This window comes from Amycolatopsis sulphurea, assembly GCF_002564045.1.
GTDB lineage: Bacteria > Actinomycetota > Actinomycetes > Mycobacteriales > Pseudonocardiaceae > Amycolatopsis > Amycolatopsis sulphurea.
The window spans coordinates 571705-802390 of record NZ_PDJK01000001.1 but is presented as its reverse complement, the minus strand read 5'-3'; the positions used below and the strand labels follow the sequence as shown (position 1 = coordinate 802390).

The following is a 230686-nucleotide window of genomic DNA, read 5'->3' as shown; positions in this document are numbered from 1 at the left end:
GGATCGTGGTGACCTCGTGACCGTGAACGTGTGAGCTGATCGTGAAACCCGCGTTGTCAGTGACCGACAGCAACGGCCCATTCCTGTGGTTGTACACGACGATGTCGTTGCGGGCGCCGATGAGGGTGTTGGGCAGGGTGAGGTATCGGGCCGCTTTCACCGCCATCGTGAGCACGGGCGCCGTGTCCTGGGCGGTGCCACAGATGAGCAGGAGCACTGGGCCGCTGGGGTTGGCGGCGTACATCTGCTGGAACTGCGGCAGCTGTACCAGCAAGCCGATGAGGGTGTCGCCGCTGATGCTGAGACGTTTCTCGTTGCCACCCCGCTCGATCGTGATCCGCACGGCACGCGAGTGCCCGTGCGCGATGATCACGTTGGGGCCGACGTGATCAGCACTGGGCGTGCCTGGCACTGGGATGGTGGTGACCGGCTGCCACGGTACTTCCACGAGCCGGCGGTTCGGGTCGTGGACGAGCAGCCTCTTCCACTCGGAGCGGGGGATGTGACGGGACGAGGTCTCGCCGGGAAAGGTTCGCACGACCTCGGTCATCCGGTCGAGGTGGGCCACCATGCGCCGCACGAGCTCGTCGTGGTCGCCGGTGAGGTCGAGACCGCCGATGCGCGTATGCCCGGTGCTGGTGCTCGGCAGGCCCACACGGGCGACCTCGTACGGAGAAAAGTTGACCACCTTTCCGTACCTGTCCTTGCCTTGCAGCGGGACCTCGGCGCCGGGTTCGGCGTCGGGGATGTACTGGGCCTGCGGCAGATGTGTCTCGAAGAAGGTGATGTTGTTGATGTTGCCCTCTGAGTAGACGCCGAGCCGCCGGTGCCGTGGCCGGTGCCAGCCCCACGGTGCCGGTCCGGGCGTGTGGAGGCTCCAGCCCAGGTTGTCGCCGACGCCAAGACTTCCGTCGGCCCGCTGGAAGACCGCGCCGTTGTTGGTCAGCACGGACACGGTCATCCCCTCCCTTGACAGGCAGCGTCCGGTGTTTTGCGCGTCGTGGTCACCGCCGGACAGCAGCACAACGGTGGGAAGGGGCTTGGCTTGACTCAGCGCCCGCAACCGTTCGATGTGGGAGAGCAAAGCGGCGAACTCACGTGGCTGCAGGTTCGCCTGAGTGCCGTCGCGCAGCGGCACCACGAACCCGTCGCGGCCACCCTCGGCGTGCACGTGGAAGTCCCCGTCCAGCCGCAGTCGTGGCCGGGGCCGGTGGGTGCGCTCCGGGACCTCGCGCGCGGTCTCGCCGGGCAGTGTCGTGATCGCGATGTGGTGGCGGCCGGCGAGCCGGAAACGGTGCTCGCGCGTGAACGCGACACCGGGCTTGGTGCCGGGCATGACCTGGCAGACGATGTCGCGCAGCATCACGGTGATCGGCTGCCCGTTCGGGTCCGTGGCGCGGACGGTCCGCGCCGGGGAGGAAAACATCGAGCCGGCAGAGCTGACTGGCTCGGCGACGTCGGAGCTCCGTTGACGCCCGGACCAGCGCGGGAAATGCCACCCATAGAGGGAGCCGGTGCTGGGGTGCAGCAGACCGTCCACGGAACCGGCTGGCGCCGCGGACGGCGCCACAGCCTGCCCCGTCGGGGCGACCACGAGCACACGGGCGTCGACAAGCAGCAACGGCGGCAGGGGTCGTACACGCGAACCCACGGGGGCCTGGGTCTCTATCCACAACACGACTCCGCCGTGGTTGCGCAGCGCGACCCCGTGTGGTTCACCGCCGGGAACTTTGGTCAGCACGAATGCCATCGCGCCGGAGCCCAGGCCGCGTATCTGCCGGACGACCCCGAAGATCGAGCCGCGAGCCGGGCGCCACACTCCCCCGACGGCCCTGGCGAGCCCGAGCTCAGGCCTGCGTACCAGGACGGCGTCGTCGTCGCGAGTTACGCGCGTGCTGCCCCAGAAGTGCCGACGCACCGCGTCGAGCCGCACCACACAGTCCCGCGCGGTCCCATCATGCGGCGGCAGCACGACGCGCAGTTCCTCTTCCAGCGCCTCGGCCGCAACCACCACATCCTGACGGGCGGCAAGTGCTCGAGGCCGCACCGCATCATCGCCGGCGCCGATCGCGCCCAACCAGCAGCCCGCGACGGCATCAGGCAGATCATCGACCGCGTGCATGACCATTCGCTCACGCCGCCACTGTGGGCCGGGCCAGAGCACCGGAGAAACGACCGAACGCCATGAGCGGCTGTGCTGGCCTGCCAGGGCGGCAAAGCTCGTTGACCAGGCGGCCCGCCGAGCACAGCGCACCGATACCGGCGGTGCTGCCGATCACCAGGTGCCGCCACGCGCCGTCCTGACACTGCTTTGGGAAGTACATCGCCGTCCTCAGCCATCACCATCTGGAGTAGGCGCATACAAACTGATCCACCATGCCGACCAGGCAGGCCTGACGAGATGTTGAGGACCACCATCCGAATCCGAGCGCGATGTTGACAGCCCCGCTGCCTAGGACCGTCCACCATCTCCGCTGATCAGGCAAATCGCCCGAGTTCGGCGGACTCTGCGGGGACCCAGCGGAATCTGCAGATGGGTCTGCAAACGATCGTTTCCGGACTCATGTTCCTCGTGGACGGGCGAGTGATGCTGCTGCCGCGCAGTCTCGCCGGCCCGCACTGATCCGCGGGCCACCGCGTTTCAGGCCTGCTTCATCGCGCCCGAGCCGCTGGGCGGCTTCCCGAAGCCGATCACACGGTTGGAGACGCCCGGACTTGTACCCGGTAACCGCTTGGCGCGGCAACCCGGCATCGCGAGCATCATGACTCGGTAGGACAGGGCGGGTCTTGTCGTAGCAGGTGGCGATGGCGCGGCATGGCACGGCAGCCCCGCCTGGACCGGGCGGCTGCCCGCCCGGAATCCGCCGCCCAATCCAACGCCTGCCGCTGGGTCCCCAGCACACCACGACCTGACCCGCGGCAAGCCTATCCCTTACGCACCAAGGGATTGCCGGGACCCGCGCACCGGAGTCAGGGCTGGGTCAGGACGATGCGCCTACTACTGTCGGCCGGTTGCGACCAGGCGCGCTCGACATCGGGCAGCGGATCGGGTCGGCCTCCACGGGGAAGGTGCCACGACGCTAGTCCCCTCCGCCGGACGCTGCCCGGGCACGTGCCGCTGCCTGCCCCTAGCGGCACTCAATCCTGCCGTTGGGGGCAGGCCTGGGCCGGACTAGTGGCATGACTCCAACCGTGCGGGGTAGGAAATGAGTTACACGAACCGTGCGGGGTAGGAAAATGAGTTGCACGGACCAAGCCGCCGATCCGGCTGGGTGAAAATTGTATGATTTCCGTTCTGTTGTCAATCTTTGAATTCGTCGAAAAGCTCCGTCCTGGCGGGCACGGCAAGAGCGGCGCAGCCACCTCCTCGCGGAGATACGGGAGCCACTGATGACTGTTGCGGAAGAAAAACGCCATTACCGGAGGGGCGATGCGCCGGGGCAGGTGCCGTTGCTGGGCAACGCGCTGCAGATTTTCCGGGACCCGCTCACCTGTCGGCCCACCCTGCGCAGGGTCCCGGCAAAGTTGATCGAGGACCCGTGATCAGCAGAGCGAGCTGTGGCTGCCGCGTCATCATCGACGGCGCCTGCCATCTTCCTCGATTGCGTCCGGCAGCAGGCGATGCGGAGGTGTTCGAGGCGCGACCACCTCGTGGTGTGCGCCAGACCTGTCTCGGGTCCGTGAAGGGGCCCTTCACGGACCTTCACGGACCCCCGCCGTCTGCGCAGGGCCTCTCACACCGACCGCCGACGGTGGCGGCGATGCATACTTTCGCCGCCGGTATGCGTTCGTGGATGCGGGGAAATCTCGATTGGTCGGCAAACAGCGACCGCTATCAGGTGACCGACGGAGTGCGGTTGTCCACTGATTCCTCCTTACTGGCCTCGGCCACCGCCCCTGCAGACGACCGACTCACCGGATAGAGGAGTTTGATGCGCCCCACCCCCGGCACCGGTAGCGAGCCCGTGCACGTCGTCCTGCTCGGCGCGGGTTACGCCAGTATCTGGGCGTACCGGGCCGTGACCCGGAGACTGGGCCGGAAAGCGCGGGTGAGCATCGTCGCGCCCGAGCTGGTCCATGCTTTTCACGGCTGGACCGGTGAGGTGCTCAGCGGGGAACTTCCTCCGGAAGCCCAGCTGAGCCCCATTTCCGAGGCCCTGCCCAGGGCGAAGCACGTGCACGGGTGGGCGCGCGGCGTGGACCGGGAAGCCCGGACCGTCGCGGTGGACCTCGTGTCCGGTGGCTCGGCGGAACTGCGGTACGACTACCTGGTCGTGGGCATCGGAGCGGTGGAAGAACTGGATTCCGTCCCCGGGTTGCGTGAACACGCTTTCGCGTTGCGTGCGGCCGGGCGGGCGGGCCGGCTGGCCGCGCATCTGGACGAGTGCGTCGACGCCGCCGGAACCGCGGACTCCGAGCAGCGCGCGGAATTGCTCGGTGTCGTCGTCGCCGGCGCCGGGCTCGCCGGGATCGAGGCTTCGGTGGCCGTGGCGCAACGGCTGGCCCGGCGCACTCGCGATGCCCAGGTGACACTCGTCGGCTCCGGTGCCGACCTCGGCGGGGAGCTGTCCCCGAAACTGCGTGCCCGGGTCCGGGAGGAGCTGGCCGCCAACGGTGTCCGGGTCGTCCGCCCGGCCAGGGTCGTTTCCGTCGCGGAGAACGGGGCCAAACTGGACGACGGATCGTGGCTCCCGGCCGCGACCACGATCGCCGCGGTCGGGCACCGGGCGCACCCGCTGCCCGGCCTCGACGACCTGGAACACGACGCCCGCGGCGGCCTGCGCACCGACGAGTATCTGCGGCTGGGGGACCGGATCTGGGCCGGTGGCGACGCGGCCAGCATTCCCTTGCCCTCCGGCGAAACCTGCCCGATCGACGCGGCCTGGGCGATCGGGCAGGGCAGCTGGATCGGCCGGAACGTGGTGCGCGCGGCAACCGGCCGTGAGCAGAAGAAGTTCACCTGGAAAAGCGTGGGCGTCACCGCGGGCTTCGGCGCCGGGCACGCGGTACTCGACGCCTGGGGAATCCCCTTCCGCGGCCGGCCGGCGTGGCTTTCCCGCGCCGCGTTCTTCTCTTTTTACCTGCCCTCCCGCCGCCAGCTCGGGCGAGTCCTGCGGATGGTGGTGCGGCAGCGCCGGAATCGGCGTTGAGGCCGACGTCCGGGTTCGCGGCCCGGCCGGGATCGGCAAGGGCCACTGCCGGGCGAGTTCCGGTACGTCTTCCCGGCTCGCACCGAGGCTGAAACCAGCCGGACGCGCCGGTGAACCGCTCGGGTGCGGTTGTGGAGAGTGAGGTGGTAGCCGTCGGGGTCGGCGAAGGTGAAGGTGCGGCCGAAGGTGATACCGGCTTGCCCTTATGGGCACATTTGCGGCACCAACTTCCCGGCCCGGTCGCTAACCGCAATGTGCACGCCAGTCCAGGAAGCGACGTACTCGTCGGCGTAGTGGCGGCCGACGTAGAGAGGGTCCCGGTAGTTGTCGCGAAAGGACCGTTCCGGGTCGCCCATCGCTTTCAGGATGGCCGGCCGGTCACCGGTCGAGCGCGCGATCACCATCACATGCCCGTCCAGGCACCGAAAGATCGCCGCAGGATAGGGGCCGGACGATCCGGCCGCGCGGCGTCCTCGCGAAGCCGTTGACGCGGGTAGCCCTCGTACATTTTTCCCTTGATGCCAGCGAAATATTCGAGGACGCCGGAGGCGGTGACCCGGCCGCGGCTCGGTCGCTGTGCAGGTGCGGACAGCAGCGCGGCCAACGCGGCCCCGACTGCGTTCACCGCGGTGACCGAGGCGATCAGATCAGCGGGAAGAGGCAGCGGAGCCTTGTGCGGCCGGCCGATCGCGATATCCACTCCGCTGACGGCACTGGCGATCCGCAGATCGTCGCCGAACGCCACGGCGCGGCGACTTCGCCGGCTACCCCTACCCCGTCGACCACCAGGCCTTCGGCCGAACCGGGTGCACCATCCTCTTCGTGCACGAACCGCTCCCGGCGAAGTGACCTCAGACGGAGATCAGGATCACGACGTCGTCGGCCGGTAAACCGGCACCGTCACCGACCGCGGCCGGAAAGCGGGCATGGCCCGGGGCTCGACGCCGATTTCGGTCATGTAGCGGCGGTAGATGTCGTGGCGGCGGCGGGCTTCGCCGATACGGCCGGCGGTGAGCAGCACCTTGATCAGGTTGAGGTGCGCCTGCTCGTCGTAGGGGTCGTCCGCGAACAGGCGCAGGGTGTGGCGGACGACCTCGTCGACGTCGCCGCAGGCCTGGCAGTGCTGGATCAGGGCGCGCAGGACCGCCTGGTGCAGGGCGCGCAGTTCTTCGACGGTGTGCTGTGCCCAATCGGCATAGGGGTCGTCTTCGAGGAAGTCGCCCGTGTAGAGGCCGGCGGCGCGGTACATGCGGTCCACGGCGTCGGGGCGGCCGCGGCGGTATGCCTCGACGGCGCGGGCGGCGATCTTGCGGAACTCCGCGACGTCGATGCTCACCAGGTTCGCGTCCAGCCAGACCGACGTGCCGTCGGTGAGCAACGGCTGCGGGCCGTCCTTGACCGGCTGCAGGACCTGGCGCACGGTGCTGAGCAGCACCGAAAGCCGGTTGCTGGATTTGCCGGGATCGACATCGGGCCACAGCATTTCCATCAGCTGGTCCCGGGAGACGGGCCGGCAGCGCGACACCAGGATCTTCACCAGGTCACGCGCTTTCCGCGACTGCCATGCCGTCCGGGGCACGGCCAGCCCGTTCCGGGTCACGCGGAAGACGCCCAACGCGTGGATCTCGACGGTGCGCGGTGCTTCGGTGGGCGCGTGCCGCCAGTGCGGGCCGGGTTCGACGGACGGATCGAGGCTGCGTGCGCGCATCATGGCCGTCGCCTCGTCGAGGGCGAGGCCGGGCATGGCGACGATCGCCGCGCTCGGGCCGGCGGGGGTGTCGTCCGTTCCCTGCCAGGGCTCGACGGCTTCGTGCAGCACGCACGAGCCGGCCGCGCCGCCGTGCTCGGACGATCGGGTGAAACGCGGCCGCCACGGCTGGACCTGCCGCGGAAGGGCCTGGCATGAAAAGACCTGGCGCGAAAGGACACTGCCGAGCGACCCGGTCAGCGTCCGGGTCGCGTGGGACCACGCCGGAAGGCTGTGCACGCGGGGAAGGCTGTGTGCGCGGGAAAAGCCGTGCGAGCGGGGCGAAGCGTGCCGCGTGAACGGGCTCGGCTCCCGGTAGACGTCCACGGCTGAGGTCGGGTGCTGCGGCACGGCGGGGTGCGGCCTCCGGAGTTGCGGCAAGGTACCTCCGTCGTCGTGGAACCGAATCCGTGCGGGCAGCTCGCCGTTGCCGGACGTGACCGCACACGTCCGCCGACCCAGCTCGGCACTGAGCCCAGTCTGCCCGATTGTCGCGCGGTGCGGCTGCTCGCCGTCTGCCCGCGCCCGCGATACCCGGTTCGGCCACGGATTCTCGGGCCGACGCTCGGGTAACGCTCTTCGTACCGTACCGGAGTGCCCGCCGGCCATCGGGTCAGCACCCTGCCCGGCGCGCGGATTCGCGCGGCTGCCATGACCGCGGGCCGGACGCATGCCGTAAGCGCATGGTTTCGCGAGCATCGGCCGGAACCGGGCGGGGAATATCCGCATGGGGGGCCGCCCGGAAAGCATGGGCAACCGCCATCACGGTGAAAACCCGGCGCCGATCCACCGCTTCGCGCGGCGAACCGGTGGAGCCGCGAGTACGCCGAAAACTCATGCGCGTCCTCCCCCGAGTGAGTGCCGGATCCGTCAACCTCCAGTCGTGGAAAACGGTCATCTGTTACGACGGCCGCCGAAGTTGCTCCGGTCGGGGGACGTGCTCCGGATGGAGCAGTGCGGCCCCGGCGACTACGCCGCCGAATGCCTTTAAGACAACACTAAGCCTGTCAGAACGCCCATTCCATAACCTTCGCCCCGTCCACGAGGTGCAGCCCGAAGAGATGGGACCGGATGACGGTGAACGACGAGGCGAGCTATGAGGTCTATTGCCTTGCCGACCGGCTGTTCTACGACCAGCCGTCCCGTCATGCCGGCGAGAACACCGACTTCGCGGTCACCGCACGGACGACTCCGCGGGACTGGGCGCACGAGCCGAGCGACACCTGGATGTACTACGCGCCCGACGGTGCGGTGGTGCCGACCCAGGGCTGGAAGATCCACGTCTCCTCCCGGCTGGCGGACGCCGAACGGGTGCTTGACACCGTGTGGGACTTCTGCCTGGAGAAACGTATCCCCTTCAAGTTCCTGCGCAGCAGGAATGTCGCGGTTATGTTCAACGCCAAATCAGCGTTCCGTGGCTCGAGCGGGAAACTGGTGACCATCTACCCGTTTTCCGACGCCCAGTTCGAGGCTGTGCTCGCTGAGCTGGACGGCCTGCTCCAAGGCGTCGCCGGCCCTTATATTCTCAGTGATCTTCGTTACGGTGACGGCCCACTGTATGTGCGGTATGGCGGTTTCACCGAGCGTTTCTGCGTCTCCGACAATGGTGAGCGTGTACTCGCCATCGAGGATGCCGAAGGCGTGCTGGTGCCCGACGTTCGCGGCCCGACCTTCGCACTCCCGCCGTGGATTTCCCTGCCGTCCTTCCTGGAGCCGCATTTCGCCGCCCGCGCGGCGGTGACGACGACGGATCTGCCTTACACGATCGAAAGCGCGATGCAGTTCTCCAATGGCGGCGGGGTCTACCTCGGCCGGGAGAATCGCAGTGGCGACCGGGTCGTGCTCAAGGAAGGCAGGCCGTACGCGGGCCTCGACGCCACCGGCCGCGACGCGGTGACCCGGATCGGGCACGAGCGCGAAATGCTGACTCGCCTCGCCGGGCTCGACGTGGTGCCCGCGGTGCTCGACTCCTTCGAATTGGGCGGCCATCACTTCCTCGTCGAGGAGTTCGTCGACGGCAGCCCGCTGCAGCGCCTGCTGGTGCACCGTTACCCGCTGACCCACCCCGATCCGGGGCCGGCCGAGCTGGCCGAATACGTCGAGTGGGCGCTGGGCATCCTGGCCAAGGTCTCCGCCGCGGTCGACGCGCTGCACGGCCGGGGCGTCGTGTTCGGCGATCTGCACCCGGAGAACATCCTGGTCACGGCCGAGGGCCGGATTGTGCTGATCGATTTCGAGGTCTCCACCCTGGTCTCCGACGAGGCCCGCTCGTCGCTGGCACATCCGGCATTCTCCGCGCCCGCCGACCGGGCCGGCATCGAAGTGGACCGGTACGCGCTCGCCTGCATGTGCCTGGGCATGTTCGCTCCGCAGGCCACGATCACCACGCGGTTCGACTCCGGTAAGGCCCGCCAGATCGCGGAGTACGCGGCCGAGGTCTTCCCGCTGCCGCCGGGCGCGCTGGACGACGCTGTGCGCACCATCGAGGGCTCGGCACCGGCGCCGTCCCGGATGCCCGGCCTTCCGCTGCCCGGAGTGTCCACTTGGGACGAAGTGCGGACTGCGCTGCGGACCTCGATCCTCGCCTCCGCCACGCCCGACCGCGACGATCGCCTGTTCCCCGGCGACATCGCGCAGTTCTCCCCCGGCGGCGGGATCAGTCTCGCCCACGGCGCGTCGGGTGTGCTGTACGCCCTCGCCGCCACAGGTGCCGGACGCTTCCCCGAACACGAGGACTGGCTGCGCAAGCATGCCTTGACGCCTGCCGAGGGCACCACCACCGGCTTCTACAATGGACTTCACGGCGTCGCGTACGTGCTAGCCGAGCTGGGTCATCGCCACGACGCGCTGAGAATCGTCGAGCGCTGTCTCGCGATGCCGGTGGACGCCACCGAACTCGGCCTGCACGGCGGGCTGGCCGGCATCGGGCTCAACCTCCTGCACTTCCGGGACGATCTCGGCATCGAGCCCGCGCTGTCGATCGTGGACCAGGTCTCCGACCGGCTCGGCGGGGTGACCGATGTGCCCGAGATCAGCGGGGGCGACCATCCCCGGGCCGGGCTCATGTTCGGTTCGGCCGGACCGGCGCTGCTGTTCCTGCACGCCTATGAACAGACCGGCGATCAAGCGCTGCTCGATCGCGCGGAAATCGCGCTGCGCCAGGACCTTCGACGGTGCGTCCGCGCCGATGACGGCACCGCGCAGGTCGACCAGGGCTGGCGGACGCTGCCCTACCTGGACGAGGGCTCGGCCGGGATCGCCTTGGTGCTGCAGCGGTATCTGCACCACCGGCCGGACGACCAGCTCGCCGAAATGCTGACCAGGCTGCGCGCGGTGACGCGGAGTGCCTACTACGTGCAGCCCGGCCTCTACACCGGCCGGGCCGGGATGCTCCTGGCCGCCGAACCGTCCGCAGTGGACACCTTGGTGCGCGGGCTGAGCTGGCACGCGGTGCCCTGCGCCGACGGGCTCGCCTTCCCCGGCGACCAGTTGTTGCGCCTGTCCATGGACTTCGCCACAGGAACGGCGGGCGTGCTGTTCGCGCTCGGTTCGGTGCGGCACGGCGAACCCGTGCGGCTCCCGTTCCTGGCCGACCCCCAGAACCCGGATGCCACTGGGCATTCGTCAAGTAACGAGCACCTGAAGGAGGTGTAAGAAAATGGCACTTCTCGACATGCAGGGCCTGGAGGCTCCCGGCGGCAAGGGCGGCGGCGGCGGTTCCACGCTGACCGTTCTCGGCTGCGCGTCCCACACGCCGAGCAACCTGAGCCTGCTGCTCTGCCACTGACATTGCGCAGTGGCACAAGGGTCCTGGGCGAGGCTTGGTCCCCCGCCCAGGACCCACACTTCGTGAAAGGATCGGCCGTGCCCGTCCGCGACCTCGCCGAACGTCTTCCCCTGGTCGACGATCTGCACGGCCACCGCGTGCCCGATCCCTACCGGTGGCTCGAAGACGGCGCCAGCACGCAGACGCGGAGCTGGCTCGACGGCGAGGACGGCCGCTGGCGCACGCACGCCGCCACCCTGCCCGCACGCCGGCGGCTGCACCAGGACGTGCGGCGGCTGAGCGCGACCGGTGTGGTGACCGCGCCGCGGTGGCGCGGCGATCGGCAATTCTTCCTCCGGCAGGAACCGGGTCAGGAACACCCTGTGCTTTATGTGTCCGAATCGGACGGTGCCCCGCGCGTACTCCTCGATCCGATGGCGCTGGACAGCGACGGCCTGGTCGTGCTCGACGCGTGGCATCCCAGCCACGACGGCGCCCGCCTGGCGTTCCAGATTTCCCGCGGGGGAACCGAAAACTCGGTACTGCACGTGCTCGACGTCGAATCGGGCGAGCCACTCGACGGCCCGGTCCGCGGTTGCCGGTCCACGCCGGTCGCGTGGCTGCCCGGCGCCAGGGACTTCTGTTACGTGCGGGAGCAGCGGGTGTGGCTGCACCGGGTCGGCACCCCGGTCGGTCAGGACGTCGCCGTGACCGGCCGGACCGGATCGTTCGGCCTGGAAATCGACGAGGGCGGCCGGTGGCTGATCCTCTCCGAAGGCACCGGCCTGTGGCTCGTCGACCTCGGCACCGGCGCGCTGCGGACCGTCCACGAAGGACCGGACGGGCGTGCGGCCGCCATGATGCACAAGGATCTCCTGTACATCGTCACCGACCAGGACGCGCCGCGAGGCCGCGTGTGCGTGGCCGACCCCTCCGCGCCCTCGCAGTGGCGTGAGCTGATCCCCGAGGACCCGGCTGCGGTGATCAGCGGCCTGGCCGTGCTTGACGGGATGCTCGTGGTGAGCCGGATCCGCCACGCGATCGGCGAGGTGAGCCTGCACGACCTCGGCACCGGCGACCGGGTCGCCGAGGTGCCGGTGCCTGGTGCCGGATCGCTGGGATCGGTGTCGACCCGCGGGCGTGAGGCCTGGTTCAGCTACACCGACAGCGTGACCCCGGGCGCGGTCCACCGCTACGATGCCGAGACACACCAGACGACGCTGTGGGCGGGACCGCCCGGCATCGCCGTGCCCGAGGTCACCAGCCGGCAAGTGACCGCGACTTCTCCGGACGGCACCCCGATCCGGGTCGTGGTCCTCGCGAAGCCCGGCAGCGGTCCGCGGCCCACGATCCTCTACGGCTACGGCGGTTTCGGCATTCCGCTGACGCCTTCGTACTCCAGCTACATCCTCGCGTGGGTGGAGGCGGGCGGTGTCTTCGCATCTGCCCAGGTGCGAGGTGGTGGAGAAGAAGGCGAGCAATGGCACCGGGACGGCATGCTCGACCGGAAGCAGAACGTCTTCGACGATTTCGTCGCCGTGGCCGAGCACCTCATCGCCGAGGGCTGGACCACGCCGGCGCAGCTGGGTATCTGCGGTGAATCGAACGGCGGGTTGCTGGTCGCGGGCGCGCTGACCCAGCGTCCGGAACTGTTCGCCGCCGCGGTGTGCTCGGCGCCGCTGCTCGACATGGTGCGCTACGAGCAGTTCGGCCTCGGACCGCAGTGGCGCGAGGAGTACGGCACCGCCGAGGATCCCGAGCACCTGGCGTGGTTGCTGGGCTATTCGCCGTACCACCGGGTTCGGGAGGGCGTCGCCTACCCTGCGGTGCTGTTCACGACGTTCGGCGGGGACACCCGGGTGGACCCGATGCATGCCCGCAAGATGTGCGCGGCACTCCAGTGGGCGACCACGAGCGGGCGGCCGGTGCTGCTGCGCCACGAGCCCGACGTCGGCCATGGCGCAAGCTCGGCTACCCGGGCGATACAGCTGGCCGGCGACATGCTCGCGTTCCTCGCCGCGCACACCGGACTGGACATCCCATGATCACCTTCGGTGACGTGGCACGGCGCGCGGGCGGCTGGCTGCCGTTGATCGGGCTCGCCGGGCTCGTCGGCAGCCTCAGCACGCTCGCGTTGCCCACCGTGCTGGGCAATGCGGTCGACGCACTGATCACCGGGCACAGCAGCACATTCTGGGTGGTCGCCGCCGGGCTCCTGATCGCCGCCAACGTCATCTTCGACGTGATCGACGCCTACGCGGGCACCGCCTGCGTCGCCGGGACCACGGCGTGGCTGCGCGATCGCGTCGTGCGGCACGTGCTCGCGATCGGCCCGGCCCGTTCCGCCCGGTTCGAGACCGGCGACCTGGTCACGCGGGTGTCGGGCAGCGCCACCGAGGCCGCGCAGGCCGGTCCGGCGCTCGTCACGACGGTCTCGGCCGCGTTGCCGCCGATCGGCAGCCTCGTGCTGCTGGCGTGGATCGACCTGTGGCTCGCACTCGCCTTGCTGGCCGGGCTGGCGCTGGTGGTAGTCGTGCTGCGGACGTTCGCCTTGCGCAGCGCCGAGGTGATGCTGGCCTACCTGCGGACGCAGGGCACGATCGCGGCGCGGCTCGCCGAGTCCCTCGGCGGGGCGCGGACCATCGCCGCCGCCGGCACGGTCGGTGCAGAGGAACGCCGCGTGCTGGCGGAGCTGCCCGAGCTGCACGAGCACGGCATCGGCACCTGGAAGGTCATGGCACGCTCCAGCGCGCAGGCCACTCTGGTCGGCCCGCTCGTGCTGGTCGCCGTGCTCGCGGCGGGCGGCCTCGAATTGCTGCGGGGCCGGATCACTCCGGGCGAGCTGTTCGCCGCCAGCCAGTACGCGGTGATCGGCGGCGGGCTCGGCGCGTTGACCGGGGTCTTCAGCAGGCTCGCCCGAGCCAAGGCAGGAGTGCACCGGGTCGGCGAGGTGCTCGGCACCGAACCGCTCCCCTACGGCGCCGAACCGTTGCCGGACGGACCCGGCACCCTCGAATTCCGTGGTGTGACCGTGCGCGCGGATGATGCAGTGCTGCTGGAGAACGTGACTCTGCGCGTCCCGGGAGGGGCCGCGGTGGCCGTGGTCGGAGCGTCCGGGGCGGGCAAGTCGGTGCTCGCGGAGGTCGCCGCGCGACTGCGTACACCGGATGAGGGAGAGGTCCTGCTCGACGGCGTTGCGCTGGCCGCGCTGGATCATCACGCGCTGCGGGCCGCGGTCGGATGCGCGTTCGAGCGGCCCGTGCTCGTCGGTGCGTCGATCGGGGACGCCGTGGCTGCCGGGCGCGAAGTCGACGTGCGAGCGTCGGCGCGCGCGACGCACGCGAACGAGTTCGTCAACCGGCTGCCCGACGGCTATGCGACGCCGCTGACCGAGGCGCCGATGTCCGGCGGCGAGTACCAGCGGCTCGGTCTGGCCCGTGCGTGGCCCGCACGCCGCCTGCTGGTTCTCGACGACGCAACGTCCAGTGTGGACATGGTGACCGAAATGCAGATCGCCCGCACGCTCACCGAGGACCACGGCGGGCGCACCCGGCTGATCGTCACGCACCGCGCGGCGACCGCGGCCCGCGCCGACCTCGTGGTCTGGCTGGACAAGGGCAAGGTGGCCGCGACCGGGACGCACGAGCAGCTGTGGGCGCGGCCCGGCTACCGGGAGGTGTTCGGGTGAAACGCGAAATAGCCTTCGGTATCAAGACGATGCCGCGCGGGCCGGCGGTGGCGTTGCTGCTGTGGTCGGTGCCCGAGGCGCTGCCCGCCGCACTCTCCGGCGTCGCGGTCGCGAACGCCGTCGACTCCGGTTTCCTGGCGAATCGCCCCGGCGTGGGTCTCGCGTGGCTCGGCCTGCTGCTCGTCGCCGCCGGATTGGGTGCCCTCGGCTCGCGGCAGGTGTATCGGCTGCTCGGCGCGCTGGTCGAGCCGTTTCGCGACACCCTCGTGCGCAAGGTCGTCGGCGGCGCGCTGCGGCACGCCGTGCACGGGCGCGCCGACGACGGGGCCATCGCGCGCCTGACCCACCAGGTCGAGATCGTCCGGGACACCTACGCCGGGCTGATCGTGGTGCTGCGCGGGTTCGTCGTCACGGTCGTGGGCGTCGTGGTCGGCATGCTGTCGGTCGACCCGGTGATCGTGGCCTTGCTGCTGCCGCCGTTCCTGCTGGGCCTCGGCCTTTTCCTGGGCACGCTCGGGATGGCGGCCGAACGGTTCCGCCGGTCGGTGCACGCCGACGAGCGGCTCGCCGTGACCGCCGGGGCCGTGCTGGCCGGCACCCGCGACATCGCCGCGACCGGTGCCGAAGAGCACGCGGCGGACATGGTCGCCGGGCCGATCCGGGCGCAGGCCGACGCGGAGCGCGCGATCGCCGGTGTCACGGCGGCCCGCAGTCTCTGCCTGGCGGTCGGCGGCTGGGTGCCGCTGGTCGTCCTGCTCGTCGCCGGACCGTGGCTGGTCAGCCGCGGGCTCACCGCCGGGGCCGTGCTGGGCGGGCTCACGTACGTCCTCATTGGACTCCAGCCGGTGCTGCGCAACCTCATGGCCGCGATCGGCGGCAGCGGGCTGCGGTACACCGTCACCCTCCGCCGCATCCTCGACGCCGCCGAGCCGCCGGCCGAACCAGAGCGCCGTGCCGAAGTCGGCCGAGGTGGCGGACTGACTGTCCGCGACCTCACTTTCGCCTACGGAGCGCACGCCGAGCCCGTGCTGCGCGGGCTCGATCTCGTCGTCGAGCCGGGCGACCACCTCGCCATCGTCGGACCCAGCGGCATCGGCAAGTCCACTCTGGCGGGGCTGCTCTGCGGGCTGCTGCGTCCCCATGCGGGCGCGGTCCTGCTCGGTGACGTCCCGGTGTCCGAGCTGTCCCCCGAACGGCTCGCTCAGGCTCGAACGCTGATCCCGCAAGAGGCATACGTCTTCGCGGGCACCGTGTGGGACAACCTGACCTACTTCGCCCCGGACGCCGCTCCCGAACAGGTTGCGCAAGCGGTCACCGCGATCGGCGCGGACGAACTCGTGGCGCGGCTCGGCGACGAGGTCGTGCCGTCTGCGTTGTCGGCCGGTGAGCGTCAGCTGATCGCGCTGGTGCGGGCCTACCTCTCACCGGCCGCGGTGGTCGTGCTCGACGAGTCGACCTGCCATCTCGACCCGGCTGCCGAACGCCGGGCGGAGGAGGCGTTCGCGCAGCGCGACTGTACGCTGATCGTGATCGCGCACCGGATCAGCTCGGCGTTGCGCGCCCGCCGCGTGCTGGTGCTCGACGGCACCGGCGCGGCCGTCGGCGATCACCGGACGCTCGTCGGGACCTCTCCGCTCTACCGGGACCTGCTCGGTCACTGGAACCCCGATCGCCGCCTGGAGGAAGTGCCATGACCGCAGGGGAAAACGCCGCTCAGCCGGCCCCCCGGGACGAAACGAAATGTTGCCACGGGCAGCCGGGCGAGACCCCGGCGACCGTGCATCCGCTGGCGCCGCTCACCGCCGAAGAGATCGCGGCCACCTCCGCGATCCTCAAGGGCGCCAAGGGACTCGGCTCCATGACGCGGTTCATCAGCGTCGAGCTGCACGAACCGGCCAAACGGTCCGTGCTCGACGGTGTACCGGCCGGCCGCGAGGCGTTCGTCGTCCTGCGCGACCGGGACAGCCGCACCACCATCGAGGCCGTCGTCTCGATCAGCCGCGGCGAACTCGTGTCGTGGCGCGAGGTGCCCCACGCGCAGCCGGGCTTCTCCCGCGACGAATTCGACGAGTGCGACACGGTCCTGCGCGCCGACCCCGGTTTCCAGGACGCGTTGCGGCGCCGCGGGATCACCGACCTGGACTCCGTCGCGATCGACCTGTGGGCGGCCGGCCACACCGGCCCGGCCGAGGACCCGGCCCGGCGCCTGATGCGCCCGCAGATCTACGTGCGGCAGGGCAAGTTCGACAACCGGTACGCGCACCCGGTCGAAGGGCTGACCGCCCTGGTCGACATCGATCGGATGGAGGTCGCCGAACTCGTCGATCACGGGGTCGTGCCCATCCCGCCCCGGCACGGCAACTACATCCCGGAGCTGGTCACCGGCGAGATCGGCGGCTACCCGGACAACGTCCCGGCCTTCGGCTCGACCCGGTCCGATCTGCGGCCGCTGGAGATCACGCAGCCGGACGGCCCGAGCTTCACCATCGACGGCAACGAGCTGCGCTGGCAGCGCTGGCGCCTGAACGTCGGCTACACCATGCGTGAAGGCCTTGTGCTGCACCAGATCAGCTACGACGACGGCGGACGCGAGCGGCCGATCGTGTACCGGGCCTCGATGTCGGAGCTGTACGTGCCCTATGGCGACCCGAATCCGTCGCAGCGGGTGAAGAACGCCTTCGACATCGGCGAAGGCGGCATCGGGCCGTGGCTCAACTCGCTCGCGCTGGGCTGCGACTGCCTCGGCGAAATCCGCTACCTGGACGTCGTGATGTGCGATGACGACGGCGATCCGGTGACGCTGCCGAACGCCATCTGCATCCACGAGGAGGACGACAACCTCGTCTGGAAGCACACGGACGGCAACCTCGGGCACGCGGAGACCCGCCGCCAGCGACGGCTCGTGGTCTCCTGCTGGGCCACCGCGAACAACTACGACTACGGGTTCTTCTGGTACTTCTACCTCGACGGCACCATCGAGTTCGAGGTGAAGCTGACCGGCATCGTGTCCACCGGCGCGTACGAGGGCGAAGATCCGGTGTGCGGCACGGTGGTGGCTCCGGGCCTGTACGCGCCGAACCATCAGCACTTCTTCAACATGCGGCTGGACATGTCCGTCGACGGCGAACACAACAGCGTGTACGAAGTGGACACTGTCGCCATGCCCGGCGCCGAGCAGCACAATGCCTTTGCCGCACAGTCGAAACTGCTCGCCCGGGAAAGCGAGGCGCAGCGGCTGGTCGATCCGCTCGCCGGTCGCAATTGGACAGTCGTGAACCCGTCGGTGCGCCACCACACCGGCCGCCCGGTCGGCTACCAGCTGATGCCGGGCACGAACGTCCTGCCCCTGGCGCAGACCGGATCGCAGACGAGCCGGCGCGCGGGCTTCGCCTACCGGCATCTGTGGGTCACCGCCTACGATCCGGCGCAGCGCTATGCCTCCGGCGAATACCCCAACCAGCGTCCCGGCGACGACGGCCTCGCCGAATACGCCAAGGCCGACCGGCCACTCGTTGACACCGATGTCGTCGTCTGGTACACGTTCGGCACGAACCACGTCCCCCGACCCGAGGACTGGCCGGTGATGCCGGTGTCCAAGGTGGGCTTCCACCTCAAGCCGGTCGCCTTCTTCGCCGCGAACCCCGCGCTCGACCTCCCCCGCCCCGGACACCACGGCTGAAAGCTGTGAAGGACCCCTTCACGGACTCTGAGTCCGTGAAGGGCCCCTTCACAGTCCTGTCCCGAAGGTGCGCCGACTACGGCCGCAGCACCACCGGAAACGCCCTCGGCGCGTGGACGTGCACGCTGCGCCGGAACGTCAGCTCCTCGTCCGGAGCAGCCGCCCGCAGGTTCGGGAAGCGGTCGAACAGCGCCGGCACGGCGACCTCCGCCTCGAGCCGGACGAGTGCCGCGCCGAGGCACCGGTGGATGCCGTGGCCGAACGCGAGGTGTCCGGTGGTGTCGCGATCCGGGTCCAAAGTGGACGCATCGGGGAACCGGCGGGGGTCGCGGTCGGCGGCTCCGGTCGAGAGGGTGACCGAGGCGCCGCGCGGGATCCGCACCCCGCCGATCTCCAGGTCCTCGGTGGCGAACCGCAGCGAGGCGTTGAGGGCGGGTGAGATCCAGCGCAGCAGCTCCTCGATCAGGTTCGCCGCCGTGTCCGGCTTCAGCCGCTCGAGCGCCGCGGAGTCGGCCAGCAAGGTCCGCACGGAGTTGGTGATGAACACCGCCGACGTCTCGTGGCCGGCCATCAGCAACAGCATCGCCATCGCGACGATCTCGATGTCGGACAGGTGTTCACCGCCCTCGGAGGCCTCGATGAGCCCGGACAGCAGAGCGTCGTCCGGATCCTTGCGGCGCAGCGCGACGAGCCCGCTCAGATAGTCCGCCAGCTGGGCCGAAGCGCGGATCAGTTCGGGTTCAGGGCACTCGTCGATCAGTACCGTCGACCAGTGGGCAAAGTCCTCGCGGTCCAGTTCCGGTACGCCGATCAGCTCGGAGATCACCTCCATCGGCAGCGGAATCGCATAGCGCGCCACGAGGTCCACGGGTTCGCCGGTGGGCAGCTCGGCGAGCAGGGATGCGGCGATCGACTCCACGCGAGGACGCAGCTCGGCGATCCGCCGGACGGTGAACGCACGGGTGACCAGCCGGCGCAGCCGCGTGTGATCGGGCGGGTCGAGGGAGGTGAGCATGTGCGACATGGGCGCGGGCAACCCCGGCGGCGCCAGTGCGCGTTCCTCGTCGGACAGCGCGGCGCGGTAGTCCTTCGCCAGACGCGGGTCGGCGAGCCCGGCACGCACGTCGGCGTAGCGGGTGACGAGCCAGGTCGGCCCCGCCTCGAACGTGACCTCGCGCACCGGAGTGTGCTCGCGGGCGTACTCCAGCGCGCGGTGCGGGTCCCGCCAGTACAGCTCCATGAAATCCGTGTCGTTCATGAGGTCACTTCTTCACCGCGGTCGCGCTCATGCCCGGCCCCTGGTGGTGCGCCCACCGTGCGTCGTCGCCCTTGGGCTCGTCGCCGAGCACCGTGACCCGGCGGCCGACCCGGCGCGCCGAATAGTCGTTGACGGCGTAGTGCTGGGTGGCGCGGTTGTCCCAGACCGCGACCGCGCCCTCGTTCCACCTGAAGCGGCACACCCGCTGCGGGCTTTCGGACACGGTGAACAGGTGCGCCAGCAACGCCTCGCTTTCCCCGGCCGTCAGCTGCGGAATGCGCTGGGTGAACATGCGATTGACGTAAAGCGAACGCCTGCCGGTTTCCGGGTGCACGCGCACAACGGGATGCTCGGCCTCACTGCGGAACGATCCGTATGCGAACCCATGAAGCGCGGTGAGGCCGTCGACCAGTTCCCGGATCGGCTCGGACAGCGCCTCGTACGCCAGATACTGGTTGCTCCACATCGTGTCGCCCCCGACCTCCGGCGACTGCACGATCTGCAGGACCGAGGCGATCGGCGGCGACTGCGCGTAGGTGACATCGGTGTGCCACACGTCGGCCTTGGCCCCCGCGTCGGAGTCGAGGACCACTATCTCCTCGTGCTCGGGCAGCTTCGGCAGGAACTGGTGGACCTCCAGCTGCCCGAAACGGCTGCCGAACGCCTTGTGGTCGGCGGGGGTGAGCCCGGCCTCGTCGCGGAAGAACAGCACCAGATGTTCGAGCAGCAAGTGGTGGATCCGACCGAACAAGGCGTCGTCGACGTCGGCGAGGGCAATGCCGCGAACCTCGGCCCCCAATGCCCCGGTGAGGGGACGAACCTCCAGAGAACTCATTTTTTCACCCATTCTTGAGAGCCATTCCGCACACCGCGGAACGGATGCTGCGACTACGGCCTGAACCTTGCCGACGACGGCTTTCCGTGCCATCTTTCAGAGCACTGCCGACACCACCTCCGGGGCATTCCCGAAAGGACCACCTTGACCAGCGAGACCAGTGAGACCACCGGAACCGCGGCGCTCGCCGCGCTCGTCGACCTCGCCACGCCGTTCGCGGTGCGGACCGCGGTCGCGCTGAAGCTGCCCGAACTGATCCGCGACGGGCACACCACGACCGGCGCGCTGGCGCGGGCATCCGGCACCGATCCGGATGCGCTGGCCCGCCTGCTGCGCCACCTCGTCGCGGTCGGCTTGTTCGCCGAGCCCGCGCCGGGCGAGCACGCGCTCACCAGCGTTTCCCGGGCGCTGCTGGACGAATCCAACGCGCTGCTGCGGTCGTGGCTCGACGCCGAAGGCCCCGGCCGGAAGATGGACTTGGCCTACAGCGGGATGCTGCACGCGGTCCGCACCGGCCGGTCGGCCTACGGTGCCGTGCACGGCAAGGACTTCTGGTCGGATTACCGCGAAGACGAGGACCTGCGGACGTTCTTCGGTGCGACGATGGCCGGGTTCGCCTGGCAGACCGGACCGGAGGTCGCCGCCCGCCACGACTGGAGTGCCGTGGCGAGCGTGATCGACGTCGGCGGCGGCACCGGGGCGTTGCTGGAGGCGGTGCTGAAGGCGCACCCGCACCTCAGCGGCACGGTGCTGGATCTGCCCGAGGTCCGGCCGGAGGCCGAGGAGTTCCTCGCCACGCTCGGCGGCCGGGCCAAGTTCGTCGGCGGCAGCTTCTTCGACCCGCTGCCCACCGGCCACGACGTGCTGATCGTCTCGCGCGTGCTGACCGACTGGCCCGATGCGGACGCCACCCGGATCCTGACCCGGTGCGCGGAGGCGGCCGGCGATGGACGCGTGCTCGTGGTGGAGGTGCTCGCCGGTGCCGAGCACGCCAAGAACAACTCGTCGTTCGATCTGCAGTCGCTGACCCTGCTCGGCGGTCGCGAGCGCCGTCCGGAGGACTTCGACGGACTCGCCGCGGCCGCCGGTCTCGTCCGGCGAGGACGGATCGACGGAGCGAACGGCCTGGTGGTCCTGGAGTACGCCCGCGCGTGACCGGCCCGTCCTGTTTCCCCGGCACTTTCCGGGGAAACAGGACGGCGAAGCGGTGATTCCCGCCCGGAGTGACCACAGTGGACTCATCGAGCCGGTTCCCGGGCCTCGGCGGGGCGCACCCACGAGGGCAGCCGGGTGGCGCGCGGGTCGGGCACCAGCCCGATCTGGTGCAGCCGGTCCAGCGGGGTCAGCTTGCGCACCCCCAGCCCCGACATCGTGTGCATGACCTCGTGCCGGATCCGGTCGTTGGCCCCCGTGCCCGACAGCGCGCGCCGGCCGGCCCACGACTGGGTCGTGATCATCCGCGCGGCATTGTGGCTGGTCCGGCCGATGTGCGCGAGATCGGCCCGGCGTGCCTCGTCGTAGCGGCGCAACGCGTGGTCGAGCACACCGGCGGCCAGCGTTCCACCTTGACGCACCATCGTGGCCAGCCCGTGCGCGTCGGCGATCGCGCTGTTCATGCCTTGCGCGGCCATCGGGTGCACGGAGTGGCCGCTCTCGCCCACCAGCGCGATTCCCGGCGCCACCAACGTGTTCGCCATCGACCGGGACACCGGCAGCACCTGCCGGCGCGCGAGCCCCGCCCGAAACGCCGCGGCCAGCGGTGCCAGGCCGGCGCATCCGTCGAGCACCCGGTCCGCCCACGCGCCCAGGCCGTCCTGGCCGACCCCGCGCAACTCGTCCGGCGCGACCTGGACGTAGAGCCGGACCCGACGGCCCGGCAACGGATAGTGCAGCCTCAACCCGTCGTCGGCGACGTAGGCCGAGAAGTCCGGCTCGATCTCGTCGACGTCGTGCAGCTCGAACGCCGCCAGGCGATGTGGGTAGTCGTGGCGCTCGGCGCTCAGCCCGGCCGCCGTGCGCAGGCGGGAGGAGACGCCGTCCGCGGCCACGAGGAGCGCCGCGGGGATGTCGCCGTCGTCGCACCGCACGCCGGTCACCCGGCCACCGGACCGCAGCGGTTCCCGGACGCGCACGCCCCGGCGCACCTCGACACCGGGAGGGAGCGCGTCGGTCAGCGCATCGAGAATCGCCTGATAGTCGTGGGCAAGCAGCCACGGCTGCGCGGCCGGGAGCCGACTGTAGTCGAGCACCATACGCGGCGAGCCGTCCGAGTCACGGGCGACCAGGCGCGACAGTCGCATCGCACCGGCTGCTTCGAGTCGCTCGGTCACGCCCCATTCGTCCAGGATCGCCAGCGAGCCCGGCTGCAGCACCTCGCCCTTGGCCACCGGCGCAGGCACGGATTGCTTCTCCAGCACCAGAACCCGCTGGCCCAACCGGCCCAGCGCGCAGGCGGCGGCGAGGCCCGCGACCCCGGCACCGCAGACGACGACGTCCGGCCGGCTCATCGGGCCACCGCCCGATAGCGTCCCAGCGCACGCAACGCCATCCCGTTCGTGAAGCCTGGATTGGCGTAACGGCTGACCCACCGGACGTACTCGTGCACCGGCGCGGGAGTCCACCCGCCCTCGGCGACGCGGGTGTCGAGCAGCCAGCACACGCCGGACGCCACCTCGGCAGGCTTCTCCCCCGCCGCCAGCAGCGCCGACACCGCCCAGCCCGTCTCCTCGGCGGTGCCTGCGGCGCCGTGACCGTCGCCCCACGATCCGTCGTCGTTGCGCGCCCTGATCAGCCACGACCGTGCCCGGCGCGCCACCGGGTCCCCTGCTTTGCCGCAGCGGGCGAGGATCTCCAGCACCGCCGCGGTGCCCATCGTGTGTTCGCGATACCAGACCGACTCGTAGCTGCCATCGGGCCGCTGCGCCCGGCCCAGCCACCGCAATGCCCGGCGAATTCGCTGGTCGCCGACGGGCACTCCCGCGTCGAGCAGAGCGCCGACGGCTTGTGCCGTCGTCATCGGGCACGGACCGCTGTTGGCGACCTTGGTGTTGCGTACGCAGAGTCCCCACGAACCGCGGCTGTCCTGGCGATTGCCGAGCCAAGCCGCACCGACGCGCACGGCCTTGTCCTGTCCACTGCCCGGCAGCTTCGCCAGCACGGAGACGATCTCGCCGGTCTCCAGCACCGCTGGCCAGCCGTGTGCCCCCGACCAGCCCCAGAACCCCGGTGGGCAAGCGAAAGCGAGGAACGGCCGACGCTGTTGCAGGCGCACGAACAGGTCCCTGGACAGCTCCAGCCGGGGGTCATCGCGATAGCCCGCCTCGATCAGGCCGCGCACCGAGTACATCGTCCAGGCGCCGTCCAGCGGGGTCGTCGCCCACGAGCCGTCCGGATGCATGGTGCGCCGGAACCACTGCACGGCCGCGTCGACCATGTCCTGCCCCAGCCCGGCTCGTGCGAGGCCGATGCAGACGAGCCCGGTCACCCAGGCGTCCTCCGACCAGGAGCCGGCGGCGCCCTCGTGCTCGAAGGCCTGCCGGATGACCCGCAGCGCGTTCGGCTCCGCCCGGCGGGCCAGTATCCGCTGCACCCGGGTCAGCGGCCGGTGCCGGGTCTGCGCGAGCCCGAGTGCCGAGGCCATCGGCAGCCGCACGTCGAAAAGCCGCCGGTACAAGCCCGGTACCAGCGCCAGTTCCAGCGGAAACCGGCGCATCTGCTGCGGGGAGAGCCAGCCGGCGAAGCCGTAGAACTGGCGGCACCACATCACGACCTCCGGATGCGGGATCGCCTCCAGGCCGCCATAGTCCGCCATCCACTTCTGCCCGGCGGCGACCTCCGAGGCGTTGCCCTCCGGGTCGATCAGGTGCAACGCCGCCGCCGACACCGCGGTCGTGCCCGGTTCGCTCGGCAGCCCGGGCACCAGCGCCCAGCCGCCGTCCTCGTTGCGCGTGCGGCGCAACCGGTCCACGCCCGCCGCGATCAGGTCCGCGGCGCCGCCGGGGTCCGCGAAGTGCAGCGCGGTGATCGCACCCGCCGTGGCGAGCGTCGAGCGCAGGCTGCTCGCCCCGTAGTCGAACACCCCGTCCGGACGCTGGGCCTCGAACAGTGCCCGCGCCCCTGCGGAGATGGCGGCGTCCAGCTCCTCCACCGTGCCGGTGTGGACCGAGGTCATGGCCTCTCCCCCTTGTTCGGTGTGTCATCCGGGAATTCGTGCCGTGACCGCATCCGGCCCTGCAGGACGAGTGAGAAGACCAGCGCCGGCACCAGCACCAGCAGGGCCACGCCGAGACCGGCCGCGCCGGCCACCACGGCAGAAGTGAGCACCAGCCGTTCCGCGACCAGCAGCTCGTGCGAGCGGAGAGCCCGTCTGGCGGTCAAGGATGCGGGCCGCGCCACCGACAGCGCGCAGCCGCCGATCACCACGGCAACGGCTGCCAGCGTGAGCTGTGCATCGGGCTGCGCGGCGACCAGCGCACCGGCACCGACCGCAGCCGTTCCTGCCACCCACAGCACGGCAGCGAGCCGGACCGCCGCCGTGACGCCGTGACGCACCGGGACCGACCGGTACCCGCCTGCCCGGTCGCCGTCGACGTCCCGCACCGTGCCGATCAGGTTGGACGCGGTGTCGTGCAACAGAAAACCCATGGCCACGGGGAGCAGCTCCAGCGGCGGCCAGGCCACGGCGGTCATCGCGCCGATCGCCAGCGCCAGCGCCGACAACACCCCCCGGCTGAGGTTTCCGCTCAGCCCCAGGCGTTTGAACACCGCGCTGTAGGCGACGATGCCGCTCATCGCCACCGCGAAGATCGGCAGGATGCGCCAGTTCAGCACGACCGCGATGGCCAAGGACGCCACCGCGCAGCCGATTCCCGCGGCCAGCGCCACGGAAGGCGGCATCCGGCCGGACGGAATCGGCCGCTGTGGCTTCGCGATCGCGTCCAGGTGCCGGTCGAGGTGGTCGCCGAGGTAGTGCCCGGAGAGCCAGCCCAGCACCGGGGTCAGCACCGCGACCGCGATCTCGACCGGCCGTCTGCCCCCGGCGACCAGCACACCGGCGAGCCCGAGCAGGGCCGGGTAGCACGTCGTGTACGGCCGCCAGGTCTCCCAGTGCGCCGCCACCCTCCGGCGGGTGACCCCGGGCGCGCGCGCCTCAGTGGTCACGGTCGACGGTGATCTCGGCGATCCGTGAAAGCCGTTCTGCGGCAACGGTTCCCGGCAACTCCGGCAGGCGGGCCACCGCGATGCGGGAGCGCTCGCGCGCGAGGCTGCGAGCGGTGCTCAGCGCACCGCTGCCGACCACCGCGCGCCGCAGCGACTCCAGCGTCTCGACCGGGTCGAGCGTGCCGGAAAGCGCGATCTCGACGGCTTCCCGGTGTTCCCTGCGGCCGTCGCGGTGCGCGATCAGCACCGGCCAGGTCGGCCGGAGATTGGCCGCGTCGCTGACATCGGGCTTGCCGGACTCGCCGGAGTCCAGGTACGGCAGGAGATCGTCGTACATCTGAAAGGCCACGCCGATGTGGTGGCCGTAGTCGCCGAGCAGGTCGGCCTGCTCGGCGGAGCCGCCGCCGAGCAGCGCTCCCGCCCGGCAAGCGGCGCGGAACAGCGCCGCCGTCTTCAACGCGGCGACGTCGAGATAGTCCTCCAGCCGGCTGCCCGGCCCGGCGGCGGACGGCGGCGTCATCAACGACTCCAGCACCTGTCCCCGGCACAGATCGCCGCCCGCGCGGGCGAACTCGTCGACGACCGCCACCACGACCTCGGCCGGTGCGGGACATTCGGCGACCGCCGCGAACAGGTCGAACAGCAGTGCGTCGCCGGTCACGATCGCGTCTGCCACGCCGTAGCGCGCCTGCACCGAGGGACGGCCGCGGCGCAGCTCGTCGCCGTCGATGATGTCGTCGTGCACCAGCGACGCCACGTGCAGGTGCTCGACCGCCACCGCCGCGGGAAGCGCCGTCTCGGCGACTCCGCCGACCGCCTCCGCCGACGTGACCAGCATCAACGGGCGCAACAGCTTGCCCGGCATGGCCATGGCGTAGTGGGTCAGCTCGCCGAACCGGTCTCCGGACGGGGAACGCCGGCGGACCAAGGCGCCGCGGATCACCTCCGAGCGGTCGCCGGCCTGCAGCGCCTCGCTCATCATGCCGGTCACTGCCCGACCTCCTGGACCAGCGGTCTTCCGGCGAACACGCGGGCCGCAGCGAGCACCGCGTCGTTGGCCTCCGGCAGACCGGTGCTCACGCGGACGCCACCGGCGACCTCCCGCACGATCACCCCGCTCGCGGCGAGATGGGCGATGAACTCCTGATTGCGCGGCCCCAGGCGCACCCACACGTAGTTCCCGCCGCTGGGCGGGACATCGAAGCCGAGAGCGACCAGCCCCGCGTGGACCCGGTCCCGTTCTTCAGCCACCTCAAGGCATTGCGCACGCATACGCTCGCCGGCGTCGAGCGCCGCCAGCGCTGCCGCTTGGGCGACGGTGGGCACACGGTAGAACGGCGTCGTCCGACGCAGCGGCCCCACCACCTCTTCCGCTCCGGTGACATAGCCGACGCGCAGGCCGATCAAGCCGTGCGACTTGGAGAAGGTCCGTACCACCGCCAGACGCGGATCGGACAACGTTGTCACGTCGCCGATCGCAGCCGGGTCGGCGAACTCCCGATACGCCTCGTCGACCAGCAGGAGCACATGCGGCGGCAGGGCGTCGAGCAAGGATTCCAGCCACGACACGCCGAGCACTTCCCCGGTGGGATTGTTCGGGTTGCACACCAGCACGACGCGGGTCCGCTCGGTGACCGCCGCGGCAAGAGCAGCGAGATCCTGCCGGTCGTCGGCGTCGCCGGGCACCGCGACCGGCTCGGCCCCCGCATTCCGGATCAGCAGCGGGTAGAGGTCGAACGACGGCCACGCGTGCACCACGGTCGACCCGGGTGCACAGTGCGCGGACAGGAACTGCTGGAGCAATGCCGCGGAACCGGCCCCGGCGACGACCCGGCCGGCCACCGTGCCGAGTTCGGTGGCCAGCCGCCGTTCCAGGCGCGCGGCCAGCGCGTCACCGGTCACGTTGACCGCGGCGAGCGAGCCTTCCAGGGCCTCCCGGACCCCCGGCAGCATAGGCCAATGATTCTCGTTCAACGACAATTGATGAGTAATTCGACTCACTCTGCGAACCTTCCCGACAGCGGGGCACCGAGCCTACGAGCACCGCTAAGAGCACGTCAACACTCCTGGCCACGGAACTTAAATTCTGAAAAAATGAAATCACGCGCGCTGACAACGGTTACTAAATTGCGCGGGGCACATAAGCAAGCTCACGAAAAAGACTGTGCCCCAAGAGGCACATTCTGGGCGTCGAAAGGTCAAGACCATGCCAAGCCACCCGCTCCGCGGCTAACCTCTGCCGCCACACCCCGGAAGGCTGCGAAGGGGCCCTTCACGGACTCTGAGTCCAGGATGTCGGCAAAGTCGGCGTGAGGGGCCCTGCGCCGACCACGGAGGTTCGTGAAGGTCCGCGGAGGCCCGTGAAGGTCCGTGAAGGGCCCCTTCACCGACCCGAGACAGGTCCGGCGCACACCACCAGGTGGTCGCGTATCTCGAACACCACTGCTTCGCCCGCTGCCGGGCGAAATCGACGAAGACGGCAAGCGCCATCGATGACGACGCGGCCGCCACGGCACTCTGCTGATCACGAGTCCTCGACCAACTTTGCCGGGACCCTGGACTCTCGGGCTGTGAAGGGTCCCTTCACGGACTCTGAGTCCGTGAAGGGGCCCTTCACAGCGCCACCTGACCGGTCAGCTGACGAGTGCGGACAGATGCGCGGCGTGGGCCTGCGCCGTCGCCTCGCGCACGGAGGGCACGCAGCCGGCGAGCGGACCTTCGGGAGACCAGGCGAGGACCAGCGTCGAGATCGTCGCCGGGCAGCGCAACGGACGGTAGGCAGTGCCGCGGACGGGCGCGGTCGGCAGAGTGGTCACGGTGAGGATCCCGGCGCCGTGGCCCAGGCTCAGCGCCGCCCATTCGCTGTCCGCGTAACAGAATCGCGGATCGGCGCCGGCATCGGAGAAAGCGGCGAGCACGGTCCTCGTCATCGGTTGCACGGTCTGGTCGAGCAGGACGCATCGGTGCCCGGACAGCATCGAAGGCGTCAGTGTGTCGGTAACGCCGAGTGCGTGTCCCGGCGGGATACCGACGACCAGCGGCTCGGTGGCCACCGGTGCTGAAGTGAAGGTGCCGGGAATGACGGCGTCGCCCGAACCGTTCTGCCGCAGCACCACCAGATCCAGCTCGTCGCGCAGCAGTGCCTCGATCAGCTCGGTACCCGGTTCGGCGACCCGCACGGACAGGTCGGCACCGGGCTTGCGGACATGGACCTCCCGCACCAGCCGGGGCAGCACCGGGGTGGCGACCGCGCCGATCCGGATCAGGTCCGATGCCGCTTCGGCGCTCGCCTGCGCTGCGGCGAGCATCCGGTCGAACTGCGGCACCGCGACCGCGGCGTGTTCCAGCAGCCGCTCACCGGTTTCGGTGAACAGGTTCCCGGCCGTGCCGTCGGTCAGCAGCACGGAGCCGACCGCTCTTTCCAGGCGGTGAATCCGCTGCCGCAGCGTCGCCGGGGTGATGCCGAGCACGGCCGCCGCCGCGGGCACGCTCCCGGCATCGGCGACCGCGACGAGGATCCGCAGCTGCCGCAGCTCGATGTCCACTGTGGACCCGGTGCTCGTCAGCTCGTCCGGGCGGCCAGCCGCGGCCGGCTTTCCCCGGCCACGCGCCGGCCGCCACGCGGCCGGCAGGCCTCGCCGATCACCTCGGCCAGCCGCCCGACGCCGGGGGCGATGCGGCTGTCCTCGCGGTAGAGCAGGAAGTGACTGGTCCGGACCAGCAGCTCCGGGAGGGGCCGGTGCACGACGCCCGGCGCGAGCGGACGCGTCGACTGGATGAGCGTGATGTCGCCTTGGTAGCGAACGATTTCGTCACGCGGGCCGGAGACCGGCACATGGTGGGCGATCACCGGCGAGAAGCCGAACGAACCGCACACCCTGGCGAGGAACTCGCGGCAGCGATCGGGCCCGGTCGAGGAGATCCAGCGCTCGTGTTCCAGCTCGGCGAAACGCACCGAGGGCAGCGCGGCGAGCGGATGCCACTGCGGCAGCATCACCGCCAGCGGATCCTCGGCGAGGTCGATCCGGCCGGTGTTGGCCGGCAGCGGCACCGGGCACTGCTCGGACAGCACCGCGAGGTCGAGTTCCCCGCGGCCGAACCAGCAGAGCATCTCGGCGGTGGAGCCCGCGGTCCGGATCTCGGCCCGGTCGCCGAAGCCGGTGACCTCCAGCGCGTCCAGCAAATGGCCGGACAGCGTGGTTTCCGACCAGCCGACGCGCAGGGCGCCGTCCCGCTGGGCGCGCAGGTGCGAGAGATCCGCGCCGATGCGCGCCGTGCGCGCGAGGATGCCGTCCGCGTAGTCGAGGATCAGCCGCCCGAACGGCGTGACACGGACACCGGTGCGGTCCCGGTCGAACAGCGACCGGCCGAGCGACTCCTCGATCCTGCGCAGCTCACGGCTGAGCGCGGGCTGCGGCAGCACCAGTTCGGCGGCCGCGCGGTTGAGGCTGCCGGCCCTGGCGATCACCTGGAGGTGGCGCAGATGCTTCAGTTCCAGCTCCATGATCATGCACGGTAAGGCAATTCCGGGTGTACCTGCACCGGACGAAAGTGGGACAAGCACCCGACCAAAGTAGGAAAGACTCGCCGTCCCCGGTGCGCACCGGTTCCCGTGCCACGGCATAACCCACTGGCATTACCGGCCTCCGCGGCCCCTGGGCACAGTGATGCCACCACTGCACCACCGTCGGCGGAAATCACCGAAGCGAGACCCCAGAAAGGGGCGCTTTCATGTTCGACGCGACTCCGCTGTCGTCCGGCTGTGCCCGGCTGTATCCCGGCGTGCCGCACGTCTGCATCGGCGTGAGCCCGTTCAACGGGTATTTCACCGCCGAGCGGCTGATCCGGCTCGCCGAGTGGACCGTGGAGCATTTCGCCGACTTCCACTTCTTCGTCCCCGACGACGTCACGGCCTACACCCTCGAAGCGCTGGGTTATCCGCCCGCACGGGCGAAACAGAAGGCCCATCGTCAGTCCTGCCACGTGCACAACAAGATCGCCGCCGCGCTGACCGCCGCCGGCGTGCCCGACCCGGCGACCCGGATCCTCGGCATGGCACGGTTGCGGGAGCTGCCCGCCTACCGCCGCGTCGCCCGGGAAGCGGAGCGGCTGTTCGACACCGACGTCGCTTTCCGGTCCGCCTGTTACGGCGCGTCCACCTGGGTTCTGCAGAACAAAGTCGGAAATCCGCCCGGCGACGACGCACTGCGGCTCGCGGTCCGGTACTTCCTCGCCGAACTGCCGTTGTTCGCCGCCTCCGGGGCGATCACCGGGAACTCCCGCTCGATGTTCGCCTACCACCAGCGGGTACCGTTTCTGGAGAATTTCTTCGATCGGGAATTCGCGCTCCGGCCCGATCCTGGCCAGGGCTTTCTCGTCGTGCGGGAAAGCGCGCTGGAAGTGGCCGGGTCATGACCGATCGTCACGACGATTATTCCCTGACCCGGGTCCCCGAAGCCGCCCGCCGGTCCTGGCCCTCGGTCGCGATCCAGCGGTTCGGCCAGGTCTCCTCCTTCCAGCAGTTCATCGTCGGCGCCCTGCTCGGCTACGGCATGCCGTTCGGGCAGGCCGTCCTGGCCATCACGATCGGTTCAGTGCTGCTGGAGGCGATCACCGTGCTGCTCGGCATCGCCGGGGTGCGCGAAGGCCTGTCGACCTCGGTGCTCGCGCGGTGGGCGGGCTTCGGCCGCAAGGGCTCCGCCCTCGTCGGCCTGCTGGTGGCGGTGAGTCTCGCGGGCTGGTTCGGCGTGCAGAACGGCGTTTTCGCGCACGGCATGCACGCCCTGGGCGGCGGTGTGCCGGAGTGGGTGTGGGCGGTGCTGGGCGGCGTCGTGATCACCGCGATCACCGTCTACGGCTTCCGGCTCATGGCCTGGACGGCCTACCTGACCGTGCCCGCTTTCCTTGTGCTGGCCGGGTATTCCGTGATCGACACGCTGAGCAGCCACGCACTCGGCGACCTGGTGTCCACCCCGCCGCCCGGCCCGCCGCTCTCCCTCGGCGCGGCGACCACGCTGGTGTCCGGGGCGTTCATCCTCGGCGCGCTGATGACCCCGGACATGACCCGGTTCAACCGCACGACCGGCGACGTGGTCAAGCAGACGCTGATCAGCGTGACGCTCGGCGAGTATCTGATCGGGCTGATCGGCGTCCTGCTCGCGCACGCCACGGCGACTTCCGACATCGTCGGCATCATCACCTCCTCCTCGGGGGTGCTGGGCACACTGGTGCTGGCCACCGCGATCCTCAAGATCAACGACTGGAACCTGTACTCGTCGTCGCTGGGCCTGGTCAACGCCGTCGACGTGCTGTTCGGCCGGAAGGTCAGCCGGGTGCGGGTCGTGCTGCTGCTCGGCGCGCTCGGCACCGCCGCGTCCGCGCTCGGCATAGCCGATGACTTCGAGGGTTTCCTCACCACCGTCGGTGTGCTCACGCCGCCGGTCGCCGGGGTGCTCATCGCGGAGTACTTCGTCCTCCGCACCTGCCGTCCGGCCTTCGACGCACTGCGTGCCGGCCGTGCCGTGCCCGGACGGCAACCGGACTGGGCCTCGGCGGCGCTGGTCAGCTGGGGACTGGGCTCGGCGTGCGGGCATTTCCTCGATTTCGGGATTCCCACGATCAATTCGGTGGTCGTGGCGTTCGCCAGCTACCTCGCGGCGAGCCTGCTCCTGCGGGCCCGCCGCCGGACTCCGGAAGGAACGGACATGGTGCCACTGATCGGCCGCGAAGAACTCAAACGCGCGATGGACGAGGGCACGGTCGTCGTGGTCGACACGATGCCGGTCGACTACTACGCACGCGAACACCTGCCCGGCGCCCGCAACATCCCGGGCTTCCCGTACGAACGGGCGGCGGAATTCACCGACGAGCACGCGCCGGCCGTGGTCCCGGACAAGGCCGCCACGATCGTCGTCTACTGCGCCAACACCCCGTGCCGCAACAGCGAGTTCGTCGGCGCCCGGCTGATCGAACTCGGTTACACCGACGTCCGGAAGTACCGCGAGGGGATCGAGGACTGGGTGGCCGCCGGGCACGCCACCGAGTCCGGCCACCAGCACCCGGCGCCACCCGCGCCGGTTCCGGTCAACCACACCGAGTAAAGGAGAGAGAATGGGAACCAGGATTCGCTCGGCGGCGGCCGCGGTCGCGATGGCGGCGGGACTGCTCGGCGGCGTCGCGGTCACCCCGGCGCTCGCCACCCAGGCGCCGTCCTCGGTCGCGCCGCAGGAAGGCGGCGTCATCGACGTGACCTCGGCGAACTACGACCAGGTCATGGAGATGTCCAAGACCAAGCACGTGGTGCTCGACTTCTTGGCCTCCTGGTGCGGGCCCTGCCAGAAGATGGCTCCGTACCTGGAGAAGTACCACGCCGCCGACCAGGACAAGTGGATCTGGGCGAAGGTCGACATGAGCGGGCAGGGGCAGAACAAGGACATCGCGGACAAGTACAACGTCGAGTACATCCCCACGCTGGTGAACATCGACAAGGGGCAGGAGAAGGGCAGCCGCGTCGTCGGCTTCGACGACGGCGGTGCCGAGGACCTGCGTACCTGGCTGAACAACCTCTGACGCGACCGATCGCCGCCGGGGCCACGTGCCCCGGCGGCTTTCCCTTCTCGAAGGATCTGCCATGAAACACCAGCCGAAATCCGCCGTCCTGGTGGCTCTGCTCGCCACCGCGGCCGGAATCCTGCCGACGGTGCCCGCCTCCGCCGCCACCCCTGGTCCCCCTCCGTCCGCCGCGCAGCAGCCGGACGAGGCGGTGTACATCGTGCGGCTCAAGCCGATGGCCGCGGACAAGGCCAAGGTCACCGACGTCGCGAACGCGATGATCGCCAAGTACGGCGGCACGCTGCGCCGCGTCTACTACTCCGTGTCCCAGGCGTTTTCCGTCTCACTGAAGCAAGAACAGCGCACGAAGTACCTCACCGACGCGGCGGTCAGCTCCATCGGGGCCAACCAGGTCTACACCACGGCCGGGACCCAGGCGGACCCGCCGTCGTGGGGACAAGACCGGATCGACCAGGCCGATCTCCCGCTCGATCACAGCTACACCTACCCGAACACGGCCTCGAACGTGCAGGTCTACGTCCTCGACACCGGAGTACGCACCAGCCACGAAGACTTCGGCGGACGCGCACACGCGGCCTTCGATGCCGTCGACCCCGGCGCGACCCCCGGCGGCGAGGACTGCAACGGCCACGGCACCCGCGTCGCCTCGGCCATCGCGGGCAAGCAGTACGGCGTCGCGAAGGAAGCGTCGATCGAATCGGTGCGGACACTGGGCTGTGACGGCAAAGGCACCACCGAGCACATTCTCACCGCGCTGGACTGGGTGAACCTCCACGCCCAGCGCCCGGCCCTGCTGAACCTCAGCTTCGCCGGTCCGGGCGGCTCGGTCGTCGACATCCAGCTGTACAAGATGACCCAGTCGGGCCTGGCGTACACGACAGCCGCAGGCAACGGCGACGGCAATACCGGCGTCAACGCCTGCGACACCACCCCGGCGAGGCAGACCACCGGCATCACCGTCGGCGCCACGGACGATTCGGACCATCGGCTACCGTCGTCGAACTTCGGCAGCTGCGTGGACCTCTACGCCCCCGGCAAGGACATCCACACAGCCGACAGCAGCGACGACACGGCGTCCACCACGGTCTCCGGCACGTCCATCGCATCCGCCGAAGCCGCCGGCGTCGCCGCGATGTACCTGTCCACCCACCCCGACGCCACCCCCGAGGCCCTGACCACCGCCCTGACCTCGGCCGCGACGAAGGACAAGATCGCGGACGCGGGCGAGGGATCGCACAACCTCCTGCTGCACACCGCGTAATCGGTGGGGTGCGGCGGCTGGGGCGTCTGGCCGCCGCACCTGCTGCGGTAGGCCGGGGTACGGGTCCTTGGCGCGGTTGGTGACGCCGGCGTTTGCAGTGGAGTTGCTGCTGCGCCGCCGCGGTTCGAGGGCTTCTGCCTGACTCGCTGGACACCTGGTGAGCCGCCGGGGCCGGAGCGGCCATTACCGGTCTGCTCACCTGCGGTCCTGGGCACAACCTTCTACCCACAGCACGGTGAACTACCACGGTCGCTACCAACCTGTCCCGGCCACGACACCCAACACGCGGCCAGCGGTCCGAGGCACAACCTCCGGCCCGCCCGCCGCCAGGCGGCTGCGGCTCCCCCCAACCACCACCTGCAGCAACACACCTGCAGCCCAGGCCACGACCTGCAGCCAGATCCTCAGCCCCCGGCGAACCGCCCGGTGGCTGCGGCGACCTCACACACCACCTGCGGACAGCACCTCCGCCGCCCTCACCCTCACCTGCTACCCGACCCCCACACCACCTGCCGACAACACCCCGCTGCCCCCGGGCGAACCATCGGACCACTCCCGACCGCACCCGCCCCGCCCCGGCCGCCACGACTGTGGAGACTCGACCATGGACGTCACAACTCCGCCCGGCCGTACCACCGGGCTCCCGCCACGGGTCCTGCCGGCGCTTCTCGCACTGGCCACCGCGGTGTTCCTCGGCTGCCTGACCGAGGTCGTCCCGGCTGGGATCCTGCTTCCCGCCGCGGCCGATCTCGGCGTTTCGCCCGCGGCGGCCGGTCAGCTCGTGACCGTGTACGCGATCACGACCGCCGTGACCGCGCTCCCCCTGACCACGATGTCGGCGCGGATGCCACGGCGGAAGCTGTTGCTCGTGCTGGTCGCCGGGTTCGTGGTGACCAATCTGGTCGTCGCGCTGTCGCCGTGGTTCGCGCTCGTGCTCGTGGCTCGGGTCGTTTCCGGTGCCCTGACCGGAATCCTGTGGTCGCTCGTCGCGAACTACGCGATGCGGCTCGTCCCGGCGGAACGGTCCGGCCGCGCGCTCGCCATCGCGATGGCCGGTACGCCCGTGGGTTTCGCGCTCGGCGTACCCATCGGATCCGCGCTCGGGGAACTCGTCGGCTGGCGCTGGGTGTTCGCCGGAATGGCGTTCACCGCGCTGCCACTTCTGTGGTGGATAACCACGGTCGTCCCACCCCTGCCCGGCGAGGAACCCGGCACGCGGACGCCGCTACGCACCGTGCTGCGTACCCCCGGGCTCCGCCCGCTGCTCCTCCTCGTAGTCACATTCTCCTTGGCACACAACATTTTCTACACCTATTTAGGCCCGTTCTACGCCGACCACGGCCACGCCGCGCTACTGAGCACCGGCCTCCTCCTGTTCGGCGCCGCCACCGTCGCCGGTCTGTGGCTGGTCGGGCTCACCCTCGACCGGCACCCCCGCGCCGTCCTCCTGTGCTGCGCCGCGGTCGCCGCCTGCTGCCTGCTCGTCCTGACCGTCGGCGGCCGGGCAACCGTCCCGCTCCTCGCCGCAAGCACCTTGTGGGGGCTGGCTTTCGGCGGCGCGCCGACGTCTTTCCAGGCCATCACAGCACGGCTGGCCGGCCGCCGCGCCGACACCGCGCAATCCCTGACCATCGCAAGCTGGAACGCCGCTGTCGCCGGCGGAGCCCTGTCCGGCGGAATCCTGCTCGACACGGCTCCCGGCGCGCTGCCTTGGATGGCCATCGCGTTGATGACCGTGCCGATCGTGCTCGCCGGGCGGGTCCTGCCGGGGCGGGAACGGCCGCTACCGTCGTCGGAGGTGTGATGGCGTCCGGGTACGCAGGCTGCCGCCTCCGACGAATCCTCTCGTCGTGGCCGTCGAGCATCTCAGCCCGCTTGCGACCCCGCAAACGCCGAACCCCGTATGCTGACCGGAGACCGCTGAGCAAACTGAAGGAAAACCTGCCACCCGGGGCGTAAAAGCCGAGGTCAGGAAGTGTTCTCCCCGCGCGTGTGGGGGTGGTCCCCAGGCCTACAGCGCTGCGCAGTGGCCGCAAGAGTTCTCCCCGCGCGTGCGGGGGTGGTCCGTTCCCCAGGCCCTCCGCCGGGTTCGACCGCGAGTTCTCCCCGCGCGTGCGGGGGTGGTCCCCCTGAAAAACCAGGGTTGAACCCTGACCATTTGTTCTCCCCGCGCGTGCGGGGGTGGTCCCATACCAGTCACAACGAGCGAGTATCAAAGACCGTTCTCCCCGGCGCATGCGGGGATGGTCCGCACGATGCTCGCCCGCCGCCTCGGCGGGCTTGACCGCCACGAACCGCGCCGTGAACGTCCCGCCGCGCTGCCCGTCCAGCCGGGAGTCCGTGAAGGGGCCCTTCACGGACTCTGAGGCTGTGAAGGGCCCCTTCACAGCCTTTCGCCGGGGTGTCGCGAGAGATCGGGCATGGCTATTCCCGTTCGCCCCGCACATGCGGGGGTGGCCCCGCGGCGATGGCTGCCAACCCGATCGGGCTGATGTTCTCCCCGCGCAAGCGGGGATGGTCCCGTGAATCCGCCGCCGAACACCGCCAGCCGCTGATTCTCCCAGCCCCAACCCTCACCACCTCACCGAGCAGGCGCCACACTGATCAACCCACACCCATACGCCTTCGCCCGCCCCACACCATTCACCAGCGCTGCCGTGAACGCGCCCACATCAGTGACCACCAATCGCCCATCAAACCGCACCGCCTCCACCGTGATCTTCGTCTTCGCGTTCTTCCGCCCGGTGATCGTCGGCACCACCGTCACCGCCACGTCCGGCCGGCCACCGGCCGCGCCCGGAATCACGAAACCATGCCGTTCGCCTTTCCGGACCAGCCAATCGAGCTGGTCATCCGGCTGCCGGTACGGGATGTGCTTGCGTGTCTGCCCGTCACACCGGGTCGGGTTCGCGACCATCCGGAACGTCAGGCACCGGCCGGCGGTCACGGCGTCCAGGACCGGTTGCAGGGAACGGGTCTCGGCCGGCTTGACGAGGTGACCACCGGCGAGGGTGTTCCAGTCGGGCTCGGTGTGGCTCTGCACGTACTGCACGAAACCGCCGCGAAAGCTGTCGAGCCGCCAGAGGACGCCGTGTGCCTGCCGGACTCCCTCGCCTTGCGGGAGTTCGGGATAGGCGGACATGAGGGTGCGGTGCATGTCGTGCACGTTCGCGTAGTCGCGGCGGAAGGTGCGCGATTGGGTGTTGACGGTGAGTCTGCTCAGGAACATCGGGATTCCTCGGCCGGGATCATCGTGGCGGTCAGCGGCACCTCGTCGACGGCCACGGTGCGCTGGCCGTAACGGCGGGCGCCGTCGGAGAAGGAGAGCGGAACGTCGTGCCGCGGTTCGGCGCGAGGATCGTCGGCCGGGCAATCGATCACGGTGCGCAGCTCGACCCGCTGCTGGTCCCCGGCCGCGGACGCGGCGCGTTGGGAATGTTCGAGCCATGGGTACTCTCGCACCATTTCGTCGAGGCTCGTCGAGGCGAGCGTCTTGAACAGCGGCTGAGCGGGCACGAACGCGCGCCGCCCGAAAAACAGCGGCCATCGTGGAGCAGCGACGGCGCTGGCCAGACCGGCGAGCACGTCCCGGGGGCCTTCCATCAGGACGAGAAACAGGGCGTCGGCAAGGTAGTAGCGTTCGCTGACGACGGTGCGGTGGCCGGTGCCCGCCGTGGTCGGGACGTTCTGGGTCGTCTGGAAATCGCGTTCGAGCAGTCCTTCACGGTCGACGCGGACGCCAAGCCGCAGCGCCGCCAGAGCGGCGATCCGTTTCGAGTCGTCGCGCGCGACACCGGAAGCGGCGGCCAGGAGTCCCACGATCCCGGACTTGGTGGGTTCCATCGCAGTGTCGCGCACGACGCCGCGCGAGCGCAGTCCCCAGGACTGCATCGGGGCGTCGATACAGAGCGCGAGCGTGTGGCTCACGCGTCGGCCATCGCCGGGGCGAGCAGGCGTGTGGTGAAGGCGTCGAGCGTGTCGGCGGTGTCGACGCCGTCGGTCTCCGGGACGTCTCCGGTCGCCGAGGCCGCCACCGCGGTGTGGATACCGTCGCTGCCGTAGAAACGGCGGAGTCCGCCGAAATGCTTGAGGAGACAAGCAGTGGACGCGGCCATCAGGTCGTCCGCGACCACCGGGGAGAGGAACGCGTTGGCGAGGTTCCAGGCGCCTCGTTCCCGTACGACGCCAAGGAAACTGCCCGGCATCGTGCGGGCCGCGGTCGTGTTCTGCATGCCGCCGGGAACGGCGTGCACGAACGCGCCGAGCCAGGCTTTCACAGCTCGCGCGGCAAGGTCCGCGTCGCCGCCGAGGTTGGTGTGCAGCTGTTCAAGGTCCAGATTCGCGTAGCGGTAGTAGCAGGCGGCGTTGAAATCGACGGTGCCCAGCATGTCGGCGCCCGATTCGCCGTTCGGCTTGAGGTCGTCGACCGCGGTGTAGAAGTCGAATTCGGTGGCCACGGCGTGGGTCGACAGCGCATGCGCGACCTGGGAGGCGGCGTCGACGTTGAAGTCCTTGTTGTCGGCGATCATGCGGCCGAACAACGCGATGTCCGCAGCCCGGGTCGCATCCAGCAGACGCGCGGCCTGGGCGCGCGCAGCGGCGTCCGGCTTGATCTTGGCCGGCTTCTTGGTGCCGTTCTTCGCCGCGGCCACCGCGAGCAGCGCGTCCCAGCGTTCGCCGCAATAGCCGGCCAGGTACTCGATGGCGTCGCCGCCGACGAACAGGAGGTATTCGGTGAGACCGGTGACCTGGTCGACGCCGAACCCGAGCGACTCCAGCCCGGCGATGACGACCTTACGCGCGTCGGCGGCGTCCTTGCCCTGGCCGCGCAGCACGTCGGCCGCGCTGTCGCACAGGCGTTTCGTGCGGGTCGCGGTCTCGCGTTTCTCCAGGCCGTGCTCGGCGAACAGCAGGCGCGCGGCGCGTTTGAGACTCTGGCTGGAGATCCGGGCGCGCGAGACACCGCCGAATGTCGCGGTCTTGGGCTGGCCGACGTCGTCGCGGTTGAGGTTGCTGACGGGGAAGGACTGCAGCAGATGCAGCTCGATGATCACGGTGTCTCCTCGGAAGGTCGTTCAGTCGTCACAGTGGCGGATGGCCGTTCGGCCGAAACGGCCCGGCCGCCGGTGTGGAAGTCGCGTGCCCACCGCAGCCGGACACGGTGCGCGCTCTCGCCTCGGTAGCCGTCGCCGAGCAGGATCACGAGGTCGTCGAGCAGGCCGGCGTAGTTGACCGCGATGCCGTCCGAGGCCAGCAACCGGATCACCTGCCGCAGATGGTGCGGAAGGCCGCCGCGGTCGCGCAGCAGCAGCTGCTCGAAGCGCCGCGTCGCCGAGTCCTTGCGCTTCTCCCGCAGCGCAAACATCGAGGCGCCAAGGGAACGGCGACCGCCGACGCCGTTCGGGTGGGTCGCGAACAGCCCGGCGACCAGCAGCCAGGCGTCCAGTTCCCCTTCGGGCGGATCGTGGCGGAACACGATGTCCTGTGCGCCGATCCCCGGCTGTCCGGTCAGGCCGCGACGCAGGCCCGCCAGCGTCCGCCGGCATGCGGCGCGAAGTGCCGTGTTCCGCGAATCGAGCCCGGCCTGGAGCCCGTAGAGGCTTTTCACGAACGCCGCGCGGCGTTCGTCGAGGGGTACGGTCACTCGGCATCATCCTTCGTGAGGTACTTGACGATCTGCCCCTCGAACCGCGCCGAGAAGGAACGCAGTCTCTTGTGCAGAGCCGCCTGGTGCTTGCCGAGTGCGCTGAGGCTCCGGCCGGACACGGCGACTGCGGCCGCCCAGTCGTCCGCCACCCGGCGGGCTGTCGATCCGACGGTCCGCTGCCACTCGTCCATGACGCGCCGCTCGCTGCGCCCGGCCGCTCGCGCGGCGTTGAGGTCGCGCAGGAACCGGCCGAACGGGCGCGGCAACACCGGCCAGTACGGGAGATCGATCGACTCGCCCGGCATCGCGTGGAATTCCTTGTGGTACTCCCGCTGCATCGTGCGCAGCGCAGCACCGGCCTCGTCGGCCAGCTCGATCGCGCATCCGACGAGTTTGGCCACCGGATTCTCGTCGTCAGTATCGTTCTGGGCGCGGATCAACGCGACCGGAGCCGGGACCGCCTCCTCGAAATAGGCTTCGACGACGCTGGCGTTCTTGTCGAGCTGCTGCCCGAACATCCGCAGTGTGTAGACGGTCTCGTCCGGGATGCGGCCACGGTCGGTGTGCGTCGCCAGCTCTTTCAGCGCTACCGGGCGCTGCCTGGTCCGTTCCTCGTTCCACGGATCCACCAGCAGCAGTTCGACGCTGTGCCGCCACGCGCCCCGGACCGGGCGGAGCCGGACCGGCAGCATCGGGGCGCCCGGTTTCGGCCGCCCGGCCGGGGTCAGCGGCGTCCGGTAGGCCGCCATCTTCTCCAGGCCGGGCAGCTCGCCGACGAGTTCCGTGCCCGGGCTCAGTACCGCCTCCGCCACCACGGTTTTTCCCGCGCGCACCGTCGGAAAGAGCCGGACGCGGCGCGACGGCCACGTCAGCACGTCCGTCCACCCGCCGCTGCGGCGCTTGTCCGGTTCCGCGCCCGGCACGGGCCGCTCCCACGCCGCGCGATCTCCGGGATCCTCGGGATCGTGCAGCGACGCGTTGAGCAACAGCGTCTCCTTCAGCGTGCGACCCTCCACGAGCACGACCGCGAACCCGTTGCACGGAGCGCGTTTCGAGGATTTGACCTTCGTGGCCGGGGTTTTCATGCCACCCGGGTCGTAGGCGTGCGCGGTGACCAGCCAGCGTGCCGCGGTGCTCGGCGCCAGCTCCACACGATCACCGGCGACCGTGTGGTCGAACAGCGTCACGTTGTTGCCGACCGCCCGATCCGGAATCAGCTTCGCGACCGTCGACCGCTTGGCCTCGGGCAGCTCGGGGCACTGCAGGAACGGCCGCTCAGCATCGAAGAGGTCGAACGAAGCGCCCGACGTGTTCACGTACCTGCCGACAGCATCCGCGTCGAACGACTCCGCCTTCCACAAGTCGCCCCAGTCCGCGTCGTACTCCGGCCCGTACGCACGGTGCAGGAACGCCAGCACCAGCCGGTACAGCGCGGCGGTCATCGGCGGCGTCTCCCCCGCGATCCGGCGGATCTTGTGCGCCTCGGCGAACAGCTCGGCCAGACCGACCTCGTCTTCGCCACCGCCGAGGCGCACCACCGGAATCCAGCGTTGCGTGATCAGATCGAACGGCGCCGTCACGGCTCCTCGCTCCCGTAAACGCCGAACTTCTCGTGATACCGCAGTTCGTGACGCCCGACGCGGCAACGGCCGTCGACGAAGACCAGCGCGCGATGGCGGTCGAGCCAGGGATCCTGCGCGAACTCCGCCGGCACCTCCGACGCCAGCAGCGCCCGCACCACCGCCACGGGCACCGCGGCCGGCGCGATCAGCACGGTCGAGGAGTCCAGCACGTCCTCGCTGTCCGGGCAGATCAGCGTCCGCTCGCCGCCCGGGCCGCTGCGGTAGAGCACCACGCGGACCGACAGCTCCTCGGTACTGTTCTCGTCGTTCACCGGCGCCTGCCCTTGCGCGTGCGGGCCTGCCCCGGCCGTTCGGTCAGTTCTTCCAGCTTCGACACCCGGTGCGGAAACGGAAGACACGCGTGCTCGGCTGCCTTCTGGTCGTTGTCACGGGCGGCTTCCAGCCGTTGCGCGGCGCTGGACCAGCCGCTCTCCCACCCCGCCGGGCACGGGACACGATCCTCGTACACCTTGTCCACCAACTCGGCCATCTTCGGCCACGAATCGATCGACTCCAGATCCTTCACCGCCGCCCAAGTGCGCATCAGCACGCTCCGCGCGTACACGCTGTGCAGATAGCGCGGAAACTCAGGCCCGGCAGACGTGTCGGTCACGCCCGTGATCGCCAGAACCAGGTCTCCTCGCGGCACATTCCGGAGGTGCCGGTGTACGCGGCCCAAGCGCTGAAACAGCGCGTCGATCGGCGCCAAGTCGGTCAGCAACCCGTCGAAGTCGAGATCGAGGCTCTGCTCCAGCACCTGCGTGCCCACCACGATCGCCCGCCGCGGGCGAGTCACCCCCGCGCCGAAGCTCTCACGCAGCGCATTGTCGACCTTCAACCGTTCCGCTCGCGGAAGCGACCCATTGATCGCCAGCAGCAACGGCCGCTCCGCCTCGGGCAGTTCCGCGATCCGCCGCTCCAGCTTCTCGAAGGTATCGATCGCCCGGTAGACCATGTTATGCACGACGGCGACACAGCGGTCCTTCGCGGCTTCGCCCAGCAGCCAGTCCACGACCTCATCGTCCGCGACCTGCTTGAGGTGCACGAGGCGTTCGCGGTTCAACTTCGTCAACCCGGCCCCGTATTCGCGCGGGGCGCCGTGCGCTCCGGCAACCGTCACCCGCGGATACCCCTCGGTCGACGGAGTCACCGGGATCGCCTCCGATCGGCAACCCCGCGCACCCGCCTGCCACGCAGAAACGAGAGCGTGCCGACGTCCGGCCGGCAGCGTCGCCGAGAGCAGCACCACCGGAACGCCCAGTGCGCCGAGCCACACCAGAACCCGCTGCAGCAGCGTCGACATGTACGTGTCGTACGCGTGGACCTCGTCGATCACCACGACTTTCCCGGCCAGGCCCGCCAGCCGGACGAACACGTGGCCACCGCGGAACGCGGCCTTCAACAGCTGGTCGATCGTTCCGCTGCCCAGGACCGCGAGCAGGCTCCGCTTCCTCGTGAACCATGCCCTCGCCGTCGCCGCGGAATCGCCCTCGTCGATGCCGATCTCCGACAGCTTCGCCAGCTCTTCGAGGACCTCACGCGCACCCGCGTGCACCAGGCTCACGCCGGTCTCGTCTCCCAGATGCTCCAGCATCTCGCAGACGACGGTGCGGGTCTGCATGCTCGACGCCTGCGTCGGCAACCCGATGTAGATCCCCGCCAGGTCCAGACGTTGCACCAGCTTCGCCCCCGCCTGCAGCACCGCCTTCGTCTTGCCCTCGCCCGTCGGAGCCTCGACCACTATCAACGCCGGCTCCCGCAACGCGCCGACGACCTCCTCGACGACCTTCTGCACCGGGCGCGGATCCTCCCCGAACAACACCCTGAATCCCGGATCCGGCGGCGGCACCCACGGAGTCAGCCCCAGTCGCGCGACCGCCTTTTCGGCTCGGGCGTGCGCTTCCGTCGCATAGGCTTCGAGGTCGAATTCCGCAGGTGGCGCCTGGAAGTTCGCCTTGTCCGACGCCACCCAATCGCTCACCGTCGTCACCGCCGCCAGCCCCACCGCAGCCGGACGGGACAGGCGGACCTCGCCCCACGGCAACGTCCGTGGGTCGGGCAGCCCGCACAGGGCGGCCAGCCGCATCACCAGCTCCGTCCTCGCCGCCGCCCACGGCTGTTCCCCATGGCTGTTGCGCTCCGACCTGATCTGCTGCACATCCTGGCCCGACGGAAAACACCCATGATGCCCACCGAGCACCGCCGCGAGATCGATCGCGGTTTCCTCCGTCGCACCCCACTCCGACAGCAGATTCCGAAGATGAAATGCGGTGAGAATGCCGTGCGGCGCATCAACCCGTCCGGTCAAGCCCACCGGTTTCGCCACGAACGCGACCGCGCCGCTACCCCACGGACCGATCCGCGCCTTCGCCAGCGAAAGATTCAACGACTGAAACGCCGGCGAGTACTTCCCCAGATCATGCAATCCGCAGAAAAAGGCCACCCAGGACTGCGTATTCTCCAGTGGCCCGAAGGACTCCTCCAGCGCCGTGCGCAGCCTTCCGCGCAGCAGCTTCGGCCCCAGCCGCAGTGCGACCGCGAAGGTGTCGATCGCATGGCACACCAACGGATGACAGCTGTCGGGGAACGCCGACTTTCCCCACGGCTCGACCACTCGCGGGTCGTGGTCGTGCTCTGCTTTCATGCGGCCTCGCCGACTTCTCGATCATGAAAGGGACAAGGCTGGGAACCCTACCTGGCGCGCCAATGGCGATTCACGGGACCTGCCAGTGGCAGAACTGGTGGGTGTTGAATTACCCTGAGTGGCTGTTTCCAGCACTCGGCAGCAGTCTTGAACTCAGGGAGTGCTGCTCCGGCCTTCGCGGCAAAGCGGTACACGGCCCACCCGGCCGTCGGCAAGCACGTCTTCATATATGCAGCAAAGCGAAGCGACGGCGGAACATCAACAATCTCCTCCCCCGCACTCGCGGGGACGCTGTTACCACAAACCTACTGGAGCGGGTCACCTCAGTCTTCACTGAGAAAAGGCACATGCCTTGCGGCAAGCACAGCAGGCAAGGCCGACGGCTCCACTGAGACCGTCACGTCTGATTGCCCTTGATGTACCACCCACCTAGTGGAGCTTAACCCCACAAAAACCTACTGCAGCTTGCTTTCCAAAAGCCACTGGGGTGACCCTCTCTGAGACACGCTAGGCTTCCACCATCGCCTCCCTTCGCGGACCAGCTGGCCGCGGGAGGGAGGTGAGCACATGAAACGTGGGAAGAAACATCACGCCTGGTTCCACGTCACAGTGCGAGTGAGCGGCCCGATCACCTCGACAGTGATCGGGCCGCTGGCCATCATGCTGGTAATCGTATTGACGATTCGCCAGCTGGTATGACCAAGCGGGAAGTCGCACATGGCTGGGTGATCAGCTTCGTCGCGGCTTCCCGCTTCTACCCGCGACCGTCGACGGTCGCGGACCAGGAGTAATCCTAGCTCAGGCCACCTCCACTCCCCGCGCGAGCACTCCCCGCGCGAGCGGGGGTCGACGACACTCACCCGACCCGGATCAGCCTCCCCAAACCACCACCTCCCCCACCGGGTCTGTCAGAGCAATGCCTTGAAACCTGTCGATCGGCTGGTAAGGGGCGTACCTTCCCAGTGATCGAGTGAAGGTTCTCAGGCAGGCCGACGTTGGTGCGTCGGTCGAGAAGGTACGGCCCATGCTCGCGTGGTGCCCGACCCGGCAGCAGGCGATGACCGTCCGGGTTCGTCCGGTTCGTTGATCGACGAGTTGGTGCGCGAGGGTGCCCAGCGGATGCTGGCCGAGGCAGTGCAGGCCGAGGTGGATGCCTGCACCGCCCGGTTCCGGGAGGAGCTCGACGAGCAAGGTCACCGGCTGGTGGTGCGCAACGGCTACCACCAGCCGAGGGAGGTGACAACCACCGCCGGCCCGGTCCAGGTGACGATGCCGCGGGTCAACGACAAGCGCGTCGACCCCGACACCGGCGAGCGGCAGCGGTTCGCCTCGGCGATCCTGCCGCCGTGGGCGCGCAAGACCCGAAGATCGCCGAGGTGCTACCCCTGCTCCACCTGCACGGCCTGTGTTGCGCGGCCGGATTCCGCCGGCACCGCGCCAGCCCCGGGAGGACATGGAGGACATGGAGGACGCGGTGTCCGCGCGGCTTGCGGTGATTGAGCTCCGGCTCTCCGAGATCACCGAACAACTCACCGAGCTGAGAGCCGACCTCGGCGCGGCGCTGGGCAACCGGGACAAGCAGTAGGGGGCAGATGTTCAGCGGCGCGCCGCGCTTCTGCGGCTGGACCACTGGCGGGTGTTCGAATTCCTTCATGCCTCCAGGAAACGGCACGGGCGCGCCTTTTCGCAGGTGACTGAGGTTAACAGCCGCACCATTAACCGCAATTAACTTCGCAGGTCAGCCCGGTTATCGCGAGGATTCGCCCGATGGCTGAGACCCGCCTTCAAGCCGTCCGGAGACAGCTCGGCTACAAGGCGGACGAGGTCATCCGGATGCTGTTTCGCCGAGCTGACGAACTCGGCGTGTCCGTCATGTCGGCAACAAGCCTCAAGGTCAAGTTGTCGCGCTGGGAGAACGGGCACGAAGCTGTCAGTCAGGTGTTCAGCCTCGCCGATCGGCTGATAGCCACTCTCTTCCCTGATCTCACGGGCAGCCGTGGCCGCCAGCTCCTCGCCCTCCTCAACCAGCCCCCGAGCAGTTCGTAGCCCCACTGGTCAGTGGCGAACCGGTAGCGCCAGAGCATCAACACCCGGTCCCAGTCGTCCACAATCAGGCCGATCGCGATTCAAGCCAGGTGCACCACGTGGTACTCCCACCGTTCGCCGTTCGGCGCTTGCACGTCAGCCAGGCCGAGCCGGACCCACTTGTTGTCGTAAACAGTCCGCTCACCAAAGGTCTTCCATGCTCCATACTCGTCAGTCACGCACAGCACCCCTACGGGGCTGTCAACGTCCGTGGCACGTCCATCCGACCGACGTCAAACACTCCTGGCCTAGTGTCGACGCGCGACTATATGGCCAGGTCAGCGGGGTGTGGACGCTCACAGGGGTGATCTCCGGTGTTCTGCGGACAGGTTGTTGCCGATTGGCTACTATCGGTGCGAGGCATGGATGCCCACGGTGGGACAAAGGGGAGGCTGCAAGTGGCAGGGCAGGAACAGGCGTTGAACGCCGCCAAGTTCGTGGTGGCCGGCGAGGGAGCCGGCGGCGTCTCCAGCGGTTCGACCGGCGGAGCGTTCACGCTCGACCGGGACGCCATGACCACCGAACTCGACAACCTCAAAAAGCTGCAGCGGCGAATCGCAGATCAGCTTAATGGGGCAGTGGCGATGTGGTCGATTCAGTCTCCAGGGAACGATCCGGCGTCGCTGCGCAACACAGACGCCAGTAACAAGTCTGGCCTTGCCTACCGTGACACTCTTACTCGTCAGCGCGATTTTGTGGGCGTATTCATCGCAAAAATCGAGACGGCGCTGGGGATACACGAAGCGAATGATGAGCAGGCCGCACAGACTGTCGACACCAAGAGCGACGGGGGTCGCTTCTGATGGCTCTTGCGTCGAGGTTTGGTGGCATCGTGACCGGTCTGGTCTTGATGTCCGTGCTTGCGGCGTGCTCGGGAACTACGGCGGGTACGGCGACACCTGGACCTAGCTCCGCACCCGTCGCATCGAGCAGCGGCCTCCCAGTCCCTACGATTGCCAATCCGTTGCCCGCGTCGCTGGTCCGAGGTGATCCCTGCAAGGCGCTCACCGATGCGCAGATCGGCGGCCTATTCACGAACACGCCGACACGTAGCCCAGCAGCGAAAGACACCGGGGTAGCGAAATCGTGTTCCTGGGGTGACGACGATCGCGGTTCTCTCGTCGGTATCCAGTTTGTGTACGCGTGGAAGCGTGGCCTTACCGACGTATACGCAACTCAGGGCCGGGGCGGGTTTTTCAAAGTGCTAGCCCCAGCCCAAGGCTATCCGGTGGTGGCATACGGTCCTCGCGACGAACGCTCACGGGGGATGTGCAGTGTCGCGGTGGGGATTGCCAATGACGCCGCTTTTGAGGCTGACGCAACGTTTGCTAGGTCCGCAGTAGGTACGGGTGATCCGTGTGAGGACGCGCGGAAGGTTGCGGATCTGGCTCTCACGACGTTGAAGGGGGGCGCGTGATGTCCGGCCCGGCTTACGCGGTGAGAGTGTGGATGCAGTTGCAGCAGAAGGAAGGCAAACTGCTCCTCCCCGGGGAACTGGTGCAGCGGGCGAAGAACGGCCCAGGTCCGGGCAGTCTCGGAGAAGCCCAGCATGTGAGCATGTCCTAGGCGTCCGAACAGCAGGGGATCGAATCGGACACGCGGGCGATCGTAGCCCGGCTGGAAGCTGCATGGTCCGGGCAGAGCGGTGACGCGGCTCGCGGCGGGTTGCAGCCGCTGGCGGAGGCGGCGACTTCGGCGTCAACAGCGCTGGGTACGGGCCAGAACACCTTGACGGATCAGTCGCATGCGTTCCAGTCCACTCGGGACTCTCTGCAGGAGGTGTCCGACTCTCCGCCGGAGCGCAATGCCGTTGATGTGCTGACGGTGTGGGATACCGACACTGAGGACCAGATCAACAAGAACAACGCGGCCATTCAGCAGAACAAGCAGATCTACGAGGGCTTCACCTCGACCAGTGATGGGCACGCGCAGACGATGCCCATCGAGTACGGGCAGATGCCCGACGCGCAGGGTGACTTCTCGATCGGGAATCCTTCTGCCGCACCGAATCAGCAGACCGCGAATGCCGGGCACTCCACATTTTCGCCGCACTCGTCCAACCCGGGCCACGGGCAGGACGGCTCGTTCGGCTCGCCGCTCGGGCAGTATCACCCGGGAAACGTCGGCAGCGGGTCGGCAGGGAACGCACAGTTGCCTGCCGCGCAAGGGAATGGTGGCGACGGAACACGGACCTCCAGCTTCGTCCCACCCTCGGAGTCCGGTCCGGGTGGCCGGTGGGGTGGTGACCCAACAAGGTTCAGCCCGATCAGTCCAGGCGGCGGCGGGTCGTCTTCCCACAGTCCGGGGGCCGGTTCTGGATTCAGTGGCGGTTTCGCCCCCGGCGTGTCCGGTCCAGGAGGGTCGGGAACCGGCGGGGGGACGTCGGCACCCGGAGCAGGTTCACGCGCGGGTGGTCTCGGCGGGCCGGGACGGTCGACCGGTTCGGGTGGCAGGGTCGGCGGTGGTGTCGAAGTGCCGGTAACACGAGGCGGGAGCGGGACAGGCGCGGCCGGCGCCCGGGGCGCGAACGGTATGCCGATGGGCGCCGCCGGTGGGAAGGGCAATAAGGAAGAGGACAAGGAGAAGAAGGCCGCCTCCTACTTACTGGAACCGGACCCGAACGCGCTGTTCGGCTACGACGGCAAGGCCGTGCCGCCAGTGATCGGCACATAGCCGGTGATGGTTATCGACGCACCAGTGACGGTGCCGCGGGTCGCTCTTGCCTGGGCGTGGGACTCCGAACGGATCGGTCCGGCGCACCCTGTGGTGGGGGTGATGGAATGGTGGCTCGAAGAGGACGTGGCCGCCTCGTTCGACGAACTGATGCGGCAGGCACTCGCCGAGCCCGGCTTCTACGACCTGCGTCGGCGGCGGCTGACCGGGGACTTCCGGGATGTGCTGTGGGGCATCTCCACCGCTGATGCGGAGTGCTACCGCATTTCCAGCCGACGCGACGAACGTAGGTCGGCTTCGCTGGCTGTCCTTACTGGACGCTCCGCGCTACTGATCACAGTGGACGATGACCAAGCGACGTTGGTGCGGATTCCGGCCGACCGGTTGTGCCGCGCGGTGGTGGACACCCTCCCCGAGCTTCGCCCAGGCCGGTATCGGCGAGATCCGGGTGCCCCGGTCGGCATACGGGACAGGGCCTACCTCCGAGTCCTACGACCTGGACATGACCAGCGACTACACAGCGCCGGACAGCGCGGCGCAGCTCCGCGCGTTGATGGCTGCGCCACGTAGCGCGGTGCGGCATCGGTTGCCGTGGTCGCCACCAGCGGCGACAATCCGCGTAACAGCAGCGAGTAGCCACCGACCTTCGCCGGCCCGAACCGCGCGCCCCGTTTCTTCTTGCCGTACACACGCCGCAGCAGTGAATCAATGTCCACATAGGTCATCTGCTCCGCGCCTGCGAGCACCGGCGTCGTCATGGCGAGCGTGGCCAGCATCGCACGCAGGACCGCGGTCAACTGCAGGACGTGCCCGTGGGTGAACGACCGCAGAAACGATCCCAGCGTCGAGGGCGCGTACACCCCGCTGAACAGCCGTTTCATCCCGCCGTGGCGGATCACATCCAGATCATCGATACAGTCCGCGCCCGCCACCATCCCGGCCACGATCGCGGCGATCTTCCCGGCCGGATTCGCTCCGGTCGACGGGATCGGCGCGTTCGTGATCTCCACCTTCTCCGCGACCAGTTGCGACATCCCTGCCCGCTCGGCCAGCGCCATCACCGGCACCAACCCCGCGCACGACACGAGATTCTCCTCATCGAACCGGACGGACACCCGCGACCACCTATGCCACAATCTCACTGAAAATGCCTTCCGCCACATGCGACTTGAGAACCTCAGAGACTCTCACTATCGCAGGCCAGAAGGCACTTCACCTATTACACGCCGCCCCAGACGACAATCCATCGGCGGATCCAGGCTTAGAGCACCGCAGATCACCCCTGCGAGGCTGCCATTCTAGTTGCCGTGGTCCGGCAATACGTTCACCTGAGATCCACTCTTTCGATTAAGAAACGCGTTAACAATTTTTTTGCCCACAGACTCCTGATGATAGAAGTATTTCTTGATCTCGGTCGCCTGATCGTCGGCCAGCCAACGCGCGGAGTAGCGTGTTCCATACCAGTCGATCTCCAAGGACGAAAGTTCGGCCGCCGTGTCATAGTCTGTGGGATCGGCCCGGTCGCTGTAGAACCATGTGTGCTGGTTGGCGTCGGACGAACGAAGAAACTCGAGCAAGACGTGCGGGCGAGGCTCGTGAGCGGTCGACTCGGCGACGGTCACGAAGAGGTAGCCACGCATGTCAGTACCTTGGCGCATTGATGCCACACGACCATTGAAATCCCAGGCCTCCATCATCAGCTCCATTCACGGTCACCAAAACCTTCTATGACGGACATGGTAGTTGTGCTTCCATGGACCTTTAGGTTTGGTCCGGCGCTCGAAGTTGGACTGCCATGTACGGTGCTTCGCCTTATAGCTCGGTGGCCGGTACTGCCGTAGCTTGTCGTTCGATAAGCGATAGCGACCGCCTGGGCCTACACGGCTCGCTCCCTTCCCCACCCAGACCCGGCCCGCTACTCGTGACGTCAGGCGTGACGCACGGATGCCGCCACCCATCTTCACCGTCTTACCTGCCGCTCGGACGATCCGCGCAGCCTTGTATGCGGTAGTCGCAGCGCCCCATGTGACTGCGCCCGCGGCAAAGAGGGCGACCTTTCCCCAGTTTCCCTGGATGGCGTTGCCGGCTGCAGCCACGCCGCTTGCGATGGCGCCGATCGGCCCGGGGACGATAGAAGCCCACTCAGCGATCGGCGTGACGACCCGCGCGACTGATTTGATTCCGTTCCAGAGGGAGCCCCAGAACCCGTGTCCGTCGAGGTCGACAGCGTTGATGGGGTCGCCGGCGACGTAGTCGTAGTCGTTGGCGGAGCCGCCCTCGTCGGGGTCGACGGAGAGGAACCGGCCCAGCAGAGGACTGTAGGGGCGGGCGCCCATCTGCACGAGCGAGAGTGCGCCGGTGTGTTCGTAGGGTCGCTGGTGCTGGCCGAGCCAGCCGTAGTCCATGGAGCCCGGTGAGTTGTCGGGCACGTTCTGCGTATCCACCGTGCCCGACGGAGCGAGGGGCTGGCCGTAGGGGTCGTAGGAGCGCAATGCTCCGGCCTGGTGTCCAGCGGTGTCGGTGGTGAGAACGAGGTCGCCACGGATGGAGGGGTGGTCGTAGGTGGGGGTGAAGGTGCCGTCGGTGCCGAGGCGGCTGGTGTAGAGGGCCCCGCCGGGTAGGGAGACGGAGAGGGAGGTGAGGCGGTTGTCGGTGTTGAGGGTCAGGTCGGGGCTGTCGCCGTCGCTGGTGAAGCTGTAGCGAGTGACGGTGTTGTTGTCGCAGTCGCGGGGATCCCGGCGGATGATGCGGTCCGTGGCGTCGCGCGTGTAGGCGATGTCCGCGTTGAGTGCGGGCGTGAGGCCGGTGGTGCGGGCGCCGGTGTTGCGGTCGGAGCCGTCCCAGGTCAGGGTTGTGGTGCCCCCGTCGGAGCCGGTCCAGTTGGTGGTGTTGCCGTTGGTGTCGTAGGTGAATCCGGTCAGTGTGGTGGCGCCTTCGGTGGCCAGGAGCCGGTCGGCGGCGTCGTAGCAGTAGCGGGTTTCCGCGGTACCAGACGCGGTGTGGTCGAGCAGCCGCATCCGGTTGGTGTTCAGTCCCGCGTTGGCTTGGGTCCCGGCGGGACAGGTCGCGGACGCGGTGGCGGTGTAGTCGTAGGTGTAGTGATGCCCGGTGACGTAGGCCTCGGTCAAGCGGCCCGCGCCGTCATACACATAGTTCGGCGCATTCGGGCGGGCATCGGTGCCGGCGAGGGTTTCGTCGATGATCGTGCCGGCGCTGGTGCGACCGACCTGGGACACGACGTGCTGGTTGTCGCTGGTTTTCCAGTCCAGCGACAGCAGGCGGGCGGCGTTGTCCTTGCCCACGGCGCTGAGGCTGCTGCCGTTGGCGTAGGTGACCGAGGCGAGCTCACCGGCGTTGTCATAGGCGACACTGGCCAGGACCGTGCTGTCCAGTTTCTGGGTCTGGACGCGTCCGGCATCGTCGTAGGTGAAGCTCAGCGTCCTCGGCAGGTCGGCACTGTTGGGCGGGGTGATGGTGCTCGAGGTGACCCGCCCGACCTGGTCATAACTGGTGGTGGTGCGTACACCGTTGACGTCGGTGTAGGCGACCACCCGGCCGAGCAGGTCAGCGGTGGTGGTGATGGTGCCCTTGTCATCGGAGACCGACGACGTGAGCGGGTCGCCGCCGACGGCATAGGTGTGCGTCACGGTTCGCGCTGGCGAGGTCGCCGACGCGGGGACGCGTTCTTCGATGGGCCGGTCGCGGTTGTCGTAGGTGGTGCAGGTCCAGTCGCCGCCGGTGGCTTCGGCGATCACCCGGCCGGACGCGTCGTAGACCTGTTCATCAACGCGCGCAGGCCCGGCCGCGGGGGTGGTCGAGGTGACCAGTTTCGGCAGGCCGCCCTGGGCCACGACCGAGCCTGGGACGCAGGGGTTGGCTCGGGTTTCGGTGTCCCCGTAGTAGGCGTAGGTGGTTGTGGCACCGGTCGCCATGGTTTTGCTCGTCTTACGCAAGTACCTGGTACCCGGGGTCTCGTAGGCGACCGAACCGTTGATCTTCAACCCTGACGGGTTGCCCTGTCCGGAGGTCGCCAAGCCATAGACGGGGTCTATCCCGTTTTCGTCGAACCGGGTGGTGCCGACTTTGTCCGGCACACCATCCGATTCGACCGCGGTCGTGGACGTCGTCAGCCCATAGCGTGGCCGCAGTGCGCTGCCGGGGATGAGTTCCTCGGGTTTGCCGGGGGCGATCCAGTCGAGGTCAAGTTTGGCGTAGCCGCCGTTGTCGTAGTAGTCGATGCGGATGCGCTTCGCCTGCCCCGCGGCATCGGCGTGGACGGTGGCTTCGCGCCAGGCCGGGTTGCTGACCTGCCAGTAATCCATCACCAGCTGGTCATCGACCCACATCCGGATACCGTCGTCCACATTGGCCCGCAGCTTGTAGTCCCCCGCGGCCGGGAAGACGAGATCACCGGTCAGCCGCAGGGAGAACGCGTCCGCGCTCATCCCGGGCACGACGTCGTTGCTGTACTCCCACGGGCTCTTGACGGTGCTATCCGCCGGGCCGATCCCGGTGCGCTGCACCTTCGGCACCCCCGACAGCGTCGGGTTGTCATAGAACGCCGCGGCCAGGCCGTTGATGCTCTCGTCATACCCGGTGTGCCCGTGCGACATCCCGCACGTACCATTCGGCACCTGCCCGGCAAAACAGGATGCCGGGGCAAGACCGTAGGAATCGGTGGGCCGGTCGGCGTAGTCGTAGACCGTGGTTGTCTTCCGCCCGGCCGCGTCCGTGGTCGACAGCGGCAGGTCCTTGGGCGCCCACTCCTGCATCGAGGTTTTGCCCGCCGCGTCCGTGGTGGACAGTGTCCGGTCCGCGTCGTCGTAAGTGACCTTGCTCGCGAACCCCGTCGCCGAACTCAACCCCGCCGTGTCGGTGTAGCTGGTGTGGGTGCCCGGGTCGTACCGGTAGGTCGTCTTCGGCCGCGGCTGTCCCGGACCGGGCGCTGCCTCGGTGACGTTCGTGACCTGCGTTTTCCCGTTCTGGCCGGCATACCCGATCGTCGTGTAGTAATCGATCAGGTTCCGCGACGCCGGATCCGCTGCGACCCAGTCGGTGGCCAGCGGGCTGCGCACCCCCGTGACCCGGCCGCCCTCGTCGTAGAGGTAGTCGTTGTTTTCCGCACCCGGGTCCTCGATCCGCGCCAGCCGGCCCTGCACATACCACAACGCCGTCTGTGACCCGTCCCAATACGTGACCCGGCACAGCATCTGCGACGGCGGCACCGCATCCGCACCCGGCGGGACACTCGTACTGCCATAACAATCATCGCCCGCACGCTGGTAATGCAACGTGTGCACCCGCCCGGACACCGGATCCTTGATCTGGCTCAACCGCGACGGCGTACCGGTGTAGATGTTCTGCAGCGCAGCAGGTTTCCGCGAATCCACCGCCGAGGCCTGGGTGTCGAGCTTCCCATCGGTGCGGAAGGTGAACACGTCCCCGCCGTCGTGCAATGTGACCCGCCCGCCGGTGTCGAGGGCCAGGACACCGTCCTCGTTGTCCGGTGCGGTATAACCGCCGGTGCTCTTCTTCGTCCACGTGTGCTTCGCGCCGGTCGCATCGGTCAGCACGATGTTCTGATCAGTCACCTTGGACTCGGTGTAGCTGGTGCCATCACCGTCCAGATCAGCCGAGAGCGTCCAGCCCTGCGGCAACGCGGGGAGATCGTTGGTGAACAGCCAATCCGCGGGGACGATCTGCGGCGCCACCGTCGTGTTGTCGCTCGTCCGCACGAACAGGCGCATCCGCGCCGCGCCCGTGGCCTCGGCGTTCTCGACCTTGATCGGCACCCGCTGCCCTGCGGTCAATGTCACATTCGTCGACTCGGTCCAGTTCACATCACTCGGCGTCCCGACGTCATACACCTTCGCGCCGTTGACCCACACCACCGCGCCGTCGTCATGCACCCCGGCGAACTGGTACGTCCCGGCAACTGGTGCTTGGAAGAACCCTTCCCACCGCGTGACGAACCAATCCGCGGGCAACGCCGGCGGGAACGGTGAATCCGTCCCCCAATCGACATTCACCTGCGGCTCGGTGCGCACCAGCACCGGCTGCTGCGGATCACTGATCAACCCGTTGTGCGACAGGTCGACAAAGTAGGACGCCTTCAGCCCCTTGGGTTCCCGCTGCTGGGAATTGAACGTGAAGTTCAGCCCGGCGTTACCGCCGACCGTGGTGAACGACGGTGTCTGCTGCCCCAGGGATGCGTTGCCGTTGGCCAGGTTCACCGTCACCGGACCCGCGTCATCCGTCGGCGACGGGCCATGGTCACCGATCCGCTGATCCACCTTCAGATGCCCCACCCAGGCCGGGGTGATCGTGGTGCTGCCGCTGAACGTCATCGCCTGCCACGTGTAGGCGACCCCGTCCTGCAACACCCCCGCCGGAACAGCCCACGTCGGTGTCGGCAGGCACCCGGACTCGATCACCACCCCCGACTTCGCATCCGACCCGGTCGCGACCCGGAAGCAGTACTTCACCGCCTCCCCATCGGGATCGGTCACCGGCTGTACCGACAACGTCGGCGTCAACGTCGTGACCACCGACTTGTCCACAGGCGCCACCAACGTCGTCGCCGGAGCCGGGCTGCCCGTGTCCACCGTCAGCGTCGCGTTCAGGTTCTTGTACGTCCAGACACCCGGATTCTCCGCACCGATCATCATGAACGAGATGTTGACGTCGTGGGCGTTGACCCGGTCCCGCAGGAAAGTCGTCAACCCGGGGCTCGCGAACGAGCCGACGTCACCGATCAGCCCGCCGGCCAGGAACGGCCCGACACCGTTGAAGTCGTTGTTCGAGGCGTGATAGAGGTTCGCATTCCAGGTCTTGACCGACCCCACCACACTCGTGTTGCGGGTCAGCTCCATCGTGGCGCCCACGACCGTCTTGCCCCACAGCGGCGAATAGTCGAAATGCGCGACCGACCGGTTGTAGGTGTCGCCGTTGCCCTGGCTGTTCCCGATCCGCAAGCCACAGTTCGAGCAGTCGGTGCCATCGGAGCGGTAGGCGAACGAATACTGCACGCCGTAGGTGAACGTCGGGTCGATCGAGACCGGGTACACACGCTTGGGGTCCGTCAGCCACCCCGGATCCACCGCGACCGTCAGCCACCAGTCGGTACCGGCCTGCTCGAGCCGGTAGGTGCCGCCGGTCATCGCCGGCGCGGTGTCCCCATGCCCGGCCGAGTCCCAGGTCTCCACCGGCGGCAGGACCAGTTTCGCTTTGCCTGCCTCGTCGGCCAGTGTTACCGACCCGTTGGCTTCCAGTTTGGGTGTCAGGCCACCGGTGTTCAGCTTGAACCGCCAGCTCGACCGGCCATCCGCGGGCGGGCGCTTGAGCTTGACCGTCTCCTTCACCGCACCCGGGGTGACCTCGTACTCCAGGTCCGTCCCGGCCGCGACCTCGGAATACGTCACCGAGTCGCCCTTCACCGCCGCCTGCGCCGGGGCCGCCTGATCCAGCGCGAGGCTCGCGGTGTGCCCGGCCGTTTCGACCTGCAGCACCGCCGGATCGTTCGCCTTCTCCGCCAGCGACGGACTCAGCGGATGCTGCGCCGTCTCCGGCCGCTTCGTCGCCGGGTCCGGCTTCAACGTCGTGTCGACCGGCAGCCACGCACCCTTGGCGTCCTGGACGTTCAGCGGCTGACTCGACTGGCGCACCGAACGAGTCCCATCCGGATTTTCGTACTCCGTGACGAACATCGACCGCGCCACCGGCTTCGACCGCTGCGGATTGAAATGCGTCCCCGCCCCACCGTCCAAACGCGACACACCCGAGAAATCCGCCGTTGACGGCTTCTCCGGCTGCGGAACCCGCGGCGGAACCGACGGCAACAACGGAACATCGTGCGGATCAACCCGCGCCGGCGGCTCCGGCGGCTTCGCCGGCGCGGCCACCGCCTCCGTGCTGCCCGCCAGCAACACCGCAATCACCAGGGCCAGAACCGCTCTGACCACACTGCCCGAAGCAGCATGCGACAACCGGCGCACGACGGTGTCCCTCCCCCGAACGCGAGACCGGCTCGCACCAACCCGAAAGCACGGCACTGACAGCACCGCACGACTCCGGCCACCCGCGGGCCGGGACACCCGGAAATCTTCCGATCCTCCGGTCTGCGAAGACATCATCGTGTCGTCCCATTCGATCGTTACCCCCGAAAATGAGACCTATGTCATACTTGTCCAGACCACGTCCGGAGAAGTACAAGCAGCAGGTCGCTGCATCAATGTGCCCTGCACAGCGACCGCATCAGCCACACCGCCGACCGGGTGACACCGCCCTCCGCGGTACACGGAGAGGCGTTCACCGCGACCATCTCCCCGCGAGCGTTGCTCCAGCGTCCAGGGCACCGCCTTGACCGCCGGCCGCGACAACGTGGCCACTCACCCGGCGACAATGGCGTTCCGGACTGCACTGGACTGGCCGTGGGAGCATGCGTCCGTGACCGGCACGTGATAGCGCCAAATCACCGACGGCCGCGAGAACCTCGACCCGCCAGTTGCTCGCCTGCACCATCCGCACAGCCGGTTCCGTCGTGGGCGTTGCCGAAGTCCTTTCCCCGCAACAATATTCTCAATCCCGCTGCAGTACTGTGGCCGCAATTCACGTCGAACGCCACCGAGCCCTGGGCTACCCGGAGTCGCGAGAACGGCTTCCCCGCTCCGCAGTCTTCGTTGCACTGTCGCTATTTCCCGTCTCAGCACCGTCTCCTGTGGATATTCGCGGCCGCGGCTTTGCACCGCCGACCACAAGCTCGGCACGAAGCTTCTCTCTTCTGCTCGCCAGGGCCATCCGTCCACCGCTATCGGACCTCGAGGTCAGCATTCCGCTGCCGTTGCCAAACGCTCGGCATTCTCCGACCGGAGGCCCGGGGCCTGTCGCTCCGACTTCCTGTTCGAGACCAGATCCAACGCGCACTCCCCATCTGCGGGTTGGCTGGGACCCGTCAGCCGACACCACCCCATCACCGGCGAGCTTGTCCCCGTGCCGACACCATGATGATCAGTCGATCCCCGGCCACGGCGTATCAGCAGAAGGAATGCGCGCCCGCCGGGGCACCCTTGCGCTCCGGCAGGTTCCGAACCGGTCTCGGTAACGCTGGCAGGCCCGCCTCGATAGCGGGGCGTACGGATACCGGAGCGGAGGTTTGCGGTGGGGCGGATTCGGAGAGCGGTGAGCTATGCCCCGGAAGAGCAATTCGCCGGCACCGAGGACCGCGCCGTGCTCGGTATCCCCGCTGGTGTGGAGTTCAGGACCAAACCGCAGCTGGCGCAGGACATGCTCGCCGACATGATTGCCGACGCGACGATTCCGCCGTGGATCGCCGGCGATGAGGTCTACGGCCGGTCCGGAAAGCTCCGTTCTTTCCTTGAGGACAACGGGACCGGGTACGTGATGCGTGTCGGGTGTGCCCTCGTCGCCGAGGTTTCACCCGGCCGGCGGATACGCGCCGATGCCGCCGTGGCCGCGCATCTGGCCAAGCGGAAGCATCTGCGGAGGTGGCAGATCTGCTCGGTGACCGGCGCGAAAGGCGAACGTGCCTAGGCCTAGGCGGGGCTGTCCACCACCAGCCCTCAGCATTTTCTGCTGATCTGCAAGCATCTGCGCACCGGCGAGCTGGCCTACCACTACTGCTACGTGCCGTCCGGACGACTGGTCACGCTGATGTCCCTGGTCCGGGTCGCGTGCCTGCGCTGGCCAGTCGAGGAAGGTTTCGAGTTCGGTAACGACCACTTCGGCCTCGACCACTCCCAGGCCCGCCTCTACACCGCGTTGCTACGCCACATCGTACTGGCCCTGGCCGCCTTCGCGGTCTGCGCGATCACCGCCGCCCAAGCCAAAACCCGTACCCCAGCCCCGATCCTGCCTGCCACACCCGACCAGCAACCACCCGAGGATCGCGGCCTGATCACGTTCACCGTCGCCGAGATCAAACGGCTATTCATCCTGGTGACCCGCCGACTGCTGCCCGAAACCCACCACCTGCACTGGGTTTGGTGGCGACGACGTCGCCAAACCCGCGCCCGCTGGTTCCACCACCGCACCCGACTACGTCGTGACCAACAAATATAACCCACACGGCAAGTGCTGCTGCCGTACTAGCGCGGGCGGGTGAGCTGCCCTGCCCGATCAGGAATGCACACAGCGTTGCTTGTCCTCATCCCACGTGCCTCCGCTGTCCAGGCAGTCGGCGAACTCCACTTGCCCGTCGACCCATGACTTGTGTTCGGCGCACACCTTGTACTTGGCCTCGTCGCCGTCCCGGCATTGGTATCCGTACTGGGGCGGCTTTCGGGTAGGCGTCTTTCGTGCCGTGGTTTTCTTCGGCGCGGCCGTGGCAGTGGCAGACACCCTCGACGTCTTCGCAGGGACGCTGCTGGATTTCGTCTGCGTGGTGGGCGTCGTCGTGGGTACGGTCGGTTCGGAGGTCGGCGCGACGCTGGTCGCGGCAGGCGAGCCGGGTGGCGCCGACGGCTTCGGCGCAACCGGAGTGCCACCGCACCCGGCCATCATCAATCCGGCGGCAAGGATCATTCCGCACAACCGCACCTTTACCATGCTGCGACCTCGACCACCTCGACTGCAGGGTTGAACTATCAGTCGCGTACCACACGAAGAACGCAACAGCCCGCCGCACTACCGTTGCCTGATCGCAACAGGCGCAACGAAACGGTGATTCCCCGAGCTGCATTCGCAGCAACCCGACGCTACCCCGGAAACACCTCGCTCGCCATCCGCTCCAACGCCACCTCCAGCAGTTCCAGCAGCAACTCGACCTCACCCGCCGCAATGGTCAGCGGCGGCGAAACGACCACCGCATTGTTGAGCGGCGCAATCCCCGCCGGGTAAACGATCAACCCCTGGTCGAAGCACTCCTCCACGAACCGCGCCGAAACATTGTCCCCGGCAGCCGGGGCAGCGCGGGTTTCCGGATCCTGCACGAACTCGAATCCCCACAGCAGGCCCCGGCCGCGCACATCGGCTAGGAAAGGGAATCTCGCGGACAGCTTCCGCAGGCCGGTTTCGAGCTGGTCGCCGCGGTGCCGGACGTTGGCCAGGATCTCGTGGTCCGCAAGGTAGTCCAGCACGGCGAGACAGGTGGCCGCGCCGAGGGGATTTCCGGAGAAGGTGTGACCGAAAGGCGCGATTCCGCTGCCGTGCCGGATGGTCTCGACGAGACGGTCACACAGCAGCACCGCGCCGACGGGGGCATAGCCGGCGCTGAGGCCTTTGCCGGTCACCAGCAGATCGGGGACGACCTTCTCGTCACCGCTCGCGAACCATTCGCCGGTGCGCCCGACGCCGGTGATCACCTCGTCCATGATCAGCAAAACGTCGAGACGATCGCACATCGCCCGCAGGCGCCGGAGATATCCCGCCGGGGGCACGAGGGCACCACCGGCGGCGCCGACGATCGGTTCGACGATGACGGCGGCAACCGTCGCGGGGTCGGCGGCGACGACTGCCGCTTCGAACTTCGCGACGGACCGCGCGGCATAGTCTTCCTCGCTCTCCCCGGGGTGGGCGTAGCGAAACGCGTAGGCGGGCGGCCCGACCGGGAACGGATGCAGCAGGGAACCGTAGTCCGGACGACGGGCGGCATGGCCCGACATGGACAGGGCGCCGAGCGTCATGCCGTGATAGCTGATGTGCCGACCGAGGATTTTCACCTTCTCGGGCCGCCCCTGTTCCCGCCAGTGGGCGACAGCGGCACGCATCGCGAACTCTGTTCCCTCGGAGCCGCTGCTGACGAAGAAGGCCGTATTGAGGCCCCCGGGCGCGAGGTCGGTGAGCCGCCGCGCGAGGTCCTCCGCGGGCTGGTTCGTGAATTGGGTCCGATACGTGAAGGCGACCCGTGAGAGCTGGTCGCTGATGGCGTCGGCGATCTCCTCGACGCCGTGGCCGAGGCTCGCGGTCATCGCGCCCGATGAACCATCGAGATAACGTTTGCCGTCACTGTCGAACAAGAACACGCCCTTCCCGTGTGTCACGGTCGGGTAGTGGCCGTCGACCCGCTGCTTGAGCAGCGCACTCCTGGACTCCATGGACGAACTCTAGGCCCGCGAACTGGTTCTCGACCGGTACGAAAATGTATGCTTTCCGCGTGTCGGATTACACATCCGTAGCCGCTGACCAGGAGCGCCTGCTCCCCACCGTGCGGGAGATCCTCACCCTCCCGCCCGTCCGGGCCGGCGATCCCCGCCTGCTGGTCTGCGAACGCTGCGCGGACCGGCCGGTGCGCTGGGTGCACGTGTGCGAGCAGCCGGATCTGGCCCGCTTCATCGACGCGGGCGACCTGGTGCTGACCAGCGGAATGGGCCTGCAGAACCACCCCGAGGAATGGCTGCCGGTGCTGGAGACCCTCACCGAGCGCCGCGCGTCCGGCCTCTTCCTGGAACTCGGCCGCTCTTTCGAGCAGTTTCCCGCCGAGGTCGTGGAGCGCGCCGAGGAGACGGGGCTGGCGCTGGCCGTGTTCCGGCGGCCGACCCGGTTCGTCGAGATCATCCACAGCGTGCACCGCAGCATCCTCCAGCGCCACACGCACGAGCTGGAACGCATCGCCACGATGCACGCCGCGTTGACCAAGCTCGGCCTCACCGGGCCGTCGGCGGGCGAAATCCTGCAGCTCGCCCGCTCGGTGCTGCACCGCGAGGTCTATCTGGAAGACCTGGCCCACCGCCTCGTCGCGTTCGCGCGGGCCGACGATTCGCCGGCGCCGGTCATGGCCGACTGGCGCGAGCACTCCCTGCGCCGCCCCAACGTCGACCAGGCCACCTACGACGACGAGACCGACCCTCATCGTCCCCGCGGGCACCCGCGACGAACGGTGGGGACGCCTCGTCATTCCCCTCGGGCACACGCCGACCACGGCCGAGCTCCTCACGGCCGACCGGACAGCCGACGCCCTCGCGCTCCAGCGCCTGCTCGACGCCGACCATCAGATGCTCGAATGGCGGACCCGGGAAACCCTCGTCGACATCCTGTTCGAGCAGCAGTACGCCACCGAAGAAGACGCGTTGATGCGGTGGCGCGCACAGGGTTTTCCGCTCAACGGACAGGTTCTCGCCGGCGGCAGCCTGCGTTTGCCCGGCCTTGCCGGGAGTCGCTGAACACCCCAGCCAGTCGAAGTACTGCGCGAGCAGCGGGCGGTCGAGCCCGAGGTCGGTCCGGATCGTGGCGATGTCGGCCGCGGTGGCGTCGGGACCGGCGACGGTCACCGCCGGGTCGCCGGGGGCCAGGCGCGGCAGCACGAAGGCCAGCATCGACGCCACGACCAGCACGAGTAGCGCGGAGGGAATCCTGCGCACGAGGAGGGTCAGCTGGGAACCCTGCTGCCGGCTCTGCCAGAGGAACAGGCCGGTGCCGATCACGTTGCTGTCGTCGTTGAGTCCCTTCGCCGCCACACCGTCCACAATGGAGGCGATGGCGAACAGGTCGGCCATTTTCCCACCGGCCGCTTTGAGCCGGATCACGACGATGTGCGGATCCGGCGCGGACATGTCGGCGATCAGCGTGGCGATCGACCGGGCCTGCGACTGTGCGGCGGGCTGCGCGGCGCGCTGCAAGGAGAACATCACGTCCTGCGCCGTCCTCGTCCGTCCACTGTAGAACTTCACGTCGTCGCGCGGGTGCACGGCGACCGTGCGCCCGCCGTCGGCCAGATCCCAGCCGGTGGCCGGCGCGGGCTGGGTGGCACCGGACCTGTCGTAGTCGATCAGCGTCTCGAACACCGGGCCGTGTCAGGCGATTGTCGCGGGCGTGAAGATCTGCGCGAAGCGCGGGATGGCGTCGGTGTTCACCGCGAGCACGTTCAGAGGGACGAGCAGAATCTCGTGGCGGCGGGCGCGCCCCTTCGCGCAGCCACGGGCGTTCTTCGACGGCATACCGGAACGGTAGCCGGAACCCCGCTCAGACGTCGGCGACGGTACGGAACCCGAGGTTGCCACCGGAGCTGTCCGGCGTGTTCGCGGTGCGGGCGGCGACCCGGTAGCGGTTGCAGTACGAGTCGTGACACAGGTACGAGCCGCCGCGCATCGCCCGGCTGGACTGCGCCTCGTCGAACCAGTCCGCGCACCACTCCCACACGTTGCCGGAGGTGTTGTACAGGCCGAAGCCGTTGGGCTGGTAGGCATCCACCGGCGCGGTGCCCGAATAGCCATCCTCGGCGGTGTCGCGCACCGGGAACCGGCCCTGCCAGATGTTGCAGCGATGCTCGCCGCCCGGAGTCAGTTCGTCACCCCACGGGTAACGGGCCTGGTCGAGCCCACCCCGCGCGGCGTACTCCCACTCTGCCTCGGTCGGCAGCCGGCGCCCCGCCCACGCGCAGTAGGCCACCGCGTCGTTCCAGGACACGTGCACCACCGGGTGGTCTCCGCGTTCGCCGACGTCGCTGCCCGGGCCTTCGGGCACGCGCCAGTACGCCCCGGAAACCCCGCACCACCACGGGGTCTGCTCCGGGCGCGGGGAGATCTTGCGCAGCCCGGCGATGACGAATTTCGCGAACACGTACGTCCAGCCGTAGTTTTCCGCTTCGGTGCGGTATCCCGTCGCGTCCACGAACTCGCCGAACCGCGCGTTGGTCACCGCGTAGGCGTCGATCGCGAACGACGGCACGCTGACCTCCCGGACCGGGCCTTCGTGGTCCTCGGGAAAGCCGTCCTTGTCCGCCGTGCCCATCCGGAACGTGCCGCCGGGCAGCACGAGCAGGCCCTCGGCGTTCGTGGCCGCTCCCCGGTCCGCCGCGGCGACGGACGAAGGGGCCGACCGGGACGGCGGGCAGCAACCGGACACCTGGACACACCTCCTGGTTCACGGCCGAAACGTCCCCGGCCCAGTCTTGACGGCCTCAGCATAACCACGGCCGCTGTCTGTGAAGGGGCCCTTCACAGACTCAGAGTCCGTGAAGGGCCCCTTCACGGACATTCCGGATGTCGCCTGATCATCGCCGTTGCTCCCGACTCCGGTCCAGCGAACGCGGGCACTTCGCACGCCGCGTACGCAGGGGATTCCGTCGGCACACGCCCCTCCCAGGAACCTGGCCGACGCGCCCCGTGCGCGCACCCCGCCATACCTGACCTACCCCAGGAAAGGCTCGGCTGGCACCTCCCGCACGCCTCTCCTGACGTCGTAGTCGGCCGATGCCTCCAGCACCCGTCGTGGATGTCTGCGATCACCCCACTCGACGACGCGAGAACCGTTGCGCGGCAGGAGATACCGGCGCAATCCCCTGACGATTCAGAACCGCAATCCCCTCACGATTCAGAACAACGTCGCCGGCTCGACCGGCTCCGGCTCCGGCAATGCCTCAAGGCCAGGCACCAGGACCCGCACTTCGTCATGGAACCGGCGGGCGAGCGTCGGCGCATCGACGTTGTCCGGGGTGTGCAGGAAGACCGTCGGCGACCGGCCTTCACGCAGCCACCCGGCCACCACCTCGGTCCACGGCCGCCACCCCGTCACCGTGTCCTCGACCGAGTCCCGGCCCAGGTAACGGACGATCGGCTGGTCGGTCAACGCCCGCGTCCGCCGTGGCAGCCGCGGTTTCTTGGCCCACGCATCCTGCTCGGCCTCGCTGACCGGTGGGCTTTGGAAGAAAACGGTGGTGTCGAATGGCACCCACTCGGCGTCCACTCCGGCTAGCGCTCTCTCCAGCAACGCCGCCGAGCCGCCGTCGGTGAAGAACCCCGGGTGCCGCACCTCCACCGCACGCCGACGATCGGCCGGGAGTCGACGCAGGAAACGACCGAGCGCATCGACCTCCGAAGGGCCGAACGACCCGGGCAACTGCGTCCACAGGACCGCCCGTTCCCCGAGGGGCTCCAGTGCGTCCAGGAACGCCCGCATCTCGGCCTCGACCCCCGCGAACCGCCGCTCGTGTGTGACCACCTTCGGCACCTTGACCACGAACCGGAAGCCGGGCCCGGTCTGCTGTGCCCACGTCGCGACGGTGGTCCGGGCGGGGGTCGCGTAGAAGGTGGTGTTGCCTTCGACCGCGTTGCACCAGCCTGCATACGCCCGCAGACGCTCTTTCGCCGGCAGCGATTGCGGCAGGAACCGCCCGGTCCACGCCTTGTGATTCCACATCGCGCAGCCGACATGAAGACGTGCCACTCCGTCAGCTCCCCTCGATCGTGCCTGAAACTACTACCTGGGCAACTGTTTCCCTGCACACCCCCGTCCCGAGCCGTGTCACCTCGCGCACCCGACGAGGAAATCCGATCCCCGTCGGGCCGCCCTACAGTCCACCTTGTCCCACCAGCTTCCGCCTCTCGCGTCACATTCGTCGGAGATGACGCCGACGCCCTGGCCACAGTTCGCAGCGGGTCATCGATTTCCGCCGCGGCTGAGGGAGCTGACGCTCGGCCAGCAGGAGCCGCTCTTCCACCGCAGCGCCGACAGGCTCGTGCTCGACGGTCTTTTCGTGCTGCCACCGAGAAAAACCGCCGCGGACGGGCCGTTTCCGATGATCACGAGTGCGCACGGCGGGCCGTACGACCGGTACGCGGACAGCTGTTCTGGTACCCGAGCGCGCAATGGCTCGCCGCGGCGGGGTACGCCGTGTTCCTGCCGAATCCGCGGGGCGGCCGCGGCCATGGCCACAAGTTCGCCGCGAGTGGCGGGCCGGGTAGGCCGGGAGGAATCGACGGACGTCCTCGCCGGGATCGATCGGCTGGTCTCGGACGGGATCGCCGATCCGGACAGGCTCGGGATCGCCAGGTGGAGTCACGGCGGGTTCCTTGCGGCCTGGGCCGCCGGGCAGACCGGCCGGTTCCGCCCGGTGCTGGCCGGTGCGGCCGTCACCGACGGGGGGATGCTCGCCGCGACCGGGGAGAACGGCGCGTTCGAGGCGGCGCTCGGTGGCAGCACCGGCTGGTCCGGCCTCGGGCCGCATCCGCACGACGCCCTGAGCCCGGTCTCCTTCGCGAGCCGGATGCGGACGCCGATCCTGCTCAGGGTTCCGGCAAAGTTGGTCGGGAACCCGGCAGCGGGCGATGCGGAGGTGTCTGCGACCACCTCGTGGCGTGCGCCGGACCGGTTTCAGGTCTGTGAAGGGGCCCTTCACAGACTCAGAGTCCGTGAAGGGCCCCTTCACAGACCTTCACAGACCTCCACACCGACTTTGCCGACACCCTGCCGATCCTGCTGAGGCACGGCGCCGAGGACACCAATGTGCCGCTCGGGCCAGGTCGAATACCTGCACCGGGCGCTGCGGCACTTCGACGTTCCGCACGAGTAGGTGGTCTACCCCGCGGGAAGGACACTCGATCCGCGAACGCGGCCACCAGCTCGACATCTTTGCACCGCACCCGAGCGTGGTTCGACCGATGGCTCTGCTGACCGAGGCAACCCCGGCGCCGTCTGCCGCGTGTTCCCCCTGTCGGAGAGGGAGGAACGAAGATGAACAGGACGATCACAACAGCACTGGCCGTGGCCGCGCTCGGGCTTGCGTACGCACCGGCGGCATTCGCCGCGGACACACCGCAATTCGGGGTCTACCCGACGTCGATGCGGCCGGGCGAGCGATTCGAGACCGGCATCATCGGCAAGTGCACCACTTTCTCGGAGGCCACTTCACCGGGCTTCGCCGCGCCGGTCCACCTGGCCCTGCGAGACGGCACCAATCCCTGGGGCGAAGGCACTTCGGTCACCAAGGCGGGCACCTACACCGCGAAGGTGACCTGCGACGGCACCCGGCTGACCACGACCTTCACCGTCCTGCCGTACCAGCATCCGGTCCTGTCGCTGTATCCGGCCGAGGTCCAGCCGGGCGGCCAGATCAACGGCGGCTCGGACTCGATCAACGGCTGCCTGGGCGGCCCGACCGGCCCGGCCACCTCGCCGGGATTCGCCGCACCGCTGAACTTCACCGAGGGCGGCAACTTCGGCCGGTTCAGCGGGCACACCACAGTGGTCACCACCCCGGGCAAGTACGTCGCGACGCTCAAGTGCGCCTCGACGCCGTACGTGGCGAAAGCGGAGTTCACCGTGCTCGGCACGCCGCCGAGCAAGGGCACCTCGCCGGGCGGCGGGACACCACCGGCGAAGACCACCACACATCGGACGAGCGTCGTCCCGGTCGGTGCGCCGCAAACCGGGGCGGGTGGGATCGCAACCGGCTGAATCCTTCGATAGCAACGATCCGCTGGCCCGCATCCGTCCTTTCCGGACGGTTGCGGGCGATGCGGGGTGCACCGGATGTCCTCGCGTGGCACGCCGGGCGGACGCAGCACCCGAGGAGGGCATCCGGGATCCTCGCCGCAGCGATTCGCCGGTTCGTGTCCGTCCTTTCCGGACGGACACGGACCAGCACTCCGCGAGACCCGCAGTCGCCGCACGCATCGGGCACCACTCGGCACCGCAGCGCGGCCATACGTCGCCAGCGCAGGCCATCTCCAAGCTGTAAGCCCAGCCAAGCAGAACCCAGCAGCAGCGATCCCGCCACACCCCACCGCCCCGACCGAACAGACGCGAACCCGCACCACGCGCCAGGCAGCTACGAACGCATCGAGCGCCACCCGAACCCCGCGAAACGATCGCACCCTCACCAGCACAAGCCACCCCCAACAATAGACCAATCCAAGCAAACCCCAGCAGTAACAACGATCTCACCACACCCCACCGTCCTCACCGGACAGACACGAACCCACACCGTGGGCCACGGCTTTCACGAGCGCAGCGCCAGCCAAACCCCACCACTGCTCCAAGACCCAGCGACAGCTCAGCGAAACACCTGACAGCAGCAACAAAACCCACCAAACCGACATCCGTCCTCACTGGACAGACGCTGGCTCGCACACCCCGACCGACCACCCCGCCGCACCCATCAGCCACCGTCGAACCCACCGGCCAACGCCACCCCCGCAACCCCACCCGCGCAGGGTTCCGGCAAAGTTGGTCGGGGACCCGGCAGCGGGCGATGCGGAGGTGTGTGCGACACCACCTCGTGGCGTGCGCCGGACCGGTTTCAGGTCTGTGAAGGGGCCCTTCACAGACTCAGAGTCCGTGAAGGGCCCCTTCACGGACCTCCACACCGACTTTGCCGACACCCCACCCCACCCGCGTCCTCACCCGAAACAGCTCACCACCCCGTGAACCGGGCCGACGCCGACCGCAACGCGTCCAGCGCCGCTCGGACCCCGCCGAGCGACTCCTCGCCCGTCCGGCAGGTGGCCATGATCGTGCGGTCGAGTGCAGGGCGCGTGCCGACAATGCGGACGCCGTCCGGTACCCGGCCGCGGGCGAGCCGCGGCACCAGTGCGGCGCCCGCGTTCCCGGCCACGAGCGCCAGCTGGGTCGGGTAACCACCGACGGTGCAGCTGATCCGCGGCTCCACATCCTGCGCCCGGAGCACCTGCACGAGCCAGGTGTGGCACCGGGAACCGGCCGTCCATGCGATCCACGGGAGGTCGTCGACCTCGGCGAGATCGACCACCCGGCGGTGGGCGAGCCGGTGCCCGGCGGGCAGCGCCAGGTCCGCGACGTCGGAGAACAGCGTCACGCGCGTCGCCGACGGCGGTACCACGGTCGGCAGGTCCGCCCAGCTTTCCACCACTGCCACATCGACGTCGCCCGTGACCAACTGCGGCAGCGTCACCTCGGCCTCACCCTCGCGCAGGGTCACCTCCAGCCGCGGGTGCTGCTCGCCGAGCGCGGCCAGCGTCGGCGGCAGCAGCGCGTGCACGCAGGTGGAGATCGCGGCGATGCGCAGCGGCCCCAGCACGTCCTCGCGCAGCCGCTCCAGATCCGTACGGGCCTGCGCCAGCTGCGCGAGCACCCGTTCGGCATGCGAGGCCAGCAGCCGCCCGGCCCGGGTCAGCCGCACGCCCCGGCCGCGCGGCTCCAGTAGCTCCTGCCCCGCCTCCCGTTCGAGCTTCGCCAGTTGCTGTGACACACCCGACGGCGTGACGTGCAGCGCAGCGGCCGCGGCGGCCACCGAGCCGTGCTGTGCCACCGCATGCAGCGCACGCAGCCGATCCACATTGAACACGGTAGCGATACTACCGAGTTCTACACACGAATATTCGCTTGTCCTTGACAGTTGCCACTCGCAGGCTGGACGTCGTGACGACCACCGAACTCCCCATCGCGCCACCGGCCGGGCCGATCGCGGTGTTCACCGGCCGCTTCGACCCGCGACTGCTGGCGACGGCCGGCAGTCTCTGCGTCGCATTGTCGTCGGTGTTCATCAAGCTGTCCGGAGCGAGCGGAGCGACCAGTGCGTTCTGGCGCTGCCTCATCGCGCTGCCGATCCTGGCGCTGCTCGCGCGAAGCGAGGCCCGGCGCACGCGGGTGCGTGTGAACGTCGTCGCGCCACTGTTCGCCGGGCTCGGCATCGGCGTGGACTTCGTGCTGTGGGGCGAGGCGATTCCGAAGGTCGGCGCCGGGATCGCCACGGTGCTGCTGTCGGTACAGGTCGTGCTCGTGCCCCTGCTGGCGTTCCTGTTCCTGCGCGATCGTCCGGACCGCCGGTTCCTGATCACCACACCGGTGCTGCTCGTCGGCATCGTGCTGGCCGGCGGGTTCGCCGGCACCGTGGTGACCGGCGCGGACCCGCTGCTGGGCGCGCTCTTCGCACTGGCCGCGGGTGCCGGATATTCGGTGTACCTGCTGCTGATCCGGTTCAGTACCACGCCGTCGACACAGGTTCGTTCCCTGTTGCTGGCGACGCTGTCCGCCGGCGCCGTGTCGCTGGCGCTGGGCCTGCCGTTCCACCGTCTGGACTTCACACCGGGCTGGTCCGCGTTCAGCTGGTTCGTCGCGCTGGGCGTGGTCGGTCAGGTGGCCGGCTGGCTGCTGATCGCCGGCGCGCTGCCGCGGATGCCCTCGTCGACCGGGGCGGTGCTGATGCTGCTGCAGCCGATCGGCGCGGTGCTGTTCGGGATCGTGCTGCTCGGCGAGGAACCGAGTGCGCTGCAGCTGATCGGCTGCGCGGTCGTGCTCGCCGCAGTGTGCTTCGCGGGGCGGGCGCGACGGCGCTGACGGCTACCGCCCGGCAGCAGCTTCGCGTCTGGAACCGCGCCACCCGCGCTTGCCGCGGCCTGATCGTCGATACCCGAACCCATGACATCGTGGCCCGTCCGTTCGCGAAGTTCTTCAACCACGGCGAGGAGAAACACCCTCGCTGGCGCACCGACGAATCGGTCCTGGTGACCGACAAGATGGACGGTTCGCTCGGCATCCTCTACCCGCTGACCGCAGGCGGATACGCCGTCGCCACCCGAGGTTCCTTCACCAGCGAGCAGGCGCTTCACGCGACTGACGTGTGGAACGAGCGCTACGCCGGCCGCTACGAACCGATGCCAGGCAAGACCGTGCTGTTCGAGATCATCTACCCGGAGAACCGCATCGTCGTGAACTACGGCGACCGGGACGACCTGATCGCGCTCGGCATGGTCGACATCGAAACCGGCGTGAGTTTCGGACCCGGCGCGACCTACTGGCCAGGTCCCTGGACCACCGTGTTCAGGTACTTCTCCCTCCGCGAAGCTCTCGCTGCCCCGCCCCGGCACGGTGCCGAAGGGCTCGTGGTCCACTTCCTCGACTCCGACGAGCGGGTCAAGCTCAAGCAGGCCGACTACGTCCGGCTCCACAAGATCGTGACCGGCCTGAACGAACGCACTGTCTGGGAGTACCTCGCCACCCACGACGAGACAGACGAGCTGTTCGCGGGACTGCCCGACGAGTACTTCGACTGGGTCACCAGCGTCATCGAGCGCCTGGCCCTCGACGCGGGCGCAATGGTGTGCGCGGTGCTCGACAGGTGGGAGGAACTGGCCCGCGCCGGCCTGGTCCTCGGTCCGCGGAAGGACTTCGCCCTGGCGATCGAGAAGGACGACCCCTGGCTGCGTTCCTGCCTGTTCGCCCTGCTCGACGGCTACGACTACAGCCGGATCATCTGGAAACAGCTCCGGCCCGACGCCGAACACCGCCCCGCCCGACCCTGGACGGAGGCCGCCCGTGCCCGGTGAACTGATCATCTTCCGAGGACTCCCCGGTTCGGGAAAGACCAGCCTCGCGGAGCTGGAGCAGACCCTCAGCGGCGGCGTCCTGGCAGGAAGGGACCACCTCCGGCGGTTGCTGTTCGGCGCTGAGGGCGGACAGCTCGGCCGCGCGGACGAGCACCGAGTCACCGAACTTCAGGCACACATCGTCCGGCAGAGACTTCGCGCGGGCGACCGCGTCCTGGTCGACGACATGAATTTGCGTGCCCGCTACGTCCGCAGGCTCGCCGAACTCGCTCGCGCCGAGCGCGCCGAATGGCGTGTCGTTGATCTCACCGACGAACCGCTGGAGACCTGCATCCAGCGCGACCACGACCGCGAGCGCACCGTGGGGGCTGACCGCATCCGTGATCTCCACGCCCGGTTTATCTGGGGCCAGCGGTACCCGCTGCCGCTGCCGGTAATCGACGAAACGCGAGAATCTGGACCGTACGAACCATCCCCGGGGTTGCCGAAGGCAGTCCTGGTCGACATCGACGGCACCGTGGCCCGGATGGGCGACCGCTCGCCGTTCGACGCGGCCCGAGTCGGCGAGGACTCTCCGAACCAGCCCGTGATCGAGCTCGTCCGGAGCCTGTACCAGCAGGGATACGCCGTGGCCTTTGTCTCGGGCCGCACCGAAGACGCCCGCGGCGAAACCGAACGGTGGCTCGAACGACACGTCGATCTGCCGAACCACCGGCTCCTCATGCGACCGGCCGGCGACAGTCGCCGCGACGCCATCGTGAAGCACGAGCTATTTGACCAGCACATCCGGGAACACTTCAACGTTCTCGCCGTACTCGACGACCGAAACCAGGTCGTCGCCATGTGGCGCGAACTCGGTCTCACCTGCCTGCAAGTCACCGACGGCGCATTCTGAACGCGGAGTAACCAGTGTTTACGTCAAACAAGCGTGTGGTACAACCGGACACAGGGGGCGAACCTGGGGGAACGCCCGAAACAGCATGTGGAGGAAAGTCAGTGGCTCAGAAAGTGCACGTGTCGATGGTTGACGACCTCGACGGGGGCGAGGCAACCCAGACCGTTCCGTTCGCCCTGGACGGCGTCGACTACGAGATCGACCTGTCGGACGAGAACGCGAACGACCTCCGCGACGCCTTGTACCGCTACACCGAGTCCGGTCGCCGTGTCGGCGGTCGCAAGCGCCGGGCTGCTGGCAGCCGCGCGTCGACTGGCGAGTCCCTGACCGAGAAGCGCCAGCGTAACCAGGCGATTCGCGAATGGGGCAGGGCCAACGGCTTCACCGGTCTGTCCGACCGGGGCCGAGTCCCGAACGAGGTCATCGAGGCGTACGAGAAGCGCGACGAGGTGCCGCCGAAGAAGCAGGCGGCCAAGAAGCCTGTCGCGGCAGCCAGGAAGCCGCGGACTTCGCGCAAAGCCGCTGCGAAGTAACGCCTTCCGAGCGCGGACCGATGGAAGTGCGTACACGCCTTGAAGGGAGTCGCATGACCGCCGTACCGCCCCCGCCCGGACGGGCCATCAGCCGCGAACGGAAGAAGACCTCGCACGGGCTTCATCTGTTCCTCACGATCGTTACTGCGGGCATGTGGGGGCTGTTCGTCTGGTTCCCCCTGACGGTGTGGCACAAGGTCGGCCCGAAGCGGAAAATCGTCACCGAGTACAAGTAGCAGCGCAATCGAAAAAAGCCCCTCTCTCTGGTCTGATGACCTGAAGAGGGGCTTTTTGTATTTCAGAAACAATTAAAGACAGTCGACATGTCGAATGCTTCCCAGCAGTGAGGCGTGGGGTGACGCTCGCCAGTTAGCCAGCGTCCACCCGTGGCTCGGCGCACCGGACGTGACATCACTGTGCCGGGCTGGGTTCTCCACGCTGCTTCGCCGCGGCCGTCAAGTGGCACCCAGTTGTTAATGCAAGAATTGTATTCTTAGCGGAACCGAATGACAGCTCCGAGCGGTACTTGTCATTAAGGTCGAACTGCAAGTTGTTGGCGCTATCGATCACGAGTGCGGTTTTGTCAAATCCGTACCTGCGTGCCACCGAGGAAACGGTACCTTTCGCCTTTTCCCAATTCTCCGGCGATATAGGGGTGGGCGAGTACCAGGTTGCGGGGTGCTGTTTCTGAACATCTTGAACATTCACGTCGGGAAACTCTCGGGCGCATCCAGTGTAGTTTGACGAACCGGGTTGTTCCGCCCACTGGGTCACACCAAGATCCCTCGTGAGCTGAGTGCGAATTTCTCCACGCATCTGCTCGTAACGTGCCACCATCTCGGTGATGGTGGGCCGTGTCATAAGTTCTGTGAACTGTTGCTGACTTTGCATGGGCTTTCCTGACGGCGTCGGGTCTGGAGACGGGCTTCCATTGCTGCATCCAGCGGTCAGCAGGAGACCTGCGGCAAGGACTGCCACAGTAGAAGTTCGTCGTTGCACGGTTGCCGTCTCCCTAGCGTGCCGCGATGGCGAGTTGCGGCATCCCCGCCACAATTGCAGCTATGTTGTGCTTACTGGTGCTGTCGGTGCCGTCGGGCATGGTCTTAGTGTACTCGCTGTGCCCGTGCGAGGATGCGTACTGGGAACCGTCGGCGCTGGTGGCGCTGTCCGCCGACAGCTGCTGCATTCCCGGCATGTCGTATGGTGCTCGTCCATAGCGCCAGGTTTCGGGAGCCCATGTGGCGACATCGTCGCCGTCTGCTCTCAGATTGTACGCGTGACCTTCCGGAATCTTGAGATCGTGCGCGGTGTTGTCGATGCCAAAATTTTCGGATATACCAGGAGAGCCGAAGAATACCGCATCGTCGACACCTGTGCCCGAATGGCTCAGACTGATTCCGGTGACAAGCGATCCTTGCGAGTGCCCTAGTGCGGTCATGTGCGGATCGGCCGGTCGCGCGGCGTTGATCCCTTGGTCGAATTTCGCCAGCTTATCGCCGCCGAAACTGGAATTATCTCCTGAAGCCAGCCCGAAAAGCGAACCCGGATCGTCAAACGATGACGGTTCGTATCCCAGCCACGTAACCGTCGCTACGCTCGCCGGAGTATTGTTTTTTAACAGCATATCCTGTGCACTATTTCGCACCCCTTGCATATCCTCCACGTATCCGTGCATGTTGCCGTCGACTGTGGAGTTCATGCCGGGGGTGAATACGGCTACGTGCTGGGCGGTGTCGACGTCGCCGTTGGCGATGGCTGCTTTGGGGTGGTCGCCTGTCATGTCGAGTGACATGAGCTGGCGGTCGGTGTTGAGGGTGCCGTCCGGGTTGTGCATCATGGCGGTGATCGCGTTGAGCGCTTTGAGGCGTTCTTCGATCCGTGCGATTTCGTCGGAGTCGCCGTCTTCGCGTTTCAGGCGGTCGAGTTCGGCGGTGAAGCTTTGCCGTTCCCGGTCCATGAGGTTCAGGTTGGCTTTGCTGCGGTCTGCCGCTTTGATGCCGTCGCGGTTGCCGACCATGTCGGGATGGTCCCTGATCAGGGCGGCTCGCTGGTTGGGCGAGAGCGCGGCCCACCAGGCTGCGTTCATCGACGGGGCGGCGTCGACCGGCGGCGGTGCCAGCACCGACAATCCGCCCAGGGCGAATCCGGAATCGCCCGCAGCGGCCAGGCTGGTGTGCTGGTTGTCGTTGCCGGTAGCGTCGATGGTGTGGCCGGACAGAATCCGGTCCAGCACCGCGCAGAAGTCGGTGTCGATGTCGGTCGCCTGCCGGATGACCTCTTCCACTCTGTCGCGCAACTCGGCCGCGATGGTCTGCCGCTCCTGGGCGACGGCGTCTTTCTGGTCTTCCGGGACGCAGAGGGTCGGGCCGTTGTCGACGATCGCGCCGTCCGCGGCGATGGCGAAGTTGTGCGCGGAGGCGAGCCCTTCGGCTTCCTTGACGCCGTTCACCACCCCGGTGATCGCGTCCCCGGTTTCGCCGAAACTCCGGCGTCCGGCGGCGAGTTCGGCGGCGTATTCCTCCAGGTCGTCGATGATCTTGTTCGCCGCGGCCGAGGCGGCCGAGGCGGTATCTCCGTGCCAGCCGTCGGCGGTGGTGATCCCGCGCAGGTCGTCAGAGCAGGCGACCAGCTTGTTGTACGAGGCGTTGAGCCGCCCGACCGCGTCCTGCAGCGGCCCCGGCTGCCATTGCCTCACCTGCGCCCACGTGACCATCAGACCGGCCCTCGCATCCCTGCCGGCGGCGCGGCACCGAGATCGCGGGCGGCTTGGTCCTCGTGGGCCGTGTAGGCGTCGACCGCCATCGACAGACTCGACGCGTGGGACCGCAGGCGCGTTCGTATGGAGTCCTCCCGCCAGGTCCACGCCTGACGCAGCGCGGCGAGCTTGCCCACGCAGGCCGCGCCCGGCATCCCCGCGTCCCCTCCCGGCAGCGCGGCGGCGCAGTCCACTCCGCGCATCCCGTCCGCCACCCGCGACGCAGCGCGACCGGTCTCTCTGAGCTTGTCGATGACAACCTGGTATCCCGACATCAGGGCCTCCCTCCCGTAGTCACACGATGACCGTACACGAGAGGACGAAGGGGGCCCAAGACATTCACGCGGACAACAGAAATCTCACCCAAGTGAGCCAGGTAAAACTACCTAGACGCTGCCATGGTAATCTACTCGGGCAACGAGTCAACGTCGGAAAATCCCTCCGATCGTATACGTGCGGCCAGATCGTCCAGGCGCGCAGCCATGGCCGCGCCTAGCGCGGGCGGTACCGTTCCTTCGGAGACGGCTTCGCGGAGCCTTGCCGCAGTGATGCTTGCGTCGACAGCGGTTCCGGCGAGTGTTTGACGTGCCGCCTGAATAGCATGGTCCGAGGACCCTTCATCCACCTCTGGCATATTAACGCTTCCTGTTGTCGCATGGATTGCTGGCCAAACAGGTCGTTGATCCGCTTGGTCGCCAGATGCATTCCGTTGATTATTGATAATTTTTCCGCGGTGCATATGGAGGAAGCGTGATTGGCTCGGGCCAGGTGTCGGGAATTCGGCACCCGGGATCAGGGGTCAACCAGGCCTTCGGGCTTTCCGGAGAGTCCCAAGGCGGAGCGAGCCGGATTGCGCGGACAACCGATACTGGATCGCCGTGTTGTTGCCAGGTCACGATCGTCGGCCTGAAGAGGTCGCTTGCTACGCCAGGGAACTGGGGGGTGCGGAAAGCTGTCGCTTCGTCAGCGTGGCGGATTATATAACGTCCGCGTACGCGTCTCCGCGGTTCACAGCACCGAGCCCGAGTGCCTGTCCTCCGCGGCCGAAGTAGTACATCGTCCATCCGGAGATCCGGAGTCTATTTAGTTGCTTTCCCAGCTTGTCCATTACCTTGGGCAGCTTGATTTCCAGGATTCGTGGATGGAACACAGCGGAGGCGTCTGCCATCAGGATCGGAGGACTCCGCTCTCGCGGACGCCCCCGCCGTGGTCTTCTCGCCACTCTTCTGCGGCCTGCTCGGATGAGCTGCGCTCCGCTGTTCCACCAAACAGCGGGAACGCGAAGCGTCTCAGATGCGACTACTCGGCATTCCGGCGCATCGGCCATGCCGGGGGCTGGCAAACGCAACAACTCCTCGACGGGGCCGTTCAGCCCGCCGATGCTGAACCACGTCACGAACTCCGGAACCATCGGACTGTCGTCCTCTGCGACAAGCACCGCTCGCCAGGTGATCGACCGCGGCTCGCCGTCGAGGATCACTACGTCCGCGCATCGAGTCGAACCTGCGCGGGGTTCCCAGTGGTGAACGAAGGCGAGCCCGTGAGGATCAGCTTCGCCCCCAAAAGCCCAGTGCTCCCATTCGGGCGCGAACAACGAGGCAAAGATTGCACCAAGATCGTTGTCCGGAAAATCTTGCTCACGAACAGCAGCGCTTATAGTTGGCATCTGTGGTCCTTAGCCGTAAATGCGATCTCGATAGATAGTTTCTGGGCTAGCAGCCCGCTGCGCCGGAGGGACACCGCCCCTTGGTCGCGCCAAGAATCTCCGGTCGCTTGATGTAGGCGCGAGTTTGCAGCGGAATATGGCCGGAGAAACGCCCCTCTTCGCAACCCTGGTCGTGAAGGAGCAGATCTGCCAACGAGAACGTGCTGCCAGTGTCTTCGAGCCGGTCGTGCGGCGGCGCAACGCTCGGCATCCCTGCGGCAAGAAACGCGGGCTCCACTAGTGCCCGTCGAACCGGCGGAGGCACAGAGGCCGTTTCAGCAGCGACGTCGGCGTCCGCGCGATCAACGACTGGCGGCATGACCGCCCTGCGCTCCAGCGACGCCGGTCGAGGGACCGGGCGCGTCCGCGACTTCGCTACGGCCTTCTTAAATCTAGTTCAGTCTCTGCGTCTTGCTGAGCAGTCCAAGGACCCTGCGTTGGGAGCCCACGTCCACGCGGGGATGGCAGACCAAGCCACCCTGCTCGGGGAGCCCGAAGAAGGGATGCGACTCGCTCAGGCCGGACGCCAGGGCCTCATGAAGGTGGACTCGCCAGCCTGTCTCGCGGATCTCTGGACCCTGGAAGCCCGTGCACACGCCGTCATGGGAGACAAAGCCGCTACGGCGCACGCCATCAACGAAGCGGAGCGCGCCTTCGCTCGGAGCGAACCAGAGCGTGAACCGGAATGGGCACGCTTCATCGACCCGGCATACATTTGCGGCGAGTGGGCGAACGCCTTCCGGGATCTCGGCCAGACGAAGTACGCCGAGGCACATGCGCGCCGATCAATCGACCATGCTCGTACTCAGAAGCGAGCACGCCGGGGCGCGATGTCGTACGCGACTTTGGCGACCGCTCACCTTCAGAACCGGGATCTCGACGCGGCGCACGCGGCCGGCGTGCGAACGCTTGGCCTCGCAACTCAGGTCAAGTCGTCCCGTGCCGTCGAGGCCGTCCGCAAGCTCCAAGACGGGATGCTTACGTTCGGGCCGCACCCGCTCGTGGCTGACTTCAAAGAGCGGGCGCGACCGCTCCTCGCGGCGTGACCGAGCGATCGATTCTGCGGTGTTTTACCTGGTCAAGCGCGATGTTTGCTGCTTGATCCAGTTCGGAGTAAATTCGTAAACACCGACGTGTCGAAGTGGTTCACGCCCAGCTCGCCGGCACGGCGCACCAGGGCGACGGCGTCGGCACGCCGTTCGTGCAGCCGCGGGAGCTGGGCCGCGCCGTAGCCGACCCGGGCCACGGTCCGGCCGGCGAACGGGACAGGTGCGGTGCTGATGGGAACCTCCTTGGTCGATGTCCGTCACCCGGAAAGAGCCGCTCGACGCGGGCACGATCGTGTCGGCCGCCGAGGACGCGCTGCGCCGGTACGGGCCGGACAAGACCACGGTGCTCGACGTCGCCCGGCTGCTCGGCGTCAGCCACGGCAGCGTGTACCGGCACTTCCCGTCCAAGGCGGCGCTGCGCGAGGCGGTGATCAGCCGCTGGCTCGACCGGACGCGGGACCAGCTCGCCGGCACCGCCGGGGATCCCGGGCAGCCGGCTGTCGAACGACTCCGCGAACTGCTCACCACCATGTTCCGCGTCAAGTGGGCCAAGGCGGGCGAGGATCCGGAGCTGTTCGCCACCTTCCTCACCCTCGCGTCCGAGCACAGCGGCACCTCCGCGGCACACGTCGCTTTCCTGCTCGGGCAGATTCGCGAAATCGTCGCCGACGGCATCGCCGCCGGCGCATTCGCGCCGGGCGAACCGGACACCATCGCCCGCGCGGTGTTCGACGGGACCAGCCGCTTCCACGATCCGAGACACGCCGGCGACTGGCAGAATCCGGGCATCGAAGCGGAATCCGCCGCGGTCGTAGCCCTCCTTCTCGACGGCATCCGCGCCCGCTGAACCGTTTCTCAGCGTCCCCACAGCGCCGTCGCGCAAACATCCACTGTGGACTTTCGAACCGGCGGATCCGCGACACGGGAGTTCTTCGCGCACCCGCTCGCGTCGTTCCGGATCATCGTCGTCGTGGGCCTGGCGCTCACCATCCTCGGCGCGGTGATGGCACTGTCGGCCACGGCCGCCGCCGCGAATCCCACCTCTGGCGTAGGTGTATACCAGGGTTTCGCACGACATCTCCTTTATGTCGCAATCGGTTTGGCCGCATTCGTCGCCGGACTCCGGATTCCGCTGACGAAACTGCGCCGGGCCGCGGTCCCGGCGCTGGGCGTCGCGATCGTCGGGCTGGTCCTGGTGCTCACCCCGCTCGGCAGCGATCACGGCGGCGCCCAGCGCTGGCTCGCGGCGGGGCCGATCACGGTGCAACCGGTGGAGATCGCGAAGGTCGCGCTCGTGTTGTGGGGCGCGCACCTGCTCGTGGCGAAACGCCATTTGATACAGCAGTGGCGGCATCTGCTGGTACCACTCGTCCCGGTGACGCTGGTGCTGTGCGCCCTGGTGCTGGCCCAGCCGAACCTCAGCGGCACCGTCACCCTGGCCCTGATCACGCTGGGACTGCTGTGGTTCGCCGACGCGCCGAGACGGCTGTTCCTCGCGCTACTCGCCGGGGGCAGTGCCGGAATTCTCGTGCTCGCACTCTTCGCCGACTACCGACTCGCGCGCGTGCTGTCCTTCCTGTCCTCGGACGCAGACGCGAGCGGCAGCGGCTACCAGGCCCAGCAAGCGCAATACGCACTGGCCGACGGCGGCTGGTTCGGCGTCGGACTCGGCCAGGGCGCGGCGAAATGGAGCTACCTGCCCGACGTGCAGAACGACTTCGTCTTCGCCCTCATCGGCGAAGAACTGGGCTTCGCCGGCTGTGTACTGGTATTGGCGCTGTTCGGCCTGCTCGCCGTCGCCGGGCTACGGACCGCGGCACGCGCCGCCGACCCATGGGTCCGCCTGGTCGCGGCGACGACCACGCTGCTGCTCGTCGCCCAGGCGTTGATCAACATCGGGTACGTGGCCGGGGTCCTGCCGGTGACCGGGGTGACGTTGCCGCTCGTCTCCTCGGGCGGCACCTCACTGGTGATCACCATGCTGCAGTTCGGCGTCCTGGCCCAGGCCGCCCGGCAGGAGGCTCGCGCGAGAACAGTCGGCACGGTCCGGGCGTGATCAAGTCCCTCGCCGCAGGTCTGGCCCTCGGCGGCGACGCCGGGCTCACACCACCGACTCCTGAGCCACGGCGGGGCCGAGCAGGCCGAGTCCCTTGCCGGTCGTCCGGTAGAGCACGGTCCGCCCGGATCGCACACCGGTGACCAGACCACACTCGCGCAGCACCCGAAGATGCTGGGACACCGCACTCGGCGACACGTGCAGTACCGCCGCGAGGGCGGTCGTCGAGGCCGGTACCCGCAAGGTTTCGAGCAGCTCGGCCCGGGGCCGGCCCAGCAGGCGCATGAGCGGATCGGCCACCGGGCGGCGAACCGTCCACAATGCACCGCTGCCGCGAGCCGGGTAGCGCACCGTCGTCTGCGTGGTGGTGTGCAGTTTGACCAGGACCCTCGGCGGGCCGAGCACCACCGGGGACAGCACGAGGCCGCCGATCGGCCCACCGGGCGCGCGGCGGTGGTCACCGGCGAGGCTGAGCCGTCCGTCCCGCCAGCTCAGGCCGGGATGCAGATCGGTGAACAACCCGCAGGCACCGCCTTCGGCCCACCGTTTCGCGCGATAGGCGATGTCGGCGTCGAGCACGGCCCGCAGCCGTGTCCACTGTGGAGCGATGAGCCGGTCGTGTGCCGCATGCAGTTCGGCGGCAACGGCACGGAGCCCGGCGGCGGGTTCGGCGGCGAGCATCCGTGCGGCGGCGGGCGGCCGGTCGCCGAACACCCTCCGAAGGCTCCGCCGCACTTGACGCGCGGTCGTCCGCCGCAGCGCGTCGAGCGCCTCGTCGATCGTGGTGGCAGCGCGAGCCGGCGCGGGCAGCAGGAATTGCGGCCAGCAAGCCCGGTCGTGCACGAGCAACGGCCACGTCCAGGAGAGTTCGAGCGGACGGACGGCAAGTTCAGCGGTCACCCAGCGGACCCAGCCACCGTGCCGCCCTCCCCCGGCGAGGGTCTGCAGCCCGGCGATGGTCTCCGACAGCGGCGAGACGGCAAGCCGCGTACCCGCCAGATCGGCGACGCTCAGCTCCAAGGTCAACGGCACCGCCCGATTATGGAGCATCAGGCTCCATCGTGGCGAACACACGTTCGAGTCGGGAGCCTGTCTCCATGCCTCGGACACGTTTTCCCGCCGCTTACCGGCGACTGCGGTGGGCCTCAGCGGTGGACAGCATCGGGGACGGCGTGTTCACCGCCGCCGTGCCGCTGCTGACTGTCACGATCACCCACGACCCGGTCCTCGTCTCGGTCGTCTCTGCCGCAACCTCCCTGCCGTGGCTGCTGCTTTCCCTGCCCGCGGGCGCACTGGTCGACCGGCACGACCGCGCCAGCCTGATGTGGCGTTCGCAAGCGCTGCAGGGCGTGATCGTCGCCGTCGCCGCGGTCCTCATCTGGCTCGGCCGGATCGACAGCACCGGGCTGGCGGTGCTGGGCTTCGGCCTGAGCGCGTGCGAGGTCATCTTCGCCAACGCGTCATTGGCGGTTCTCCCGGACCTCGTTCCCGCCGCCTTGCTGCATCGAGCGAACGGCAATCAGTACGCGATCGCCAACACCGGACAGCTGTTCATCGGCCCGCCGATCGGCAGCGCGCTGTTCGCCGTCGCCGCAGCGGCACCTTTCGGCGTGGACGTGGCTTCGTTCGTGTTCTCCGCGGCCTTGCTGGCAAAACTGCCACGCCGTCCTCCTCCGCAGACCGCCCGGCCGCCGATGCGGGTCGCGGTGCTGGAGGGCCTGCGATGGCTGGCCCGGCATCGCCTGCTGCGCACGCTGGCCTGCCTGCTCGCGGTCAACACGTTCGGCTTCCAGCTCGGCAACGTCACCCTCGTCCTGCTCGCCACACAGACGCTGCACATCAGCGAGCACAGCTACGGCGTGCTCCTCGCCGGCGCCGCGGCAGGCAGCGTGCTCGGCGGGATCCTCAACGCGCGCATCGTGGCCCGGATCGGCGCACCGACCGCGCTGATCACCGCGCTCGCCGCCAACATCGTCCTCTTCGGACTGATCGGGATCAGCCCGGACGCCGTGGTCCTCGGTCTGCTGCTCGCGCTGAACGGATTCGCTACCACGCTGTGGAACGTGGTCACGGTCGGCTTGCGGCAGCAGGTCGTGCCCGCTCCGCTCCAAGGCCGGGTGCACAGCGTCTACCGGATGCTCGGCTGGGGCCTGATGCCGCTGGGCGCGCTGGCCGGCGGCTTCGTCGCCGACCGGCTCGGCGTCCGCGCGGCCTATCCGATCGCCGGGGCGCTACGCGGGATCGCGCTGGCCGCCGCGCTCCCGGTCCTCGTCTCGACCTTACGCGCGCCGAACGAGTGACCGCCTGGGCGAGCAGCCCGCGGTTACCCCGGAAGATCCCCCGTCGCCGCGAAGTCCAGGCGTTTCGACACCGACACCGCCTGGTCGGCGAACCGTTCGTAGAACCGGGTCACCAGGGTCAGGGCCACCGCGACGCGCTGGTCGTGCGGCCAGGACGGGGAGGTGATCGTGGCCAGCACACGGGCGTGCAGGGCGTCCACGGTCTCGTCGGTGCGGCTCAGTTCGGCGTAGCCGCCGCGGCCGCCGCTGCGGACGAGGGAGGCCACGCGGTCGGCCATGCCGGCGGTTTCCCGGCCCAGGTCGGTGAACACCTGCTCCAGCTCGGCGGGCACGGCGTGGTCCGGGTGGCGGCGACGGGCCGCGCCGGCGATGTGCGCGGCCAGGTCACCCATGCGCTCGATCTTCTCGGCGCAGTACACCACGGCCAGCACCCCGCGCAGGTCACCGGCGACCGGGGCCTGCAGGGCGAGCAGCGCGTGCGCGTCCTCCTCACAGACTGCGCGCAGTTCGTCGAGCTGGTCGTCGGCGCCGAGGACTTCCTCGGCCAGCAGGAGATCCGCGGTGAGCAGCGCACGGGTGGCGCGCCGCATGGCTTCGCCCGCGGCATCGGCCATCGTGGCCAGTTTGCCGTCCAGCTGTTCGAGATCGCCCTGGAAACCGTCACGCATGAACCCGAGATTACCGACGTTCGGCGTGCCACGTGGCGTCGGCTGGGGTGAACCTGTGGCCGCCTTCATGGCCACCCGGGCCGGAACACCCGACACCCGCCTCGGACATCGCGTCGCATTCGGCGCGCGATTCCAGCACGCGGCGCCCCGGCCACCACCGCAGCCACCACTCGCCCACCACGACCGGCGCCACGTGCTCGTGCCCGTGACCGGCTTCGAGTGCGCAATACAGCTCCGAGCCCGTCCCGTGCAGCGCCATACTCCGCAGCACCGACCGCTCCCGTCCGGAAAGCTCCACCGATTCCCGGCACAGCACGCCTTCGGCCATACGATCAGCCTAAGGTAACCGGCTCACCCGGGTGCATCCGAGTCCGCGGCCGGCCCAGCGCCGCAGGTCCGCGATTCACCCGGCGACGAGCAGCTCGATCGCGGTGGCCACGGACTCCAGCGACGCGTCCTCCCGCGCGGCGAGCGCGAGCACGAACGCGCCCTGCACCAGCGCGAGCACCGCGTCCGCGAGCAGCCCGGCGGGCTGGTCCGCGCGAACCTCCCCACGCTGCTGCCCGGTTTCCAGCAGCCCGGCGATCCGCTCGCGCCAGCCGCCCAGGTCCTCGGCCAGCCGGGCACGGAAACCCTCGTGCCCGGCGGCCAGCTCGGTCGCCAGCTTCCCGGCCAGGCAGGCCCGCTGGTGCCCGGACCCGGTGAACCGCGCGGCCATCGCCCGGAAGTACCCGGCCAGCAGCGCGGGCACCGGCAGCTCGGCCCGCCCGCTCCACTCCGCCAGCTGATCGAGCTGGAACTGCATGTACCGGGCCAGCACCTGGCGCGCGAACGCCTCCTTCGACCCGAAGTGGTGGTAGAAGGAGCCCTTCGGCACCCCGGCCGCGTCCAGGATCCCGTCGATCGTGGTGCCGTGGAACCCGCGAGCATACAGCTGGCGAAGTCCTTCACGAAGCAGCTTCTCGCGGTGCGGAACGGTGGTCGCGGCGCTCATCGGTGGCTTTCTCGCTCCTCCGGCTCGGGGCGGCCGAGTCTAGCCGGAGCACGGCTGGACTACGCCGTCCAGACGTTCCCGTCCGGCCACCGCTCAGCTCACGCCTCGCCCGCCGCAGCTTCCGGCTCGGCGGCCACCGACCGTCCACAAGAGACACTCGAACGGACAGGAGTGCCCATAGTGGACATAGCTTCCTACCCGTTTACTCGCTCCAGCAGCGCAAACAGGTTCTCCCAGTGCCGCTTCTCGGCTTCCTCCTGGTAGGCCGCCGTGTCGGTCATCGTGTATCCGTGCGCGGCACCCTCGTACACCTCGGATCGATAGGTCACCCCGGCCTCGTCGAGCGCCCGTTCGAGCATCTCGATCTGGTCGGCGTTCATCGCGTGGTCCTGGTCGGCGTGCCCGAAGTAGACCTCGCCGGTGATCGAGCCGACCCGCAGGTGCGGGCTGTCCGGATCGTCGGTGGCCAGCCTGCCGCCATGGAAGCTCGCGACCGCCTTGACCCGCTCCGGCAGCGCCTCGATCACCTTCAGCGCGTTGAGCCCGCCCATGCAGTACCCGGTGATCACCACCGGCTCCTCGGCCACGCCCTCCTGCGCGTGGAAGAAGTCCAGGTACTTCCCGGCGTCACGCACGATCGCGTCGGTGTCCAGCTGCCTCATCATCGGCATCAGCCGACCGAAGATCGCTTCGCGCCGGCTCGCGTCGGCCAGCGCGGCCATGTCCTCCACCAGCGGCGAACGCCCGCTCCGGTAGAGCAGGTTCGGCGCGAGCACGGCATAGCCCGCCGCGGCGATCCGCTCCGCCATCTCCTCGATCCGCGGGCGGACCCCGAAGGCGTCCATGAACAGCACCACACCCGGGTGCGGCCCACCGTCCGGGACGGCCAGATACGCATCGGCGACCCCGTCACCGGCCGGCACGTCCACGTATTCCTTGCGCATGCGAAGTCACTCCTGTTGCTTGGGTACGACGCCAATCTAGCCTGGTCGAGGCGGGGTCGACCGGGTGGGGATTCGTCCGATTCTCCTTGCTTGTGAACGGAATCCGATAACCAGCTTGCCGTATAGGCCGTTATACAAAGTTCGCGCACCGCCGCCCAGTCAAGTCCCTTGTGGACGGTCATACGCCGCGGCCAGCAGCGCACGTGCGGTGGCGAACGCGCCCGGCAGGTCGTGGCCGAGCCCGGAGACCATGTCATCCAGCGCCCGCAGGCCGGCGCGGTCCAGCAGGGTCTTCTCGTTGGTCACCCATTCCCCGCGTGCGGCCAGGATCGCGTGCGCGGCTTGCAGTGCTGCCAGGCCCAGTGAGGCCGCCGTCTCGGTGACGCGGCCGCGGGCGACGTAGGCCGGTTCCGCGTAGCCGAGGGTGCGGTCGGCGGCCGCGCGCCAGAACTCCGCCGCGGCGCCGCGCAGCGGGTCCGGGTAGGCCGGGCGCGGCAGCTCCCCGTACAGGACCCGGTTGCCCGCCAGCTCGCCGAGCACCAGGTAGCTCGGGATCCCGGCCAGGTGGAAGGCCAGCGGTTCCCAGTGGAACCGGCCTTCCCGGGCTTCGGCCAGCTCATGGTCGAGCACGTCGAGATCGCGGTAGTGCACGTCCACCGGGCGGCCCTCGACGGTCAGCCAGGCGCCGCCGTTGAACACGCCGCCGCCCCAGGCGCCGAGGTCCGAGACCTCGCCGGGCAGGCCGAGCGCGCGCAGATCGCCGGGATCGAAGCGGCCGCGGTAGTAGAGGGCGAAGTCCCAGTCGCTGTCCGGGCGATGGGTGCCCTGCGCGCGCGAGCCGCCGAGTGCCACCGCGCACACCCCGGGCAGCGCGGCGAGCAGGGCGGCCACGTCCTCGGCGAAGGTTTCCCTGGAGTTCTCCGGCATCTCCCGAAGATGCCACGAAACCCCGGCAAGATCGCTACGTTTTCCCGGAATACCATCCCGAACAGGGGGTTTCATGCATCGTCTGGGCATTGCCGTCCTCGCGACGCTGACCGGTACCGCACTCGGCTACCACCCGTCGGTCGCGCTCAACGGCCACGGCCAGGTCGTCGAGATGCACAATTCGGGCACCGGCGCGCTCTGGTACTGGACCGAGACCTACGACGCGGACGGCCGGGTCGCCTGGCAGCGCCACGGCCGCTACGACAGCGGCCAGACACCCGCGATCGCGCTGGACGGCGCCGACCGGATCGTCGAGGTGCACCAGTCGCAGAGCGCGGCAACGCTCTGGTACCGCACCGGGCAGCTTGGCGCGGACGGGGAAATCACCTGGTCGGCGAGCCGTCAGTACGACAACGGCGTGCTGCCCACCGTCGCGTTCACCGATGGCGGCGCAGGGTCCCGGCAAAGTTGGTCGAAGGGCCTGTGATCAGCAGAGAGCCGTGGCTGCCGCGTCATCATCGGCGGTACCTGCCCTCTTCATCGATTCGCCCGGCAGCGGGCGATGCGGTGGTGTTCGAGGTGTGCGACCACCTCGTGGTGTGCGCCGGACCTGTCTCGGGTCTGTGAAGGGGCCCTTCACAGACTCAGAGTCCGTGAAGGGCCCCTTCACAGACCTACGCAGTCTGCGCAGGGCCGACCCGCCCGCGAACTACGCCGCGACCAATCACCCGTGGGACGCCTGGTATCAGGAGTTCACCCGGAACGCGACGCGCAGACCCGCCGGGACAGGACCACCGACCGGCAAACCGATCCGCCGCCGAGAGCACGACGATCACGACGATCCGGTGAGCGGGCCGGTACGCCGGTCACCGCGGCGCATCCGAAGCCCGGCAGAGGGCCCGCGCACTCCCACCCCGACGGGGAGAGCCCGGGCCGCGGTATCGGTGTTCCTCCCAAGAACACCGGCCACCGCTCGCCCTGCCGGGCGTCCGCGCCCGGTCCGCGCCTCGCGCCTAGTGCCGCAGCACCACGGACCCGAACGAGACCGGCCGGACCGGCTCGACCGGGGCTCGGGTACTCGCACGCGCGCCCCGGCCTCCGCCCGGTCGCAATATCGCTCGAACCGTTCCATCAGGACGGTGGCGATCATCACGACCACGGGCGTAGCCAGCGCGAACCACATGGTCCTTCGGATACCCAGCGGCCCGGCGGGCCAATCCCCGTGTCGCCCGGCCGGGTGATCACCGGTCCCGGTGAAACGGCCGCGATCCCGGCGCGGCACGCTTGCGCGGCCTGTCCACGTAAGCTGGCATCGTGCGTACCCGACCGACGCCGACCTGGGCCGCTCCGGGCGATCCACTCCCCCGCACGGGCCGCCTCGCCGAGGTGGCCGAGGTGCTCGCCGACGGCCGGGTGCTGGTGCTGACCGGGGCCGGGATCTCCACCGAGTCCGGCATTCCCGACTACCGCGGCGAGTCCGGCAGCTTGCGCCGGCATACGCCGATGACCTACGACGAGTTCACCACGAGTGCCGCCGGGCGGCGCCGGTACTGGGCACGCAGCCATCTCGGCTGGCGCACCATCGCCCGTGCCGCACCCAATTCCGGGCACCACGCCCTCGCCGCACTGCGCGCGAGCGGCCGGGTCTCCGGGGTGATCACGCAGAACGTGGACGGCCTGCACCGCGCCGCCGGTACGCCGGGAGTGGTGGAGCTGCATGGCAATCTCGACCGCGTGATCTGCCTCGGCTGCCGCCGGACCAGTGCCCGGGAAGAGCTGGACACCCGGCTTCGCACGGCCAATCCGGACTTCGGCGGCACCGTCTCCCGGATCAACCCGGACGGTGACGTCGAGCTGGCCGAGGAGGCCGTCCGCACCTTCACGGTCGTCGAGTGCCTGCGGTGCGGCGGAATACTCAAACCCGATGTCGTCTTCTTCGGCGAGAACGTGCCCCACGCCCGGGTCGAGCGGTGCTACCGGCTCGTCGACCGGGCGGCCGCGCTGCTCGTGCTCGGCTCCTCGCTGACGGTGATGTCCGGGCTCCGCTTCGTCCGGCACGCCGCGAAGGCCGGGAAGCCGGTCATGATCGTCAACCGCGGCCGGACCCGGGGCGACGAGTACGCGTCGATCCGGGTCGACCGGCCGCTCGGTGCGGCGCTCGCGGAGTTGCGCTCGTTACTGGAAAACCCGGTGCCCGGCGCGGCGGTCACGCCCTGACAAGGCCGCGCGCGTCCACGATGGACGGAGGCACAGCCGTCCTCCAGCGAAGCCAGGACCAGGCCCTACCGCTGTACAAGCGGCCTGCAAGGGCAGGAGAACTGCACGAACACTCCAGGCCCCGAACGTTCGCTCTCGGCTTTTCGTCTCGTGCTCTTAGATTTCTCGCGTGAGTCGCCGCAAAGCGGCCGAAGCGGGAGGAACCGGGGTGCGGGAACAACGGAGCGGGCGCGGGGCAAGGCGGGTGCGCCGATCCTCGGCGGCGGTGGCGGCGGTCCTGGTCCTGCTGTCCGCGCAAGCGTGCGCGAGCAAGTCCGACGTGACCATCGACGTGCTCATGGTGGACAACCCGCAGATGGTCGAGCTGCAGCAGCTCACCGCGACCGAGTTCACCCCGCGGACCGGGATCAAGGTGAACTTCACCGTGCTGCCCGAGAACCGGCTCCGGGACGAGGTCGATCGCGAGTTCACCGCGCAGGCGGGCAAGTACGACGTCGCGTCGGTGAGCAACTTCGAGACGCCGATCTATGCGGGCAGGCATCAGCTCAAGGCCCTGGACTCGTACACAAAGGACGACAGCACCTTCGACGTGAAGGACCTGATCGCCCCGATCGCGGACTCGCTGCGCGGGCCGGACGGACGGCTGTACGCGGCGCCGTTCTACGGCGAATCCTCGATCCTGATGTACCGCACCGACGTGCTCGGCAACCTCGGTATCCGGCTGCCGGCCACGCCGACCTGGCAGCAGGTCTCCGACGCCGCGGAGGCCGTGGAGCACGCCAAGAACGGGATGCACGGGATCTGCCTGCGCGGCCGGCCCGGCTGGGGCGACATGATCGCGCCGCTGACCACGATGATCAACACCTTCGGCGGCACCTGGTTCGACGCCGGCTGGAACGTGCGCACCGACGCCCCGGAGTTCCGCGAGGCCGTGCGGTTCTATCTGGACCTGCTGCACAAGGCCGGCGAGGACGTTCCGGAGCGCAGCGGCTACCAGGAGTGCGCCACCGCGATCGAACAGGGCAAGGTCGCCATGTGGTACGACTCGACGGCGGGCGCAGCACAGCTGGAGGCACCCACCAGCGCGGTCCGCAGCCGGATCGGCTACCTGTCCGCGCCCGTGGTCAAGACCTCCACCGCGGGCTGGCTCTACACCTGGGCCTGGGGGATGGAGGAGAGCACCGATCACCCGGACGAGGCCTGGAAGTTCATGTCCTGGGCGAGCGGCCGGGACTACCAGCGGCTGGCGGGCAAGGTCGTCGGCCAGGCGAAGGCGCCCGCGGGCACCCGGTACTCGACCTACAACGATCCCGAATATCTGGCCGACGCCGGGGCGTTCGCGATGCCCACCTTCCTGTCCATCACCTCGGTCGACCCGCGCAAGGCCGGGCTGCAGCCGCGGCCCACGGCGGGCATCCAGTTCGTCGCGGTGCCGGAGTTCCGCCAGCTCGGCACTCAGGCCTCGCAGGCGCTGGCCGGCGTGCTCGAAGGGAAGACGAAACTGGACGACGCGCTCGCCGACATCCGCGGGATGGCGGAGAAGGTCGCGGCGCAGTACCGGAAGAAGTGACCGCTCAGCGCGCCTCGCGGCCGCCGGGCACCCGGTGCCGGATCAGCCGGGAACTGTTCCCGACCACCGCGACCGACGACGCGTTGTGCAGCACCGCCGCCACCACCGGGGACAGCGCGCCCGCGGCGGACACCACCAGGCCCAGCGCGTTCACCGCGATGGACAGGCCGTAGTTCTGCCGGATCAGCGTGACACTGCGCCGGCTGAGGTCGCGCAGGGACAGCAGGGCACGCAGGTCGTCGCCCGCCAGCGCCACGTCCGCGGTCTCCACGGCCACGTCGGTGCCGTTCACGCCCATCGCGATGCCGATGTCGGCCAGCGCCAGCGCGGGGGCGTCGTTCGTGCCGTCACCGACGACGGCGACCACATGCCCTTCCTCACGCAGCCGCCGCACCACGTCCTGCTTGTCCTCGGGCAGCACCTGCGCCTGGAACTCCGCGACGCCCAGCTCCGCGGCGACCGCGGCCGCCGTGCCCGGGTGGTCCCCGGTCAGCAGCACGATCCGGCGCACGCCGTCCGCGCGCAGCGCCTGAAGCACTTCACGCGCTTCGGGACGTACCTTGTCCCGCAACGAAACCAGCCCGGTGAGCGTGCCGTCCACCGCCAGCAGCAACGGGGTTTCGGCCGCCTCACGGAGTTTCGCGACCCAGCGGCGGGCCTCGGCGGGCAGCTCCACGCCCTCGCCCCGCACCAGTTCCGCGCTGCCGATCAGCAGCACCCGGCCGTCGCTGGCCACCCGCATCCCTTGTCCCAGCAGGACTTCGCACTCCTCGTGCGGCGGGATCCGGATCCGCCGCTCCTCGGTGGAGCGGATCACCGCCTGCGCCAGCGGATGCCGGGAGTGGATCTCCGAGCTGGCCGCGTGCGCCAGCACCCGCTCCGGCGTCCAGTCCTCGGCGAAGGAGATCACGTTCGTGACCACCGGGCGGCCGAGGGTGAGCGTGCCGGTCTTGTCGAACACCATCGCGTCGACCCGGCCGGCCGCCTCCAGGTGCGCACCGCCCTTGACCAGGATGCCGCGCCGCGCGCCGTTGCCGATCGCGGCGCTGATCGCGGTGGGCGTGGCCAGCCCGACCGCGCACGGACAGGCGACCAGCAGCATGGTCATCGCCCGCCGCACGTCCCGGGTGGCCAGCAGGGTCAGCCCGGCGAGGGCGAAGGACACGGGCACGAACCGCCGCGAGAACACCTCGGCCACGGTCTGGATCGGCGCGCGGTCCTCCTGCGCCTGCTCGACCCGGCGGATGATCCGGCCGATCGCGGTGTCCGCGCCGACCGCGCTCGCCCGCACCACAAGTCGTCCCCGCAGCAGCACCGAACCGGCGTGCAGCGCGGTCCCGGCGGTCACGCTGACCGGCAGCTGCTCCCCCGTGACCGCGGACTGGTCCACGATCCCCTCGCCCTCGGCCACCTCCCCGTCGACCGGCAGCACCACATGCTCGTGCAGCACGACCTCGTCGCCCACGGCGAGATCGGCGATGTCCACCTCCGCCTCGACCGTGCCGATGCGCCGCCAGATCCGGGTCTGTGTGCCGGTCAGCAGCTCGGAAACCGCGCGGCGGCTTCGTCGCAGCGTCAGATCCTGAAGGTATTCACCGATGTTGAGCAGCCACAGCACGGTCAGCGCCACGACGTTCTCGCGCAGCACGAGGCTCGCCACCGTCGCGGCGGAGACCAGCGCGTCGGTGCCCGCGCCCCGGCCGCCGCCGAGCGAGCGGAGCGCGCCGCGCAGGAACGGATAGCCGGTGAAGATGGTGACGCCGGTGGCCGCCGTCCGGCCGGCCGGACCGAGCACCGGCGGACGGCGCAGGCCGTAGCGGCGGATCCCCAGCACCACGAGCGCGAGCCCGCCCACGACCATCCGGACGAGGTCGGCGTTGCGCACGTCCGCCGAGCGCGGCGACCGGGTGGCGGGTACCGCGGGCCGCGCGGCTCCCTCCCGGATCGCGGCGAGCAGCTCCGCGCGGTCACAACGCGCCCGGTCGTACCACACGACGACGCTCGCGGTGCGCGGATACGCGTGCACCTGGCGTACGCCGGGCACGCGGTCCACGGCGTCCTCCACCGCGACCGCGCGCGAGGCGTCGCCCGACAGCAGCGGGACGTGGAAACGCACCCGTCCCGCCGCGTCGGACAGCACCTGCGGTTCGACCGTGGCCACGGTCAGTGCTCGTGGCCGTGGCCCGCGGCGGCACCGGGCGGCGGGGCCTGCTCACCGATCCGGTCGCGAGCCTCGCTCACCAGGTCCGCGGTCGCGAGCCGGACCTTCTCCGCCCCGGTCTCCGCCGCCCGGGCACTGCGCAGCCCCCACGTGGTGACCGAGACGGCCGCCGACCGGAAAACCTTCGATCGGGCGAACCGCTTCACCCCGTCGTACGCCGCCGCCCCGGCCAGACCGGTGACCACCAGTCCGACCGCCCTGCCGGCGATCTCGCTCTTCATGCCAACCTCCGCAGCTCCAGGCCGATGTCCCGGCCCCTGCGCCGCCGGCCCGGCCGGACCGGGCGGCCTCCTCATCGAGCCGCGCAGCCTAGCCCCTCGGCGGGGCGGCGGCTCGGGCACACCACAGCCCCCCACCCTAGCCGACAGCGATTGTCATTTTCGACAGGGTGGGCACCGCAAAGGCTGTGAAGGGGCCCTTCACGGACTCTGAGTCCGTGAAGGGCCCCTTCACGGAGCCGCACAGCTCGCGGATGGCCACAGTGGACCGTGGCCGGTCACTCCGTGCCGGGGTCGCGGAAGTCCTCCGGGCTCATCTCGTCGAGCAGGTCGCGGAACCGGCGGATCTGCTCCTCGTCCGGTTCACCGTCCGGTTCGCGCGGCAGTTCGTCGCCCGCGGCCACGGTCACGTCGACCGCAGCCTCCTCCAGGACCGCTTCGGCGACCTCCAGCGGCGCCTCGGTGCGCAGCCCGATCGCGATCGCGTCGCTGGGCCGGGCGGAGACCCGCAATCCGTCGGCCAGCACCAGATCGGCATGGAAGACGCTGTCGCGCAGCTGGGTGATCTCCACCCGGACGACCCGCTGGCCGAGCGCGCCGAGCACGTCGATGATCAGCTCGACCGTGCCCGGCCGCGCGGAGACCACGTGCTCCTGCGCCGCCGCCAGCTCCTGCGCCTCCGGCGCGCCGATCGTGATCGCCAGCCATCGGCGCGAGCCGCTCTCCTCGCGCAGCAGCACGACCGGCGCGACATCCTGCGCGACCACGGCCAGTCCCTGAACCCGCACCGCCACCATGGGGATCACCCTGCCTCCCGTGGAGTTCTCGAAGAAGGAATACCCAGCCGGGCCACGTTTCTCACCTGCCCGGACGGTATCGCGCGCGAATGTGGAACCGTTCACCCTGGGGGCCGAGAATGCTGAGGAATTCCACCGCGCGCTCGTCGGCGTTGCCGAACCAGTGCGGCAGGTGCGTGTCGAACTCCGCGACCTCGCCCGCCGTCAGCACGAGATCCTGGTCCCCGAGCACCACCCGCAGCCGTCCGCTGAGCACGTACAGCCAGTGGTAGCCCTCGTGCGAGCGCGGATCGGGCTCGCGCTGGGTCAGCCCGGCCGGAATGATGTGCTTGAACGCCTGCAGCCCGCCGGGGTTGCGGGTCAGCGGCACCACGGTCATCCCGTGCCGGGTGAACGGCCGCGGGTACACCCGGGGATCGCCGGTGGCCGGCGCGACGACCAGATCGTCGAGCGGCACCCGGTAGGCCTTGGCCAGCGGGAGCAGCAGCTCCAGTCCCGGGCGGCGCTGCCCGGATTCCAGCCGCGAAAGCGTGCTGACCGGGATGCCGGTGCTCGCCGAGAGCCCGGCCAGCGTGATCCCGGCGCGCCGCCGCAGCTCCCGCAGCCGCGGCCCCACCGCGCTGAGCACCTCGTCGAACTCGTCGGTCATGGCTCCACTGTGCGCCCGGGTTTGCGGTTCCGGCAAATCCGGTTGCCGTTTCGTCCGGGCGTGCGGAGACCGTGGACCCTTCGCCGGCAACGGAAATCCGGGCTCGGCCGCCGTGGGAAACCCACCGGCCACAGCGGATTCCCGGGACCCGGCACCAGGGCACCCGGCTGGGGGAAGAGGTCCCCCGGACGTGCCCGATTGCGTTGTCGCACCCCCGCGGATCTGCGAGGATTCGGAACCGTCCCGAACTCTGGAGGGTTCCGATGGCAGCGAAACTCAACCCCTACGTCAGCTTCCGCGACAACGCCCGGGAGGCGATGGAGTTCTACCACGAGGTGTTCGGCGGCGACCTCGCGCTCACCACGTTCGGCGAATTCGGCGCGTCGGCCGTGGAAGGCTACGCGGACAAGATCATGCACGGTTCACTCGACACCGACCAGGGCTTCACGCTGATGGCCGCGGACACCCCGCCGGGCATGGAACACCGGCCGGGCACGAACATCTCCATCAGCCTCAGCGGCGACGAAGCCGAGTTGCTGCGCGGCTACTGGGCGAAGCTCTCCGACGGCGGCACCGTGGCCGTCCCGCTGGAGAAGCAGATGTGGGGCGACGAGTTCGGCTCGTGCACCGACCGGTTCGGCATCACCTGGATGGTCAACATCGGCCAGCCTGCGGGCTGAGCCGGAAGCCCGCTCAGAACCGGAACCGGTGCACGATCCGTGGGCGCAGCACGAGCCGGACCTGCTCGGTGGCGAGGATCCCGTCCAGGTCCGCGGCGCGCGCCGGATCGCCGAGGTCCCAAGTAGCGCGCCGCGAGCCGGCGGGCCAGTTCGTGCGCTCCGCCGGGTTCCACCGTGGCGGGGCCCGCGACCGACACCCACTGTTCCCGCTCCCCCGCCGGCGCGGCCACGACGAGCGACGCGCGGGGGTCGCGCGCCAGTCGCCGGACCTTGCTCGAATCCGGGGCGGTGAACAGCTGGACCGTGCCCTCGTCCGTCACCTCGAACCACACCGGGCGGGGTTGCGGCGGGCGCGGCCCGGCGGCTGCCGAGAAGAAGCCGTGCAGCGGGCGGCGCAGGAATTCGAAGTCCGGAGCGGTCAGGGCAGCGTCGGTAGGCATGGGCCCAGTCAACCCGACCGTCCCGGACGATCCCATAGGTGAAACGCCGGATCACCCCGGTATTCGTCAAACCTCGGGACCGTGGACGCCTTCGGCGACTTGATCCGCGGGGTACGGCTCGTCGTTCGGCAGCTTGACGCTGTCCCCGCCGTGGGCGCTGCGGTTCGTGGACGGCGCACCGCTGACGCTGTGCACAGCGCTCACCGGCGAAGACTGGATCCTGCCGGACGGCCGTCCGCCCGAGGCCCCTTCGCGCCCGCGAGACGGTCATCGTCCAGGGACCGGCCGCGTTCACCTTCGTCGACGAAGTCGGCACGCGCGCCGTGCCCGTCGAGTGCCAGGGTGTCGGCAAAGTCGGTGTGGAGGTCTGTGAAGGGGCCCTTCACGGACTCTGAGTCTGTGAAGGGCCCCTTCACAGACCCGAAACCGCGCCGGCGCACGCCACGAGGTGGTCGCACACATCCGCATCGCCCGCTGCCGGGTCCCCGACCAACGTTGCCGGAACCCTGCCGTCGAGTGCGGTGAGGAGTGCGCGACGCCGGAGCAGGGCGGAACCCCTCACCGGCTCGGCTGGCACGACCCCGGGGAAGGCCGCACCACGCTCATCGTCGGCGCCTATCCGATGCGCGGGGAGATCCACGCCATGGTGCGGCATTGCACCGCCGGCGACGCCGCACCGCTCTGGCGGATGATCGACGGTTCGCCGGCGCTGCGGGAGTAGGACGAAGCGATGCGGCTGCGCCATGCCGAAGCGCCGGCCGCCGACCCCGGCTCGCCGGAGAGCGTCGCCTGCTGCCGGGCGATCGCGAAGTTCGTCTGCGACGGCTCCTCGATGGCCCGGGAGGCCGACGCCGCCGTTGGACGAGGTGTTCGGGATGATCGAAGCGGCTGTCCACTGAGGAGCTTCCGCCGCGGATCACGCCGGAATTTCCCGGCAGCCGCCGGGGTTGAGGCAGCAGCGAAGAAAGGGGCGGCGATGGAACTGGGCATCTACAGCTTCGGCGACCGGCCGCCGGACCCGCTGACCGGGGCGCGGGTGCCGGTCGCGCAGCGGCTGGCGGAGACCGTGGAGCGGATCAGGCTCGCGGACGAACTCGGGCTCGGCTTCTACGGGCTCGGCGAGCATCACCTCGCGGACTACGCCATCTCGAACCCGGCGACGGTGCTGGCCGCGGCGGCGAGCGTGACCGAGCGGATCACGCTCTCCAGCGCGGTCACCGTGCTCTCCACCGAGGACCCGGTCCGGGTGTACCAGCAGTTCACCACGCTCGACCAGCTCAGCCGCGGCCGGGCGGAACTGCTCGCCGGCCGGGGGTCGTTCACCGAGTCGTTCCCGCTCTTCGGCGCCGACCTCGCCGAGTACGACGAGCTGTTCGAGGAGAAGCTGGCGCTGCTGCTGCGCCTGGATCGCGAAGACCCGATCACCTGGTCCGGCCGTTTCCGCCCGCCCCTGGAGCAGGCGCACGTGTACCCGCGCCCGTACCGCGACCGGCTGCGCATCTCCGTGGGCACCGGCGGCAATCCGGAGTCCTCGATCCGCGCCGGGCTGCTCGGGCTGCCCGTGGTGTACGCGGTGATCGGTGGCGAGCCGGAGCGGTTCGCCCCGCTCGTGGACCTGTACCGGCAGGCGGGCGAGGCGGGCGGGCACACCGCGGACGAGCTGCCGGTGACCATGAGCGCGATCGGCCTGATCGCGGAGAAGTCCCAGGACGCCAAGGAGATCTTCTACCCGTACTGGCTGGAGACGATGAAGTACGGCGCCCGCGCCCGCGGCTGGGCGATCCCGTCACGTGCCGAGTACGACGCCTACACCCACCACGCCCGGGCGCTGTTCACCGGCAGCCCCGCCGAGGTCGCCGAACGCCTGATCACCGTGGGCAGGCTGACCGGCGCGAGCCGCTACGCCTTGCAGATGGACTGGTCCGGCGTCCCGCACGCCGTGGTGCTGAAAGCGATCGAACTGCTGGGCACGGAGGTGCTCCCGGTCGTCCGGAAGGAGTTCGGCTCGGCCCCCTGAAACGGGCGTCCGCCGCGATCGGGACATGGCTGCGACACGACGCATGATCGTTCCTGACATGTCCGCCGCATCCTGAATCCGAGGGAACGTCCCCGGACAGGAGGAGTGCATGATGAGCGAGCCGACCATACGGGACCTCGGCCATGTGTACCTGATCGGCATCGGCGGAGTCGGGATGTCGGGGCTGGCGGAGATCCTGCTCCGCCGCGGGGTGCCGGTGAGCGGCAGCGAGACCGGCGACCGCCCGGTGCTGGCCAAGCTGGCCCGGCTCGGCGCCACGATCCACCGGCGGCACCAGCCGGGCAACCTGTGGAACGCCGATACGGTCGTGCGCTCCACCGCGATCCCCGGCGACCACGTCGAACTCGTCGCGGCGCACGATCGCGGGCTGCCGGTCCTGCACCGTTCCGAGGCACTGGCCAGGGTGCTGGCGGGCCGGCGCACCATCGCCGTCACGGGCACGCACGGCAAGACCACCACGACCGCGATGATCACCGTCGCGTTGCGGGCCGGCGGGGCGGATCCGTCCTATGTGATCGGTGGTGACGTCCGCACGCTCGGCTCCGGCGGGCACGGCTCCGGTCCGCACTTCGTCGTCGAGGCCGACGAAAGCGACCGCTCGTTCGTCGCGTACAGCCCCGAAGTCGCGGTCGTCACCAACATCGACTCCGATCATCTGAATACGTATGGCGATGTCGACGGTCTCGCGGAAGCGTTTCTCGGCTTCTGCCGCCGTGTGCCGCCGACCGGTTTCGTGGTCACCAACGCCGACGACGAACCCTGCCGCCGGCTCGCCGCGACCCTGCGTGAGGAAGGCCGCACTGTCTTCACCTATGGCGAAGCCAACGACGCGGACCTGAAGGTGGTCGGGCTCACGACGGTCCCCGACGGTATCCGCTACGACGGCGCGCTGATCGGCCCTGTCCGCGTCCCCGTCGTAGGAACCCATCTCGGGCTCAACTCAGCAGCCGCACTCCTGGTCACGCGTCGTCTCGGCGTAGCAGGCGGCGTACGCGGGCTTCAGCGTTTCCCCGGCGTACGAAGGCGTTTCGAGCTGCGCGGCGTCGCGAACGGCGTACGCGTGTACGACGACTACGCCGGCCACCACACGGCGATGGCCGCATCGCTGCGAGCGATGCGTACGGTCGCCGAGGACCACCGGCTCATCGTGGTGTGCCAGCCCAACCGCGTGTGGCGCATGCGCCAGTTCCTCCACGAGACGGCCGGCTCACTCGCCATCGCCGACGAAGCGGTGGTCCTGGAGATCTTCGCCCCGGGCGAGACCGTCACGGCCGACGTCGACGGCCGCGCCCTCATGGACGCGATCCCGCTTCCGCAGGACGCCAAGACGTTCGCCGGTACGGCTTCGAACGCCATCGCCGAAGTCGTCCGACGCGCCCGCCCGGGTGATGTGGTCGTCACCCTCGGCTCCCCGGAGATGGCCACGCTCGCCGGGCAGGCCGTCGAAGCTCTGGAGACCACCGCCGCCTGCGCCGGCTGAGATCACCCGCGGCGGCCGGTCAGTCGACGGCCAGGAAGCGGGTCAGCAGGTCTTCGAGGGCCTCGGCCTCCTCGGCACGGAACATCCCGAACAGCTCCCCTGCCGCCTTCCCGGCCAGCTCGCGGGCGGTGGCGAAGGTTTCCTCGCCGGCCGGGGTCAGGGTCAGGTCCGCGACCCGCCGGTCGGTCGCCGAACGGGTGCGGGTCAGGTAGCCCAGCCGTTCGAGATCCTCCACGGTCCGCACCATGCCCGCCTTGTCGCTGCCGGTCTCCCGGATCAGATCGCGCTGGGTCGTCGCGCCGTCCCGGTCGATCAGCAGCAGCACCCCGAAATGCCGGCCAGTCAGGCCCAGCGGCCCGAGGGCCTCGTTCAGCGCCGCCGCCGCGCGCCGGTGCGCCTGGCGCAGCAACAGGCCCAGCCGGATCGTCGGAGGTGGGGTGGTCATCGGCCCATCCTATGTTAGATTCAGATGAATCCGATCCATATGAATCTAACAAGGGGTCGCCGTGTCCACGACCGAAGCTGTCCGCACCCCGGCGCCGCCGCGCTGGCCGCGCCTGGTGTTCCGGGCGACCACGCTGGTGAGCGCGGTCCTGCTGTTCGACCAGGCCGTCTTCGCGGGCCAGTTCCTCTCCGGCGGTTACGACTCGCTGCAGACACATCGGGAGAACGCGACCTACGCGGGGATCTCGGTGCTCGTCTCCGCGGTGGCCGCGGTGCTGGTGCGCCGGCCCGGCCGCGGGCCGTGGTGGCCGATTCTCGGCAGCCTCGGCCTCTTCGGGCTGATCGCGCTGCAGATCGCGCTGGGTTTCGCGCGGCTGATCACGGTGCACGTGCCGGTCGGGGTGGCGACGATCCTGCTCGCCGCGACGATGGCGGTCGCGGCGTGGCGCCGATGACCGGGGTGAGCCGCCGGGTGTTCCTCGGCGCCGGACTGGCCGCTGGGATCGGCCTCGGCGTGGGAATCCCGTTCGCGCTCGGTGCCCGCGGGCCGACCAGTACCGGCGCGGTGCTGCCCAGCCTGCTTCCGCCGGTTCCCGCGTTCGCGGTGCCGCTGCCGATCCCGCCGGTGCTGAGCCCGGTCCGGCGCGACGCGCACGCCGACTACTACGAGATCACCCAGGCTCCCGCACAGGTCTCCCTGCTGCCCGGCCTGCGCACCGGAATCTGGGGCTACAACGGGATCTTCCCCGGCCCGACCCTGGTCTCCCGCCGCGGCCGGCCGGCCGTCGTCACGCACACGAACCGGCTGCCCGTGCCGACCGTGGTGCACCTGCACGGCGGCCGGACCCCGCATGCCGACGACGGGTATCCGGTGGACTTCCTGTACCCGGACGGCCCGATGCCCGGGATGGCAATGCCCGGCATGACCGGCTCCGGGATGGGGATGCCCGGCGACACCCGGATGGTCCGCCGCGCCTACACCTATCCGATGGACCAGCGCGCCGCGACGCTGTGGTACCACGACCATCGGATGGATTTCACCGGGCCGAGCGTCTGGCGCGGGCTGGCCGGGTTCCATCTGGTGCGCGACGAGGAGGAGGACGCGCTCGGCCTGCCGTCCGGCCCGCGGGAACTGCCGCTGATGATCACGGATCGCAGCTTCGACGCGGACGGTTCACTGCGGTATCCCAGCCGTGACCCGGCGCTGCGGGAGCCGGGCGTCACGGACGCCTACATGGCGGGCTTACTCGGCGATGTCATGCTCGTCAACGGGGCGCCCTGGCCGGTCGCCACCGTCGAAGGCGCGCAGTACCGGCTGCGGATCCTCAACGCGTGCAACGCCCGCCGCCTCGACCTCCGGCTGAATCCGGGCGCCCCGCTGACCCAGATCGGCACCGACGGCGGCCTGCTCACCTCGCCCCTGCAGCACGACCATTTCGAACTCGCCCCAGCCCAGCGCGTGGACGTGCTCGTGGACTTCTCCGCCTACCGGCCGGGCACGATCGTCACCCTGGTCAACGACTTCGGCGAGGGCCGCATGGGCGAGATCCTGCGCTTCGCCGTGGGCGAGCGCGCGCCGGACCGGTTCCGCCTGCCCGGCCGGCTGAGCACCGTCGAACCGCTCGGCCCGCCGTCCGTGACGCGGACGATGCATTTCGCGTCCGCGGGCACGGACGGCTGGCGGATCAACGGCGTCCCGTTCGGTGTGGACACGGTGGCCGCGCGCCCGATGTTCGGCAGCACCGAGACGTGGCGGCTGGTGTCGGACTTCCACCATCCCGTGCACCTGCACCTCAACCCGTTCCAGGTGCTCTCGCGCGGGCTCGCCGGCCCCGGCCCGTTCGACGCGGGCTGGAAGGACACGATCGACCTGCGCCCGGCCGAAGAGGCGGCGATCGCGGTCCGGTTCGACGGGTACCGCGGCAAGTACGTGTTCCACTGCCACAACCTCGAACACGAGGACATGGCCATGATGGGAAACTTCGTGGTGACCTGAACGCCCCGGCTCCGCGAGCGTGCCGTCAGTCCACTTCGGACAGATGAGATCAGGCCTTGGCACCTCCGAGAATCCGCTGCAGTGCCGCACCGTCCGGCGCGCCGAGCCCGGTGCACGCGTCCCAGCCCGAGGCCGCCGAATACGCACCGTTGTTGCCCTCGGTGATATCGCGGAAGCCCGGCTGGGCCTTGCCCGCCGCCGCGGCGGCGTAGAGCTTGCTGTGCACCAGGCCGAAACCATGCCCGGTGTGCTGCGCGAGGCGGCTCAGCAACGCCGCCCACAACGGTGCCACCGCGCTCGTGCCGCCGACCACGGCGTGCTGCCCGTCCACGAGGATCCGGTACCCGGTGGCCGGGTCGGCGTCGCCGGCCACGTCCGGCACGCCGCGGCCCGGCTTGCCCGCACCGGCCCGGACGGGCACCCCGGCCGTCTTCTGGAAGTCCGGCACCGGGAAGGCGTCGCTGACACCGCCGCCGGTCGAGCCGCCGCCGGAGGTGTTCCAGACTTTCTCCGCGGTGATCGTGGCAGGCGGTTTTCCTTCGAGCCGGGTGCCTCCGCAGGCCAGCGCGTGCGGACTCGACGCCGGGAAGTCCACGTGCTGTGCGCCGTCCTTCTGGCCGTCGGCACTGCCGTTGTCGCCGGAGGCTGTGCACACCGTCACCCCGAGCGCGGCCGCGTCGGCGAAGGCCTGGTCCATCGCCGTCCGGGCCTGCGCCGTCCACTGGTCCTCGGACTGGCCCCAGCTGATGCTGACCGCGACGGGTGTGGGGCTGGCGTGCACCGCGGTGCTGACCGCGTCGAGGAAACCCTGATCGGTGTTCGGCGCGAAGTAGACGATCTGCGCCGCGCCGGGGGCGAGCGCGCCGATCACCTCGATGTCGAGCGCCACCTCGCCGTCCGCGGAGTTCGGGTCCCCGGACGGTGCGTTGTGCGCGCCGTCCACCCCCGCCGCGGTCACTTTCGGTTCGGGGATCTGCAAGCCGGCGAAGTAGTTCTTCAGGTCCTGGGGCCGGTATCCCCCGCCGAGTTCGATCACCGCGACGGTCCGGCCCCGGCCGTCGGTCCCGGCCGGGAAGCCGTACAGCGAACCGACTTCGTCCGGGCGGTACCCCTGCCCCGCGGCTTCGGTGTGCAGCCGGAACTGCGCCCGCGCCTGCGGCCGTTCGTCCAGGCCCAGCACGGCGACCACGAAATCGCCGATCTCCGCGGGCACATGGAGTCCACCACTGCGTGCCGCGAACTCCGCGGATCCGGCGCCGCGGACGCGGTTGAGTTCCGTGCCGAAAACGGCGGCCATCACCCGGGCCGGGCCGCGGACCGCCACCCGCCGGGACCCGGCGTGCGCCTCGGTCACCGTGAGCCCGGCGTCGGCGAGCACGGTCCGGACCCGCTCGAGTTCTTCGGGCGCGGCGCCGAACCGCCCGGCGAGATCGCCGGGACTCAGTGGTGCGGCCAGATCGGCCACCGAGAGCTCCGCACGCCGCCGGAGCACCACGGTCGCGGTGATCATGGCGTCCGGATCGACCGGGCCGAGAACCTCGACCCCGGACAGCTCGGAACGAAGACTGCCGGACAAGGATACGTGCTGTGCTCGGTTCATGACGGTGAGGTACCCCCACCCGCAGGAAGCCACACCGTCCGGACGGGGTATCACCTGTCCGGCGGTACCCGCGTTTCTGCCCGAAGCACCGCTGGACAGCGCCATGATCCGGATCACAGACTTTTTCCATGCGAAAAATGGCCATCCTGGGCGCGGCCGTGGCGATCGGTCTCGGCGTCCTCACCACGGCGAGCACCGCGCAAGTACCGCAGACCCCGGACGGCTGGACCGGCACCTGGTCCGCGTCCCCGGGCACCGGCGTCGCCGATACGCCCGGCGGATATCCGAACTATTCGATCCGCAATGTCGTGCACACCAGTGCCGGAGGTACCCGGGCGAGAGTGCGGCTGTCCAACAGATTCGGCACGGCCCCGCTGATTTTCGGGCAGGTGACGGTCGCGGTCGCCGCGGCGCCCGGCAGCCCGCGTGCCGCGGCGGGGACCGTGCGCTCCCTTACCTTCGGCGGGCAGCGCAGCGTCGTCGTGCCCGCTGGTGCCGACGTGCTGAGCGACCCGGCGGCGGTGCGGGTGCCCGCGGACGCGGATCTGCTCGTGACCACCTTCGTGCCGGCGAAATCCGGGCCGGTGACCTATCACGCGGCGGCCGAGCAGACGTCGTTCTTCACCCGCAACGGCGACTTCACCGAGGAGGAATCCGGCGCGTCGTTCACCGAGAAGACCGGCGCCTGGCACTACGTCACCGAAGTCGACGTGCAGGGCGCCGCGGCGGGCGCGGTGGTCGCCCTCGGCGACTCGATCACCGACGGCACCGGCTCCACCCCGGGCGCCGACCACCGCTGGCCGGACCTGCTCAGCGACCGGCTGCACGGTCGCTACGGCGTGCTCAACGCGGGCATCGGCGGCAACCGGATGCTGCTCGACGTGCCCGGTTCGCCGTACGGCCCCAACGCGCTCGCCCGCTTCGACCACGACGTGCTCGCCGCCACCGGGGTGCGCACGCTGATCATCCTCGAAGGCATCAACGACATCCAGCAGCAACCGAACCAGGCCGATCCGCAGCTGCTGATCTCCGCGCAGCGGCAGCTGATCGCCCGGGCCAAAGCGCACGGGATCCGCGTGCTCGGCGCCACCCTCGTGCCGTTCAAGGGCTGGACGGCCTACAACGAGACCCTGGAGAACACCCGGGAGACGCTGAACCGGTTCATCCGCACCGGCGGTGCCTACGACGGGGTCATCGACTTCGACGCGGCGATCCGGAACCCGGCCGACCCGCACGCCATGCTCCCGGCCTACGACGCCGGCGACCACCTGCACCCGAACGACGCGGGCTACCGCAGGATGGCGGACTCGGTCAACCTCGGCCTGCTGTAGCCGCGACGAGCGGGCGGCGCGGGAACGCCAGCACCGCCAGCAGGCTGAGGACGCTCACGCCCACCATGTAGAGCGCCACCGGCATCGAGGTGCCGGTGGCGTTCTGCAGCGCGGTCGCGATCAACGGCGCGAACCCGCCGCCCAGCACCGCACCCACCGCGTACGCGAACGAGGAACCGCTGTAGCGGAAGCGCGGCTCGAACAGTTCCGCGAACAACGCAGCCTGCGGTCCGTAGGTCGCGCCGAGACCGATGTTCAGCACGGTCACCGCAACGATCAGGAGCCACGGCTGCCGCGTGTCCACCAGCAGGAAGAACGGAATGGACCAGACCACCAGGAGCACGGATCCGGCCAGGTACACGGGTTTCCGCCCGGCTGTGTCGGACCAGCTCGCAGCGCCGACGATGCTCGCCAGCCACACCACGCTGCCCGTGATCACCACCACGAGCATGGTCGCGCTGGACAGTTTGAGCACCGAAGTGCCGTAGGACAGCAGATAGGCGAAGAAGATGTAGCCCAGCGCGGTGTTCGCGATGAAGCTCACCGCGGCGGTCAGGACCTGCCAGGGCCGCGCGCGCAGGACTTCCACGATCGGCAGCTTGCTGCGCTTGTCGTCAGTGCGCAGCCGCGCGAACACCGGGCTCTCCTCCACACGCAGCCGGATCACCAGGCCGACCGCGACGAGCACCAGGCTGAGCAGGAACGGCACCCGCCACCCCCAGGAGCGGAACGCCTCCGGCGTGAGCGAGCTGTTCAACGCGAAGAACACCAGCTGCGCCAGGATCAGCCCGGCGGGCACGCCGATCTGCGAGAACGAACCGTACCGTCCACGGCGCCCCTCCGGCGCGTGCTCGACCGCCATCAGCGCCGCCCCGCCCCATTCCCCGCCCGCGGAAATCCCTTGCAGCACACGGAGAACGACCAGCAGCACCGGCGCCACCACCCCGGCCTCGGCATAGGTCGGCAGCACCCCGACGCCCGCGGTCGCGACGCCCATCAGCAGCAGCGAGGCGACCAGCATCGCCTTGCGCCCCACCCGGTCGCCGAAATGCCCCCAGACGATTCCGCCGAGCGGCCGCGCCACGAACCCCACCCCGAGCGTGGCGAACGCGGCGAGCGTGCCGGAAGCCGCGGACAGTTTCGGGAAGAACGCGTGGTTGAACACCAGCGCGGTGGCCGTGCTGTAGGCGAAGTAGTCGTACCACTCGATCGTGGTGCCGATCGCGCTGGCCAGCGCCACCCGCCGGATCCGGCCCCTGGTGTCCCCATCCTGATCGAGCACGTCCTGCCTTTCCACGCCATGAAAAACCGGCGGCCAGGATGGCACGGCGCTCCAGTGTGGTCGAGGGGGCGGAAGGCTGGAAATCTGCGCCTCCGTCCGGGCCGGGCTCGGGAGAGCTGGCGCAACGGCCACCCCCGGCGAGCAAGGTCACACCCGGGAGACCCCTTGCTCCTGCGTCACCGGGACGGCACGCGCACCTCCGCCGGACGGCGGTCCGGCCGGAGCCCGCGCCAGGCCGTGTGGCGGAGCCTGCCGTCGCCCGGGGTCAGCCTGCGGTAGACGACCTCGCCGACCGTTTCCGGGGACAGCCAGCGCGCCCCGCGCGCCCGCTCGCGCGGGACTTCGCCGGCGAACGGGCTCGTGCGCCGTTCCAGCGGGGTCAGCTGTTCCTGCAGCGCGTGCAGCGCGGCGTCGGTGAAGCCGGTCCCGACGTCGCCGAGGTAGCGCAGCTCGCCCGTCTCCCGGTCATACCCGCCCAGCAGCAACGCCCCGATGGTGCCCTCACGGCGGCCACGGCCGGGTCGCCAGCCGCCGACGATCACCTCTGTGGTCTGGACCAATGGATGCTTGAGCCACTCAGGGCTGCGCCGCCCCGGGTGGTACTTCGACGCGCGGGTCTTGACCATCAGCCCTTCCAGCAGCATCTTGCGGGCCACTTCGAGCAGGCCGGCCGGGGTCAGGTCCTGGGCGGCGAGTTCGGCGTGGGTGTAGGACGGGGTGATCGCGACCAGCCGAGGATCCGGCGGTTCGAGCCCGGCCAGCACTTCGCGGCGTTCGTCGTAGCTCGCCTCCAGCAGGCTCTCCCGGCCGAGACTCAGCACGTCGAAGGCAAAGTAGGCGATCGTGCGACCGCCGGGTCCGGGCTGCTGCAACAGCCCGAAATCCGGCCGCCCGTGCTCGTCGAGCGCGACGATCTCCCCGTCCAGCACCGCCGCACGGCCGCCGAGCGCCGAGCTGAACGCGCCGGCCAGCTCCGGGAACCGGGGCGTGAAATCGTTGTCGTTGCGGCTGGTCAGCATGGTCTCGCCGGACGGCGCGATCCGCAGCACCGCGCGGTAACCGTCCCATTTGAACTCGTACGCGCAGGCCGGGTCGTCCCGGAGCACCCCGCCGTCCGGGGTCGCCAGCATCGGCTCGATCGCGGCCGGCATCCCGGGCCGTGCGTCGTGGGGCATCGGCCACCTCCGTGCTCCACGGTAGGGCGCGCGAGGGGGTTTCGCTCCGGATGGCCGTGCGGTTCCGCTCCCGGACCCCGGTCCGCAGAGTTCCCCTCGCGGAACCGGCCCCCGGCGCGGGCCGGTTCCGGTCCGGATGCTCGAACACGCGCCGGCCGCAGCCTAGGATGTCCGGGTGCCGAGCACGGATTTCGAACGGATCATCGCCGCCCTGCGTGAGGTCGAGCGCGGCCGCGGCCGCGACTACACGTCGTTCAGCGTGCGCGGCAAACGGTTCGGCTACCACTGGCCGCGCACCGACACCGTCGGGCTGAAACAGACGATCAGCGAGCAGCAGGCCCTCGTCGCGGAACGGCCGGACGTGTTCGAGGAACAGTTCACCTCGGGCGGGTTCGGCTGGGTGGTGGTGCACCTGCCCGGCCTGCCCGCGGACGAACTCGCCGAGCTGGTCTACGAGGCCTGGCGGCTCTCGGCCCCGGAGGACCTGGCCGCGGAGGTTCCGCTCCCCCGGCTGTGACCCGGGGTTGGCGGTCGCTCGGTGGCCGGGCCGGCGGGGTCCGGTCAGGCGGGTCCGGTTCGGCAGGGTCCGGTTCCGGCCAGGCAGAGTCCGCGGCCCAAACGCAGCCCGGCCCCCGCCAAAACGGGTCGCCGGCAGCCCCGGCCGGGGCCGAATCCACCGCCGGCCGGACTCCGATCCATCGCGGCTCGCCACCCGCCGGAGCCCGAGAGCCCGGCCCGCCCGAACCCCACCCGGCCGAGCCAGGCAGACCTGCGCGCACCCTCTCCACGAATCCAGCCCACCGGCACCCGGCTCACCACAGCACACCAACCCCAGCCAACCATCCACAAAGGACAGACGACTCCTACCCCTCAATCGTCACCAGGGGTTGTTGTCCTGCTCCTCCGGATCGACCCCGCCCCGACGCGGTGCCGGACCGTCGGCAGGCGGCGGAGACGCCGGGGGCGGGCTCGCCGCCCCGCCCGCGGGCGCCGGAGGGGGCGGCGGTGGCGGCGCGGGCTCCGGATCGGGCTCTTCCGCGTCGCCGCGCGGGTCCTCCGGGTCGGGGAAACGGTCGCGCAGCGAGTCGAGCAGGGCCGCGCGGGTCTCCTGGTCCTCGTCGCCGAGGCGTTCGCTCATCACCTCGGCGACCTGCTCGCTGATGCGCGCCTGGGCCTTGCGCATCGTGGTGAGCACCATCCGGGACAGCTCCTCGGGCGGGATGGTGCGGGTCCGGGAGCCGAACACCAGCTCGCGGACCACCCCGTCCGCGCCGACGGTGATCTGCACGGTGCCGTCCGGGCTGGACGCGGTCAGGCGCAGCCGCTCGGTCTCCTGCTGCGCGGCGGCGTACCGCTGCGCCTTGCGCGCGAACCCCGCCGACCATTCGTCCATCCGCCGGATCGCCTCGTCGGGGTCGCTCATCGCCTCGCCGAGGCCGCCCGCACCGGTCATGCTCGTCGTCTCCCTCGAAATACCGGCCCCCGCCTCGGAGACCACGTCGTCGTCCTCGCGCGCCGGAGCACCCGGGGAGTGAAAGTTCCCTTCACGGACTCTGCGTCCAGGGTGTCGGCAAAGTCGGTGTGAGGTGCCCTGCGCAGGCCGCGGAGGTCTGTGAAGGGACCCTTCACAGCGTTCCGGGCGTCGAGAGCACCTTGCGCAGCGGCTGCGCCTGCCCGTCGTCACCGTCCTGATAGGACTTCGCCGCGGCGCGCACGTTGTCCGCGGTCGACTGCACGCCCTCCGCGGCCGCATCGATGGCCTCCTTGGCCTTCTCCCCGGCCGGGTTGATGATCGGCGGGAGGAAGGCGCACAGCAGCCCGTACGCGTCGTCGGACATCGCGTAGTGCGCCGCCTGCTGGGCCATGTGCAGGCGATCGACCAGTGCCTCGACGTGGCTCGCGTGCGCCGTCAGCTCGTCGGCCTGGACTTCGAACCCGCCCTGTCCCGCCATCGCCGCCTCACTTCCAGTCCGTGTTCTTCCAATCGCCGATCACCGGCGGTGCGACGACCTCGTCCGCGGAGAAGAACGACGGATCGTCCGATTCGACGTAGTCGGCGATCTTGTGTTCCTTGTCCTCCGGGCCCTTGCCGCCGCCCTTGTTGCCGCCGCCCATGCCGTTCATGCCCGGACTGCCGGGCGTGCCCTTCGCCCCGGCGCCCGCCGCACCACCGCGACCGGGCACCGGCTCCTCGGGCACACCGGCCCCGGTGCCGGGACCACCGCTGAGCGAGCCGCCGCGGCCACCGGTGGCGCCGCCGAGACCGCCGCCGCCGAGCCTGCTGCCGATGCTCTCGCCGTTGATCCCGCCGCCCCGGCCGATGGTCGGGACCTTGCCACTCCCCGAACCACCGCCCGAACCACCGCCGGGACCGCTACCGGGGCCACCGCCGCCGAGCGGCTCGCCGTCGGGCAGCTTCACCGGCGGGATCCGCGGGCCGGGGCCGAACGGCCGCCCGCCGGGGCCGGGCGGCAGCGAGATCGGCGGCAGGCCGCCGGGACTACCGAGCGGGCTGCCGACCGGACCGCCGGGCGGTGGGGACAGCGGTGGCAGCCGCCCCGGGTTGCCGCCGAGCGGCTCGCCCCCAGGCGGGGACAACGGCGGCGGGACGAACGAAGGATGAGTGGTGGACGTCGGCTTCGTCGTGTCACCTGGGGGTAGCGAGATCGGCGGCAGGCTGCCGGGATTGCCACCGTGCGGAGTACCGCCGGGCGGAACGAACGTCGGCGGATGGAACGGAGCACCACCCGGGCCACCACCCCCGGGACTTCCGGCCGGTGGCGCGGGCGGCGGCTGGAAGCTGGGGCGCACCCCATCCCCCGGACCACCCGTGGGCGGCCGCCCGTCGTCGCCTCTCGGAGCGGGGCCGCCCGGGTCGCCGGGACCGCCGGCCGGGGTGCCCTCCTCGGGGGACAGCTGCCGGGGGTCGCGCCGGTCCGGGACAGCGGACCGCCCACCCACGGTGGGGTCAACCAGGTCGCCGGCGACGGTGCGCCCGCGCATGAGCCGGTCCGCCCGCAGCGCGGTGGCGAGCTTCGGCGGCGCCGCGAACCGGGGTGTCGCCACTGCCGAGCCGATCGTCTGGTCGTAGCGCGTCATGATCTGGGCCGCCTGATCGCGCGCGGCCTGCTGTTCGGTGTAGGTCCGTGACGCCTGGACGGCCTGCCGCGCGTACTCCACCGGGTCGGTGATCCCCTGCAGGCGTGCGTTCGCCGACCGCACCGAGAACTCCACCGGCGGGTTGGCCCCCATGGCCTGCTGGGTCTGGTCCAGCGCCTGCGAGTGGATCTCCTGCTGCCGTCCGGACAGCGTCGCGCCCTGCGCGGTGGTACCGAGCCATTTGCCGACGTTCGCCATGTGCTCGCGGACCGCGTCGCCGCCTTCGCCCTTCCAGTCGGCCGCGCTCGCGGTGATCGCCTCGGCGAGGGAGCGCTGGTGCTCGGTCAGCTCGCCACCGGCCCGCACCCACTCCTCCGCCGATTCGGCGACCGAGGGGGCATTCGCGTCCTCGCTGATCGCCCGGACCATCTGCTCGTGCGACGCGTTCTCCCACCGGGTCCGCGGCGGCGCGCCCGGATCGCGCATGTCCAGCCCGTCCCGCAGGCCCTGCCCCGATTCGCCGATCTGGCGCAGGTACAGCTCCTGCGCGAACTGCTCGCGCAGCTTCGGGGGCAGGTTCATCCCGATGGTGCCGAACAGGATCGCCTGCAGGTCGGCGTTCTGGTTGGCCTCGTCGCGGATCTCGTCGCCGGAGTGCATCTCGTCGGACCGCAGCGGGCCCACGTAGTACTTCGACGACGGGTCGGCGGTCAGCTCGTAGTAGGGGCTGTGCGGGTCGTAGTGCGGCGAGGACGGATCGGACACGTCCGCCGCGGAGTTCGTCTTGTCGGTGATGGCCACGGGAAATCCCTCCTCAGTGTGGTCCGGGGTCGCCCGGCAGCTGCCGGAAGGACTCGGTCGCGGTGCGCTCCCGCTCGCGGTAGGTCTTCTTCGCCAGGTCGATCGCCTCGATGTAGGACGGGAACTCGTCCCGCGCCGCCCGCAGCTGGGTGAGCAGGCCCTGCGAATCGCTGGCGGTGGCGACCATGTGCCCGGCGACCCACCGGCCCGCCGCGGACTGCGACATCATCGGCAGCTCGCCGACTTTCTGCAGCGCGTCCCAGCGGGCCTGCAGCGAGTCGATCACGCCCTGCAGCGCGGAGATCATCTTGTCCCCGGTGCCCTCGTCCACCGCGAAGGAGCCGCTCTTCGCCAGCTCCGTCATCCGCTTGCCGGACAGCACCGGGGCCCATCCGGCCGACGCCGGCTCGGCCGACTGCGCCGCCGAAGCCCACTCCGCCGCCGCTGGCTCCACGTTCGCCGGGGACGGGCTCATCTCCGCCGATCGCACCGGCATCTCCTCGGTCATCGGACTTTCCCTCCTCGTCGGCCCGCTCTGCTCGGCACGGTCGATGACCGGCCCGCCGCCGGCACGGTCAGTAAACGGCGGAGACGGCCTGCCGCACGGCACGGGCGACGTCCGATCGCCCGGCGGGCAGGTAGTCCGCGCTCAGGTCTCCGGACTCCCCTTCGGTGGTCTTGACCAGGTACCGGCCGTCCGCGGTGTCCAGCCAGCTCAGCGGGCTCGCCGCGCGCCGCTCCCCGCGCCGTCCCCAGCCGGTGACGATCACGTGGCCGCCACCGAGCCGGGGTTCGGCGAGCACCCGCTCCAGCACCTCGGCCCCGCCCCGCGACGGCCGGGCCGAGCGCGGCTCGGGCCGGCCGGGCCGCACCCGCCCGCTCACCTCGATGGTGCCGAAGGCATCGGTCTCCTCCTCGTCCTCGGCGGCTTCCGCACGCCGCCGGGCGGTCATCGCGGAGACCGCGCGGGGCGCCTCCTGGCGCACGGTGTGCGCCCCGGTGGTGGCCGCGCGGGCCGGTGGCAGCACCCCGGTGACGACCTCGACGAGGTCCTCGTCGTCGAAGAGCGAGAAGAGCAGGTCGTCGGTCCGCGGCTCCTGGGTGATGCCGACCGCCTGCCTGCCGTCGGTGAGCGCGAGCACCGCGATGTCCGCGCCGAGCCCGTCCACCCCGGTGACCGCCACCGAGACCCGCGGCTTCGCCAGCAGCCCGAAGGCCTTCTCCACGCTGGGATGCAGTTCGCCCTGCACGGTCAGCCGGCGTTCCTCCAGCCCCCGGTAGACCTGGGCCGCCACGCGCACGTACCGCACCGGGTCCGCGGGCACCGTGCCGATACGCAGTGGGTACTGGCGGATGTCGCCCCCGGCCGCCTGCGCGATCACCAGGGATTCGACCACGTCGAGCACGAACTCGAACCTGTCCGCCATAGTCGAAAATCCTTCCCCCAACCCCGGTTCCGCGCGCTCGCGGCCGCAGCCGCGCAGTGCCCGCGCGGCACACCCCGTCATGATCGACATTAGCAGTCCGGCGGCTGTCGCACTGCCGGACTCGGCCGCCTGCCCGAAAGTCCGCCACGGACGGCCGTACCGGGCAGGCGCGCTCAGCCCACCCTGGCCTGGTGCACCCGCAGGTTCGGGCGGACCAGTTCCAGCAGCGGCACCGCGACGCCCAGCCGATGCGCGCACTCCACCAGATCGCCGATGATCTGCTCCCCTTCGACCGGGTACCCGGCGGTGAGATCGCGATACAGCAAGGTGGCGCGCGGGGCCGCGGGTTCGGTCGTGTCCGCCCGGATCCGGTCGAGCCGGGCAGGCGGCACCGGGTGCCCGGCAGCCGCCGCCACTCATTCGGCCACCACGGCAGTGGCGAAACCGATTCCACCGGGCTGATCGGCGACTTCGCCGATCGTGCCGCGCATCAGCGTGGCCACTGCGCTCATCGAGGCGATGACGACCCATTTCGCCCACATCTGCCCGAGAATGTCCGAAGAGAGCACGGTGTCGAAGCCTGCGCCGGACAGCGCCTCGTGCACCGCGCCGAGACGCTCCGGGTCAGCACCGGATCTCGCGCCGTAAGTGAACGGCCGGAGATCGGCCGGCCGCCGGATGTCCCCGTCGGCATCGAGCGTGGTCATCACGAACGCTACCCCGCCGAGCACCCGGTCCTCGCCGAACCGCGCGCTCAGCGCGGCGAGGTGGCGCATCCCGTCGAGCACCGGCAGCACCAGCGTCCGCGGGCGCCAGGTCCTCGGCCACCTCGTCGAGCCCGGCCGCCTTGACGGTGCAGAGCACCACGTCGTACGGCCTGTCGAGACACCCGGCCTGCACGAGTTTCGGGGTGAGCACGGTCTGCTCGCCCGGCCCGGTGATCCGCAGCCCCCGTTCGGCCGGCATCCGCGCCCGGCCCGGCCGGACCAGGAAGGTCACCTCCCGGCCCGCCTGCGGCAGCCTGCCGCCGAAGAATCCGCCGGTCGCCCCGGCCCCTGCCACCGGAATCCCGTTCCGCTCGCCACGCCGCCGGCGGTAGACCGCCGGGATGCGCCGGGCAAGCCGGTCCGTCCACAGTGGAGCGCGTGGCCGGACTGCCGCGAACGTGCGTTACCCGAAATGGAGCGGGATTCACCGGCCGACTGGCGGTATCCGTACCGCCATCCGGACCGGCGGCGACCAGTGCGCGCCGAACCGTCCTCAGTGGACGCCGCGATCGGCACCACCGGGCGGTCACGTCCGGTAGGCCTGCCAGCCCAGCACGACCGCGAGCGTCAGCCCGCCGAGCCCGATCGCGATCCGCAGCGGGGTCGCGGGCAGGTACCGCACCACCACCGAGCCCAGCCACGACCCGCCGACCGAGCCGAGGCACAGCGCGATCGCGGCCGGCCAGCACACGTCGCCGGTGACGGCGAAGACCGCCGCGGCGACGAGGTTCGCGCAGCCGGTGGCGATGTTCTTCGCCGCGTTCGTGCGGGCCAGCGATTGGTCCCACACCGTCATCAGCAGCGCGAGCATGAGCACTCCCGCGGCCGCGCCGAAGTAGCCGCCGTAGACCCCGGCCAGGAATGCCGCGATCCCGGTGCCCGGCCCGATCCCCCGGTGCGCCCGGCGCTCGGCGAGCCGCCGCAGCCGCGGACCGGCCATCAGCACCAGCGAAGCACCGCCGATCAGCCACGGCACCACCGCCGTGAACGAATCCGCCGGGCCGGCCAGCAGCAGGACTCCCCCGCAGGCACCCCCGGCGGTCGTGATCACGCACAACGGCAGCAGCCGGCGCAACTGCCCGGACAGCTCCGGCCGCGCCCCGGTGGCCGCGCCGGCCGTGGTGCCCAGCATCGCCACGGTGTTGGTCATGTTCGCCACCACCGGCGGCAGCCCCACGGCGAGCAGCGCCGGATAGGACACCAGCGAAGCAAGCCCGGCCGTCGCCCCCACCAGCCCCGCCCCCAGCCCGGCGAGTACGAGCAGAGCGAACTCCCCCACGTCCACGGTCACGCCGGACAGCAAAGCACGAGAGCGCGGAGGTGTAGGTCGTTGTCTGTCCTTCCCCAGCCTGCGGGCCAAAGATCCGCAGGTCAGAGGACAGTTTTCGGCTGGTCGGTGGTGAGTGAGGGAAACCAGCGTTTTTCCCACGCCCTCTGCCGGAGGGTAGTCTTCCCGTCCGTCCGGGGTGGCCGCCCGGTCCTGCCTGGTTTCGCGACCGGGAAGGGCCCGCTCGCATGACCAAGCACGATCTTCCGTACGGAGTCGAACGCTCCGGACGCGCCGAGCTTCCGTTCAAAGCCCGTCTGAAGGATCCGATCACCGGCGAGCGGTGGCGCGGGGGCGACGGTTTCCCCGGTTCCCGGAACTTCGCCGACGAGTGGGAAGCCGACGCGTGGCGGCGCGGCAAGCAACGCGAACTCGGCGCCTTGTACAGCCGGTACCAGCCGCTGGACCAGACCACCGCCGCCGGACGCCGCCGAGACATCCGCCTGTCGGCTCTGGCCGACGCGGCGCGGAAGTCCTACCCGAGGGCAAGACCACCGGCGAGCCACCCGGTTTCGTTCTTGTCCGGGCGGGGTCTTTCGTTGTCCATTGTGGTCACGCGTCGCGCCACGGCACGGTCTCCGACACCTGTCCCGCGCGAACGAAGTCGCGGACGGCCGCGACGACGGGCCGGAGAGGAGGCGTCTTTTCCGCTTCCGGGTTCAAGCCCCCAGTCGGTGCCGGACGTACTGCCGGGCAACGTCGGTGAGTCCGGGGAACACCCCACGGTAGGCCCACATTCCGAAGACCAACACCGCGAACGCGGTCACTGCTTCGGCGGGGGCGTCCCTGTACACCGCGATCGCCTTCGCCCATTCTTCGGCCTGTTCCGGGGTGTGGCCGTCGGCGATGAGCCGCAGCACCAACGCTGCCGGGTCAAGCCATGGCGCGCCCACGCTCGACCACGCCCAGTCGACAACCCGCGCGCGGTCGGAGACGAGAATGTTGAGCGGATGCATGTCGCCGTGCACAAGGCTGTTCCCGTGAACCGCCTCGATCCCACGCCGTTCCCAGTCCAGCAGTTCAGGCAGGTGGACCTTGTCCCAACTGTCAAGTTCGCGGTCTGTTTTCGACAGCCGACGCCACGGGGCCGACCATGCCCATTGGTCCGTGGACTTCTCAAGTTCGACGGGGGACGGGGTTAGCTCCCGTGTCATCGCAGCTACGGTCTCGGCGACCATCGGGAGGTCCGGTGAACCCGGCGCGAGGCTGGGGTGATGCCCGGCGACCGCCTCGAATCCGAGCACGTGCCACCCGTCGGCGGTCACTTCCCAGAGGAGACGCGGCGCAGCAGGGTTCGGCCGGGCCCCGACCCGTGCTTCCGTCTGCTGCGCCCGCGCTCGCCGTGTGCCGGTCAGGACGCCCTTGACGAAGCAGGGGCCTTGCGCGGTCTGGAGCGTTGCCAGGAAATCGGAGTTCCGGCCGTTGTCCGGGGAAACGGTCGCGGCTACGGCGCCCGTCCGTTCTTCGATCGCTCGCCGGACGGCGGTGGGGAGGTTCGCCCAATCCTCGCTGACCATGTCTGTCTCTTCGGTCTAGCTCCGCGCGGGAGACGGGGGCGGGTCGTCGGTACACCCGTTCTTGCACTGGGAGCACTTGGCGCATTTCGCCGCGCCAGTGAACCATAGGGGATCGTCCACCGCGAACCCCGCCGCCCGGATGGCGTCAGTGGTTCGGCGCATCATGTCGACGAGCGGAACGTCCCCGGTTTCGTCGCTGTCATTCGGGACGTGGTGGATGAAGCTTCCGGAAATCCGCTCGCAGAATTCCGCGTATTCGTGCGTGTACAGAATGAACGTGTGCCATCCAGTATCGACGGTTTCGCTCGGTGCGAGGGGGCGGCTGGTCCGGGCGCACGCCGCAAGGAACGCAAGCGCCTGGTCCATGATTCGTCCCGCGTACTCCAGAGAAACGACGTTCTCTTTCGAGATGCGGGCCCGGAGCCTGCGGAACAAGTCCTCCGGGATGAGCCCCTGCCCAGTCAAGTCCTCTACTGCAACAGTCATATGCGAACATCCTTCCGATCTACTTGCATCCGTTGCCTTACGTGCCAACGAAAACCCGGCGGTCGCCGCCGGGGTCACTACAGTCCAGCGGTCTTTTTCGTTGCCGCGCATGGAACCCGGCCGGCGCGGAGCGTGTCGGGGAACGTCCGCACCGGCCGGGCGATCAGGGGAGAGCACGCGGCAGCGGCGTGACCGCGAGGCACCTCATGCACGGCATCCCGGCGGGCCCCGTCGCACCATTCCAGGTCGCCGGTCCAGAACTCCTCGCCGCAGAGCGCGACTATGCGGCCGGGATAGTTGGCTGGTTCCGGGAACACGTGCATGACGCGCAACGTCTCGCGGACCATGCCCAGGAGCGGCCTCCCCAGCATGATTCGCGCGGTCATCGTCTGCTCCTCGTGTCCGTACCAGCCCATGCCCTCTACCTTCGGGACCAGCCGGACCGATGAACAGACGTTTGCCGTCTACCGTCGTCTACAGTCAATGGCGAGCACAGGGGGTGACGGATGGACGACCTCGCAGCACGGCTCCGGCGCGCACGCACCGACGCCGGGATGAGCCTCGCGGGTTTAGCCGCCCGTACCCACTTCAGCAAGCCGCTGCTCGGGTTGCTCGAAACCGGGAAGCGCACGATCAGCCCGGAACACGTAGTCGCCTACTCCCGTGCCCTGTGCGTGCCCGTGACGGCCCTGTACGGGGGCCCCGGACGACCCGTTGCGAGTCGCGCACGAATGGCTGGTGTCCGAGACCCCCGCAGCCCGGCACACGGCCGCCGGGCGACGCGTCGGCCCCAGTCTCGCCACCGAACTAGAGGAACGCGTGGTCAAGCTGCGCCACCTCGACGACGTGATCGGCGGCGGCGACCTCATCCCGCTCGTGCGCCGCGAACTCGCCGACGCGCAGCGGGTCGTCACCGAGGCCAGCTACGACGAGGGCACCGGCCGCCGCCTGCTCACCGCCGTGGGCGAACTCGCGCAGCTCGCCGGATGGGTCGCCAGCGACGCCGGACAATACGCCGAAGCACAGCACGTGTACCTGTCCGGCGTGTCCGCCGCCCGCGACGCCGGTAACCGGGCACTCGCCGGGCAACTCCTCTCCAGCCTCAGCTACCAGATGGCGAACGTCGGCGACCCGGCCGACGCGGCACTATTGGCCCGGTCCGCCGTCGCCGGGGCCCGCGACGCCACCCCCGTAGTTCGCGCACTGCTGCTCGAACGGGTCGCGTGGGCATCCGCCCGGTCCCGCGACACCGACAGCACCCGCCGCACCCTCGACGCCGTAGACGACACCTACGCCGCCCGCAGCACCGGCACGGAAGAACCGGAATGGGTGTACTGGCTCGACCGGAACGAAATCGACGTGATGGCCGGACGCTGCCTCATCGAACTCGGCGAACCGGCACGCGCGGAACCTCTCATCACCCACGCCGTGGACGCCTACACGCCCGAGCACACCCGCGAAGTGGCGCTCTACCGCACGTGGATCGCCGAGGCGTACGCCCGCTCCGGCGAACTCGACGCCGCCCGCTCCGCCTTGCGCGCCGCCCGCAAAGCAGGCGACGGAGTCAACTCGACCCGGCTGGCCACCCGCGTCGAACAGGTCGCCCGGCTCGTCGGCGCGGACGCATAAGCACCAGACCCGCGCCGTCGGCCAGCTCCCCCGGCGGAGGTCGACTCGCCTGCCAGACGGGTGACCTCCGCCGGGGGAAAACGGGGAAAAAGATGCGCTCACTCCTGACTCAGGGCTGACTCACTGCTGTCCTGTGTATCCGCTGGTAGAGTCGTAAATCGACCAACGAAACAGCAGGTCGTAACACCAGGCACAGTATAGGTCGTTATACAGCACGCTCAGCCCGCCAGCCCCGCCGCATCGAGGCCGCCCGGCAAGATGAGACTGTGGCCGGTGTGCTCGACTTTCGCCCGCAGGTAGCGCATGTTCGTCTCGGTCGCGAAGACGCCGGTGCGGACACGCTCGCGTACCTGCAGTCCGTATGCTTCGAGCTGGGCGACCTTGTCCGGGTTGTTGGTCAGCAGATCGAGCCGGTGGACGCCGAGGGCGTCGAGCATCTGCGCGGCGGGCGTGTAATCGCGCGCGTCGTCGGGCAGCCCAAGGGCGTGGTTGGCGGCGTAGGTGTCAAGGCCGCCGTCTTGCAGGGCGTACGCGTCGAGTTTGCGATACAGCCCGATTCCCCGGCCTTCCTGCCGCAGGTACACGACGTAACCGCCGGTCCCGGCCATCCGGCCGACCGCCTCGCGCAGCTGGACCCCGGGGAAAATGCTGTGAAGGGGCCCTTCACGGACCCTGAGTCCGTGAAGGGCCCCTTCACAGCGACGGCTTCAAACGGCCTTAAACCTCCCGGGTGGGCAGTACGCGGAGTTCGCGATCGCCGCAGAGCCGGAATCGCCGACTGTCCACAGTGTCCAGGAGGGAACATCCCTCAGCCTCCCCGAGTCGGCGGCATCCACTCCGCCACCTCCGGCTGCCGCACGGAAATCGGGGCCAGCAAAGCGAGATCCGGCGACACCAAGACGCCCGCAGCCACCAGGGCGGGCACCAGCCGCTCCACCGGAACGCCCGGGTGCACCCGGGCACGAACCGCGGACACGACAGCGGCCACCTCCTCCGTGCCCCAGCCGCCACCGGGGTCGAGAACGGCCAGGCGGGCAGCGGCGAGCACCGGCGGCACCAGCCTCGGATGTTCCTCACAGCGCAGGAATCCCTGCCCCAGTACCACAAGCGCGAGCCGTTCACGATCGGTCAGCAGCTGGGCCGGAACAGCGGGAACACCGTCGGCGACGCGGATCTCCAGTATGTGCTCACGGCCACCGGACCCGCGGACGAACACCGGCAGGTATCCCGGCGCCACCGCGACCGGCCCGGCACCGGGGAACAGCAGCCGGGACCGCGGCAGCCGCAGCGGGACCTTGCCGGTGGCCCGGACCCACCACCGGCCACCGTGCTGGTGCAGCACGCCGTGGTGCCGGCTGACCCGCCGGTCGTCCTCGCCCAGCGGCACGGTCACCTCGGCGCTGTCGCGGCCGAAACTCACCGGCTCCGGATCGGCGGGCGGCACCAGGACTCCCCCGGCGAGCCCGAGCACCCCGAGCGTGCCCGGCGGCGACGCGAGCCCCAGCGCCAGGCTCGGATGCCCGGCGGGCAGCAGCCGCCTCGCCTTCCCTGCCACGCACACCCCCTGCCACCGCGCCGCGCGCGTCCGAGTCAAGCAGGCGGCGCCGGGACCCCTCCCGGACCGTCGTCCCCGGAGGGTTCCAGCAACGCCAGGTCCGGCGGCACCAAAGAGGTGGACAGCAGCAGTTCCCTGATCAGGTTGTCGTTGAGCGCGTTGCCCACCGGTTCGCCGACCTCTTCGCGGGTCAGCCCGGCCACACCGGCTTTGGCCAGCCGGGTACGCACCGCGGCGATCAGATGCTCGACCCGTTTCGCGCTCCACGGCCGGTCCGGCGCCAGCTCGGTCAGCTGCTCGGCGACCTGCCGCCAGGCCAGCGGCTGCGGATACAGGTCCTGGCGCAGGTACCGCTGCCCGAGCGAGACGAGCACGAGCCGTTCGTCCGGGGTCAGCCGCCACATCCGCGGCGGTTCGGTCACGTCCTGCGGCCGGGAGCCGGGCCGGCGCCCGTCCGCCCCGGCCACGTAAAGCTCCAGCAGGTGCTCCCGGTCGGCCGAACCCCGCACGAACGCCGCGGTGTAGCCCTCCGCGAGCGGAACCGGTTCCTCCTCCGGGAACAGCAGCCGAGCGCCGGGCAGCCGGATCGGCAGCCGCCCGGTGTTGCGCATCCACCACAGTTGCGCGCGTCGCACGAGGAATCCCTGGTGCCTGCTGACTTTCCGGTCGTCCTCGCCGACGCACACGTGCACGTCGTCCCGGTTGCGTCCGAAAAGGACTTTCCGGCCGTCTCGCGGGGGCATCCGCACCCCACCGGCCACGCTCAGCGCGAACACGGTGCCCGGCGCGGACGGCGGCACGCCGTGCGCGAGGCTGCCGTGGCCGGGGCCGAGTGACTCGGACGGCTCGCCGCGGCCGGTCATGTCCGGGGCAGCTTCGCGGCGACTTCGCCCGCCAGCGTGGTGACCGGCGCGCAGAGCCGCTCCGACGGCGGGTCGCCGTGCAGGACCAGCTTGATCTGTTCCACTGCGGACTCTCCGTGCGCGTCGGTGTACCCGCGGAACACCAGGATCGCCTGGCAGGTGTGGTCCGCGTACTCGTCGGCCTTGAGGTAGGCGTCGTGCCCGCCGACCCGCACCAGCTGCCCGTCCCGCCCGTCCGGCGGCTGATCCCGGTCGAACATCACGGTGACCGCGCGGCTCGAAGCGGCGCTGTCCCAGTCACAGGACCACTTGCCGAAGCCCGGCTGGATTCGCACCGGCTGCGCGACCCCGGCCGCGCCGGGGTCCACCAGCGAGCAGGCGTCCACCTGACCCAGAGAACCGGCCTGAGTGGGCGTGGCACGCGGCGGGGCACCGGCCACCGCGAGGACTTTCGTGGCGGATCCGACGGCGATGTCGGCCACCTTGCACGGATCGAGGGAGTAGCCCTCGTCCGGGTCGACGGAAATCCGCACCAGGTAACGGTCCTGCAGGTGCACCAGCCGCACGCAGCCGCCGTCCTGCGGAGCCTCGCCGAACACCGCGAACGGCCCCGACCGGGTCTGCGTGCCGGCCGGGGTGGCGCCGCCCGCGGGCGGGTCCTCGAATTCGAGCTTGACGTCGGTCTGGAGGTCTTCGCCACGGTGCAGGATCACGTCGCAGCGGTCGAAATTGCCGTAATCGGCGTCCATCTCCGCGTCACCGAACGGGCGCAACGGCGCGGCGTCCATCAACCGGCACGGGTCGGCCGCCCGCGGGTCGGCGCCGATACCGAGCTTCGGCGGCTGCGCGACCGGATCGCCGCTGCCGGGGCGCGCCACCAGGAACGCCACGCCGAGCACCACGACGGCCACCAGCACGACCGCCCCGGCCGGCAGCCCGCGCCGCGGTGCGGGCGGCAGGACCGGCAGCGTGCCGATCTGCTCGGCGAGCAGCTCGCCGGCGACCGTCGCGGACGGCCGCTCCGCCGGGTCGGAGCGCATCAGCCGGGCCAGCACCGGCGCCAGCGAACCCGCGTGCGCGGCGGGCGGGACCACGCCTTCCGCGGCCCGCCGGATGGTGGCGAACTCCGTGCCGCCCGCGAACGGCGGCGCCCCCTCGGCCAAGGCGTACAGGGTGGCGCCGAGCGAGAAGACGTCGGCGGCCGCGGACGGCAGATGTCCTTGCGCCACTTCGGGTGCGATGTAGCCCGGGGTCCCGCCGATCACCGGCGAATCGGTCACGGTCTCCTCCGCACGCACCGAGCGGGAAATGCTGAAGTCGGTGAGTTTCGCCTGCCCGTCCAGAGTGATCAGCACGTTGCCCGGCTTCACGTCGCGGTGCTCGATGCCGTGCGCGTGCACGGCGGCCAGCCCGGCCGCGATCTGCACCCCGATCTCCGCGACCGTGCGCGGCGGCTGCCGCCCCTCTTCGGCCAGCACCTCGGCGAGGCTGCGCGCGGGCACGTACTCCATCACCAGCCACAGCTCGTCACCCTCGGCGGCGACGTCGAAGAAGGTGACCACGTTCGGATGCAGCACGCTGGCCGCCAGCCGGGCTTCCCGGCGCAGCTTGCGCCCGCTCACCGCGTCGGACAGCCGGGCCTGTTTCAGCGCGACCTCGCGGTCCAGCCGCTCGTCACGCGCCCGCCAGACCACGCCCATGCCCCCGCTGCCCACCCGTTCGAGCAGCCGGTAGCGGTCCGCGATCAGCTGGTCCCCGTGCACCGACGCTCCCCTCGGCGTGGTTCGACCCCCGGTTCAGGTAACTCGCCGTGACCATAATGCATCACGGCGTGTGGCAGAACCCGCCCTGGCAGCCTCAGGTCACCGCCACCCGGGCCCGCTCGCCGCGGTCTGGCCACTGTGGACTGTCCGCTGTGGACTTCCGCAACGTACCCGCCGCGAGGGCACGATTCGCTGATCCGGCCCTATCCTCCGCGCCGGCGGGTACACACAGTGAGCACCGGTGACACGCAGCGCGCCGCGCCGAGGCAGCCGGGTGAATCGCGGTTCGCGGCGGGCGCGCGGGGGTACCTTCCCGGCAACGGTGGGCGGGCCGAAGGAGACCTCCATGCTGAGTCACGATGAACGTGCCGAGCTGGACAAGATCGAGCACTGGTTCGAGACCGCCGACCCGGCGCTGGCCACCGCGCTCCGCCGGGGCAAGCCGATCCCTTCGACCGCGCCACTGCTCGTGCTCACCGTGCTGCTCGACGTCGCCGCCGCCGGACTGCTGACGGCCGGGCTGCTCACCACGAGTCCCGCGCTGACACTGTGCGCGCTGCTGGCCGCGGCCGGCGGAGCCGTCGCGCACCTCGCCCACTTCCGCGAACGCCGGTGACCGCGGCGACCGCCTCACTGCCGCCGTAGCGGGGTGTCGGCAAAGTCGGCGTGAGGTGCCATGCGCAGACCGCGGAGGTCCGTGAAGGTCCGTGAAGGGCCCCTTCACAGACCCCGGGACAGGTCCGGCACACACCACGAGGTAGTCGAGCGGCTCGAACACCTCCGCATCGCCCGCTGCCGGGCGAATCGATGAAGAGGGCAGGCACCCATCGATGATGACGCGGCAGCCACGACTCTCTCTGCTGATCACGGGTCCTCGACCACCTTTGCCGACACCCTGGCCACCGTAGTGGCCGGGAATCGCTTCGCGCGCCGGGATCTTCGCGGACGGGACCGTGCAGCACCGGATCGCTTCCGCGGCTCCACCGGACAGTCCCCCTGCGAACCCCACCCGCACGCCGCACACTGGCAAGGTGTCCGACTGGGTCCTGCACGTCGATCTCGATCAGTTCCTCGCCGCGGTCGAAGTGGCCCGGCGGCCCGAGCTGCGCGGGCGACCGGTGATCGTCGGCGGCACCGGGGATCCGGCGGCGCGCGCGGTCGTGGCCACGGCGTCGTACGAGGCGCGGGCGTTCGGGGTCGATTCCGGGATGCCTTTGCGGCTGGCGATGAAACGCTGCCCCGATGCGGTGCTGCTGCCGGTCGACGGGCCGGTGTACCAGGAGGTCTCGGACCGGGTGATGGCCCGGCTGCGGGAGTTCCCGGTGGTGGTCGAGGTACTCGGCTGGGACGAGGCGTTCCTCGGCACGGACACCGGCGATCCGGAGGCGCTCGCGGCTCGGATCCGGCGCGGGATCGCCGAGGAGACCGGGCTGTCCTGTTCGGTCGGCATCGGCGACAACAAGCTGCGGGCCAAGCTCGCCACCGGGTTCGCCAAGCCGGCCGGGATCTTCCGGCTGACCCGGCAGAACTGGTGGGACGTCATGGCCGCGCGGGCCCCGGACGCGTTGTGGGGCATCGGCCGCAAGACCGCGAAGAAGCTGATCGCCGCCGGTTACCCCACCGTGCTCGAACTCGCGGGCGCCGATCCCGAAGAGCTCGCCGCGCGGTTCGGGCCGCGGATGGGTCCGTGGTACCGGCTGCTCGCCGGAGGCATCGGCGAGGCCGAAGTGAGCGCGACCCCGTACGTCGCCCGTTCCCACGGCCGGGAAACGACCTATCCGCAAGACCTCACCGACCCGGCCCGGATCACCGAAGAGATCGACGTGCTGGCCGCACGGGTCGCGCAGGACGTCGCCGGCGAAGGGCGCCCGGCCGCGCGAGTGGCGGTGAAGGTCCGATTCGCGCCGTTCTTCACCCAGACGCACAGCATGACGTTGCCCGAACCGTCGTCCGATCCCGCCGTGCTCGCCCGCGCGGCGCGGGAACTGCTCGGCCGGTTCCCGTCCGGAAGGCCGGTGCGGCTGCTCGGGGTCCGGGCCGAATTCCCCCGGCCGCCGGACGCTTGACAGCGCCACCCGGCGGTTGCCAAGCCGGATCCCGGCGCGCCCGGCCCGCGAGCCAGGGTTCCGGCAAAGTTGGTCGGGGACCCGGCAGCGGCCGATGCGGAGGTGTGTGCGACCACCCCGTGGCGTGCGCCAGCGCGGTTTCGGGTCCGTGAAGGGGCCCTTCACGGACTCAGAGTCTGTGAAGGGTCCCTTCACAGACCTCCACACCGACTTTGCCGACACCCTGGCCCGCGAGCCGAGAGGCGCTGCGACGGGGTTTCCCGCCACGCTCGGCTCGTGCGTAACCGAGCAAAGGGCGCCTCCTGCGAAGGAGGCGCCCTTCGTGTCCGGTGCTCGTGCTCCCCGGATTCCGCGCGGCCTCCTGCCCTGGCCTGTACTTCCGCGGACCCGGAAAGGGAACCACCGATGAACCCTGCGCTGATGAACGCTGTTCTCAAGAACCCTGGGGTGCAGACCGCGGGCGATCTCGAATTCGCCGTCGCGGACCTGTCCCTCGCCGCGGCCGGACGCACGCAGCTGCGCCTGGCCGAGCACGAAATGCCCGGGCTGATGGCGCTCCAGCGCGAGTTCGCCGAGACGAAACCGTTGCGCGGCGCGCGGATCGCTGCACATGACCGTGCAGACCGCAGTGCTGATCGAGACACTCGGCGCCGAGGTGCGGTGGGTGTCCTGCAACATCTTCTCCACCCAGGACGAAGCCGCCGCCACGGTCGTGGCCGGCCCGGACGGCACCGCCGAGCGTCCGGCCGGTTCCGCCGTGTTCGCGTGGAAGGGCGAAACCCTCGGCGAATACTGGTGGTGCACCGATCAGGTGTTCCGCTTCCCCGGCGGCGCACTGCCGAACATGATTCTCGACGGCGGCGATACCACCCTGCTCGTCCACAAAGGAGCGGAGTACGAAGCGGCGGGCCGCGGTACCGCAGCCGGACGAGAACGATCCCGAAGAATACCGGATCATCCTGCGCACGCTCGCGCAGAGCCTCGCCGACGACCCCCGGTGGTTCACCCGCATCGCCGAAGAGGTCCGTGGTGTCACCGAAGAGACGACCAACGGCGTCAAACGGCTCTACCGGCTGGCCGAGCAGGGCGCGCTGCGTTTCCCCGCGATCAACGTGAACGACTCGGTGACGAAGTCCAAATTCGACAACCGTTACGGCATCCGGCATTCCATGGTGGACGGGCTCAACCGCGCCACCGACGTGATGATCGGCGGCAAGCTCGCGGTCGTCTGCGGATACGGCGACGTCGGCAAGGGCGCCGTCGCCGCGCTGCGCGGGCAGGGCGCGCGCGTGGTGATCACCGAGATCGACCCGATCTGCGCGCTGCAGGCCGCGATGGACGGCTTCGACGTGGTCGAACTGGACGAGGTGGTCGAGCGCGCGGACATCTTCCTCACCACCACCTGCGGACGCGCCATCGTGTCCGCCGCGCAGATGGCCCGCATGAAGCACAACGCGATCGTGGCGAACGTCGGGCACTTCGACAACGAGATCGACCTGGCCGGGCTGGCGAAGGTGCCGGGCGTGCGGAAGGCGGAGATCAAGCCGCAGGTGCACGAATGGGCCCTTCCCGGACGGGCACGCGATCATCGTGCTGTCCGAGGGCCGGCTGAGGGTGTCGGCAAAGTCGGTGTGAGGGACCCTGCGCCGACCGCGGAGGTCCGTGAAGGTCTGTGAAGGGGCCCTTCACGGACTCAGAGTCTGTGAAGGGCCCCTTCACAGACCTCCGGACAGGTCCGGCGCACACCACGAGGTGGTCGCGCAGCTCGAACACCGCCGCTTCGCCTGCTGCCGGGCGCAATCGACGAAGACGGCAGGCGCCGTCGATGATGACGCGACAGCCACGGCTCACTCTCTGCTGATCACAGGTCCTCGAACAACTTTGCCGGGACCCTGGAGGGCCGGCTGATGAATCTCGGCAACGCCACCGGGCACCCGTCGTTCGTGATGTCCGCCTCGTTCGCGAACCAGGTGCTGGCGCAGATCGAGCTGTTCACCCGGCCCGGCCACCATCCGGTGGGGGTGCGCCGGCTGCCCAAGTACCTCGACGAGCAGGTCGCGCGGCTGCATCTGGCCGCGGTCGGCGCACGGCTCACCCGGCTGAGCCCGGAGCAGGCGGAGTACCTCGGCGTCGACGTGGACGGGCCCTACAAACTGGATCACTACCGCTACTGACCCGCCGGAGGAGGCCGCGCCGGAGCCGGCAGGTGTCGGCAAAGTCGGTGTGAGGGGTCCTGCACAGCCCGCGGAGGGTCCGTGAAGGTCTGTGAAGGGGCCCTTCACAGACTCAGAGTCCGTGAAGGGCCCCTTCACAGACCCGAAACCGGTCCGGCAACACACCACGAGGTGGTCACGCATCTCGAACACCGCCGCATCGCCCGCTGCCGGGCGCAATCGACGACGAAGACAGGCGCCGTCGATGATGACGCGGCCGCCACGGCTCACTCTGCTGATCACGGTCCTCGACCAACTTTGCCGGGACCCTGCGCCGGAGCCGGGGGACGAAAAGGGTCCTCCGGCTCCGAGGGGGAGGGAGAGCCGAAGGACCCCGTTAGTGTTAGCACACCGCCAAGCCGCTTGTACACGGCGGCGCACACGATCGGGTAAGGATCACGGACCTGACAGGCGTTTCGCCACGAAACCCGTAACGCGAAACCCTTTCAAGAAGCGCGGCGCAGCACCGGCGCGGGGAGCGCCGCCGGGACACAGCCGCACGCCGGGTCCACGGCGTGACAGTCCACGATCAGTCCGTGCCGGACCCGGTCGAGATCCTCGCAGCAGGGATCGGTGCACTCGGCGTACCCGCCGTCCGGATGGACGACCAGGGTGCCGTGACAATGGTCGATGCCGTCGGTGCAGAACGCGCATTCCATGATTCGAGCCGCCTTCCGCGTCACGTCCGTGCCGGGCCGCTCACCGGGTGCGCCCCGCGCCGGACGGCTCCTTGGTACCACCGGCACCCCGCCCCGCCCGGCATACCCCCGGCGTGTCGGCGCCGCCCTCGGGCCGCCCCGGAGACCGGCCTGGTCATCGCCGTCACACCGACGGGTGATGCTGGTCGCGAACCCGATGCGGCGAAGACGACCGGGACGACGCGACACCGCAGGCCGGGGCCTGATCCGCCACGGCAACGGATCACCCGCCACACCGACGCGCAGCCGGGCATTTTTCCGGCGGCAGCAAGGAAAACCGACAGTCCCGCACCCGCGCCGGGCACCGCAGCCGCAGCAGATCCGCGCGGCACACGCACATACCCGGGGCACCACGACCCCGAAGTCACCCGTACACAGGCACCGACCTCGCCAAAACCGCGAGCCGCTTCTCCCAGCGGGCGCGGGGCCAGGGTCCCGGCAAAGTTGGCCGAAGGGCCTGTGATCAGCAGAGAGCCGTGGCTGCCGCGTCATCATGGGCGGTGCCTGCCCTCTCGATCGATTGCGCCTGGCAGCGAGCGATGCGGTTGTGTTCGAGGTGCGCGTGTTCGAGATGCGCGACCACCTCGTGGTGTGCGCCGGACCTGTCTCAGGTCTGTGAAGGGGCCCTTCACGGACTCTGAGTCCGTGAAGGGCCCCTTCACAGCCCTCCGCAGGCTGCGCAGGGCCCCTCACGCCGACTTTGCCGGGCCCCAGCGGGCGCGGGGCGATCAGGCGCTCTTCGGCCGCCGCGTGCGGGACGCCGTCTTCTTCCGGGTCCTTTCGCCGCTCTCGCCGGAGGCTCCCGTCTTGCCCGATTTCGCCGGGCCACGGGACTTCTTCGCCGCCGAGACGCTCGCCTCCAGGGCCGCCATGAGGTCGACCACCTCGGCCTTCTCCCCCTGCGTCGCCGGGCGGGCCGTCTCCCCGCCGCCCGCCTTCGTCTCGATCATCGATTCCAGTGCCTCGCGGTAGCTGTCGGAGTACTTGTCCGGCTCGAACACCGGCTCGGACAGCGAATCGATCAGCGAGCCGGCCATGGTCAGCTCCTGCGGGCGCACCTGGGGCGGGTCCTCCCGCAGGAAGCCGAAGTCCGGCGTACGCACCTCGTCCGCCCACAGCATCGTGGTCATCACCAGCACGTCGTCCACCACGCGAAGCAGGGCGAGGCTCTCTCGCTGGCGTACGGCGACCTTCGCGATCGCCACGTGGCCCGCCTTGTGCAATGCGTCACGAAGCACCACGTACGGCTTCACTGCGTTCTTCTGCGGCTCCAGGTAGTACGTGCGGTCGAAGCGGATCGGGTCGATCGACTCCAGCGGCACGAACTCCAGCACGTCGATCGCGTGCTGGGTGGGCAGCGGCAGCTCGGCGAGGTCGGCGTCGGTGAGCACCACCATCTCGCCGTCCGGCAGCTCGTAGCCCTTGGCGATCTCGGCGTAGGGCACCTCCTCGCCGTCGACAGTGCAGAACCGCTTGTACTGGATCCGCCCGCCGTCGGCGACGTGCACCTGCCGCAGCGACACGTTCTTGTTCTCGGTGGCCGCGTACAGCTGGATCGGGATGTTGACCAGCCCGAACGAGACCGAGCCCTTCCACATCGACCGCATGCCGCGCACCTCCACCGGTCGCCGATACGTACTCACGCTCGGTAACAACCGTAGCCGGGATCGTCCCGGTGCGACAGTCCGCGCACCTCGCGAACCCACCCGGCGCACCGGAGAACCGCGCATCGGTGACCCTGAGTGAGCAGAATCGAGGACAAAGTTTCGCGGACCGCATAATTCTTCGCGCCCCGCAATTTTTCTTGCTACCCTCGCGGTCGTGTCCTCCCCTTCGCGACCCGGCCTGCGTGAACGCAAGAAGCAGGCGGCCCGCCGTGCGCTCGCCGAGGCGGCGCTGCGGCTCACCCTCGAACGCGGCGCCGACCAGGTGCGGGTGGAGGACATCGCGAGCGAGGTGGGCGTGTCCCCGCGGACGTTCAACAACTACTTCTCGAGCAAGGAGGAAGCGGTCTGCTCGTTCATCGTCGAGCAGCAGGAGCGCCTGCGAGAGGCACTCCTGGCCCGGCCGGCGCACGAGCCGCTGTGGGAGGCGGTGCTCACCGCGTTGGCGGAGCAGCAGGCCGAGCAGGGCGGCCCGACCCGCGAGGAGGTCCGGCGGTTCCGCGAGATGCTCGGCCACCCCGCCCTGTTCGGCGAAATGCTCCGCTCGCACGCCAAGGTCGAGCGGGTGCTCGCCGAGGCGATCGCCGAACGCGCCGGAGAAGACGCAAATCCGTTGCACGCGCGGATGATGGCGGGCATCGTGCAGGTTGCGTCCCGCGTCGCCTTCGACAGCTGGCTGGGCTCGGACACCGAAGAGGGGAACATGCCGGTGTTCGCCGAGCTGCTGCGGCAGGCGCAGGCGGGCATGCCGGACCTCACCGCCCTGGCGGCCCGCTCCACCCCGCAGGAGCGTGCCGTGCAGGCGTCCTGATCCACCCGAACCGACCCGAACCACCACAGATGTTGGGGGAACCACGACCGTGCTGGTCAGATTGCTGCGCAGACATCTGCGCCCTTATCAAGCCACCTTGTGGCTCGTCGTCGTGCTGCAGCTGGCGCAGACCATCGCCGCGCTGTATCTGCCGACGCTCAACGCGGACATCGTCGACGACGGCCTGGTGAAGGGGGACACCGGGTACATCCTACGGATCGGCGGCGTGATGCTGCTGGTCACGCTGGTCCAGATCGCCGGCTCGATCGGCGCGGTGTACTACGGTGCGCGCACCGCGATGGGGGTCGGGCGCGACGTACGCGCCGCGGTGTTCCACCGGGTGCAGGACTTCTCCGCCCGGGAGGTCGGCCAGTTCGGCACCCCGTCGCTGATCACCCGGACCACCAACGACGTCCAGCAGATCCAGATGCTGGTGCTGATGACGCTGACCCTGATGGTGTCCGCGCCGATCATGTGCGTCGGCGGCATCGTGCTGGCGATCGGCCAGGACGGCCCGCTGTCGCTGCTGCTGCTGGTCATCGTGCCGGTGCTGGCGATCGCGGTGGGTCTCATCGTGTCCCGGATGCGCCCGGCGTTCCGGCTCATGCAGACCCGGATCGACCGGATCAACCAGGTGCTGCGCGAGCAGATCATGGGCATCCGGGTGATCCGGGCGTTCGTGCGCGACCGGCACGAGCGGGCCCGCTTCGGCGAGGCCAACGACGAGCTGCTCACCGTCTCGCTGCGGGTCGGCCGGCTGATGGCGCTGATGTTCCCCACCGTGATGCTGGTGATGAACGTGTCCACGGTCGCGGTGATGTGGTTCGGCGGGCACCGGATCGACGGCGGGCAGATGCAGATCGGTGCGCTCACCGCGTTCCTGAGCTACCTGCTGCAGATCCTGATGTCGGTCATGATGGCCACCTTCATGTTCATGATGGTGCCCCGCGCCGAGGTCAGCGCGGAGCGGATCAGCGAGGTGCTCGACACCGAGCCCAGCGTCCTCCCGCCTGCCGAACCGGTCTCCCCCGGCACCGTGCACGGGCAGCTGGAGCTGACCGGCGCCGGGTTCTGCTACCCCGGCGCGGAGAAGCCGGTGCTGCAGGACGTGAGCCTGCTGGCGCGGCCCGGCGAGACGACCGCGGTGATCGGCAGTACCGGCAGCGGGAAGACCACGCTGCTCAACCTGATCCCGCGGCTGATGGACACCACCACCGGCGAGGTCCGGGTGGACGGGGTGGACGTGCGCCGGCTGGACCCGGCGGTGCTGGCCGCGACCGTGGGCATGGTGCCGCAGAAGCCGTATCTGTTCTCCGGGACGGTCGCGAGCAACCTGCGCTACGGCAATCCGGACGCCACCGACGAGCAGCTCTGGCACGCGCTGGAGGTCGCGCAGGGCAAGGACTTCGTGCAGAAGATGGACGCGGGCCTCGACTCCCCCATCGCCCAGGGCGGCACGAACGTCTCCGGCGGCCAGCGCCAGCGGCTCGCGATCGCGCGGATGCTGGTGCACCGGCCGGAGATCTACCTGTTCGACGACTCGTTCAGCGCGCTGGACTACGCGACCGACGCGGCCCTGCGCCGCGCGCTGGCCGCCGAGACCCGGGACGCCACCGTGGTCATCGTGGCCCAGCGGGTCAGCACGATCCGCGGCGCGGACCGGATCATCGTGCTCGACGACGGCCGCGTCGTCGGCACCGGGACGCACCGCGAACTGATGGAGGGCAACGAAACGTATCGGGAGATCGTGCTGTCGCAGCTGACTGAGCAGGAGGCCGCATGAGCGAGGAGAGGAGCACCGTCGCCACCGAGACCGGGGAACGGGCCGCGGCGGAGCGCATGCAGAACCGCCCGGCCCCCGCGGGTCCCGGTCCCGGGCGGTTCATGGCCGGGTCGATGCCGCCGGAAAAGGCACTCGACTTCCGTGGTTCGCTCGGCCGGTTGTTGCGCCTGCTGAAGCCGCAGCGGGCCGCGTTGCTGGGCGTGCTCGTGTTCGGCGCGGCGAGCGTCGCGCTGACGGTGATCGGGCCGAAGGTGCTCGCGGAGGCCACCGACCTGATCTTCGCCGGGGTGCTCGGCCGGTCGCTGCCCTCAGGCACGCCGAAGGACGCGATCGTCGACGGGCTGCGGGCACGGGGCGACACCACGCTCGCCGACATCCTCGGCCGGGTCGATCTGATACCCGGGCAGGGCGTCGACTTCAGCTCGGTCGGGCGAGTGCTGGCGATCGTGCTGGCGCTGTACGTGATCGGGTCGTTCCTCGGCCTGGTCCAGGCCCGGCTGACCACGAGCCTGGTGCAGCAGGCGGTGTTCCGGCTGCGCCAGGACATCGAGGAGAAGTTCGCGCGGCTGCCGCTGCGCTACTTCGACCGCCAGCCGCGCGGCGAGGTGCTGAGCCGGGTCACCAACGACATCGACAACCTGGCGCAGTCGCTGCAGCAGACGTTGTCGCAGATCGTCACGTCGTTGTTCACCGTGATCGGTGTGCTGGTGATGATGCTGCTGATCTCGCCGCTGCTCGCGCTGATCGCGCTGCTGACCGTGCCGGTCTCGGTGTTCGTGGCGGCCAAGATCGGCAAGCGGGCCCAGCCGCAGTTCATCCGGCAGTGGGCGACCACCGGGAAGCTCAACGCGCACATCGAGGAGATGTACACCGGGCACTCGCTGGTGCGGATCTTCGGCCGGCGGGCGGAGTCCGAGCAGGTCTTCGCCGAGCAGAACGAGACCCTGTACGGGGCCAGTTTCCGGGCGCAGTTCATCTCCGGCACGATCCAGCCGGCGATGATGTTCCTCGGCAACCTGAACTACGCGCTGGTCGCGGTGATCGGCGCGCTGCGGGTGGCCTCGGGCAGCCTGTCGCTGGGCGACGTGCAGGCGTTCATCCAGTACTCGCGCCAGTTCAGCCAGCCGGTCACGCAGATCGCCAGCATGGCCAACCTGCTGCAGTCCGGGGTCGCCTCGGCGGAACGGGTGTTCGCGCTGCTGGACGCGGACGAGCAGGAGCCGGAGCCGGCCCACCCGGCGCATCCGGAGGTGGTCCGCGGGCGGGTCGAGTTCGAGCACGTGTCGTTCCGCTATCTGCCCGGCACCCCGCTGATCGAGGACCTGTCGCTGACCGTGGAACCGGGCCAGACGGTGGCCATCGTCGGCCCCACCGGGGCGGGCAAGACCACCCTGGTGAACCTGCTGATGCGGTTCTACGAGATCGACGGCGGCCGGATCACCCTGGACGGGGCGGACATCGGCGAGATGGACCGCGAGGAGCTGCGCGACAAGACCGGCATGGTGCTGCAGGACGCCTGGCTGTTCGGCGGGACGATCGCGGAGAACATCGCCTACGGCGCGGACGAGGCGACCCGCGAGGAGATCGTCGAGGCGGCCAAGGCGACCTATGTGGACCGGTTCGTGCGCATGCTGCCCGAGGGCTACGACACCGTGCTCGACGACGAGGGCGACACGGTGAGCGCGGGCGAGAAGCAGCTGATCACGGTGGCCAGGGCGTTCCTGGCGAAGCCGGCCATCCTGATCCTGGACGAGGCGACCAGCTCGGTGGACACCCGCACCGAGGTGCTCATCCAGCGGGCGATGAACTCGCTGCGCGCCGGGCGGACGAGCTTCGTCATCGCGCACCGGCTCTCCACCATCCGCGACGCGGACGTCATCCTGGTGATGGAGGACGGGCACATCGTGGAGCAGGGCGACCACGAGACCCTGCTGAACTCCGGCGGGGCCTACTCCCGGCTGTACGCGGCGCAGTTCGCCGAGGCGATGGCCGAGACCGACTGATCCGCGGCCCGGCGAGGCCCCTGGTATGCGGGGCCTCGCCGGGTCCGGTCGGTCGCCGGGTCCGATCAGGAGCGGATGATCAGCTCCCACTCGCTCGGCGGTGCGCCGGCCGGGGCCGCTCCCCGCGGGACACATGCGAAGACGTGCGCCTGTCCTTGCTGGGCAAGGATGTTGCCGGCCGACATACAGGCGCCGTACGAGGCGTAGATCCGCGGGGGCGAGGCGTCCGCGGCGGCGGTACCCGCCGCCGACACTGCGATGGCGGCCGACGCGGCCACCAGCAGACCGGCGGACCGGATCGTGCGCAAACTGGTCATGCGTAGCACTCCTCGGGGTTGTCCGGATGGGCGTGGCCGACTCTTCCAGCGCGTCCGCGCAGGTCACAGCGGACGGTGCGAGATCTGCCCGAACACGCACCCAAGCCCGCCCCGAATGAGCCCGAACGGTCGTGTCACCCGGCGCGGTCCCGTCGCACGCGCCGGTGACGACGCGGTGGTCCAGACCGCACCACCACCCACGGTCGAGCCACCCGCTCCAGCCGGATCTCCCCCGCCAAGCCGCCTCCGCCCGAGCCGCAGGGTCCCTCGGCAGCTCACGGCCGTGGGATGTTGCGCAGGTTGGACTTCGCCAGGGTCAGCATCTTGCCCACCCCGCCGCCGAGGACCGTCTTGCTCGCGGCGAGGGCGAAACCGCGGACCTGCGCGGCGGTGATGCTCGGCGGGATGGACAGGGCGTTCGGGTCGGTGACCACGTCGAGCAGCGCCGGGCCGTCGCAGGCGAGGATTTCGCGGATCCCGTCGCGGACGTCGGCCGGATCCTCGATCCGGCGGGCGTGCAGGCCGGCCGCGCGGGCGAGGGCGGCGAAGTCCACCCGGTCGTGGTCGGTGCCGAACTCCGGCAGGCCGTCCACGAGCATCTCCAGCTTCACCATGCCGAGCGAGGAGTTGTTGAACACCACGACTTTCACCGGCAGGCCGTGGGTCTTGAGGGTGAGCAGCTCGCCCAGCAGCATGGCCAGGCCGCCGTCGCCGCACATCGCGATCACCTGGCGGCCGGGGGCGGCCGACTGCGCGCCGATCGCGTGGGGCAGCGCGTTGGCCATGCTGCCGTGCACGAACGAACCGAGGATCCGCCGGTGCCCATTCGGGGAGACGTACCGGGCCGCCCAGACGTTGCACATCCCGGTGTCCACAGTGAACACCGCGTCGGCGGCGGCCTCCTCGTCGAGCACGTCGGCGACGTACTCCGGGTGCAGCGGCACGTGCTGCGAAACGTCCGTGGTGTAGGCGTCGACCACCCGCTGCAGGCTGCGTTCGTGCTTGCGCAGCATGTCGTGCAGGAACGAGCGGTCCTCGCGGCCGCGCAGTTTCGGCAGCACCGCGCGGATGGTGGCGCCGACGTCGCCCTGCACGCCGAACTCCAGCACCGTGCGGCGGCCGATCCGCGCCGCGTCGATGTCCACCTGCACGGTGTTGCGCTGCGGCAGGAACGTGTCGTACGGGAAATCGGTGCCCAGTAACAGGACCAGGTCCGCCTCGTGCATCGCCTGGTAGCAGGCGCCGTACCCGAGCAGCCCGCTCATGCCCACGTCGAACGGATTGTCGTACTGCACGAACTCCTTGCCCCGCAACGAATGCCCGACCGGAGCGCCGACCGTGCCCGCCAGCGCGAGAACGTCCGCATGCGCGTCGCGGCAGCCCGCGCCGGCCATGATCATCACCTTCTCCGCGCGGTCGATCCGCTCGGCCAGGCGGGCCACGTCGTCTTCGGCGGGCAGCATCGCGGGCGGGCTGCCGAGCGAGGCCGACTCGCCGGTGGCGTGCGCGGCCGTTTCGTGGGAGACGTCGCCGGGCAGCACGAGCACGGCGGCGCCCCGGCGGCCCACCGCGTTCTGCACGGCGATCCGCGCGAGCCGCGGCATCTGCTCGGGCGTGCTGACCAGCTCGCAGTAGTAGGAGCATTCCGCGAACAGGTGCTGCGGACGGGTTTCCTGGAAGAAGCCGGTGCCGATCTGGGCGGCCGGGATGTGCGAGGCGATCGCGAGCACCGGCGCTCCCGAGCGGTGCGCGTCGTAGACGCCTTGCAGCAGATGCAGATTGCCCGGCCCACAGCTGCCCGCGCACACCGCGAGCCGCCCGGTGAGCTGGGCCTCGGCCGCGGCGGCGAACGCGCCGGCCTCCTCGTTGCGCACGTGCACCCAGTCGATCCCGCCGCGGGCCGGCCCGCCCGAGCGGCGCACCGCGTCGACCACCGGATTGAGGCTGTCGCCCACCACGCCGTAGATACGGCGCACGCCGGATTGCCGGAGTACGTCGATCAGCTGCTCGGCCACCGTCGCCATGCCGGGTTTCCCTTCGCAGGCTCCTCCGGCAGTCTGGCATCGATTCCGGGAATCCGCCGCGCCATTGACAATAATTCCTGTCAATGGCAGCGTACCGGGCGAGCCGAACGGAGGGCACACGATGGCGCACGAGTTCGAGACCGCCAAGGAGGTCCGGCTGCCCGCCTCGCCGGAGGCGGTGTGGCAGGCGGTGGCGAGCGGGCCGGGCATCGATTCCTGGTTCATGGGCAGGCACGAGGTGGACGCCGCGGCGAAGCGGATCCGGTTCCGGCTCGGCGAGCTGCGGTCCGAGGCCGAGATCACGGCCTGGGAGCCACCCCACCGGTTCGCCTACCGCGAGGCGCCCGGCGAGGACGGTTCCTTCGACGCGTTCGAGTACCTCATCGAAGCGGCCGAGGGCGGCACTTCGGTGCTGCGGTTCGTGCATCGTGGTTTCAGCGCCGCCGACTGGGGTGACGAGTACTACGAGGCGTTCTCGCTCGGCTGGGACATGTACCTGCACACTCTGGGCGAGCTGCTGCGGTACTTCCCGGGCCGTTTCGCCACGTACGTGACCGCCGACGGCCCAGCCTCCGCCGCCGTCCCCGAGGCGTGGCCGAAGCTGCTCTCCGCGCTCGGGCTGCCGCCCGAACCTGTTGCCGGACAACAGATCTGCTGCCGGCTGGCGGGATTACCCGCACTCGAAGGCGTGCTGGACTACACCACTGCGCGCTACCTCGGCATCCGCACGCCGGACGCGTTGTACCGATTCCACGAACGGTCCGGCCTCGGCCTGCCGATCGCGATCGGGCATCACCTGTTCGAGTCCGACGTGGACGATGCGGCGGAAAGCGCGAAGTGGCGTGAGTGGCTCGTGAACGCACTCTGACCGGTCAACCGCGGCGCACCAGCAACGTGACCCCGGCCGCCGCCACGACCACTCCGGCGGCGAGATTGCCGAGAAGAGCCGCGGACGACGCAGCTGTCTCGTCGCCGTAGCGCAAGACCAGCGGGGAGACCGCGGCCCACGCGCCGAGCACCGGCAGCACCCAGATCAGCGGCCGCGGCCGCACCGCCGCCAGGAGCACGACGGCCAGCCCGGCCACGGTGTTGCTCACCGCCAGCTCCGCGGCGCCGCCGAAGCGGATCAGCCACGGCGCGGCGATCAGATACAGCCCGGCCAGCAGGGCGAGCCCCGCCGCGGCCGCAGTGACCGCGCCGGTCCGGGACGCGGTACCGGATCCATCGGACATCTCGGATCACCTCAGCAGGAATCGGCTTCCCTGGTGGGATACCCGCTCCGGCCCGCGATTACTAATCCGGCCAAAAGCAGGCCGACCCCCACCCGGCACGTAACCGTTGCTCCGAAGCCATGAGGCCGTGACTGTGGTCGGATTGGTAATGATCGGCACAGTACGCCGGGATCCGTTCCCCGCGCTCACGCCCCGGCCGCCGCGCACGCCTCCCGCAACCGCGGCCGCACCGGAACGGCCGCACCGACCCCGGACACCGCGAACGCCCGCAGCACCAGCGATCCCGTCGCGACCACGGAGAGTGCCGGACGGGACCGGCGAGCCTCCTCCAATGCCCGCAATCCGGCACAACTGAGGTAACCCACCCGGGTAAGGTCGACGACCAGCTTCTCCCCCGCCCCGCACGCGTCGGACAGCACCGCGCGGAAGTACCCGACCGAGGCCAGATCGATCTCCCCCGCGGCGGTCACCAGCACCACGTCACCGTCCCGGACGGTGGTGAGGAGGGTGAGACCGTTCGCCCCGCGGCAGGAAGCCATCCATACGACGGTACCCGCCCCCGGGGGCCGGTCAAGGGTTCCGGCGGGGCAGGTCACCGAGATGGACGCGTGCGGTGCGCGATACCGGCACCGGATCGTGCGGTGCGGGTGACTCACGACGGATCGTTCGGGTGGTCCGGATCGTGCGGTGCGGGTGGCTCACGACGGATCGTTCGGGTGGTGCAGCTTCGGGGACGGGTCGTTCGGGTGGGGCGCGAGGCGTGGCATGCCGCATGGGCCCCTGTGGCAGCTTCGCCGGGGTCATTCGGACATGAGCGAAGCAATGCCGCGTCGCGCTGATGAGACCGCGCCCGCAAAAGAGGCCGCCGCGTCGCTTGACGCCTGCGCACGCCCTCCCTGTTTCGTCGAGCCTGTTCAAGCGTGCCCGCGAGCCGCATCAGCGACCCGACCGCGCAGCCGACCCCCGTGCCCTGCAAGGGCAGCACGCACCCGCCCGCGCGAGAAAGCCCCCGTTTACAACCGGCTACGCCGCCAATCACGCCCACGCATCCGACCGAACCCGCGCAAACTGTTCCACCGCAAGCCATTCAGGCCCCCGGTGGGAACGGCCTTACCCCACACAGGTGAAGCCAAGCATCGACACCGTCACCCTGCGAACCCGCCCCGCGCCCATCGACCTACGCGGCGCAGTACGCAATCCGGACCTGTCACAGGCGCCCCGGCCACGCCACCGCTCAACCCCGCACAGAGCCCCAGGGTGTCGGCAAAGTCGGTGTGAGGGGACCTGCGCAGACCGCGGAGGTCCGTGAAGGGGCCCTTCACAGACTCAGAGTCCGTGAAGGGCCCCTTCACAGACCCGAGACAGGTCCGGCACACACCACCAGGTGATCGCACACCTCGAACACCTCCGCTTCGCCCCGCGGCCGGGCGCAATCGACGACGAAGACAGTCGCCGTCGATGGATGACGCGGCAGCCACGGCCCACTCTGCTGATCACGAGTCCTCGACCGACTTTGCCGGGACCCCGCACAGAGCCCCCACCGCGCCGGCGCTCACCACTGGGCGAGCAGCTTGTCCCGCAACTCCGGCGCATCGGCCAGGCCATCACGCAGAGCGACCTCCCGCCGTGACCGCAGGCTCTCGTGCGGTGCCTCCGCCCAGTCCAGCGGGCCGTGCGGCGGCCGCGGGTCGTACTCGATGGCGAATTGCACCCCCCGGGCCGCGGCCGGGCCCGCGATCCGTTCAACCAGGTGCAGGGCGAGGTCGATGCCGGCCGACACACCGGCGGCGGTGATCACCGGGCCGTCCTCCACCCACCGCTGCGCGACCGGCTCCGCACCGAAGGCCCGCAGCAGATCCCGGAACAGCCAGTGCGTGGTGGCTTTCCGTCCCTCCAGCAGGCCCGCCTCGCCGAGCAGCAGCGAACCGGTGCACACCGAGGTCATCAGCGCGGCCCCGGCCGCGGCGTGCCGGAGGTAGGCGATCAGCGTGGTGTCGGACAGCGCGCGCAGCGTGGGCGCGGCCCCGCCGGGCACGAGCACCCAGTCCGGATCCGGGACCTCGGCGAAAGTATGGCTCGGCGCGACGCGCAGCGGGGTGTCCGTACCCAGCGCCTCCCGGGTCTCGCCCACGACCACGACCCGCACCGACGGATCGGTGGCCGCGTGGTGGTTGAGCACCTGAAGCGGGCCGACCAGATCCAGCACGGTGAAGCCCGGGTACACGACGAAGGCGAAGGTCTTTTCGGTCATCTCCCCACCATCCCGCCGCACGCCGGGTGCCGCCCGGCCGATGTCCGGAATCCTGCGAACCCTGTCTTCCGGACGGGCGGGGCTGCTACCGTACCGGACATGCCGGGCGCCCCGCGGCAGGTCGTGCTCATCGGGTACGCCGACGCCGAACTGCTGGACATCGCCTGCGTCGCGGACGTGCTCGACGCGGCCAACCGGCTCGGCGCGGGCCGGCCGTACCGCGTCCGTCTGGCCACTGTGGACGGACAGCCGTTCCCCTGCCAGTCCGGACTCACCCTCACCCCGCACGCGCGGCTCGACCAGATCCGCGGCGAACTCGACACGCTCGTGGTCGCGGGCGGCACCGGGCACCGGGCGGCCGCCGCGGACCAGCGGCTGCTCGAACACGTCCGGCGGCTGTCCCAGCGGAGCCGGCGGACCGCGTCGGTGTGCACCGGATCCGGCGTGCTCGCCGCGGCCGGGCTGCTCAGCGGGCGCCGCGCGACCACGCACTGGGCCCACGCCACGGAGCTGGCCGCGCGGTACCCGGCCGTGTCGGTGGACCCGGTCCCGCTCTTCGTGCGGCACGGCGATACCTACACCTCGGCCGGCGTGACCAGCGGGCTCGACCTCACGCTCGCCTTCGTCGAGGAGGACAACGGCCCGGCCCTCGCCCGCGAAGCCGCCCGCACCCTGGTGACCTACCTGCAGCGGCCGGGAAACCAGGCCCAGGTGAGCATGTTCCTGTCCGGGCCGCCGCCGGAGCACCGGCAGGTCCGCGACCTCACCGCCTACGTAGCCGAGCATCTCGCCGGGGACCTCGGCACGCCCGTGCTCGCGCGGCAGGCGGGCATCAGTGCCCGGCAGCTCACCCGGCTGTTCGACGCCCATCTCGGGACCACGCCCGGGAAATACGTCCGCACCGTGCGCGCCGAGCACGCGGCCCGCCTGCTGTCCGGCACCGACCTCCCCCTCACCGCCATCGCCCGGCGCTGCGGCTTCGGATCGACCGAAACCCTGCGACAGGCCTTCCTCGACCACTTCGACACCCCGCCCTCGGCTTACCGGCGGGTGCACGTGCGCACCGCGTACGTGTGAGCGAAACGCCGGATCCGCCCGGCTCCTCCCCCACCCGGTACCGGTGAACCCGCCGCCGGGAGGGCAGGATGTGCGCCGTGGCACCGCGCGACTACCCCGACGACGACCCCGGCCCCGCACACCGGGACCCCGGCCCGCGCGCCCGGCCGGTGCCCCCGGACGACCCGCGCCGAGCCCGGCGTCCCCGCACCGGCGGACCGGAACGCCCTGCCCCGCCGCGACGACCGGGTCCGGCCGAACCTCCGGGATGGCCCGGCGCGGACTCCAGCGGACAGTGGCATGGGGCCGATGCCGATGCCGGACGGCCTGGCGGTGACCCGACCGGCGCACCCCGGCCCGGCCCCGAACAGCCGCGCAGACAGCGACCCGGTGCCGAACCGACCGGCGCAAGGCGGACCGGCAGCGACCCCACCGGTGCGCGGCAGGGCACCGACCCGGCAGGCGCGCAGTGGCACGCGGCACGACCCGAGGACGATCCGGCCCGTTCGTTGCGGTCCGGTGCCGACCCGTCTGGCCGGCCACGACACGAACCCGGTCCCTTTCGTCCTGAACGGCCCGGCGCGCCACACCGTACCCGCGCCGGGCACACCGCGGACGGAACCGGCCGTGCGCGCCGTCCGGGCGACGAAAGTGTTCCGGCGGAGGGCGAGTCACCCCGGCGCCCGGTCCGCCGCGACGGGGACACCCCGCACCCGGCCGCGCCTCGCCGGGCCACCGGCGAGCATCCGGCGCCCGGCCCCCCGCGGGCCGGACAGCCACCCGGGGACGACCGGAGCCCGGCCGGACCGTCCGAAGTGGACACTTCGGGATCCGGTCCGCACCCGCCGATCCGCCGGGCACGCACCGGACCGGGCACCCGGAACCGGCCGGACCGCCACGACGGGCCGGACCACCGGCACGGGCGGGCCGACGACCACGACACCGGCAACGACCATGGTCCGGACCACGGCCACCCACCCGACAACGCCCCCGCCGTCACCCATGGACATGGACACGGCCACGGCCCGGCCGCCCCCGCGTCGAAACGGGTCCGCACCCTGCTCATCTGGCTGCTGGCCCCGCTCGCCGTCGCGACCGTCGTCGCGATGATCGTGCTCTATCCCTGGGGAAAAGCGCTGCCGTCGAGCGCCGTCACGCAGGGCACGCCGGTGGCGGCGAGCATCGTCACCGCCGCGTCCGGGCCGTGCCTGCAGCCCGGTCAGGTGCAGGTCGGCTCGCAGCCCGCACCGGGCGACAAGCCCTGCCTGACCGTGCAGCTGCGGATGACCGACGGCCCGGCGACGGGCAAGTCCCTGCAGCTGACCGTGCCGATCGAGCCGAGCACCCCGCGGTTCTCCGCCGGAGACGACGTGGTGCTCGCCTACAACGGCGGCAACGCGCTGGATCCCCAGTCGTTCCAGCTGGTCGACTTCCAGCGGAGCACCCCGCTGGTGCTGCTGGCCGCGCTCTTCGCGGTGGCGGTGCTCGTGCTGGGCCGCTGGCAGGGCCTGGCCGCGCTGGTCGCGCTGGGGCTGAGCTTCGTGGTGATCGTGCTGTTCGTGCTGCCCGCGATCCTCGCCGGGGAAAGCCCGCCGCTGGTCGCGATCGCCGGGGCGGGCGCGATCATGTTCCTGGCGCTGTACCTGACGCACGGGCTGTCCGCGAGAACCTCCGTGGCGGTACTCGGCACGCTGGTCAGCCTGGCCCTGATCGGCGTGCTGTCGGCGATCTTCTCCGCGGCCGCCTCGCTCACCGGCCTCGACGACGCCACGACCACCCTGATCGGCTCGCTCGGCCACGGCATCGACGCCCGCGGTCTCCTGCTCGCCGGGATCGTGATCGGCGCGCTGGGCGTGCTCGACGACGTGACGATCACGCAGACGAGCGCGGTGTGGGAACTGCGCCGTGCCAACCCGTCGCTCGGCTGGCGCGAGCTGTACGGCGCGGGCCTGCGCATCGGCCGTGACCACGTGGGTTCGGCGGTCAACACGCTCGTGATGGCCTACGCCGGCGCCGCGCTGCCGGTGATGCTGTACTCCGCGATCTCCGGCGTCGGGCTGGGTTCGCTGCTCACCAGCGAGGACATCGCCTCGGAGATCATCCGCACGCTGGCCGGTTCGGTGGGCATCGTCGCGGCGGTCCCGGTGACCACGGTGCTGGCCGCGCTGATCGCCTCCCGCGAGCCGATGGACCACCTCATCAGCACCACCAAACGCGCTGCGCCACCGCAGTAACACCGGCTCCGCCCCGGTCCCGCCCGGCCTCCGCGGGTGCGGTACGAAGTGCCCGACGCCGCACTCGAGGGTCCCGGCAAAGTTGGTCGAAGGGCCTGTGGCCAGCGGAGTGCCGCGGCTGCCGCGTCATCATCGGCGGTGCCTGCCATCGTCGTCGATTTCGCCCGGCAGCGGGCGAAGCGGAGGTGTTCGAGATGCGCGACCACCTCGTGGTGTGCGCCGGACCCGTCTCGGGTCTGTGAAGGGGCCCTTCACAGACTCAGAGTCCGTGAAGGGCCCCTCCACGGACCTTCACAGACCTCCACGGTCTGCCCAGGGCCCCTCACACCGACTTTGCCGACACCCCGACGCCGCACTCGAGGAGGGGCCGTGTTCACAGCCGTCCTGGCCGGACCCCGGGTCACCGTGCACCTCGTCCGCCGTCTCTTCGCGGCGGTGCTGGAGGCCGCCGAATCGGTGCCGCGCATCGCCACCGCCCTCGACAACGTCCGCGCCACGCTCCGCCAGCTGGAACGGCTACTCACCTACGTCGCCGGGGAACTGCCGGAACTGTCCGACCAGCTCGACCGCATCCGCGCCCGGGTGGACGGCCTCGAAGAACAGGCACCGCAGCGCACCGAGCCCGCCCGGCCCTGAGGGACGGCCGGGATCAGTCCAGCGTGGCCACGAACCGGCTCACGGCCTCCATCGGGAAGCGCTGCAGGTAACGGCCGGACGGGGCGGCCGAGGCGAACTGGTACAGCGGACGTTCCGCGACCGCGTCACCCCGGGCTTCCGCACGGAGTTCGGCCACCAGCAGCTCGGAGAAGACCAGCCCGTTGGCCTCGGTGTTGTTCAGCAGGGCGTCCGCGAGCCGGCGCAGGACCAGCGGGCCGAGTTCCCGTCCGCCGGTGCCGGCGAACGCGGCCACGTCCAGCTTCACCGAGCGGCGGCGGTGACCGGCGTGCACCAGCAGGCCCACCGTGCGGGTGCCGCGGACGTCGGTGACCACCACCTCCACCCGCGGCACGGTCATCAGGTCCACCCGCCGCACGCCCCACGTCCGGACCACCAATTCGGTGCCCTCCAGCCAAATCCGCCGGCGGAAGGCGAACAGCACCACGTACACCAGCGGCAGCCCGATCACCCCCGCGGTCACCAGCCCGGGCACCCGGCCGCCGATCAGCCCGGCGAGCCCGCCGAACGCGGCCGCCACCATCAGCACGCCGACGATCCCCGACCACAGCCGGCGGCGGCGCCCCTTCGGGTCCTGCTCGAACAACGGCGTGCGCTCCGGCGAGGGCACGCTTTCCCCGCCGCTCACCGCGCCGCGCCGGGCAGGTGCGGGTTGCCGGCGCGTTCTCGCCCGAGCGTCGTGGCCGGGCCGTGGCCGGGCAGCACGACGGTGTTGTCGGCCAAGGTGAGCAAGGTGCGCAACGATTTCTCCAGGTCGGCGCCGGAGTCGCGGGTACGCCCGATCGACCCGGCGAACAGCGTGTCCCCCGTGAGCACCAGCCTGCCACCTTCGTCCGTTTCGACGGTGAACGCCACCGACCCGGGCGTGTGCCCCGGCAGCGGCAGCACCCCGACGGTCAGGCCCGCGACGCTCAATGGTCCTTCGGCGAGCGGTTCCCACGGCCCCTCGTAGCCCTCGGCATCCGCCGGGTGCAGCCCCAGCGGCACGCCGTAGCGCTCCGACGCGGCCGTCGCCCCGCCGACGTGGTCCGGATGCCCGTGCGTGGCCAGCAGCGCGGCGGGCGTCAGGCCGTGCTCGGCCAACGCGGCAGCGAGCGGCTCGGCCGCGCCCTCCCCCGGATCCACCACGACGCACGGACCTCCCGACACACGCGCCAGGAGATAACAGTTCGACTGCAGCGGGCCTACGGAGAATCCGGCGACGAGCACGAAATATCCTCCGGCGAAGTCGTCCCGAGCACGATCACGAAGAGACTAGCCGCCCCTGTACAGAGTCCTCACAGGCCGTGGCAATACACTGCCGCTACCTCAGACGTGTGACTCCGAGCGGAAACTGGAGGGCGGGTGGCGACCAACCAGCAGCGCCGCGAGGCCGCGAAGCGCAAACTCGAGCGGCAGCTCGTGCGCCGGGCCGAGCGAGCGAAGCGGCGCAAGATCGTGGGCGCTGGAGTGGTCGGCGGTGTGGTGCTCATCGTCGCCGGTCTGGTCGTGTGGATCGTGAACAGCGGGGGCAGCGGCGATCAGGCCGCCGCCACCCCGCCGTCGAGCTCGAACCCGCCGATGCCGACGGTCAAGAACATCCCGGCCGAGCGGGCTGCGATGCCGGCCCGGCCCAAGGCGCTGCCGAACCCGACGACGTGCTCCTACCCGGAGGACAAGACCGGCCAGGCGCCGGCGAAGAAGCCGCCGGTGCCCGACGGCAAGAACGTGTCCTCCAGCGGCACCGTCACGGTCACCATGAAGACCACCCAGGGCGACATCCCGATAACCCTGGACCGCGCGCTCGCGCCGTGCACCGTGCAGAGCTTCGTGAGCCTGGCCAAGGCCGGTTTCTACACCGACACGATCTGCCACCGCCTCGGCGTGGACGACCAGCTGCAGATGCTGCAGTGCGGCGACCCGAACGCGAAGGGCGACGTCAGCCAGGACGGCCGCGGCGGCCCCGGCTACACGGTGCCGGACGAGGTCGTCGACACCACGAAGTACGGCCGCGGCCTGCTCGCGATGGCCAACACCGGCCAGCCGAACAGCGGCGGCAGCCAGTTCTTCATGCTCTACGGCAACGCGCAGCTGCAGCCGCAATACACCGTCTTCGGCAGCATCGCCGACTCCGGGCTGCAGGTGCTGGACAAGATCGCGAAGGCCGGCCTCGGCTCGGTCGGCCAGGACGGCGTCACCGGCGAGCCGAAGGAACCCGTCAAGTTCACCTCGGTCACCGTCTCCTGACCGCTCCCGACCCCGAAGGCTGTGAAGGGCCCCTTCACAGCCTTCGGGGTCGCGGGTGGGCGGCGTGCGGACTCCGGGCGTGACGGCGGCAGCGCGGGGTCAGTCGGTGAACTCGGGCGTGCGCCGGGCCAGGAACGCGTCCACGCCCTCCGCGTAGTCCGCGCCGTGCAGAACGGACAGCCGGAGGTCCTCGGTCTCCTGGTCCGGTTCCGTCTGGCCGGCCACGATCTTCTCGATGATCCGGTTCATCCCGCGCACCGAGCCCTGCGAACGCGAACAGAGCGTCTCGACGAACCGCGCCGTGGCGGCTTCCAGCTCCGCGGCCGGGAACACGTCGTGCACCAGACCGATCTCGCGGGCGCGCGCGGCGCCCACCAGTTCTCCGGACAGCAGCAGGTATTTCGCGTGCGCCGGGCCGACCAGCGAGACCAGCAGCCGGGTGGAGGCGAAGTGGTAGACGATACCCAGCCGCGCCGGGGTGATGCCGAACCGGGCGTCGCCGGCGGCGAAACGGAAATCGCACGCCACCGAGAGCTGGCAGCCGCCGCCGATGCAGTTGCCCTGGATCATCGCCACGGACGGCTTCCGCATGCCGGTCAGGGCGGCCACCGCGGCGTCGACGGCCCGGTCGTAGGTCGTGACGGCCTCGGCGGTGGCACGCAGCGTGCGGAACTCGCCGATGTCCGCCCCGGCGGAGAAGTGCGGCCCCTCGCCGGTCAGCAGGAGCACCTTCAGCTCCGGATCCGCCTCGACCCGCGCGACGACGTCCGGGATCGCCGACCAGATCTCGTGCGTGATGGCGTTCATCTTCGCCGGCCTGCGGAAGGTGAGCCTGCCGATCGCGCCGTCGGAGGTGAAGGAGAAACCGTCGGTCATGGCCAGCACCCTAGCCGGAACCGGCCCCCGGTCAGGACGCGGAAGTGACCCGGTACACGTCGTAGACGCCTTCCACCCCGCGCACCACCTTCAGCACGTGCCCGAGGTGCTTCGGATCGCCCATCTCGAAGGAGAACCGGCTCACCGCGACCCGGTCGCGCGAGGTGGTGACCGAGGCGGAGAGGATGTTGACCTTCTCGTCCGCGAGCACCTTCGTCACGTCCGAGAGCAGCCGGTGCCGGTCCAGCGCCTCGACCTGGATCGCGACCAGGAACACCGAGGACGAGGACGGCGCCCACTCCACCTCGACCAGCCGCTCGGGCTGGGCGCGCAGATCGCCGGCGTTGGTGCAGTCGGTGCGGTGCACGCTCACCCCGCCGCCGCGGGTCACGAACCCGAGGATCTCGTCGCCCGGCACCGGCGTGCAGCAACGCGCCAGCTTCGCCCAGATGTCCCCCGCGCCCTTGACGATCACGCCCACGTCGTTGGAGCCGCGGCGGCGCGTGACGGTGGACGGCGTGGCCCGCTCGGCCAGCTCCTCCTCCGCCTCGTCCACCCCGCCGAGCAGCGCGACCAGCCGCTGCACGACGTGCTTGGCGCTGGTGTGCCCCTCGCCGACGGCCGCGTACAGCGAGGAGATGTCGCCGTGGCGCAGCTCCTTGGCCACCGAGCCCATCGACTCCGCCGACACCAGCCGCTGGATCGGCAGGCCGACCTTGCGGATCTCCTTGGTGATCGCTTCCTTGCCGGCGTCGATCGCCTCGTCGCGGCGTTCCTTGGCGAACCACTGCCGGACCTTCGCCCGCGCCTTCGGCGACCCGGCGAACTGCAGCCAGTCCCGGCTCGGCCCGGCAGTGTCCGCCTTGGACGTGAAGATCTCCACGACCTCGCCGTTCTCGAGCTTGCGCTCCAGCGCGACGAGCCGCCCGTTCACCCGGGCGCCGATGCAGCGGTGCCCGACCTCGGTGTGCACCGCGTAGGCGAAGTCCACCGGCGTGGACTCGGCGGGCAGCGTGATCACGTCACCCTTGGGCGTGAACACGAAGATCTCCCGCGCGCCGAGTTCGTAGCGCAGCGACTCCAGGAAATCGCCCGGATCGGCCGCCTCCCGCTGCCAGTCGAGCAGCTGGCGCATCCAGGCGATCTCGTCCAGCTCCATGCCGCCGCCGTTGGTGGCGTGTGTGCCCTTGGTCTCCTTGTACCGCCAGTGCGCAGCGATGCCGTACTCCGCGGTGCGGTGCATCTCGTAGGTGCGGATCTGCACTTCCAGCGGTTTGCCGTCCGGGCCGATCACGGTGGTGTGCAAGGACTGGTACACGCCGAACCGCGGCTGCGCGATGTAGTCCTTGAACCGGCCGGGCACCGGCTGCCACAGCGCGTGCACCACCCCCATCGCGGCGTAGCAGTCCCGCACGTCCTCGACCAGGATCCGCACGCCCACCAGATCGTGGATGTCGTCGAGATCGCGGCCGCGGACGATCATCTTCTGGTGGATCGAGTAGTAGTGCTTGGGCCGCCCCTCGACCTTCGCGGTGACCCGCGAGGACACCAGGTTCGCGGTCAGATCCGCGATCACCTTGCGCAGGTAGGTGTCCCGCGACGGCGCACGGTCGGCGACCAGCCGCACGATCTCGTCGTACTTCTTCGGCTGCAGGATGGCGAACGCGAGATCCTCCAGCTCCCACTTCACCGTCGCCATGCCGAGCCGGTGCGCGAGCGGGGCGAGCACCTCCAGCGTCTCGCGGGCCTTGCGGGCCTGCTTCTCCGGCGGCAGGAACCGCATGGTGCGCATGTTGTGCAGCCGGTCGGCCAGCTTGATGACGAGCACCCGGGGGTCCTTCGCCATCGCGATCACCATCTTGCGGATGGTCTCCGCCTCCGCCGAGGTGCCGAGCTTCATCTTGTCCAGCTTGGTGACCCCGTCGACCAGCTCGCCGACCTTGTCGCCGAAATCGGCCTTCAGCTGCTCCAGCGAGTACCCGGTGTCCTCCACCGTGTCATGCAGCAGCGCGGCCACCAGCGTGGTGGTGTCCATGCCGAGTTCGGCGAGGATGGTGGCCACCGCGAGCGGATGCGTGATGTACGGGTCGCCGGACTTGCGCCGCTGGTCACGGTGCAGCTCCTCGGCCACGTCGTAGGCCCGTTGCAGCAGCGCGAGATCCGCGTTGGGGTGCAGCTCCCGGTGGCACACTGCGAGCGGTTCGAGCACCTGCTTGACCGGGGCCGCGCGCTGCGCGGTGATGCGCCGGGCCAGCCGCGCCCGCACCCGGCGGGTGGCCGAGGGAGTGGGTGCCGCACCGTTGCCCCGTGGCGGCTGCGCGCCGGAGCCCTTCCCGGGACCGGCGTCCTTCCCGGCCGCCGAGCCTTTGCCCGCGCCCTGGTTCTTCCCGGGGGCCGCGCTCTTCGGGGAGCCCGGATTCTGCCCGGACACGGAGTTCTTCCCGGAGACTGGGTTCTTCCCGGAGACCGAGCCCTTGGCGGGCACATCGGCGTCGAGCTCCTGGCTCACCCGCACCTCCTGCTGCTCGTGCGGCTTCTGAACCTCCAGCGTAACCTCTGCGCCTCCGCTACCCCCCGGCGACGCCCCGTTCCCGGGTGAGCCGGACCACTCCGCCCCCGAAGCTGTGAAGGACCCCTTCACGGATCCAGAGCCCAGGGTTCCGGCAAAGTTGGTCGGGGACCCGGCAGCGGGCGATGCGGAGGTGTGTGCGACCACCTCGTGGCGTGCACCGGACCGGTTTCGGGTCCGTGAAGGGACCCTTCACAGCCCTTACAGGTCAGACCGACCGCAGCGCGTGCACGGAACGGCCGCCGAGTGCCGCCCGGCCGCCCAGCGCGGCGAGTTCCAGCACCACCGACACGCCGGTCACCGTGGCCCCGGCGTCCTCCAGCAGCTCGCCGACGGCCGCGGCCGTGCCGCCGGTGGCGAGCACGTCGTCGAGCACCGCGATCCGCTGCCCGGCGCGCACCACCCCGGCCGGCAGCTCGACGCTCGCGGTGCCGTACTCCAGCGCGTAGTCCACCCGCCCGGCCACTGCGGGCAGCTTGCCCGGCTTGCGCACGAGCACCACACCGAGGCCTCGCGAGTAGCCCACCGCCGCGGCGAGCAGGAATCCCCGGGCCTCCACCCCGGCGACCAGCTCGGCCTCCGGCGCCAATGTGGCGGCGAGGCCGTCGGTCACCGCGGCGAACCCGGCGCCGTCGGAGAACAACGGGCTCAGGTCGCGGAACAGCACCCCCGGCCCGGGGAAGTCCGGCACCTCGGCGATCAGGTCGAGGGCCGCGTCGAGCCGCATCCGCTCAGCGCTTCTTCCGGGGCGCGGACGACCGCGGCTTCGCCTTCGGGATGCGCGCGGGCACCCCGGCCGCCGCCGCGTACGCCTTCTCCTTGCGCAGCTCCGTGGCCAGCTGGTCGTCGTCGCCCGCGTCGAAGTCCGCGCCCTCGCGGGAGGCGGCCTTCGCCCGGCGCGCCCGGACCCGTTCGGCCTGCTGCTTGTACCGCGGATCGCGCATCTTGAAGTCCACCAGCAACGGGGTGGCCAGCGCGACCGAGGACAGCACACCGACCAGCGTCCCGGTCAGCTGCACCAGCGCCAGGTCCTGCAGGGTGCCCGAGCCGAGCAGGATGTACCCGACGACGAGCAGCCCGAGGATCGGCAGCAGCGCGATGAACGCGGTGTTGAACGAGCGCATCAGCGTCTGGTTCAGCGCCAGGTTGGCCGCCTCGGCGTAGGTGCGGCGGCTGAGCCCGAGCAGCCCGCGGCTGTTCTCCCGGACCTTGTCGAACACCACCACCGTGTCGTAGAGCGAGAACCCGAGAATGGTCAGCAGGCCGATCACCGTGGCCGGGGTGACCTCGAAACCGACCAGCGAGTACACGCCCGCGGTGACCACGATGTCGTGCAGCAGCGAGATCAGCGCCGCCAGCGCCATCCTGGTGTCGAAGTAGATCGCCAGGAAGATCACCACGGCGACCAGGAACACGCCGAGCGCGATCAGGGCCTGCCGGGAGATCTCCCCGCCCCAGGACGAGCTCACCGCGCTGTCGCTGATCGCCGCCACGCTCGGCTGGCCGTTGCCGCCCTGCGGCGCGAGGTCGGTGAACAGCTGCTGCTTGACCTTCGCCACCGAAGCGGCGTCGAGGGTCTCGGTGCGCAGCTGGAAGGTCGAGGCCGAGCCCGCGCCGACCTGCTGGGTCTCCGCGGGCTGCTCGCCGAGCGCCTTCTGGAACGACTCGATGACCTGCGATTTGGTGATCTCGCCGTGCGCGCCGTGCGCGGGCAGCTGCAGCTGCGTGCCACCCTCGAACTCGATGCCGAATTGGAAGCCGCGGAAGACCATCGAGCCGATACAGGCCAGCAGCAGCACCACGAAGAACAGGTACCAGCGCTTGCGGGCGCCGATGATGTCCAGCGCGCCGGTGCCGACGTAGAGCCGGTGGAAGAAGCTCTCCTTCTTCCCCTCCGTGCCCGCCGGGGCGGGGGTGTCCTGCTCGCCGGGCACGCCTGCCGGGGTACCGGCGTCCGGGGTGGGGTCTTCGGTAGCCACGTCAGGCCTCCTTCGGGTTCGTGCGGCCGGCCGCCCGGCGCGTGGCCTTGCGTTGCGCGCTGAGCCGCTGCACGGAACCGAGGCCGAGGTTCCGCGTGTTCGACAGGAACGTGGATTTCGAGGTGGACACGATCGCCACCAGCGGATGCGTGACCAGGTAGACCACCACCAGATCGAGCACCGTGGACATGCCGAGGGTGAAGGCGAAGCCCTGCACGTCGCCGACGGCGATGAGGTAGAGGATCGCCGCGGCGAGGAAGCTGACCGCGTCCGAGGCGAGGATCGTGCGCCGGGCCCGGGTCCAGCCGCGCGGGACCGCGGAGCGGAAGGTGCGGCCCTCCCGGATCTCGTCCTTGATCCGTTCGAAGTAGATCACGAACGAGTCCGCGGTGATGCCGATCGCGATGATCAGGCCGGCCACCCCGGCCAGGTCCAGCGTGTAGCCGATCCACCGGCCCAGCAGCACCAGCGTCGCGTACACCAGCAGCCCGGACATGGCCAGCGACCAGATTGTCAGGATGCCCAGCAACCGGTAGTAGAACAGGCAGTAGACGAACACCACGAACAGGCCGATCGCGCCGGCGATCAGCCCGGCCTGCAGGGAGGCCAGCCCCAGCGTCGCGGACACCGTGGTGGCGTCGGAGGAGTCGAACGACAGCGGCAGCGAACCGTACTTGAGGATGTCCGCCAGGTTCTTCGCGTCGGACTGGTTGAACTGGCCGGTGATCTGGGTCTGGCCGCCGAGGATCGCGCCCTGGATGGTCGGCGCGGACACCACGTCGGTGTCGAGCACGAACGCGGCCTGCTTGCCCACGTGCGAGGAAGTGAAGTCACCCCAGGTCTTACTGCCGCCGGCCTTGAAATTCAGGTCGACCATCCACTGACCCTTGGTCTGGTCGTAGCCCGAGTTGGCGTCGGAGATCTCCGTGCCGGGCAGGAACTCCGGGCCGAGCACGTATTTGGTCGTGTCCTTGTCCCCGCAGGCGACCAGCGGCTGGTTCGGCAGGTCGTTGCCCTCCAGCGGGTCGGGCTCGTTCGGCGCGCAGACCAGCGCGGACAGCGCGGCCTGCTGGGCGGCCTGGGCCTTGGCCTGGTCGGCGGAGGTCAGGTCGGGGTTCTGCCGCAGCTTCCTGGCCTGCTCGACCGGGGTCTGCCCGCCCGTGCCCGCCGCCGAGGAGGACGGCGGTGCCGAGGGCGTGCTGCCCGGGGGCTGCTGCGCGGGGGCGCCCGCGGCGCCACCGCCGCCCGGCTTGGCCGGGCTGCTGCTCGGCGCGGTCGAGCTACCCGGCTGGCCCGGGGCGGCCGGCTTGCCTTGCTGGGGTGCCGCCGGCGCGTTGGGCACCGAGGTGATCACCTGGCGGAAGCCCAGCTTCGCGGTCCGGCCGAGGTTCTTCGCCTCGTCGCCCTGCTCGCCCGGCACCGTGATGACGACGTTGCTGCCGTCGAGCACCACGTTCGTGCCGCCCACGCCGATGCCGTTGACCCGGGTCTCGATGATCTGCCGGGCCTGGTTCAGCTGGTCGCGGCTGGGCTGGCCGCCGTCCGGGGTGCGCGCGGTGAGCGTGACCCGGGTACCGCCCTGCAGGTCGATGCCGAGCTTCGGAGTGGGCTTGCCGTCGCCGGTGAAGAACACCAGGGCGTACAGCGCGACCACGATCAGGGCGAAGAAGGCGAGATAGCGTCCCGGGCGGAGATGCCCGGCCGATGGTGCCACGGTACTTCGGTCTCCTCGGACTGGGGGTGAACCCCGACAGGTGCGGTCGGCGAGCCGGGAAGCGATGTCTTCCCGGACGCGGCGGGCATGACCGTGACGACGGACACGCACGCAGCACCGAGACCCTACTCGGTGCTGCGTGAGCCCGGCGTTCGCCCTGCGACGCGGCCGGCCGCGGGCGGCTCAGTGCCCCGCTGAGCGGGAGGTCACTTCTTCTCGTGCTCCAGCGGCGGCGCCAGCTGTGCGCCCGACCTCTCGGCCTCCACGGTGATGGTCTCCTGCGCGGGGGCCTCCGAGGGGGTCGAGGAGATCTCCGAGACGGCCGTCTCGGTGCTCTCCTCGGCCTCGTCGGTCTCGACGACCGGGGCGACCTTCTCGCGCACCGCCAGCCGCAGCCAGGTGGTCACCACACCGGGGGCGATCTCGAGATCGATCGTGGTGTCCCCGGTCGCGTCGGCCACCGTGGCGTAGAGGCCCGAGGTCGTCATCACGCGGTCGCCGGGGGCCAGGGTGTTCTGCAGATCCTGCTGGGCGGCCTGCTGCTTCTTCTGCTTGCGGGTACCCATGATGAGCGGCACGGCCACCACGAGCAGCAGCAGCAACGGCAGCAGTAAACTATTCATGACTCTCCATTCGACGGACGCCGCCGGCCGAGGGCCGCGCCCGGTTTTGACGGATGTGCTGGGTTCGAGTGTGCCAGGTGCTCGCGAGAACGCCAGCACCCACCGTCGGTTCGCACCTCATCAGCCCTGGTCGAACAGCGTCGGGCCGCTCTGATCCGGACGCCCGGGCGGCGGCACCAGGCCGAGGTGCTCCCACGCGGCCGGGGTCGCCACCCGGCCCCGCGGCGTGCGGGCGAGCATACCCGCGCGCACCAGGTACGGTTCGCACACCTCCTCCACCGTGCCCGCCTCCTCGCCGACGGCCACCGCGAGCGTGGAGACGCCCACCGGCCCCCCGCCGAACGAGCGGGTCAGCGCGCCGAGCACGGCCCGGTCCAGCCGGTCGAGCCCCAGCTCGTCCACGTCGTAGACCTTCAGCGCGGCCCGCGCCACCTCGCGGGTGACGGAGCCGTCCGCGCGTACCTCGGCGTAGTCGCGGACCCGGCGCAGCAGCCGGTTGGCGATCCGCGGGGTGCCCCGCGAGCGGCCGGCGATCTCCGCGCAGCCGTCGCGGTCGATCCCGATGCCGAGAATGGTCGCCGCCCGCCGGACCACCAGCTCCAGCTCGGCATCGGAGTAGAACTCCATCTGGCCGGTGAACCCGAACCGGTCGCGCAGCGGCCCGGTCAGCGAGCCGGACCGGGTGGTGGCGCCGACCAGCGTGAACGGCGCGATCTCCAGCGGGATGCTGGTCGCACCCGGGCCTTTGCCGACCACCACGTCGACGCGGAAGTCCTCCATCGCGAGGTAGAGCATCTCCTCGGCGGGCCGGGCGATCCGGTGGATCTCGTCGATGAACAGCACGTCGCCCGGGGCCAGGTTGGACAGCATCGCGGCCAGGTCGCCGGCCCGTTCCAAGGCGGGCCCCGAGGTGATCCGGATGGCCGCACCGAGTTCGGCGGCCACGATCATCGCCATGCTCGTCTTGCCCAGTCCGGGCGGGCCGGACAGCAGCACGTGGTCCGGCGGCACCCCACGCCGCCGGGCGCTCTCCAGCACCAATTCCAGCTGCTCGCGCACGCGGGGCTGGCCGACGAACTCGTCCAGGCGGCGCGGGCGCAGCGTGGTCTCCAGATCGCCCTCGCCGGTCTGCGCGAGCGCGGACAGCGTCTCGTCGGCGGTCTCGTACCCGGTCTCATAGCCGGTCTCGTGGCCGCCGGTCCCGAACTCGGTCACCTCGTGGTCCATCGGCTACTGCTTACGGCCGAGCACGGCGAGCGCGGCACGCAGCACCGAGGAGGTGGTGTGCCCCTCCCCTTCGCCGAGCACCCGGTCGACGGCCTGTTCCGCCTGCTTGGCCGGGAAGCCGAGGCCGGACAGCGCCTCCACCACCTCGCCGCGCAACGCCCCTGGCGCAGCGACGACCGGGACGTCCCCCGTCCCGCCGAGCGCGGTGACCTTGTCGCGCAGCTCCAGGCTGAGCCGTTCGGCGCCCTTGCGGCCGATGCCGGGCACCTGCGTGAGCACGGTGATGTTCCCTTCGACCAGCGCCGCCCGCAGCTTGTCCGGTTCCAGCACGGCGAGCGTGGCCAGCGCGAGCCGCGGCCCGATCCCGGAGACGGTCTGCAGCAGGCCGAACAGCTCCCGCGCGTCCTCCTCCGCGAACCCGAAGAGGGTCAACGAGTCTTCCCGCACGACCAGCGCGGTGTGCAGCCGCGCCTGCTCGCCGCGGCGCAGCGTGGCCAGCGTCGCCGGGGTGGCCTGCACGGCGAGGCCGACCCCGCCGACCTCGACCACCACGTGGTCGAGCCCGACGGACAGCACTTCGCCGCGTACCGAGGAGATCATCGTGGTGCTCCTGTTTCGTCCTGCTTCTTCGGGGGGCCGGGTCGGCGCGGAGGGGTTTCGGTCTGGTGCATCGAGGTATCAGGCTGCTGACCTGGAGGCTCGGTCGACGCCGGAGGCGCGGCCTGGAGCTTCGAGGTGTCCGGCTGCTGGTCCAGGGGCGGCGCAGCCTGGAGCTTCGAAGCCCTCGCCTGCGGGGCCGGAGGCCGGGTCTTTCTCTGCGGTGGCTCGGTCTGGTGCATCGACGACCCGGCTTGCGGATCCGGCGACCCGGGCTCCTGCTGTGGGAGTCCCGCCTGCGACCGAAGAGGCTCACCAGACTGCTGCTGAGATCTGCCCCTGGGTTTCTCGGCCCCGGCCTCCCGCCGCAGAGATTCCCCAAGTTCCTGCCGAAATCCACCCCGGGGTTCCTCAGCCCCGGCCTCCGGCTGCAGAGACTCGCCGAGCTCCTGCCGAGATCCAACCTCCGGCCTCGTCCCGTCGGCTTCCCGCGACGGGAGCTCGGCCCGCCGAGGCCGCGCCCCGATCTCCCGCGGCAATCCGGCCTGTGGCTTGGCGATTCCGGCCCGTGGCGCAGAACCGGCCCGATGCTTGAGGGACCCGTTCGGCGGCTTCGCCGCTCCGGTCTGTCTGGCCGCCGCGGCCAGCCGGGCCTTGTGCCCGCGGGCCAGTTCGGCCGCGCGCCGCTCGGCTTCGGCGAGCCGGACCCGCATCGGTTCCCGCCAGAGGTGGCAGATGGCCAGCGCGAGCGCGTCCGCCGCGTCCGCCGGTTGGGGTTTGACCTCGAGTCCGAGCAGGCGCATCACCATCGCGGTGACCTGGGCCTTGTCCGCCCGTCCGGATCCGGTGACCGCGGCCTTGACCTCGCTCGGGGTGTGGAACACGACCGGCAGCCCGCGCCGGGCGGCGGCCAGCGCGACCACGCCGCCCGCCTGCGCGGTACCCATCGCGGTGCGCACGTTGTGCTGGGCGAACACCCGTTCCACGGCCACCGCCGCCGGGCGGTACCGGTCGAGCCAGCGCTCCACCTCGTCGGCGACGCCGAGCAGCCGCTGCGCGAGGTCGGTACCGGCGGGCGTGCGCACCACCCCGACCGCGACCGGGCGCACGGACCGGCCCTTGCCGCCGTCGACGATCCCCAGGCCGCACCTGGTCAGTCCGGGGTCGACCCCGAGCACCCGCACCCGTTCTCCTTCACCCGCGCGAACATCCGTTCGACATGCAGGCTAGCGGTCGCCCTCGCGCCACCGCCGACGGACACGCCCGCCCGGACGATCCCGGCCCGGCGCCCGGAGAGGGCTGTGAAGGGGCCCTTCACGGACTCTGAGTCCGTGAAGGGCCCCTTCACAGCCTTTCGGCAGAGGTCAGGGGCCGTCGACGCCCGGGGTCCAGCTTTCCGGCGCTCCGCTCTCGGTGAGCACCAGCTGCCACTGCGCGAAACCCTCGGGCGCGGTGTCCTGCCAGGGAAAATGCCCATCGGGGGTGGCGACGATCAGCTGCAGTGCCGGGAAGTCACCGTCGGGGTAGACCAGGAACGCGGATCCGAAGTACTCCGGGTAATGACCCTTGGCCACCCGCTCGAACACGACCGGCGCGCCGTCGAAGAAATCGTCGTAGCGCTTGCCGACCTCGAAGATCTCGCCGTTGGCCGCGCGATCGACATAGGCGTCCAGCAGGATCGAGCCCATCTGGCCGGGCAGGCCGAGCACGACCGCCTCCGGCACGTTGTGCAACGCCCATGCGCACGCGGTGAAGCAGTAACCCGCGCCCTGTTCGTCCGGCTGGACGGAGATCACCGCGTTGCCCCGTTCCCTTGCCTGGGATTCGATCCACGCGATCAGGCTCTGGTCTTCGGCACTCAGGGCTGGGGTCGTCACGGCCGCCATTGTGCCGCACCCGCGCCGCCGAACCCAGTCCCCGCGCCGCAGTTCTTCCGCGCCGGCCAAGGAGTTTCGCGATTTCCGTTGCAGCACACCACAAAATCGGCGGAGAAAGAACAGTCGCGGCCCGGGATGTCCCGAGCCGCGACGGTGGCTTCGCGCACTGGATCAGTCCATTGAGGTCACCGGCTCGGCCGGATCCGGGAACTCACCCAGCGCGGGCAGGTCAGTCGACCTCCGCCATGACCTCGTCCGAGACGTCGAAGTTCGCGTACACGTTCTGCACGTCGTCGCAGTCTTCGAGGGCGTCGATCAGCTTGAAGATCTTCTTCGCGCCGTCGACGTCGAGCTGGACGCTCACCGAGGGCAGGAAGGTCAGGTCGGCCGACTCGTACTCGAATCCGGCGTCCTGCAGCGCTTTGCGCACCGGGACCAGGTCGGTGCCCTCGGAGACGATCTCGAAGTTCTCGTCGAGGTCGTTGACCTCCTCGGCACCAGCGTCGAGCACCGCCATCAGCACGTCGTCCTCGGTCGCGTCCGCCTTGGGCATGATCACCACACCCTTGCGGGTGAACATGTAGGCCACCGAGCCCGGGTCGGCGAGCGAGCCGTTGTTGCGGGTGAGGGCGGTGCGCACCTCCATCGCGGCCCGGTTCTTGTTGTCGGTCAGGCATTCGATGAGCACGGCGACACCGTTGGGCCCGTAGCCCTCGTAGGTGATGTTCTGCCAGTCCGCGCCGCCGGCCTCTTCCCCGGCGCCGCGCTTGCGGGCGCGCTCGATGTTGTCCTGCGGGACCGAGTTCCGCTTGGCCTTCTGGATGGCGTCGTACAGCGTGGGGTTGCCGTCCGGGTCACCCCCGCCGGTACGGGCGGCCACCTCGATGTTCTTGATCAGCCGCGCGAAGAGCTTGCCCCGCTTGGCGTCGAGGTTCGCCTTCTTGTGCTTCGTCGTGGCCCACTTGGAGTGGCCGCTCATCTCTCCTCCATCTATTCCGCGTCCGCCCGCCTCCCGGCGCCGCGCTCCCTGCTCAGGCTTCCCGCACGAGTCCGACGAACAGCCGGTGCAGCCGTTCGTCCCCGGTGATCTCCGGGTGGAACGCCGTGGCGAGCACCGCCCCCTGCCGGACGGCGACGATCCTAGCCACCCGCGGCCCGTCCGGGCCGGTATCCGGATCGGCCGGGCCGGGCACGGTGGCCAGCACTTCGACGCCGCCCGCGGCCTTTTCCACCCACGGGGCGCGGATGAACACCGCGCGCACCGGCCCGCCGGGCACGCCCGTGATCGGCAGGTCGGCCTCGAACGAATCGACCTGCCTGCCGAAGGCGTTGCGCCGCACGACCACGTCGAGCCCGCCGAGCTGCCGCTGGTCCGGGCGCCCGTCGAGCACCTGGCGGGCCAGCAGGATCAGCCCCGCGCAGGAACCGAACGCGGGCAGCCCGCCGGCGATCCGCGCGCGCACCGGCTCCAGCAGCTCGAAGGTCTCCAGCAGCCGCGACATCGTGGTGGACTCGCCGCCGGGCAGCACCAGGCCGTCCACTTCGGACAGCTCGGCCGGGCGGCGCACCGGGACCGCCCGGGCACCGGCACGCTCCAGCATCGCGACGTGCTCGCGCACGGCACCCTGCAGGGCGAGCACACCGACCACCGGCCGTGTTCCCGAAACCGTCGTCACCCGACCTCCCGAAAGACGTTCACCCCAGCTTAGGGGGACCACCCGCGGCCATCCCGGCCAGGGCGGCACCGGCCACCCGGCCCGGACGGGTGTCCGCGGCCCGAAGTGGACTGCCGGAATCCGCCACCAGTGGCCACTTGCCGAGGACCCTTCCCGCCCGGCCGGACACCCGGACGACACCTCCTCCACCAGAATACTCGCAGGTCAGAACCTATCGCCCGCACAGACGACGGGTACGCGAACCGAGGAGTGGCCTTTCAAGATATCCGCGTACTGGCCTGCGTCGGCAGTCCACCTGAGTCCTACCCTGGTGGGTGAATCCAGCAGCACCCTCCCCGAGAAAGGCCCGCAAGGTGTCGCAGCAGCAAAGCGCCGAACCCCAGTCCGTCACCGGTACCGCCAAGGTCAAGCGCGGGATGGCGGAGATGCTCAAGGGCGGCGTGATCATGGACGTGGTCACCGCCGAGCAGGCCAAGATCGCCGAGGACGCCGGCGCGGTCGCGGTGATGGCGCTCGAGCGCGTGCCCGCCGACATCCGCGCGCAGGGCGGGGTCGCCCGGATGAGCGACCCGGACCTGATCGACGGCATCATCGAGACGGTGTCGATCCCGGTGATGGCCAAGGCCCGGATCGGCCACTTCGTCGAAGCGCAGGTGCTGCAGTCGCTCGGCGTGGACTACATCGACGAATCCGAGGTGCTCACCCCCGCCGACTACGCGAACCACATCGACAAGTGGGCGTTCACCGTGCCGTTCGTGTGCGGGGCGACCAACCTCGGCGAGGCCCTGCGCCGGATCACCGAGGGCGCGGCGATGATCCGCTCGAAGGGCGAGGCCGGCACCGGCGACGTCTCCAACGCCACCACCCACATGCGCAAGATCCGCGGCGAGATCCGGCGGCTGCAGTCCCTGCCCGAGGACGAGCTGTTCGTCGCCGCGAAGGAGCTGCAGGCGCCGTACGAGCTGGTGAAGGAGGTCGCCGAGGCGGGCAAGCTGCCCGTCGTGCTGTTCACCGCCGGCGGCATCGCCACCCCGGCCGACGCGGCGATGATGATGCAGCTGGGCGCGGAGGGCGTGTTCGTCGGCTCGGGCATCTTCAAGTCCGGCAACCCGTCCCAGCGCGCCGAGGCGATCGTCAAGGCGACCACCTTCTACGACGACCCGGACGTGCTGGCGAAGGTCTCACGCGGACTGGGCGAGGCGATGGTGGGGATCAACGTCGAGGAGCTGCCGGAGCCGCATCGGCTGGCCGAGCGGGGTTGGTGACGGTCGACTTCCGCCCTGTTTGCCTCGTCTCCCTGCGCGAGCGGTGAAGAGTGGAAACCCTTCACCGCTCGCGCAGGCCGACGATTCGTCCGTGGCCATTTTTGGACCACGGCGTCAGAGACAGGCCGTCGACATAGATCGGCGTACCAATTAAGGCTCACGCATGTTCCTGGCTTCCGACAGAGTCGGTCCGCCAGCTTGGAGCGCTTCGCGCCGGGCGCGGCGTGGCGGCCCCGGCTGCCTCGTCGTCTACGACGACTGGCGTGCCGAATCGTTCCGGCACCCCGAACACGCACAGCGATGATCGTCCGACAGATACGGACATGCGCTGGAACTGAAATTCCACCGCCACGATCACAGCGAAGCCGATCAGTCGCCCATTCTTACCGTCAACGGACATCTGTCACGAGCGCTGGCTCCTGACCGCTGGCAGTCACGGTTGATTCGCCGCACGACAGCAATTTCTCCGATGCGGAGACCTCGTGCTCCGGCTGCACCAGCGCGCGAACGCGTCGTCATCCACGCCCACCAAGCCAACCGACGGTTGCACGTGATCCGCCCCGAACGCCCGCAACCCCCCGTTATCGTTCTCGCGGCCCTTTGGACCAGAGGCTGTGGTCGCCGGGATCGGCATGACTTTGTCCCCCAGTCGCAGGCATGATCCGGGGGGTGGTGTCACCGGGCCCGGTGACATCGAACGACCGCTTTTAGGGACATGACCGCCGGCGCGGCAGGTCTCGCCATAACGTGGGTGCCGGCCGTCGATGCCCGACCGGCGATCACCGGCGACGACCGAACGGCGTGGTGGATGACCAGCGATTTCAGCGTGTTCCTCGGCCTGGATGTCGGCAAAAGCGCCCATCACGCGGTCGGCCTGGACCCGGACGGGAAGCGCCTGCACGACGGGCCGCTGCCCAACACCGAACCCAAGCTGAAGGCGTTGTTCGACAAGCTCGCCCGGCACGGACCGCTGCTGGTCGTGGTGGACCAGCCGGCCACCATCGGGGCGCTGCCGGTCGCGGTCGCCCGCGCCGCCGGGCACCAGGTCGCCTACCTGCCCGGCCTGGCCATGCGCCGCATCGCCGACCTCTACCCCGGCCGCGCCAAAACCGACGCCCGGGACGCATTCGTCATCGCCGACGCCGCCCGCTCCCTGCCGCACACACTGCGCCCGGTCGACGTCTGCGACGACGCGCTGGCCGAGCTGGACGTGCTGGCCGGATTCGACGACGACCTGGTGCGCCACGAGGCGCTTTGTGACCGAGTGGAGGTGAAAGGACTCCGCCTCCGGACTGTCGCAGCAGTCCGGTGAAGCTGAGGGCAGCCTGATCCGGGAGGTGCCGGGGAGGGCGGCAAGCAGCCCTGACAACGCCGGGACGTGCTGGCACTGCCAGACGGCACGGGTTCGGCAAGCAAGACGAGAAGGTGCACGAGAGGAACCAGTGCTAAAGCCCTGTAGACGTCGAACCAGCTCCAACCTGGTGGATATGGGCTGGGAAGCAGCGCGTGGCGAGTCGCCTGACTCGTCAACTCCGAAGCCGGACAAGGTCGTCGGTGGGGAGGCCACGGTGAAAGCCTGCGGCGTGGTCGTGGCGATGCTGTCGGGACAGCAGCTGGGCACCTCCCTCGACGATCGGTCACAGAGTGAACGTGGGAACCATCCCCGGTCGCCCTTCCGTCCGGACCTCCAGTCCGGCCGCGGGCAGGCCCACCGTCGGCTGACGGCCGCGGGATGGGGCGGAGGCCCCGCAGTAGTCCGAGCGCGCGAGAGGCGCGCACATGGCGAAGGGGGCCAGCAAGTCTGCAGCGACCGTACTGGAAAGCCGGGAGACGTTGGTGAACACTGACGAACTGGAGATGGCCCTCGCGAGGGCCGAGCTTCGGGTACGGGGAATCCAGACCAAGCTGCACGCGTGGGCAAACGACGATCCTCATCGCAGGTTCGACGATCTGTTCAATCTCGTCCACGATCCCGCCTTCCTGTTGGTGGCATGGGATCGGGTGCGGGGCAACAAAGGTGCCCGGCCGAGCCGGAGTGGATGGCCGGTCGGCCTACTCCATCGAGGCCAAGGTCGGGGTCGGGGGATTCCTCGACGCGCTGCGAACTGCTGTCAAAGACCGCAGCTTCCGGCCGCTCCCCGTGCGCGAGTGGATGATCCCGAAGGCGAACGGCAAGCTCCGCCGTCTCGGGATCGCGACCGTGGCGGACCGGGTGGTCAAGGCATCGCTGAAGCTGGTCCTGGAGCCGATCTTCGAGGCGGATTTCGATCCGTGCTCGTACGGCTTCCGCCCGAACCGGCGAGCACACGATGCGGTGTTCGAGATGCGGCACTACGCGACCAATTCCTATGAATGGGTCCTGGAAGCCGACATCGCCGCATGCTTCGACGAGATCTCGCACCCGGCCCTGATGGACAGGGTGCGGGCGCGCATCGGAGACAAGCGCGTGCTGGTCCTGGTGAAGGCGTTCCTCAACGCCGGAATCCTCACCGAGACCGGGCAGTTGCAGGAGACAAGCAAGGGCGCCCCGCAAGGGGGCATCCTGTCGCCGCTGCTGGCCAACGTGGCTCTGACCGCGCTCGACGAGCACTTCGCCGGGCAACGGGCAGGCCGCGTCGAGCGAGCCAAACGGCGCCGTCACGGACTCGCCAACGTCCGGTTGATCCGGTACGCCGACGATTTCGCGATCATGGTGTCTGGCACCAAGGCGCACGCTCGGGCCCTGCTCGACGAAGTGGCCGAGGTGCTGTCCCGGCTCGGGCTTCGGCTCGCGCCGGACAAGACGGGAGTGCTCCACATCGACGAGGGTCTCGACTTTCTCGGCTGGCGCATCCAGCGCCACCGCAAGCGAGGCACCAGCAAACACTACGTATACACCTACCCGACGAAGAAGGCCGTGCGGTCCTGCGTCGCGAAGGTCGCGAAGGTAAAGACGATCTGCTGGCAGAACGTGAATCTGCCGCTCGAAGTCCTGCTGCACCAACTGAATTCGCTGCTGCGGGGCTGGACCACCTACTTCCGGCCCGGGGTGTCGCACGCGACGTTCCGCTACCTGCGCGCCATCGTCTGGCGACAGGTATTCGGATGGCTGCGACGCAAACACCGCCGGGCCACATGGAAGGAACTCCGGCACCGCTACTGCGGCGGCGGTTGGTGGCCCGCCGAGGGCAAGGCGATCCTGCTCGATCCGGCAAAGGTGCGGACCACCCGCTACCGATACCGGGGAACGGCGATCCCCTCGCCCTGGCCGAGCGCAAACATGAGGTGAACCGCCCGCACTGCGGGGACTTGTGGAGAGCCCGTTGCTCAGAAATGGGCACGGCGGGTTCGGAGGGCGGCCTGAGGAAACGAGCTGGACGAAAGGCCAGCACCGCGCCTCGGGCCGACCCTACGCCGGCGAAGCCACTCGGATCAGCAACCGCATCCGCGGCCTCCTCACCGGCATCCACCCCGCCCTCGAACACGCCATCGGGCCGATCATGACCGCTCTCGCCGAGCAGACCGTCACGGTCCCGGGCACAACGGCCGCCGACACGGTCCTGCCCAGACTGGCGGACAACCTGAAAACCCGTGCCGCAGCAACGCAACAGGTCGCCGCCGAGGTCGAGGGGATCCTCGATGCGCACCCTCTCGCCGAGGTCCTGACATCGATGCCCGGCATCGGGGTCAGGACCGCAGCCCGGATCCTGCTCGAAATCGGCGACGCCGCGAACTTCACATCTTCCGCGCACCTGGCCGCCTACGCCGGCATCGCCCCCGTCACCCGCGCCTCCGGCACCAGCATCAAAGGCGAACACCCCGCCCCGCACCGGCAACCGGGCCCTCAAACGTGCGTTCTTCCTCGCCGCGTTCGCCACCCTCTCCGACCCCACCAGCCGCACCTACTACGACAAGAAAAGAACCGAAGGCAAAAAACACAACGCCGCCCTCATCGGCCTCGCACGACGCCGCTGCGACGTCCTCTACGCCATGCTCCGCAACCACACCCACTACCGGCACCCCGAAACCACCCCCGCCGCAGCTTGACAACCACATAAGGACACCCCCGAGAGCCAGGAGTTGAAACCAAGCCCGGTTCCATCAGCCTATGATACGCATCACATAGCTGTCTAAACAACACTTCGCTACAGTTGCGCCATGACTGTCAGAGGGGGCAGTGCTTTAGTATTGGGTGGCACGAAATTTTTGGGTCGCCACCTTGTCGAGCACCTGCTGGGTAATGGCTGGAACGTCACGGTTTTCCATCGCGGGGAGACCAATCCGAATCTCTTTCCCGAAGCGCGGCACGTGCTGGGTAGTCGCGTGGGCGATCTCACCTCGCTGACTTGTGGCGAATGGGACGTCGCGTTCGATCTGTCCGGGTATCACCCGGACGAGGTTGATGCTGCGGCCAAAGTGCTCGGCGATCGAGTCGGGCACTACGTATTCGTCTCCACGATTTCAGCCTACGCCTCACTTGCACAGGACGGCACAGACGAGACCGCCCAGCTGAAGAGTGTCGATGGACCCGTGCCCGCAGAGTCCACCCGCGAGACCTACGGTCTACTCAAGGGTCTCTGCGAGCAGCGCGTCGCCATGCACTTCCGCAGTCACACCACGATCCGGCCATGTATCATCGCAGGCCGCTACGACCCGTCGGATCGCTTTACCTACTGGGTCGAGCGCCTGGCCGAGCCGGGCACGCATGTCGTCCCCGACCCGGCGGATGTTCCATTGCAGTACATCGACGCCGCCGATCTCGCCGCATGGATGGTCGAAGTTGCCCGTGCAAGGCCAGTGGGAGCGTTCAACGCGGCCGGGCCGTCGTTGACGTTCGCCGACTTCGTCGCGTCAATTACTTGCCACGCTGGCACTAGTTCGGAATTCGTGCGGTTGAATGAGGCGCAGATTCGAGATGCCGAACTGCGGCCCATGGTGGACCTTCCGCTATGGTTGCCGCCATCAGATTTGCAAATGAAAGGCTTTTTTACTGTCGACGCCTCGAAAGCGCGCGCATCAGGATTGCATGTCCGCGATATCGCGGACACGATTCGCGACGTCCGGAAATGGGTTCGGGATCGAGGAGACCACGAGTTCGCGGCTGGCGTCTCCCGCGAGACGGAGCAGGAGCTGATCAGACGGTTCAGTCGCCGATGACGGAGACCGTAGGGGCGACAAAACCGCCGGGCCTTGTTGACAGCTACCGCGGTATGGGTCGATTCCTGGTGCTGTGGGCCGGTCAGATGTTCAGTCTCGTCGGCAACAGCATGACCCGGTTCGCGTTCATCTTCTATGTCTTCCATACCACCGGCAGTGCAGCCAATGTCACGCTGGTCGCGCTGTTCTCGTTCTTGCCTAAGATGCTCGCGAGCCCGACCGCCGGGTACCTGGTGGACCGGCTCAACGACAAGGTAGCCCTGCTGATCACGGACCTGGGCACGGGTCTGGTCATCCTCGTGCCGGGCTTCCTGTACTTCTCCGGCGGGCTGCAGCTATGGCAGCTGTACATTGCATCGGCAGTGGCAGGCGCGATCGAGGCGTTCCAGTACCCGGCGTTCTCTGCGGCGCTGACGACGCTTGTCTCGAAGCCGCAACTGGCCAAGGCGAACAGCCTGCTCTCGGCCGCACGCAGCGGTGCCGACCTGGCCGGCCCGGTATGCGCCGGCATGCTCCTGTCGCTCGGCAGCCTTGGACTCGTGTTCGTCGTCGATGCCATAACCTCGTTCATCGCGGTAATTACCGTGGTGCTCATACCAATTGCTACCCGCGCCTCCGTTGGCGAGCCACGGATCAGGTTCTGGGAGAAGCAGCTGACCGGCCTGCGCTGGATCTGGGCGCATCCGCCGCTACGGTTCCTGGCGCTGATGTTCTTCGTCGTCAACCTTGCCGGGGCATTCGGTCAGGTGATCATGCAGCCGATGGTGCTTGCCCGCTCCGGCGGAAGCTCAGCGACGTTGTCTGTGGTGCTGGCGTGCGTAGGTGCAGGCGGGATCATCGGCGGTTTCGCTGTGTCCGCCTGGGGCGGCCCGACGCACAAGGTTCGAGGGCTTCTTCTGGGACTGCTGGCGGTGAGCGTCCTCGGGCAGATCGGACTCGGGCTGAGCGGGAACATCGTCGGCTGGTGTATCACGGGGTTCCTCAACAGTGCTTGCGTCATCGTGATCAACACCTGCAACCAGGTGGTATGGCAGGTAAATGTCCCAACCGAGCTGCTCGGCAAGGTATTCGGCGGGTTCGTATTCCTGGCACAGCTATCGGTCCCGATCGCGATCGCATTGGCCGGGCCGCTGGCCGACCATATCTTCGAGCCGTGGGCTCGGTCCGCATCCGCGGATCGGCTCGGCTGGTCGGCGCTGGTCGGAAGCGGACCGGGAGCTGGAATGGCCACCATGCTCGTGATCGCCGGAACCCTCGGAACGCTCTGCGGTGTGCTTGGCCTGATGAGCCGATCACTCAGGCAGCTTGGCGTCTCTACCCAGGCTGCATTAGCCGAAAGCGACAAGCAGTGAACCAGCTGACTCCGATCCAGGCGCAACTGCTCAGCGCAAGCCAGTTGGCGATGGAAGTCAACGTCGAGACGATCCGACTGGGGCTGTGGTTGCCCGCCAGCACCGACATCGACCTGATGGCACAGGCATGGCGGCGCACCTTCACCCGACACCGTGCTCTCACCGTCCGGTTCGTGCCAGGCATCGACGGCTGGCATTACGAACCGGACAACGAACCGGTCCGATTGACCTACCATCCCCCGACGGCCTGGACCGCCGACGAGTTCTTCACCCGCGCGATAGCCCGAGATGCGGAGGAACCACTCGATCTTGGCCGAACGCCCATGCGGTTGTCGTGGGCACCTGACGAGGACGGCTCAGGAGTGTGGATCTGGACTTTCCACCACGCTCTGGTCGACAACTTCAGCATCCAGCTGGTTACGGTCCAGGCATTGGAAGCCTACGCCCGGATGCGCCGCGGCGACGGCCTCGATCCAGTACCACTCACAGACTTCTTCACGGCGTCCGGCCAGCTACGCGCACAGGAAGACGAGGACGCAACGCAATTCTGGGCGGCCCGTCTTGCAACCGGATCGACAACGGGCCCCCGCGGTGATCGCAGCCAGGTGCGGTGGACGCAGGCCCGGTCGGCGCCGCACGTCCCCGGCCGGGACCGTGACGAGCCGACCGAATCGACTTTCCTGATCGCGGCGCTTGCGCTGCTCACAGCAGAACAGACCAGCCAGAACGACGTCACCGTCGGCAATGTATACAGCTTCCGTCGCGTCCTACCTCAGGAGTGGCAAGACGTCGTCGGTCCGCTGATGCACGTCGTCCCGTTGAAGATCGTCGTCGACCGGCGCGCAGGCGTAGTCGATTTCTTGCGTTACATCAGGAAAATCGACCTGGACTCTCGGAGCTACGCCGTGTCGCCGAGCGCGGCCGGGATGGCCTCGACGTCCGGCTTCTCAGCGGCGCTGAACTATCAGCCCCGCAACTGGCGGGCGCAGATCACCGAGGCCCTGTGTGCGGCGGTGGGTGCGCAGAACAAAGACGACCTGGTACGGATCAACCGCCGAAGCGGGCTGCCGCTGGTACTGGACGCCAACGAGGATGACGAGTTGGGGCTGACTCTGGACAGCTGGTCTGCGGTCCACTCAAATGTGCGGCTGACCGACTTCGCCGGGCGGCTGCAGCTGCTCTCATCACGCCTGCGGTCCGGTGCAGACCGGGTCGATCAAGTGCTGCGGCTTCCCGAGCCAGCTCGGGACCGCGTTCTCGCCCTTGGTACCGGACCCAAACTTGTAGTGACCGCCCAGTCGGCGATTGCCGTATTCGCCGAAGCCGTTGCACGGCATCCGGATGCCGATGCGGTTGCCGGTGCTGGAAAGACATTGACCTACGGGGCGTTGAATCGAAGTGCCAACCGACTCGCTCACCACCTCCGGACACGGGGCGTTATGCGGGGCCATCGGATCGGCATCTGTCTGGAACGCACGAATGAACTGTGTGTCGCGGTACTGGCGATATTGAAGCTCGGTGCCGCCTACGTGCCGCTGGATCCCGGCTACCCAGCTCCCCGCGTTCGGTATACAGTCGAGGACGCCCAGTGCACGCTGATCGTCTCCGCCCTCAGCCACTCCGCGATGTTCGGTGAAATACCAGTTGTCATACTGGACGACGAGAGCGCCAGGGAAGCAATCGCAGCGTGCGACGAAACCGAGGTTGAGGTCGAGGTCGACCCTCACGATCCCGCTTACGTGATCTACACCTCCGGTTCGACTGGCACCCCGAAGGGCGTGGTAGTCCCCCACCGTGGCATCGCCAACCTCGCAGCCACTCAGTCCGTTTTGTTCGGGCTCGACCGGAGCGATCGGGTCCTGCAGTTCGCGTCCGCCGCATTCGACGCGTCGGTCTCCGAGCTGTTCGTGACCTGGGGCGCCAATGCTTGTGTCGTTTTGATCCGCGACTCGGACCGAACTGGAATTGCACTGCAGGAATGCATCGTGAACGAAAGGGTCACGATGGCAACCCTCCCGCCTTCTGTGCTGTCAACACTCGATCAAAATAAGGTTCCTGGACTGTCCACTGTGATCACCGCAGGCGAACCGTGCTCGCGCGGGGTCGTAGAGGCCTGGGGTGGTAGTCGTCGGTTGATCAATGCCTACGGCCCCACCGAGGCCACAGTATGCGTGAGTGGAGTCCGATTGCGGCCGGGAGATGCGGTCACGATCGGCCCGCCATTGGGGAACGTACGCATCTACGTCCTGGCCGACGGTGAACCGGTGCCAGTTGGCGCACCCGGCGAACTGTGCGTCGCCGGACCGGGAGTGGCCTTGGGCTACCTGGGACATGCCGAGTTGACGGCGCAGCGGTTCGTGCCGGATCCGTTCTCAGGCGGGACGATGTACCGCACCGGCGACCTCGTCCGCATGCGCGCTGACGGTGGATTGGTGTTCCTCGGCAGGAACGACGATCAAGTGAAGGTCCGTGGGTTTCGGATCGAACCCGCGGAAGTCGAGAACGTGTTGCGCAGCCACGACAGTGTGGGACAGGCCGTAGTCGCGGTACGTGGTACCGGCGAGCATGCCCGTCTCGTGGGCTACCTTGACCGTCCTGTGCCTGAGGACATGCGAGCGTGGCTGGCCGGACGGATACCGAGCCACCTGGTGCCCTCGACCTTCGTCGAGGTGTCGCAGTTCCCCCTCAGTCCCAACGGGAAGATCGATCGGCGCGCGCTGCCCGACCCGGCTCCTTTGCCAACGACCGCTTATGTTGCTCCTCGTTCGGAGCTGGAGCTGGCGATCGCCGAAGCCTGGGCACAAGTGCTCCGGGTGAAGCGCGTCGGCGTGCACGACAGCTTCTTCGACCTGGGTGGCAGCTCCCTGCAGGCTGCCCGAATCGTCTCGGCCTGCAACTGGCTAGGCGAGGTGGCCAGCCCGCTGCTGCAGGACACGGTGGCAGCGCAGGCGACGTCACTCACCCGGGTGGTGCCGCGCGCGCCGATCCCGACCAGCCGTCGGCGCGGCTGAAAGCCTAATCTACCACCAGGACCTGGGGAGGGCCTGTAATATGAAGCTCAGTGTGTCTTTTTTCGGCAGCGGTCAGGAGCCTGCGTCGCCGCAGCGGCGCTATCAGAATGTGTTGGGGCTGGCGGAACATGCCGATGAGCTCGGCCTGCACACGCTTTGGGTGCCAGAACGGCACTTCCAGGACTTCGGTGATCTTTTTCCGAATCCCGCGGTTCTGGCCGGGGCTCTCGTCTCCAGAACCCAGCGGATCCGGATCCACGCCGGCAGCATCGTGCTGCCGCTGCATGACCTGATCCGAGTGCTTGAGGACTGGTCGATACTCGACACCCTTTCCGGCGGACGGATCGGCGTATCGGTCGGCACCGGATGGCACCCTCTGGACTTCGTCATCCGCCCGAGCGCCTTCGCCGAGCGCCGCAATATCACCACGATCGGACTCGGGTTGCTGCGTTCGGGCTGGCGCGAAGGCCGGATACGGGCGAGCGATCCGCAGGGCGAGCAACGCGAGGTCCGGATCCGCCCCGACCGGATCCAGCCTGAGCTGCCGTTGTGGCTGACCACCTCCGGCCGCCGGGCAACCTGGCTTTCGGCCGGAGAACTGGGCGTGTCCGTGCTGGCATCGACGATCGGGCAGACCCCGGAGAGCCTCGCCGCCAACATCGCCGCCTATCGGGCTGCCCATCACCGGCATCACCCGGACGGTACGCCGTGGGTGACGCTCTCGGTGCACACCTACCTGAGCGACGATCGCAACGAAGTGCGCGCGAAAGTCGAAACGCCGATGAAGACCTACCTCGATTCGTTCGTCACCCAGTCGGCTAGTTCCGAGCGGTCGGGCCCGGCCGACCTCTCAGGGTCTGAACGTGCGGCACTGCTGGATTTCGCATTCGAGCGCTACTGGTCGTCGTTGTCGATGCTGGGCACGCCGGAAACCTGCACGGCGACGATCAAGGAGCTCGACGCACTCGGCTGCGACGAAGTCGCCTGCTTGGTCGACTTCGGTCCGTCGTTGCCCGAGATGTCTCGCACACTGACGTTGCTGACGCAGACCACGAGGGAGCGCTGAGAGGCATGGACCTGACCACATTGCTGGGCCGCCTCGCGGCCCTTCCTGCCGACCGTCGTAGAGCGACGCTCAGCCGGTTGACGGAGCAAGGGATCGACCTCGGTTCGCTGCCCCCACCGCAGCGTCCTGATTCGGATGTGTTCGCGCTCAGCCCGTAACAGGAAGACCTCTGGACGTTCGAAGCGCTCTATCCCGGTGCAGCACTGAACCTGTGCGGTGCCTACTGGTTCCGGGAGCCGGTTGACGTTGACGCACTCCACGCAGCGCTGGACGGACTGATGCAACGGCACCGGGTCCTGCGCTCGACTTTCGTCGCAGGCGAACACCGGGTCGAGCAGCGGGTCCAGCCCCACACCTTGGAGCTGGAGCGGGTTACCGCGCTTCCCGGGACGGTGCGGGAACACATTCAGCGGTGTGCGAGCGAACCATTCAACCTGGCTTCCGGCCCGGTCGTGCGAGCTCGCCTGATCACCGCCGAGGACCTCGATCACGGAGTGCTGGTCCTTGCGTTCCACCACATCGTGACCGACTGGTGGACATTCGACCTGCTGCATCAAGAGCTGACCCTGCGGTACGAGGCAACGGTCAGCGGTCAAGTGCTCCAGTTGCCGCCGGTTGCGGATTACGGCGCCTTCGCCGAGTGGCACCAAGATCTGCGCGCGGTCGGCGCTTGGCAGGCGGACGAGGAGTTCTGGGCAGGTTACCTGGCTGCCGCCCCCGAACCGCCGTTCGGTCCGGCGCCTGCGTCGCCGACAGCCGAGCGGATCGACGTCGACTTCGGCAAAGATGCACTCGTCCGGCTGCAGGAGTTCGCGACTACGCGGGCCTGCAGCCTCTTCACCGCTGGGTTCGCGCTTTTCGGATTGTTCCTGCATAGCCGGACGGGAGTGAGCGACGTCGTAGTCGGTACACCGAGCGCGAACCGCGACCAGCCTGGCACCGCCAAACTCATCGGCTACGTGATGAACATGGTTCCGGTCCGGATCCGTGTCGGTGGAAGGGATTCGCTCGACTCGTGCGTCGCGGAGGTAGAGAGGTCAGCTGCTTCGGCATTGGCTCACGCACGACTTCCGGTCGGCCGAATCGCCGCCGTTGCCGAGGCGCAGCGAGCTCAAGGTCGATCCCCCACCTACCGGGTAGCGTACATGTACCTTCCGGAGCACCACAGCATCACCGCCCTGCCCGGCGATGCCCGGTTCGAGCGGGTACATACCGGAGACGAGGAGAACGACTTCGTAGTCATCCTGCGTGAGAACGCAGGGCGGCTGACAGGGACATTCGAATTCCGCTCGGACTTGCTCGACGAAGCGACGGTCAGGGCTTGGACCGGGGCTTTCGGAGCGTTGATGGAAAGGTTGATCGCCGACCCTTCCGCACCGATCGAAGACCTTGCGTTGGCTCCCTCCGAACGCGCGGAGGTGTTGCGATTGGGTGCGGGTCCGGTAATCGAAGTCGACACCGCCACGATGGTTGCGGTGTTTGATCGCGCTGTCCGGCGGACTCCCGACGCGCCTGCGGTGTGTTTTGGCGAAACTGAATTATCTTATATGGATTTGAATCGTCGAGCGAATAGGCTGGCACACCAGCTCGTCGCTCGTGGTGCCAAGGCGGGCGCCCGGGTCGGCATCCGGTTGGAGCAGTCGATCGAGCTGTGCGTGACGATGCTCGCGGTACTCAAGACCGGTGCTGCGTACGTCCCGCTCGATCCGGCCTACCCCGAGTCCCGTCTCGAACTCATGATCCACGACGCTGGATGCGAGCTCGTCATCGGTGGTCAGGATGGATTCGAGATGGAACCGGACGGTCCCGAGACCGGGCTACCGGTGCAGGTCAGTCCGACTGACACCGCATATGTGATCTACACCTCCGGCTCGACCGGCACACCGAAGGGAGTGGCGGTAACGCACCGTGGGGTAGCCAACTTGGTGGCAGCACAGGCACGTGTGCTAGCGCTGGGCACGGGCGATCGCGTGCTGCAGTTCGCGTCGCCGAGCTTCGACGCATCGGTGGAGGAGTTCTGGAGCGCATGGGGAGCCGGGGCGTGCTGTGTCCTGAAGCAGCCGGGCGTCGATACCTCGGTGCGCGCGCTGTTCGATTTCCTGGTCCACGCCAGGGTTTCCGTGGTGGATCTGCCCACTGCGTTCTGGGCGACCCTAGTAGAAGCTCGGTTGCCGTGGCCATCGAGAGTGCACACGGTGATCATCGGCGGGGAGCTCTGCCCGGAGCCCGCCGTACGTGCCTGGCACGAGCAACGCCCCAAAGCGCGGCTGATCAACACCTACGGACCGACCGAGACGACAGTTACCGCCACCATGGGAGTTCTCATGCCGCCCGACGGCGGCGACGTGATCGGGCGACCGTTGGGGAACGTGCATGCATACGTGCTGCGTGACGACACGCTGGTCCCGCTGGGTTCGGTCGGTGAGCTGTACCTGGCCGGAGCGGGTGTCGCGAACGGCTATCTCGGTCGCCCTGGGCTCACGGCTGCGAGCTTCGTTCCGGATCCGTTCACCGGCGCCACGATGTATCGCACCGGTGACCTGGTGCGCATGCGCGCCGACGGGTCCCTGGTGTTCTGTGGTCGGATCGACGACCAGGTAAAGGTTCGCGGCTTCCGGATCGAACCTGGCGAGATCGAGGCTGTCCTTTGCGGACACGAGTCGGTGTCGCGTGCGGTGGTCGCGGTCCTCGGCACGAGCCAGAACGCGCGGCTGGTGGCCTACATGAACGGTGAAGTCCCCGCAGGGCTACGCGCGTGGGTCGCGACCCGGCTACCCGGGTACCTGGTGCCGTCGATGTTCGTCGGGATTCCCGAATTCCCGCTCACGCGAAGCGGCAAGCTCGACCGGGCGGCCCTGCCAGATCCCACCGACATCCCTCCGGCCTGCGGTGTCGACCGGGTTCCTCCGCGGACCCCGCTGGAGCGAGAGCTGGCCAGCATCTGGGCAGAGCTGCTCGGCGCGACCGATGTCGGTATCCACGATGACTTCTTTGATTTGGGCGGCACTTCGCTGCAGGCGATCAGAGCGGCGACGGCACTGGAAAAGCGGACCGGTGTCGCGGTGCCCTTTGCCGAAATCTTCGCCCATCCGACCATCGCGGAGCTGACCACGGCGGCTTCGGCCGATCCGGCTGCGCCGATCCGGCCCGTCCGCGGCAACGTCGTCCCCGCGACTTCGGCGCAGGTCGGGCTTTGGTACCTCGCTCAGGTAGAGGAAATGGGCGCCGCCTACTCGATCGTGGACTGCCTGGTGTTCGGCAGGGATATTGATGTCGACCGCCTCGAGGAGTGCCTGAGTGACCTAGTCGCGCGGCACGCGGCGCTGCGTACGACGTTCGCCCGCACCGATGGCCAGCTCGTCCAACGTGTGCACGCCGACCTGCCGCCGGAGATCGTGCGGATCACTACTGGGCCTGAGCGGTTGTCATCCGCGATCCGCCTCGAAGCAGCTCGCGTGTTCAACCTGGAGAAGGGCCCGCTGGTTCGAGGGATCGTCGCCGACTTGCCGGATGGCCGGCATGCGCTGGCGTTGGTGGTACACCACATCGTCGCAGACGGTATGTCTATGGCAGTGCTGTTCAGAGAGCTCTCGGCACGAGAACGGGGCGAAGACCTGCCGCCGACGCGGGTACAGTACCCCGATTACGCCACCTGGCATCACAACCGCAAGGATGTTCCAGAATACGCTGAGGCACTGCGCTATTGGACCGATCTGTTGGCGAATGCGCCGCGAGTGCTGGAACTACCCTGGGACCGACCACGACCACCGCGACAGAGCGCACACGGCGATACCTATCGGCTGCGACTCAGCGCCGAGGTCGCTGATCGGGTTCGCGCGCTGGCGAAAGCGCACCACACCACGCCGTTCACCGTCTACTTCGCCGCCTACCAACTGCTGCTGTCACGACTCAGCGGCGTGACGGATCTAGTGATCGGGCTTCCTGTGACCGGCCGCGCCATGCCCGAACTGGCGGACGTTGTGGGCCTGTTTGTGAACACCCTGCCGGTGCGAGCGTTCGTGTTACCGGAGCAGGGGTTCGCCGACTTGCTGGGCAACGTCGCGGATGCAGTCGCTGAGGCGCGCCCGCATCAAGAGGTCTCACTCGACACGATCGTTTCGGTGGTGGCTCCACCGCGTGACCCGGCACACCATCCGCTGTTCCAGGTCGCATTCTCCTGGAATGAAGCTTTGGCGCCGGAACGACTCGAAGACTTCGCCGCAGAACGAGTCGCGCTGGACTTCGGGCAGGCCAAATTCGACCTCACCCTGGCGCTGAGTGCGGAGGGCACCGACGTACGAGTGGAGTTCGAGTTCCGCACCGCCCTGCTCGATCGCACCACGGTGGCAAGCTGGGCGGGCGTCTTCGTCACCCTGCTGGCCCAGGTCGTCGAGTCCCCAAACCGGCTGACCCGGGACTTCGCGCTGCTGTCGGATACCGCGGTTGCCGACGTCCTCGCCCTTGGCGAGGGGCCGGTTGTGCCGCGGACGGCGTCGACCCTGCCGGAGGTGTTCGAGCACTCCGCTGGCCGACGGCCGGATGCGCCTGCGCTGGCCTTCGGCGACCAGGAACTGTCGTATCGAGACTTGGACGAGCGGGCCGAGGAATTCGCACGTTACCTGCATGAAAGTGGGATCGCGCGAGAACGCCTGATCGGGTTGCATCTCGGTCGATCGGTACAGACATATGTCGCGGTGCTGGGTGTGCTCAAGGCTGGATGCGCGTACCTGCCGCTGGATCCGGACTACCCGCCTTCCCGGCTGGAGTTCATGCTCACCGACTCCGGTTGCCGCGTGGTGTTCACCGACTCGGACTTCGCCGCGGCGGAAGGTATTCGAGTGCATCGGCTCACGGGTACCGAAACCGGCGTGGCCGCCCCGCATCCCCGCCCAGGTCCGTCGGATGTCGCGTATTGCATCTACACCTCGGGATCTACCGGGACCCCGAAAGGAGTCGTGATCGGCCATCAGGCCGCGGCCAACCTGGCCCAGGGTGGGCATCCGGACTTTCGGGTCGATGAGCAGGATCGGGTGCTTCAGTTCGCGTCTCTCAGCTTCGATGCCTCGGTTGCGGAGATGTGGCTGGCCTGGGGCGCGGGCGCATGCCTGACGGGTATCGACGCCACCCAGCGCACCGGAGCGCTGCTGCAGAATGCGATCGATCGAGCCGGGGTGACAATGGCCGTGTTCCCGCCTTCAGTGCTCACGCAGCTCGATCCCTCGAGTGTTCCGACCTTGTCGACCGTGTTCACCGCCGGGGAACCGTGCCCACGCGGGATCGTCGAACGGTGGGCACCAGAGCGCCGTTTCGTCAACGCCTACGGCCCCACCGAAGCAACGGTTTGCGTCACCGCGGCACAGTTGCAGCCTGGAGATGACGTCGTGGTCGGGCGCCCGCTACCGAATGTCGGCATTCGCGTGCTGGACGACAACCTCCACGTTCTGCCGCCCGGAGTACCCGGCGAAGTCTTCGTGACCGGCACCGGTGTCGCCGAGGGCTACCTCGGCCGACCGGACCTCACCACGCACTGTTTCCCCCCTGATCCCCGTGCACCGAAGAGCCATCTTTACCGCACCGGCGACATCGGCCGACTGCGCGCGAACGGCACGCTTCAGCTGGCCGGTCGGGCAGACGACCAAGTCAAACTCAATGGATTCCGCATCGAGCTCGGTGAGATCGAGGCCGTCCTGGGCACTCATCCGGACGTTCGCCAGGCAGTCGCCTCGGTCGCGAAGATACGTGACCGACCACGACTGGTCGCGCACATCCTGACAGACAACCCGAACATCCTGCCCGTGTTGCGGGCCTGGCTGGCGCAGCGCGTTCCTGGGCAGCTCGTGCCCGCTGTGTTCGTCTCGATCGACCACATCCCGCTCAGTCCCGCGGGTAAGGTCGACCGCACCGCCCTGCCCGCGCCGGATATCGCACGCCCGGATCTCGTCGGCGGCTACCGCGCCCCGGAATCCAAGCTCGAACGGCGGATTGCCGAGGTGTGGGCAGACGTGCTGCATCTCGACCGGGTCGGTGTCGACGACGTCTTTTTTGAACTTGGCGGTGATTCGTTGCTGCTCGTTGTGCTTGCCGAACGGCTCGCCGCCGAGGGGCTACCAGCTTCGCTGATGTCGCTGTATCTGTATCCGACCGTCGCCGGACTGGCCAGCGCCGTAGCAGAGGCAGGTACGGATGAGTGACCTGTTCCCGGTTTCCTCCGCGCAAGAAAGACTTCTGCTGGCCGATCGGGTCGACCCAGGCGGAACACAGTACTCCATCGTCGACTGCGTGATCACCGACGCCGGCGTCGACCCCGACCGGTTGACCGAAGCGCTACGACAGCTGGTCCGAGCACACGAATCACTGCGAACGACCTTTACCTGGGACAATGCGGTCGCACTCCAGCGTGTTCACTCGTGGTTGGCGCCGAGCATCACGCGGCACTCCCCTGTCTCCGAATCGGAACTCGACGTGATCGTGCTGGATTACCTGTCCCAGCCGTTCGACCTGGCCCAAGGTCCACTGGTGCGCTGTCTCCTGGTCCCTTTGAATGACGGGCGCTGGGCGATCGCGCTGGCAGTACATCACATCGTGGCCGACGGCTGGTCCATGCGACTGTTGCTCGACGAGCTGTCCCGCCGCTACCTCGGCGCCGCCACCTCGTCGTCTGAACAGGGCGTCCAACGGCTCGAATATGCGGACTACGCAGTCTGGCAACAGGCTCAGCTGGGCACCCACCAGTATCGGCTCAGCCTCGCCTACTGGACCCGGCGGCTCGAGGACGCACCGGAACATCTGGCGCTGCCTTGGGACCGCCCTCGGCCAGCCGTTCAGACCTCAGACGGCAATACGCTCAGGTTCCGGATCGACGCCGACACCACCAACCAGGTCGCCGAGCTAGCCCGCCGGTTGCGAGTCACTCCGTTCGTCGTCTACCTCGCCGCGTACCAGGTGTTTCTGGCTCGCTTGGCCGGGCAAGACGATCTGGTGATCGGCCTGCCGGTGGCCAACCGGGACAGGCCTGAGCTGTCAGAGGTGGTCGGATTCTTCGTCAACACCGTGCCGATCCGGGCACGGATCCCAGCCGAACTGACCTTCGCCGATCTCGTAGCCGCTGTCGATGAGAGCGTCCGCTCATCCGAGCCACATCACGGTGTGCCGCTGGAGGACATCGTCGCAGCGGTCGCGCCGCGACGGGATCCGCGGTACAACCCGCTGTTCCAGGTGCTGTTCTCGTGGAACGAGGACCCTGGGCTGCGCGAACTAGGCGGTCGGCCGGTCAGCCCGCGCCGACCGGCGTTGCCTATCGCGAAGTTCGACCTGTCCCTAGCGCTGGCCGCAGACAACGAGGGTGTCCTCGCGACATTCGAATTCCGCACCCAGCTGCTGAGCACCCCGACAGTGTCGTGGTGGTCGAAGGCTTTTCTCACGCTCCTCGGAGACCTGGTTGCCGCCCCACAGCAGCGCATCGGTGTGGCCCGGCTGCTCGCAGGCGCGTCCGAGCGGGAAGTCGTGGCGCTGGGAACCGGACCTGTGATCGAAGTTCCCGACGTCGCGGTGCACCGGCTGTTCGAACAATCAGCGCGCCGATTCCCGGAGCAGACCGCAGTGTGGCACCAAAGGGCATCACTCACTTATCGTGATTTGGATGAGCGGGCGAACCAGCTTGCAGCAACCTTGCTCGCCCGCGGACTCGGGCCTGGAGCATGGGTCGGAATCTGCGTCGAGCGGTCGATCGACATGTGCGTCGCAGCGCTGGGCGTGCTCAAGGCAGGTGCCGCATACGTTCCGCTCGATCCGTCTTACCCCTCGGCCCGGCTGGAATTCATGTCGACCGACTCGGGATGCACCCATGTACTCGTCTCTGAGCAGACCGCCGCACGCCTGACGGCGTCGCCGGCGCAGCTCCTGCCGGTCACCGATCTCACGCGCACCGTACGCGACTGCCACGGTGGCGCCGAAGCAGACGACCCGGCGTACCTCATCTATACCTCGGGTTCCACCGGAACACCGAAAGGCGTCGTGGTCACCCATCGCAGTGTGACCAACCTGGCCATCGGCCAAGGCCCCGTGTTCGGACTGACGGCGACAGACCGAGTACTGCAATTCGCGTCACTGAGCTTCGACGTGTCCGTCGCAGAAATGTGGCTTACCTGGGCCGCCGGCGCCACCCTCGTGCTGCTCGACGAGCACCAAAGGCTCGGGGCATCGCTCGCGGAACACCTTCGCACCGCTGAGGCCTCCGTCCTGATCGCACCGCCCACCGCGCTGTCGTCTCTCGATCCGGCGGCCCATCCTGAGCTGCGGCTGGTGATCACGACCGGAGAACCGTGCCCGCCCTCGCTGGTCCAGCCGTGGGCGAGCGGACGCCGGTTCGTCAACGCCTACGGGCCTACCGAAACGACAGTCTGGGCATCCACGATGGACCTGACGCCGGACGACCGGCCACTGATCGGCCGGGCACTGCCCAACACGCGGATCCATGTTCTCGACAGTCGCTTGCGGTCTGTGCCGCCAGGGGTTTCCGGTGAAGTGTTCATCGGAGGCACCGGAGTGGCACGCGGATACCACGATCGCCCCGTGCTCACCGCCGAACGCTTCGTGGACAGCCCAGACGGCGCCGGGCGCCTCTACCGCACCGGTGACATCGGCAAACTACTGGCCGACGGCACGATCCAGCTTGCGGGACGGTGTGACGACCAGGTCAAGCTGCACGGCTTCCGGATCGAACTGGGCGAGATCGAGCACGTCGTGGCAATGCATCCCGCAGTACGGCGCGCGGTGGCCTGCGTCGAATACGCGAGCGAACCACGGCTGGTGGTCCACATAGTCACCGACAACGCCGAGGTACCGTCGAAGTTGCGCGATTGGCTTACCGACCGCGTGCCCGCACACCTGGTGCCCTCGGCCATCGCGAGCCTGCCCGAGGTGCCACTGACCCCAGCAGGAAAGATCGACCGCTCGGCGCTGCCCGAGATCGCCCCAGAGCGGCCAGCGCTGGGCACCGGTTATGTCGCGCCTAGCACCCAGTTGGAGGAGCAACTCGCCGCAATCTGGTCAAGCGTGCTCAGCGTCGACCGCGTCGGCGTGTACGACAACTTCTTCGACCTCGGCGGCAACTCCCTCCTGCTGTTGCGAGTACATGAGAAAACGGTCGCCTTGCATCCCGAATTGCGGATTACCGACCTTTTCCAACACCCGACCGTGGCCGCGCTGGCGCGTGGACTCACCGACACCATCCGCCCCGTCACTGCAGATGCTGGCCGCGACCGCCGGGCCGCAGCTCTGAACCGCAGGCGCGGAGCACGATCATGGACATAGTGGAAGGAGTCTCGGTGAGCGAGACCGAAGACAAGGTGGCCATCATCGGCATGGCCGGACGGTTCCCCGGCGCTGCTGACGTCGGAACGCTCTGGGGAAACCTGCGCGCTGGCAAGGCATCCCTGTCGCGATGGACCCTGGATGAGGTAGAGGGGGTACCGCCCGAGGAATACGACAGCGACCACTACGTCCCGGTTCAGGGTTATCTGCCGGACGCCACGCTCTTTCGTGAAGACCTCTTCGGCTTCAGCCATGCCGAGGCTGCCGTACTCGATCCGCAGGTACGGTTGCTGCTGCAGACCGCGTGGGAAGCTCTCGACGATGCCGGGGTCGAGCGCTCGGTAACTGAACCCGCCAATGTCGGAGTATTCGCCACCGTCGGCAGTTCCGAGCATGCCTTGGCGGCCCAGACTGACGCCACGCTCCTGCGTGAACTGGGTAGGAGGCAGGTGCGATTCCTCACGGACAAGGACTACGCGGCCACGTGGATCTCATACAAGCTGGGGCTCGTAGGCCCGGCGGTGAGCGTACAAACGGCCTGCTCATCGTCCATGGTCGCGATTCACCAGGCCGCGAACAGCGTCCTGCTTGGTGAATGCCGCGTCGCCCTCGCTGGCGGCAGTGCCGTCGACACCCCGCACCGCCGCGGCTATACCTTCTACGAAGGCGGAATAGCCTCACGAACCGGTGCTGTCCGGCCGTTCGACACGAGCTCGGACGGAGCAGTCGGAGGTCACGGCGTCGGAATGGTGGTGCTCAAGCGGCTGGACGACGCGCTCGCCAACGGCGACACCGTGCACGCGGTACTTCTTGGCAGCGCAATCGGCAACGACGGACGCGACAAAGTGGGCTTCACCGCACCCGGTGTCGAAGGCCATGCTCGGGTGATCGCCGCGGCGTGGGAAGTAGCCGGGATCGGTCTGGATGAACTGACGTACTTCGAAGCCCACGGGACTGGGACCCGTTTGGGCGATCCAGTGGAAGTCGCCGCCTTCGCACAGGCATGCGCGGACACCAACGCCCGCCCGCAGGCGGTGATCGGCTCAATCAAGGGCAACATCGGTCATCTCGACGTGGCGGCAGGTGTCGCGGCGGTAATCAAGGCAGCCTGCATGGTCCGAGACCGGATCCTGGTGCCGACGCCGGGTCTGACCGAGCCGGCCCCCGGCCTGAATCTCGAAGGACGCGGCCTCCGCACCATCGGTGAAACCACCCCGGCAGAGGGCAAGGGACCGATGTATGTCGGGGTGTCCTCGGTAGGCATCGGCGGCACCAACGCACACGTTGTCCTCGGCGAACCACCTGCGCGCCCTGCCCCTGCACCTGAACCTGGACCACATCTGCTTCCGGTCAGCGCACAGTCCACTTCGGACCTCCATAGGTACATTGCCGCGCTGCGAGACCGCATCGGAGAGCGGCCATTGTCGACGATTGCCGCCACGCTGCAGACCGGCCGTCGCACGCTGCCGGTTCGGACCTTCGCCGTCGTCGGCCGCCCGAGCGAAGCCTTCGCCATCCCAAGCCACGGCGTGAGCTCGACCGGTAAAGCTCAACGCACGGTGTTCCTCTTCCCCGGCCAGACCAGTCGGTACGACGATCTCGGCTCCAGCATGTACCAGCGATTCGCCAGATACCGCAACCGTCTCGACGAGTACGCGGAACTACTGCTCGACGAGTACGGAATCGACCCACGGCCCTGGCGCGGCGAACCAGCGGAACGTGACACCGACTACTGGCAACCAACCCTCGTCGCGCATCAGCTGGCACTTGCCGAGCTGCTGCACGACCACGGTCTCACGCCAGCCGCCACCCTCGGCCACAGTCTCGGTGAGTTCACCGCCGCGGTAGTACGAGGCGTGTTCGAGCCTACACCGATATTGCGGGCCGTCGCGGAACGGGGGCGCCTGATGAGGGCGACACCACTCGGAGCGATGATCAGCATCAATACCGACGCTACTACCGCCGCAGCACTGTGCCACGACGGGATTTCACTGGCCGCCGTAAACAGCGAGGACCGATATGTGTTATCCGGTCCTGTGAGCGCCATGACCGACCTACCCGCCCGCTGCGCGGCGCTCGGCTTCAAAGGCAAGATTCTGTCAACCAACCGAGCGTTCCACTCCGCGCTAATGGATGAGATCCTGGACGGCCTCACCGAAGTCATGCGAGCCATGACCGTCACAGGCGTTCACCGCGCTGGCACTTGGTTCTCCACGGTCACCGGAAAGGTTAGCGACACCTCGGTCCTGCTGGATCCAGGGTATTGGGTACGCCAGGCCCGAGAACCCGTCCGCTATGCCGACGCTGCCAAGCTGCTCGGAGACGGCCTTCGAATGGAGATCGGCGCCGGAGCCGACCTGACCTCGCTAACTGATGACAGCATTGCAGTCGCCACCCAGGGCCGATCCACGGTCGGTGAGGTACATCAGTACCTCACCGCGTTGGGTACTGCGTGGGTCCACGGCGCCACACTGGATTGGGAGACTATTGGCCCGAAACGATCTCGAGTGTCACTGCCTCCGCATCCGATGGGCGGCAACGACCACGGCAGCCTGACTCTCGCCCGCTCCGAAGCACGCGCGACGCACACGACTGATACACCGGTGCTTGCCGAACTGCGCCCGCACAAAACCACAATCGAGAACGTATTGAGTTCCGTGCTCGGCTGCTCCGCCATCGACGGGTCATTTTTGGCGCTCGGCGGCGACAGTCTCAAAGCCGTCCAGGTCGTCGGACGTATGCGCGACGAACTCGGCGTTGATGTCACCATGACCGATCTTCTCGCCGCGGACAGCCTCGGCGCGCTCGCCCGCAAACTGTCCGAAGAGAACAAGACCGAGGTGGACGTGCTGGCGGCGCTAGAATCCGCACTTCTGGACGTCGGGGAGGAAGCGTGACCACACCGTGGCTACCCTTCCCCGCCCGCTCTCATCGGCCTGCCGTGGTGTGCTTCCCACCAGCCGGCGCAGGGGCGTCGTTCTACGCACCCTGGCGACGCCGGTTTCGCAACGCGGCGTTCGATGTACTGCCGGTTCAGCTACCCGGCCGGGAAACTCGCCTCTCCGAGCCTCTCGTGCCCGAACTTTCCAAGCTCACCGTCGATGCGGCTGACGCCCTTGCCGACGAACTGCCCGGAAGCTACCTGTTTTTCGGCCACAGCATGGGCGCAGCATTCGCCTTCGAACTGGCCCAAGAACTCGAACAACGCGGTATGTCCGGGCCGCGCAGCTTGATAGTCTCTGCATGTGCGTCGCCGTCGTTCGAGTCGAACGGTCCGGCTCTGCGTGATGCGCCGGACGCCGAACTGGTGAGGCTGCTCGATCGACTCGGCAGCTTTCCTCCAACCTTGCGATCGCACACCGAATTCATTTCCTTGGTCATTCCGATTCTCCGATCCGACATCGCTATGTGCGAAACCCACCGGGTAGATCGGGAACGTCGGATCAACTGTCCGCTCACCGCAATCAGTGGCGCCGACGACACCGAACCGACGCCACAGACCATGTCTGACTGGGTGCGGCACACCAGTCTTGCCTTTACCCAGCACGTCGTGCCAGGCGGCCACCACTACTTCGAGGAATCCAATGCCTTCTATGACCTGCTCGAACACCTCGCCATCGGCACAGTAAACCCCGGCCAAGAAAGGCGCTGACTTCGCATACCGCAACCCGGAGGGCGCGGCGCAAGCTGGAGGACGACCTGTCGAGTCTGCCCTACCTGCGCCAGGTCATCGAGGAGTCGATGCGGCTGTACCCACCGGTTTGGGCGTACCCCCAGGGACGCCGCCGTCGACGACGTCATCGGCGGCTACCACATTCCGGCGGGCAGCTCGATTCTGCTGTCGCCCTACGCTTCCCACCGTTATGGGGAACTGTGGAACGCGCCGGACGACTTCACGCCGGAACGATTCTGCCCGGCCCACAGGGCAAACGCGCCGAAGGAGAAGTACGCCTATTACCCGTTCGGCGGCGCCCGCAGGTGCATCGGGTTCGAGGCGGCGCTACTGGAGATCCAGCTCGTGATCGCGACGCTCGCGCAGCGGTTGCGGCTGGATCTCGTTCCCGGTCATCCGATCGGGTACCTCCCGAACGCTTCGCTGCGTCCGACGCCCAACCTGCTCATGACCGTATCCAGGGCCGTATGACCGACCAAGAAGCGAGACTGTCCGGCGGTTCGTCTGGAGCCGTCGTGCCAGTCACCACTGCCCTCGGAGCCCTCAGAACGACTCGCGGGCCGGAAGATCGCGGTGATGGGCGGGCAGCTGGCGGTGGACGACGCGTTGCGAGCAGCCGCCACGATGATCGTCACGCTGGACGGCGCTGAGGTACCCGAGGGCATCGTCGACCTGGGCCTGAACAAGGACGTGGGCCGGGAGGCGCCGCTGCTGCGGCCGGCGGGGCCTTGCGGGCGTGTTACGGCAGATGGTCCAGGGAGACCGATGCGCAGAGCATTTTCTACGTCGCCGTGAGCCAGGCGGATGGGTCGGCCGCGCGGCGAGGTGCCAGCAGGGTGCTGGTCCTTTTCCGCGCGGCCTCCCGCCGAACCGGACTTGACAGTTTCCCGATCATCCGGCTCTCCAGTGAACTACTGCGTGAGAGATGCGAACGGTTGCCCCGTGTGGATCTGGCCGTGGCAGGCGGAACAGACCACGAGGGTCTTGCGTCGCCGGTTGGCCATGGCTGTCATCCATTGGGGTTGAAGCGGTCCGGGTATTCCGAGTTCTGCGAGTTTGCGGATGTGGTGGACTTCGACGCCGCCCACCGTTCGGCAGAGTTCGCAGGTGTCCGCGAGGAGCCGGGTAAGGATCTCCTTGTGCGGGTAGTCGGCCCGGATCGGCTGGGAGTCGATGACTCTCGCCGTTTTCTGCCGGTGCAGCGGTGTTTCGCCGAACCGTGCGACCAGTGGTTTCCTGCCGTCGCGTTCGATGCGTGCTTCGAAGCAGGTGCGTGGCCCGTGGGGTGTCAGGATTTTGGCTTTGTGCTTGGCCGCCATCTTCGACACGGTGGAGCGGTGCTTGCCTGCCAGGGTCTTGAGCATGGAGGTCTCCATGACCCAGCGCAGCCGGTGCAGTCGATAGACGTCACCGGCGAGCAGGTAGTACTGGACGATGCCCCGGTAGATGGCCCCGTATGTGGCGACGATGGTGTGGTCGCTGCCGTTGGTCAGGGCCGCCTGCTTGGCAGGTTTGCTGCGGCGCAGGTAGGGCGTGGACTTGGCCTTGATCACCTCCCGGGGGACACGAAGGGCGATCTGGCCGTTGACGCGTCGGTAACGGCCGGTCTTTTTCGTGTCGTTGTGCTGGACGGTGATCTCGTAGCCGAGGAACCGTGCCGCGCCTGTGCGGGCGTGGGTGATCAGCGTTTTCTCCTGGGACAGTTCCAGTTTGAGGTCTTCACGCAGGAACTGCGCCAGCCGCTGTTTGATCTCCTCGGCTTCGGCCTTGGGTCCGGCGAACCCGAGCAGATGGTCGTCTGCGTATCTGCAGTAGCGCAGCCGCCGGTATCCCGGGTCGTCCGGGTCGGCGCTGGGCAGGCTGGTCATGCGCCGCCGCAGCGTCAGGGCTTGTGCCCGGTCGCCGCGCCGGCGCGCCTTGGCCAGCTGATTCTGCAGATCCAGGTAGGCAGGGTTGCGGGCCCTGCGGTCCCCTCGGGTGTATTCCGGGATCAGGGTCTTCTCGACGAACTGATCGAGTTTGTGCAGGTAGATCGAGGACAGGATCGGGGATGCCACTCCGCCCTGAGGAGCCCCCGACAAGGTGGCGCCCCACTTCCAGTCCTCCATGTATCCGGCCGTCAACATGTTCCGTATCAGCCGTAGAAACCTGTTGTCGTGGACGTTCTCCGCCAGGATCTCGATCATTCGATCATGATCGAGCGAGCCGAAGCAGTCGGCGATGTCTCCCTCGAGGAACCACGCGGTCCCAGTCCAGGTGTTGTCGATCTCCCGCAACGCGGTGTGACAGCCCCTGCCCGGACGGAATCCGTGGGACCGGTCGGAGAACGTCGGCTCGTCGTAGGCCTCCAACATCAGGCGCACCACCTCGCCGACGAGTTTGTCCGACCAGGTCGGCAAACCAAGCGGTCTGGTTTTGCCGTTCTTCTTCGGGATGTGCACGCGCCGGACCGGGCGGAACCGGTAGCGCTCGTGGCGCATCGCATCGATGATGCGGTCGATTTTCGCCCGGGACATGCCGTCCACGGTTTCCGATGTGACCCCGGGTGTCATCGCGCCGTGGTTGGCGTGGATGCGCCCGTAGGCCAGCAGATACAACTGCGGGTTGAACAGTTGCCGATACAACTCCTCACACGGCAGTCCGCGCTTGCCGCGTTCACGCAGGACACCCAGCACCGTTGCGGCGCTCTGCATTTCGCATACCTCCCGATCACATCTGGTGTCCGATTCACCTGGCCTGCTTCGCCCTGCGGACGGCTTTCCCGTCCTCCCCGACCGGGCGTGACTCCGGCGACTACTACCAGGCCTCCGTCGCCGTAGGACTCGCGTCCCGTAGGCGATCCCGCGTTCGTGCGTGTCGTACGTAGCAGCGTGACGTAGGCGTCCCACTCATCTCCTTGAATGCCCTCGCTGGGCATCGCCCCGCGTTCTGGAGGTTGCACCGGATAACACTTCGACTCCGACGCAGAGCGCGGCACCGGTTTCAGCGGTCGTTTCCGGTGGATGGGAACTTGCATCGACTGGAGATTGGGATTCAGGCAATCCAGCTTTCACCTTATCACGCGGGCCCCTCCGGCGCCCCGTCCCCGACCACTGGGCCCGGTCACCGGATTCTCTGGCATGCTCTTGTCCCGTTAGCCTTTCGGCGTCAGGTCAGCCATTCGACCCAGGAACCTCCCTCCAAGTCCCTCCCGGTTGAACCGGGAATACGACACGCCGCTTTCGCGGCGCACAAGGTTCGTTCGACCACCCAGCGGTGCCGGCCGATTTTCTCGGCGGATTCGATGCCGTTGCGGGCGATACGCACCGCGATGCTCTGATCACGTACCCAGCGGCGCAGGGCGGGCTGGTCGTAGGCCTTGTCCGCGTGCGGCTTGCCGGGTCTGCACCGCCGTGGGCCACGGCGGGATTTCACTGCTGGGATCGCCATCACCAGGGGCTTGAGTGCGGCCGGGTCGTGGGTGTTGGCGGCGGAGATCGCGACTACGAGCGGCAAGCCCGGATCGCTCGGACAGCACGTGGATCTTTGAGCCGGGCTTGCCGCGGTCGACCGGGCTGGGACCGGTCAGCGATCCCCTTTTTCGCACGAACACTGGCACCGTCCACGATCGCGCGGCTCCAGTCGAGCAGTCCATGGCTGCCGAGTTCGTCGAGCAGGACACCGTGAAGGTCGCACCAGGGTCCGACTTCGGTCCACTGCGCGAAGCGGCTGTGCGCGGTCTGAAAGGACACGCCGAACGAGGGTGGCAAATCCCGCAGGCACAGCCACTGCTCAGCACATACACGATCGCGGTGAACACCGGCCGCGCGTCCAACGACGCCGTTCCACCACCTTGCGGACGCACCTCGAATGCCAGAATCAACGACTCGACCAGCTCCCACAGCTCGTCCGGCACGAGCCGGAAGGACAAACGATCAACCACGACCGAGATCAAGCCGCATCAACAACAAAACACCACGTAAGACACGCTCTAAGCTGCGGCGCACCCCGCCCAGCACACGAGCCCGTCCATCCCAGTCAAGGAGCCGCCCCCGAAGTCGTTCGACAACGACAGCCGTCTCCCTCTCTCTCCGCCATGAGCGGCAGCGAGACGCGCTCGCGTCAATTCTCGTTTTCAGTTCAGCTGCCGCATCAATGCACTCCTGCTGCTCCTCTGGCGACATCCCCACCCAAGATCATGGCGAGTTTCGTCCAGAAGTCCTTCCAGGCTTCCTCCTAGGTCGGCCACCGCCGAGCGGGCATTGCGAAACGATTTCGCCTCCCCCACACGGAAGGAGCCTCCCACACTCCGAACATGCTCGACGTTCAACGTTCCCGAGATCGAGACTTTCGCGCCTGTTGGACTTGTCGAAGCGCACGTCATCCATGTTCGACGTTACGCGCCAACCTCAAAGAAGCCCAGCAACGAATGTCAACTTCAGACCACGGGATCAACGTCGAGGAGCTGCCGGAGCCGCATCGGCTGGCCGAGCGGGGTTGGTGACGGTCGACTTCCACCCCGTTTAACCTCATCTACATGCGTGAACGGTGAAGGGCGGCAACCCTTCACCGTTCACGCAGGCAGACGATCCATGCCGTGGCCATTTTTGGACTACGGCATCAGCGACGGACCGGAGCCGACAGCGCTTCGCCGGACGCGGGCGTGGCAATCTCGGCCCGCAGGTCACCCACCGCAACTGCCGTGCCTACTCACTCCATCTCGGGTTCGGGCACGGTATCCACTACTGTCTCGGCGCTCCCCTGGCTCGGCTGGAGGCGGAGATCGCGTTCGCCGCCTTGCCGTCTCGGCGGCGGAAGTGGCCTGGCGGTCGCACTTCTTCCATGCCGTACGCAGCCTTCCCGTCCGGCTTGGAGGCGTCGCGTAACGGCTGTCCACGTCGTCACGACTCCTCGGTGCGCGAAAGATCGCCAGGAGGAGGAACTCGGTGGCTGACGGCCCGGCCCGGTACCGGAAGTTCCTTCTCGTGGCAGGGTCGGCGGTGGTCGGAGCACTGCTGGGCAGGCTGGTCACGGCGCGCCCGCGGGCGGTACCCGGACGGCGGGTGGCGCAGGCCGAGGATGCGCGAGCCCAGCCAGAGAAGGCACCGCCTGCGGTACCGGAACGGCGGCCGAGCCGTGGCTCGTCGGTCGTCTACTGCGTCCTCGTGCCGCTCCTGCTCGCGCTCGCGGTGTGGCTGATGAGCCGGGAGCTTCGGACCGCTGCCGAGATCCCCGCGACCGCGGCGGTCGCCGTGCTGGCTCTCGCCTTCCGGGGTCCGGTGCCACGGCGAAGCCGGTGGACGGTGGTCGTGCTCGTTGCGCTGGCCGTGGTAGCGGTGCCGTTCGACCAGCTGTTGATCCTCAGCCGGATCGACACCAGCGTGTCCGACGTCGGCGGGCTGCTGATCCAGGTGGGCTTGTTCATCGTCTTCGTCGGCGTGCTTGCCGGGCTGGCCGCGTCCTGGGGCAAGGTGGTCCTCGCGGAGGTCGGTGCCCTGATGCTGATCGCCATGCTGCTGGGGCTGGTGTCGTTCAGCGGGCTTTCCTACTTCACCGCGCCGGTGTCCGCACCGGAACCCGACGACGCGGTCCTGCGGGTGTTCGCGGCCGACCCGGCCGCCGAGATGACCGTCTCCGTCCAGTACTTCCCGCAGGATCCGGGCGGGTCGACATTGCTGTCACTCCAGGTGATCTCGACCGGCTCCGCCGATCATCGCTGGGGGATCGCGCTGTCCGGCGGGCTTCGCTTCGCACCGGGGAACGGACACCGGGCCGGTGTCACCCGGGTCGACTCCGCCGGCGGCTACCAGGTGCTCTCCGGAACGCAGGGCACCGCCGACTTCTACAACGGCACCGTCGTCGGATCGTTCCAGCAGAGTTCCGCCTCGCGGTCGGTGGTGTCGCTGCCACCGGTCTCCTCGGATCCGTTCCGGCTCAAGGGGATCGACATCCGGTCGGCCACCGGGTTCGCCGCGGTCCGGCCGAGAGCCCTCACCGTCCACGTGGACAGCGGCACGCTCAGTCCACTTGAGACGGTCACGCAGGCGGCACCGCCGCTGCAGGTACCGAACCAGCTGTCCTGGCTGGGCCACGGCGAACTCGGCCCGATCACCTACGCGACGCTCGACCAAGGCGCCGAAGACCGGTCCAGGAACGTCCTGTTCGTCGTCGCGATCCTGCTCGGCACCGCCGTCGCCTGCCTTGTGGCGGCATTGCAGGTGCTGATCAAGGCCGCGAAGAGGTGAGTCACGAGTATTCGGACACCTCCACGCCGAACGTGCCGGGTTCCAGCGCCTCGAACACGTGCCGCACGTCCCCGGGGTAGGCGATGTAATCACCGGGCCGCAGCTCGACGGGGTCGTCGGCGAGGCCGACCCGGGCGCGCCCCGCGCACAGGACGATGTGCTCGACCACGCCGTTCATGTGCGGATCCGACCGTCGCGGGTTGCCCGGTTCGGCGCGGATCAGGTACATGTCCCGCCGCGCCGCGGAGGGGCACGCCGACAGCAGAGTGCACGCGTAGTCGGCGTGTTCGGCGAACACCGTCGGCCCGCTGCCCGAGCGGATCACGCGGACCTGCGGGCGACCCGGTTCGACCAGCCGGGAGAACGGCACGTCGAGGGCGACGCCGAGCGCCCACAGCGTCTCCACGCTCGGGTTGCCGAACCCGGATTCCAGTTGCGAGAGCGTGGATTTCGCGAGACCGGCGCGGCGGGCCAACTCGGTCAGAGACAGCCCGGCCCGGGTCCGCTCGCGGCGCAGCGACTCGGCGATGATCTCCAGCGGCGCACTGGACGTGTCCTGCGACATGTGTTCGCTCCCTCAGTCTCCTTGTTCGTCTTGACGAACAGGTGGTGCCGTGTTCAGCATAGGGCACTATGCGTTCGATATGGCGAACACTCGATCGCGGCCTCGCCCGCGACATCGGCCTGGTGTGCCTGGCCGACACCCTCGTCGGCGTGTCCTACGGTGCCATCACGGTGAGTTCCGGCTTCCCGCTGTGGGCACCGATGGTGTTGTCCCTGCTGGTCTTCGCCGGCGCTTCGCAGTTCATGTTCGTCGGGATCGTGGCCTCCGGCGGCAATCCCCTCGCCGCGGTCGCGGCCGGGCTGCTGGTGAACGCGCGGCACGTGCCGTTCGGCTTCGCGGTGGGCGATGTGTTCGGCCGCGGACGGCTCGCGCGAGCAGTGGGCAGCCACCTGATGATCGACGAGTCGGTGGCGTTCGCGCTGGCCCAGCGGGACGCCGATCGCCGGCGCGCGGCGTACTGGGCGTGCGGGATCGGGCTATTCGCCTGCTGGAACGTCGGGGTGGTGGTCGGCGCTTTCGCCGGCACCGCGATCCACGACACCGACGCGTTCGGCTTGGACGCCGCGTTCCCCGCGGTGCTGCTGGCGCTGGTGCTGCCGTCGTTGCGTGAGCGGGCTTTCCGGCTGCCGGTGCTGATCGGCGTGGTGGTGGCGCTCGCCTCGGCGCCACTGCTGCCCGCCGGGCTGCCGGTCCTGCTCGCGATGGTCGGCGTGGTCGCGGGCGCCGCGGCCAAGGAACCGAAGGCGGCCTGCTGATGGATGCCACGGAATTGCTGATCGCCGTGGGGGTGCTGGGTCTGGGCACGTTCGGGTTCCGGTTCGCCGGACCGGCGCTGCGGAACCGGGTGCACCTGTCCGCCCGCGCCGAGCGGTTGATGACGCTGGCCGCGGTGGTCCTGCTGGCGGCGCTGGTCGCGACCAGTGCGCTCATCGAGGGCCACGACTACGCCGGATTCGCCCGTCCGGCCGGGGTGCTCGTCGGGGGTGTGCTCGCGTGGCGGAAGGCGCCGTTCGTACTGGTGGTGCTCGCCGCCGCCGCAACAGCCGCACTGGTGCGGCTGGCCGGAATTCCCTGATCGTCTACTGTGGACGGTTAGGCGCGGATCAGCGCGCGGGGAAAGGAGAACACCCCGTCCGGGTCGTACCGATGGGCGATCGCGCGCAGCCGCGGCAGGTGCTCGCCGTAGTAGGCGCGGCCCCAGTCCGGCATCTCCGGGTCCAGGTAGTTGACGTAGCCGGTGGTGCCGAACTCCGTGCCGAGACCGTCCCGGATCCGGCCGATCTCCCGGCGGGCCGCGGCCTCGCCGCCGGGCGCCACCGGTTGCGTGAACTGGAAGCTCGCCAGCGCGGACCGGTGTGCATACGCCGAATCGCCGCGGGCGATCGCGCCCCCGCCGCCGTCCACGATCGTGTAGGTGTCCGGGTTCGCGGTCAGGGCCGCGACCACCGCGGCGGGATCCGGGGCAGGGCGCCTCAGCATCCGGGAGGTCGCCACGTAGGAGCGCTGTTCCACGCCTCCTCCCCCGCCGTCCCAGCCCGGACGGCACGAAGCGGACGACAGGTCCCCGCACCCGGCGAACCACTCCATCGTGTCCAAAAAGCCGCGCTCCTGCTCGGCCCGTTTCAACGGCGTGCCGACCTGGCGGACGAGCGTGTCGAGCACCGGGGTGAGCCGGGTACGCGGGCCGACGAAGCAGCCGCCGAGGTTGGCCGCGGACGCGCCAAGGCCCAGATCGGCCCACAGCTCGTCCGGCATCCGCGGCTGCCAGTCCTGCCAGGCGGCGAACAGCGTGGCCGCCGCGGCGGGTGGGAACTGCACGTCGAACGTGGTCAGCCCGGGTGCGGGCACGGTGCGGAAGGTGAACGAGGTGACGATACCGAAGTTCCCTCCCCCGCCGCCGCGCAGCGCCCAGAACAGCTCCGGGCGGCTCGCCGCGGAGACCGTGTGACAGGTCCCGTCCGCGGTCACCAGCTCGGCCGACTCCAGCAGATCGCAGGTCAGCCCGTACTTGCGGCCGAGCACACCGAGCCCGCCACCGAGGGTGAGCCCGGCGATGCCGACGGTCGGGCAGGTCCCCGCGGGCAACGCCCGGCCCGCCGCGGCGAGCACCGCGTACACCGCACCCAGCCGGGCGCCCGCGCCGATCGTCACCTGGCCGCCCTCGTGCAGCTCGATCCGGTTCAGCCGGGCCAGGTCGGCCACCAGCCCATCGTCCACAGTGGAATATCCGGGATAGCTGTGCCCGCCGGACCGCGCGGCCAGCGGAATCCCTTGCCTCGCCGCGAAATCCACACAGGCCTGGACGTCCTCGCGACGGGCGCAGCCGGCCACCGCGGCCGGGCGTCGGTCGTACATCGCGAAGAAGCCGCGGCGCGCGGCGTCGTAGCCCGCGTCACCCGGGCGGAGCAGCGGCCCGGCCAGGCGACGGCGCAAGCGCTCCCACCGGTCCGGCACCGGACCGGACAACCCCGCCGCGAACGGCACCGCCGCCCCGGTCAGCCCCAGGAACACCCGCCTGCTGATCGTCATCGCAGTCCCCCCTCCGCGCCTTGCCTCGCCAGGATATCGGGTGTGTGATCGGGGACACAGGTGTTCACCCGTCTTCCGCCGAGGAGGCCGTCATGGCCGACAAGCAGAACAGGAGCGCCGACACCGGGGCCGCCGTCGCTGTATCCGACCCCGCCAAGGTGCGCAACGTCGTCCTGGTCGGGCCTTCCGGCTCCGGCAAGACCACGCTCACCGAGGCGCTGCTGGCCGCCTCCGGCACGGTGCCGCGCGCGGGTTCGGTCGTGGAGGGCACCACGGTGTGCGACCACGATCCGGCCGCGGTGCGGCAGCAGCGGTCGGTCGGCCTGTCCGTGGCGCCGATCCTGCACGCCGGGCACAAGATCAACCTGATCGATACCCCCGGGTACGCCGATTTCGTCGGTGAACTGCGCGCCGGGCTGCGGGCCGCGGACGCCGCGCTGTTCGTGGTCTGCGCGGCGGAGGGCGTGGACGCGGCGACGGTGGCCGTGTGGGAGGAGTGCGCCGCGGTCGGCATGCCACGCGCGGTCGTGGTGTCCCGGCTCGACCATCACCGTGCCGATCCGCTCGGCGAGATCTCCGCCTGCCGGGCCGCGTTCGGCGACGGCGTGCTGCCGCTCTACCTGCCCGCCGGCGAAGGGCTCGTCGGGCTGATCACCCAGCGCCGCTACGACTACGCCGGCGGCTACCCGCCCCGCGTCGGCGAACCCGATCCGGGCGCGCTGGACGGGCTGGCCGGGGCCCGCAACGAGCTGATCGAGGGCATCATCGCGGAAAGCGAAGACGAGACACTGATGGACCGCTACCTGGCCGGCGAGGAGATCGCCGAGGAGGTGCTGATCGCGGACCTGGAGACGGCCGTCGCGCGCGGCTCGTTCCACCCGGTCATCCCGGTGTCCGCGACGAGCGGGATCGGGCTGGCCGAGGTGCTGGACGGCATCGTGCGGGCCTTCCCGTCCCCGCTGGAGCACCGGCCTCCCGGCGTGACCACCCCGGACGGCGGCCCGCACGAAGCGCTGAGGGCCGATCCGGACGGCCCGCTCGCCGCCGAAGTGGTGCGCACCGCGGTCGATTCCTACGTCGGCCGGGTGTCCCTCGTGCGGATGTTCTCCGGGACGCTGCGGCCGGAGAACGCGGTGCACGTGTCCGGGCACGGGCTCGCCGAGCGCGGGCACGAGGACCACGACGCCGACGAACGCGTGGCCCACCTGTATTCACCGCTCGGGCCGAACCTGAGGGAGGTGCCCTACTGCGTGGCCGGTGATCTGTGCGCACTGACCAAAGTGGGCACCGCGGAGACCGGCGACACCGTGTCCTCCCCGGAGGATCCGCTCGTGATGAAGCCGTGGCGGATGCCCGAGCCGCTGCTGCCGGTGGCCGTCGTGGCGAAGACCCGCAGCGACGAGGACACCTTGGCCCGCAACCTTTCCCGGCTCGTGGCGGGCGATCCGACGTTGCGCCTGGAGCGGAACGCGGAGACCGGGCAGCTGGTGCTGTGGTGCATGGGCGAGGCGCACGCCGACGTGGTGCTGTCGCGGCTGCGCGCGGGCGGCGCGGAAGTGGAGACCGAACCGGTGCGGATCAGCCTGCGCGCCACGTTCGCGAAAGCGGCGAGCGGGCACGGCCGGCACGTGAAACAGTCCGGCGGGCACGGGCAGTTCGCCGTGTGCGACATCGAGGTTCAGCCGCTGCCGCGCGGCGGCGGGTTCGAGTTCGTGGACAAGGTGGTCGGCGGCTCGGTGCCGCACCAGTTCATCCCGAGCGTGGAGAAGGGCGTGCGGGCCCAGCTGGCGCGCGGGCTCCAGGACGGCCACCCGGTCGTCGACGTGCGGGTCACCCTCGTCGACGGCAAGGCGCACAGCGTCGACTCGTCCGACGCGGCGTTCCAGACCGCGGGTGCGCTCGCCCTGCGCGAGGCCGCCGCGGCCGGGCGGATCACCCTGCTGGAGCCCCTCGACGAGGTCGAGGTGACCCTGCCGGACGACCACCTGGGCACCGTGCTGGGCGACCTGTCCGCCCGCCGCGGCCGCGTGCTGGGCACCGAATCCGCCGAGGGCGGCCGCACGCGCGTGCACGCCGAGATCCCGGCGGCGGAACTGCTGCGCTACGCGGTCGACCTGCGCTCCCTGACCTCCGGAACGGCGACGTTCAGCCGCCGGCACGCGCGGTTCGAGCCGATGCCGGAGGGGGTGGCGGTACCGACGTGAGCGGGGTGGTGGTGGCCGGGGAGGTGGGTCTTCCCCGGCCTGCGCAGGCGTCCGGAGCGGCGATGCCCGCTGGGTGACCGGTCAGCGGATCAGGTCGACCGGTACGCCGACATCGACCCGAGCCCAAGCCTTGTCAGCGGTGACCGCACGTCCACCCGGGATGCTGGCGGCGACTGCGAGGCACGCCCGGTCACCGAATGAAAGGCCGTTGCCGCGTGTGGGAGCCCACAGCAACGCAGCGTCGACGGCCTCGGCGGCAGTGAACGCGGCCACGGTCGCGCCGAGTGAAAGCACGACGCCGGCCGCTTCCGTGGGCGTCGGGTGGCCGTTCTGCGCCAGCTTCTGCACGACCTCGGAGAAGTTCACGGCGCTGATCACTGCGCCACGGACCTGGGCGGCCACCTGCTCGTGCCCGTCCTCGCGGTAGATCAGTGCGAGAACGGCGCTCGCGTCCAGCACAGCCGTCACGCCGGGCCTGCTTCGTTTTCGCCCGCCTTGCCGGCATCGCCGCCGGCGGCATCGCGGGCGGCCTCGGCGCGCCGGTCCTCGAGCAACGAGTCCGTCACGCTCCCGGTCACCCCGGCAGCGCGGGCCGCCGCGATTGCTTCGTCCTGCACCCGTCGCAGCAGGTGATCGCGGCCCTCGAGGACCACCCTGCCGCGCTCGACATAGGCGACCAGATTCGAGCCCGGCGAGATTCCCGCAGCCTGCCGCAATAACACCGGGATCGTCACCCGGCCATCCACCGCGACGGACACGTCCGCCCGGGCCGTCATGGGATCGACGCTCGTCATAGTTCCTATACTACCGCCGGGATCAGCCAGACCTCGCCGAGGATCGCCGGTCTCCGGCGCCCTCCCCAAGCCGACGCCCCAGAACTCGAACCCGCCCGGTCGCCCGTTCCGGTCGGCCAGCAGACCCGCGAGAGTCGCGATCGCGATCTCCGCCGGCGTGCGCGAACCGATGTTCAGCCCGACCGGCCGGTGCACCCGGCCGATGTCCGCCTCCGGCACGCCCAGCGCCCGCAGTGCCTCGATGTGCGGGCCAGGGTGGCGCGGATTGCCGAGCACGCCGACCCAGCGCGCCCGCGCCGCGAGCGCGGCCTGCAGCACGGTGCCCAGCTCCGGCCGGTGGTGGTCGGTGACCACCACGTCGGCGTCCGGGCCCGGGTCCGGCAGCACCCGATCAACCTCGGCGAAGTCCGCGGCACGGGCGGTATCGGGTTCGAACAGCACGGTGCGGTACCCCAGATCGGCCGCGTACCGCAGCAGGTACCGGGCGACCGGGGAGGCGAACACGGCCACCAGCGTCCGTTCGACCGGCGCGCTTTCGGCTTCTCCGTGCGCAACCGCGCAGGCATCCGGCTCAGCTGTCACGGAACCAGACTACAAAAGCCTGAAGGCTGTGAAGGGTCCCTTCACAGCCTCAGCGTCCAGGGCCCCGGCAAAGTTAGTCGGGGGCCCGGCAGCGGGCGATGCGGAGGGTTGTGTGCGACCACCTCGTGGCGTGCGCCGGACCGGTTTCGGGTCCGTGAAGGGCCCCTTCACGGACCTCCACACCGACTTTGCCGACACCCTGGCCTCAGCGTCTGTGAAGGGTCCCTTCACAGCCCTGCAGGCGTGGGCTCGACGGGGCCGCCAGGGGAAGGCGCGCTGGGAACTCAAGGCAATTCGGGCTCGGCGAATTCGAAGTACTCGGGCAGCGGCGCGGTCCCGGCGAGTTTGAAGTACCGCACCTTCCGGCGGCGGCGCAGCCTGAGGGTGTCGCGCACGGCGTCGTTGTGCACGCGGCGCGCGATCACCACGCGGTGCTCGGCGTCGGTCAGTTCCTCGGCCAGCGCGGTCGGCAGCCGGCCCCGGTCGATCCGGGCCAGCAGCAGGGTCAGCTCGTTCTCCTCGGCCTCCCGGTCCGCGCGCGAAGCGGCTTCGGCGCGTTCGGCGGCGGCGCGGAGGCCGTCCACGCAGAGGACCGCCGAGGCCGCGCGGGCGACCACGGCACGGCGGGCCAGCGCCGCGTCGAGCGCCGCCCAGCCCGCGTCCATGCGCACGTGCAGCCGGTTCAGGCGGTTCGCCGTGGCGACCAGGAACAACCCGCCGAGCACGACCACCACGGTGAGCGCGAGCAGCAGCCACATCAGCCAGCTCACCGCATGCTCTCCCGTTCCCCCGCGACGACCCGGCGCGGGTCGGCGGCGATCGCTGTTTCGTACACCCGCAGCACCTGGGTGACCACTGTGGACCAGTCGTATCCGGTCACCCGCTCGCCCGCCGCGGCGGCCAGCGAAGCCCGGCGGGCCGGATCGCCCAGCAGCTCCCGTAGCCCGTCGGCGAGCGCGCCGGCGTCACCGGTGGCGGTGAGCATCCCGGCCGTGCCGTCGTCGAGCACACGGCGGAACGAATCGAGACCACTGGCCAGCACCGGCGTGCCCGCGGCCATCGCCTCGGTGAGGATCATGCCGAAGCTCTCGCCCCCGGTGTTGGGCGCGCAGTAGACGTCCACGCTGCGCAGCGCACGGGCCTTCGTCGCGTCGTCGACCTGGCCGAGCAGCTCGACGTGCGGCCACAGCCGCGGCCCGGCCATCCGGCGCAGCTGGTCGGCATCGCCCCGCCCGACCACCAGCAGCCGCAGATCCTCGAACTCCGGCAATACCTGCCGCGCCGCGTCCAGCAGCACGTCCATCCCCTTGCGTGGCTCGGCGAACCGGCCGACGAACCCGACCGTGCCGCCGGCCCGTGGGTATCCCTCCAACGGCACGGCCCGGGAGAAGAACTCGACGTCCACGCCGTTGGGGATCTCCACCGCGTCCTCGCCCGCGTGCTCCACCTGCACCCGCCGGGCCAGCACCGACACCGCGATCCGCGCGGTGATCTTCTCCAGCAGCGGCCGCAGCACCGGCTGGAACGCGGCGAGCGTGCGCGAGCGCGTGGTGGCGGTGTGGAAGGTGGCCACGATCGGGCCGTCGGCCACCTTCAGCGCGAGCAGCGACAGGCTCGGCGCGGCCGGTTCGTGCAGGTGCAGCACGTCGAAGCCGTGGTCCCGGATCCAGCGCCGCACCCGGGCGTAGGACACCGGGCCGAACTGCAGGCGGGCGACCGAGCCGTTGTACGGGATGCCGAGCGCTTTTCCCGCGGGATGCACGAAATCCGGCAGCTCGGCGTCCTCGTCGGCCGGGGCGAGCACGGACACCTGATGCCCCCGCTCCCGCAGCGCGCGGGCCAGGTCGAGCACATGCCCCTGCACCCCGCCGGGCACGTCGAAGGAGTACGGGCACACGATCCCGATGTTCCACCCCCGGGCCACCGGCTCAGCTCGCTTCTTCGAGATCGGGACCCTCGGCCTCGTCCGGCCAGAACGGCTGCAGCATGTGCCAGTCCGCCGGGTGCGCGGCGATGTCGCCGGCGAACGCGTCGGCCAATGCCTGGGTGGCGGCGGGCACCTCGGCCCGCGCGGTGACCCGGATCCGCGGATGCACCCGGATCTGCCAGCCGTCCTCGGAGTACCAGGAACCGACCGGCAGCAGCGCGGCCCCGGTGGTCGCGGCCAGCCGGGCCGGACCGGCCGGCAGCCGGGCCTGTTCACCGAAGAACCGCACCGCGATCCCGGACGCGGTCAGATCCCGGTCCCCCACCAGGCATACCACCTTGTTCTCGCGCAGCCGCTTGAGCAGCAGCCGCATCGCCGAGCTGTCCCCCGTGTGCGGCACGATCTCGAACCCGAGCGATTCCCGGTAGTCGGCGAACCGGCGGAACAGCGATTCCGGCTCCAGCCGCTCGACCACCGTGGTGAACCCGCCGTGCCGGTCGCACAGCCAGATCCCGGCGACGTCCCAGTTGCCGCTGTGTGGCAGCGCGAGCACCACGCCGTTGCCCTCGGCCAGTGCCGCGTCGATGTTCTCCGCGCCGGTCAGGTCGACCCGGCGCAGCACCTGTTCCCGGTCCATCCCGGGCATCCGGAAGGTTTCGTACCAGTAGCGCGCGTAGGACCGCATCGCGCGGCGGACCAGCTCGTCCATTTCCGTCTCCCCGGCCTGCGGCACCACCCGGGCCAGGTTGGCCCGCAACTGCCGCACCCCGCCCCCGCCGCGCCGGGTGGCCATGTCCGCGCCGAGCGCGAACGACGCCGAGCCGAACCGCGGCGGCAGCCGCCGGACGAGCCACCAGCCCGCCGCGTAGCCCAGTTCACCGAGTTTCTGCGACCACCTGCTCACGGCTGCGCCCCACCGGCCGGGAGATCGGGCTGCTCGGCCGTGGCCTCCCGGGCGGCGCTCGCCACCGCGGCCGCCCGCTGCAGCAGCGTGATCACCGAGAGCACGGCCAGCAGCCACAGCGAGATCTCCACGGTGTAGGGCACGCCGAACCCATGCAGCCCGGTGCCGACCAGCGCGATGATCAGCCGCTCGGCCCGTTCCACCAGCCCGCCGTCCGCGGCCAGCCCGGAGGCCTCGGCCCGCGCCTTCACGTAGGAGATGACCTGCGCCAGCACGAGGCAGATGAGCGCGGCGGCCGCAGCCCGGTCGTTGTGGTCGACGGCGAAGCACCACCAGGCGATGGCCGCGAACAACGCGCCGTCGACCAGCCGGTCGCAGGTCGCGTCGAGGACCGCGCCGAACGGGGTGCCGTAGCCGCGGGCCCGCGCCATCGCCCCGTCGAGCAGGTCCAGCATCGCGAAGCCCCACACGGTGAACGTGCCCCACAGCAGCATGCCCCGCGGGAAGAACACGAGCGCGCAGGCCATCGCGCCCACGGTGCCGAGCACCGTCATCACGTTCGGCGTCAGCCCGGCTCGGACCAGTGCGCGGCCGATCGGGTCCGTCACGCGGGAGACCGAGGCGCGGGCGAAAATGTTGAGCATCTTCCTCGTCTGGCACCTGGTTCGGGGGCGGGTGGGCGGGGAAAGCCTATCGACCCCGTCCGCGGCCGCGGCGGAGCCCGCCCGTGACCCGCCGGGAGATCAACCGGATTTCGGCAGTTCGAGGACCCCGGCCTCGCATTCGGCCGCTTCCTCGGCCGCCCGCGCGGCGTCGCAGCGCGGCCGCAGCGCGGCCAGGATCGCCTCGGAGATCTCGCCCAGCTGCCGCACCTGCTCCGGGGTGAGCGGGTCGAACAGGGTCTCGCGCACCGCCGCCACGTGCCCCGGCGCGGCCGCTTCGAGCGCGGCCAGCCCGGCGTCGGTGAGCACCGCCCAGGCGCCGCGCTTGTCGGTCGGGCAGGACTCCCGGGTGACCCAGCTCTTGGCCTCCAGCCGGGCCACCGCGTGCGAAAGACGGCTGCGCGAGGAGCCGCGCACCGCGGCCAGCTCGCTCATCCGCAGCCGGCGGCCCGGGGCCTCCGACAGCGCGACCAGAACCTCGTAGTACGTGTGCGGCATGCCCGAATCACGCTGCAGCTGCCCTTCGAGATGCGTCTGCAGGATCGCCGAGGCGCCCGCGTAGGCACGCCACACCCGCTGTTCGTGATCGGTGAGCCAGCGAGGTCCGGACATACCGTGATGATACGCGAGCCGGCCCCTCATTCCCCGGTGCCGCAGGGTGTCGGCAATGTCGGTGTGAGAGGCCCTGCGCAGACGGCGGAGGTCTGTGAAGGTCCGTGAAGGGGCCTTTCACAGACTCTGAGTCCGTGAAAGGGCCCTTCACGGACCCGAGACAGGTCCGGCGCACACCACGAGGTGGTCGCGCACCTCGAACACCTCCGCCTCGCCCGCTACCGGACGCAACCGACGAAGATGGCAGGCACCGCCGATGATGACGCAGCAGCCACTACTCTCCCGGCTGATCACGGGCACTCGACCACCTTTGCCGGGACCCTGCCCCGGTGCCGGGCGGCACCTCCCAGGCGTCCGCGAGCAGCCGCCGCGTCTCCCCCAGCAGCTGCGGAAGCACCTTCGTGTGGCCGATCACCGGCATGAAGTTCGCGTCCCCGCCCCAGCGCGGCACCAGGTGCTGATGCAGGTGCGCGGCGATGCCCGCGCCGGCGATCACGCCCTGGTTCATGCCGATGTTGAACCCGTGCGCGGCCGACACCGCACGCACGACGAGCATCGCGTGCTGGGTCAGCTCGGCCAGCTCCCGGGTCTCGGCCGGGGTCAGCTCCGGGTAGTCCGCCACATGCCGGTAGGGCACCACCATCAAGTGGCCGGGGTTGTACGGGTACAGGTTCAGCACCGCGTACACCGTCTCGCCGCGCGCCACGATCAGCGCCTGCTCGTCGCCGAGCGAAGGCAGGCGGCAGAACGGGCAGCCGGGCGGCTCGTCGCCTTCCGGCTTGTCCTGGCCCTTGATGTAGGCCATCCGGTGCGGGGTCCACAGCCGCTGCAACGCGTCCGGGACCCCTGCCCCGTCCTGCCCCACGAACTCGGGACCGCCCTGCTCGGCCTTCACCGCAGGATCTTCTCCACGGCTTCGGCGTTCGGTGACGAGTTCTCCCGCCGTGCGACCCATTCGGCGATGGCCTCGACCGCCGCGGCCACGGACACGCCGTTGATCTGGCCGCCGTCGCGGAACCGGAAGGACACCGCGCCGGCGTCCGCGTCCTTGCCGCCGGCCAGCAGCAGGAACGGCACCTTCTGCGTCGTGTGGGTGCGGATCTTCTTCTGCATCCGGTCGTCGCTCGCGTCGACCTCGGCGCGGATCCCCTTGGCGCGCAACGCCTTCTCCACCTCGCGCAGGTACTCGACCTGGTCGGCGGTGATCGGGATGCCGACCACCTGCACCGGCGCGAGCCACGCCGGGAACGCGCCCGCGTAGTGCTCGGTCAGCACGCCGAAGAACCGCTCGATCGACCCGAACAGCGCGCGGTGGATCACCACCGGCTGCCGCCGGGACCCGTCCGCCGCGGTGTAGGCCAGCTCGAACCGCTTGGGGTGGTTGAAGTCCAGCTGGATGGTGGACATCTGCCAGGACCGGCCGATGGCGTCCTTCGCCTGCACGGAGATCTTCGGCCCGTAGTAGGCCGCGCCACCCGGGTCCGGAACCAGTTCGAGACCGGAGTCGACGGCCGCCTGCCGCAGCGTCTCGGTGGCCTCGGCCCATTCCTCGTCCGAGCCGATGAACTTGTCCGAGTCCCCGCGGGTGGACAGCTCCAGGTAGAAGTCCGAGAGCCCGTAGTCGGCCAGCAGGTCCAGGACGAACTTCAGCAGGGAACGCAGCTCACCGGGCATCTGCTCCGGGGTGCAGTAGATGTGCGAGTCGTCCATGGTCAGCCCGCGCACCCGGGTCAGCCCGTGCACCACGCCCGACTTCTCGTAGCGGTAGACCGTGCCGAATTCGAACAACCGCAGCGGGAGTTCCCGGTAGGACCGTCCGCGCGAGCGGAAGATCAGGTGGTGCATCGGGCAGTTCATCGCCTTGAGGTAGTAGTTCTCCTCGTCGAACTGCACCGGCGGGAACATCGTGTCCGCGTAGTAGGGCAGGTGTCCCGAGGTGAGGAACAGCTGCTCCTTGCTGATGTGCGGGGTGTTCACGAACTCGTAGCCCGCGTCCTCGTGCCGGCGGCGCGAGTAGTTCTCCAGCTCGCGGCGGATGACGCCGCCCTTGGGGTGGAACACCGGCAGGCCGGAGCCGATCTCCTCGGGGAAGGAGAACAGGTCCAGCTCGGCGCCGAGGCGGCGGTGGTCGCGGCGCTCGGCCTCGGCCACGCGCTCCAGGTACTCCTCCTGCGCCTCGGCCGATTCCCACGCGGTGCCGTAGATCCGCTGCAGCTGCGGGTTCTTCTCGCTGCCCCGCCAGTACGCGGCGGCCACCCGGGTCAGCTTGAACGCCGGGATGAACTTCGTGGTGGGCACGTGCGGGCCGCGGCACAGGTCGCTCCACACGCGCTCCTTGGTGCGCGGGTCGAGGTTGTCGTAGATGGTCAGCTCGCCGCCGCCGACCTCCATGATCTCCGAAGTGTCCACTGTGTCCTGGGCGGACTTCAGGTCGACGAGTTCCAGCTTGAACGGCTCGTCGGCGAGTTCTTTCCTCGCCTCGTCGGTGGAGGCGAAGACCCGGCGGGAGAACTGCTGCGCGCCCTTGACGATCTGCTTCATGCGCTTCTCCAGCGCCTGCAGGTCTTCGGGGGTGAACGGCTGGTCCACGGCGAAGTCGTAGTAGAAGCCGTCGCGCACCGGCGGGCCGATGCCGAGCTTGGCGTCCGGGAACTGCTGCTGCACCGCCTGGGCGAGCACGTGCGCGGCCGAGTGCCGGATCACGCTGCGGCCGTCCTCGGTGTGCGCGGCGACCGCCTCGACCTCGGCTTCGGCGTCCGGGGTCCATGCGAGGTCGCGCAGCTGCCCCTCGGCGTCGCGCACGACGACGATCGTGTCCGGGCCCTTGGTGGGCAGCCCGGCCTCGCGCACCGCGGCGCCCGCCGTAGTGCCCGCCGGCACCACCACGCGCGGGGCGGATACGGCGGCGGCTGACGGCGGATGGGACACGGTCGTGCTCCTCTACGGCGAAGTGACGGGGATGGCTCCCGGTGATGCTAGCCGCGGCCGGATGGTGCACGAACGGTGGCTGCCTCGCGCGGCGCGGCCGCGCGGCGCGACTTCGCGGCACGGTCGGCGCGGCACGGTCGGCGCGGCACGGTCGGCACGGCACGCCTCGCGCGGGCCCGCCTCGCGCGGCGCGACTTCGCGGGGCGGGCACGGGAAAGCTGTGAAGGGGCCCTTCACAGCACCGCCGCCGCACGGAAAGCCGCCCCGCGCGGTGGCAGCGGCGGCCTTCCTCCGGCGACGGCTCAGACGGTCTCGACGACCTGCTCGAAGTCGAGCCGCGGCAGCCGGTCGAACCACGGGTCCTCGCCGGGCTTGCCGACGTTGACCACGACCAGGGAACGCCAGTTGTTGCCGCCGAAGAACTCCCGGTCCACGCCGGCCGCGTCGAAGCCGGTCATCGGGCCGGCGGCCAGGCCGGCCGCGCGGACGCCGATGATGAAGTAGCCGACCTGCAGCAGCGAGTTCAGCCGGGAGAACTCGACGCGGCGCGCCTCCTCGGTGAACAGGTCCTTGACGCCCGGGTTGTGCGGGAAGGTCTGCGGGATGTTCTCGTGGAAGTCGACGTCGGCGGCCAGGATCACGGTGACCGGGGCGGTGGCGGTCTTGGCCCGGTTGCCCTCCATCAGGTGCGGCAGCAGCCGCTGCCGGCCCTCGTCCGAGCGGATCACCAGCGCGCGCAGCGGCTGGGTGTTCATCGAGGTCGGCGCCCATTTGACCAGGTCGTAGATGGCGCGGACCTGCTCGTCGGTCACCGGCTCGGTGCTGAAGCTGTTGGCGGTGCGCGCCTCGCGGAACAGGAGGTCCTGGACCTCGGCGGGGAGCGGGAGTTCCGCGACGGACTGGGCGGTTGTGGTCATGAGACTCGGTGGTCCTTCCCGTGCTGAAGTCTGTACCACCTCCCAACCTAGTTGAGCGCTTGACTATTTCCGCTCCGGTGCCCGTCTACTGTGACCCACCCCACGCGGATCAGTAGGCACCCTGGCCCGCGAGCACCGCCCGCACAGTCTTCCAGAGAATGGCCACGTCCAGCGCCAGCGACCAGTCCTCGACGTACCGCAGATCCAGCCGGACGCTCTCCGCCCAGGTCAGATCGCTGCGGCCGCTGACCTGCCACAGCCCGGTCAGGCCCGGCTTCACCAGCAGCCTGCGGCGTACGTGCGGCGCGTACCGCGCGGTCTCCTCCGGCAACGGCGGCCGGGGGCCGACCAGGGACATCCTGCCGGAGACCACGTTGGCCAGTTGCGGCAGCTCGTCGAGCGAGTACCGGCGCAGCAGGCCGCCGACGCGGGTCACCCGCGGATCGCGCTTCATCTTGAACAGCGGCCCGGCACCCTCGTTGTCGGCGTCCATCGTGTTCCGGATCAGGTGCGCATTCGGGACCATGGTGCGGAACTTCAGCATGGTGAAGCTCGCGCCGTCCTTGCCCACGCGACCCTGGCGATAGAGCACCGGGCCGCCGTCGCCGAGTTTCACCGCGAGCGCGATCATCAGCAGCAGCGGGGAGAACAGCAGGAGCAGCAGCGCCGCCCCCAGCCGGTCGACGACCTCCTTGACCAGCCGCCGCCCGCCGGTGAACGCCGGGGCGGTGACCCGCAGCAGCGGCATGCCCAGCACCCCGCTGACGTTCAGCCGCGGCCCGGCCACCTCCATCAGCATCGGCGCGACGACCATCTCCGCCGACGTGCCTTCGAGATCCCAGGCGAGCTGCTGCAGACGCCGCGGATTCCAGTACTGGTCCGCGGTGATGGCCACGACCCGGTACCCGCCACGGCGGGCGTGGCGGGAGAGTTCTTCGAGTGTGCCGACCACCGGCACGCCGTCGACCTCGTCGCGTTTCCCGTCCGGGCCGTGGCCGTCGGGCGTGCAGACCGCCTCGACGCGCCAGCCGACGTGGGATTCGCGGCGGGTGCAGGTGATCAGGTCCGACAGCGTCGCGTTGCTGCCGGCGGCCAGCACGGGCAGCAGGCAGTCGCCGCGGCGACGCCTCCGGTGCAGCATGCGGCGCAGCAGATACCGTTGCGGGAACAGTACGAGCGCCAGCGCGGGCACCACGATGAAGACCCACGGCTGCACTTCGAGCGCGCCGAAGAGCAGCCCGCCGAGCGCGACGAGGACCGCCGCGACGATCAGGCCGCGGCCGAGCGTCCGGTACTCCTCCGGCCCTTCGCCGAGCATCCGGCCACTCCACGCGCGGCACACCGCGAGCGCGCAAATCACCGCGAGCGCCGTGCCGACCGCGTGCATGTCCTGTGGCGCGACCCGGTCGATCACGAAGGCGCTGATCCCGATCACGACGCCGGACGTGGCGAGGTCGGACCCGACGACCGTTGCCTGATAACGCTTCTCCCACGAAGCCGGGTGCGACTTCGGCGGCGCCGGGGGTGCCTCGGTGGCGACCGGATCCGGCACACCGGCCGAGGGGGCGCCGTCGGAGGTCAGCACGCCGTCGTCCGCGGCCGGGCCGGCTTCGGGCGCCGCCGCGCCGGTGCCCCGGGTCAGCGTCGCGAGGTCGATGAGGTGCGGCTTTCCTGCTGTCGCAAGGTCGGCAGGGCGCGACTTCCCCGCCTTCGCGAGATCGACGGAATGCGGCATTCCCGCCTTCGCGAGGTCGACAGGGCGCGACTTCCCCGTTTTCGCGAGGTCGACGGGGTACGGCTTGCCCGTCGACGCGAAGTCGACGATGTGCGGCTTTCCTGTAGCCGCAACATCGACAGGGCGTGACCTGCCCGCCACGCCGCGAACTGCGGCCGGCAGGCCGTCCGGGCCGATCGACGGCACCTTCGGCTCACCGCCCTCGGCATAAGGTCTGACTGGTTGCTCCATCTGGCCTCCCGCGCTCCTCGAGTACGTCGAGAACGACCCACCAGCGGACACGCAGAGTAATTACCGACACCCACACTCAGCAATTCGCCCTGCACCCCGAAGGGGTTAACACACGGCAAGATATCGGGGGCCCGGCACTGGTTGTTACAGCCGACTTCCACCGTATTTTTCCAACCCGGCCAGCACATCCCGCGCAGTTGCCGCGGAGCCGGACCGGCCGGCGGGCCGGGCGATTCATCTCCGACGAACAGCTACCCTCGGTAGTCATCTTCCCACCGACTTCTCCGATCCACTGTGGAGTGCTCACGCCCTCTGTCCACAGTGGATCGTGCCCGGCGCGGGCCGCGCTGCTCGAAGAGCCTGGTCACCCGCCCTGAACACCCGGTTGATCTCGGCAAGGACCCCCAGGCCGCACGCCGACGCCGACGCGCCGATACCGGACGGCTACGCGATGCTGCGGCCGAATGGGCGTACGCCGGCGCCTGACGGTAGCCGGGTTCGTACCGGCAGTCGCGCGTGGCAGTTCTCCCCCAGCAGTCCGAAAATCACCGCTTGCTACCGGAACCTTCGGACCACACGACGACGGTCCCGGTAGCCGGGTCATGACGCACATCACACAGCGACGCGCGCCGGACCGACCGGTCCGGCGCGCGTCGTGCACTTCAGCGGGGCTTCACGCCCGCCTGCGGCGGCGCTGCACCTGAGCGAACAGCCCGGTCGCCGCCAGCGCCATGATTCCCGGCAGCCAGTACTGCCAGGCTTGCGAGAGCCCGGCGAACGACGCAGTCGTCTGGGTCACCTGGAGCAGCAACACACCGAACAGAACGCCGACGAAGCTCCCCCGCCCACCGAAGATCGACGCTCCGCCCAGCACCACCGCCGTGATGCTCGTGAGCGTGTAGGAGGTGCCTGCGGTGGGGTCGCCGATCCCGGTCTGCGCGGCCAGCAGGAACGCCCCGAGCAGCGTGCACACGGCACTGGCCACATAGGCCAGCACGTAGACGCGCGAGACCGGGATCCCGCGCTTGTGCGCGGCCTTGTCGTCCGAACCCGTGCCGCGCAGGAACAAGCCGGTGACACTGCGGCGCGAGCCGAGTTCGAGCAGTACCAGGAGCACCACCCCGGCGAGCACCGGCCACGGCACCGGACCGATTTTCGCCTTCAGCAACGAAGTGACCGGCTCGGCGATCGGCCCACCGGGAACGTCGCGCATGAACAGCGACAGGCCTTGCAGGCCCATGAAGGTCACCAGTGTCGCGACCACCGGCGTGACCCGCGCGAACTTCACCAGCCCGCCGTTGAGCAGGCCGACACCGACCGCGACCAGCACCATCAGCGCGATGCCGACGATCCACCAGGCCGCCGCGAAGTCGTCCCCGATATAGAAGGAGCCCACCACCACGAGCGCGCCGCACAACGGCCCCACGGACAGATCGATCCCGCCGGTGAGCATCACGATCAGCTGCCCGGCGGAGAGGAACAGCAGCGGACCGGCCAGCTCCAGCATGCTCGAAATGTTGAACGCGGACAGGAACCGGCCGTTCTGCCCCGCGCCCACGGCGAGCAGCACCAGGATCGCGGCGAGCAGGACCAGGCTCGGACCCTGCTCACCGGAGAGGAACCGGCGACGGCCGCGGTGCGGGCCGGTGGCCTGTTCCTCCTGCGTGGCCACCGATCCGGTCAACGACGCCGTGGTGATCGCGTCGTCGGTGATCTCGTCGCCGGCCAGCTCCGCGACCACCTGCCCTTTCGAGAAGACCAGCACGCGGTCGCACAGGCCGGCCAGCTCCACGTTGTCGGAACTGAGCACCACCACCGGCACGCCGCCTTCGGCCGTCTCGCGCAGCCGGTGGTAGATGTCGGACCGGACGCCGACGTCGATACCCTGGGTGGGTTCGTCGCACAGCAGCACCTTGGGCTCCGACAGCAGCGCCCGGCCGAGCACGACCTTCTGCTGATTGCCGCCGGACAGGGTCTCGACCGCGACCTCCGGGGACGCGAGCTTGATGCCGAGCCCCGAGACCTCGCGCCGCACGAGCTGGTCCTCACGGCCCGCCGCGATGACCCCGGCCCGGGAGGTCGCGCCGGTCGCCGCGACGGTGAGGTTCTCCCGTACGGAATGGACGGTCGCGACCCCTTCCACATGCCGTTCCTGCGGCATCAGCACGACCCCGGCCGCGCGGGCCCGGCGCGGGCTCGACAGGTCGGCGGGCCTGCCCTCGATGCTCACCCGGCCTCGGCCCGGCGCGGCGCCGCCCAGGGCGCGGATGAACTCGCGCTGACCGTTCCCCTCGACGCCGGCGAGCCCGAGGATCTCCCGGCGGGCCAAGGAAACGCTCACCCCGCCGAGCCGCTCGGAGGTGAGGTCCTGCACGCTCAGCACGGGCTCGCCGGGATCGGCGGCCCTGGCCGGGAACAGCGCGGTGACCTCACGCCCGGCGACCCGCGTGACGATCTCCTGCTCGGTCACGTCGGACCGCGCGAAGGTCCCGCGGACCTGCCCGTCCCGCAGCACCGTGATCCGGTCGGCGAGGGCGAACACGTCGGGCAGCCGGTGGCTGATGTAGACGACGGCGACGCCCCGCGCGGCCAGTACGCGGATGTGCTCGAACAGCCGGTCCGTCTCCGCGGCCATGAACGGCTCGGTCGGCTCGTCGAAGATCACCACGTCCGGGTCGCAGGCGAGCGCGCCGCAGATCTCGACCGCCTGTTTCTGGGCGAGGGTCAGCTCCCGGACCGGCACCGCCGGGTCGATCGGCATACCCATCGCCCGCAGCTTCTCCTCCGCCCAGCGCGCCGCGTCGCCGAACCGCGGGCGCTTGGCGACCGGCACCGAGAGCATCAGGTTCTCGGTCACCGTCAGGTCGGGTAGCAGCGCCGGATGCTGGAACGCGATCGCGAGACCGTGTTCCCGGGCGGCCACCGGGGACAGCCCGGTCAGCGGGCGGCCCGCGATCTCGACCGCGCCGCTGTCCGGCTTGAGCGCCCCCGAGGCGACCGCCATCAGGGTCGACTTCCCGGCGCCGTTGCCCCCGACGAGGGCGTGGATCTCGCCCGCGGCGGCCTCGAAGTCCACACCGTCCAGCGCGAGGACGCCGGGAAAGCGTTTCGTGACCCCGCGCAGTACCAGGCTGGCGTTCGATTCAGGCATGGCGTCCTCTTAGTTGTAGATGGTCTTGAACTTCGCGGGCGGCAGCTGCGCGGACAGAATCGCGCTGGCGGGCAGCGAAGCCTCGCACTTGGGCTGCTTGGCCTGGTCGAAGCTGTCCTCGTAGACCGGGATGTTCACGATGTCGGGCTCGTTGTCCGCGATGTTCTCCTTCGAGGCGACGGCCTTGCGCAGCGCGAGGCGCACCAGCCAGGTCCGGCTCGACACCGTCACGACGTTGAAGTCCGCCTGCTGGCCGTGAATCTGCTGCCACTGGCAGGCGAACCCGTTGTTGTCATTGGCCGTCCACAGCGGCAGCTTGCGGCCGGCCGCGGTGAACGCCCGCAGGCCGCCGACCGACCCGTCGCCGGAGTCGGAGATGATCGCGTCGACCTTCGGGTACTTGGTCAGCAGGCCCGAGACCACGCGCTGGGTCTGCGCCGGGTTCCAGTCGGTGTCGATCGGCTTGCCGGGCTCGTTGAGCAGCTTCGCCTTGCTGCACGCGGGGTTGCTCGCGAACTCGTCCTCGACGCCCTTGATCTCCGTGGTGCTCTGGGTGTTGCCCGGCGTGCCGCCGAGGAACAGCACGTTGCCGCCCGCGTCGCCCAGGTGCTGGCACGTCCAGCGCGCCCAGGTGTGGCCGTCGTTGATCGTGTTGTGGCCGACGAAGGTGGTGTAGTCGGTGCCGGGCATGCCGCCCGGGTTCGCGGTCCACGGCACGACCGCGACACCGGCCTGATAGGCCTCCTTCAGCGTCGGCAGCAGCGCCTGCCCCGCGTCCGGGAACACGACGATCGCGTTCGCGCCCTGCGCGACGAGTGCCTTGAGGTCGCTGATCGCCTTCTGGGGGTTGTTCTGCGCGTCGGAGTACGGCATCACGGTGAGGTTCGGGCACTTCGCGGCCTCGTCCTCGAACTCGGCCCGCGCGGTCTTGCGCCAGGCGTTGTCCCCGGTGCCGTCGGCCAGCGCGACCTTCAGCGGGGTGGTGCCGCAGAACTCGGTGATCGGCTTGAGCTGCGAGGCCTCCCCGATCCGTCCCTTGTCGGTGTAGACCGAGTTGACGTTCGAGGCGGAACCTCCTCCCCCTTTCGGGCTCGCGCAGCCTGCGCCGACGAGCGCGACGGCGATCAAAGAACCAGCGGCCAGCACACGGCGTCGGTTGGTGACCATGGTGACTCCCATTTTCCGGAGGGGTTACTGCAGAGGGGGTTACTGGACAGGACGGGACGCAGGGTGTCGGCAAAGTCGGCGTGAGGGCCTTGCGCCGACCACGGAGGTCCGTGAAGGTCTGTGAAGGGCCCCTTCACGGACTCTGAGTCTGTGAAGGGCCCCTTCACAGACCCGGGCCCCTGGGACGGGACGGGCGCAGGCGCCGGGCGAGCGCACCGAAGGGCACCCGGCGCGCCACGACGGCCAGTGCGAGCACGGCCGCTTGGACGAGCAGCTGGATCGAGGTCGGCGCACCGGCGGCGAGCACGACCTGGTTGAGCTGCGTCAGGAAAATCGCCGCGACACCGGCCGCGACCGCGCTGCTCACGCCGCCGGTCAGCAGGCTCCCCCCGAGCACGACCGCGGCGATGGACGAAAGCTGGTAGGTGTTGCCGAGCAGGATGTCCGGGGTGCGCAGATACGCCGCGAGCAGCAGCCCGGCCACCGCGTACAGCAGCCCGGCCATGCCGTACCCGGCGACCTGGTAGCCCTCGGCGCGAATCCCCAGCAGCCGGGCGGCCGCCGGATTCGCCCCGACGCTCACGAACCGCCGGCCCGCGACCGTGCGCCGGCGCAGCCATTGGGTGAGCGCCACCAGCAGCACGGCGATGATCAGCAGGTTCGGCACCCCGGCCACCGATCCGGTCGCGAAGGCGCTCACGGCCGGGTTCGCCGAGGCCGGGAACCCGTTCGAGATCTGCAGGACGAACCCGATGAGGATCGCGTTCATCGCGAGGGTCACCACGAACGCGGCGATCCGCAGGCGCACCACGAGCACGCCGACCACCAGTCCGGCGGCGGCGCCGGCGAGCAGCCCGAGCACCGCCGAGACCGCCAGCGGCAGCCCGGTCAGCGCGGGCACCTTGGTGGCGAACAGCGCGGCCAGCGCCATCGCCCCCGGCACGGACAGATCGATGCCGCCCTGGGTGATCACGAACGCCTGGCCCAGCGCGGCGATCCCGAGGATCGCGGCGAACGGCAGCATCGAGCTGAGCGCGGAGCCCGACAGGCTCCCGGGCGCGAGCAGCGGGCTGATCGCGAACAGCGCCGCGGTCATCACCCACACCGGGACGAACGGTCCGCGCGGCAGCCTCGGGCGCTGCGCCACCCGCTGCCGGGGCTCCCGGAGATCGACCGACATCGCCGAGTCCTTTCTGTTGCGCCGTAAGGGATTCACTGGGCGGTATAGCCGCCGTCGACGGCCAGGTCGGCACCGGTGACGTAGCTCGCCTCCGGACTGAGCAGGAACGTGACCACCGAGGCGATCTCGGCGGCGTCGGCCACCCGCCGCACCGGATGGGCGGCGACCAGCGCGCGTTCCGCGGCGGCCGGATCCGCTTGCGCGGCAAGGTAAGTCTGCAGCTGCTCGGTGCGTACCGAGCCCGGGCTCACCACGTTGCAGCGCACGTCGTGCCGCGCGTAGTCGACCGCATCTGCCGGCTCAGCTGGCGTACCGCGCCTTTCGACGCGCAGTACGCCGCCTGGTTCGCCAGCCCCACCCGGCCCGAGATGGACGAGACGTTGACGATCGCCCCGCCCGAGCCTTGCCCGACCATCGCGCGCACCGCGTGCTTGCAGGCCAGGAAAGTGCCGGTGGCGTTCACGTCCAGGACCCGGGTCCAGTCCGCCTGGGTGGTCTCGGTCAGTGGCGCGGCGGCCATCGTGGCCGCGCAGGTGACGAGCCCGCCGATCCGGCCCCAGGCCGCGGTGGCAGCGGCGACCGCGGCCTCGACCGAGGATTCGTCCGTCACGTCGACGGCCTGAGCGAGCGCCTCGCCGCCGGCCGCGCGCACCTCGGCCGCGACCCGCTCGGCACCGCCGGAGTTCCGGTCGGCCAGCAGGACGGGCCGGCCGGTCGCGGCGACCGACCGGGCGATCGCCGCGCCGATCCCGCCGGCCGCGCCGGTGACCATGACCGCGTTCCGCATCGCATGTCCCTACGTCGTTGTGTCGCCACTGACCTGCGGCGATGGGATCCCGAATGCCCATGAGACTCGCATGCGATATGTAGCATGTCAAGAGGTCTATTGATATGTTGCATGCAACGTGCCACTATCGTTTCAGCAGGAAGGGCGGTGCAACGGGACGTGAACCGGACACACGGAACCGCGCGAATCGCGGTCGCTCAGCTCCCCCCGGCGGGGCCGGCCCCCGATGCCGACCTCGCCGCCGTGATCGAGGCGATCGGGCAGGCGGGGAACGCGGATCTGGTCGTCTTCCCGGAATGCGCGCTGAGCGGGTACCTCTACGACTCGCGGGCGGCCGTGGCCCAGGCCGCGATCCGGCTGGGCGATCCCCGGATCGACCGGCTGGTGCAGGCCTGCCGCGCGGCGTCGGTGCACGCCGTGGTCGGGTTCCTCGAATCCGACGGCGACGACCTCTACAACTGCGCGGCGACGCTCGGGCCGGAAGGCGTGCTCGGCACGTATCGCAAGCAGCACTTGCCGTATATGGGTGCCGACCGGTTCGTCTCCCCCGGCCGCGGCGACACCCCACGGGTCGTCGAGACGCCGTTCGGGAAGGTTGGCGTGATGATCTGCTTCGACCTCCGCTTCCCCGAATCGGCGCGGGTGCTCGCGCTCGAAGGCGCGGACGTCATCGCCATGCCCACCGCGTGGCCGCTGAAGGCGACCTTCCTCGCCGAGCACGTGACCCGCGTGCGGGCGCTGGAGAATCTCGTCTACCTCGCGGTGTCCGACCGGACCGGCCACGAGAACGGCGCGGAATACCTGGGGCACAGCCAGATCGTGGCGCCCTCGGGCGAGGTGCTGGTCGACGCCGGGGCGGACGCGGGGGTCTTCGGCACCGACGTGGCTCTGTCCCAGGCCCGGACCAAGGATCTCGTGTTCGTACCGGGCGAATACGAGCTGCGGATCTTCTCCCAACGCAAACCGTCGCAGTATACGGCGATCACCGAGGAGGACCCGAGTCGTGTGCGGACCTGAACTGATCACCGAGGCCACCCGGCACAAGATCGCCGCGTACGCCGCCGAATTCCGGAAAGTGAGCCGGAGCCCGTTCGGGGCGGACGACGAGATCGGCATGCTCAACCTGCTGTCGGCGGACAGGGCGCGCGAGGTCGTCCGCCGGGCCGACGGGGGCGCCGCGATCGACCTCTCCGTCGACCTGTTCATGGGCATGCCGTCGTGGGTCAAGGCCGGCGACCCGGCCTTCCAGCAATGGATGACCCACACCCCGGACGGGACCATCCTCGATGACCTGACCGGCGCGGGCGACGCGCAGAACCGGCTGGTGTCCTACTCGGGCGACGCCGTGTCGATGTACACGCACACCGGAACGCACATCGACACGCTCAACCACTTCGGCTACCACGGGGAGATCTGGAACGGGTTCTCCGCGGCCCAGCATCTGAGCTCCCGGCACTGGACCCGGTGCGGCGCCGACAAAATCCCGCCCATCATCGGCCGCGGCGTGCTGTTCGACGTGGCCGGTCTGCACGGTGTGGACATGCTGCCGGACAACTACGGCGTCGGCGCCGAGGACCTCCGGGACGCCTTGAGGGAGCAGGGCACCACCTTCTCGCCCGGAGACATCGCGCTGGTCCGGACCGGCCGGATGACGCAGTGGCCGGACCCGGTGCGGTATATCGACAACAGTCCCGGGCTGAACCTGTCCGGGGCGCGGTTCCTGGCCGAGGCGGGCGCCGCGGTGATCGCGGGTGACAACTCCGCGCTCGAACAGATGCCCGCCCGTGATCCGGACAACTGGCAGGTGGTCCACACCTATCTCCTCGGCGAGGCCGGGGTGCCGATCATGGAACTCGTCGACTGCGAGCAGCTCGCGGCGGAATCGCTGTACGAGTTCGCCTTCATCGGCGCCGGACTGAAGATCCGCGGTGCGACCGGGGCGCCGATGCGCCCGCTCGCGATGCCGCTCTCCCGTTGACCTACCCGCACCGATCCACCCGCACGTGAGGGGCACATATGTCTGAGCACGAGTCCAAGTCCGCGGTCGACGCGAGCCGGACCTCCTACGGCGACGAGGGATTCAGCCGGTATCTGCGCCGGGCGTTCCTCGCCTCCCGCGGCTTCGACGACGTCGACCTCGACCGGCCCGTGGTCGGCATCGCGGTGACCACTTCGGACTACAACACCTGCCACCGCGACATGCCGGCGCTGCTGCAGGCCGTACGGCGGGGCGTGCTCGAAGCGGGCGGGCTGCCGATGGAGTTCCCGACCCTCTCGCTCGGCGAGATCCTCACCTCCCCCACCACCATGCTGTTCCGGAATCTGATGGCGATGGACACCGAGGAGATGATCCGGGCGCTCCCGATGGACGCCGCGGTCCTGCTGGGCGGCTGCGACAAGACCGTGCCCGCCCAGCTGATGGCCGCCGCGTCGTCGGACAAGCCGGTGCTGCTGGAAGTGGTGGGGCCGATGATGACCGGCAGCTGGCGGGGCGAGCGGCTCGGCGCGTGCACCGACTGCCGCCGCCTGTGGGGCAACCACCGGGGCGGGGAGCTGGACACCGCCGAGATCACCGAGGCCCGCGGCGAGCTGGTGACCACCGCGGGCACCTGCGCGGTGATGGGCACCGCGTCGACGATGGCCTGCCTGACCGAGACCCTGGGCATGATGCTGCCCGGCGGGGCCACCCCCGGCGCGTCGACGGGCGCCCGGCTGCGGCACGGTGTCGCGACCGGGCGCCACGCCGTGGAACTCGCCCGCGCGGGCACGCCGAAACCGCGCGAGATCCTCACCCGCGAGGCGTTCGAGAACGCGATCAAGGTCCTCGCCGCGCTCGGTGGTTCCACCAACGCGCTCGTCCACCTGACCGCCGTGGCCCGGCGCGCGGGTGTCGGCCTGGCGCTCGGCGACTTCGACACGATCGGCGCGAAGGTCCCCCTGCTGGTCGACTGCAAACCTTCGGGCGCCCATTACATGGAGGACTTCCACCGCGCCGGCGGGCTTCCGATGCTGCTCAAGGAACTGGAACGGCACCTGGACACGTCGACCACCGGCGTCACCGGGACACCGCTCGCCGAGCTGATCGCGGACGTCCGGCCGCACGCCGGCACCCGCCCGGTGGTCCGGACCATGGACGACCCGCTCGGCGCGCCCGGCGCGCTCGCCGTGCTCACCGGCTCGCTCGCCCCGGCCGGCGCGGTGATCAAGGCCTCGGCCGCGAGCCCGGAACTGGTGCAGCACACCGGTCCCGCGTTCGTGGTGGACGCCGATCAGGACATCGCCGCGATCCTCGACGACCCGGACCTCGACCTCACCCCGGACCACGTGCTCGTCCTGCGGATGGCCGGGCCGATCGCCGCCGGGATGCCGGAGGCGGGCGCGCTGCCGATCCCGGCGAAGCTGGCGCGCCAAGGCGTGCGGGACATGGTCCGGGTGTCCGACGGGCGGATGAGCGGCACCTCGTACGGCACCGTCGTGCTGCACTGCGATCCCGAAGCCGCGGCCGGCGGTCCGCTCGCCGCCGTCCGCAACGGCGATCTCATCCGGCTGGACGTCCCCGCGCGGCGCATCGACCTGCTCGTCGACGAGGAGGAGCTGGCGCGGCGGCTGGCCACCTTCACGCCCGCGCCCCTGCCGAAGCGGGGCTGGCGGCGCCTGTACGCCGAAACCGTGCTGCCCGCCAGCGAAGGCGCCGATCTGTCGTTCTTGTAATCTGCTCCCTCACCAGCCCAGGAAAAGAGCCGCACGCGTGAAGCCACTCTCCAGCGACACCGCCTCCCTGACCGAGCGGGTCTTCGAACAGATCCGGGCCGCGATCCGGTCCGGCGAACTCGCGCCCGGCTCGTTGCACTCGGTCGCGGACATCGCGAACAAGCTGGGCGTGTCCCGCACACCGGTCCGCGAGGCGCTCCTGCAGTTCGCGGCCAACGGCATGGTCAAGTTCGAGCGCAGCCGCGGCGTGCGCATCCTCGAACTGTCGATCAAGGACATCGAGGAGATCTACTCGCTGCGGCTGCTGCTGGAGGCACCGTCGGCCTACCGCGCCGCGACCCGGATGAGCGACCGCGACCGCGCGGAGTTCAAGAAGACGTTCGCCGGCATGCGCAAGGCGACCGAGGCGGGCGACGAACTGCTCTTCCAGAAGCACGACCTGGCCTTCCACGAGACGATCGTGCGCGCCGGAGGCAACGACCGGGTGGTCACCGTCGTGGCCAACACCCGCGGCCAGATGCACGCCCTCGGCCTGTCCACCACGAAGACCCGCACACTCGGCGACATCCTGGCCGTGCACGAGAAGATCTACGACGCCGTCATCGCGGGCAACGCGGAAGCCGCCGGCGAGGCGGTGCAGGACCATCTCATCGGCACCCTGACGATGATGGCGAAGCAGTCCCTGCCGCCGGAGGACGCGGAGAACTACGAGCCGCCGGTCACCCGGTTGAAGATCGTGCCGGACCGCTGATCCGCGCGGCGGTGGCGGTGGCGGTGGCGGTGGCGGTGAAGGGAACCTTCACGGACTCTGAGTCCAGGGTGTCGGCAAAGTCGGTGCGGAGGTCCGTGAAGGTCCGTGAAGGGGCCCTTCACGGACTCTGAGTCTGTGAAGGGCCCCTTCACAGACCCGAAACGGGTCCGGCGCACGCCACGAGGTGGTCGCACCACACCTCCGCAACGCCCGCTGCCGGGCCCCCGACCAACTTTGCCGGAACCCTGGACGCAGAGTCCGTGAAGGGCCCCTTCACAGGCTCATCAGCTCAGGACGCCGAGCCGGCCGCCGGCCCGTTCGATCAGTGCAGTGCCTCGGCAAAGTCAATAAAGCTTGCGCAGGACCAGTTTCAGCGAAAACTCGACGTGCTCACGCGCGACGTCGGCCGCGTCGCCGGGGCGGCGGTGCACGACGGCCTCGATCAGCTGGCCGTGCTGCTGCGAGGACCGGCGCAGGTCGTCGGCCGTGTAGACCGACGCGACGCGGCTGTTGAAGTGGAACAGCCGCTGCTCGCGCAGGGTGTGCAACAGCCGCCCGTTGCCGGACGCACTGCTGATCAGGTCGTGGAACTCGTCGTTGGCCTTGGCGCGTTCGCCGAGCACCGCGACGTCCTCCACGGTCATCTGCGCGCGGCGGGCCTCGATCGCCGCGCGCTGCTCGCCGGTGGCGTTCAGCGCGGCGAGCCGGGCGGCGTGGGATTCCAGGGCGGCCCGGACGCCGTAGATCTCCACGACCTCCTCCGCGCTGTAGGACCGGACCACCCAGCGGCGGCGGCGGGACTCGGCGAGCCCGTCGGCCGCCAGCCGCTGGATGCTCTCGCGCACGGGGGTGCGGGACACCCCGAGCCGCTCGGCGATCTCGTCCTCCACCAAGGGTGACCCGGCCGGGATGATCCCGTCCACGATGTCGCCTCGCAGCCTGCGGTACACCTCCTCGGACAACCGGGCGCGGCTGCCGGGCTTCGGCATGTCTCCCATCGGCATCATCCGCTCAGTAGACCGGTCGCTCGCCGTGACCGGCAAGCCCCGCGTCCCAGGCGGGCACGGGCGGGGCGAATTCGATCATGTGCGGGACCTCGACGTCGAGATAACACGGGCGCGGGCCGGCGGCGAACGACTCGATCATCTTGGTCAGCTCCGGAAAGGACCGGACCGTGGCACCTTCGACGCCGCTGGCCACCGCCACCGCCACCGCATCGGTCGGGCCGGGGTCGACGCCGAAGTAGCGGCCACCGGTGTAGAGGTGCTGGAGCATCTTGATCCAGCCCATGCTGTGGTTGGTCAGCTGCACGAACAGCACCGGCAGCCGGAACCGTGCGGCGGTCTCCAGTTCCCCGCACGACATGGCGAAGCTGCCGTCGGCGGTCAGCGACACGACCGGCGTGCCGGGACGGCTCTTCGCGACCCCGATCGCGGCCGGGATGGCGTAGCCCATCGGGCCGTGTCCGCGCGGGATCACCACCTGCCGCCCGGCGGACTCCTGGCTCCAGAACACCGCGGCGTTCGGGGTCGGGGTGCCGGGGTCGGCGACCAGGATCGTCTCCTGGCCGAGCCGGTCCCGGATCGCCTCGACGACGGCGCGCGGATACAGCACGCCGGGCGCGTGCTCGGGCGAGGCGGTGTCGGGGGTCGCGTCGGCGCGCGCCGACGCGACCGCCTTCACGCGGTCCGCCCGGATTCCGCCGGGAATCTCGACGGCCGCCTCGATCAGCTGCATCAGTACCGTCCGGGCGTCGCCGACCAGCGGCAGCGAACCCGGGAAATTCCGGCCGGCACGGGACCTTTCGATGTCGATCTGCACGACCGCCGGCCCGTACTTCGCCGGCGCCGTCCAGCTGTTGGTATCGGTGGCGTTGGCGCGAGTGCCGACCAGGAGCACGACGTCCGCATCGGCGACGTACGAGTTCACGCCGGGCTGACCGGAGTTGTTGCCGATAACGCCGAGCCGCCACGGGTCGTCGGTGGCGACCGCTCCGACGCCGTGGATGGTCGTCGCGACCCCGGCGCCGATTCGTTCCGCCAGCGCGTGCAGTTCTTCATACGCCGAAGACAAGTGCACGCCGCCGCCGACCACGATCGCCGGGCACCGGGCCTCACCGAGCATCTTCGCCGCGAGGGCGACCGCAGCCGGGTCGGCGGTCTCGCGCTTCGCGGGCACGGTGATCGGGACCGGGCGGGGCGGCACCGTCGCGTGCTCGTCGAGAACGTTCTCCGGGACGATCAGCGCGACCGGTGCGGGTCGTCCGGAAGTCGCGGTGCGGAGCGCGTTCTCGACGGCCGAGGGGACGTCGGCCGCGTGCTCGACCACGATCTGGGCCTTGGTGACGGCAGAGAACAGGGCACGCTGGTCGATCTCGGTGAGCGCGCCGCTGCCGCGGCTGCCGGTGTGGATGTCGGAGCTGATGACCAGAACCGGGATCCCCGAAGCAAAGGCGTCGCCGAGTCCGCCGACCACGTAGGTCGAGCCGCCGCCGCTGGAGACCTCGACGACGCCGACCTTGCCGGTGACGCGCGCGCACGCGTCGGCCATGTACGCGGCGTGGCGCTCGTCGCGGGCCAGGACGTGCTCGATGTCCTTGGTGCGGTGGAAGAACGCGTCGTAGAGGATGACGCCGGTGTCCCCGGGAACCCCGAACACGGTCGTGATCCCGCTGCGCACGAGCGCGTCGACAAGGTGATCGGCGCCTCGGGTGAGGGACTGGACGGGTGCCGGCTCGGCGGGGACCGGGTCGGTGAGGGTGGCGGACATCAGCTGGACCTTCCTGTGGGGAGGTTCGACTCCCGTGCCGGAACGGGCCCGGCCGCGGGAGGGGAAAGCAGGTGGTGGCGCGCGAGCCCGGCCAGCAACGCGGCCGCGCCGGGCAGGATCGAGTCGTCGAACCAGGCACGGGGCGAGTGGTTGCCGGCGGTGGCCGGGCGGTCGGCGGGGCCGGCGCCCAGGTAGCCGTAGGCACCGGGGATCTCGCGCAGGACTTCGGAAAAGTCCTCGGAACCGGTGCGTGGATGGACCAGGTCCGTATAGCGGCCGGGGCCGAACAGACCGGTGGCAGTGGCGGCGAAAACGGCGGCCGCGTCCGGATCGTTGACCGTCGGCGCCATCACCGGGCGGACGGCGGCTTCGGCGGTGAGCCCGTGCGCGGCGGCGACGGACGCGACGACCGAAGGGAGTTCTTCGGCGATCCGCGCGGTGGCGGCTTCGGAGAACGTGCGGATCCCGGCACGCAATGTCCCGCTGCCGGGGACGACGTTCGGCGCGGTCCCGGCGTGCAGCTCGCCCACGGACAGAACCACCGGGTCGAAGGCATCGAAGCGGCGTGCGACGTAGGCGTAAAGCGCGGTGACCGTCTCCGCCAGCGCGGGCACGGGGTCGAGTGTCTCATGTGGACGGCCGCCATGTCCGCCGCGGCCGATCAGGGTGGCGTCGAGGATGGAGTACGCCGCCATGATCGGCCCCGGACGGCAGTAGGCCATCCCGCGCGGGCGATCTGCGAGCACGTGCAGCGTGTACGCGGCGGACGGCCGTTCGCCTGCGGCGTCGAGCAATCCCTCGTCGAGCATGAGGCGGGCGCCGCCGTGGCCCTCTTCGCCGGGCTGGAACATGAACACGACCGAACCGGCCAGCTCGGACTGCTGCGGGGCCAACGCGTGCGCGGCACCGACGAGCGCCGTGGCATGCAGGTCGTGCCCGCAGGCATGCATCGCCTCACCGGTCGCCGCAAACTCGACTTCGGTCTCCTCACGGATCGGCAGCGCGTCCATGTCGCCGCGCAGCAGCACAACCGGGCCGGGCCGCGCGCCCCGCAGCACGGCCGTCACCGAGGAGCACTTCTGCCCGAGCGTGAGATCCAGCGGCAGGCCGGAAAGCGCCTCCAGGATCGCCGCCTGGGTGCGCGGCAGCTGCAGGCCGACTTCGGGGTCGGCATGCAGCTTCCGGCGCAGCGCCACCAGATCCGGCATCGTCACGGCCGTTCTCCCTTCTGCAGCAGCGGGAGCACGGACTCGACGACCTCGGCGAACACGTCCGGGTTGTGCTTTCCCTGCAGCGGGAAGGGGAACATGAACTCGGTGATGCCGATCCCGGCGTAGCGGCCGATGGTCTCGCGGAACTGCGCGACCGACACCCACGGCGTGTCCTGGGTGAACGCGAGCATGAACGAGCGGCGGATCAGCGCGGGATCACGGCCGATGCGCTCGCATTCAGCGTCGAGCTGCTTCGAGCGACGCGCCGTCACGGCGAGGCTTTCGTCCGGGGTGAGCGAAATGCCGCGCGCGAGCTGACTGAACAGCGTGCCGTATGTGCTCCACACGTCGGCATACCGTGCGGCGACAGCGATCGTGGCCGGCCGGTGTGCGGCGATGAGCAGCGGAATCCGCTCCCCTGCCGGGCCGGGCGCGGAGGTCATCTTCGACCGGTAGTACTCGCCGCCGACGTCGACCTCGCCACCGTCGAGCACCGCGCGCAGCACGGCGCAGTACTGCCCGAGCCGTTCTCCGCGCTCCTCGACGGGCCACGGATCCAGGCCCGCGGCAGCCAGGTCCTTGGGGTTGCCACCCGCACCGATCCCGACGACCGCGCGGCCGCCGGACAGATGATCGAGCGTCACGGCCTGTTTCGCGAGCACGGCGGGATTCCGCATCCCGGCCGCGCTCACGAGCGTCCCGACGGTCGAAGTCGTTGTGGCAGCGGCGATCCCGCCCGCGAGCAGCCACGCGTCGAAGCGCGGCTTCGCTCCATCCGGGCCGCTCCACAGGTGGTCACCCGCCCACAGCGCGTCCCAGCCCGTGGCCTCGAACCCTTGCCAGCGCGCGGAAAGCTCGTTCCACTGCGCCGCCTCGTGGGTCATCAGCCCGAACCGCAGCCCGTTCATCCGGCCACCCCCAGCCCCGCCGCGGCGAGGACGTCGTCGATCAGTTCCCGGCTCACGGCACCTTCACCGGCCTGGGCCTCCGCTTCGAGGTACAACGCGCGATAAGCCGCCGCCTGGCGGGCTTCCGGGACACCGTCGAGCACGGCGTCGATCAGCGCCCGCTGGCTCGCGGCGGACCAGCGCTCGTCGTAGGCGTCGCGTGCCGCGCCGAAGCGGAAGAGGGGACCGTCGCCGGGCTTGCCGAGGCCGCCGCCACCGGGGGTCTCGATACGCAGAACATCGTTGCGTGACAACGTCACCGTGCCCACCCGGCCGAGGTCGCGCTCTCCCGGCGTACCCGGATTGAGCGTGGCCTTCCCGGACTGTCCGGGCTCGCCACCGTGCACACCCCATGGCTGGTTCACCAGCCGCTCCAGGCCTCGCACGGCGAAGGTCACGTCGTCGTCCAGGCTGCGCAGCTCGACGACCAGCCCGTCGCCACCGGTGAACTCCCCGGCGCCGCCCGAACCCCGGCGATAGTGGTACTGCTCGACCAGCACCGGCACCTCGGATTCGAGAACCTCGTTCGGCACGTTGCGCAGCCAGCCACCCATGTAGCTCGTGCCGCGCAGCCCCGGAAGCCCCGGCCGGCCACCGGACCCGCCGGTCAGCGGCTGCCCCACCGACACCCGCCGCCGCCCGGTCGTGGCGTCGCGATAGGAGATGGCCGCGATCGCGACCTGTCCCGCGCCCGCGGACATCGCCTCGGCCGGCCCGGCCTGCGCGAGGCAGCCGAGCACGCAGTCCATGATGCGGAAGAACACCGCCGCCCGGACCCCGCAGGTCGCGCCCGGATGCGGATTGACGACCGAGCCCTCCGGCAGCGTCGCCGTCAGCGGACGGACGAGACCGGAGTTGTACGGCACGGTCTTGTCCTGCGAGTAGAACCAGTTCACCAGCGCGAAGGCGAGCATGTAGTGCCCCGGCTCGCCGCCGGTGTGCAGATTGATCGCCTCGGCCACCTGCGGTGAGGTGCCCTCGAACGACAGGTGCGCCGTGCGCCCGGACACCGTCAACTCCAGGCGCAGCCGCGTCGGCGGCACGTGGACGGCGCCGTCGCGGGTCTGGCCTTCGAGATAGTCGACGAACTCGTAGCTGCCGTCGGCGAGCGCGTCCAGCATGTCCCCGGCGCGGCGCTCGGACACCTCCAGCAGGTCCGCGATCGCGTCCTTGACCGCCTGCGCGCCGAAGGTCTCGTCGATCTCGGCCAGCCGCCGCTGCGCGGTGCGCAGCCCGGCGACCTGCGCTTCGATGTCGCCCACGTTCTCCCTGGGCACCCGGGAGTTGCGGGCGATCATCGCGAACACGGCGTCGTTGCGGCGGCCGTCCTCGATCAGCCGCAGCGGCGGGATGAGCAGGCCTTCCTGATGCTGGTCGGTCAGGCCCCAGTCGATCGAGGACGGCACCGCGCCGCCGATGTCGGACGAGTGCACGAAGCTCAGCGCGAACGCGACGATCTCGCCGCCGGCGTAGAGCGGGCACCAGGTCCAGATGTCGGGCAGGTGCGTGACGAGGCCGCCGGTCGCGTCGGGGTCGTTGCTGATGCCGACGTCGCCGGGCCGGTACTCCCCCAGCGCCTCGATCGCGACCCGCGCGGGCGCGCCGATCATCGTGTTGCCGGAAATCCGCCGGGGCGCGGCGAACACCTCGCCCCCGGGCGTCACCAGGCAGGTGCCGAAGTCGGCGGTCTGCTTGACGAACGTGGAGAAGCTCGTGCGGCGGATGTTCTCCGCCATCTCCTCCACGACCGCCGAGAACCGGTGGTGCAGGACTTCGAGCCGGACGGGCGAGCTACGCACGGGCGCTCCCTTCGGTGCGGATCCGCAGATTGCCGAAACGGTCGACGCGCGCGGCGAACCCGGACGGGACGTAGACGGTGGTATCCGGAGCGGAGACGACGGCCGGGCCGATCAGCTCGGCGCCCACGGCCAGCCCCGGGCGCCGATGCACCTGTCCCTTCACCAGCTGCCCGTTCTCCACCAGCAGGTGCGGAACGGCTTCGGCCTCGGCGCCCGCGCGCCATTCGGCCTGCGGCAGCGTCGGCGAGGCGGCGAGGGTGACGCGCAGGCTGCGCACGTCGATCCCGGCGTCGCCGAGGTCCACGGCGTACGCGCGGCGGTACTCGGCGGCGAAAGCCTCGGTCAGGGCGTCCACAGTGGACGGTGTGTCGGCGTCAAGAGTGATGGGGAGCGTGAAGGACTGCCCGTCGAGCTGAACGTCGGCCCAGCGTGTGATCTCGACGTCCGGGTGCAGCGAGTGGTCCTGCGCCTCGTACCAGGCGCGCGCTTTCGCGGTCAGCTCCGCCCAGGTCTGCGCCAGCACCGCGTCGGTCACCGCGCCGGACGCCGGGGCGACCAGATCGACGCGCATGTCCGTGGCCAGCGCCCCGTAGGCGCACAACGTGCCCGGCGACGCCGGGACGAGCACCTCGGGCATGTTCAACGCGCGGGCGAGCAGCGCGGCCTGCACCGGTCCGGCACCGCCGTAGGCGACCATCACCAGCTCCGACGGGTCGATGCCGTGCTGCGCGCACAACGGGACCAGCTGAGCGTGCATCATCGCCGTGGCAACGGAAACCGCCGCTTCGGCGGCCTCTTCCACAGTCATGCCGAGCGCTTCGGCGATGGGCCGCATCGCGGTACGGGCGGCGTCGGCGTCCAGGTCCACGGTGCCTGCCGCGAAGTCGGCCGGGTCGAGATAGCCGCACACCAGGTAGGCGTCGGTCAGCGTCGGCTCCGAGCCGCCACGGCCGTAACACGCCGGGCCCGGGTGCGCACCCGCGCTGCGCGGGCCGACCTTGAGCACGCCGGAGCGGTCGACGCGGATGATCGAGCCGCCGCCCGCGCCGATGGACGAGACTTCGACGGACGGCAGGATCAGCGGGAACTCCCCGATGAGGCTCTCCGTCGAGTACGGCACCGCACCGTCCACAATGGCGCAATCGACGCTCGTACCGCCCATGTCCATGGTGATCAGCCGCGACACTCCGGCCGCCGTCGCGAGCCGCACCGTGCCGGCCACGCCGGACGCCGGTCCCGACAGCAGCGTCTCGACCGCGGCGAGCAGCATCTCCTCCGGCGCCCGGTCGATCGAGGAGACCCCGCCGTTCGACTTCGTGATGTGCAACGGGCAACGCAAGCCCAGCTCCCGCAACGACTCCGCGAGCACCCCGAGATAGCCGCCCAGCGCGCGGCCGACGTGCGCGGCAAGCACCGCGACGGTCGTGCGCTCGTATTCCTTCTCCTCCGGCCACATCGCCGCCGAACACGCGACCGGCAGCTCCGGGAACTCCTCGGCGATCACCCGCGCGGCGATCCGCTCGTGCGCCGGGAACCGGTGGGAGTGCAGGAAACAGACCGCGAGCGCCTCGACCCCGTCCGCCACCAGCGCACGCACCGCGCGCCGGATCTCCGCCGGATCCGGCTCCCGCACGACCTGCCCACCGGCCGTGACCCGCTCGCCGATCTCGCGGACGTCCGTCTCGGCGACCAGCGGACGGCGCTCGGTGGTGAACAGGTCGATCGGGTCGTCCAGCCGCAGCCTGCCGATGCTCAGCAGATCCGGGAACCCGGCGGTGACCAGCAGGCCGACGCGGGCGCCGGACCGCTGGAGCACCGTGTTGAGCGCGAAAGTCTGGCCGTGGGAGAAGTACTCGACCTGCTCCGGCGCGACCCGCGCGTGCTCCAGGACCCCGCGCACCCCGGCCAGCACGGCGCGGGCGGGCTGCTCGGCGTCGGAAGGCACCTTGTCGGCGACGAGCTCGCCGGTCGCGGCATCCACCAGGACGATGTCGGTGAACGTACCCCCGACGTCGACCCCGAGGCGGTAGCGGGAACTCGTCATGCGGGCTGCTCCTCCTTGCGCTCCGGTTGGTTCGCCGCCGTGCTGCCCGGTGCCGCGAAGAGCCCGGCCTTGCGGCCCGCGAGGGCCACGAGCCCGGTCAGCAGCAGCGAGCCGACGATCATCAGGCTGGACACCGCCGAGGTGGTCGGGTCCTGGTTCTGCTGCAGCCGCAGGAAAATCGCGACCGGCAGCGTGGTGGTGTCGGCCGGCATCAGGAACACCGACAGGTCCACCTCGTCGAACGAGGTCAGGAACGCGAACACGGTGGCGATCAGCAGCGAGGCGCGGATCTGCGGCAGCGTCACCCGCCGGAAGGCGGTGAACGCGGATGCGCCAAGATCGCGCGCCGCCTCCTCCAAGGACGAGTCGAGCGTCGCGAGCCCCGCACCGACGAGCGACACCACGAACGGCAGCAGGATCAGCACGTGCGCGAACGCGACCCCGCCGACCGTCCCGTACGCCGCCGGGACGAGCGACGCGAACAGCACGAAGAAGCAGAACCCCGAGACCACACGCGGCATCGACAGCGGCGCGATGAACAACGTGCGCAGCAGCCGCGTGCCCGGCACCTCAAGCCGGTAAAGGGCATACGCTGCCGCCGTGCCGAGCACGACCGAACAGGCCGTCGCGATCGCCGCGACCTGCACCGAGTACTGGAAGCCCACCTGGAACTGCGGGTAGCTCAGCGCCTCGGCCAGCCAGTGCATCGTGAACCCGGACGGCAGGCCGCTCAGCACCTCGTCCGTGCTGACCGACGCGACCAGCACCACGACCAGCGGCGCGAGGATGAACACCGCGACGACGAACAGGAAGATCCTGCGCAGCCACACGCTCATGTCGCGCTCCTCGTCCCCACCCGGCCCGCCACCAGCCTGCCCAGCAGGCCGAACGCGGCGAGCACGAGCAGCGTCAGCACCAGCAGCACGACCGCCTGCACCGCCGCGCGCGGCCAGAGCAGCTGCTGGATGTCGGTGTAGATGCTCTCCGCCAGCACGCTGACCCGGCCGCCGCCGAGCAGCGCCGGGGTGGCGAACGCGCTGATCGTCAGCGTGAAGGTCAGCTGGGCGCCGGCCAGCAGGCCCGGCACCGTCGGCGGCAGCAGGACCTCGCGGAACCGTTGTGCCGCACCGGCTCCGAGGTCGGCGGCGGCCTCGCCGAGTTCCGCGGGAACCGCGCGGACTGCGGCCAGGATCGGGAAGAACGCGAACGGCAGCTCGACGTGCACGAGCGCGAGGATCACACCCGGCTCGTGATAGAGCCAGCTGTCCAGCACCCCGCCCAGCGGCCCGCCGGTGCGCAGCAGCATCGCCCAGCCGTAGCTGCGGACCACCACGCTGACCAGGATCGGCGAAAAGATCACGAACATCATCGCGGCCACCCGCCAGCCGCGGCCCATCGCGCGCAACGACCACGCCAGCGGATAGGCGATCACCACGCACAGCACGCAGACGATCAGCCCGACCCGCAGCGTCGTGCCCACTGTGGACCACAGATAACTGTCGGACAGAGCGCTCGACCACGTGCCGGCGTCGAAGGTGCTGAACAACGTGGCGGTCTGTGTGGTGCGGAGGCTGTAGGAAACGAGCAACGCGACGATCGACACGAACGCCAGCAGCAGATACGCGGAACCGGGAGCGATCAGCAGCAACCCGAGCCGCCGGCGCCGCGTGTTCACGCCGCCACCGCCGTACTCGCCGCGCCGATCCGCTGCAGGTCACCGTAGGCGAAGGCCACGCCCACCTTGTCTCCCGCGCCGTACTCGGGCAGCGGGGGCACTTCCGCGAGCAGCTCACGCCCGGTCGAGGTGGTCACCCCAACTCGCTGCGCCTTGCCGGTGAACGAGGCGGTGCGCACGACGGCGGTCCCGCGGGCGTCGGCGTCGTCCGGCGCGACGAGCCGCACCGACTCCGGCCGGATCGCCACCGCGGTCAGCCCGCCGCCGCTCACGTCCCGCAGCGAGATCCCGTCGACCTCCGTGAAATCCGGGCCGTCGAAGACGTTGTTCTCGCCGATGAAGCTCGCCACGAACCGGCTCGCGGGCCGCTCGTACAGCTCGCGGCCGGTGCCGATCTGCTCGATCCCGCCGTGGTTCAGCACCGCGATCCGGTCCGCGAGTTCCATCGCCTCGGCCTGATTATGGGTGACACACAGGAAAGTCGTGCCGGTCTCCTGCTGCCACGCGCGCAGCTCGCGCCGCATCCGCAGCTGCAGGCTCAAGTCCAATGCGGACAGTGGCTCGTCGAGCAGCAGCACGTCCGGCTTGCGCACCAGCGACCGGGCGATCGCGACACGTTGCCGCTGCCCGCCCGACAGGGTGGCCGGCGCGCGATCGGCGTAGCCCTCCATCGCGACCAGCTCCAGCATCTCCCCCACCCGGCGGCGCACCTCCGCCTTGGCGGGGCGCTTTCCCTGAGTACGCAAGCCGAACGCGATGTTGTCGGCCACGCTCATGTGCGGGAACAGCGCCCCGCTCTGGAAGACGAGATTGGTGGGGCGACGATGCGCGGGCGTGGTGGTGTGGTCGGTGCCGCCGACGCTGAGCGTGCCCGCGTCCGGCCGGTCCAGCCCGGCGATGATGCGCAGGAGCGTGGTCTTGCCGCAGCCCGAGGGGCCGAGCAGGCAGAAGAAGCTGCTGGCCGGGATCGTGACGTCCACGCCGTCGAGCACGGTGGCCGGGCCGAACCGGCGGACCAGCCCGCGCACCTCGACCGAGCTGGCCCCGAACCCGGTGACCGCCGCGGACATCAGATATTCGCCTTGACCTGGTCGTTCCAGGCCTGGGTGGCGGCGGTGATGCTCGTGACCAGCGCGGCCCAGTCCACCTGGATGGCCTGCTCGACGGTGCTGAGCTGGAAACTCGGGCGGTTCGCGTAGCGGGCGTCCATGGTGGCGCCGCGCACCAGCGGCAGCGTGCCGGTCGCATTGCAGTAGGCGGCGACGCTGGCCGGGGTGAACAACTCGTTCATCAGCTCGGCCGACGCCGTGACCTGCGCGTCGCTGGAGCCCTTGACGATCTGGAAGCCCTCGGGGAAGGCCATCGCCCCCTCCTTGGGCACGGCGAAGCCGATCGGGTCGCCCGCCTGGATCCACGGCTCGGCCACCCCCTGGAACCCGGGCGCGATCACGACCTCACCGGAGTTGAGCTGCTGCCGCAACTGGTCGACCGACGAGATGAACCCACGGAACTGCTTGGCCTTCGCGGCTTTGGCGAAGACGTCGATGCCCGGCTGCAGGTTGGTCTCACTGCCACCGTTGAGCTTCGCGATGACCGGTAGCGCATTGACACTGAACGCGGGAGCGTCCCAAGTGGTCACCTTGCCCTTGCTGGCCGCGGCGAACAGGTCCATCCAGGACGTCGGCGGGGTCGGGAACGCCTTCTTGTTGTAGACCAGTCCCATCGCGTCCATGACGAGATAGGCACCGTTGCGGTCGGGAATCTGGTACTTCGGCAGCACTCCGGACACCGCGGACACCGAGTCCGGCACCGGCAGCCAGAGATCCTTGGAGTTGCCCTGCGCGAAGCTCTGCGCGTTGAAGAACCCGAGGTTCAGCAACGGGTTCGACCGGTTGATCTGCACCGAGGACACCAGTTTGGGGAAGACGTCGGCGTTGGTGCCCTCGATATACTTGACCGTGACGCCCTTGGCCTTCGCGTAGGCGTCGCCGACCTGCACGGGCACCGTGCCCTGCGCGCCGGCCCAGTGGAACATCGTGATCGTGGTGCCCCCGGCACCGCCCGAGCCGCTCGACCCCGGCGTCCCGCAGGCGGCCAGCGCGGCCGCGGCGCCGGCGGAGATCCCCGCGACCCGGAGGAACCCGCGGCGGTTCATGGAGTATGTGGTCATCTGCGCACTCCTCGGCAAGCGGACCCGGACCCTGAGTGGTCTTGTCGGTTATCCTGACCTGCGCCAACCTTCGCATGCGAAGTCGCATACGACAAGGGTGTCCAGCATGTGGATTCTGCTCGACCCCCGTCCGGCCAGGCGATGACGAGGCGGGGCACCGCAGAATTGTCGCGGCGGAAACACGGGGAGGGACGCTCGGCGGGCCTCTCCACGAGTTCAGGACGGCTCACTATGCCGTCCCCGGCCAGAATCCCCCTGACCACACTCGGAGAGCGTTGGTCCACGCACACAAAACAAGACTTCGCGAGCATCACCGCAGAAGATCACCTTCTCGACGGGGCTCCCTGCCGCCGAAAAACACAGAGGCGGTGAAGGAGCGGAAACTCCGCTCCCTCACCGCCTCCAGTACCAGGGTGTCGGCAAAGTCTGGTGTGGAGGGCCCTGCGCAGACCGTGGAGGTCCGTGAAGGGTCCCTTCACAGCCTCTGAGTCCGTCAGGGGACCCTTCACAGACCCGAAACCGGTCCGGTAGCCACGGCTCTCCTTGCTGACGACGGGCCCTCGGCCAACTTTGCCGGGTCACCGCCTCCGGTACAGCCGACACCCGCCTTCCAGCATCACCCCCGCGGGCAACTACCCACCGAGTTCGGCGCCGCTCAGGATCCGGCGGCCGCTCCCACGCTCGGCGTACGAGACGGCAACTGGCCGACCAGTTCGTCGACACGCTCCTTCGCGTCGCCGAACAACATCGCCGAGTTCTCGCGGAAGAACAACGGGTTCTGCACCCCCGCGTACCCCGACGACATCGAACGCTTGAACACGACCACGTTCTTGGCGTCCCACACCGTGAGCACCGGCATGCCCGCGATCGGCGAGCCCGGGTCCTCCGCCGCGGCGGGGTTGACCGTGTCGTTCGCGCCGATGACGAGCACGACGTCGGTTTCGGTGAAGTCGTCGTTGATCTCGTCCATCTCCAGGACGATGTCGTAAGGCACCCTGGCCTCGGCGAGCAGGACGTTCATGTGCCCGGGCAGCCGACCGGCGACCGGGTGGATGCCGAAGCGCACCTCGACGCCGCGCTCGCGCAGCCGGCGGGTCAGCTCGGCGACGCCGTGCTGTGCCTGCGCCACCGCCATTCCGTAACCCGGTGTGATGATCACGCTGCTCGCGTCCGCGAGCAGCTCGGCGACGCCGTCGACGGTCACCTCGCGGTGCTCTCCGTAGTCGACATCGCCGGCCGGACCGGCCTCGATGCCGAAACCGCCCGCGATGACCGAGAGGAACGAGCGGTTCATGGCCTTGCACATGATGTAGGACAGGTACGCACCCGAGGACCCGACGAGCGCGCCGGTGACGATGAGCAGGTTGTTCTCCAGCAGGAACCCGCTCGCCGCGGCCGCCCAGCCCGAGTAGCTGTTGAGCATCGAGACGACGACCGGCATGTCACCGCCGCCGATCGAGGCCACCAGATGCCAGCCGAGCACCAGCGCGAGCGCGGTCACCGCGATCAGCAGCCACAGCTGCGGGGCGGCGACGAACCACACGGTCAGTGCCACGAACAGCACCAGCGCGCCGAGGTTGAGGAAGTTCTTGCCGGGCAGCATCAGCGGCGAGGACTTGATCCGGGCGGACAGCTTGAGGAACGCCACGATCGAGCCGGTGAACGTCACCGCGCCGATGAACACGCCGATGAAGACTTCCGCCGAGTGGATTCCGCCGAGCCCGGCCGCCGCCAGCGATTGCGCTTCGGCACCACCGAGGTCGGCTTCCACCTGCTGATAACCGTTCCAGCCGACGAGCACGGCGGCCATACCCACGAACGAGTGCAGCAGCGCGATCAGTTCGGGCATGCCGGTCATCTGCACCGCGCGGGCGCGCTGCAGGCCGACGGCGGCGCCCAGCACCAGAGCGACCACCATGAGCACGACGCCGAGCGCGGAGATTTCCCGGTCCACGGCGAGCGCGATGGTCGCGGCGAGGGCGACGACCATCCCGGCGATGCCGAAACCGTTGCCGGTCTTGGCTGTTTCGTGGCGCGACAGGCGGGCCAGCGCCAGGATGAACAACAGGGCAGCCACGAGGTAGGCCGCCTGGGTGATCGATGCAAGATTCATGATCAGTCTCGAACTTCCTGTTCAGGCGGGTTCAGCTGCGGGAGAACATGGCCAGCATTCGCCGCGTGACAGCGAATCCGCCGAAGACGTTGATCGCCGCGAGCAGGATCGCCGCGGCCGACAGCCAGGTCACCACCGGGTCGCCGTGGCCCACTTGCACCAGGGCACCGACCACGATGATGCCCGAAATCGCGTTCGTCACCGACATCAACGGCGTGTGCAGCGCGTGGTG

General features: G+C 69.6%; 181 protein-coding genes and 18 pseudogenes (2 of these 199 running past the window's edge). 85 read left to right on the top strand and 114 right to left on the bottom strand.

What is annotated here, in order from left to right:
* Positions 1-2122, bottom strand: the 5' portion of a protein-coding gene (locus ATK36_RS03675) for a hypothetical protein (RefSeq protein WP_141544355.1). Its footprint begins 185 nt before the window's first position; 2122 of the gene's 2307 nt are visible here — the first part of the coding sequence; the start codon lies at positions 2120-2122; its stop codon lies beyond the left edge, outside the window.
* Between the two features lie 1268 nt (positions 2123-3390).
* On the opposite strand from ATK36_RS03675, the gene ATK36_RS31960 reads away from it, so the two are divergent.
* Both ATK36_RS31960 and ATK36_RS03665 read left to right on the top strand, forming a co-directional pair.
* Positions 3391-3543, top strand: a complete 153-nt coding sequence (locus ATK36_RS31960; RefSeq protein ID WP_170069580.1) for a hypothetical protein — start codon at positions 3391-3393, stop codon at positions 3541-3543.
* Positions 3544-3932: 389 nt separating this feature from the next.
* On the top strand, positions 3933-5150 hold the full coding sequence (locus ATK36_RS03665) for an NAD(P)/FAD-dependent oxidoreductase (protein ID WP_098509809.1): 1218 nt from the start codon (positions 3933-3935) through the stop codon (positions 5148-5150).
* 403 nt (positions 5151-5553) lie between these two features.
* Here the strand turns inward: ATK36_RS03665 and ATK36_RS03655 are convergent, their stop codons facing one another.
* Positions 5554-5895 (bottom strand): hypothetical protein, encoded by a 342-nt coding sequence (locus ATK36_RS03655; protein ID WP_098509807.1) that lies wholly within the window; start codon positions 5893-5895, stop codon positions 5554-5556.
* A gap of 123 nt (positions 5896-6018) precedes the next feature.
* Complete coding sequence (locus ATK36_RS03650) at positions 6019-7137, bottom strand: AfsR/SARP family transcriptional regulator (RefSeq protein WP_170069579.1); 1119 nt, start codon at positions 7135-7137, stop codon at positions 6019-6021.
* Between the two features lie 831 nt (positions 7138-7968).
* On the opposite strand from ATK36_RS03650, the gene lanKC reads away from it, so the two are divergent.
* From lanKC to ATK36_RS03620, 6 genes are all read left to right on the top strand, one after another.
* Positions 7969-10551, top strand: coding sequence for a class III lanthionine synthetase LanKC (gene lanKC / locus ATK36_RS03645; protein WP_098509805.1), 2583 nt, complete (start codon positions 7969-7971; stop codon positions 10549-10551).
* Between the two features lie 4 nt (positions 10552-10555).
* Positions 10556-10684 (top strand): SapB/AmfS family lanthipeptide, encoded by a 129-nt coding sequence (locus ATK36_RS03640; protein ID WP_098509804.1) that lies wholly within the window; start codon positions 10556-10558, stop codon positions 10682-10684.
* A gap of 77 nt (positions 10685-10761) precedes the next feature.
* The gene (locus ATK36_RS03635; protein WP_098509803.1) at positions 10762-12708 is read left to right on the top strand and encodes a prolyl oligopeptidase family serine peptidase; all 1947 of its coding nucleotides are present in this window, start codon (positions 10762-10764) and stop codon (positions 12706-12708) included.
* Positions 12705-14351 carry an ABC transporter transmembrane domain-containing protein gene (locus ATK36_RS03630; RefSeq protein WP_098509802.1) on the top strand — a complete coding sequence of 549 codons (1647 nt, stop codon included), beginning with the start codon at positions 12705-12707 and terminating at the stop codon, positions 14349-14351. Before ATK36_RS03635 ends, ATK36_RS03630 begins: the two co-directional genes overlap by 4 nt.
* A complete protein-coding gene (locus ATK36_RS03625; protein ID WP_098509801.1) occupies positions 14348-16045 on the top strand; it encodes an ATP-binding cassette domain-containing protein in 1698 nt (565 codons plus the stop codon). The genes ATK36_RS03630 and ATK36_RS03625 overlap by 4 nt, the downstream gene beginning before the upstream one ends.
* A complete protein-coding gene (locus tag ATK36_RS03620; RefSeq protein WP_245914289.1) occupies positions 16042-18030 on the top strand; it encodes a primary-amine oxidase in 1989 nt (662 codons plus the stop codon). The genes ATK36_RS03625 and ATK36_RS03620 overlap by 4 nt, the downstream gene beginning before the upstream one ends.
* Positions 18031-18106: 76 nt before the next feature.
* Here ATK36_RS03620 and ATK36_RS03615 read toward each other — a convergent pair whose 3' ends face one another.
* On the bottom strand, positions 18107-19288 hold the full coding sequence (locus ATK36_RS03615) for a cytochrome P450 family protein (protein WP_098509800.1): 1182 nt from the start codon (positions 19286-19288) through the stop codon (positions 18107-18109).
* Between the two features lie 4 nt (positions 19289-19292).
* Positions 19293-20123 (bottom strand): TauD/TfdA dioxygenase family protein, encoded by an 831-nt coding sequence (locus ATK36_RS03610; RefSeq protein ID WP_245914287.1) that lies wholly within the window; start codon positions 20121-20123, stop codon positions 19293-19295.
* 144 nt (positions 20124-20267) lie between these two features.
* Here ATK36_RS03610 and ATK36_RS03605 point away from each other — a divergent pair, with 144 nt between their 5' ends.
* Complete coding sequence (locus tag ATK36_RS03605; protein WP_098509798.1) at positions 20268-21278, top strand: methyltransferase; 1011 nt, start codon at positions 20268-20270, stop codon at positions 21276-21278.
* Positions 21279-21361: 83 nt separating this feature from the next.
* Here ATK36_RS03605 and ATK36_RS03600 read toward each other — a convergent pair whose 3' ends face one another.
* From ATK36_RS03600 to ATK36_RS03570, 7 genes are all read right to left on the bottom strand, one after another.
* The gene (locus ATK36_RS03600) at positions 21362-22630 is read right to left on the bottom strand and encodes an FAD-dependent oxidoreductase (protein WP_098509797.1); all 1269 of its coding nucleotides are present in this window, start codon (positions 22628-22630) and stop codon (positions 21362-21364) included.
* On the bottom strand, positions 22627-24294 hold the full coding sequence (locus tag ATK36_RS03595; RefSeq protein ID WP_098509796.1) for a prenyltransferase/squalene oxidase repeat-containing protein: 1668 nt from the start codon (positions 24292-24294) through the stop codon (positions 22627-22629). The genes ATK36_RS03600 and ATK36_RS03595 overlap by 4 nt, the downstream gene beginning before the upstream one ends.
* Positions 24291-25283, bottom strand: coding sequence for a UbiA family prenyltransferase (locus ATK36_RS03590; protein ID WP_245914285.1), 993 nt, complete (start codon positions 25281-25283; stop codon positions 24291-24293). The genes ATK36_RS03595 and ATK36_RS03590 overlap by 4 nt, the downstream gene beginning before the upstream one ends.
* Positions 25273-26265 carry a polyprenyl synthetase family protein gene (locus ATK36_RS03585; protein WP_098510314.1) on the bottom strand — a complete coding sequence of 331 codons (993 nt, stop codon included), beginning with the start codon at positions 26263-26265 and terminating at the stop codon, positions 25273-25275. The genes ATK36_RS03590 and ATK36_RS03585 overlap by 11 nt, the downstream gene beginning before the upstream one ends.
* Positions 26266-26270: 5 nt before the next feature.
* Entirely contained in the window at positions 26271-27284 is a 1014-nt protein-coding gene (locus tag ATK36_RS03580; protein WP_098509795.1) for an aminotransferase class I/II-fold pyridoxal phosphate-dependent enzyme, read from the bottom strand.
* Between the two features lie 632 nt (positions 27285-27916).
* Positions 27917-28828, bottom strand: a complete 912-nt coding sequence (locus ATK36_RS03575) for a LysR family transcriptional regulator (protein ID WP_098509794.1) — start codon at positions 28826-28828, stop codon at positions 27917-27919.
* Between the two features lie 17 nt (positions 28829-28845).
* Positions 28846-29787 carry a LysR family transcriptional regulator gene (locus ATK36_RS03570; protein ID WP_170069578.1) on the bottom strand — a complete coding sequence of 314 codons (942 nt, stop codon included), beginning with the start codon at positions 29785-29787 and terminating at the stop codon, positions 28846-28848.
* Positions 29788-30014: 227 nt separating this feature from the next.
* Here ATK36_RS03570 and ATK36_RS03565 point away from each other — a divergent pair, with 227 nt between their 5' ends.
* The 6 genes and pseudogenes from ATK36_RS03565 (at position 30015) to ATK36_RS03545 (ending at position 35920) form a co-directional block, all read left to right on the top strand.
* A complete protein-coding gene (locus ATK36_RS03565; protein ID WP_098509792.1) occupies positions 30015-30698 on the top strand; it encodes a tRNA-dependent cyclodipeptide synthase in 684 nt (227 codons plus the stop codon).
* Positions 30695-31870, top strand: a pseudogene (locus ATK36_RS33230) (purine-cytosine permease family protein); the annotation flags it as partial. The gene ATK36_RS03565 and the pseudogene ATK36_RS33230, both read left to right, overlap by 4 nt.
* Positions 31871-31987: 117 nt before the next feature.
* Positions 31988-32383, top strand: a complete 396-nt coding sequence (locus ATK36_RS33225; protein ID WP_245914415.1) for a rhodanese-like domain-containing protein — start codon at positions 31988-31990, stop codon at positions 32381-32383.
* Between the two features lie 10 nt (positions 32384-32393).
* The gene (locus tag ATK36_RS03555; protein WP_098509790.1) at positions 32394-32852 is read left to right on the top strand and encodes a thioredoxin family protein; all 459 of its coding nucleotides are present in this window, start codon (positions 32394-32396) and stop codon (positions 32850-32852) included.
* Positions 32853-32913: 61 nt separating this feature from the next.
* The gene (locus ATK36_RS03550; protein ID WP_098509789.1) at positions 32914-34116 is read left to right on the top strand and encodes a S8 family peptidase; all 1203 of its coding nucleotides are present in this window, start codon (positions 32914-32916) and stop codon (positions 34114-34116) included.
* A gap of 604 nt (positions 34117-34720) precedes the next feature.
* The gene (locus tag ATK36_RS03545; RefSeq protein ID WP_098509788.1) at positions 34721-35920 is read left to right on the top strand and encodes an MFS transporter; all 1200 of its coding nucleotides are present in this window, start codon (positions 34721-34723) and stop codon (positions 35918-35920) included.
* A 777-nt stretch (positions 35921-36697) separates the two neighbouring features.
* Here the strand turns inward: ATK36_RS03545 and cas6e are convergent.
* The 7 genes from cas6e to ATK36_RS03510 are packed head-to-tail and all read right to left on the bottom strand — an operon-like array spanning position 36698 to position 44029.
* Entirely contained in the window at positions 36698-37345 is a 648-nt protein-coding gene (gene cas6e / locus ATK36_RS03540) for a type I-E CRISPR-associated protein Cas6/Cse3/CasE (RefSeq protein ID WP_098509787.1), read from the bottom strand.
* Entirely contained in the window at positions 37336-38043 is a 708-nt protein-coding gene (gene cas5e, locus ATK36_RS03535) for a type I-E CRISPR-associated protein Cas5/CasD (protein ID WP_098509786.1), read from the bottom strand. The genes cas6e and cas5e overlap by 10 nt, the downstream gene beginning before the upstream one ends.
* Positions 38040-39170, bottom strand: coding sequence for a type I-E CRISPR-associated protein Cas7/Cse4/CasC (gene cas7e / locus ATK36_RS03530; protein WP_098509785.1), 1131 nt, complete (start codon positions 39168-39170; stop codon positions 38040-38042). Before cas7e ends, cas5e begins: the two co-directional genes overlap by 4 nt.
* Positions 39167-39760, bottom strand: a complete 594-nt coding sequence (casB, locus tag ATK36_RS03525; protein ID WP_098509784.1) for a type I-E CRISPR-associated protein Cse2/CasB — start codon at positions 39758-39760, stop codon at positions 39167-39169. Before casB ends, cas7e begins: the two co-directional genes overlap by 4 nt.
* On the bottom strand, positions 39757-41343 hold the full coding sequence (gene casA, locus ATK36_RS03520) for a type I-E CRISPR-associated protein Cse1/CasA (RefSeq protein ID WP_098509783.1): 1587 nt from the start codon (positions 41341-41343) through the stop codon (positions 39757-39759). Before casA ends, casB begins: the two co-directional genes overlap by 4 nt.
* Positions 41340-41657 carry a hypothetical protein gene (locus ATK36_RS03515; RefSeq protein WP_098509782.1) on the bottom strand — a complete coding sequence of 106 codons (318 nt, stop codon included), beginning with the start codon at positions 41655-41657 and terminating at the stop codon, positions 41340-41342. Before ATK36_RS03515 ends, casA begins: the two co-directional genes overlap by 4 nt.
* Positions 41654-44029, bottom strand: a complete 2376-nt coding sequence (locus ATK36_RS03510) for a CRISPR-associated helicase/endonuclease Cas3 (RefSeq protein ID WP_098509781.1) — start codon at positions 44027-44029, stop codon at positions 41654-41656. The genes ATK36_RS03515 and ATK36_RS03510 overlap by 4 nt, the downstream gene beginning before the upstream one ends.
* Before the next feature lie 567 nt (positions 44030-44596).
* Here ATK36_RS03510 and ATK36_RS34150 point away from each other — a divergent pair.
* Entirely contained in the window at positions 44597-44728 is a 132-nt protein-coding gene (locus ATK36_RS34150; RefSeq protein WP_281259001.1) for a hypothetical protein, read from the top strand.
* 333 nt (positions 44729-45061) lie between these two features.
* Positions 45062-45435, top strand: a pseudogene (locus ATK36_RS03505) (transposase); the annotation flags it as partial.
* 508 nt (positions 45436-45943) lie between these two features.
* On the opposite strand, the pseudogene ATK36_RS03495 reads toward ATK36_RS03505, so the two are convergent.
* A pseudogene (locus ATK36_RS03495) lies at positions 45944-46293 on the bottom strand (NUDIX domain-containing protein); the annotation flags it as partial.
* A gap of 219 nt (positions 46294-46512) precedes the next feature.
* Here ATK36_RS03495 and ATK36_RS03490 point away from each other — a divergent pair.
* The 5 genes from ATK36_RS03490 to ATK36_RS34560 all read left to right on the top strand — a co-directional run bounded on the left by ATK36_RS03490 (position 46513) and on the right by ATK36_RS34560 (position 49357).
* On the top strand, positions 46513-46917 hold the full coding sequence (locus ATK36_RS03490; RefSeq protein WP_141544353.1) for a hypothetical protein: 405 nt from the start codon (positions 46513-46515) through the stop codon (positions 46915-46917).
* Positions 46917-47531 carry a DUF3558 domain-containing protein gene (locus ATK36_RS34565; RefSeq protein ID WP_098509779.1) on the top strand — a complete coding sequence of 205 codons (615 nt, stop codon included), beginning with the start codon at positions 46917-46919 and terminating at the stop codon, positions 47529-47531. The genes ATK36_RS03490 and ATK36_RS34565 overlap by 1 nt, the downstream gene beginning before the upstream one ends.
* On the top strand, positions 47531-47680 hold the full coding sequence (locus ATK36_RS31955) for a hypothetical protein (RefSeq protein ID WP_170069576.1): 150 nt from the start codon (positions 47531-47533) through the stop codon (positions 47678-47680). Before ATK36_RS34565 ends, ATK36_RS31955 begins: the two co-directional genes overlap by 1 nt.
* Positions 47681-47893: 213 nt before the next feature.
* Positions 47894-48787, top strand: a complete 894-nt coding sequence (locus ATK36_RS31215; protein WP_141544352.1) for a hypothetical protein — start codon at positions 47894-47896, stop codon at positions 48785-48787.
* Between the two features lie 6 nt (positions 48788-48793).
* A complete protein-coding gene (locus ATK36_RS34560) occupies positions 48794-49357 on the top strand; it encodes an ESX secretion-associated protein EspG (RefSeq protein WP_098509778.1) in 564 nt (187 codons plus the stop codon).
* Here the strand turns inward: ATK36_RS34560 and ATK36_RS31210 are convergent.
* The 3 genes from ATK36_RS31210 to ATK36_RS03465 form a co-directional block, all read right to left on the bottom strand.
* A complete protein-coding gene (locus ATK36_RS31210) occupies positions 49264-49902 on the bottom strand; it encodes a hypothetical protein (RefSeq protein WP_170069575.1) in 639 nt (212 codons plus the stop codon). The genes ATK36_RS34560 and ATK36_RS31210 overlap by 94 nt on opposite strands.
* Positions 49903-50085: 183 nt before the next feature.
* Complete coding sequence (locus tag ATK36_RS03470) at positions 50086-50493, bottom strand: hypothetical protein (protein ID WP_098509777.1); 408 nt, start codon at positions 50491-50493, stop codon at positions 50086-50088.
* Positions 50494-50499: 6 nt separating this feature from the next.
* Positions 50500-56724, bottom strand: a complete 6225-nt coding sequence (locus ATK36_RS03465; protein WP_245914268.1) for a PA14 domain-containing protein — start codon at positions 56722-56724, stop codon at positions 50500-50502.
* Between the two features lie 1240 nt (positions 56725-57964).
* On the opposite strand from ATK36_RS03465, the gene ATK36_RS03460 reads away from it, so the two are divergent.
* The 3 genes from ATK36_RS03460 to ATK36_RS03450 all read left to right on the top strand — a co-directional run bounded on the left by ATK36_RS03460 (position 57965) and on the right by ATK36_RS03450 (position 59384).
* Positions 57965-58336 (top strand): transposase, encoded by a 372-nt coding sequence (locus ATK36_RS03460; RefSeq protein WP_170069574.1) that lies wholly within the window; start codon positions 57965-57967, stop codon positions 58334-58336.
* A gap of 120 nt (positions 58337-58456) precedes the next feature.
* A complete protein-coding gene (locus ATK36_RS03455) occupies positions 58457-58864 on the top strand; it encodes a hypothetical protein (RefSeq protein WP_098509775.1) in 408 nt (135 codons plus the stop codon).
* A gap of 241 nt (positions 58865-59105) precedes the next feature.
* The gene (locus ATK36_RS03450; protein ID WP_098509774.1) at positions 59106-59384 is read left to right on the top strand and encodes a hypothetical protein; all 279 of its coding nucleotides are present in this window, start codon (positions 59106-59108) and stop codon (positions 59382-59384) included.
* Positions 59385-59499: 115 nt separating this feature from the next.
* Here the strand turns inward: ATK36_RS03450 and ATK36_RS03445 are convergent, their stop codons facing one another.
* Positions 59500-60837, bottom strand: coding sequence for an aminotransferase class III-fold pyridoxal phosphate-dependent enzyme (locus ATK36_RS03445; RefSeq protein WP_098509773.1), 1338 nt, complete (start codon positions 60835-60837; stop codon positions 59500-59502).
* Between the two features lie 44 nt (positions 60838-60881).
* Here ATK36_RS03445 and ATK36_RS34555 point away from each other — a divergent pair.
* Positions 60882-61259 (top strand): annotated as a pseudogene (locus tag ATK36_RS34555) (PucR family transcriptional regulator ligand-binding domain-containing protein); the annotation flags it as partial.
* A 253-nt stretch (positions 61260-61512) separates the two neighbouring features.
* On the opposite strand, the gene ATK36_RS03435 reads toward ATK36_RS34555, so the two are convergent.
* From ATK36_RS03435 to ATK36_RS03425, 4 genes are all read right to left on the bottom strand, one after another.
* The gene (locus tag ATK36_RS03435) at positions 61513-62523 is read right to left on the bottom strand and encodes an ABC transporter substrate-binding protein (protein WP_211291772.1); all 1011 of its coding nucleotides are present in this window, start codon (positions 62521-62523) and stop codon (positions 61513-61515) included.
* A 9-nt stretch (positions 62524-62532) separates the two neighbouring features.
* On the bottom strand, positions 62533-62676 hold the full coding sequence (locus tag ATK36_RS31950; protein ID WP_170069573.1) for a hypothetical protein: 144 nt from the start codon (positions 62674-62676) through the stop codon (positions 62533-62535).
* Between the two features lie 25 nt (positions 62677-62701).
* Positions 62702-63583 carry a formylglycine-generating enzyme family protein gene (locus ATK36_RS03430; protein ID WP_098509772.1) on the bottom strand — a complete coding sequence of 294 codons (882 nt, stop codon included), beginning with the start codon at positions 63581-63583 and terminating at the stop codon, positions 62702-62704.
* A 468-nt stretch (positions 63584-64051) separates the two neighbouring features.
* On the bottom strand, positions 64052-64876 hold the full coding sequence (locus ATK36_RS03425; RefSeq protein ID WP_098509771.1) for a DUF72 domain-containing protein: 825 nt from the start codon (positions 64874-64876) through the stop codon (positions 64052-64054).
* Between the two features lie 205 nt (positions 64877-65081).
* Between ATK36_RS03425 and ATK36_RS03420 the strand changes: the two genes are divergently transcribed.
* Together ATK36_RS03420 and ATK36_RS03415 are read left to right on the top strand one after the other, a co-directional pair.
* Positions 65082-65939, top strand: coding sequence for an alpha/beta hydrolase family protein (locus ATK36_RS03420; protein ID WP_245914258.1), 858 nt, complete (start codon positions 65082-65084; stop codon positions 65937-65939).
* Between the two features lie 251 nt (positions 65940-66190).
* Positions 66191-66913: a hypothetical protein gene (locus ATK36_RS03415; RefSeq protein WP_098509770.1), complete on the top strand. Its 723-nt coding sequence runs from the start codon at positions 66191-66193 to the stop codon at positions 66911-66913.
* A gap of 958 nt (positions 66914-67871) precedes the next feature.
* Here the strand turns inward: ATK36_RS03415 and ATK36_RS03410 are convergent.
* On the bottom strand, positions 67872-68780 hold the full coding sequence (locus ATK36_RS03410; RefSeq protein WP_098509769.1) for a LysR family transcriptional regulator: 909 nt from the start codon (positions 68778-68780) through the stop codon (positions 67872-67874).
* Positions 68781-68854: 74 nt separating this feature from the next.
* Between ATK36_RS03410 and ATK36_RS03405 the strand changes: the two genes are divergently transcribed.
* The 5 genes from ATK36_RS03405 (at position 68855) to ATK36_RS03385 (ending at position 72425) form a co-directional block, all read left to right on the top strand.
* Positions 68855-69772 (top strand): DMT family transporter, encoded by a 918-nt coding sequence (locus ATK36_RS03405; protein ID WP_098509768.1) that lies wholly within the window; start codon positions 68855-68857, stop codon positions 69770-69772.
* Entirely contained in the window at positions 69742-70761 is a 1020-nt protein-coding gene (locus tag ATK36_RS03400; protein ID WP_386999618.1) for an RNA ligase, read from the top strand. Before ATK36_RS03405 ends, ATK36_RS03400 begins: the two co-directional genes overlap by 31 nt.
* The gene (locus ATK36_RS03395) at positions 70751-71656 is read left to right on the top strand and encodes a phosphatase domain-containing protein (protein WP_245914256.1); all 906 of its coding nucleotides are present in this window, start codon (positions 70751-70753) and stop codon (positions 71654-71656) included. The genes ATK36_RS03400 and ATK36_RS03395 overlap by 11 nt, the downstream gene beginning before the upstream one ends.
* Positions 71657-71757: 101 nt before the next feature.
* Positions 71758-72189 (top strand): histone-like nucleoid-structuring protein Lsr2, encoded by a 432-nt coding sequence (locus tag ATK36_RS03390; RefSeq protein WP_098509767.1) that lies wholly within the window; start codon positions 71758-71760, stop codon positions 72187-72189.
* A 53-nt stretch (positions 72190-72242) separates the two neighbouring features.
* On the top strand, positions 72243-72425 hold the full coding sequence (locus tag ATK36_RS03385; protein ID WP_098509766.1) for a hypothetical protein: 183 nt from the start codon (positions 72243-72245) through the stop codon (positions 72423-72425).
* A gap of 175 nt (positions 72426-72600) precedes the next feature.
* Here ATK36_RS03385 and ATK36_RS03380 read toward each other — a convergent pair whose 3' ends face one another.
* The 4 genes from ATK36_RS03380 to ATK36_RS31945 form a co-directional block, all read right to left on the bottom strand.
* Positions 72601-73080, bottom strand: coding sequence for an LppA family lipoprotein (locus ATK36_RS03380; protein ID WP_098509765.1), 480 nt, complete (start codon positions 73078-73080; stop codon positions 72601-72603).
* A 121-nt stretch (positions 73081-73201) separates the two neighbouring features.
* Positions 73202-74902: an alpha/beta hydrolase gene (locus ATK36_RS03375; RefSeq protein ID WP_098509764.1), complete on the bottom strand. Its 1701-nt coding sequence runs from the start codon at positions 74900-74902 to the stop codon at positions 73202-73204.
* Positions 74902-75219: a type VII secretion target gene (locus tag ATK36_RS03370; protein ID WP_098509763.1), complete on the bottom strand. Its 318-nt coding sequence runs from the start codon at positions 75217-75219 to the stop codon at positions 74902-74904. Before ATK36_RS03370 ends, ATK36_RS03375 begins: the two co-directional genes overlap by 1 nt.
* Before the next feature lie 701 nt (positions 75220-75920).
* A complete protein-coding gene (locus ATK36_RS31945; RefSeq protein ID WP_170069571.1) occupies positions 75921-76094 on the bottom strand; it encodes a hypothetical protein in 174 nt (57 codons plus the stop codon).
* A gap of 872 nt (positions 76095-76966) precedes the next feature.
* On the opposite strand from ATK36_RS31945, the gene ATK36_RS03365 reads away from it, so the two are divergent.
* The 3 genes from ATK36_RS03365 to ftsW all read left to right on the top strand — a co-directional run bounded on the left by ATK36_RS03365 (position 76967) and on the right by ftsW (position 79754).
* Positions 76967-77695, top strand: coding sequence for an NsdA family TPR-like regulatory protein (locus ATK36_RS03365; protein ID WP_098509762.1), 729 nt, complete (start codon positions 76967-76969; stop codon positions 77693-77695).
* 253 nt (positions 77696-77948) lie between these two features.
* A complete protein-coding gene (locus ATK36_RS03355; RefSeq protein ID WP_098509761.1) occupies positions 77949-78545 on the top strand; it encodes a TetR/AcrR family transcriptional regulator in 597 nt (198 codons plus the stop codon).
* A 45-nt stretch (positions 78546-78590) separates the two neighbouring features.
* Positions 78591-79754, top strand: coding sequence for a putative lipid II flippase FtsW (ftsW, locus tag ATK36_RS03350; protein WP_098509760.1), 1164 nt, complete (start codon positions 78591-78593; stop codon positions 79752-79754).
* Positions 79755-79799: 45 nt separating this feature from the next.
* On the opposite strand, the gene ATK36_RS03345 is transcribed toward ftsW, so the two are convergent.
* Entirely contained in the window at positions 79800-80786 is a 987-nt protein-coding gene (locus ATK36_RS03345; protein WP_245914254.1) for an ArsR family transcriptional regulator, read from the bottom strand.
* A 65-nt stretch (positions 80787-80851) separates the two neighbouring features.
* On the opposite strand from ATK36_RS03345, the gene ATK36_RS03340 reads away from it, so the two are divergent.
* Complete coding sequence (locus tag ATK36_RS03340; protein ID WP_098509759.1) at positions 80852-82054, top strand: MFS transporter; 1203 nt, start codon at positions 80852-80854, stop codon at positions 82052-82054.
* Positions 82055-82077: 23 nt separating this feature from the next.
* Here ATK36_RS03340 and ATK36_RS03335 read toward each other — a convergent pair whose 3' ends face one another.
* The 5 genes from ATK36_RS03335 to ATK36_RS03315 all read right to left on the bottom strand — a co-directional run bounded on the left by ATK36_RS03335 (position 82078) and on the right by ATK36_RS03315 (position 85587).
* Positions 82078-82722 (bottom strand): phosphate signaling complex PhoU family protein, encoded by a 645-nt coding sequence (locus ATK36_RS03335; RefSeq protein ID WP_098509758.1) that lies wholly within the window; start codon positions 82720-82722, stop codon positions 82078-82080.
* Between the two features lie 10 nt (positions 82723-82732).
* Complete coding sequence (locus ATK36_RS03330; RefSeq protein ID WP_098509757.1) at positions 82733-83050, bottom strand: hypothetical protein; 318 nt, start codon at positions 83048-83050, stop codon at positions 82733-82735.
* Between the two features lie 75 nt (positions 83051-83125).
* The gene (locus ATK36_RS03325) at positions 83126-83716 is read right to left on the bottom strand and encodes a TetR/AcrR family transcriptional regulator (RefSeq protein ID WP_098509756.1); all 591 of its coding nucleotides are present in this window, start codon (positions 83714-83716) and stop codon (positions 83126-83128) included.
* 194 nt (positions 83717-83910) lie between these two features.
* Complete coding sequence (locus ATK36_RS03320; RefSeq protein ID WP_098509755.1) at positions 83911-84660, bottom strand: dienelactone hydrolase family protein; 750 nt, start codon at positions 84658-84660, stop codon at positions 83911-83913.
* 159 nt (positions 84661-84819) lie between these two features.
* A complete protein-coding gene (locus tag ATK36_RS03315) occupies positions 84820-85587 on the bottom strand; it encodes a nucleotidyltransferase domain-containing protein (protein ID WP_098509754.1) in 768 nt (255 codons plus the stop codon).
* Positions 85588-85660: 73 nt separating this feature from the next.
* On the opposite strand from ATK36_RS03315, the gene ATK36_RS03310 reads away from it, so the two are divergent.
* The 3 genes from ATK36_RS03310 to ATK36_RS03295 all read left to right on the top strand — a co-directional run bounded on the left by ATK36_RS03310 (position 85661) and on the right by ATK36_RS03295 (position 89374).
* Positions 85661-86074, top strand: a complete 414-nt coding sequence (locus tag ATK36_RS03310; RefSeq protein WP_245914250.1) for a hypothetical protein — start codon at positions 85661-85663, stop codon at positions 86072-86074.
* Positions 86075-86901: 827 nt separating this feature from the next.
* Positions 86902-87804 carry an NAD-dependent protein deacetylase gene (locus ATK36_RS03300; RefSeq protein WP_098509752.1) on the top strand — a complete coding sequence of 301 codons (903 nt, stop codon included), beginning with the start codon at positions 86902-86904 and terminating at the stop codon, positions 87802-87804.
* A 169-nt stretch (positions 87805-87973) separates the two neighbouring features.
* Positions 87974-89374, top strand: coding sequence for an extracellular solute-binding protein (locus tag ATK36_RS03295; RefSeq protein ID WP_211291771.1), 1401 nt, complete (start codon positions 87974-87976; stop codon positions 89372-89374).
* 4 nt (positions 89375-89378) lie between these two features.
* Here ATK36_RS03295 and ATK36_RS03290 read toward each other — a convergent pair whose 3' ends face one another.
* From ATK36_RS03290 to ATK36_RS03275, 4 genes are all read right to left on the bottom strand, one after another.
* Positions 89379-91535 carry a heavy metal translocating P-type ATPase gene (locus ATK36_RS03290; protein ID WP_098509750.1) on the bottom strand — a complete coding sequence of 719 codons (2157 nt, stop codon included), beginning with the start codon at positions 91533-91535 and terminating at the stop codon, positions 89379-89381.
* Positions 91536-91537: 2 nt separating this feature from the next.
* Positions 91538-91816 (bottom strand): DUF1490 family protein, encoded by a 279-nt coding sequence (locus ATK36_RS03285; protein ID WP_170069570.1) that lies wholly within the window; start codon positions 91814-91816, stop codon positions 91538-91540.
* Between the two features lie 275 nt (positions 91817-92091).
* The gene (locus tag ATK36_RS03280) at positions 92092-92610 is read right to left on the bottom strand and encodes a bifunctional nuclease family protein (protein ID WP_098509749.1); all 519 of its coding nucleotides are present in this window, start codon (positions 92608-92610) and stop codon (positions 92092-92094) included.
* A gap of 61 nt (positions 92611-92671) precedes the next feature.
* Complete coding sequence (locus ATK36_RS03275; protein WP_098509748.1) at positions 92672-93259, bottom strand: helix-turn-helix domain-containing protein; 588 nt, start codon at positions 93257-93259, stop codon at positions 92672-92674.
* A gap of 263 nt (positions 93260-93522) precedes the next feature.
* Here ATK36_RS03275 and ATK36_RS03270 point away from each other — a divergent pair, with 263 nt between their 5' ends.
* Positions 93523-93939, top strand: coding sequence for a VOC family protein (locus ATK36_RS03270; RefSeq protein ID WP_098509747.1), 417 nt, complete (start codon positions 93523-93525; stop codon positions 93937-93939).
* Positions 93940-93952: 13 nt separating this feature from the next.
* Here the strand turns inward: ATK36_RS03270 and ATK36_RS03265 are convergent.
* Positions 93953-94379 (bottom strand): annotated as a pseudogene (locus tag ATK36_RS03265) (pyridoxamine 5'-phosphate oxidase family protein).
* A gap of 81 nt (positions 94380-94460) precedes the next feature.
* Between ATK36_RS03265 and ATK36_RS33210 the strand changes: the two are divergent.
* The 4 genes and pseudogenes from ATK36_RS33210 to murC all read left to right on the top strand — a co-directional run.
* Positions 94461-94708, top strand: a pseudogene (locus ATK36_RS33210) (cupin domain-containing protein); the annotation flags it as partial.
* A 182-nt stretch (positions 94709-94890) separates the two neighbouring features.
* Positions 94891-95016 (top strand): annotated as a pseudogene (locus ATK36_RS32715) (AraC family transcriptional regulator); the annotation flags it as partial.
* A gap of 339 nt (positions 95017-95355) precedes the next feature.
* Positions 95356-96396, top strand: coding sequence for an LLM class flavin-dependent oxidoreductase (locus ATK36_RS03250; RefSeq protein ID WP_098509746.1), 1041 nt, complete (start codon positions 95356-95358; stop codon positions 96394-96396).
* 112 nt (positions 96397-96508) lie between these two features.
* Positions 96509-97897, top strand: coding sequence for a UDP-N-acetylmuramate--L-alanine ligase (gene murC / locus ATK36_RS03245; protein ID WP_211291770.1), 1389 nt, complete (start codon positions 96509-96511; stop codon positions 97895-97897).
* A 19-nt stretch (positions 97898-97916) separates the two neighbouring features.
* Here the strand turns inward: murC and ATK36_RS03240 are convergent, their stop codons facing one another.
* Entirely contained in the window at positions 97917-98342 is a 426-nt protein-coding gene (locus tag ATK36_RS03240) for a MarR family winged helix-turn-helix transcriptional regulator (protein ID WP_098509744.1), read from the bottom strand.
* A gap of 61 nt (positions 98343-98403) precedes the next feature.
* Here ATK36_RS03240 and ATK36_RS03235 point away from each other — a divergent pair, with 61 nt between their 5' ends.
* Both ATK36_RS03235 and ATK36_RS03230 read left to right on the top strand, forming a co-directional pair.
* Complete coding sequence (locus tag ATK36_RS03235) at positions 98404-98796, top strand: hypothetical protein (RefSeq protein ID WP_098509743.1); 393 nt, start codon at positions 98404-98406, stop codon at positions 98794-98796.
* On the top strand, positions 98793-100337 hold the full coding sequence (locus ATK36_RS03230; protein WP_098510307.1) for a multicopper oxidase family protein: 1545 nt from the start codon (positions 98793-98795) through the stop codon (positions 100335-100337). The genes ATK36_RS03235 and ATK36_RS03230 overlap by 4 nt, the downstream gene beginning before the upstream one ends.
* A gap of 49 nt (positions 100338-100386) precedes the next feature.
* Here the strand turns inward: ATK36_RS03230 and ATK36_RS03225 are convergent, their stop codons facing one another.
* The gene (locus ATK36_RS03225; RefSeq protein ID WP_098510306.1) at positions 100387-101937 is read right to left on the bottom strand and encodes a S53 family peptidase; all 1551 of its coding nucleotides are present in this window, start codon (positions 101935-101937) and stop codon (positions 100387-100389) included.
* Between the two features lie 128 nt (positions 101938-102065).
* On the opposite strand from ATK36_RS03225, the gene ATK36_RS03220 reads away from it, so the two are divergent.
* Positions 102066-103268, top strand: coding sequence for an SGNH/GDSL hydrolase family protein (locus ATK36_RS03220; RefSeq protein WP_098509742.1), 1203 nt, complete (start codon positions 102066-102068; stop codon positions 103266-103268).
* Here ATK36_RS03220 and ATK36_RS03215 read toward each other — a convergent pair.
* Together ATK36_RS03215 and ligD are read right to left on the bottom strand one after the other, a co-directional pair.
* Positions 103249-104565, bottom strand: a complete 1317-nt coding sequence (locus ATK36_RS03215) for an MFS transporter (protein ID WP_170069567.1) — start codon at positions 104563-104565, stop codon at positions 103249-103251. The two genes, ATK36_RS03220 and ATK36_RS03215, sit on opposite strands and share 20 nt — an antisense overlap.
* A 161-nt stretch (positions 104566-104726) precedes the next feature.
* Positions 104727-105725, bottom strand: a complete 999-nt coding sequence (gene ligD, locus ATK36_RS03210) for a non-homologous end-joining DNA ligase (protein ID WP_098509741.1) — start codon at positions 105723-105725, stop codon at positions 104727-104729.
* Between the two features lie 175 nt (positions 105726-105900).
* Between ligD and ATK36_RS03205 the strand changes: the two genes are divergently transcribed.
* A complete protein-coding gene (locus ATK36_RS03205; RefSeq protein ID WP_098509740.1) occupies positions 105901-106242 on the top strand; it encodes an MmcQ/YjbR family DNA-binding protein in 342 nt (113 codons plus the stop codon).
* 360 nt (positions 106243-106602) lie between these two features.
* Here ATK36_RS03205 and ATK36_RS03200 read toward each other — a convergent pair whose 3' ends face one another.
* From ATK36_RS03200 to ATK36_RS03155, 10 genes and pseudogenes are all read right to left on the bottom strand, one after another.
* Positions 106603-107178 (bottom strand): YbaB/EbfC family nucleoid-associated protein, encoded by a 576-nt coding sequence (locus ATK36_RS03200; protein ID WP_098509739.1) that lies wholly within the window; start codon positions 107176-107178, stop codon positions 106603-106605.
* A gap of 172 nt (positions 107179-107350) precedes the next feature.
* The gene (locus ATK36_RS03195) at positions 107351-107677 is read right to left on the bottom strand and encodes a type VII secretion target (protein WP_098509738.1); all 327 of its coding nucleotides are present in this window, start codon (positions 107675-107677) and stop codon (positions 107351-107353) included.
* Positions 107678-107684: 7 nt separating this feature from the next.
* Complete coding sequence (locus ATK36_RS03190) at positions 107685-109625, bottom strand: hypothetical protein (protein WP_245914248.1); 1941 nt, start codon at positions 109623-109625, stop codon at positions 107685-107687.
* Between the two features lie 13 nt (positions 109626-109638).
* Positions 109639-110133: a hypothetical protein gene (locus ATK36_RS03185; RefSeq protein ID WP_245914246.1), complete on the bottom strand. Its 495-nt coding sequence runs from the start codon at positions 110131-110133 to the stop codon at positions 109639-109641.
* Positions 110134-110200: 67 nt separating this feature from the next.
* Positions 110201-111052 (bottom strand): ESX secretion-associated protein EspG, encoded by an 852-nt coding sequence (locus ATK36_RS03180; RefSeq protein WP_098509737.1) that lies wholly within the window; start codon positions 111050-111052, stop codon positions 110201-110203.
* A gap of 173 nt (positions 111053-111225) precedes the next feature.
* A pseudogene (locus ATK36_RS34360) lies at positions 111226-112114 on the bottom strand (2-dehydropantoate 2-reductase).
* A gap of 231 nt (positions 112115-112345) precedes the next feature.
* Positions 112346-113104 carry a sulfite exporter TauE/SafE family protein gene (locus ATK36_RS03170; protein WP_425427363.1) on the bottom strand — a complete coding sequence of 253 codons (759 nt, stop codon included), beginning with the start codon at positions 113102-113104 and terminating at the stop codon, positions 112346-112348.
* 701 nt (positions 113105-113805) lie between these two features.
* On the bottom strand, positions 113806-114663 hold the full coding sequence (locus tag ATK36_RS03165; protein ID WP_098509736.1) for a phosphotransferase: 858 nt from the start codon (positions 114661-114663) through the stop codon (positions 113806-113808).
* Positions 114664-114678: 15 nt separating this feature from the next.
* On the bottom strand, positions 114679-115149 hold the full coding sequence (locus tag ATK36_RS03160) for a glycine-rich domain-containing protein (protein ID WP_098509735.1): 471 nt from the start codon (positions 115147-115149) through the stop codon (positions 114679-114681).
* Positions 115150-115226: 77 nt separating this feature from the next.
* On the bottom strand, positions 115227-115565 hold the full coding sequence (locus ATK36_RS03155) for a hypothetical protein (protein WP_245914242.1): 339 nt from the start codon (positions 115563-115565) through the stop codon (positions 115227-115229).
* Between the two features lie 90 nt (positions 115566-115655).
* On the opposite strand from ATK36_RS03155, the pseudogene ATK36_RS34355 reads away from it, so the two are divergent.
* A pseudogene (locus ATK36_RS34355) lies at positions 115656-115772 on the top strand (helix-turn-helix domain-containing protein); the annotation flags it as partial.
* Positions 115773-115887: 115 nt separating this feature from the next.
* Entirely contained in the window at positions 115888-116778 is an 891-nt protein-coding gene (locus tag ATK36_RS03150) for an NsdA family TPR-like regulatory protein (RefSeq protein ID WP_245914442.1), read from the top strand.
* A 218-nt stretch (positions 116779-116996) separates the two neighbouring features.
* Here ATK36_RS03150 and ribA read toward each other — a convergent pair whose 3' ends face one another.
* The 4 genes from ribA to ATK36_RS03130 all read right to left on the bottom strand — a co-directional run bounded on the left by ribA (position 116997) and on the right by ATK36_RS03130 (position 120959).
* Positions 116997-117407 (bottom strand): GTP cyclohydrolase II RibA, encoded by a 411-nt coding sequence (gene ribA / locus ATK36_RS03145; RefSeq protein ID WP_281259022.1) that lies wholly within the window; start codon positions 117405-117407, stop codon positions 116997-116999.
* A gap of 179 nt (positions 117408-117586) precedes the next feature.
* Positions 117587-118333: an FHA domain-containing protein gene (locus ATK36_RS03140; RefSeq protein WP_141544350.1), complete on the bottom strand. Its 747-nt coding sequence runs from the start codon at positions 118331-118333 to the stop codon at positions 117587-117589.
* Positions 118334-118368: 35 nt separating this feature from the next.
* On the bottom strand, positions 118369-119196 hold the full coding sequence (locus ATK36_RS03135) for a hypothetical protein (protein ID WP_098509732.1): 828 nt from the start codon (positions 119194-119196) through the stop codon (positions 118369-118371).
* Entirely contained in the window at positions 119193-120959 is a 1767-nt protein-coding gene (locus tag ATK36_RS03130) for a serine/threonine-protein kinase (RefSeq protein ID WP_098509731.1), read from the bottom strand. The genes ATK36_RS03135 and ATK36_RS03130 overlap by 4 nt, the downstream gene beginning before the upstream one ends.
* 346 nt (positions 120960-121305) lie before the next feature.
* Between ATK36_RS03130 and ATK36_RS03125 the strand changes: the two genes are divergently transcribed.
* The 4 genes and pseudogenes from ATK36_RS03125 to ATK36_RS03110 form a co-directional block, all read left to right on the top strand.
* Complete coding sequence (locus tag ATK36_RS03125) at positions 121306-121575, top strand: DUF3040 domain-containing protein (protein WP_098509730.1); 270 nt, start codon at positions 121306-121308, stop codon at positions 121573-121575.
* A gap of 415 nt (positions 121576-121990) precedes the next feature.
* On the top strand, positions 121991-123025 hold the full coding sequence (locus ATK36_RS03120) for a DNA polymerase IV (RefSeq protein WP_098510301.1): 1035 nt from the start codon (positions 121991-121993) through the stop codon (positions 123023-123025).
* Positions 123026-123445: 420 nt separating this feature from the next.
* Positions 123446-124636, top strand: a pseudogene (locus ATK36_RS03115) (adenosylhomocysteinase); the annotation flags it as partial.
* Positions 124637-124920: 284 nt separating this feature from the next.
* Positions 124921-125199, top strand: a pseudogene (locus ATK36_RS03110) (adenosylhomocysteinase); the annotation flags it as partial.
* Between the two features lie 485 nt (positions 125200-125684).
* Here ATK36_RS03110 and ATK36_RS03105 read toward each other — a convergent pair.
* Together ATK36_RS03105 and ku are read right to left on the bottom strand one after the other, a co-directional pair.
* A complete protein-coding gene (locus tag ATK36_RS03105) occupies positions 125685-125897 on the bottom strand; it encodes a hypothetical protein (protein WP_098509728.1) in 213 nt (70 codons plus the stop codon).
* Positions 125898-126664: 767 nt separating this feature from the next.
* Positions 126665-127543 carry a non-homologous end joining protein Ku gene (ku, locus tag ATK36_RS03100; protein ID WP_098510300.1) on the bottom strand — a complete coding sequence of 293 codons (879 nt, stop codon included), beginning with the start codon at positions 127541-127543 and terminating at the stop codon, positions 126665-126667.
* Positions 127544-127757: 214 nt separating this feature from the next.
* Between ku and ATK36_RS03095 the strand changes: the two genes are divergently transcribed.
* Genes ATK36_RS03095 through ATK36_RS03085 form a run of 3 tightly spaced genes read left to right on the top strand, consistent with a single transcriptional unit; the run spans position 127758 to position 132197 of the window.
* Complete coding sequence (locus tag ATK36_RS03095; protein WP_098509727.1) at positions 127758-128411, top strand: TetR/AcrR family transcriptional regulator; 654 nt, start codon at positions 127758-127760, stop codon at positions 128409-128411.
* 49 nt (positions 128412-128460) lie between these two features.
* Positions 128461-130194 carry an ABC transporter ATP-binding protein gene (locus ATK36_RS03090; RefSeq protein WP_098509726.1) on the top strand — a complete coding sequence of 578 codons (1734 nt, stop codon included), beginning with the start codon at positions 128461-128463 and terminating at the stop codon, positions 130192-130194.
* Positions 130191-132197, top strand: coding sequence for an ABC transporter ATP-binding protein (locus ATK36_RS03085; protein ID WP_098509725.1), 2007 nt, complete (start codon positions 130191-130193; stop codon positions 132195-132197). Before ATK36_RS03090 ends, ATK36_RS03085 begins: the two co-directional genes overlap by 4 nt.
* Positions 132198-132262: 65 nt before the next feature.
* Here the strand turns inward: ATK36_RS03085 and ATK36_RS03080 are convergent, their stop codons facing one another.
* Together ATK36_RS03080 and ATK36_RS03075 are read right to left on the bottom strand one after the other, a co-directional pair.
* Complete coding sequence (locus tag ATK36_RS03080; RefSeq protein WP_098509724.1) at positions 132263-132514, bottom strand: hypothetical protein; 252 nt, start codon at positions 132512-132514, stop codon at positions 132263-132265.
* Between the two features lie 275 nt (positions 132515-132789).
* The gene (locus ATK36_RS03075; RefSeq protein ID WP_098509723.1) at positions 132790-134538 is read right to left on the bottom strand and encodes a pyruvate dehydrogenase; all 1749 of its coding nucleotides are present in this window, start codon (positions 134536-134538) and stop codon (positions 132790-132792) included.
* Between the two features lie 121 nt (positions 134539-134659).
* Between ATK36_RS03075 and ATK36_RS03070 the strand changes: the two genes are divergently transcribed.
* Entirely contained in the window at positions 134660-135406 is a 747-nt protein-coding gene (locus ATK36_RS03070; protein ID WP_098509722.1) for an SRPBCC family protein, read from the top strand.
* 4 nt (positions 135407-135410) lie between these two features.
* Here ATK36_RS03070 and ATK36_RS03065 read toward each other — a convergent pair whose 3' ends face one another.
* From ATK36_RS03065 to ATK36_RS03055, 3 genes are all read right to left on the bottom strand, one after another.
* Complete coding sequence (locus tag ATK36_RS03065) at positions 135411-135770, bottom strand: SPW repeat domain-containing protein (RefSeq protein ID WP_098509721.1); 360 nt, start codon at positions 135768-135770, stop codon at positions 135411-135413.
* Between the two features lie 185 nt (positions 135771-135955).
* A complete protein-coding gene (locus tag ATK36_RS03060) occupies positions 135956-136309 on the bottom strand; it encodes an STAS domain-containing protein (RefSeq protein WP_098509720.1) in 354 nt (117 codons plus the stop codon).
* Positions 136310-137322: 1013 nt separating this feature from the next.
* Positions 137323-138021, bottom strand: a complete 699-nt coding sequence (locus ATK36_RS03055; RefSeq protein ID WP_098509719.1) for a DJ-1/PfpI family protein — start codon at positions 138019-138021, stop codon at positions 137323-137325.
* A gap of 99 nt (positions 138022-138120) precedes the next feature.
* On the opposite strand from ATK36_RS03055, the gene ATK36_RS03050 reads away from it, so the two are divergent.
* The 3 genes from ATK36_RS03050 to ATK36_RS03040 all read left to right on the top strand — a co-directional run bounded on the left by ATK36_RS03050 (position 138121) and on the right by ATK36_RS03040 (position 141947).
* On the top strand, positions 138121-139098 hold the full coding sequence (locus tag ATK36_RS03050) for a GlxA family transcriptional regulator (RefSeq protein ID WP_098509718.1): 978 nt from the start codon (positions 138121-138123) through the stop codon (positions 139096-139098).
* 794 nt (positions 139099-139892) lie between these two features.
* Positions 139893-141311 (top strand): YibE/F family protein, encoded by a 1419-nt coding sequence (locus ATK36_RS03045; protein WP_245914240.1) that lies wholly within the window; start codon positions 139893-139895, stop codon positions 141309-141311.
* 369 nt (positions 141312-141680) lie between these two features.
* On the top strand, positions 141681-141947 hold the full coding sequence (locus tag ATK36_RS03040; protein WP_098509717.1) for a hypothetical protein: 267 nt from the start codon (positions 141681-141683) through the stop codon (positions 141945-141947).
* Positions 141948-141960: 13 nt separating this feature from the next.
* On the opposite strand, the gene ATK36_RS03035 is transcribed toward ATK36_RS03040, so the two are convergent.
* Positions 141961-142614, bottom strand: coding sequence for a hypothetical protein (locus tag ATK36_RS03035; protein ID WP_211291766.1), 654 nt, complete (start codon positions 142612-142614; stop codon positions 141961-141963).
* Entirely contained in the window at positions 142611-143195 is a 585-nt protein-coding gene (locus ATK36_RS03030) for an MBL fold metallo-hydrolase (RefSeq protein ID WP_098509715.1), read from the bottom strand. The genes ATK36_RS03035 and ATK36_RS03030 overlap by 4 nt, the downstream gene beginning before the upstream one ends.
* A gap of 135 nt (positions 143196-143330) precedes the next feature.
* Here ATK36_RS03030 and ATK36_RS03025 point away from each other — a divergent pair, with 135 nt between their 5' ends.
* On the top strand, positions 143331-144212 hold the full coding sequence (locus tag ATK36_RS03025; RefSeq protein WP_098509714.1) for a peptidylprolyl isomerase: 882 nt from the start codon (positions 143331-143333) through the stop codon (positions 144210-144212).
* A 99-nt stretch (positions 144213-144311) separates the two neighbouring features.
* On the opposite strand, the gene ATK36_RS03020 is transcribed toward ATK36_RS03025, so the two are convergent.
* The 12 genes and pseudogenes from ATK36_RS03020 to pdxT all read right to left on the bottom strand — a co-directional run bounded on the left by ATK36_RS03020 (position 144312) and on the right by pdxT (position 157350).
* Positions 144312-145088 carry an enoyl-CoA hydratase/isomerase family protein gene (locus ATK36_RS03020; protein WP_098509713.1) on the bottom strand — a complete coding sequence of 259 codons (777 nt, stop codon included), beginning with the start codon at positions 145086-145088 and terminating at the stop codon, positions 144312-144314.
* A gap of 31 nt (positions 145089-145119) precedes the next feature.
* Positions 145120-147519 carry a RelA/SpoT family protein gene (locus ATK36_RS03015; RefSeq protein ID WP_211291807.1) on the bottom strand — a complete coding sequence of 800 codons (2400 nt, stop codon included), beginning with the start codon at positions 147517-147519 and terminating at the stop codon, positions 145120-145122.
* 346 nt (positions 147520-147865) lie between these two features.
* The gene (locus tag ATK36_RS03010) at positions 147866-148384 is read right to left on the bottom strand and encodes an adenine phosphoribosyltransferase (RefSeq protein ID WP_098509712.1); all 519 of its coding nucleotides are present in this window, start codon (positions 148382-148384) and stop codon (positions 147866-147868) included.
* 4 nt (positions 148385-148388) lie between these two features.
* Positions 148389-149591, bottom strand: a complete 1203-nt coding sequence (gene secF / locus ATK36_RS03005; RefSeq protein WP_098510298.1) for a protein translocase subunit SecF — start codon at positions 149589-149591, stop codon at positions 148389-148391.
* A 46-nt stretch (positions 149592-149637) separates the two neighbouring features.
* Positions 149638-151350: a protein translocase subunit SecD gene (gene secD / locus ATK36_RS03000; protein ID WP_098509711.1), complete on the bottom strand. Its 1713-nt coding sequence runs from the start codon at positions 151348-151350 to the stop codon at positions 149638-149640.
* A 206-nt stretch (positions 151351-151556) separates the two neighbouring features.
* Positions 151557-151973, bottom strand: coding sequence for a preprotein translocase subunit YajC (yajC, locus tag ATK36_RS02995; protein ID WP_098509710.1), 417 nt, complete (start codon positions 151971-151973; stop codon positions 151557-151559).
* A 120-nt stretch (positions 151974-152093) separates the two neighbouring features.
* On the bottom strand, positions 152094-153200 hold the full coding sequence (gene ruvB / locus ATK36_RS02990; protein ID WP_245914237.1) for a Holliday junction branch migration DNA helicase RuvB: 1107 nt from the start codon (positions 153198-153200) through the stop codon (positions 152094-152096).
* 3 nt (positions 153201-153203) lie between these two features.
* Positions 153204-153800, bottom strand: a complete 597-nt coding sequence (gene ruvA, locus ATK36_RS02985; RefSeq protein WP_098509709.1) for a Holliday junction branch migration protein RuvA — start codon at positions 153798-153800, stop codon at positions 153204-153206.
* Between the two features lie 614 nt (positions 153801-154414).
* A pseudogene (ruvC, locus tag ATK36_RS02980) lies at positions 154415-154981 on the bottom strand (crossover junction endodeoxyribonuclease RuvC); the annotation flags it as partial.
* 180 nt (positions 154982-155161) lie between these two features.
* Positions 155162-155683: a DUF4262 domain-containing protein gene (locus tag ATK36_RS02970; protein WP_098509707.1), complete on the bottom strand. Its 522-nt coding sequence runs from the start codon at positions 155681-155683 to the stop codon at positions 155162-155164.
* A 220-nt stretch (positions 155684-155903) separates the two neighbouring features.
* Positions 155904-156653 (bottom strand): YebC/PmpR family DNA-binding transcriptional regulator, encoded by a 750-nt coding sequence (locus tag ATK36_RS02965; protein ID WP_098509706.1) that lies wholly within the window; start codon positions 156651-156653, stop codon positions 155904-155906.
* Between the two features lie 52 nt (positions 156654-156705).
* Positions 156706-157350: a pyridoxal 5'-phosphate synthase glutaminase subunit PdxT gene (gene pdxT, locus ATK36_RS02960; protein ID WP_098509705.1), complete on the bottom strand. Its 645-nt coding sequence runs from the start codon at positions 157348-157350 to the stop codon at positions 156706-156708.
* Between the two features lie 353 nt (positions 157351-157703).
* On the opposite strand from pdxT, the gene pdxS reads away from it, so the two are divergent.
* The 14 genes and pseudogenes from pdxS (at position 157704) to ATK36_RS34550 (ending at position 182636) form a co-directional block, all read left to right on the top strand.
* Positions 157704-158615, top strand: coding sequence for a pyridoxal 5'-phosphate synthase lyase subunit PdxS (gene pdxS, locus ATK36_RS02955; RefSeq protein WP_098509704.1), 912 nt, complete (start codon positions 157704-157706; stop codon positions 158613-158615).
* Between the two features lie 808 nt (positions 158616-159423).
* A pseudogene (locus tag ATK36_RS02950) lies at positions 159424-159852 on the top strand (IS110 family transposase); the annotation flags it as partial.
* A gap of 798 nt (positions 159853-160650) precedes the next feature.
* Positions 160651-161883 carry a group II intron reverse transcriptase/maturase gene (ltrA, locus tag ATK36_RS02940; RefSeq protein ID WP_211291765.1) on the top strand — a complete coding sequence of 411 codons (1233 nt, stop codon included), beginning with the start codon at positions 160651-160653 and terminating at the stop codon, positions 161881-161883.
* A 124-nt stretch (positions 161884-162007) separates the two neighbouring features.
* Positions 162008-162641: pseudogene (locus ATK36_RS02935) on the top strand (transposase); the annotation flags it as partial.
* Between the two features lie 111 nt (positions 162642-162752).
* Positions 162753-163751, top strand: a complete 999-nt coding sequence (locus ATK36_RS31935; protein ID WP_170069566.1) for an NAD-dependent epimerase/dehydratase family protein — start codon at positions 162753-162755, stop codon at positions 163749-163751.
* Complete coding sequence (locus tag ATK36_RS02925) at positions 163748-165103, top strand: MFS transporter (protein WP_170069565.1); 1356 nt, start codon at positions 163748-163750, stop codon at positions 165101-165103. The genes ATK36_RS31935 and ATK36_RS02925 overlap by 4 nt, the downstream gene beginning before the upstream one ends.
* Entirely contained in the window at positions 165100-168114 is a 3015-nt protein-coding gene (locus tag ATK36_RS02920; RefSeq protein ID WP_170069564.1) for a non-ribosomal peptide synthetase, read from the top strand. Before ATK36_RS02925 ends, ATK36_RS02920 begins: the two co-directional genes overlap by 4 nt.
* Before the next feature lie 40 nt (positions 168115-168154).
* Positions 168155-169180, top strand: coding sequence for a MupA/Atu3671 family FMN-dependent luciferase-like monooxygenase (locus tag ATK36_RS02915; RefSeq protein WP_098509700.1), 1026 nt, complete (start codon positions 168155-168157; stop codon positions 169178-169180).
* A gap of 170 nt (positions 169181-169350) precedes the next feature.
* Positions 169351-170592, top strand: a pseudogene (locus ATK36_RS34145) (condensation domain-containing protein); the annotation flags it as partial.
* Between the two features lie 54 nt (positions 170593-170646).
* On the top strand, positions 170647-175371 hold the full coding sequence (locus tag ATK36_RS02910; protein ID WP_281259021.1) for a non-ribosomal peptide synthetase: 4725 nt from the start codon (positions 170647-170649) through the stop codon (positions 175369-175371).
* The gene (locus ATK36_RS02905; RefSeq protein WP_098509698.1) at positions 175364-178492 is read left to right on the top strand and encodes a non-ribosomal peptide synthetase; all 3129 of its coding nucleotides are present in this window, start codon (positions 175364-175366) and stop codon (positions 178490-178492) included. The genes ATK36_RS02910 and ATK36_RS02905 overlap by 8 nt, the downstream gene beginning before the upstream one ends.
* A 14-nt stretch (positions 178493-178506) precedes the next feature.
* A complete protein-coding gene (locus ATK36_RS02900) occupies positions 178507-181389 on the top strand; it encodes a type I polyketide synthase (protein WP_170069563.1) in 2883 nt (960 codons plus the stop codon).
* Positions 181386-182144: a thioesterase II family protein gene (locus tag ATK36_RS02895; RefSeq protein WP_170069562.1), complete on the top strand. Its 759-nt coding sequence runs from the start codon at positions 181386-181388 to the stop codon at positions 182142-182144. The genes ATK36_RS02900 and ATK36_RS02895 overlap by 4 nt, the downstream gene beginning before the upstream one ends.
* A 6-nt stretch (positions 182145-182150) precedes the next feature.
* Positions 182151-182636 carry a cytochrome P450 gene (locus ATK36_RS34550; RefSeq protein WP_098509695.1) on the top strand — a complete coding sequence of 162 codons (486 nt, stop codon included), beginning with the start codon at positions 182151-182153 and terminating at the stop codon, positions 182634-182636.
* Positions 182637-183076: 440 nt separating this feature from the next.
* Here the strand turns inward: ATK36_RS34550 and ATK36_RS02880 are convergent, their stop codons facing one another.
* Together ATK36_RS02880 and ATK36_RS02875 are read right to left on the bottom strand one after the other, a co-directional pair.
* A complete protein-coding gene (locus ATK36_RS02880; protein ID WP_211291764.1) occupies positions 183077-184858 on the bottom strand; it encodes a reverse transcriptase/maturase family protein in 1782 nt (593 codons plus the stop codon).
* Between the two features lie 538 nt (positions 184859-185396).
* Positions 185397-186087 (bottom strand): annotated as a pseudogene (locus ATK36_RS02875) (IS5 family transposase); the annotation flags it as partial.
* Positions 186088-187090: 1003 nt separating this feature from the next.
* Here ATK36_RS02875 and ATK36_RS02865 point away from each other — a divergent pair.
* Positions 187091-188389 carry a hypothetical protein gene (locus ATK36_RS02865; RefSeq protein ID WP_170069518.1) on the top strand — a complete coding sequence of 433 codons (1299 nt, stop codon included), beginning with the start codon at positions 187091-187093 and terminating at the stop codon, positions 188387-188389.
* A 1-nt stretch (position 188390) separates the two neighbouring features.
* On the opposite strand, the gene ATK36_RS02860 is transcribed toward ATK36_RS02865, so the two are convergent.
* Positions 188391-188954 carry a helix-turn-helix domain-containing protein gene (locus ATK36_RS02860; RefSeq protein WP_098509692.1) on the bottom strand — a complete coding sequence of 188 codons (564 nt, stop codon included), beginning with the start codon at positions 188952-188954 and terminating at the stop codon, positions 188391-188393.
* A 68-nt stretch (positions 188955-189022) separates the two neighbouring features.
* Here ATK36_RS02860 and ATK36_RS02855 point away from each other — a divergent pair, with 68 nt between their 5' ends.
* A complete protein-coding gene (locus tag ATK36_RS02855) occupies positions 189023-189709 on the top strand; it encodes an AzlC family ABC transporter permease (RefSeq protein WP_098509691.1) in 687 nt (228 codons plus the stop codon).
* Positions 189709-190029, top strand: a complete 321-nt coding sequence (locus ATK36_RS02850) for an AzlD domain-containing protein (protein WP_098509690.1) — start codon at positions 189709-189711, stop codon at positions 190027-190029. The genes ATK36_RS02855 and ATK36_RS02850 overlap by 1 nt, the downstream gene beginning before the upstream one ends.
* A gap of 17 nt (positions 190030-190046) precedes the next feature.
* Here ATK36_RS02850 and ATK36_RS02845 read toward each other — a convergent pair whose 3' ends face one another.
* Positions 190047-191483: an FAD-binding oxidoreductase gene (locus tag ATK36_RS02845; RefSeq protein ID WP_098509689.1), complete on the bottom strand. Its 1437-nt coding sequence runs from the start codon at positions 191481-191483 to the stop codon at positions 190047-190049.
* Positions 191484-191575: 92 nt separating this feature from the next.
* Between ATK36_RS02845 and ATK36_RS02840 the strand changes: the two genes are divergently transcribed.
* Positions 191576-193687 (top strand): elongation factor G-like protein EF-G2, encoded by a 2112-nt coding sequence (locus ATK36_RS02840; protein ID WP_098509688.1) that lies wholly within the window; start codon positions 191576-191578, stop codon positions 193685-193687.
* 81 nt (positions 193688-193768) lie between these two features.
* Here the strand turns inward: ATK36_RS02840 and ATK36_RS02835 are convergent, their stop codons facing one another.
* The 15 genes and pseudogenes from ATK36_RS02835 to ATK36_RS02765 all read right to left on the bottom strand — a co-directional run bounded on the left by ATK36_RS02835 (position 193769) and on the right by ATK36_RS02765 (position 211249).
* The gene (locus ATK36_RS02835) at positions 193769-194155 is read right to left on the bottom strand and encodes a type II toxin-antitoxin system VapC family toxin (protein WP_098509687.1); all 387 of its coding nucleotides are present in this window, start codon (positions 194153-194155) and stop codon (positions 193769-193771) included.
* Between the two features lie 407 nt (positions 194156-194562).
* Positions 194563-195063 (bottom strand): annotated as a pseudogene (locus ATK36_RS02830) (XdhC family protein); the annotation flags it as partial.
* 284 nt (positions 195064-195347) lie between these two features.
* Positions 195348-195833, bottom strand: coding sequence for an NUDIX hydrolase (locus ATK36_RS02825; protein WP_098509686.1), 486 nt, complete (start codon positions 195831-195833; stop codon positions 195348-195350).
* Positions 195830-196987 (bottom strand): glycosyltransferase family 4 protein, encoded by a 1158-nt coding sequence (locus tag ATK36_RS02820; RefSeq protein ID WP_245914236.1) that lies wholly within the window; start codon positions 196985-196987, stop codon positions 195830-195832. The genes ATK36_RS02825 and ATK36_RS02820 overlap by 4 nt, the downstream gene beginning before the upstream one ends.
* A gap of 4 nt (positions 196988-196991) precedes the next feature.
* Positions 196992-197894 carry a phosphatidylinositol mannoside acyltransferase gene (locus tag ATK36_RS02815; protein ID WP_098509685.1) on the bottom strand — a complete coding sequence of 301 codons (903 nt, stop codon included), beginning with the start codon at positions 197892-197894 and terminating at the stop codon, positions 196992-196994.
* Entirely contained in the window at positions 197891-198538 is a 648-nt protein-coding gene (pgsA, locus tag ATK36_RS02810; protein ID WP_098509684.1) for a phosphatidylinositol phosphate synthase, read from the bottom strand. The genes ATK36_RS02815 and pgsA overlap by 4 nt, the downstream gene beginning before the upstream one ends.
* Positions 198539-198637: 99 nt before the next feature.
* Positions 198638-199168, bottom strand: coding sequence for a MarR family winged helix-turn-helix transcriptional regulator (locus tag ATK36_RS02805; protein ID WP_098509683.1), 531 nt, complete (start codon positions 199166-199168; stop codon positions 198638-198640).
* 274 nt (positions 199169-199442) lie between these two features.
* Complete coding sequence (locus ATK36_RS02800; RefSeq protein WP_245914235.1) at positions 199443-200063, bottom strand: HIT family protein; 621 nt, start codon at positions 200061-200063, stop codon at positions 199443-199445.
* Positions 200060-202096 carry a threonine--tRNA ligase gene (thrS, locus tag ATK36_RS02795; protein ID WP_098509681.1) on the bottom strand — a complete coding sequence of 679 codons (2037 nt, stop codon included), beginning with the start codon at positions 202094-202096 and terminating at the stop codon, positions 200060-200062. The genes ATK36_RS02800 and thrS overlap by 4 nt, the downstream gene beginning before the upstream one ends.
* A 302-nt stretch (positions 202097-202398) precedes the next feature.
* The gene (locus ATK36_RS02790) at positions 202399-203013 is read right to left on the bottom strand and encodes a malonic semialdehyde reductase (protein WP_098509680.1); all 615 of its coding nucleotides are present in this window, start codon (positions 203011-203013) and stop codon (positions 202399-202401) included.
* A gap of 109 nt (positions 203014-203122) precedes the next feature.
* Complete coding sequence (locus ATK36_RS02785; protein WP_245914234.1) at positions 203123-204979, bottom strand: sugar transferase; 1857 nt, start codon at positions 204977-204979, stop codon at positions 203123-203125.
* A gap of 673 nt (positions 204980-205652) precedes the next feature.
* Positions 205653-208130: an ATP-binding cassette domain-containing protein gene (locus ATK36_RS02780; RefSeq protein WP_098509679.1), complete on the bottom strand. Its 2478-nt coding sequence runs from the start codon at positions 208128-208130 to the stop codon at positions 205653-205655.
* 9 nt (positions 208131-208139) lie between these two features.
* Entirely contained in the window at positions 208140-209297 is a 1158-nt protein-coding gene (locus ATK36_RS02775) for a substrate-binding domain-containing protein (protein WP_170069561.1), read from the bottom strand.
* A 163-nt stretch (positions 209298-209460) separates the two neighbouring features.
* A complete protein-coding gene (locus tag ATK36_RS02770; protein WP_098509677.1) occupies positions 209461-210477 on the bottom strand; it encodes an ABC transporter permease in 1017 nt (338 codons plus the stop codon).
* 32 nt (positions 210478-210509) lie between these two features.
* Positions 210510-211249, bottom strand: a pseudogene (locus ATK36_RS02765) (SDR family NAD(P)-dependent oxidoreductase).
* A gap of 162 nt (positions 211250-211411) precedes the next feature.
* On the opposite strand from ATK36_RS02765, the gene ATK36_RS02760 reads away from it, so the two are divergent.
* Genes ATK36_RS02760 through ATK36_RS02745 form a run of 4 tightly spaced genes read left to right on the top strand, consistent with a single transcriptional unit; the run spans position 211412 to position 215726 of the window.
* Entirely contained in the window at positions 211412-212281 is an 870-nt protein-coding gene (locus ATK36_RS02760) for a carbon-nitrogen hydrolase family protein (RefSeq protein WP_245914233.1), read from the top strand.
* On the top strand, positions 212268-213242 hold the full coding sequence (locus tag ATK36_RS02755; RefSeq protein WP_098509676.1) for a cyclase family protein: 975 nt from the start codon (positions 212268-212270) through the stop codon (positions 213240-213242). Before ATK36_RS02760 ends, ATK36_RS02755 begins: the two co-directional genes overlap by 14 nt.
* Positions 213243-213280: 38 nt before the next feature.
* Positions 213281-214975 (top strand): dihydroxy-acid dehydratase, encoded by a 1695-nt coding sequence (locus ATK36_RS02750; RefSeq protein WP_098509675.1) that lies wholly within the window; start codon positions 213281-213283, stop codon positions 214973-214975.
* Between the two features lie 37 nt (positions 214976-215012).
* Positions 215013-215726: a GntR family transcriptional regulator gene (locus ATK36_RS02745; RefSeq protein WP_098509674.1), complete on the top strand. Its 714-nt coding sequence runs from the start codon at positions 215013-215015 to the stop codon at positions 215724-215726.
* A gap of 344 nt (positions 215727-216070) precedes the next feature.
* Here the strand turns inward: ATK36_RS02745 and ATK36_RS02740 are convergent, their stop codons facing one another.
* The 12 genes from ATK36_RS02740 to ATK36_RS02685 form a co-directional block, all read right to left on the bottom strand.
* On the bottom strand, positions 216071-216733 hold the full coding sequence (locus tag ATK36_RS02740) for a GntR family transcriptional regulator (RefSeq protein WP_098509673.1): 663 nt from the start codon (positions 216731-216733) through the stop codon (positions 216071-216073).
* 4 nt (positions 216734-216737) lie between these two features.
* Complete coding sequence (locus ATK36_RS02735; protein ID WP_098509672.1) at positions 216738-218495, bottom strand: thiamine pyrophosphate-binding protein; 1758 nt, start codon at positions 218493-218495, stop codon at positions 216738-216740.
* On the bottom strand, positions 218495-219703 hold the full coding sequence (locus ATK36_RS02730) for a M20 metallopeptidase family protein (protein WP_098509671.1): 1209 nt from the start codon (positions 219701-219703) through the stop codon (positions 218495-218497). Before ATK36_RS02730 ends, ATK36_RS02735 begins: the two co-directional genes overlap by 1 nt.
* Positions 219704-219705: 2 nt before the next feature.
* A complete protein-coding gene (locus ATK36_RS02725; RefSeq protein WP_098509670.1) occupies positions 219706-220614 on the bottom strand; it encodes an LLM class flavin-dependent oxidoreductase in 909 nt (302 codons plus the stop codon).
* Complete coding sequence (locus tag ATK36_RS02720; RefSeq protein ID WP_170069560.1) at positions 220611-222452, bottom strand: hydantoinase B/oxoprolinase family protein; 1842 nt, start codon at positions 222450-222452, stop codon at positions 220611-220613. The genes ATK36_RS02725 and ATK36_RS02720 overlap by 4 nt, the downstream gene beginning before the upstream one ends.
* The gene (locus ATK36_RS02715; protein WP_098509668.1) at positions 222445-224496 is read right to left on the bottom strand and encodes a hydantoinase/oxoprolinase family protein; all 2052 of its coding nucleotides are present in this window, start codon (positions 224494-224496) and stop codon (positions 222445-222447) included. The genes ATK36_RS02720 and ATK36_RS02715 overlap by 8 nt, the downstream gene beginning before the upstream one ends.
* The gene (locus ATK36_RS02710; protein WP_098509667.1) at positions 224493-225332 is read right to left on the bottom strand and encodes an ABC transporter permease; all 840 of its coding nucleotides are present in this window, start codon (positions 225330-225332) and stop codon (positions 224493-224495) included. Before ATK36_RS02710 ends, ATK36_RS02715 begins: the two co-directional genes overlap by 4 nt.
* The gene (locus tag ATK36_RS02705; protein ID WP_098509666.1) at positions 225329-226171 is read right to left on the bottom strand and encodes an ABC transporter permease; all 843 of its coding nucleotides are present in this window, start codon (positions 226169-226171) and stop codon (positions 225329-225331) included. Before ATK36_RS02705 ends, ATK36_RS02710 begins: the two co-directional genes overlap by 4 nt.
* A complete protein-coding gene (locus ATK36_RS02700; protein WP_098509665.1) occupies positions 226168-227241 on the bottom strand; it encodes an ABC transporter ATP-binding protein in 1074 nt (357 codons plus the stop codon). The genes ATK36_RS02705 and ATK36_RS02700 overlap by 4 nt, the downstream gene beginning before the upstream one ends.
* Positions 227241-228341 carry an ABC transporter substrate-binding protein gene (locus ATK36_RS02695; protein ID WP_098509664.1) on the bottom strand — a complete coding sequence of 367 codons (1101 nt, stop codon included), beginning with the start codon at positions 228339-228341 and terminating at the stop codon, positions 227241-227243. The genes ATK36_RS02700 and ATK36_RS02695 overlap by 1 nt, the downstream gene beginning before the upstream one ends.
* Positions 228342-228996: 655 nt before the next feature.
* Positions 228997-230454, bottom strand: coding sequence for a Re/Si-specific NAD(P)(+) transhydrogenase subunit beta (gene pntB, locus ATK36_RS02690; protein WP_098509663.1), 1458 nt, complete (start codon positions 230452-230454; stop codon positions 228997-228999).
* A gap of 31 nt (positions 230455-230485) precedes the next feature.
* On the bottom strand, positions 230486-230686 hold the end of the coding sequence (locus ATK36_RS02685) for a Re/Si-specific NAD(P)(+) transhydrogenase subunit alpha (RefSeq protein WP_245914230.1). The gene runs 1338 nt beyond the window's last position; 201 of the gene's 1539 nt are visible here — the last part of the coding sequence; its start codon lies beyond the right edge, outside the window; it ends in the stop codon at positions 230486-230488.

Coding starts and splice junctions, on each gene's coding strand:
- ATK36_RS03200 (WP_098509739.1), bottom strand. CDS start 107,178: ATGACCGGTGCGGGCGGCCTCGGCGAGGCGATGAGCGACCCCGACGAG.
- ATK36_RS03595 (WP_098509796.1), bottom strand. CDS start 24,294: ATGACCTCGGTCCACACCGGCACGGTGGAGGAGCTGGACGCCGCCATC.
- ATK36_RS03640 (WP_098509804.1), top strand. CDS start 10,556: ATGGCACTTCTCGACATGCAGGGCCTGGAGGCTCCCGGCGGCAAGGGC.
- ATK36_RS03080 (WP_098509724.1), bottom strand. CDS start 132,514: ATGACCAGTTTGCGCACGATCCGGTCCGCCGGTCTGCTGGTGGCCGCG.
- ATK36_RS02850 (WP_098509690.1), top strand. CDS start 189,709: ATGGATGCCACGGAATTGCTGATCGCCGTGGGGGTGCTGGGTCTGGGC.
- ATK36_RS02845 (WP_098509689.1), bottom strand. CDS start 191,483: ATGACGATCAGCAGGCGGGTGTTCCTGGGGCTGACCGGGGCGGCGGTG.
- ATK36_RS34150 (WP_281259001.1), top strand. CDS start 44,597: ATGAAACGTGGGAAGAAACATCACGCCTGGTTCCACGTCACAGTGCGA.
- ATK36_RS02695 (WP_098509664.1), bottom strand. CDS start 228,341: ATGACCACATACTCCATGAACCGCCGCGGGTTCCTCCGGGTCGCGGGG.
- ATK36_RS02910 (WP_281259021.1), top strand. CDS start 170,647: ATGGTTGCGGTGTTTGATCGCGCTGTCCGGCGGACTCCCGACGCGCCT.
- ATK36_RS03355 (WP_098509761.1), top strand. CDS start 77,949: ATGTCCGTCACCCGGAAAGAGCCGCTCGACGCGGGCACGATCGTGTCG.
- ATK36_RS02735 (WP_098509672.1), bottom strand. CDS start 218,495: ATGTCCGCCACCCTCACCGACCCGGTCCCCGCCGAGCCGGCACCCGTC.
- ATK36_RS03365 (WP_098509762.1), top strand. CDS start 76,967: ATGACCGCCCTGCGCTCCAGCGACGCCGGTCGAGGGACCGGGCGCGTC.
- pgsA (WP_098509684.1), bottom strand. CDS start 198,538: ATGCTCAACATTTTCGCCCGCGCCTCGGTCTCCCGCGTGACGGACCCG.
- ligD (WP_098509741.1), bottom strand. CDS start 105,725: ATGCCCCACGACGCACGGCCCGGGATGCCGGCCGCGATCGAGCCGATG.
- ATK36_RS03565 (WP_098509792.1), top strand. CDS start 30,015: ATGTTCGACGCGACTCCGCTGTCGTCCGGCTGTGCCCGGCTGTATCCC.
- ruvA (WP_098509709.1), bottom strand. CDS start 153,800: ATGATCTCCTCGGTACGCGGCGAAGTGCTGTCCGTCGGGCTCGACCAC.
- ATK36_RS03330 (WP_098509757.1), bottom strand. CDS start 83,050: ATGGCCGAAGGCGTGCTGTGCCGGGAATCGGTGGAGCTTTCCGGACGG.
- ATK36_RS02855 (WP_098509691.1), top strand. CDS start 189,023: ATGCGTTCGATATGGCGAACACTCGATCGCGGCCTCGCCCGCGACATC.
- ATK36_RS02805 (WP_098509683.1), bottom strand. CDS start 199,168: ATGTCCGGACCTCGCTGGCTCACCGATCACGAACAGCGGGTGTGGCGT.
- ATK36_RS02740 (WP_098509673.1), bottom strand. CDS start 216,733: ATGATGCCGATGGGAGACATGCCGAAGCCCGGCAGCCGCGCCCGGTTG.
- ATK36_RS02750 (WP_098509675.1), top strand. CDS start 213,281: ATGTCTGAGCACGAGTCCAAGTCCGCGGTCGACGCGAGCCGGACCTCC.
- ATK36_RS03585 (WP_098510314.1), bottom strand. CDS start 26,265: ATGATGAGCGAGGCGCTGCAGGCCGGCGACCGCTCGGAGGTGATCCGC.
- ATK36_RS02775 (WP_170069561.1), bottom strand. CDS start 209,297: ATGGTCACCAACCGACGCCGTGTGCTGGCCGCTGGTTCTTTGATCGCC.
- ATK36_RS03155 (WP_245914242.1), bottom strand. CDS start 115,565: ATGGGCTGGTACGGACACGAGGAGCAGACGATGACCGCGCGAATCATG.
- ATK36_RS03385 (WP_098509766.1), top strand. CDS start 72,243: ATGACCGCCGTACCGCCCCCGCCCGGACGGGCCATCAGCCGCGAACGG.
- ATK36_RS03425 (WP_098509771.1), bottom strand. CDS start 64,876: ATGTGGAATCACAAGGCGTGGACCGGGCGGTTCCTGCCGCAATCGCTG.
- ATK36_RS03555 (WP_098509790.1), top strand. CDS start 32,394: ATGGGAACCAGGATTCGCTCGGCGGCGGCCGCGGTCGCGATGGCGGCG.
- ATK36_RS02860 (WP_098509692.1), bottom strand. CDS start 188,954: ATGTCGCAGGACACGTCCAGTGCGCCGCTGGAGATCATCGCCGAGTCG.
- ATK36_RS02840 (WP_098509688.1), top strand. CDS start 191,576: ATGGCCGACAAGCAGAACAGGAGCGCCGACACCGGGGCCGCCGTCGCT.
- ATK36_RS34560 (WP_098509778.1), top strand. CDS start 48,794: ATGGTTATCGACGCACCAGTGACGGTGCCGCGGGTCGCTCTTGCCTGG.
- ATK36_RS03010 (WP_098509712.1), bottom strand. CDS start 148,384: ATGCGGCTCGACGCGGCCCTCGACCTGATCGCCGAGGTGCCGGACTTC.
- ATK36_RS02970 (WP_098509707.1), bottom strand. CDS start 155,683: ATGGCGGCCGTGACGACCCCAGCCCTGAGTGCCGAAGACCAGAGCCTG.
- ATK36_RS03510 (WP_098509781.1), bottom strand. CDS start 44,029: ATGAAAGCAGAGCACGACCACGACCCGCGAGTGGTCGAGCCGTGGGGA.
- ATK36_RS31950 (WP_170069573.1), bottom strand. CDS start 62,676: ATGCCGTCGAAGAACGCCCGTGGCTGCGCGAAGGGGCGCGCCCGCCGC.
- ATK36_RS03220 (WP_098509742.1), top strand. CDS start 102,066: ATGCGAAAAATGGCCATCCTGGGCGCGGCCGTGGCGATCGGTCTCGGC.
- yajC (WP_098509710.1), bottom strand. CDS start 151,973: ATGAATAGTTTACTGCTGCCGTTGCTGCTGCTGCTCGTGGTGGCCGTG.
- ku (WP_098510300.1), bottom strand. CDS start 127,543: ATGCGGTCGATGTGGAAGGGCTCGGTCTCGTTCGGGCTGGTCAACATC.
- ATK36_RS03240 (WP_098509744.1), bottom strand. CDS start 98,342: ATGACCACCCCACCTCCGACGATCCGGCTGGGCCTGTTGCTGCGCCAG.
- ATK36_RS02780 (WP_098509679.1), bottom strand. CDS start 208,130: ATGCCTGAATCGAACGCCAGCCTGGTACTGCGCGGGGTCACGAAACGC.
- ATK36_RS03310 (WP_245914250.1), top strand. CDS start 85,661: ATGCATCGTCTGGGCATTGCCGTCCTCGCGACGCTGACCGGTACCGCA.
- ATK36_RS03275 (WP_098509748.1), bottom strand. CDS start 93,259: ATGACCGACGAGTTCGACGAGGTGCTCAGCGCGGTGGGGCCGCGGCTG.
- ATK36_RS02790 (WP_098509680.1), bottom strand. CDS start 203,013: ATGACCACAACCGCCCAGTCCGTCGCGGAACTCCCGCTCCCCGCCGAG.
- ATK36_RS03570 (WP_170069578.1), bottom strand. CDS start 29,787: ATGGAGCTGGAACTGAAGCATCTGCGCCACCTCCAGGTGATCGCCAGG.
- ATK36_RS02710 (WP_098509667.1), bottom strand. CDS start 225,332: ATGAGCGTGTGGCTGCGCAGGATCTTCCTGTTCGTCGTCGCGGTGTTC.
- ATK36_RS02700 (WP_098509665.1), bottom strand. CDS start 227,241: ATGTCCGCGGCGGTCACCGGGTTCGGGGCCAGCTCGGTCGAGGTGCGC.
- ATK36_RS03225 (WP_098510306.1), bottom strand. CDS start 101,937: ATGAACCGAGCACAGCACGTATCCTTGTCCGGCAGTCTTCGTTCCGAG.
- ATK36_RS03270 (WP_098509747.1), top strand. CDS start 93,523: ATGGCAGCGAAACTCAACCCCTACGTCAGCTTCCGCGACAACGCCCGG.
- ATK36_RS03545 (WP_098509788.1), top strand. CDS start 34,721: ATGGACGTCACAACTCCGCCCGGCCGTACCACCGGGCTCCCGCCACGG.
- ATK36_RS03470 (WP_098509777.1), bottom strand. CDS start 50,493: ATGGAGCTGATGATGGAGGCCTGGGATTTCAATGGTCGTGTGGCATCA.
- ATK36_RS03285 (WP_170069570.1), bottom strand. CDS start 91,816: ATGAAGAGCGAGATCGCCGGCAGGGCGGTCGGACTGGTGGTCACCGGT.
- ATK36_RS03610 (WP_245914287.1), bottom strand. CDS start 20,123: ATGAGTTCTCTGGAGGTTCGTCCCCTCACCGGGGCATTGGGGGCCGAG.
- ATK36_RS03280 (WP_098509749.1), bottom strand. CDS start 92,610: ATGGTGGCGGTGCGGGTTCAGGGACTGGCCGTGGTCGCGCAGGATGTC.
- pntB (WP_098509663.1), bottom strand. CDS start 230,454: ATGAATCTTGCATCGATCACCCAGGCGGCCTACCTCGTGGCTGCCCTG.
- ATK36_RS02905 (WP_098509698.1), top strand. CDS start 175,364: ATGAGTGACCTGTTCCCGGTTTCCTCCGCGCAAGAAAGACTTCTGCTG.
- ATK36_RS03075 (WP_098509723.1), bottom strand. CDS start 134,538: ATGGCGACGGTGGCCGAGCAGCTGATCGACGTACTCCGGCAATCCGGC.
- ATK36_RS03135 (WP_098509732.1), bottom strand. CDS start 119,196: ATGACCGGCCGCGGCGAGCCGTCCGAGTCACTCGGCCCCGGCCACGGC.
- ATK36_RS02925 (WP_170069565.1), top strand. CDS start 163,748: ATGACGGAGACCGTAGGGGCGACAAAACCGCCGGGCCTTGTTGACAGC.
- ATK36_RS03420 (WP_245914258.1), top strand. CDS start 65,082: ATGACGCCGACGCCCTGGCCACAGTTCGCAGCGGGTCATCGATTTCCG.
- ATK36_RS03370 (WP_098509763.1), bottom strand. CDS start 75,219: ATGTCGGGATACCAGGTTGTCATCGACAAGCTCAGAGAGACCGGTCGC.
- ATK36_RS02725 (WP_098509670.1), bottom strand. CDS start 220,614: ATGAACGGGCTGCGGTTCGGGCTGATGACCCACGAGGCGGCGCAGTGG.
- ATK36_RS03085 (WP_098509725.1), top strand. CDS start 130,191: ATGAGCGAGGAGAGGAGCACCGTCGCCACCGAGACCGGGGAACGGGCC.
- ATK36_RS03630 (WP_098509802.1), top strand. CDS start 12,705: ATGATCACCTTCGGTGACGTGGCACGGCGCGCGGGCGGCTGGCTGCCG.
- ATK36_RS03600 (WP_098509797.1), bottom strand. CDS start 22,630: ATGAGCCGGCCGGACGTCGTCGTCTGCGGTGCCGGGGTCGCGGGCCTC.
- ATK36_RS03335 (WP_098509758.1), bottom strand. CDS start 82,722: ATGCGTGACGGTTTCCAGGGCGATCTCGAACAGCTGGACGGCAAACTG.
- ATK36_RS03445 (WP_098509773.1), bottom strand. CDS start 60,837: ATGGAGTCCAGGAGTGCGCTGCTCAAGCAGCGGGTCGACGGCCACTAC.
- ATK36_RS02785 (WP_245914234.1), bottom strand. CDS start 204,979: ATGGAGCAACCAGTCAGACCTTATGCCGAGGGCGGTGAGCCGAAGGTG.
- ATK36_RS31935 (WP_170069566.1), top strand. CDS start 162,753: ATGACTGTCAGAGGGGGCAGTGCTTTAGTATTGGGTGGCACGAAATTT.
- ATK36_RS03320 (WP_098509755.1), bottom strand. CDS start 84,660: ATGCGCAAGGAATACGTGGACGTGCCGGCCGGTGACGGGGTCGCCGAT.
- ATK36_RS03340 (WP_098509759.1), top strand. CDS start 80,852: ATGCCTCGGACACGTTTTCCCGCCGCTTACCGGCGACTGCGGTGGGCC.
- ATK36_RS02915 (WP_098509700.1), top strand. CDS start 168,155: ATGAAGCTCAGTGTGTCTTTTTTCGGCAGCGGTCAGGAGCCTGCGTCG.
- ATK36_RS03165 (WP_098509736.1), bottom strand. CDS start 114,663: ATGGTCAGCGAGGATTGGGCGAACCTCCCCACCGCCGTCCGGCGAGCG.
- cas6e (WP_098509787.1), bottom strand. CDS start 37,345: ATGTTCCTGAGCAGACTCACCGTCAACACCCAATCGCGCACCTTCCGC.
- ATK36_RS33225 (WP_245914415.1), top strand. CDS start 31,988: ATGGTGCCACTGATCGGCCGCGAAGAACTCAAACGCGCGATGGACGAG.
- ATK36_RS03620 (WP_245914289.1), top strand. CDS start 16,042: ATGACCGCAGGGGAAAACGCCGCTCAGCCGGCCCCCCGGGACGAAACG.
- ATK36_RS03160 (WP_098509735.1), bottom strand. CDS start 115,149: ATGACTGTTGCAGTAGAGGACTTGACTGGGCAGGGGCTCATCCCGGAG.
- ATK36_RS03665 (WP_098509809.1), top strand. CDS start 3,933: ATGCGCCCCACCCCCGGCACCGGTAGCGAGCCCGTGCACGTCGTCCTG.
- murC (WP_211291770.1), top strand. CDS start 96,509: ATGAGCGAGCCGACCATACGGGACCTCGGCCATGTGTACCTGATCGGC.
- ATK36_RS03380 (WP_098509765.1), bottom strand. CDS start 73,080: ATGCAAAGTCAGCAACAGTTCACAGAACTTATGACACGGCCCACCATC.
- ATK36_RS03050 (WP_098509718.1), top strand. CDS start 138,121: ATGCCGGGCGCCCCGCGGCAGGTCGTGCTCATCGGGTACGCCGACGCC.
- ATK36_RS03065 (WP_098509721.1), bottom strand. CDS start 135,770: ATGTCCGATGGATCCGGTACCGCGTCCCGGACCGGCGCGGTCACTGCG.
- ATK36_RS03105 (WP_098509728.1), bottom strand. CDS start 125,897: ATGGAATGCGCGTTCTGCACCGACGGCATCGACCATTGTCACGGCACC.
- ATK36_RS03180 (WP_098509737.1), bottom strand. CDS start 111,052: ATGGCGGACAGGTTCGAGTTCGTGCTCGACGTGGTCGAATCCCTGGTG.
- ATK36_RS02965 (WP_098509706.1), bottom strand. CDS start 156,653: ATGAGCGGCCACTCCAAGTGGGCCACGACGAAGCACAAGAAGGCGAAC.
- ruvB (WP_245914237.1), bottom strand. CDS start 153,200: ATGGACCACGAGGTGACCGAGTTCGGGACCGGCGGCCACGAGACCGGC.
- ATK36_RS03550 (WP_098509789.1), top strand. CDS start 32,914: ATGAAACACCAGCCGAAATCCGCCGTCCTGGTGGCTCTGCTCGCCACC.
- ATK36_RS34565 (WP_098509779.1), top strand. CDS start 46,917: ATGGCTCTTGCGTCGAGGTTTGGTGGCATCGTGACCGGTCTGGTCTTG.
- ATK36_RS03185 (WP_245914246.1), bottom strand. CDS start 110,133: ATGACCGAGGAGATGCCGGTGCGATCGGCGGAGATGAGCCCGTCCCCG.
- ATK36_RS03325 (WP_098509756.1), bottom strand. CDS start 83,716: ATGAGCGCCGCGACCACCGTTCCGCACCGCGAGAAGCTGCTTCGTGAA.
- ATK36_RS02715 (WP_098509668.1), bottom strand. CDS start 224,496: ATGACGAGTTCCCGCTACCGCCTCGGGGTCGACGTCGGGGGTACGTTC.
- ATK36_RS31960 (WP_170069580.1), top strand. CDS start 3,391: ATGACTGTTGCGGAAGAAAAACGCCATTACCGGAGGGGCGATGCGCCG.
- ATK36_RS03375 (WP_098509764.1), bottom strand. CDS start 74,902: ATGGTCACGTGGGCGCAGGTGAGGCAATGGCAGCCGGGGCCGCTGCAG.
- ATK36_RS03070 (WP_098509722.1), top strand. CDS start 134,660: ATGGCGCACGAGTTCGAGACCGCCAAGGAGGTCCGGCTGCCCGCCTCG.
- ATK36_RS03230 (WP_098510307.1), top strand. CDS start 98,793: ATGACCGGGGTGAGCCGCCGGGTGTTCCTCGGCGCCGGACTGGCCGCT.
- ATK36_RS03315 (WP_098509754.1), bottom strand. CDS start 85,587: ATGCCGGAGAACTCCAGGGAAACCTTCGCCGAGGACGTGGCCGCCCTG.
- ATK36_RS03020 (WP_098509713.1), bottom strand. CDS start 145,088: ATGACCGACGGTTTCTCCTTCACCTCCGACGGCGCGATCGGCAGGCTC.
- ATK36_RS02880 (WP_211291764.1), bottom strand. CDS start 184,858: ATGCAGAGCGCCGCAACGGTGCTGGGTGTCCTGCGTGAACGCGGCAAG.
- ATK36_RS02770 (WP_098509677.1), bottom strand. CDS start 210,477: ATGTCGGTCGATCTCCGGGAGCCCCGGCAGCGGGTGGCGCAGCGCCCG.
- ATK36_RS03060 (WP_098509720.1), bottom strand. CDS start 136,309: ATGGCTTCCTGCCGCGGGGCGAACGGTCTCACCCTCCTCACCACCGTC.
- ATK36_RS03250 (WP_098509746.1), top strand. CDS start 95,356: ATGGAACTGGGCATCTACAGCTTCGGCGACCGGCCGCCGGACCCGCTG.
- ATK36_RS03615 (WP_098509800.1), bottom strand. CDS start 19,288: ATGAACGACACGGATTTCATGGAGCTGTACTGGCGGGACCCGCACCGC.
- ATK36_RS31955 (WP_170069576.1), top strand. CDS start 47,531: ATGTCCGGCCCGGCTTACGCGGTGAGAGTGTGGATGCAGTTGCAGCAG.
- ATK36_RS03415 (WP_098509770.1), top strand. CDS start 66,191: ATGAACAGGACGATCACAACAGCACTGGCCGTGGCCGCGCTCGGGCTT.
- ATK36_RS03125 (WP_098509730.1), top strand. CDS start 121,306: ATGCTGAGTCACGATGAACGTGCCGAGCTGGACAAGATCGAGCACTGG.
- lanKC (WP_098509805.1), top strand. CDS start 7,969: ATGACGGTGAACGACGAGGCGAGCTATGAGGTCTATTGCCTTGCCGAC.
- ATK36_RS03455 (WP_098509775.1), top strand. CDS start 58,457: ATGTCCCTGGTCCGGGTCGCGTGCCTGCGCTGGCCAGTCGAGGAAGGT.
- ATK36_RS03195 (WP_098509738.1), bottom strand. CDS start 107,677: ATGGCGGGACAGGGCGGGTTCGAAGTCCAGGCCGACGAGCTGACGGCG.
- ATK36_RS03055 (WP_098509719.1), bottom strand. CDS start 138,021: ATGACCGAAAAGACCTTCGCCTTCGTCGTGTACCCGGGCTTCACCGTG.
- ATK36_RS02730 (WP_098509671.1), bottom strand. CDS start 219,703: ATGCCGGATCTGGTGGCGCTGCGCCGGAAGCTGCATGCCGACCCCGAA.